We start from the raw sequence: 230,686 nt of genomic DNA on the forward strand, positions 1-230,686 counted from the left end.
GATCATGCTGTATAAGTTAAGAAATTGATGGGACTATAGTGCACACATAAAAGCTGTTCGTCGCATGAGACCGTTCCGGTTCCGGATCGTTCTTTAGATCGCTGTTGTCCCCGAATTTCTGTGAACACTCTATCAAGTGTTGAAATTCGGGGACAAAGGCGAGCGCTTCGCTTCTGCAGAAACGATTCCGGCCCCTCCACTACTTAAGCTGGAGAACATCACTTTTATACTGGTGCATAAACGTCCCATCAAAACATAACTCATACTTCTTTTTTAGTAGTGGGTATTACGCGTTATTTTGAGCCATTTTGCGTTGTTTTTCTGCACGCTCACGCTCGGATTTGTTCAAAAGCTTCTTACGAAGACGAATGGATTTCGGCGTGATTTCACAGTACTCATCATCGTTCAAATATTCAAGCGCTTGTTCCAATGAGAAGATAATCGGAGTTTTAATTTTAACCGTATCATCTTTACCAGAAGAACGAACGTTAGTCAGTTGTTTTTCTTTACAGATGTTAACAACGATATCATTGTCACGTGTATGCTCACCAACAATCATACCTTCGTAAATTTCTGTTCCTGGCTCAAGGAATAGTGTACCACGGTCCTCAACGCCGATCATTCCATAGAACGTAGATGTGCCCGTTTCTGTTGAGATCAGAACACCTTGGTGACGTCCACCAACTTGACCGGATACCACTGGAGCGTAGCTGTCAAACGCATGGTTCATTACGCCATAACCACGAGTCAATGTCAGGAAGTTGGTGCTGTATCCAATCAGACCACGTGCAGGAATCAGGAATTCCAGACGGACTTGACCAGTACCATTGTTGATCATGTTAACCATCTCTGCTTTGCGAGCGCCCAGGCTCTCCATTACAGAACCCATGCTTTCTTCAGGGATATCAATCAACAAGCGCTCAACTGGCTCCATTTTTTTACCATCAATTTCTTTGATAATAACTTCTGGTTTGGATACTTGAAGCTCATATCCTTCACGACGCATATTTTCAATCAGGATACCGAGGTGAAGCTCACCACGTCCGGAAACGATAAATGCATCCGGGCTCTCTGTTTCTTCAACACGAAGAGATACGTCAGTCTCCAATTCTTTCAACAAACGCTCGCGCAGTTTACGGGAAGTTACCCATTTACCTTCGCGGCCTGCGAATGGACTGTTGTTTACGAGGAATGTCATTTGCAGTGTTGGCTCGTCAATTTTCAGAACCGGCAAAGCTTCAGGTTTGTTCGGGTCAGCAATCGTTTCTCCGATGTTGATATCCTTAATACCCGCGATCGCAACGATGTCACCTGCGCCAGCTTCCTCTGTCTCCACACGTTTCAGACCTTGGAAACCAAACAGTTTCTCGATACGAGCTGTTTTGCTTTTGCCATCACGCATAATAACAGTAACGGATTGGCCTTGGCGGATCACACCACGGTTTACACGACCGATAGCGATACGTCCGAGGTATTCATTGTAGTCCATCAGCGTAACGAGGAATTGCAGTGGCTCTTCAACGTTCTCTGTTGGATGAGGGATATGACTTACGATGGTATCGTAGATCGCCATCATATTGTCATCTTGTTTGGCAGGATCGTCTTCCATGCTGGATGTTCCGTTCAATGCGGAAGCATATACAACAGGGAATTCGAGTTGTTGATCGTTGGCACCCAGTTCGATGAACAGGTCAAGTACTTCATCAATAACCTCAGCCGGACGAGCCGCTGGACGGTCAATTTTGTTTACAATTACGATTGGAGTCAGGTTGTGCTCCAGTGCTTTACGAAGTACGAACTTCGTTTGTGGCATACAGCCCTCGTAAGCATCAACAACGAGCAATACGCCGTCAACCATCTTCATAATACGTTCCACTTCACCACCGAAGTCGGCGTGTCCTGGTGTATCCACAATATTGATCAAGTAATCTTTATACGTTATAGCTGTGTTTTTAGCCAAAATCGTAATACCGCGTTCACGCTCCAAATCGTTGGAGTCCATTGCGCGCTCCTGTACAGTCTCGTGGTCACGGAATGTACCGGATTGCTGGAGCAACTTGTCGACGAGTGTCGTTTTCCCGTGGTCGACGTGGGCAATAATCGCAATATTGCGAATGTGTTCTCTTGAATGCATGGTTTGTATCCATATCCTTTCCAATTTCAATTCTTATCTACTAGGGCGTGTCTTGAAACTGACTGAAGTGCATCTTTTACCGCCTTTTCGCCCCCTGCTGCGTCAATTTCCCTTGACGTGCCCCGGCACGGCTGTGGTAAACTTCCTGGCTTGGAACGAAAATTCAGCAAAATCTGCTTTCTTCAGCGTTTTCAGACACGCCCTAAACTTCCCGCAAAATCGCAGGTTACTCACAAAATAAGCGTCGGTGATAACCCGACGCATGTCTATATCCCTTATATTATAGTTTATCATAGGTAAAAATCAAGATATTTCGCTCGAAACTCCATTGGTTAAGACCGGAGATGTTTACCAGCCCCTGCCTCGACCTATACTCCCTCGCCCGGCAAGCAACCAGACTCCACCCAAAATGAGCAGAACAGCGAGTACATAAATGATGCCTGTCTGTAGTAACGTAAACGCCAACAATACGATGGACACCGCCCCGATAATTAGGGCAGCAGGATAGACAAATTCGGGTCTTCGCCGCTCAACTGCACCATATCCAAGCAAACCGACAGCTATTCCAAGCAACAGGATTGGCCACAAATTTCTCATTAGCCCGGCTCCCCATATGTTCGTTATGCTGAACAGTACACCATACACCGTGAGAACTCCTGCAGGCATTAACGACCATGACGGCGTAATTCGGGCATAAAACAATGCATAAAGAGCAATACCTGGCAGTAATAGCAACAGAGGCCAGAAATTTCGACCAATAAAACCAAACACTCCTAATTTACCAAGCAAAATGACAAGACCAGCAACTACAATAAATAATCCGATTGCTCTTTCATTCTTCATTATAATCACCTCTTGTTTCATTAATTATGTAATTTCCTACTGTGCTGGCTCCCAGCACTTAACACATTTTTTTATTGCAAGGACAAGTTTAGACCCGATGTTTACAGTGTATATGATGTTTCCGCAAAAAACTATACTGATGTCGAAAATGAGTCGTCCTAACTCAAGTGAAAAGCCTCCAACCTTAATCTGTATTCCCCTTAGAGACACCATATATAATATCGGATAAACGTACGATACGAAGATTCTTTCCCTCCTTAATGCTTAATGCCTTATCCTTTACACCTTTACCGTTCAAATGCGAATAAACGCAGACTCTTCTTGGCGGAACGCCTCAGGCGTATTAAAAACAGAAAAGGTATCCCTTATGGGACACCTCTCAAACAAAAAGTTTATTTCAACTCATGTTGACATCTAAGCATTTCGGCGAACGAATCTATGTGCCCCTCCCGCCGCTATAACCAGACAAGCTAAAGCTGCTGGCAACATCGCATGAGCCTGTGTTGCCATTCCGCCCAGCCACTCCCCTAGCTTTGGGTCTCTCATCAACATTTCTCCTGCGGTAAACGCAAGTATTCCTGACCCCGCAAATACCAGAATCGGAAAGCGTTTGAGCAGTCCCACAATGATACCACTACCCCATACTACAATAGGAATACTAATAGCAATCCCGATAACAATTAGAGCCAGATCTCCATCCGCCAAAGCAGCTATCGCTAATACATTATCCAGACTCATCACAAAATCAGCAACTAATATTGTCTGAATCGCTTTCCATGTTGTAGATGCATTACGGATATGTACTTCATCATCGTTTTGAAGCAACAACTTCAGCGCAATCCAGAACAATAACAACCCGCCTGCCGCCTGAATAAAAGGAATCCCCAGCAGCAGTACAGCTGCGAAAGTAAGTACGCAACGTAGAAGTACTGCACCAAGTGCTCCCCACCATACTGCTTTTTTACGTTGAGCCGGAGGTAAATCTTTACTCGCCATTGCAATGACAACCGCGTTATCCCCACTCAATACCAGATTGATCATTAATATTTGTGTTAACAGCCATAGAGTATCCATCTCCTCATCCCCCCACTCTAACTTGTATGTGAAAGATGTACATGCTATTCTTAGAGTTTAAAGAATATATAAGGAGTGACATATCACATGGAGCTATTTAGTCCAACATTCTGGCTGTCCTTGTTGAATGTTGTCTTTATTGATCTGATCCTGGCTGGTGATAATGCCATCGTCATTGGTCTTGCAGCCAGAAATCTCCATCCTTCCGTGCAAAAAAAGGCGATTCTGTTCGGCTCAGGCGGCGCACTTCTCATTCGGATTGTAGCCACCGTCGTTGTATTATGGTTGCTCAAAGTGCCCTGGCTCCTACTCATTGGAGGCCTGCTCCTGGTCTGGATTGCCTATAAATTGCTGGCAGATCAGGGAGAGGAGCACAATGACATTCAAGCCGATACTTCCCTCTGGGCCGCTGTTCGAACAATCGTGATTGCGGATGCAGCCATGGGACTAGACAATGTGATTGCCGTAGCGGGGGCTGCACAACAACATCTGGTACTTGTTATCCTCGGATTGCTGATCAGTGTCCCGATTATCGTTTGGGGTAGTACCTTGTTCATCAAACTGATGAACCACTTTCCCTGGATTATCTATGTTGGCGCTATGGTACTAGGTTATACTGCTGCAAATATGATTACTGAAGAGAAACGGATTATGCCTTTTTTCACGGAGCATCCGGCAATACGCATCCTGTTCATCGTTGTAGTGATTGGAGGTGTTGTTTTTCTTGGTTACCGTAAACGAGCTACAAGTAATAAAGCCCAAGCTAAACAGCAACGTTCCTATTCATAAACGAGACAGGGAAATGGAAGAAATACAAGCAATACATTTACGAAATAACGTCTCATGCAAAGAACAGGACTAACCCCTTCTCAAATGGGTTAGTCCTGTTCTTTTTGTGTTCTATTTACATTTCATTTGTTATATCTACCTCTAATTTGGCTTGCCCACAAATACCCACCACATTTAAAACCAGTCATCCTTCATTTCACTGTTCTCCGGCTTCCCTGTCAATACTGAAGCTTCCCCGGCATACAAAGTTATCGTTTCTGTCTGTTCTACCGCTTGATCCAGCCATTCCGGCAGATGGCTCATCGTTGCTTCGATTTTGTCCACAATCCGCAGATTCGGATTGGTGGATGGTGATTTTGGAACAAACAAAGTACAGCAATCTTCATAAGGCAAAATCGAGATATCATACGTTCCAATCTGTTTGGAAAGTGAAATAATCTCCTGCTTGTCCATCATGACCAGCGGTCTCAGCAGAGGCAAATCTGTAGCGCGGCCGATGACATTCATGCTCGGAAGGGTTTGGCTTGCCACCTGACCCAGACTATCACCAGTAATGAGCGCCAGTGCACGTTCGCGTTCTGCCAGCTTGGTGGCAATTCGCAGCATGGAACGCCGCATTAAGGTAATAATCAGATTATCCTGACCCAACTGGGTGAATGCGGTCTGAATCTCTGTAAATGGAACCAGGTGTAATTTGATCGAACCCGCGTGATCTGCAAGCGCACGGGCAAGATCAATCACCTTTTCTTTGGCACGCTGACTGGTAAAAGGATAACTATAAAAATGCACACACTCGACTTCGAGTCCCCGGCGCATGGAAGACCACGCCGCTACAGGACTGTCTATCCCCCCGGATAAGAGAACCATCGCCTTGCCATTTGTTCCGAGCGGGAACCCGCCTGTGGCAGGAATGACTTCACTGAAAATATAAGTGCCTTGTTCGCGGATTTCTACACGTAGCTCGATATCAGGGTCACGAACATCGACCTTCAACTGTTGAAATTTGCGTAGAATCGGTGAACCGACGAAATGATTTGTTTCATGAGATGAATGCGGGAAAGCCTTCCACACTCGACGCGCGTTTACCTTGAAGGTCGTGACTTCACCGAATTCTTCAGCTCGTTCATCCATAAAAGCAACCGCAGTTTGAACAATTTCATCAATCTCGGAAGCCGTTACTTTCACAGGACTGATGGATGCTACACCAAATACACGTTTGAGCACGGGAATAAGCTGTGTGTGGGATTCACCGCCAAGATCCACGTAGACTCGGCCATATTCTTTACGCAAACTTGCACCCGGATAAGGCTTAAGCAACGCCTTGACTTGAGTGATGATCGTTTTCTCAAATCGCGCGCGATTTTTTCCTTTTAACATAAACTCTCCAAAACGGAGAAGCAGCATATCATAATTCAACATTTAATTTACATCCGCCTTTCGAGTGGCCGTAATTGTGCCACCATCTGATGCAGTGCCTTTTCCAGCATGGCTGCATCCTCTTCTGTATGTTCGTCACCGAAACTAATTCGCAATCCCCCGGCGGCACAGGCAACATCTCTTCCCATGGCAAGCAGCACCCGGCTTGGCTCAGCCGAACGCGAGGAGCATGCCGACTGGGTAGACACCGTACAGCCAAGTTGCTCTAGGGTATGCAATGCTACTTCTGCTTTCATAGCACGATAGGAAAAATGTACAATATGTGGCGCTCCGTCATGCGTACTGTTGAGCTCGAGCTCCGGGATAGCAGCAATCGTCTTCATCACCCGGTCTCGAAGTATGCGAATTCGACTCGAAAAATCAATCTGCCTTTCTGCTGCGATCCGCATCGCCTTGGCCATACCCACAATCAGAGCCGTATTCTCTGTGCCTGCCCTGAGCCCATGCTCCTGTGAGCCACCAGATAGCAGTGGTGTAAGCTCTACGCCACTTCTCACATAGAGGAGCCCTGCACCTTTCGGCCCACGGATTTTATGAGCGGACAAGCTGTACAAATCTGCTTTCCATTTGGCTGGTGCAACGTGCACTTTTCCAAAACCTTGTACGCCATCTACATGAAAAAGGACTCTTGGCGCGTTTTTTTTGAGCAGCGTACCAATCTCTTCTACCGGATGAATCGCACCCGTCTCATTGTTCACGTGCATCAGACTAACAAGCACAGTGTCTGAACGAACAGCTTTCAGTACCTGCTCAGCAGTAACGACACCTCTTGAATCTACAGGGATAAAGGTTACATCCCATCCCCATTGCTGTAACTGCAACACACTCTCATACACAGACGCGTGCTCCGTTGCTGTAGTTATAATATGTTTTCCCCGTGAACTATACCGAAGTGCAGCCCCCTTAATCGCGAGGTTATTACTCTCCGTTGCTCCGGATGTAAATACGATTTCATCTGCTTTTACACCGATTGTGGCTGCACAGCCTGTCCGCGCTCGGCGTAGTAATTGATCTGCACGTTCACCGTATCCATGAATCGACGACGCATTTCCGAACTGTGTTTCCATAATTTCCGCCATCGTGCGAACCACATCGGGATATGGAGGAGTCGTTGCAGCATAATCAAAATATTTCAAAACAAGGTGCACCTTCCTTATTCGTTCGTTCATTAACCTATAGTGAGCATTGTACCACGATCTCCGTATAACACAAAAAAAGACCAACTGAAAGCAGGCAATAAAGGCCTGCCTTTTAAGCTGGATCTCTTTGTTTCGGACATGCTCAGAAGATGTCCATTTTAGATCGAATATTTGGAACGAGCCCGTTCCACTTTCGTAATATAATTCTGCGTTTCCACAGGCAACAAATGGAGCATGCCCATCAGTTCATTATCATTGGTAACGCCCAGTCTGGACAACCGTCCTGGGCCCGCATTATAGGCAGCCAAAGCCATTTTCTCCTGTCCGCCAAAGCGCTGGAGCTGAAGGGATAAATATTTGGTGCCCGCATCAATATTTTGACCCGGGTCGAAGGAGTCACTCACACCAAGTCCAGCAGCGGTACCATCCATTAATTGCATCAGACCCTTCGCACCTGCCGAAGAGACAACATTCGGATTAAATCCTGATTCCGTATCGATGACCGCTTTGATTAAAGATTCAGGTACGCCGTACTTCGCACTGGCCTGTGAGATCAGTGATTCGAAATCGGTAGGCACGGATTTGCCGGAATCAGCTTGTCCTGCATTATTCGAAGCAAGTAACGACTCCAGACTGCCCGCTCGCGAAGAACTTACTGTATTCAAATCTGGACTGTAAGCACTGCCAAGCTGTAGCCACAACAAACCGTCGTTGGATCGCTTAGAGGTTAAAGCCTGATTTTCCGCGTCGCTTAGACTACGAGTATCCGCATTTAACAATCCATCCATCATATTGGAAAAGTCAGTCGTCGAACCAGTTGGCACAGCTGATCCGTTCGTTTGATTGTTGATATTAGACAATTGCAACTCCAATAATTGCCGCGAATTGCGTGGATCAATTTGCATGAGTTATATCCACTCCCGTTTCATTCAAGCTAGATGACTTTATTCTACATGGTTTTACAGACAGGTTCCATCATTTTCATAAAAAATAGCTGATTAGACGTTGAAAATATGCACAAATGTGAAAAAGCCTTCTGATTCACCATAAGGAAGTGAATGCAGAAGGCTTTATTATTGTCCTGAGATCTGAGGATAACTCTCTCATCCCATGGACAAATGTCCGCTTTTTATCGAGCAAAAGGAATCATAAAAAAGTAACTCAACGTTGCAACGATACCCAATCCGATCGACCAGGCTCCTGCTGTTTTACGGCCATTCACATAAGCGAAATAGCCGAGCACGGCCGCTGCCGGACCAAGTACAATCGACCACATGAACAATGATGCGATACCAAAGGCAAGACCCATATAACCTGCAACACGGCCTGAAGACTCCATTACACGGTCTGCCTCATGTTTCTGCGGTACTGCATCTGAATGCACGCGGTCGCTCTCCCTGGTTCTTACGGTTGCTCGCGGCGTAATCTCCGCACCGTATTCCTCACGATATGCTTTTCTTGGATAATCCACACGCTGGCGCTGCTGTTGACCCTGTGATTCTGTGTTGTAACGATCCAAATGTTCATCATTGAAATCATCATTCTTCACGTGAAAGCACCTCCGTTAAATGGATTGGATGACTGCTTACTTGGGTCTGAATGTGTGACAGCATGTTGCTGAAGAGGTACGCGCGTGATCATGATGATCGGAGTCAAAAGTCTCTCCGGCAAATTCCTCATGCAGACGACGGGTAGCGTGCTGGTCAATGTCAATCATGATGGCATCGGCCTGGCAAAAGTTGTTTTCTCCCCAGAAATGACAGTTGGAAACACTGCATTTGACAATTGGTTTGTCATGGCTCATTTTTTATCACCTCGACATCTAATGTTCCCACGCGCCAAATCCGATATTCTTCGCCAAAATGCCAGATGATAACATGTCAAAGGATATGTATTTAATCTAAAGACCTTCAGGTCGAAACAAACGTTCCATCTTTAAATCCCAACAAAAAAAACCGCCACAAGGGCGGTCTATGTGTTACGAATTATTAGGCGTGGTTACGTTGGCTTTGCATACGACGCTGGGTCAGATAATCACTCTCGTAATAGGCCAAGTCGTCACGCAGTTCTTCATAAGTCTTGGAAATTTCCAAAATGACGTCGCGTACAGCACGAATCGGCTTATCACGGAAACGGATGGCATCCTGACCTGTGTAAGCATATCTTCCGTCCTCAGAGTAGCACTCATTTTTCGGATAGAAAAAGCTGTTCACACTTTGGTGATACGTATTATAAAGAGCCTTTTCGGCAAATTCGACATCAAAGTTGGCACGACGCAGCACAACGCCAAGTTTTTCGTAAGAAACTTCAGAAAAAACGAGCAAATGACGGAGATCTGAAAGGAAACCTTTGTAGAAGGCGGTTGATTCCTCCGTCTGGTTCTGATCCAGTTCAGGCAAAGCATTTTCATTCAAAAACTTTTCGATCCGATCGATCGCCGGTTTTAACTTTTCTCTGGTTGACTCACATGTTTTTTGTACATTGGCTGCTGACATAAAGGTAGCTCCCCCTTAAATAAGTCCTTACATTTTTACATCCAGGTCGGCCAAATCTTGTTTGTTTCCTGACCTTTTGAATACTCAGATATAATCCTACCATAAAAAGTTGACGAGCGGTATCCCTTAATCGTGCTTTCCATTCCTGTCATGATACTTGCTACGGAGCAAGCAATAATTCGAAACTCTTTTGTATAAAAATATAGGCTTCTCCTAACGATAACTACATCCGTGACAACGACGATGCGTTCATGCACGCCGTATGGTCATTGTCCAAAATGAACGAGGAGGTTCTGTCTTATGTCCAGACCAAGGTGGATCAACTGGGCTCTCGCAGCAGGTGCCGGCGCCTTAGCGCTGACCTTACTGCTTCCAACATCCAACCGTACCGTACCCAAACCAAGCGCTATGCAGGAGAATCCTCAGAAGGAACATGCCAGCAAGCAACGTCTGAAAGTTCAGGATATCAAAGCCACCGATCTGCTGACCCGTGTAGATGCCAAACAGCACCTCGGGATCATACTGGATAAAACGAACACGATGACAGATGCACAGGTGACGCGTTACATGAAAGATCTTCAAGATTCACACGGGCACATGCGGTCTATTCAATTAATGAATATGGATGACTCATCGAGTAAACGATTTGATCGTGCGTTCAAAGAAGGAAGTAAACTGGAGCAACAAAAATTGTCTCATGCCATGAATTTAGCCAAAAAAGCGGTACACAAGCGTCACAGCTTCGAGTCCTCTTCGTTTCCACTTGGAAAAGAAAAATACTTTGTCATGGGACAACCCTCCAAGGATGGCAAACGAGCCATCATCGCTCTATTTAGTCAAAATGTATTAAATGCCGTGGAAGAGCATCAGCGCAAAAATTTGCGCATGATTCCTTATCCGCGTGAAGGGAAATTCAAAATCGAATCGGTTCATCCTGACACATTAAACGAAATCACGGTAAAAACCGGGCATGACAACGCCAATGCAAGCCATTTTTACGAAAATGAAATCGTCATTCGTTTCCGGCAAGATCCCGGTGAACGGGATCTGCGCATCATTCGTTCTGACTTGAAAACGCAGTCTGCTCGCAAGCTCGGTTACACATATGTTTTTCGGTCTGAAACGATGAATTATAAACAATTGCGGGATTATTTCGGAAGTAAATGGCATCCGCTATATATGGAACCCCACTATATGTACTTAACCAATGAAACGGCCGCTGAACAACCAGATGTACCTATCCCTAACGATGTATTGTTCTCGGATTATCAGTGGAATCTGCCTGCCATTGAGACAAATCGCGGGTGGAATATTACGAAGGGCAACAAAGATGTTATCGTAGCCGTGGTAGATACAGGCGTTGACGTGAACCACCCGGATCTCAAAGGAAAATTGCTCGAGGGATACAATGTCGTGAATCCGGGCAACAAACCGCTTGATGATGTCGGTCATGGCACCCATGTTGCCGGTATCATCGGGGCGATTGTCAACAATAACGAAGGTGTAGCCGGCATGAGCTGGTACAACAAGGTGCTTCCTGTCAAAGTACTGGACAACTCGGGATCAGGTACAACGTATGCCGTTGCCGAGGGCATCATTTGGGCAGCCGATCATGGCGCCAAAGTCATTAACATGAGTCTCGGTAACTACGCGGACGCTCAATTTCTCCATGATGCGATTAAATACGCTTTTGACCGGGATATTGTGCTTATCGCTGCAACCGGCAACGATAATACCGAGCGTCCAGGATACCCTGCTGCTTATCCGGAAGTTTTTGCTGTCTCTGCTACAGACCCGGATATGAATAAAGCCTCTTACTCCAACTATGGCGACTATGTGGATGTCATGGCTCCTGGATCAAGTATCGCCAGTACGTACCCGGACAATCAGTACGCCGCTCTGTCAGGCACATCCATGGCCAGTCCGCACGTTGCTGCACTTGCCGGATTAATTCGCTCGCTAAATCCGGATCTGACCAATACCGAAGTCATGGATTTGATGCGACAAAGTGTCATTGACCTGGGGGAACCCGGCCATGACAAGTACTACGGTTATGGGCAGATTGATGTATACAAAGCGTTGCAAGCCGCATCGGGAAGCAGTGCTCCGTTGCAGTTCTGGCCTCAGCATGTCAGACAGCAGATGGATAACACGATGAAAAAATATATCCAATAATAACTTATCGGATAATCCTAACTTTTGGAATAAGCGTTATCTCCAGGTTACCCGGACATCAGAGTGGACTGTGTACGTTCTTCTACTCAAATTATGATTATATCAAAAACAAAAGCAGCTGCGCCCCGGGGCGTATGCTGCTTTTTGGCTTGCTTCTTTTCCCCGGGGCGTTAACTGCGACTAGCGTTTGCGGGAAGTCGAGCGGGCTTTGCTTGATTTTTTCACGGATTTTTTCTTATGGCTCGATACATACATTGGACCTTCTTCTCTAATAACAACAGGGTACATATGATGAGGTATTGGAACACAGTGGTGTTGCTTCACAACTTCAATCGGGTGGATTACAGGCACGATCTGTGGAATGTAATAATCCTGAACAACCTGGATCGGGTCACATACAATCGGTGAAACCTCTGGACAACAATGGTTCATTTCAAACCAACTCCCTTTCAAGTGATACTATAACCTATTGCAGTGAACCCGATGTGGTATGGATGGATGTCCATATCCTTAAAAATTAAATGAGCGGCAGCCTGTCCGCCGTTGCCCCGGCATGCTGCGATGAGACCCTCTCGATGACAGCACACAGAATTTGAAGCCCTTGCTTCAGCGCTTCGCTACTCGTCACAGTGAAACATATCCGCAGACTCGTCGTGTCGCTTTCCGCAACATAACAGGCTGAACCAGGCAGAAAAGACACGCCAGCAGCGAGAGACTGCCGATGCAGTTCATGCATGTCCATATTCCCCTGTAATTCGAGCCATAAATTAAGCCCTCCCTCAGGAAGACGCCATTGCATCTCCTTCGTTGCATACTGCTCCAGCACCTCTGAGGCAGCACACAAGCGTGAGTACAGTTCTTCTCGGAGCTGATAAACATAAGAATCATACTGTTCCTTGATATAAGCCTGAAGTGCTTTCTGTGTTAATAAAGGACTTCCCAGATCAGCCGTAGATTTTGCGGCCACAAGCCGGGTTAGCACACTTCCATCGGCTATAGCACAAGCTACACGGCAACCGGGGGAGAGTACTTTGCTGAAGCTTTTAATGTAGACCACATGCCCTGCACTATCCATGGACTTGATCGAAGCCGGTGGCGGCTCACGAAAGTATAGATCTGCAAACGGATCATCTTCTAAAATAAGGCAGTGATAACTTTGTGCGATATTAAGCAATTGGGCCCGTCTCTGACTGCTCATCGTCACACCTGTCGGATTGTGATATGTAGGAATGGTATAGATTAACTTGGGCGGATATGTGTCACACAAGCGGGTAAGCAGATCGATACGCATTCCTTCGTTGTCCATAGGTACGGTAATGATTTTGGCTCCCCGACTCGTGAACACATCGATAGCTCCTGTGTACGTTGGTGCCTCCATATATACAACATCTCCAGGACCGATAAATGTACGAGCTACCAGATCAATTCCCTGCTGTGCTCCGCTTGTAATTAACATTCTTTCGGGCGTGACTTGCAGTCCGCGGGAAGCAAAATGTGCTGCAAAGGTCTGTCTAAGTTCCCAATCCCCCTGAAATGATCCATAAGCCGCCATGCGCTTTGCATGATCTGATGAAAGGTGGTAGGCGCTATCGATAATATCACGTGTAGGTAATAACTCAGGTTGAATCGCTGACATATGAAGTTCATAACGGACTTGGGGAGACGCGTCAAAATGTCTCCACAATTGTGCTCTGGGCAAATAATCAACCAATGTCATCTGCCAGTTCAACGAACCACCCGCATCGCTGATGCTCATCTGGTTGTGGGTAATTGCTTCCCTGGAGGTTTGACCGGAAGGCTCTATCCCCCTTACATAACAGCCCTTGCCCTGAGAGCAACGGACGAGTTGTATGGCCTCCAGTTCTGCATAAGCTTTCGTTACCGTTACCAAACTAACGCCTAAATCAGCGGTCATTTTACGAACAGATGGCAACCTCGTTCCCGGTTCAATCAAGCCTGAGCGAATACGATCTGCAATCGTCAGAGCAATCTGCATATATAATTTGGTACTGCTTCCCCGTTTAAGCTCGATATGCATATCTATTCATCACCTCTAACTGTTATGATCGTTGTTTTACTGTTATAGTCTGCTACGTCTAACATAGTTTATAATATCAGTATAACAGTGAATAACAGGAGATGAGAATAATATGAGTACACCTTGGTCTAAAATGGCACAAAATACCCCGTCCTCTGTCGTTCGCGACATGTTGCAGGCTGCTCAGGCACCTGGAATGATATCACTTGCTGGTGGATTGCCAGCACAGACTTCATTTCCACTGGAAGCTATACGCCTGGCGTATGAAAAAGTATTTATGAGCGGATCAGCCGCTCTTCAATATGCGGAAACGGAAGGTTACCGGCCTCTTCGTGTCAAAATCGCCGAGCGCCTGGAATCAAAAGGACTTCAAGCCTCACCTGATCATATGCTTTTGACTACTGGATCACAGCAATCTATTGACCTCATCTGCCGAATCCTTTTAGATCCCGGTGATCGCGTGCTGGTGGAATCACCCACTTATCTAGCTGCCTTGCAAGTCATTCAATCCTATCAAGGAGTCTCTCATGGAGTCGCTTGTGATGATCACGGCATGTTGCCTGAATCACTCGAGGAACAGCTTCAGTTGCATCGTCCTAAACTCGTCTACATTAACCCTACGTTCTCCAATCCGACCGGCAAAGTCTGGTCACGGGAAAGAAGACAACAAGCCGTAGATTTGTGCCGCAAATATGGTGTACTTATTCTGGAAGATGACCCTTACGGCGAAATCCGCTTTAACCCGGAACAGCTGGACGTACCCGCTCTCGCTGCACTCGATGCCGCTTCTTATGAAGGACCATCTAACGTGATTTACACCAGCACCTTTTCCAAAACAGTAGCCCCAGGTCTTCGTACAGGCTGGATTCTGGCTGCTCCCGACATTGTCAAGATCGCTGCCCGGGCCAAACAAGGCGCAGATTTGCATTCGAGTAGCATCGATCAGCGTGCACTCCATGCTTTGCTTGAGACCTTTGATTTGGATGGCCACATACGCCACATCTCTCAGGACTATGAAGAGCGCATGAAAAAGCTAACCACACTCATGGCTTCTAAATCTTGGGATGGCATTACATGGAATTCCCCACAAGGCGGAATGTTCCTATGGCTACAATTACCTGAAGGTATGCTCGCCAGCAATCTATTTACTTATGGCATTCAGGAAAAAGTGTGCATCGTGCCTGGAGATTCCTTCTATGCCGGCACGCCAGAGCTTAACCGGATGCGTATCAACTTTACTCATACTGACCCTGAGCTTCTTCCTGAGGCCGTGGATCGAATGGATCGCGCGATTCAGCGCTGGCATGCTTCCAATCAATCAGACCATGTCGTTACCATGTAACTGATCGGTAAAGCATGAAAACCTGTAATCATCTGTAATTGACCACCATAACAGTTGACCGCTTATTCCATATATGGGATAGGCGGTTTTTTCTAATAACAAAAAAATAAGGCGGCAAATTCGTTAAACCGAATCTGCTGCCTTATTTTATATAACCTGTCCCGTCGTGAACAGGAGCATTTCATTTCGAAAGTTGTTGTTGCAGTTAGGAAAGCTTACCGTAAGCCGGGTTCTGTGCTCTTCGTGGTTCAAACGGGAACTACCCTCCCACCAGAAGCGACAATCATCTATCTAGGCCATACATTGCTGCACAGCTCAAGCGACCAACCTAGACACACCTCGGGCTAAGGCTGTCTCCTCCAAAGAGGCGACCGTGTCCCATTAGGTCTTGCTCCAGATGGGGTTTACCAGGAACGAAGTCACCAGCGTTCCTCGGGGTCTCTTACACCTCGGTTCCATCCTTGCCTGTGCCGGGAAACCCGGCCATCGGCGGTCCATTTCTGTGGCACTATCCTTCAACTCGCGCTGACTGGACGTTATCCAGCATCCTGCCCTGTGGAGCCCGGACTTTCCTCTCGTGGCAACAAAGGCCACCAGCGATTGTCTGTCAAGCTTTCCGAACAACATTACATAGTATACAGGCATTTGCTGTCCCACACAAGCTAAATATTAATGGAAATCAGGCTAGATGCTCTCTTTTATACAAAGTGAAATACTTCGGTATCCACCTGGGATGCAGTAACCTGTGTCTCGTATCGCTGATCCGAAAGCCGGGTACGAAGCCAATCCGCTGTTTTAGGTTTCATGATTTTCTCCGTGTTATGACCCGGATCAATAATGCACATCCCTGCCATCAGCGCATCATGCGCTGTGTGGTAATCAATATCTCCGGTTACAATGACATCCGCACCCTTGAATCGCGCAGTAAGCACATAACGGCTGCCTGAGCCGCCTAGCACAGCCGCCTTTTTGATCTTTTTGTTCAGATCACCGACAACGCGCACATGAGGCACATTTAATTCGGCTTTCACGACCTCTACCAGTTCACCCAGAGTTTTAGACTCCCGAAGCGGACCAAGACGTCCCAGGCCAAGTGTGCGCCCTTTTAAATCCATTGCATATAGGTCATATGCCACTTCTTCATAGGGATGCGCTTTTAACATAGCTTGAATAACCTTGCTTCGCAAGCTTTGAGGTACAACGGTTTCAATCCGCATCTCTTCCACACGTTCCATCTGTCCCTGTGATCCGATAAAAGGCTGAGTTCCTTCACCGGGTACAAATGTGCCTGTTCCTTCGGTGCTAAAACTGCATTTATTATATTGACCGATGCTGCCTGCTCCAGCTTCCAAAATCGCCTGCAACACCTGCTCATGATGCGTCCTAGGCACGAATACCGCCAGCTTGTACAACTGATCTGTGTGCACATCCTCGAGCGATTCCTTGCTCTCAATGCCAAGCGCCTCGGCCATCCAGTCATTGATACCACCTTCAGTAACGTCGAGATTCGTGTGACTGATGTAAACCGCGATATCATGCTTGATCAGCTTTTCATACAATTTGCCCATAGGCGTATCGGTGCTGAGTGATTTTACGGGACGGAAAATAATCGCATGATGGGCAATAATCAGATTGGCTCCGATCCGGATCGCTTCATCCACAACCTCGTTTGTGACATCCAGCGCTACAAGCACATGGGTAATGTCCTTTTGCAGACTTCCCAGTTGCAAGCCAATACGGTCGTCGGGTACTGCCAGATGTTTAGGAGCAAGTTGCTCCATCCATTGAATTACGGTTTGACCTTTGGCAAACATGCCAATACCTCCTTCAAACTCGTGATAAGCTGTTCCACCTCTGCTGCTTTGTCCCTGGAAGAATCCTGATCGGACTTGGAGATGGACTGTACCACACTCTGTAATTTAAGTATCTCACTTTCCCATTTGGCAAAAAATACGTCTGTTGCACGGTCCACCAAGTAGGGCCCCATACGCAGTAGCAAATCTTCCGTCAACTCCACGTCACCCTGTAACGGGCGAGCACGATATACCTCTTCATTTGTGATTGGGCTGCTTGCTTGCGGCATTGCGGTAATAATTTCATAAATCTTGCCATCCTCTTCAAGAAGTTGCTCAGCCACGACAACCCAATGATGCTGGAGTAGCCAGCGTCGCAAAATATCTTCGCCTACATTGGGTTGCAGAATCAGAAGCTGTACACCTTCCAGTTTGGAGATTCCCCGGTCTAAAATGGAAGCGATCAGTGCGCCGCCCATGCCAGCAATGGTAATGACATCAACTTCTCCAGCAGTAATGACTTCGAGACCATCTCCACGACGTACCGTAATTTGTGATTGAAGTCCGGCATCATTGACCTGTTTAGAAGCCGCATCATAAGGCCCCGGATTAACTTCCCCAGCTACTGCACTCACCGCTTTTCCGCTACGGATTGCAGCGACGGGTAGTAAAGCATGGTCTGATCCAATATCCGCCAGCCGGCTTCCCTCGGGAATTTGGTCATGTATTTGTTGTAATCGATTCGAAAGTTTCATGGGACACCTACACCATTCATTTAATTTATTGATTTGCATTGCGTAAAGAAAAGCGATAAAATAAAATCCAATCAAACATTTCAAGGATGAATTTCCAAAAGAAAGAAATCTGACCGTTCAAATTAAAACGAAAGGAGACCCCGCCGCCGCCAAAGCGTCTCGCAGAAAGTCTCCTACAGTTTAATTATTCGAGGAAATCCTTAAGTCGTTTGCTTCGACTCGGGTGACGCAATTTACGAAGAGCTTTGGCTTCAATCTGACGAATACGCTCACGAGTAACACCAAACACTTTACCAACTTCTTCAAGCGTTCTCGTACGTCCATCATCCAGACCAAAACGCAGACGAAGAACATTTTCTTCACGCTCCGTCAACGTGTCCAGAACATCTTCAAGTTGCTCTTTCAAAAGCTCATAGGCAGCAGCATCTGCTGGAGCCAATGCTTCCTGGTCCTCGATGAAATCGCCCAGATGGGAATCGTCTTCTTCACCAATTGGTGTTTCCAAGGAAACCGGTTCTTGAGCAATTTTTGTAATCTCACGCACTTTTTCTACGCTTAGATCCATCTCCGCAGCGATTTCTTCCGGAGTCGGTTCGCGTCCAAGTTCCTGCAATAGTTGACGGGATACCCGAATCAGCTTATTAATGGTTTCTACCATGTGCACAGGGATACGGATCGTACGTGCTTGGTCAGCAATTGCACGTGTAATCGCCTGACGAATCCACCATGTCGCATACGTACTGAACTTGTAACCCTTTTTATGGTCAAACTTCTCTACGGCTTTAATCAGACCCATGTTACCTTCCTGAATCAGATCAAGGAACAGCATGCCGCGTCCTACATAACGTTTGGCAATACTTACAACGAGACGAAGGTTGGCTTCAGCCAGACGGCGCTTCGCTTCTTCATCCCCGTTTTCGATCCGTTTTGCGAGTTGCACCTCGTCATCTGCTGACAACAAAGGTACACGTCCGATCTCCTTCAGGTACATCCGTACAGGGTCATTAATTTTGATCCCAGGTGGCAAGCTCAGATCATCATCAAAGTGGAATTCATCGTCGCCATCTCTGCCGCCGTTTTCGGAATCCTCGCTAGGACGAAGGGTTACCTCTTCATCATTTTCGTTAACAACATCAATACCGAGGTCGCTGAGTTGTTCGTAAAACTCATCCATTTGCTCTGCATCCTGCTCAAACGGAGAAAGTTTCTCGATAATTTCCTTATAGTTGAGTGAAGCTCTTTTCTTACCTGATTCAATCAATTGATCTTTAACCTGATCCAGTGTCAATTCTGTTTCTAGTTCAGTATGCTGATCATTCGCCATAACTCGACTCCCTCCTCCCTAGAAACATCCAAGTCATCCAGACGTTCACTGTCTCTCTAGGGCAATCATCTCAAGTGCAATTTGTGCCGCGCGTACAGAATCACCTGCCCGCTCTGCAGCAATCATTTCTTCCTTTTTTAAATCGTACTGTTTTTTGCGCGGATACTTCAATACTTCCCTGATGCAATCATCGAGCACTTGGACGCTCCATTCACCTGGGCCATCCATCATCGAGATTGAGCTGACCGTCTTTTCCAGACGGTCATCATGCAACGAAGACATAAAACGGCTTGTATCCGGCGGTTTGCCCTGTGCATAATAGGCATATAGATAAGCAGCAATAGCTGCATGATCATCCAAGTTAAAAGCTTCGCCAAGATGTTCATTTACATACTGAGCCGCTTCATCATCCTGTAACATCCAGGCAATCAGTTTGCGCTCAGCAGCATGGTATGCCGGCAACAGATTGGGTGTAGGCACCTGCCTATTTTGTTGCCTACCATTATTCCACCTTTTCGGGTTATTATCCCCATAATCCTCGTTATTTTTCATCGCTTCCCGTTCCTCGTTACATTCTTGCTTCAATGTTTCAAAGGATACATCGACTTCAGCAGCAAGTTCACGAAGATACACTTCACGCTCTGTTGGTGAGGACAAGGGAGCAATTAATTTCACTGCTTCTTTGGAATAAGCGATTTGTCCGCCGCCTTCTAGCAGTATATGGTTTTTTTTGAGGTTTATAAGCTTAAATTTTGTAGTTGTTACGGCGCCATCAACAATCTGGTGACGGAATCGTTCACCGCCGTGCTTGCGAATAAAATCATCTGGATCAAGTCCCTCAGGAATGAGTGCCACCTTAACCTGCAATCCAGCCTCCTCCAAAATGGGGAAGTTTTTCATTGCGGCAGCCTGTCCGGCTCGGTCGCCGTCATAACAAAGGATAACCTCATCACACATGCCTTTGATCATCAAAGCCTGATTCTCCGTAAGCGCCGTTCCCATGGCTGCGACACCATTCTGAACGTCCTGATCCCACGCAGAGATTACATCACCGTAGCCTTCAAACAAAATGACCTGTCTCTGTTTCCGTATTGCATTTTTAGCTTGGTGCAGATTGTAGAGAACACGACCTTTGTTGAACAATCTGGTTTCTGGCGAGTTCAAATATTTCGGCTGTCCATCTCCCAAAATCCGCCCTGCAAATGCAATCGGCTTGCCACTTCTGCCATGGATCGGAAACATGATTCGATCTCTGAACTTGTCCACATATCCGTGACCTTCACTTCGCTCTGACAGAAGTCCGCCTCGTTCCATCTCTTCCAGCGGATAGTTGCGTTTTTCCAGAAATTGCACGAGCGTATCCCAGCGATTTGGTGCATAACCAATCTGGAACTGATCAATCAATTTGTCACCAATTCCGCGTGAGCGTAAATATTCCATAGCCACTTTGCCATGCTCTGTATTTTTCAACAAAAAATGATACAGCTTCGCGGTAAGCTCATAAGCTTCCAGAAGACGTGCCGTCTCCGGATTTACATGAGCAGATTCACGCCCCTGCCAGTCACCCATGGAGATATGACTTTCTTCTGCCATCGTTTTGACAGCCTCGGGAAAGGATAACCCTTCGATTTCCATCCTAAATTTGATGGCATTTCCGCCCGTGCCGCAACCGTAGCAATAGAAAATCTGTTTCTCAGGTGTAACGGTGAACGAAGGCGTCTTCTCGGAATGAAAAGGGCAGAGGCCTTTCATGTATTTCCCCTGCTTGGTCAGATGCACAAATCGGCTTACCGTATCGACGATATCATGTTGTTGCAATACCGATTCAATAATACTTTCGGGTATTCCGCCTTGTCCGGTACTCATCTCGGCCACCTTCATCTCTTCTAACACGTAAATATAATTCGATAAACTTACACATTCTCCTGCAAATCTTTCAAAAGTTTTGTCAGTTTATGTTGAAAAATTTCTCGATCCTGCTCCGTAAAGGGTTTTGGGCCTTTCCCATAATGCCCTCTGCGCCTGGCTTTGGCCGCAGTGTGGCGCGAATCGAGCATAAAATCAATATCTCGATCGTTAAATTCTCGGCCTCTAAAAGATAAAACATAACAACGTTTACCAAGAGCCAACGCCGCTAATCCATAATCCTGCGTAATAACCACATCATATGGCTTAATATGATTCGCAATGTACAGATCTGCGCTCTGATCACTGCGATCCACTTGCACGGTTCGTACTCCTTCTCCCCCCTGCAACAAATGATCAAAGGAAGAAACAAGCAATACAGGAACCTGAAAGAGACGTGCGGTATTGGCGATCTCCGTCTTGACCGGGCAAGCATCTCCATCAACAACGATGTGACGTATATTCAATTCACTCAAACCTATACCACCCGGTTTCATAAAATATCTGCATATTGTAATATACGACCTCAATCATTGAAAATCCTTCTGTGTCTTATGGAGAAAAAACAGAGGCTAAAAATACGGAGCGGTTGTCCAATCATTGAGCAACCCGTTCCGTATATTTATACCCTCATATTTCGTTCTTTAATACTGCATTTATGTTTTGCTGAATTGTACAAAGATAATCATTGAACTGCAGTACTTATCCAACCAGTTTGGAGAAATCAGCAAAGCCTTTCAAATCTTGATCTATGGCAGCAAGAAGGGCCAGTCGATTCGCACGCACCGCTTCATCTTCGGCCATGACCATAACAGAGTCAAAGAACACCGTGATGGCTTCCTTCCATGCTGAAGCGATAGCCAAAGCTTCTGAAGCGTTATGCTTGGACAATGCATCGCGATAGGTTTCGTTCGTTTGATTCCAGGCATCAAACAGCTGACGCTCTCCATCCTCTACAAACAGCTCAGGATGTACCGAAGCGTTTGACGCTTTACTAGCCAAGTTTCCTACACGGTTGAACGATTCCAGTGTTGTTTTGAATTCTTCCGCTGCCAGCACGGCTTTCATCAACGCTTCACCTTTAGGAACGATTGCACTGATATCATCGAATCCGGAAGCAATCACTGCATCAACAACGTCATAACGAACCGTTTCGGACAGCAATTTTTTCACACGCAATGCGAAGAAGTCCTGTAAATCTTTACGCACCTCTGCATCTGCACGTTTCAACAGATTCATCTGAGCGTGAACTTCAAGTGCCGCGCCGAAGACATCAGACAATGCCAGTGGAAGTTGATGATCCAGCAAAATTTGTACAATACCTGCTGCCTGGCGGCGAAGTGCGTACGGATCCTGAGAACCTGTAGGAATAATGTTAATAGAGAAACATCCTACAATTGTATCTATCTTATCTGCCGCACTAACAATCGCACCCACAAGAGATGCAGGAGATTGATCACCAGCGAAACGAGGTTGGTAATGCTCGAATACAGCCTTAGCAACTTCTTCTTTTTCCCCAGCTTTCCGAGCATAATCCTCACCCATCACACCTTGCAATTCAGGGAATTCACCAACCATCAGCGTAACCAGATCGAACTTGCAGATATCTGCGGACCGGCTAACCGATTCAGCCACATCACCAGATACTTGCAATTTCGTAGCCAGGCTGTCAGCAATTTTACGAATGCGGCGAACCTTATCTCCCACCGTTCCAAGTTCTTCTTGGAAGACGATGCTTTCAAGCTTAGACAATGCGTCCTTGATCTCCAGCTTCTGGTCTTCCTCGTAGAAGAATTTTGCATCTGACAGACGTGCACGCAGCACCTTCTCGTTACCTTTAGCGATAACATCAAGCGAATCACTGCCGCCATTGCGAACCGTAACAAAATACGGCAACAACTGACCTCCCTGGTCCAATACCGGGAAGTAACGTTGGTGCTCACGCATGGAGGTAATCAAAACTTCCTGCGGAATGTTCAAAAAGGAGGAATCAAATGTGCCAAACAATACGGTTGGCGTTTCGACAAGGAACAATACCTCTTCAAGCAAATCTTCTTTGATTGCAATATTCCAGTTTTTCTCGGCAGCAAGCGCCTCAATCTGGGATACAATCATCTGCTCACGTTCGGATATATCTGCAATGACATGCTGAGCACGAAGCACGTCCACGTAAGCCGAAGGCTCGGATACCACTGCTTCATTGCCCAGGAAACGATGCCCACGCGTTACGTTACCCGCTTTTACACCCGTTACTTCAAGATCAATCACTTCCGTGCCTAACAATGCAACAATCCATCGGATAGGACGAACAAATTTGAAATCATAGGACGCCCATCGCATAAATTTCGGGAAAGTCATGGCGTGTAATACGGATAACAAACCTTCGCCAATTACGGATGCTGTATCTACACCTTTGCTACTTTTCGTTGCATAAATGTATTCAACACCGTTCAGTTCTTTGAAAGTAAATTGATCAGGCTCAACACCTTGACTGCGTGCAAATCCGAGTGCTGCTTTGCTCCAGTTACCGCTGTCATCAAGCGCTATTTTGCGGGAAGGCCCTTTTACCTCTTCTTCCACATCTTCCTGTTTGTCAGCTACGTTCTGAATCAAAATAGCTAGACGGCGTGGTGTCGCGTAAGCTTGCACTTCACCATAGGCAATACGGGATGAATCAAGCCATTTCACAATGCGTTCCTGAAGTTGTGCGATAGCTGCGCGCATAAAACGAGCAGGCACTTCTTCCAGACCAATCTCAAACAACAGATCCTTAGACATTCTCGGCTCCCCCTTTCTTGATCAGCGGGAAGCCCAGCTTCTCGCGCTCTTCTACATATGTTGCTGCTACTTGACGAGCGAGGTTGCGGACACGGGTAATGTACCCTGTGCGTTCTGTAACACTGATCGCGCCTCGCGCATCCAGCAAGTTGAACGTATGGGAACACTTCAACACATAGTCATATGCCGGGAATACCAGGTGCTGTGCCATCGCTTTGTTCGCTTCTTCTTCATACATATTAAAAAGGGTAAATAGCATTTTTACGTCAGAGATTTCAAATGTATATTTGGAATGCTCATATTCAGGTTGACGGAATACGTCGCCATAGGCAATACCTTCAACCCACTCAAGGTCAAATACATTTTCTTTTTCCTGTATGTAAGAAGCAAGACGCTCCATACCATACGTGATTTCCACTGCTACTAGATTCGTTTCGATTCCGCCGACCTGCTGGAAATACGTAAATTGCGTGATCTCCATCCCATCCAGCCAAACTTCCCAGCCAAGACCTGCGCAGCCAAGCGAAGGGTTCTCCCAGTTGTCTTCAACAAACCGGATATCATGCTTGAGCGGATCAATCCCTAGACGATTCAAACTTTCCAGGTAGATTTCCTGGATATTATCCGGAGAAGGCTTGATAATGACCTGGAACTGGTGATGTTGATACAACCGGTTAGGGTTCTCGCCATAACGTCCATCGGATGGACGGCGGGAAGGCTCAACATAAGCCACTTTCCAAGGCTCTGGTCCAAGTGAACGCAAAAAGGTCATCGGGTTCATCGTGCCTGCCCCTTTTTCCGTGTCATATGGCTGAACGATAATACAGTTATGCTCGGCCCAGAATTGTTGCAGCGTCAAGATCATCTGCTGAAAATTCATAATCATGCTCCTTTTCGGGTAGTTTGTTAGCAAGCATAGGAGGTGTACAGGCAATAATAAATAGCCCTCGCCCCACTACGCCTGATGTACAGACGTAGGGACGAGAGCTATTCCCGCGGTTCCACCCTACTTGGCCTGAGTCAAACAAATCCTTGTCTAATCTCGGCCCACTTTTCCGTGTCCATTCATGCTCCCGAGCGCCTTGTTCAAAAACCGATTCAATCAGGCTCTCACCGTCCCTGACTCGCTTATCATTGATACACAAGCTAATTCACTCAGCTCATATGTGTATCAATCATATTTTAAATCGAGTTTCCTACTTTCTCGTTCAATGCATGTCTCCAAAAAGAGAATTTATATTTCATAATATATAAAATAAAGTATGAAGTCAACAACTATTTTCAGGCGTGATCACAGCTCAAATCCCGTACTTTTCCATTTGATCCAGGAAAGAACGGGATTTGAGATGAAGACCTAGCTGGTGATCCATGAAAGCCCGCATAACCTTTTTAATTTCATTACGCGTAGATTCACTTACCGATATATTTCCCAAGCGCTGCAGATCCAGCTGCACAAACAAGCGAAGCAACTTTAAAGCCTTTGGACTAACGGACATCGCTGGCGGGTCAAAATGTTTACATGCCCTGCACAAGACACCGCCAAGCCTTGGACTAATAAATAACTGCTCATCGGGACGCTCATGGTTGCACGAGATACACTCATCCAACTGCGGTCCGTAACCCGCTGCCTGTAATATTTTCATCTCATACAGACTTATAATGACTAACGGATCTTTATCTTCTTTCAAAGCCTGCAAACAAGCTTTTAATTGCTTGAACCAAAACGCCCCTGTCTCTTCATCCTGAAGCACTCGATCGAGCAGTTCACATGCATAGGAAGCATAAGCAGCCTTAACCAAATCTTCCCTGAGCTCATGATTGGATTCGATAATTTCTCCAGCATTCAGTGTACCGAGGCCGGTGTTGCGAAAATAAACATATTGACCATAAGTAAAGGGCTGCACCAGTGCAGCATGGCGACTCTTGGGCTTTTTGGCCCCCCGAACGAGTACACCTGCTTTTCCGCCACTTTCGGTGCAAAGCGTTACGATTTTATTCCCCTCACCGTAGTCCATGCTGCGGATGACAATGCCTTCCACCCTATATAACATGCCTCGTCACCTAACCATTCCTGAATCAGCCCTTTATTCTTTAGCTTCTTCATCTTCACTCACTTCCCTTGCAGTATCTGACTCCTGTCCTGACGAGTTACACGTCTCGGTATATAACAAATAGGATTCCACATCCCCTGTCATTGAAAATACCTTCCATGAAAAATCCCGCATCGGAAATTCATCCTCTCTTCGGAAATGACGTCTGGTTATACCCGATAGGATGGAGTCCTGCAAAGAAAACTATGTGTTGCAATTAATGGATAAATTTTTTGCCCTGATATCACATCTTGTTGTAACGACTACTCTCGTCCGAAGCCGAGGTCACGCAGCACGCGATCCTGATTTCTCCAGTCTTTTTTCACTTTAACCCAAAGATCCATAAAAATTTTGGAGCCAAGCAGATTTTGGATATCTTGACGAGCGCGCTTCCCTACTTCTTTGAGCAACGCCCCTTGCTTGCCGATAATGATACCCTTTTGTGAATCACGTTCTACAAAGATGACTGCGGATATATAAACGACACCATTATCCTGAACTTTCATGTCTTCAATCGTCACGGCTATTGAGTGGGGCACTTCTTCGCGTGTCATTTGCAAAATTTTCTCACGAATCAGCTCTGCGCAGACAAACTGCTCAGGGTGATCCGTCACTTGGTCTTCCGGGTAGTACTGAGGACCTTCCGGCAAATACTTACCGATTTGTTCCAGCAACGTGCTCACATTGCTACCAAGCATAGCAGACACAGGCACGATTTCCGCAAAATCATGCAGTTTGCGATATTCGTCAATCAATGGCAGCAACGCCTCCGGTGCAATTTTGTCAATTTTATTCATGACCAAAATGACAGGTGTGCGCACACTTTTCAATTGTTCGGCAATATATCGGTCTCCGCCGCCCATACCTTCAGATGCATCGATCAGGAACAAGGCAGCTTCAACCTCACCAAGTGTGTTCAAAGCTGTTTCATTCATGTAATCCCCAAGTTTGGATTGACGTTTGTGAATACCCGGTGTGTCCAGGAAAACAATTTGTTGTTCTTCGGATGTGTACACCCCGTGAATTTTGTTACGCGTCGTTTGCGGTTTGTCCGACATAATTGCAATTTTCTGACCAATCACCTGATTCATCAAAGTGGACTTACCAACGTTAGGACGTCCAATAATGGCAATGAATCCGGATTTAAATGCTTGTTTTTTCATATGTTCCTCCTCAGGCGCCTAGGCCTGGAATTTTATTTTTTGGCAGAGTTCAGGTCTGAGGGACCAAACGCCCATGGCAGCAATTCAGCAACTGTTGTTTCTAACAAGTCACCTTTTAAATTACCCAAAATGACTTTCATGTCTGGTTCACACAATTCATACATCACTTGACGGCATACACCACAAGGGGCAATCGGCCCTTCGGTATCTCCTACGATCGCCATTGCTTTGAAACTGCGCGGCTTATGTCCTCCGGCAATAGCACTGAACATCGCGGTACGCTCAGCACAATTCCCCGGTGTATATGCCGCATTTTCAATGTTGCATCCATGATGAACATGTCCTTCGCTATCCAGCAAAGCTGCGCCTACTCCAAAATGGGAATATGGCGTGTACGCCTTTGTGCGTGCCTTTATTGCTTCCTGCATTAACAAGCCATTATCCATTTATTTTTCTCTCCCTTAGGGTGTGTATAAAGGTGTGCTCTTTGAGTTAAGTTGCTTAAAACCATTTGATTACACTGGTCACTCCGATGACAGAACAACCTTCCGATCGCTGTTATCCTCGGATTTTTTCGATCACTTTTTCCAAAGTGAAAATCCGATGATAAAGGCGAACGCTTCGCTTCTTCATGTTATTTCTGTCCTCTCCGTTATTGTGTAATCTTTGGGGAAACAACTTAAAGGCAGAGGCACACTTTATTGGTGGTGTGCAATTAAAACATTTAAACCTTAAGATTACACTGGTCACTCCGATGACAGAACAACCTTCCAATCGCTGTTATCCTCGGATTTTTCGATCACTCTTTCCAAAGTGAAAATCCGATGATAAAGGCGAACGCTTCGCTTCTTCATGTTTTTTCTGTCCTCTCCGTTATTGTGTAATCTTTGGGGAAACAACTTAAAGACAGAGGCACACTTTATTGGTGGTGTGCAATTAAAACATTTAAACCTTAAGATTACACTGGTCACTCCGATGACAGAACAACCTTCCGATCGCTGTTATCCTCGGATTTTTTCGATCACTTTTTCCAAAGTGAAAATCCGATGATAAAGGCGAGCGCTTTGCTTCTTCAGGTTTTTTCTGTCCTTTCCGTTATTGTGTAATCTTGGGGAAACCACTTAAAGGCAGAGGCACACTTTATTGGTGGTGTGCAATTAAAACATTTAAACCTTAAGATTACACTGGTCACTCCGATGACAGAACAACCTGCCGATTACCGTTATCCAAACACCAGCTTTAACCAGGACAAAACTGGTTTGAGGAAAACAATACATCCTATGATGACAGCGAACACCGCAGCCAGTAAAACTGCCCCAGCCGCGGTGTCTTTTGCCGCTTTTGCGAGCGGATGAATATCAGGCTGGGCCAAGTCAACAGCGGCTTCTACGGCTGTGTTCATCAATTCAGTGACCAGCACCATAAATACAGCTGCCAACACAAACATCCAGTCCGTTCTGGAGATGTGGAAAAAAAATCCGGCTGCACACATCAAAATGGCTACCCCTGTGTGAACTCTAACATTCCGTTGCGTACGCAAGCCGTAAGCAATTCCTTCCAGAGCGTTGAGAAATACAAGACCCCAGGAGCGCCTCTTCATTATCGTGTCAACCCGGCTTGAGCAAGAACAGCTTCCTGTTTCCCCATCATCTCTGCCTCACTTTTTTCATCTTGATGGTCATAACCAAGCAGGTGCAAGAAGCCGTGAACAAACAGGAAACCAAGCTCACGCTCAAATGAGTGTCCATACTCTTCACTCTGCAATATCGTCCGTGGAACAGAAATAATGATGTCACCAAGAACATCCGGCATTTCTTCCATCTCCTCGTCCTCATCAAGCTCATAAATGATGTCTAGCTCTTCATCCACCGATTCATTCATTGCAAAAGACAATACGTCTGTAGGACGGTCTATGCCACGATAATCACGGTTCAGTTCGTGAATCTGCTCATCATCAACAAACGTGAGCGCGACTTCTCCTTCCGTTATGCCCTCAGCTTCACCTGCGAGAGTCAACAATTGCTCCAGCATCGCGATCATCGGTTCTGTAATTTCTTTATCCTGTTGTTCATTATTCCATGCGAGATTAAGACTCATTCTTTCATAACTCCTGTCTGCTCGTAATATTGATTAACCGGCTTCAGGTGCCGGGGGTTTAGGTTTCTTGATCTCTTCCGGATACTCGATTCTGGAGTGGAAAATGCCCATGACCGTTTCCTTTAACGTTTTGGCCACGATATCCAGCTCACGCATCGTAAGGTCACAATCGTTAAACTGATGATCATCTAGGCGACCTTTGATAATTTTTTCAATCATGGACTCTACCTGTTCCACCGTTGGCTTGCGTAACGAACGAACGGCCGCTTCAACACTGTCGGCAATCCCTACAATAGCAGACTCCTTCGATTGCGCCTTCGGTCCCGGATAACGAAAATCTTCTTCCGTGAAATCCGGTTCAATCCCTGCTTCTTCCGCCTGACGCAACGCCTTGTGGTAGAAGTAATGGAGGAATGTTGTACCATGATGTTGCTCGGCAATATCCCGTATCGGCTTCGGTAGCTTATAGTCCTTCTGCATCTCAACGCCATCCCGCGCATGCGCAACGATAATAGACTTACTTAGTTTGGGATCAATCGAATCATGCGGATTCTCCATGTTGTTTTGGTTCTCAATAAAATAGATCGGCCGCTTGGTCTTCCCGATATCATGATAATATGACCCTACTCGACAGAGCAATCCATTTGCACCAATAGCCTCAGCGGCCGCTTCGGATAGATTGCCAACCATAACGCTATGGTGATACGTGCCCGGTGTCTCTGTAAGCAACTTGCGAAGCAACGGATGATTTGGATTCGAAAGCTCAACCAGTTTAAGTGCCGATAGAATGCCAAACGACGTTTCAAAAAACGGCATCAGCCCGATAACCAGAATAGCTGTCAGTACCCCGCCTGCAAAGGCGTATCCAATGCCGTACAGTGTTGTTGTTCTGTTCCAGTCCCCTGTATCAATTAAAGCCAGTGTAAAGACAGCCAGAGACCCGAACAGACAGACCATGATAGCCCCTTTTAAGATCGTTGACCGCTGACTCGCTCGGTGCGTTGCAAAAATCGCCACAAACGAAACGACAACTGCAAAGAAGCCAAGTTCAAAGTCAAAAAGCTGACCCTGGTGTGTATTCAAAATAATGCTAGACAGTATACCGATAAGAATCGAGCATACAAATGCAAGTGATGTATCCAGTAATAGGGCAATCAGCATCGCTCCAACAGCCACCGGTGCTAGAAAACCGATAAATGGACGTTCATTGGTCTGAATCAAGGCTGTCACGTGCATTACAACAATTGAAATAATAAAGATGAGAACAAGCATAAGCAGCTGGGCATTATTATATTTGAAATGTGTTCCACTGCCTTGCTGAATAAACATCAAAATCGCTGCCGACAGCATACAGGAAAACAAAAGCAATCCCAGCTGCGGCCAGTAGTTGACCTCATTTTTCAGCAAATCATTCTCATTAAGCAGTGCATACATTTCCGGGGTAATCATCTCCCCTTTAGATACAAGCGTGTCCCCCTGCTTGATAAACACCGTCGGTGTATTTTCACGGGCTTGGACCTTTGCTTCCTTGGTTCCCTCTTCATCATAAAAACGGTTAGCCGTTACCACCAGACGCGTAAGTTCCTGTACCACTTCACGCTGCGTACGTTTGCTAAGCGAACTTGCACTAACCATCTCCGCCACTTTTGCCCGTGCAGTTGTAGCCTCGCTAACCTGGTCTGTCATCAATCTCGCGACAATGTCTCGTGCAACAGGTTTCATTTCCTGAATATCATCTGAAGTCAGACGTGAGATTTTGATATACGTTTCTTCAGGAATACGGTAACTTTGTTCCTGTACGACGTTTCGAATCTCTTCCAGTAAAGTGTCGGAGTATGTACCTGTTTTCCGATTGTTATTAATATAGTTAGACACAAAGTCTTTCTGACGTTGCGGGATCTCATCCCGATAGATATCAATCTTATCCTGACTTGAGATCTGGTCGTCCTGATTCAAACGGTCAATGCGATCCAGTAGCGTAGTCATCAGGTTTTCGTTACGCATCTGCACGATCTGATATATTGGCTGCACACGTTCGGCCGCTTCTTCCTGTGCCTTCAGTGTAGCCTTGTTATTCGGAATCTGCATTGGCGCAACAATGTCTACCTCACTGCGGGTACCTTCCTGAATATCGTAGCGCTCAGGTAACAGTTTAGAAGAAAGACTCACGTAAAAGAGGATCACTAAAAACAAAAAGAGAAGATAGCGCGCCCACACGCTATACTTCCATCCTGTCGCTCTATTTTGAAAAGATTTGCCTTTTGACATTTCTTTCGAGGTCACTTTAGACAATCCCTTTCTATGCTTGATTTTCTGCGGCGTGGTTGTAAGCCACAATGATTTTCTGGACGAGGGAGTGCCGCACGACATCCTGTTCGGCGAAATGTACAAATCCAATTTCCTGAACCTCACCCAGGATCGTACTCGCTTCCACAAGTCCTGATTTTTTGCCACGCGGTAAATCAATCTGTGTCACGTCTCCGGTGATGACCATCTTGGAACCAAACCCAAGACGGGTTAAAAACATTTTCATCTGTTCAGGCGTTGTGTTCTGTGCCTCATCCAGAATGATAAAGGAATCATCCAGCGTACGACCACGCATATAGGCCAAGGGAGCGATTTCAATTAATCCGCGTTCCAGAGCCTTAGCCGTCTGTTCTTGTCCCATAACGTCGTATAGAGCGTCATACAGCGGTCTCAGGTACGGATCTACTTTCTCCTGCAGATCACCTGGCAGAAAACCCAGGCTTTCGCCCGCTTCAACCGCAGGCCTTGTAAGCACGATACGTTTGACACTGCCCTCTTTAAGAGCGGCAACAGCCAGCACAACAGCCAGATACGTTTTACCGGTTCCGGCTGGACCAATCCCGAATACAATATCCCGTTTTTTAATCGTGGTTACATAATGTTTCTGTCCAATCGTTTTTACACGAATTGGTTTACCACGGTATGTCGTCGTAATTTCACCTTTAAACAGATCCAGTAGCTGATCCGCACGCAAATCTTTAGCAAGCTCTATCGCATATTGGACATCTCTTTCAGTCAACACATACCCATTGCGAATCAATTGCAGTAATACATCAAATAGTTGTTCAAGTGATTCCACCTGTTGCACAGTACCAAAGATATTAATCTCTGCTTCGCGCGAAGCGATCTGGGCTGGAATCTCGGATTCAATCAGTTTCAGAAAAATATCTTGGGGTCCAAACAGAGATTGCCCCTCTCCCGCACTTTGGAGCGAGATTTGTATACTGCGTGTTTGCTCTGACAAATATCCTCATTCTCCTTGACTATGGACTAACGGAAGTTCTTCCGCGATGCTTTCTTCCACTTCAAATAATACTTTCATATAAACTTTACCATTCTCTTTCTTCTCATGCAAAATTTTTTCACTTAAAATTTTTGTGCCTTTACCGTTTTTGGCTAAAATATCATTTCGCGCCCCTTCTAATCCTTTCGTTTTAGCCCAATCCACACCTTGCTCTTCCTGATGGAAATTCGTTTCCATATCCTTTTCCGTCATCCATCCCATCGGCAAGGTGAATGAACGCCAGGTCAGAGATTTGTGATACGTATCCGTGTCATATGAACTAAAAGGAGTTTTTCCGTACCCCCATAATTGAATCGCCCAATCTCCCAGCACCACGTAAAATCGCTCTTTACTTTCTCCGGTCATCGTCTGATGTTTCTGAATCAGCGGAACCTGTATATCATATTCCCGCCAGACCATGCCCCGGACCTCGCCTTTGGCAACAATCGTTTTTGTATTTTCCTCGTCACCCAGGATGCCCGAAATCAGCACTTGTCCTTTCTTGACACGTGTGTTCTTCTGTACTACGGGGCGTCCCTGTTCAGCATAGATCTGAGTGACCACCGCGTCGGATTTACTGATGAGATGCCTTGGATTCAGTAGAGGCTCTCGCTTAGGCTGTGCGGACTCAACGACCTGAATCGTAACCCTTGTCCCCTCTTTCGTTACGCCAATCCAGGTCACATCAGGCAGTGCCAGCGCCAGCTGTCTGGAGAGCTTGTCCTGACTTTTCATTCGGAACCCCCATTGAAAAGGGTAGATGCCTTCTTTTTTAGCCGCGGCCAGTACTTCGTCTGTCGGAATCGTTACATTCCCTTTCACTTCTACATTCCAGATCATAGACGATAGGGCAAATAGTGCCGCCACAAAGAACAGCATGCCCCCTACAAAAAACTTTCTGCGAAACAGACGAGCGAGGAAAAAAGGAAAACCGCTACGGTGCATAATTTTCACTCTGCAGCCTGTCCCCTTTACAACAGGACGCAGTCTGAAAAAATGCGGAAGCAAAATGCTCATCTCCGCCTGGCGTCCATCCTGTGCACGTAGATCCCATACACTCAGTCTCTGCTCTGTTATTGCATTAATTAATGTCTCGATATCTCCGCCTGTAACTTTGATCCGCACGGCTCCCCGCAATTTATACAGACTAGGCTGCTTCATCCGTTTCCCTCCACTCCATTCATATGAATATCCAGAATCGTACCTTCGATAGCTACTTCATCCGGCAAAATGTTACGTATGACCAAAGCACTGCCTTTGATCTCCAATTGACCTTGTGACAGAGCCAGTACGATGCGATCCGGCGTGAAATGGATAACGCCGCGATGATTCTCTATATACAGTTGCTTGCTGCCGATCAGGGTTAACCGTGGCATATCATAAAGCACATCCTGCGGCAAATCCAGCACCTCGCTGGTCCATCTGCGCAGCTTGCGGCTGATCCGGGTCATTCGAAGGTCTTCCCCCTTCCTCTACAGTTCAACTTATGCGCAAATTCAGGAAATTATGAAGAATTGGTGAGCGGTTACGTACATATTTTGCTGAAAATACAGGCATACGAAAAAAAGCCTTCTCCGGAGGCATTTTGCTCCCCAGAAAAGGCTTCGTTCTACTTTAAAACGGGCGAATCACTTATCCTCTATATTCTCACTTACTTTTACAACTTCCCTCTCGTTCCGAAAGGTTGCTTCGAACGAGGAGAACCCAGTACCTCCGCCCAAAGTACTCCCGTACGAATATCTTCTTGACGAAGGCGAGAGGGCACTGAATCCGTTGTATCTGCCTCTTCCATACTTGAATTCGATACAGATGGAGAAGTCGCTGAAGAAATACGATTCAGTCTGTCCTGTATCATACGTTGTTGCTCTTCCATCAATCTCATCTGCTCATCTACCGAACTCCGCATGCTATTCAGTGATTGGTCGTCTCTAAAATCATCCCCCGGACGAGAAGTCGCTGCCGGTTCAGTGTAAGGCTGGTCATAACGTTCGTCGTAACGCTCATCATCATATCGTCCATCGTCATAACGCTCATCATATTGCTCCTCATAACGGCGGTCATCGTGTCCGGCTGACTGCTGCTGCGAAGAGTCATTTCCTGAGCGTCGATTCGCATCTTCGCCACCGCCAAATGTCGGCATCCCGTTTCCGGGACGCTTCTGATTGGGGTTTGCTGACTTCCCCAGCTTTCCAAGAACTGAAAAGAGGGCAAAAGCAATAACCGCTACAACATAGAGGTTGTTAAATATCCATTCGAATAGGCTCATTTACATTCACCGCCTATCTTCCGTTTTTGGAATCACCCTGATCATTGGAATTCGAACCTTCAGCAGGTTTTCCCAAAGTGTTACGCATCTGAGTATCCGCTTCAATGTTTTTCAGGTTCATATAGTCCATTACGCCAATTTTGCCACTGCGAAGCGCTTCGGACATGGCAAGTGGTACTTGGGACTCGGACTCAACGACACGCGCTCTCATCTCAACAACGCGCGCTTTCATCTCTTGTTCTTGCGCTACGGCCATCGCACGGCGCTCTTCCGCTTTTGCTTGCGCAATACGTTTATCTGCTTCCGCCTGCTCGGTTTGCAAGAAGGCACCAATGTTTTTACCTACGTCTACGTCCGCGATATCAATAGACAGGATTTCGAACGCAGTACCTGCATCCAAACCTTTGGACAATACAGTACGAGAGATCAAATCCGGATTTTCCAAGACATCTTTGTGGGAGTTCGAAGAACCGTTCGTACTTACAATACCTTCGCCGACGCGGGCAATAATCGTTTCTTCACCAGCACCACCGACGAGGCGATCAATGTTGGCACGAACCGTAACTCGTGCTCTAACTTTAACTTCGATACCGTCTTTGGCAACGGCAGATACGATTGGTGTTTCGATAACACGTGGGTTTACACTCATTTGCACGGCTTGCAATACGTCACGACCTGCCAGGTCAATCGCAGCAGCACGTTCGAATTCGAGTGGAATGTTTGCACGTTGCGCAGCAATCAAAGCATTAACAACGCGGTCAACGTTACCACCAGCTAGGAAGTGACTCTCCAGCTGGTTAATGTTCAAGCCAAGTCCCGCTTTCGTTGCTTTGATCAACGGGTTAACGATTCGGCTTGGTGTTACACGTCTCAATCTCATCGCCACCAATGTAATAATACCAATTCTTACCCCTGACGCGATGGCCGAGATCCAGAGCATAACCGGGAAAAAGCTGAAAAATACGCTCAGTACGATAATAGCGAGTACCGCGATGAGCAAAATCGTGATCATTGGATCCATAGATTTAATTCCTCCGTTTGCAATATGTTTTTTGTAAAAAGAGCATCAGAACTGACGCTGATTAATCCGCTGCTGAAACATCACTCCACCACATTGCCCGCAGCTTGGCAACAGGTTATGTACTTCGCCGAAGCGGCACCATCACTTCGGCAAGCGCAGATTTACACCGGCAAAGCCTGTTGTACGACAATCCGGGAGCCTTCTGCTTTGATGACAATTACAGGTGTATCCACAGGAATGAATGCACCATCGGTGACCACATCGACTCGTTCACCATCGAACATCGCCGTTCCTGCTGGGCGAAGCGGTGTAAGACTGATGCCTTGCAAGCCGATCAGTTCTTTACGCTCTGACGCCGAGGAGTATCCACGATCTGCCGATAACTTATCGCTTAAGATGAATCGATTCCATATTCCTCGATCCTTGAAGACCACAGCGATAATCGCGATTACGACCAGTGCAGCCCCAAAAGCAATTCCCAGGGACACAAACGCATCACTTGTATCGTAAGCCGCCCTGACAACCCCGGCCACCAGCGCAATGGATCCCAAAATGCCCAGAATACCGAAGCTCGGAATAAACATCTCCAGAATCATCATGACAAGCCCGACCGTAAATAATACCCATGTCTCAGCCCCTGCAAACCCCGCAATGTAGTTTCCAGAGAAATAAAGCACAAAACATACAATTCCGACGATTCCCGGAACCCCAAACCCAGGCACAATCAGTTCAATAATGACACCGGCAATACCAATGAACAGCAGTACAGTCATCACAATCGGATTGGTTAAAAAGGTAGAAATATTCTCTGCAGCAGTGCGTTCTAGCTTGAACACATTTTCTTGATTGTAACCAAGCCATGCCGCTGCTTCCTCAGGTGTGTTGCTGATGTGGTCCGCATAACCCACTTTAAGCGCATCCTCCGCGGAAAGAGCAATAATTTCGCCTTTTTGTTTGGTTTTATTGATCTCAGGCATTTCTACCACTATATTGACGTCGGCCATACCTGCCGCAATATCACCATCCCGGCCGCTCTTTTGGGCTGCGCCCTCCATTTTACTCGTCCAGTATGCTACCAGCTTGGGATCGTCAACATGTTTGCCTGTGCTGTCCACCATAGCCGCAGCACCAATCATGCTGCCTGGTGACATTACGATCTTATCTGCATTCAGCGCAAGAAAACTTCCTGCGGATGCAGCATCACCACGGACAAAAGCCAACGTTTCGATAGGACTGTCTTTAATCATGGTGCCTAGCGCATCTGCAGTATCCACACGGCCTCCCGGCGTATTGATATCAAGAATGATCAAGCCAGCATTCATTTTCTCTGCTTCCTTGAATCCGCGCTCCATGAATTTGCCTAATCCCTGCTCGATTGGTTTATCCACCGGAATAATATATACGGCGCCGCTTTTCTCAGCTGCATGCGCTGACGGTATTCCAATCCAGACAGGAAGTAAAAGCGTCAGCAGCATCAAGAGCATTAGTGACCCCGTAAGCTTCTTCCGGCGCTTTCCCTTCACATTAGTCCCCCCTTTTCCAATAATGTTATACTGTCCAGCTTATGGTATTTATTACGTACAATGCAACATTACGTTTCAAAAACTTAAAATTATATTTGAATACTCCAGCAAATGCAAGAAATATATACCCAAAATCAAGTTTATAATCCAATATTTATAAATTGCAAGCATTTTCGATGAGCAGAAAGCAAGACATGCCATAATAAGTGCCGCTACTTCGATCTTATGTGAGCATTTATATGCCAGCATGTTGTGCTAAACATGCTCTCAAAAGAGGTATCTCGCAATTTCATATGGAGATGAATAGAGTATGAACAGGAGTAGAGTATCGAATAAATCATGAAAAAACACCCCCTGACAAGTCAGGAGGTGTTTATTGAATTTGCTTTATTGCAGAAATTGTTGAACTGCTTGATTAACCAGTTTGCCGTCCGCTTTGCCTTTGACTTTCGGCATAAGGGCCGCCATCACTTTCCCCATCTCGGCTTTCGAAGAAGCACCGGTTTCCTGGATGGTCTGCTGTACAATTACTTTAATTTCTTCTTCGGTAAGCTGTGCAGGAAGATACTGGATAAGTATTTCAATTTCCGCTTCGGCATTTGCCGCGAGTTCTTCGCGACCTGCTTTGCCAAATTCTTGGAGGGCATCTTTGCGCTGTTTGATTTCACGACTCAGGATATCAAGCACTTCGTTGTCATCCAAATCTCTTTTCAAATCTATTTCAAGATTCTTGATCGTCGAACGAATCAACCGAATGGTGGAGAGTCTGAACTTGTCCTTACTCTTCATCGCTTGCTTCATATCTTCGTTCAATCGTTCGCTAAGATTCATGTAGTTAAAATCCTCCTAAAACTTTCTCTTACGAGCAGCCTCGGACTTTTTCTTGCGCTTTACGCTTGGCTTCTCATAATGCTTACGTTTCTTCACCTCAGCCAATACGCCATCTTTAGCGATGGAACGTTTAAAGCGACGAAGTGCAGCATCAATAGTCTCGTTTTTGCGAACTTTAGTTTCAGACACCAGTTTTCCCTCCCTCCGACCAGACCGTCCAAGAGCAATAACACGGTTCATCATCTTTCATTATAGGCGAAAGGCAATAAAAGTGTCAACCTTAACGTGATCCCTTAATATTAGCTGAGCTACAGCATTTTTTCAAGTGCAAAAACAAATTTACAACTTGAGTAACGTCATACGACCTTTTTATTGGTGTGAATCAGACAAACTTGTAAGCGCACCAAGTCTGGTTCCGCCCAGCAAATGGTAGTGCAAATGGTGCACCGTCTGCTCGCCATCTTGGCCGCAATTGTTAATCAGGCGGTATCCCGATTGCTGCACACCGAGCCGATTGGCAGCCTCCTGTGCAGCCATATGAATTTCTCCGATCAAGGGCAGATCCTCTGCGGTTACATCATTCATGGAAGCGATATGTTTCTTCGGAACAATCAACACATGGGTCGGTGCCGCAGGATGAATATCGTGAAATACGACTACATGATCGTTTTCCAGTACTTTGTTGGAGGGAATGGTGCCCTCTACAATTTTGCAAAATAAGCAATCCATCGTACAATCCCTCCTTCCTTTGAGTTCGAATTATGTATACCCCTATATCATACTAAAAGTAAAATCGTACGTCCAATGCTTGGCAGATGACTCCTTTCCGCTCTCTGATCATCTGTAAAAGAAAAAGCCACACCTAGAGGCAGGGTGTCCCATTGCCGAGGTATGACCGTGATTGGATGATGATTTCTTTGATACGAATTAATAAGGATTTAAACCATTTTAATAGTACGGCAATAAGGTTAGTGCCGTCAGGGCAAACAAAGGCAGCACCAGCCTGTTAAAACGTCGACGGCCATATCCGTAATAAGGGTAAGGAGCGGGGTACCCGTATCCAGGATAAAACCCACGAGCTGGCGTCGCCGGATAATGAACCATAGGCATCATATTGGGCGCTGCATTTGCATGACTTCCCATGACTTCATTGCCAACCGGAACAGCCAAATAAATCATCTCATCATCCACATTCTCTACAATGCCATCATAGTATGAACCATCATTCATCTGGATACAGACATAACGATGAATGTGATCCTTACATAGTTTTTTAGCCGCTACTTTATCCATGCCTAATCGCCTCCCAATTCAGTTCTTCTTCACCCTTCATCGTATTCAACTCTGGGCGAATTGACACTGTGTTCAAGACGTTTTGAACAAGAATGCAAAAAAAGAAGCCCCTCGTGAGCGGCCTTCCGAAGAAGTCCGGCTACGCGGACATCTATACAGGAAGCTTCCTGAACAGATGTCCGACGGGGGGCTTAAAACAAGTTTGTCGGCTTAGCTGTAGTATAACAGCAGGTTGAACCTGTATCTGTGACGAAACTCACTTGTTATCGCGTGATATCAAAAAAAGAAATATTTTTACAAATAAATCATTTATACACATCCTGGACTCATAGACTTTCCATCACAACCCTGGAACCTGTACCCGCATCACCAGCCGGAATCACGACCAGTTTGCGTTGCAAACGCGCACGCAGTTCAGGAACGTGACTGATAATGCCCACAGCCAGTCGATCGTCATGCAATTTTTCCAGTGAAGTAATAACCGTATCCAGCAGTTCCGGGTCTAATGTGCCGAACCCTTCATCCAGGAAGAAAAATTGTAGCGGATATTGCCCGCGCAGCTGAATCTGGGCGGATAGTGCCAGCGCAAGCGACAACGAGGTCAGGAACGTTTCTCCACCAGACAAGGTTGATACCGGACGTTTCACACCACCGTTGGCATCGTCACAGATCACAAAGCCGCCGCCCGAATCCACTTCAAGGGAATACCTCTGCTTGGTAAGGAAGCGCAGACGCTGGGAAGCCGCATGACTTACCTGCATCAGTTGCTCTTCGGCAATGTACTCGACAAACGTATTCCCCCGGAACGCGGTCTGCAACTTGCTAAGCAACTCGCCCTGGTGACTGATCTCCAGCCGTTTCGTCTCCAGCTCCGTCCAGCGAACATGGCGTTGCTGCACATCCTCCAGATCCCGTTCGGCACGTGCTTTCACCTGCAGGGCAGTTTCATCCTCATATCTGGCCTGTTTCAAACGTTCTGTGCAAGCGATCCACTGTTCCTCAGTCACAACCGCACCATCCAGTTTTTGCTCCAATTCACGTAGCTGAGAAGCAAGTTCGCGCTCTCGCTCACGATGATGCTGTATTTCTTTCTGTAGCCGTTCTGCTTCCTCGGCAGCCAGCGCCGCCTGTGTGACAGCGATATCTGTCTCGAACGCGGATTGCTCCAAGAGTAGCCGCCAGCGCTCCTGTGCCAACTCCAGATGTTCTGCAGCTGATGCGGCGGCCTGCCCGGCCATTACGTCACGTTTCACCGATTCCTGCTTCTGTGCATCCGCTTGTTTAAATCGCTCTGCAGCTAGCTCGGCAGTCTTGCGCAGTCCATCGAGGCGATCCTGTGTCTCGCGGATCAGATCTTCTACCCTTTGCTCTCCTACCCACTGGCGCAAACGTTCTTCTTTCTCGGCCAGTTGTTTGCTGCCGCCTTGCCATTCGGTCTGCCACTGGATCAGTTGCTTGTCCAATTCCACCAGCTTCTGCTGCAATGACTGGACAAGCTGCTCTTTCTCCTCAAGGAACGTCACGCTCTTGGCCAGACGTTCCTTGATGTCTTCGGCGCGTGCATCGCGCTCCTGCATCGCTTGATAGAGGCCTGCGGCCTCCTCCTGGGCGATGTCAGGCATTTCCGCGGCCCAGCGGCTCTGCAACGCAGCCGTAGCGGCTTCGCTCTCGGCCAGCTTGCGCTCCGCCTGGGCGAGCCCGGCACGGCCGGCCTCTTGCGCAGCTGCCGCTTCCATGCGGCGCTGCTGCGCGCCAGAAGCCGCCTGCTGCAACGCGGCGGCTTCGCCCTGCAGCGGCGCTGCTGCGGCAGCCAGCGCCTGCGCGGCTTCGCGCAGCGCAGCGGCACGCGCCGCCCAGCCCGCCGGAGATCGCCCATCCTCGGGCGATCCGGCAGGCTCGGGCTCCGCTGCCGCAGGCGCGGCCTCGGCTGCGGCCGTGGCATCGCCGGCCGCGGCGCCAAGCTGCGTCAGCAGGCTGCGACGTTCGTGCAGCTGCTGGCGCAGCCCAAAGCGCAGCTCCTGCAGCTCCGCGTGCAGGCTGCGCAACAGTTCCAGGTCCGCATCGTCTGCGTGCGGACCTTCTCCCGGCGGCGCAGCCGGGAGCGGGTGGTGTGCGGAGCCGCACACCGGGCATGGCTCGCCGTCCCGCAATTCGGCGCGCAGGGCAGCGGAAAGCCGGTGCATCTCCTGCTCACGCATCGAACGGCGTAGCTGCTCCTCCGCACGGGCCAGCAAGCGCTGTTCACTGTTCATATCCTGCTCACAGGCAAGCAAGGCCTCAAGACCTGCTGACGCCTGTTCCACCAATTGCTCGCGCTGTTCGGTCAGGCGTCCCTCTTCCGCAGCTGCCGCTCCCAGCTTGGCAGCCCATTGTTCTGCAGACTGTTGATAGGTCTGCATGTCCGCTTTATGCTGTTTCACCTGCTCAAACGCTGTATCGATCCGATGTTTCAGCTCAAGCGCGGCTTGCAGTCGTCTGCGTTCTTCTGATTTCACTTCATTCGGTTTGAGACTTTCCTGCAATTCCTCACGCCGTTTGCGTCCACGCATTTGCAGTTCCTGCTCTTTATCCAGCTGTTGTCTAAAGTTTGCCTGTTCGGCCTGCCCTTTCTCCATCAACTGTGCTAGCCGTGAGCAATCCGCCTGCAGAACATCACGTTCGCGTTGCAGCTCTTTGGCCTGTTCCAATTGATCCAGACGCAGGAGCAATTTGGGCTCTTCGGCTCCAAGCTGCCCCCGAGCCTCTTCTGCCTTTTCGGCTTCCTGCAAAGCCACATGTTCATGCTCCGACGCCAGTTTCGTAGCAGTTTCTGCTTCCATTTGTCGCTGCTTGTGGGCTGCTGATGCGTCTTGAACCGACTGAAGCGCAGGTAGCATCTTCTCGGCTGCTCCCGACCGTTTCAAACGCTCCTCATCCGCTTCAATCTGTTCCGCCTTGGCGTGGAGTTGTTGCTGTTCTTGCAATCGCACTTGTTGTTCCTTATTCAGCTCACGAATCCGACCGAACTGTTCTGCTTCCTTCACCGCCGAATCCAGCTCTTTCCGTGAGGATTCTGCGTGCTGAACCGCTGCCTTAAGCAACTGCTTTGTTTCTTCAAGCATTTCTTTACTCGCATTGCCAAGTCCCTGCTGCTCCGCAGCAAGGGATTGATGAGCCATATCATTATCCTTGACCCGCCGACTTAATTTAATCGCGAGCTGATCTCCATACTTCTCCAGATGAAATAGCCGCTGCAGCATCTGCCTCCGCTCACTGCCTTTCAGGGAAAGAAATTCGGCAAATTTCCCTTGCGGTAATACTACCGCTCTCGTAAAATCATCCATTTTCAGACCAATGACATCTTCAACGCACCGATTAACTTCTGCCAGCTTGTCAGCTAACACTTGATCTTCTCCATCAATCGTTTCAATAAACTTGCTGACCGTATTACTGACGGACACTTCATTGTTACGCTTAAAGCGCCGCTCGACCCGAAATCTACGGGTTCCAGCCGCCGAAGCAAGCTCAAACGTAAAAGCAACCGATAACGAATCTTCAGCATGATTCATGATGCCCTGTGTACCATTGACTGCCCGCTCCACCTTGCCATACATGGCGAGGGTGATCGCATCAAGCAAGGAAGACTTGCCGCTGCCGGTAGGTCCGAAAATACCAAACAAACCTGTTTCGGTAAGTACCGTAAAATCAATCTCCTGCAACTCACGATAACTTTGCAGCCCGGCGACTTTCAATAAAATCGGTCTCATCGGCCTTCGACCTCCTCACGCACGCCTGGCTCATCTTCATCCACTAACTCCAGAAACAGTTGTACCAAGCTATCTTCTGGTAGCGCTCCACCGGTTTGGCGCTGATAAAACTTGCGAAAAAGCTCATGCACAGGCAGTTCTGAACGTTGTTCCGTGAACCCTGCGGCCTCCATCTCCGGATACACCGGGCGAATATGGATAATGCCCTCATGAGCTTTACGTAACTGCTGAATTTCTTTTAGAGACATTGCATCCTCCAGCCAGACTTCCATGTCGATGTATGCCTGTGAGTCACGCCCTTCGTCCAGCCAACGGTACACTTCCGCCAGACCGCCTCTCGCCTTCCAACGAACCAGTGGGTTGCCTGAGGTAAGCAACACTTCTTCTACTTGTGCAGCTCCACCTGGCGTAAGGTCCACCATCGTAACGGATTTGCTCTGCCCCGCTTCCGAGAAGCTGTACGCCAGGGGAGACCCACTATACCGAATCACACCGTCTCCTTTGACGGCTTGCGCACGATGGAGATGTCCCAGAGCCGTGTATTGAGCACCAGTGGTCAGGGAAGAAGGATCTACAGTGTACGCTCCCCCCACCTGAATAGGCCGTTCAGAATCGCTCTCTACTCCGCCCAATACATAGATATGACTCATAGCGAGATTGACTGTATCCGGACGAAAGGAAGACGCCAGACGTTGCATTAACATCCCTACTCTGCGGCTGTATGCTTGACGCAGTACATTCTCGTCACCATCTGTGGTTAACAGCTCATTTAATCTCGCTTCCGAGGGGTAGGGCAAAGCCGCAATATGCGCTGTCTCCCCGGTTCGACGGGTATGAATAGTAACAGCCTCTGACACAGGTGTACCTACTAATGTAATTCCCTGTCTGTTCACAAGGGGAGTTACCGAAGCTACACGTTCGGGTTGATCATGGTTACCTGCAATGACAACAAGTGGCCTGCCACTTTCAGTCAAACGTGCCGCCGCCTCATAAAACAGCTGTTCCGCCGACGCAGGCGGATTCACCGAATCATACACATCTCCAGCCATCAAAATGGCATCAGCCTGCTGATCGTCCGCTAGTTTGACGAGTTCATCGATGAAATCCTCCTGTTCGCGGAGCCGGCTTCGTCCCTCCAGCGTTTTCCCCAGATGCCAGTCTCCCGTATGCAAGATACGCATCGTCCGTTCCACCTCTCTCTACTACGTCTTCTATCATTTCATCCCTCATTCGTCACTCATTGAACAAAAGATATTCAACACTCAGAAACTCCAAGCCCCTTTATAACTTAACCGCATGACCGCCATCGAAAAAATAAAGCCATGTGTGGTCGACTTGGCGACCCAATATATCTTCAATTGCCCGTTCGTACAGCCGCAGCTGGAACCGGTAGTTTTCAACCAGAGGTTCCACTCCTCCGCGATGTTCAAGCACTCGATCCGTCTTGTAATCTAGCAGAACAAGTTCTCCATCAACCTCATAAAGACAGTCAATAATCCCCCTGACAAGCACCGTTTCATCCTGTAGCACAGCCTGTAATCTATCGTTTTCACTGTGTATCTCCTGCTCCTCGTTTGGCCGTAATCCACGAATCCATTCCGCAGGAGATTGATGTGCCGGGAGACCATATGTGAACGGGATTTCCCTTCGAATCCACGCCGCACGCAACATTTCCATTCCTGGTTGTGTATCAAAAAAGGTAATCAGTTCACTTCGTTCAATCGCCTCTGCTTGATAAGGAAGCAATATTTGAATCGCCAGCAGGCGCGAAATCGTCTCATCAACAACTGCTTCATCCACAACAGATCCGTCAACAGGGAGATGCTGCATCAGCGTATGGTACACCGTTCCCCGTTCTGTTCCTGTCAGCTGCCGCTCTCCCATGAATTTGGGACGTCGCAAATGTAGTTTGAACGAATATTGTGTCGCTGGGCTTGTCTTACTATCATCGCTTCCAGACCAATTGCTATTACTGCCTCCAGTCCAAGCTTGTTCCTGCAGTTCTTCCATGACGGGGTACGAGGCATCCTCCTGTGTCGATACCAGACTCTTGATTTCGGTCACCGAAGTGCTCGCCGCCACTTGTGTAGCTGATTCATATGGATACGTCCAGGAAAGCCGCTTATCGATCTCACGCACAAGCGCATTTTGAGCATCAACATCCAAAGCCTCTTCACTGTTTGCTTTTAGATCCACTAGTTCATCCGTCTTCTGATTTGCGGTAACCGAATCAATCTCTGAAAGTGGATTGGATTGTACGCCTTCGGGATGCCCGATCACTTCTACCGATGGGTTCATTCTGACGGGTCTCACGGCCTGCAAAGCAGCCAATCGTTCTCTCCGCAATTCAGTTAATTCATCCTCTTCACGCTCTACAAGGTCGGCGTGTTGCTGGAGAGATACCCGATCCGCAGCAACCACAGATATGCTCCAGCGAGATTCATCACTCGCAAGGCAAGCCGCATAAGAATCACGATCACCTGCAAGCTCACGCAACACCTCGGCGTCCCGGTGCCTGATCAAAGCGGGCCCGATCCAATCCAGATAATTTCGTCCCGCAGCAAGCAGATAATCGGGTAGCGCAAGCTCTGGACTGTCTTTAACCTGTGACCAGGTCTGTGCTTTTTTGGCAGCGTCCTTCACGGTGCCTACCAGCACCATTTTTTCTTTTGGCCGGGTTAAAGCCACATAAAGCACACGCATTTCTTCCGCAAGCAGTTCAAACTGAGCCCGGCGACGTATAGCCAGATTGGCTAATGTAGGATAGGCCACCCTGTTGTCACGGTCCACGAACCTTGGGCCAAAACCAAGTTCCTTGTGCATCAGAAACGGTGCATGCAGATCTTGCTGATTAAACATTTTGGAGATACCGCCAACAAACACAATCGGGAACTCCAACCCTTTGCTTCGATGGATTGTCATAATACGTACGGCATTATCCTGTTCCCCTGAACCACTGGCTACGGTGCCCAGGTCTCCGCCATTTTCCCGTAGTCTTGAGACATATGTCAGGAAGCGGAACAGCCCGCGGTTTGCAGTTGCTTCCTCATATTGACGCGCGCGATCATACAGAGCCTTCAGATTACTTTGACGCTGCTGACCGCCAGGAAGTCCGCCAACCCAATCCAAATATCCGGTCTCCCGGTAAATCCGCCAGATCAGCTCGCTTAAACTGCCTTGTCTTGCCTCAAGTCTCCACTGTTCCAGCTGACGCATGAAATGAATGAGTTTCTGTTGCAACTGCGAGTGCGCGAGTTCGTTTCCTTCTTTTCCGCCCATAAAGCCTGCATCTTGTTCAGCCGTTTCCGTTTGCAGATCAGCTCCCGAATCAACTTCCATCTCTGCGGTAACAGCTGATTGGCGCTGAGCCTGTTCGATTTCTGACCAGCCTTCTGGCCACTGCATCTGGATCAAATCGTCAACATACGAATCCCGTCCGGACTCAGAACGTTGACCAGTCCCATCGTGGGCATTTCTCCACTCTCCTGCGGCAGAAACAACCGCATCATAGAAGGACTGTCTTTTATCCCCCAGTCGAATCTGAGCAAGCCCTTCTTCATCTAGACCAACAATGGGAGAGCGAAGGACGGAGGCCAGAGGAATATCCTGTCTTGGATTGTCCACAAGCTGCAACAGAGATAACATCACTTCCACTTCCGTAGCTTGAAAATATCCCTTGCTCTGCTCTCCACCTGCAGGGATGCCCTGCTGTCTGAATTCCTCAATCATCAGCGGTGCCCACATTAGCGTGGAACGCAACAAAATAACAATGTCTCCATAACGTGCCGGACGCATCGTTTGCAAAGCCTTGTCATACACGCTCAATGCAGGCTTGTCTGTCTCTCCGACCATCTCTCGGATACGCGCTGCGATGGCTCGCGCTTCCAATTGAGCCGTTTCGAGTTCGGCATTCTCCAGTTCTGTAGCAGCGGCTGCATCCACACCGTCTTCCGCACCTTCGGGCACATCCGTGCCGCCGCCTTGGCGATCGATTAACATAAGCTCAGGTGTATAAGCTTCGCTTCCAAGTGTCTCTGACGGGAAGGAAGCGCCGTAAGCCAGCTGAGCCCGTTCATCATAAGCGATCTCGGCGACCCCTTCATTCATCAACTGTCTGAATATGACGTTGACGGAATGCACCACTTCGGCACGACTGCGGAAATTGCGGGCAAGGTCAATTCGTTTCCCCGTTCCCGTTGCTATACCCGTTCTTGTACCATTCTCTTCCTCATCACCTGTATCCACATGAACACTCGGGGTGTAGTTACGGTATTTGTTCATGAACAAGCCGGGTTCAGCCAAGCGGAAACGGTAAATGCTCTGTTTAACATCACCAACCATAAATCGGTTCCCTGGATTCTCTCTGGAGATCAACCTGACGATATCCTCCTGAACCGTGTTGGTATCCTGATATTCATCCAGCAGTACTTCATCAAAACGCGCACGATATTCCATCGCCGCATCCGAAGGCATGGAATGTTCAGGGGTCGAATCCTCATGGCGCAAAATGTGCAGACAATAGTGCTCCAGATCGTTAAAATCAACTTGTCCGCGTTCCTGCTTCGCCTGAAGATACCGTTCGCCAAAGGTGCTGACTAGGCGGGAAAGCTCCTGCATCAACGGTGCAGCCTGTTCCAGCTCCTGCCAAAAAGAGAATGCACTCCTGCCAAAAAGTGAACCTTTCAGATCGGCAACAGCCTTTTTAGCCGTTTCCCGCAACTCCTTCACCTGTTCCTGCAAACCAGGGTCGGTCTGATCTTTTTTACAAGGTTTCAATTTGCCAAATGCAGCTGGCTGGAATACCTCAGGCAACCTTTCCCAAGGCATGACTTCAACAGCGGATAAAAGCTCTTCAACCATCGCCAAATCCTCTTTGAGTGTCTCAGCATAAGGTGCAGGACCCTCTGGTTGCAACGAAATCTGAATTCCTTGCCGCAGCAAACCTGCCGCCCCGCCCAAAGCGAGAGCCGCATCCCGTAAAATGCTCTGCACCCATGCCGATTGCCCCAGTGCCTCTACGCTTTCCACCTGAAAAGCTTCAGCCATTTCCATCAACCAGTGATCTGGCCAGGAGTGGCTTCGCGAGAAATCATATAAACGCTGCACCAGCCGGTGCATCGCATCATCATTTCGCTCTCCGCTGAACCAGTCCACCAGTTCGCGGAACGTACTGCCCTCGTCTTCTTCGCCATACTTCTCCTCGAACAACTCCTCCAGCAATTCCTGACGGAGCATCTCAGCCTCATTTTCATTCAGAATACGAAAAGCCGGATTTAGCGGAATCTGCTGATAATACCTGCGAATGACTTCCATACAGAAGGAGTGCAGCGTTGTAATGGATGCCCGTCCGAGCAACGACAACTGCCTGCGCAAATGCTCCTCCTCCGGTTGCTCCTCAAGCGCACGTTCCAGCGCTTCCCGAATACGCTGTTTCATCTCGGCCGCAGCTGCCTTCGTAAACGTGGCTACCAGCAAGCGGTCCACGCTGAATCCTTGGGAAGGGTCTGCAATTTTTCGGATAATCCGCTCCACCAGAACAGCTGTTTTTCCTGATCCTGCAGCTGCGGCGACCAGAATATCTTCTCCACGCTCGGAAATGGCGCTCCATTGATCATCACTCCAGAAGCTGCCTTCCGGTTTAGGCATATGCATCATAACGATTCCCCTTCCTTGCTGTGAGACAACATATCCCAAACTTGCTGTTTGCCCGGTTTGGAAAGCAGTTTATAGTCGTTCCCCTCAATATTTTCATCAAACTGACAGAGTGATTTATATGAACAGAACGTACAGGCGATCTCCTGCTGTATCCGGTACGGTTCAATGGCTGTATCTCCATCTGTAATGCGGGTTCCAATCTCGCGAATATTACCACGAACAGCAGCAAGCAACGTATCCCATTGTTCTGGCGTCGCTACAGCAGCACTGCTGTAAAAACTGCCATCTGCTTTTAATGCCACTGGAATAATTGCGGAATGTCCTTTATCAAGGGTATTATCCATTTGAGCAACGGCATCACGGTCAGCGAGTAGCAGACCTTTCATTTTAAAGCGTTTCAGAAGTTCCTGTCCTGCCTGTTCCGATGTCATACCGTTTGCCGATTGCAGTAGTGGGTTATGCACATGGAAATAAAGGGTACCTCCTGGCATCGCCGTTTCCCCTAACCACTCCTCAGCAGCGCTAAGCAATACCTCCAGATAGGTGAGCATTTGCAACGATAGTCCGTAGTAAACTTCATGAAGCTTGAGATCGGTCTGACTGGATTTGTAGTCAATTACTCTTAACAACAGACCGTTCTCTCCTTCAGCGACATCCACTCGGTCGATCCGGCCGACAATCTCCAGTACACACCCATTCTCCAGTTCAAAACGTAGTGGCGGCAAAGGTTTCCCTGGACCAAAATCCAGCTCCAACCCGATTGGTTCAAAACTGCCGCGTCTGGACTGCTCACCCAAAATAACAGATGCCCGGCTGACGATATCTTTTAATTTGCGGAAAATATACCCATAACGCTTTGTGCTAAGCAAAATTTCCCCTTGGAGCTGCGGAGCGATCTGCTCCACCGTCTGCTCGGCTTCCTGGCGGCATTGATCCGGTGTCAGACTGCCCCAGCTACGATTTTCCTCACGCAGGCGCATCGCCAGTTGACTCAGTGCAGCATGGAACAACTGCCCGATATCCGGAGCCTGAAGGCGATATAATTGCCGCTCCTTCAGCTTCAGCCCATGTGATGCGAAATGAGAGAATGGACAGGCTACAAACCGTTCCATCCGTGAAACACTCGTTCTTACCTCCGTCCCGTACAACCTGCGGCTGGTTGCCGTTTCCAGTCTCCGCGCACGGTTACGATAAAAGACAGAACCCAGCAATCGCTCCAGCACAGGACGGCTCGCTTCCCGGTTTACATGCCAATTATAGACTGCCCACCATATTTCAGGAATGTCTTCTCCCCTACGCCATCTTCGCAATTGTCCAATCAGCATGGAAAGGCTTTGTTCCGGATGAATCGCGTAAGAGAGGTGCACGGATTCCAAATTCGAGACGGGCGGCTGGGCAAGCAAGGGTTGCTCCTGCAATCCAAACATTTTGCGTACATGGCGCACAATCTCGGAAGGGAGTAGTGATTTACCTTCATCATCTGCGACAGGAAAGCTCAGCCATAACTGCTTGCTGGCAGCGGTCAGAGCGGTATAGATGAGAAAACGTTCATCCAGCATGAGTCTCGTTGCACCAGGACCCAGCCCCATGCCTCTCTCTGTCAGCAACAATCTTTCCTGCTCCGTGAGTACTCCGTTGTCCTGAGGGATCGCTGGCAGTTCCCCATCAACCGCACCAAGAATAAATACATATTTCATGTCACGCAGACGTGTACGATCCATCGAACCAAACAACACCTGGTCAAGGGCCGGGGGAACAAGCCCCAGCTTGAGTTCCGTCAGTCCCGTCTCCATCATGCCCGCAAACAAAGTGATATCCAGACGTTCATTGCCCATCATATCAACCATCTGGTCAAGAAGATCCAATACGGCTCCCCACATTTGACGATGCTCTCTAGAACGTTCTGGGTCTCCCTGTGCCTTGGCTTCAGCAGACATCTGATCCAGCTTATGTGCAATGTCAGCATCCTCTAGCAGTCTAAATAATGCCTCGCACTGAGCAGTAGCCGTTTTTGCTTTTTTCATTCGTTTCTCAAACGGGCCGAGTGCTGACGTAATCAAGGTTCGGCAGCTTTCCATCAACGATAACACTGCGTCGCGTCCACGGCTACTTCCTTCCTGACCCTGATTCTCCAAAGACAGACTCGGTACATACTTCCACGGCTTACCATCGGTCCAGCGATATCCATGGATACCGCAAGCGAGCACATAGTTCTCCAGTTGATCCATATCCTCACGCGTGATTGAACCATCCAGCGGAAGCAACATATCCGTCTTGACACAGCGGAAAACATCCTCATAACGCCAGTTGCGGCGAACGATATCCAGTGCCGAACGGATAAATTCGGATAATGGATGGTGTAACTCACTTCGTCTTCTGTCCAGAAAGACCGGAACATCATAATCCTTGAATAACGGCTCTGCAATATCAGCATAGGTCTCCAATCCACGAACCAATACCGCCATATCCCGATATCTTGCCCCTTCTTCTTGCGTCAGGCGACGCATCTCGCGTAGCGCGCCCTCCAGCTCTGCCCGGCGATTCTCTGCAGCGATCAAACGTATACCCGAATCCTCGCCCTGACTTCTCCAGCGAACTCGCCGATCAAAACCGGACTCTAGATGGGCAAGTCCCGGCCGCTCCTTGAATCTCGGCAAGACTTCATCATGAAGGACGATTGTCCCGGCAGACACACCCAAATGTTCAGCCATTCCTTTGAGACGCGCGTAAGCACTTGCCGTTGGATAAAATAATTCCAGTTCTCCAGGCATCATCCCTTGTTCGTAAGCACGGTCAAGCGTCAGGGAAATCGTTACAGACGAAGCTTGTAACATGAGCTGTCCTATTACACTCATCTCCTGAGGAGTGAATCCATGGAATCCGTCAATCCACACCTCGGCCCCCTGCAACCATGTACTTTCTGGCAAACGACCTGTCAGTTCATTCAGTGTATCTTCATCATCTATATATAAATCAGCCAATTCCATCTCATAATCATGGTAGATTAGATTCAAATCGTGAAGCTTGTCTTCCAAGATAGGTGAAGCCGATGCGATGCTCCATGTTGCAAGCCCTTCTTCGAGTGCCGAAGCATGAACTTCATAACGTTTAAACTCACTATACAAATTAGTCAATTCCCCTATAAAGCCAAGCTGGCTTCCCGAAGCAGCAAACAGTCTCAGTTCTTCTTTTCTACGCTGAATGACTTTATATAAAAGCATCTTCTTGCCCTCGGCTCCGATCGGAACGCGAGCAGAACCGCCAGCTTCCTGCATGACGCGATAAGCCAGACGACGAAATCCAAGTACTTCGGCACGCATCGTACCTTTGATATCTCCCGAAGATACCAGTGCCTGCTCTGTCCGGAACGAGCTTTGTTCGGGAACAAGCAGAATTAGTGGTTTTCCTTGAGGCTCCTGCCTAAGCAGAGATGTGATTTCTCGGGTAATCAGTGTGCTTTTACCACTGCCTGCCCGGCCAATAACAAAGCGTACGGACATGTGTCATCCTCCAAACTGCACGTACAAGATTTTAATTTCCAGTATACCATACCTTCTCCGCTTCGGAACATACGTTTGCCATGATCCACCAAATAAGAACACAATATGGCTATAAAAAAAAAGCCACCGCCTGTTCGATACAGCCAGCAGCTTCTTGTGGATTGACGTTATCACCAAATTCTGTGACAGATACGCCTAGTAGTTGTTTTCAAGCTTACCATTTCGTTAAATGAATTCATGCTCTACAGCCTTCTGCAAGGCCTCGAAAAAATCCCGGTTTCTCTGGCTATATCCCGGCTTGTTCAAAATCTCGAATGTACGTTCGATCCCCTTTTGCACTAATGCCTGATCATTGGTTAGCAATCCGTAGCTTAAAATCGTTACGCAACAGTTAAAAAGATCACCCGTAGGCCAGTGGTGTGGTCGTTTGGTCAAATATTCATCAACAGCAAAACCTTGCTCTATGCGCGGCAACAAATACTTGCTTTCAGCTTCTTTGAATCTGTCTGCTGTTTGCCGAGCAGCTTCTTGTATATTTTCAGAGGAAACAAGAACAGAATGTTTTTGCTGTGTATACTTTTCAACACTATTGCCGAAGCCGACTGGAACATTGGAGATCAACCTTATTTGATGCTTTTCAAGAAATGTACGTAAACGTTCAGTGGCAGCTTCATAACGGCAGGCCATGATTGTAAACACAGCATATGGAGGTTTTGAATGAGTCAGATGACTATGTAAGCTCCAAACAATGCCCGGCTTGACATTTTTTCTGAAAGTATAGTCGGTGGGGCTGGAATCAGCCTCTCTATATTCCTCATACCCTTCTGCCGCAATGATTTGCCGCAATTCAGCATAAAATTGTTTTCGAACACCATCTTTTAAATTACGCATGTCAATGTACGCCTGCTACGTCTATAATTACGCGTTTCAAATAACCTACCCGTAACCATAGCGAGCAGACCTCCTCCTTTTTCGAAATTAAATCCTGCCGTTGCTAACCTAGTCTTTAATGAGTCAGGACAAGGACTGAACACTGTTCCTTTTCGGCCAATAAGATAAGCTGTTCGCCAAGATCGAGCTTTTCCTCATAAACAAAATACCCTATAAGATGGACTTTTTGAAGTGTCTATCTCATAGGGTAGATGTCATTCTAAAAACAGAGTATTCTTAATTTTTTTTGCTTCTCACTTCAAAAATAGCGAACTTCAGGTAATGCCCTTCATCTACGCCCAAAATTTGCGGGTGATCCTTACCGGCCGCTTTCCAGTCAATTAAACGCAGTACTTTACCTGCATCCTCAGCTGCATCCGCAATGGTTTCCAGGAAGAGGTCAGGACGCATGTGGTAGGAACAGCTTGCGGTTACCAAATATCCACCCTCGTTGACCAGTTTCATGCCCTGCAAGTTGATGTCCTTGTAGCCGCGGCATGCCCCTTTGACTGCTGATTTTGTTTTGGCGAAGGCAGGTGGATCAAGGATAACGACATCAAACGTTTTTCCAGCACTGGACAATGCTTTGGAGGTATCTACCTTTTGCTCCGCAGCTTTTGCTCGTGCATTGCGCTCATCAAGTCCTTTGACTTGCTCACGTAGATATTGAAAAGCATCTGCTACAACGAACTCAACCCGATCCGTGAAACCATTTAGCTCCACATTGGTTCGTGCACTCTCGATCGCATGCTCGGAAATATCGAGACAGGTTACTTTCTTCGCTCCGAATTTGCAAGCATTCAGGGTAAAGCTACCGGTATGAGAGAAACATTCCAGCACGGTGGCACCGTCCCAATAAGGGAAAGTAACCACTTTACCACCTTTGTTCACAGGCAACAGCTGTTCTGTTCCTTCATGCTCGACCTGTTGCACGGTGATGCCGCTTTTGTATCCCCAGCCTTTCATCAATGGTTCAATAGCAGCCCGGTTTTCACGCTGGTCGAAGAAATACCCTGTTTTCTGTCCTTCCACGATGTCCACCTTGATAAGTAGCCCATTCTCGGTCACAGTCACATGACGCGGGCATTCCCCGTAGAGCGGTCCTTTGATCTGCTCCAGACCTTCCAGTTCACGAATGGAGACATCACTGCGCTCATATATACCTTCCGGCTGCATCACTTCAATGAGAGCCTGCACGATGGCTTCACGGCAACGATCCATACCCAGTGTAAGGATCTGCACAACTAAAATGCTACCAAAACGATCAACGATCAATCCAGGCAGAAAATCGGCTTCGCCATAAACAAGACGGTAGGCTTCGCCATCCTGGATAAAGCGTTCCCGGTGACGCAGACAATCATGGAAACGAGCCGCAAAAAAGGCGGTATCCATCTGTTCAAACTCCAAAGGCTGGTATGAGACTACACGAACGGTAATCTGGGAAGCCGGATTATAATAACCTGTCGCCAAATAGCGACCTTGATGATTAAGTACATTGACGATATCGCCCGGTTCCGGGTTGCCGTCTACGGATGCAATTTCATTATTGAAAATCCAGGGATGTGCATGTTCCAACCGCTTTTTGCGGCTTCGTTCCAATATAACGGATGGCAAGATTGATCCACTTCTTTCGTAAGTTAGTTGAAAAGATAGGTTTGGGCGGCAACGAGACGCTCCAGGGACGAATCGATCCTATGATCGCTGTTGTCTCCAGATTTTTTGGATTCCCTTCTTCAAAGGGAAAATCCGGTGACAAAGGCGAACGCTTCGCTTCCTTGGATTCGATTTCGGCCCCTCTGTTGCGTTTGCCGAATCACCGTACCTTTTGCATGAGGGCTGATAGATTCAATTCCTCTTGTGCTTGTCATGCTTGTCTCTGCTTCCTCATAGGATAAGTGATAAGGAATGGGACGGGAGGAATGATTCGGAATGTTCAGAGAAGTAATTCTGCCTCTGTTGTACGGGCTGATTATCTTTTTTGGCGGTATGAAGCTGATGGAGACAGCGCTGCAACGCATGGCGGGGCCGATGCTGGCAGGCTGGTTAAACCGCGCCACTTCTGCCCCATGGAAGGGCATGGCATTCAGTGCAGGCGCAACCGCTCTGCTACAGAGCAGCACTGCCGTAACGGTACTCACCATAGGACTAGCTAACGCGCGTTTAATTACCTACGGACGCACACTCGGCATTATCTTGGGAACCAATATTGGAACTTGCTTAACGACAGAGCTTGTCGGTCTTCAGATCGGACGTGCCGCACTGCCTTTGTTGCTTATATCTCTAACAGGCTGGGCTGTTTTTGTTGTCCTTGGTGAACGCAACCAAAATGCCCACGAACGCATCCGACGTACTTTGGCCAATATCCAATTCAGTTTCCTTGCGGCAGCAGGATTTGCTCTTGTCATGACAGGTATACAAGTCATGCAGTCCATCGCCGTTCCACTTCGGAGCATGGGCGTGTTCCAATGGTTTCTGGAGCGGTCAGCGGGCAGCCACTGGTGGGGTTTTCTTGCCGGTGCATGCCTGACAGCGCTGATTCACAGCAGCGCCGCAGTTATCAGCATGGCGATTACGCTCGCAGCGACAGGCGTGCTACCTGTAGAGATCGGCATCGCCATTGTGATCGGGTCTAACGTAGGGACCTGCATCACCGCTGTTATTGCTGCCGCGGGGGGAGCTTCCGCAGGCAAATTCGTGGCAGCCTCCCATGTTGTACTCAACATAGCGGGAGCGCTACTGTTTATGCCGCTGATCGGCCAGCTGCATGCAGCGTCGGCCTGGTTGTCAGCGGATCACGGGGCACAGATTGCGCATGCCCAGACCCTTTTTAACATCATCAGTTCATTGCTGGCTTTACCGTTCTGTTACTTGCCCATCTGGCACAAAAAAACACCTGTGCTCGCCCCGTCAACAAAGAAACCTGTTGCTTAATAAAGTCATCACGATATCCGCTTTAGTGGCGAAAGAATGTCTAAGTAAGTAGACCATCATTCAAACGAGATGTCGTGCTGTTTTACACGTTAATGCCCAGTTTGTTCAAGCCAATGCGCAAAATGTCATCGTTGTTATCGTATCCACTCTGCTGCTGTTTGGACCATGCTTCTTCGGGAGAGTACCAATCCACGCCTTTAATCTCTTCGATCTGAGGCTGGAGGTCACCGCTCTGTGCTTCAACGAGATAATAGTGCACTTCTTTGTCCACTGGACCAAACTCGGCATGCTGGTACGTATAAGCAATGATATTAATAGGCTCCACAATACGGCCTACCATACCCGTTTCTTCCAAAATCTCACGAAGCGCCGTCTGTTCGATCGTTTCTCCAGCTTCCATTTTGCCCTTTGCAAGTGTCGTTTTACCATAACGGTCTACGATGAGCTGGATTTGAACCTGGCCATCCTCACCTGTTCTGTAGACAACGCCGCCTGCCGAAATTTCTTTTTTGTTCATGATGTTTTCCCCCATCTGACTTCAATTTCTTTTCTTGGCAAAGAAGGACCTCATCTCCCCGGGTATTTTCCCCAAGGAAATGAAATCCTTGTACATAGCGCCTGAATTACATCGCGGCGGGTTTCACATTTTCTTCCAGCACACGAACCAGCGTACCTTGGCTTTCATTCGCACCGGCTTCGGTCAACTTCACGCGGCACACCTTACCTACCATATCCGGCGTTCCATCGAACACCAGTTGAATGTAGTTGTCACTGTATCCGTGCAACTTGCCACTGCCTTCGCGGCCTTTTGCTTCACCTTCAGGAATAACCTCGAGCACTTGTCCAACGAATTTCTCAGCATACTCCAGTTGCATCTGCTCAGACAGCTCAATCAATTCATGCACCCGTGCATTTTTGATTTCCTCATCCACTTGATCCTCCATGCGTGCTGCCGGAGTCCCTGTACGTTTGGAATACGGGAATACGTGCATTTCCGAGAAACCGATTTTACGCATCAACTCGTAACCGTTACGATACATCTCATCTGTTTCGCCCGGGAAACCAACGATAACATCGGTCGTGATCGCAACATCCGGCATGGCCTCACGTATACGCAACATTTTGTTATAGAACTCTTCCGTTGTATACTTGCGGCGCATACGTTTCAGAACGGTGTCATCTCCTGCCTGCAACGGAATATGGAAATGACGAACCAGTTTATCCGAACGCTTGATCACATCCAGCATCCGGTCATCGATCTGACTTGCTTCAATCGAACTGATCCGGATACGTTCCAGACCTTCCACTTTGTCCAAATCCCACAGTAGGTCGGTCAGATCATAGTTTTCCATGTCATCTCCGTACCCGCCTGTATGAATACCTGTCAGGACAATCTCCTTGTAACCCGCTTGTACGAGCTGATGTGCCTGCTGAACAATGCTGTTTGCCTCACGGCTACGTGAAAGACCACGGGACCACGGAATGATGCAGAAGGTACAGAAGTTGTTGCAACCATCCTGAATTTTGAGGAACGCACGCGTACGGTCCGCGAAATCCGGTACATCCATTTCTTCAAAAACACGTGTTTTCATAATGTTACGCACCGCGTTAACCGGCTGACGGGATTCCTGAATTTCATTGACGTATGGCAAAATTTTATCCCGATCCTGGGTTCCGATGACCAGGTCCACACCAGGGATATCCAGTATCTCGGCAGGAGATGTCTGTGCATAACATCCGGTTACCGCTACTATCGCATCCGGATTGCGACGGATGGCACGGCGGATAATTTGACGACTCTTTTTATCACCCGTATTCGTTACGGTACACGTATTAATCAAATAGACATCGGCAGTCTGTTCGTCGAAGTCTACCTGTTCGTAGCCCTCGTTTTTGAACAATTGCCAGATCGCTTCTGTATCATAAAAGTTAACTTTGCAGCCCAAGGTGTAAAACGCCACGGATGGCATAATTACATTCCCCCCATTTCTCCAGATTCATATAAAACACAAGTTAGTGCAACCATACCAGCCGTCTCGGCTCGCAAAATGCGCTTGCCCAGTCCAACAGATATCGCACCTGCCTCATCGGCTTGAGCTGTTTCCTTCTCGGAAAATCCGCCCTCAGGTCCAACAACAATCAACACATTCGCCCCTGCATCAGGACCAAGCTGTTCCACAAACGGCTTCAGAACATCTCTAATCTGTTTGCCGTCTTCTTTTTCATAACAATAACATACCAGATCGTAGTCCCCAAAAGAAGATAACAGCCCTTTCCAGGAAAGCGGCTGCTCAACGGTTGGAATGCGATTACGATGGCTCTGTTCAGCAGCTTCCTTGGCGATTTTCCGCCAACGCTCCAGACGTTTGCCTTCCTTCTTGGCATCATATTGCACAATCGTACGTTCGGATAGAAAAGGCACAAAGGATACGGCGCCGATCTCCGTACATCTCTGAATGACCGTCTCCATCTTGTCCCCTTTGGGCAAGCTTTGTGCTACCGTTACATTCAACCTTGCTTCGCGATCCATAACCAGCGGTTCCAGAATAGTCGCTTTTACTTCCCCTGTTTCAATACTATCGATGGCGACCAATGCTTCTCTGGAGCTTCCGTCACTGACAATCAGCTTGTCACCGGGTTTGCCGCGCATGACTTTGCCGATATGACGGGCATCGTCGCCTGTTATCACCACTGCATGTTCACTGAACTGCTCTGCAGATACAAAATATCGCTGCATATGTTGTCCACCCATTCTTTCCTGTTATGACTGGAATTCTTCCTGCTGGAAGCAGGCAAGAATCCAATCGCCACAGATGATCATACAACTTTTATGTGCTTATGACCAGCATTACGGTTCGATTACTGACCATTTGTGAACTTATATTTAAAGATATAATTCAATAACGAGACCAACCAAATCCCGGTACATGTCGTTGGCAAACAGATATAGCGGTTGAATTGTGACTGCCTGTAATGGCGGAATAATTAAGATCAATAGGAAAACAATGATGGACCATTGTTCCACACCTTGCAGCTTGCGGCTGATTGAAGGCGGCAACACATCTTCAAGAATACGGTAACCGTCCAGCGGTGGTAGCGGGATGAGATTAAACATAAACAGGAAAAAGTTCGTGACACTGAACATCGGCAAAAATGTCATCACAGCCGTGACTACCCGCTCATTTTCAATGTTCCCCAGCACGCCTGATCCAAACAATATTCCATAGATCACTGCCCCGATAATAGCCAGCAGCAGATTGCTCAATGGGCCCACTACAGAAACAATCGTTCCCATGAGCCTCGGTTTGTCAAAGTTCGCACGGTTTACAGGTACGGGACGTGCCCATCCAAAACCTGCAATGACAAGCAAAAGCACCCCAAGCAGGTCAAAGTGCGCCACCGGATTCAAGGTGACCCTTCCAAGCAACTTGGCTGTTGGATCACCGAATTTGTTCGCAAAATACGCATGCGAAAATTCATGAACCGTAAATGAAATCAGAATGGTCACCAGGAAGAACGGCAATTGATCCAGCGGAAGACGGAAGATCCGATCCAAGAAATCCATAAACTACCTCTTTCTGGCTTCAAAGGCTAGCCAGTCCTCTTCACGCTCGATCGCACGAACTTCAAATCCCGATGCCACCAGTGCATCATGTACAACTTGCTCTTTGTTCTTCCATATACCCGAAACGATATAAATTCCGCCCGACTCCAGCGCGTTGTACACATCATCAACGAATAACAAAATAACTTCAGCCAAGATGTTAGCTACAATAATTTGGACTGGCAACTTGACACCCAGAGCAGGGTCCTGACTTCCAAGCACAGACAACAGGTCACTTTCTTTGACCGTAATCTGCTGCTGCATCTTGTTCAGCTCCACGTTTTCCATCGCACTTGTTACTGCAACCGGATCAAGATCAAGTGCGAGTACATGCTTTGCACCCAGATGTATCGCGCCGATAGACAGAATACCGGAACCCGTACCCACATCTATCACTTCCTCGCCACCCTGGATCACATTTTCCAGTGTACGCAAACAGAGTGTTGTCGTTGGATGCGTACCTGTACCAAAAGCCATTCCGGGGTCCAGCTCAATTATTTTCTCATCTGTGCTCTCCGGCGTATATTCCTCCCATGTTGGCTTGATCGTCAAACGATCGGATATGCGCACAGGTTTGAAGTATTGTTTCCAAGCCGTTGCCCAGTCATTTTCATCAACCGTACGTGTTTCGTAACGAATCTCCCCGGCATCAATACCAAACTCGGACAATTCTTCAATTCTCGGGTTTACTTCTGCCTGCAAGGCAACCATGTCTGTACCTTCGGAGAAATATCCTTTGATGACCGCAAAACCTTCGGGAATATCATTCAAAGGAACGTCATATAACTCGCCATACGTCGTATCCCGTTTTTTATTTAAAGTGCCGGACTCTTCAATTGACACCCCTCCGGCGCCCGCTTCATGCAAAAAATTCGAAATCATCTCCACAGCTTCTTCTGTGGTATGTATTGTTAGTTCATGCCATAACATACGTGGTTTTGCCTCCTCATTATTCAAACATCCCAACTATTGTACTACACATGCAAGCCGGAGCACAAAGCATACTCACAAAAGAAAACAAAACAGGATATCCGCGGTCAAATCGCTCGAATATCCTGTCCCATTTTTTGGTGCTTGTCGTTCCTTCTCATGAGCACAACTAATAAAAACGTCCACCGTTCTGTGTGATCATCTCTGCAGCTTGCGGTAAAGAATCGTGAGAAACGGATACCGTCAGCAAAATGCCCTGACTTATATTTCGCGCTACATCTTCTGGTTCTGGTGTATGGTCATGCACCTGTCCTCCCGATAACATCTCGGTCTCATCACTGATTAGAGCGAGTACATTCAGCTCGCCGCTGAAGCCGCCAACAACCGCTGTTGGTGAATGCTCTTCTCCCTTAATATGATTTGACTCAGCTTTCCCTGCATGCTCACGCAGACTCTCGATGCGTAGCTGGTTCGGATGTAACAACTCCAGAGCTCTGCGTGCAGATTCAGCTTCAGACCAACTCGTAAATACAGCCTCTAGTGTGACCGCCGAGCGATCTTCAGTCATGAATTTCTCTTCCCTGGCGACGATCCGCCGCCTCACCGCGGCGCAAAGCTTCGATATCCTCGTGATCGGCCGCTTCCGCGCTGAACTCCACATCCTCATTTTTCGCAGACTGCAGACGTTTCATCTTTTCCGTTTTTGTTAAAATTTCACCTGGTCGTTGTCGATTAGCCATGTTGTTCTTCCTCCCTTAGTATTTTTTCTGTCCTCTCCGTTGCTGTGTAAATGATCTTATTGCTCAAATCAGATCATTCCACCGGCTTGTTCAATAATCGACATCGCTCGGTGATGCACCTCTTCATCCACAACGACAGTTAATAGGATGTCCCTGCCTGTAGGGCCTCCTTGTCCGCCATCACTCATTCCGCTTGCAGCAGGGTCTGCCGCAGCCATAATGCCTGAGCTGGCACTCATTTGCATCGCATCAGGTATCCATGATGAGTAACTGCCGGAGATACCTGGTTTATAAGAGGCTCCGCTTGGTCCAACACCCGCATAACGGCTAAAACGATTAACAGACAAGTCTTCCACTCGCAGCGCCTCCAATTTTTTGACCGCTCCCTGTGCCTGCTCAGGGCTATGAAAATAGGCCAAAATATTTTTTTCCGTCATTCGCTTCACCTGCTTCCTGTAATTCTGTCAATCTGTATCTATTTCACAGATCGTTCCCGCCATGCTATCTTTCCGCAAGGAAGCCCAGAATATACCGAATTTCTAACATGTGGAGACACTTGGGAACACTGCGAAGCAAACTAATTCACAAAAAAAAGACACCATCGATCATCAAAGATCATCGATGGTGTTCTCATAACTACTTCATATATGAATCAGTCGCCGCGAAAGGCGCGTTTTACTCGATCAAAGAACGATTGCTCATGCTCATGGGTTTGTTCGCCATCCAGTGCAGCAATTTGACGAAGCAGATCTTTCTGTTCGTCATTCAGCTTACTTGGTGTAACCACGACAACCTTCACATGCTGATCCCCTTGTCCCATACCGCGCAGGCGTGGCACGCCTTTGCCTTTGAGACGGAAATACGTTCCGGTTTGTGTACCCGCCGGAATTTTCAGCTTCACTTTCTCGGTCAGTGTCGGGATTTCAATCTCGTCTCCGAGCGCGGCTTGAGCAAACGTCAACGGAATTTCACAGTAGATGTCATCGCCTTCGCGCTCGAAGAAGTCATGGGACTTCACACGAATAACAATGTACAGGTCACCTGCAGGACCACCGCGCAGACCGCCTTCACCCTCACCTGTCATACGCAACTGTGCACCGTCATCCACACCAGCTGGAATGCGAACATTGATTTTGCGCTGTTTGCGAACTTTACCGCTACCGCTACACGTTGTACATTTTTCTTTGATAATCTGTCCGGTACCGCTACAGTTCGAACAAGCGCGGCGATTTACCATACGACCAAATGGTGTATTCTGAACGACTTCCTGTTGTCCACTACCCTTGCAGACCGTACATGTTTCCGGCTTCGTTCCTGGTTTGGCACCTGAACCGTGACAAGTATCGCAGCCTTCCGTACGCGGAATCGTAATATCCGTTTCCTTGCCAAATACAGCTTCCTTGAACTCAATCGTCATGGTGTATTGCAAATCGTTCCCCCGCTGCGGAGCGTTCGGGTCACGGCGCCCGCCACCACCGCCAAAGAACATATCAAAGATGTCGCCGAAGCCGCCGCCACCAAAGTCTCCACCGCCAAATCCACCTTGATTCGGATCGATGTGACCATATTGGTCGTACTGAGCACGCTTCTGGCTGTCACTTACGACATCATAAGCTTCTTTTACTTCTTTAAACTTGGCCTCCGCATCTGCCGCCTTGTTCACGTCAGGGTGATACTGACGGGCCAGCTTACGGTAAGCTTTTTTGATTTCCTCGTCGCTTGCATTTTTGCTTACGCCGAGCACCTCATAGTAATCACGTTTTTCAGCCACTCTTCCACCCCCATAACATTCACCTTATCGCACATCGTGACAAAAGGAAAGTCAAAGCACGGGAGCCCCGGCTATGACTTTCCCTTTAATCCGAACGTCACCGATGTTTTAACTCGCAGACTATGGCGAATTAATTATTTTTTATCTTCGTCCACAACTTCGTAATCAGCGTCTACGACGTTGTCACGTTTAGCAGAACCTTGTTGCTCTTCGGCACCTTGAGTCGCTTGTGCATCAGCTTGAGCTTGCTCATACAATTTAACAGACAACTGTTGAACAATCTCGGTCAGTTCTTCTGTAGCGGCTTTGATGTCTTCCAGGTTGTCGGAAGCCAGTACGCCTTGCAATTTTTCTTTGGCAGCATTTGCTTTTTCTACTTCGCCTGCATCTGCTTTTTCACCAAGATCTTTAATTGTTTTGTCTACAGAGTAGATCAATTGGTCCGCACTATTTTTCGCTTCCACAAGCTCTTTACGTTTTCTATCTTCCTCGGCATGAAGTTCAGCATCTTTCATCATTTGCTCAACTTCCGCATCGCTCAGACCGCTGGAAGAAGTAATTGTAATTTTTTGCGTTTTGTTTGTACCTTTGTCTGTTGCAGACACGTTAACGATACCGTTGGCATCGATATCGAAGCTAACTTCGATTTGCGGCACACCGCGTGGTGCTGGCGGGATATCTCCCAGCATGAAGCGACCAAGCGTTTTGTTGCCAGCTGCCATCTCGCGCTCACCTTGCAGGACGTGAATCTCAACGCTAGGTTGATTATCTGCATAAGTGGAGAATACTTGAGATTTGCTTGTAGGGATCGTCGTGTTACGCTCGATCATTTTCGTAAATACGCCACCAGCAGTTTCGATACCCAGGGACAGCGGAGTTACGTCCAGCAATACGACGTCTTTCACGTCACCTGTCAGTACGCCCGCTTGTACAGCTGCACCCAAGGCAACAACTTCGTCCGGGTTAACGCCTTTGTGCGGCTCTTTACCTGTCAGTTTTTTGATCGCTTCCTGTACGGCAGGAATACGAGTGGAACCACCAACCAATACGATTTTGTCGATATCGTTAGGTGTCATGCCCGCATCGCTCAACGCACGGCGAGTTGGTTCAAGCGTACGCTCAACCAGACCAGCAGAAAGCTCTTCGAATTTCGCACGGCTCAGGTTTAATTCCAAGTGCTGAGGAACGCCGTCAGCAACCGTGATGAACGGCAGGGAAATCGTTGTAGTCAATACGCCGGAAAGCTCTTTTTTTGCTTTTTCCGCTGCATCTTTCAAACGTTGTACCGCTGCTTTATCTTTGCTCAGATCAATACCCTGATCTTTTTTGAATTCATTTACGAGATAGTCGATGATGACTTGGTCAAAGTCGTCACCGCCCAGTTGGTTGTCGCCACTAGTCGCTTTAACTTCGAAGAAACCATCGCCCAGTTCCAGGATGGATACGTCAAACGTACCGCCACCCAAGTCATACACGAGAATCGTTTGATCTTCGGACTTTTCCATACCGTAAGCCAAAGCTGCCGCTGTTGGCTCGTTGACGATACGAAGTACTTCCAGACCTGCGATTTTGCCTGCGTCTTTCGTCGCTTGACGTTGACTGTCATTGAAATAAGCTGGAACGGTGATAACCGCTTGAGTTACCGTTTGCCCCAGATATGCCTCTGCATCAGCTTTCAGTTTTTGCAGGATGATTGCAGAGATTTCTTGTGGGGAATAATCTTTGCTGTCGATCGTTTCTTTGTGGGATGTACCCATGTGACGCTTAATGGAAATGATCGTACGATCCGGGTTCGTGATCGCTTGACGTTTCGCTGTTTCACCAACGACACGCTCGCCATCTTTTTTGAAACCTACAACAGAAGGAGTAGTACGCGCACCCTCCGGGTTTGGAATAACTACAGCCTCGCCGCCTTCCATAACGGCTACGCATGAGTTGGTTGTTCCTAAGTCAATACCGATTACTTTGCTCATCCGAAAATTTCCTCCTCGACAATTTAAAATGAATAGGCACTTGCCAGCCTTATTGTGTTAGTCAGTGAACTGCTCTATGTGTATAAAACCTGTATATTAAACTTCGCCATTTAGTACACTTAGATTAAGAACTAACCTTAACCATAGCCGGACGAAGCACTTTATCTTTCAGCATGTAGCCTTTTTGAACCTCTTCCACAACGATGCCTTCTTCATGCTCATCGCTCTCCACTTGCATAATCGCTTGGTGGAATTCAGGATTAAACGGTTGTCCAACGGTTTCCATTGGAGTCAGTCCTTCATTTGTCAGCACGCCTTCCAATTGACGCAAGATCATTTGAAATCCTTTGGCAAAAGATTCAGTTTCCGTACCTTCCGGTACAGTAGCCATAGCGCGCTCGAAATTATCCATAACCGGAACCAGTTCGGTGATCAGCTTCATCGAAGCGTATTTGGCAAGCTCTTCTTTTTCCTTCTGCGTGCGACGACGGAAGTTATCAAAATCAGCTTGCGCACGTACAAAACGTTGCTGTGTTTCCTCAGCCTCTGCTTTCAAACGTGACAACTCATTTTGCTCCTGATCTGTTATCTCCTCAGCCTGTGCTTCTGCAGCTGCAGCCTCATTGACCGGTTCCTGCTCAGCGGCTGTTACTTCTTGTTCTTCTGTGAATGATTGCTCCTCTTTCAAGATGTTCACCTCCTTATAAGAATGAATCGTAATTCCCGTTCCCGTTGCTTATTTGAAGCGAGTCGTCAGCATCGTTGTAAGATCACGGGATAATGTATTTAGAATATGGATGACACGTGCATAATCCATGCGGGTTGGTCCCAGAATTCCAATGGAACCAAGTGCCTCGCCGTCCAACGAATACGACGCTGTAATCAAGCTACAGTTCGCAAAGGCCTCATGATCATTCTCTGTGCCTATTCGCACCTGAATTCCAGACCCGCCGGGCACTGGCATCATCAATTTCATTAATGTTGGTGTCTCATCTAACAAGTCTAGAATGTCCTTAACCTTTTCTACATCTCTGAACTCAGGTTGTGTCAACATATTAGTCGCACCGCTGAGGAATAGACGATTGTCATGCTCATTGTCAAACGCGCTATTAAGTACCTGCATAACTTCCTCATAACGCGTAATGTGACGCTCCATCTCTTGGCCCAGCTCGGTATAAAGACGTGACTTCAGCTTGTAGATCGGTACGCCTACCAATTTGGTGTTTAACAGACGAACCACATTCTCCATCTCAGCAACCGAAATCTCGGGCGGGATCTGAACTGTCTTGTTTTCCACCTGACCGGTGTTCGTCACAATAATAGCTACAGCTTCATTCTCATTCAGCGGAAGCAACTGGAAGTGACGCAGTGAGGTGTGGAAGACCTCAGGTCCAAGTAGAATCGAAGTATAATTGGTCATATGAGACAAAATGTTGGAGGCATGCTGAATAACCTGTTCCATAACATTAAGCTTCTCTGCAAAAAACGACTTTAAATCATCCAGTTCCTGCGGCTCCACCTGATTCCAGGGAACCAAATGGTCGACATAATATCGATAACCCTTATGAGAAGGAATGCGTCCAGCTGAAGTATGCGGCTGTTCGAGAAAACCCATCTCTTCGAGGTCGGCCATTTCATTACGAATCGTCGCCGGACTGTATCCAACATCTCCTCTTTTGGAAATGCTTCGGGACCCTACGGGCTCAGCTGAACGGATATAGTCATCCACTATAGCGTTCAGAATCATTCGTTGACGCTCTGTTAACATGGTGAGTATTCCCTCCTTCTGACTGTACTGCCCCATGTCGTTAGCACTCCAGTTAGATGAGTGCTAATCGGTAATACAAAAATACCAAACTGACATGATCATTGTCAAGTCAGTTTGCGGAATGGAACCATCTATTTATAGTATAGGCGAATAACCTTCACTTATAACGTATACTATGCACCTTAATGCTGGATTTCTCGATCCGAGGGATAATGTCTCAGACTGAATCGTGCCCCACCTAACGGTGAATCACTATACACCAAATCTGCATGGAGACGCGTTGCCAGTTGCTTGCTAATGGTTAACCCTAATCCTGTCACACCATTATTTCCTGTATAAAAACGACGGAAAATATGTTGCCCATCATGCTCATTCAAGCCTGGTCCATCATCATCGACATGAAAAATCCAGTCCGCGTGATCATCGGCAGAGAGTTCCAATGTTAATATCACTTGCGTTTCGGTATGGCGCACAGCATTTTGCAGCAAGTTTAGCAGAATCTGAAACAATTGCTCCCCTGCTGTTTCCACGATGAACGAATTTGCTTCCGCTGTCAAATGTATTCCTCGTTGAAGCGCAGTTGGCATGAGCAGATACACTGCTTCTTCGGCCATGTTTTTCAGATCAATGACTGTCACAGGCCATTCCTCATCCACCGTTTCCAGTCTGGAGAGCTGAATCAGCTTTCCAACCATATCAATGAGACGTTGCGACTGGGTAGCAATAATTTCAAGCCCCTGATCCGTGGATACGACCTGATCCTGAATGGCATACACGTAGCCCTGAATGGACATCAATGGTGTCTTAAGTTCATGTGATACATTTTGCAAGAACTCCAGCTGATGCCGATGATGGTCATCTATTCTGTTACTCATTAATTGAAAGGTCTGAATCAATTCGCCGATTTCTGTATGGTCAGCCTGTAGGAATTGCTCTTTGTCTGGCATGTTTGGTTCATATTTGTTAACAGCCTCTTTCAACCGATTGAGTGGCTGTACCGTTCGCCATATGGCGAATAATCCTATCAACAGAATGACAACAAAACTTGCGGCAATCGACAGAAGGGTAGTCCGAAACAGCGGAATGTACATCGCCCTGAGTGACGATAGCGGAGAATACAAGATCACTCGAAACTGTTTATGTGACAGCTCTGCCTCACTGTAGAGTACCTTTTTTCCATTTAAAATCATATAACCTTCGTGTGTACCCGGAAAACCCTCCAATTTCATCCCTACACGACCTGCGCTGCTCGACGCGACTATTTTATCATCTCCATCGATGACAAAATAGTCCGCATAAAAGAGAATATCTTTAATAAAAAAACGAAAACTGTCATTGTCCAGATCCTCCAGATCATCTACACGAATGATCTTAACAGCCTTCTTCGTTTGTCCATTTAATTGTTGCTTAACCTGATTGAGCAAAATATCATCAAAGAGGTGTATAAAAAACAGTACCGTAAACGCCACTGTAACCAGCATACTTGCAAACAAAGCGAGCAGCATTTTGCTGCGTATCGTCTTCATCGTGTATGTACAGCTGCTTTATAGCCGAACCCCCACACGGTATCAATGGTCAATGTAGCTTGAACCTGCGCAAGTTTTTTACGAATCCGTTTCACGAGATCATCCACTACACGCACTTCGCCGTAAAAATCATAATTCCAAACCTGCTGAATCAACTGTTCCCGGCTGAAGGGACGGTCCAGGTGTTGGGAAAGAAATAACAAAAGCTCATATTCCCTTCCGGTTAGACCCAATTCTTCTCCACTAACATTGACACGTCGGAATTCTTCTGAAATCTGCACGTTACCTATGCTAAAATACGACCCGTCCTTCGGCTGATGCCGCTCCGTTTCTTTTAGTTCAATCCCTTGTGATAAGCGACTGCTGTGTATCAAACGAAGCATGCCTTTCACTCTCGCAACCAGTTCACGAGGATTGAAAGGTTTGCTCAGAAAATCGTTACATCCCAGTTCCAGCCCATTTAAACGATCGATTTCCTCTCCTCGAGCCGAGACCATAATAATGGGAATTTCAGTGAAGGTTCTCAGTTCCGTTAAGAGTGTAAGCCCGTCAACCCCTGGCATCATAATGTCGAGAATCAAACAGTCTGGCTTTTTCAAGCGCACTTCCCCGACCAGCTCTCTGCCGTGCGCAAAAGAGGTCACTTCATATTGTTCCTTTTTCAAATAACCTGCAATGAGTTGCAGTATATACGGATCATCATCCACTACAAAAATATGCGGCATCGGCGTTCACCTCGGCATGAATATAACACTTCTGATATGTTTTTTATTGAATAGGTCACTACTAATGTAACAGAGTCTGTACCCGAATTTCAAAACTCTCGTGAACAGCTAAAGTATCGTTACAAACGTATCGTTAAAAACACCCGGCTTAACATGGAAAAGACGGAGTTCCCCATAAGAGAGCTCCGCCTGTATTGCGCCGTTTATCAAATGTCACTGATGCGTTAAATCATTGGACTGGATCTGATACAGTGAGGGCATCAGAGCACAATTTCTTATTTATGGGATGAGCTTGATTTTGCTGCTTCGTTTTTATTTGTAGCATTTGTTTTGGCTGGTGCTTTGGTTGCAGACGCTGTTGTTTTATGCGTTGTAGCCGTTGCTGTTTTGTGTGCTGTTGCCACTGGTGTTTTGTGCGTATTCACGGTCGCTGTTTTATGTGTTGCTGTTTTTGGAGTTGTAGCAGTTGTTTTTTTCACTCCAGTTTTTGGCGTAGTTGTTTTGTTTACAGTCGTTTTAGCTACTGGCGTTTTGGTTCCTGTTGCTTTTTTAACTGTTGCTTTGTGTGCTGCGATTTTGTGAGCAGCTTTTTTCGCTTTGTGTGCCGTTTGTTTTGCTTGATGTGCAGTAGCCTTTGCTGTTGCAGAAGCTTTATGTGAAGCCTGTTTAGCTTTATGAGCCGCAGCTTTGGCTTTATGTGTCGTTGCTTTTGCTTTATGTGTTACTGTTTTTGCTTTATGAGCAACCTTTCTGCCGTTGTGATGTATTGCGGCTGTTTTATGAGAAGCTCTTTTTGCTTTGTGAGTTACTTTTGATTTGTGCACAGCCTTTTTCGCTTTATGCTTCGCCACTTTTGCTTTATGAGTAGCCTTCTTGGCTTTATGTGTTACTGCGCTCGCTTTGTGAGTTGTTGTTTCCTTCTTGGTTGTAGATGTTGTTTTGGTAGGGGCCGTTTTAGCTCCTGTCGTTTTTGTCGGCGCAACAGTGGATTTGGCTGCTGGAGTGGTTGTTGATTTTGTTGTAGATTGGCTCGTTGAGTTAGCCGATGCTCCAGCTTTTTGTGTTTCAGACGGTTTTACGGAATTTACAACAGGCGTTGCGGCAAAAGCACTACCTGCTCCACCAATTACACTCATCGCTGTTACCAAAGCTGCTACATGTTTTGTCCATTTTTTCATGATCGGTCACCTCATTCTTAAGATTGAGCTATCTGCATACTCCCTGCTTCGTACGTTGAAAACCTTGTTTTTAGCCATGTTCTTCAACTGTTCCACTGTGAAGTTTTTTTGCAGATCGCTTATGTAAGTTCATCTTAACAAGAGGATGTGTGAGAATAATGGAATAAGTGTGTGAAAAGTATATGAAAAAACGAGCATAAAAAAAGACCACAAGCCCTTTGAAACCTTAGGTTTCTTGGGTTGTGATCTTTATCTTTATCTTTTTATCTTTTTATTCTTATAAGCGTATACTACGCTGACACATTCAGTTCTTTGAGAACCGCAATCTCGTCACAGCAATCCTGCTTGCTGCAATGAACGCAGTCCGTCCATACTTTCTCAGGGAAGATTTCTTTTTCCACAACAGCAAAGCCATTTTTCAGAAAAAAGGAAACTTCATACGTGAGTGCCATCACCTTTGGAATCTGTTGTCTCTCCGCCTCTTCTACAAGCCGGTCAAGTAGACGGGAACCGATGCCCAGCCCTTTATACCCTTCTGAAATGCCCAGCGATCTTACTTCCACCAGATCATTGCCCAGTCGACATAATGAGCCGCAGCCTACGACCACTCCATCCACCTCAGCCACAATAAAATGCTCCAGCTGCCGATGCAGTACTTCCCGTGAACGCGGAAGCATGATCCCACGCTCTGCATATCCCTTAATCATTTCAAACAGTGGTTCAACATCTTCCGGTACAGCTTTCCTGCATATAACCGACATCCAGCTCTCCTCCTATAACGACGCTTTCCGAGGAAAGCTAGCTTCGTAGTTGTGAAATTGACACGCCCTGTAAAACAATATGAATAAATATACAACAGAGCGTATAGAATTTCAAGCTACGAATTTAGCGATATCGAGCCGATAAACTCGGCAAAAACGTCATTGCCGAACAGAATGCCTTGTTCACTCAGTTTAAAGCCGTCTGCTGTCCGCTCAAGCAATCCTGCATGCAACATTTTGCCCAGCGGTTTTGCAAATACATCCTCCATGGATTCCCCAAACTGGTTGTGGAATCTCGAAGATGAAGCTCCCTCCAGCATACGGAGTCCTACCATTAGATAATCCTCCATCGCTTCCGCGCGGCCAATCTCGAAATGATCCAAACGTGGCAGTCCTGCACGCGAGGCTTCCACATAAGGATTAATCCCCTTTATGTTCATATGGCGTTCACGGCCTACGTACCCGTGTGCACCCGCACCAAGTCCGTAATAATCCTCATTACGCCAATAGGTGATATTATGACGGCTCTCGAAGCCTGGTTTGGCAAAGTTACTGATCTCATACTGTTCATAACCCGCTTCTTTCATGCGCTTCATTAATAGAAGATACATCTGCAACTCATCATCTTCATGCGGGAGAGGCAGTTGATTTTTTTGATACAGGGTATGGAAAAGTGTATTTTCTTCTACCTTCAGGCTATAGATCGAATAGTGTTTCAGATCCAGTTCCAGCGCTTTGTCGATACTTTCATTCAACATCTCCACCGTCTGGTTTGGCAATCCAAACATCAGGTCAATCGACAGGTTATCCAGTCCCGCCTTGCGTGCATTTTCCAGGCTCCGGTATACATCATCCGTATTATGAATCCGGCCAATGCCCGTCAGCAGATCATTCTGAAAAGCCTGTACGCCAAAGCTGACACGGTTCACACCGCCCTCTTTCATCGCGGCCAGCTTCTCGGCATCCGTCGTTCCCGGGTTGGCTTCCATCGAAAATTCAATATCGTCTGCCCAATTCGGAAAATAGGTTTTGACCGAACGCAGGAAATAAGCCATCTCGTCCGGTTTCAACGCGGTTGGCGTTCCGCCGCCGACAAAGATCGTTTTAATTTCCCCTGGCGGATTCGCCTTGACGGTATGCTCCATCTCCCGTTCCAGCGCCTCCAAGTATTGCATTACGGGCTGATCCTTCAGAACATAAGAATTAAAGTCACAGTAAAAACATTTATTTGTACAAAATGGAATGTGAAGGTACACCGCTTGGGGCGCACCTGTTTTCTGGTTGTGTGCTGCAAGCGTCACGGTAAGTCCCCCTTGATTTGAAAAAAGGAAAGCCAGTTGGCTTCCCTTTCAGCTAAAATGGTGATTTATTATAGTTTGAATACGAGTAATTCAATTTTGATACACACAGTCTGTGCTGTACCCAAAATTAAATTATTAATCATCAATTTTCAGTACCGCCATAAATGCCTCTTGTGGCACCTCTACGTTACCGACCTGCTTCATCCGCTTCTTACCTTCCTTCTGCTTCTCAAGCAGTTTCCGTTTCCGCGAGATGTCACCGCCGTAACACTTGGCAAGTACGTTTTTACGCATCGCTTTAACCGTTTCACGAGCAACAACCTTGGTTCCCACGGATGCTTGAATTGGTACTTCAAACATTTGCCGCGGAATCAGTTCGCGCAGTTTTTCACAGATGATACGGCCGCGATTGTATGCACGATCTCTGTGAACGATGAAGGACAAGGCATCGACTTGTTCGCCGTTAAGCAGGATGTCCATTTTCACCAGATTGGACTGGCGGTAACCGGACAGCTCATAGTCAAACGAAGCATAACCTTTGGTGCTTGATTTCAATTGGTCGAAGAAGTCATATACGATCTCGGACAACGGGATCTCATATGTAATCGTAACCCGTGTGGTGTCCATATATTCCATATTGATAAATTCGCCACGTTTATTTTGGCACAGCTCCATAATTGTTCCCACGTAATCATTCGGCACGATGATTGAAGCCTTAACATACGGCTCTTCAACGTAATCAATCCGGCCTACCTCTGGATAGTTGGATGGGTTATCAATTTGAATCTGCTCGCCGTTAGTTAGCGTTACGTGGTAAATTACGCTTGGAGCCGTTGTGATCAGCGGAATGTTAAACTCACGCTCAATCCGCTCCTGAATAACGTCCATATGCAACAGTCCCAGGAATCCGCAACGGAATCCAAAGCCTAGTGCGCTGGATGTCTCAGGCTCAAAGCTGAGCGATGCATCGTTCAGCTGCAGCTTTTCCAATGCTTCACGTAGGTCAACATAGTCCGATGTCTCAATCGGATACAGACCGCAGTATACCATTGGATTGATTTTACGGTAACCCGGAAGTGGTTCAGGTGTTGGATTTTTCGCATCAGTAACCGTATCCCCGACTTGTGTGTCGCCGACATGACGGATACCCGCAACGATGAAGCCTACATCCCCGACGTTCAGCTCGTCCACAATGGTCATGCGCGGCTTGAAGGCTCCCACTTCGATCACTTCAAACGATTTGTTTGTTGCCATCATTTTGATTTTGGAACCCGACTTGATTTTACCGTCAATAACACGCACATACACGATAACCCCTTTGTAAGGGTCATAGTGCGAGTCAAAAATCAGCGCTTTAAGCGGCTGATCCGGATCACCCACAGGTGCGGGCACACTCTGTACCACTTGCTCCAAAATTTCTTTGATCCCGATGCCAGCTTTGGCCGAAGCCAATACAGCGTTGCTGGTATCCAGTCCGATAACATCTTCAACTTCCTGCTTTACCCGTTCCGGGTCAGCACTTGGCAAGTCGATTTTGTTGATAACCGGCAAAATCTCCAGATTATTATCCAGCGCAAGATATACGTTAGCCAGTGTTTGCGCTTCGATCCCTTGAGCCGCGTCAACGACAAGAAGCGCCCCTTCACATGCAGCAAGACTACGTGAAACCTCATACGTAAAGTCTACGTGTCCCGGCGTATCAATGAGATTCAGTAGGTACTCTTCACCGTCGTCCGCTTTGTAATTCAGGGCAACTGCTTGCAGTTTAATGGTGATTCCGCGTTCGCGTTCCAGATCCATCTGATCCAGTACTTGTTCCTGCATTTCACGTGATGTCAGCGCACCTGTGTACTCCAAGATCCGGTCCGCAAGTGTTGATTTACCGTGATCTATATGTGCAATAATTGAAAAGTTACGAATTTTACGTTGTCTTTCCCGAATGTCAGTCATTCCTTACCCCCAGAAACAGCCTAGTGTCAATCACTTCATTATAACAGTTGCTTCAAGGTGCATCAATCCCATGATGATTTAACTTTTATAATAAAGTTACTTGAAGCTTGCTTCGAAGGGTTAGTTTACCTTTAATCCGTCTGCTTCTATTCATCTACTCCGCCAAAAAGAGAGACAACCCACTTGATGCCGCTGTTTGACAAGTTTTGTAGCAACCCTGCCGTTTTTTCCGCCAGCACATCTACAGAGGCCTTGTGCTGGTCCGCCCCAAGCACCTGGCTCGGGGTCTGGACAGGAACGAACGGCTTTTTAACCTCAGTCTGCACAGGCTCGGTGGATACCGTTTTATTTTCCTCAGGTGCGGTTTCTGTAGTCGCCACTACGGGGACACTTTCCTCAGGGTTGTTATTCTGAAAACCACTGCCTGCCAACTGCATACCCAGCAAGACACCAAGTAACATAAGCACACTGACAGACAGCATTTTTTTGCCAAATCTGGACATCTCGCAAATCTCCCTTCTTCTATAGATAGCTGATTTATCCGCCCTTGGATGCCGGTTTTGCACTTGCTTTATCTACGTTCTGTTCGTTCCAATATACTTCCGCGATCATATCCGCCAGAATTTTGGATGTTCGTTTCAGCTCGGCTGCCGTATTGTCAATTCCACCGATTTCGATGAGAATGCTGTTCGGGGAAAGCGTCTGATTGTATTCTCCATTGTTGCCTCCTCCGCCATTCTTCCCCCACACCCCACGGGATACCCCCGGGTACTTCGCTTCCAGCTTTTTGTGGATTTTTGCAGCAAAGGCTTCATTTTTACGCCAATTTGGATTTTCATGCCCGATAATGAAATATACCTTGGCGTAACTCTGATCACCGATGGTTGTTGTCGTTTTTTTATGTCGCTGGGAATCGCGGTGAATATCAATTAAATATGTCAGGTCGTCATTCTGAGCAAGCGCCGCTTTGACAGTCTGTCTGGAATATTTATAGGAAAAGTTCCAATTGTAATCTTTGATTTTCGTTTGGTAATCTTCCTTCGCATGCTCTACACCCACACCCAGCTTCTCCAAGCTATCCGATAGATAGGTTCCCACTTGAAAAACATTACCTGTCGGTTTACCGGAAGATGGATTATCGCTATCCGTGCCTAGCAGTGGATTATATCCTTCACGCGGATGCGAGTGATAGATCAGGACGGATTTTTTAGCAATAGCCGGATTTCCCTTGTCTTGCCCATTCCCTTTTGCTGGTGGATCTTCATCGACTGTACTCTTTCCCGGGTCATCTTCACCGGAAACGTCTGGATCATCCTGACCCGGAGGAACATGCAGTTCACTTCCTGGCTTACCTTCACCTGATGAAGCTGTTTCTGTCAGGCCTGGACCCGGCTGATAATCTTCAGGTGCTTCTGCCTTGGTATTGCCTGAGCCGGGCCGGAGCAGAACTGGCTGATTTGCGCCCATACCTGGCATTTCGCGTGCGATTAAACTTTTGGGATCTTGAGGATTCACATTGGTGAGCAATTGAAACACAAAAGAAGTCAGATTTTCACCGGAAATCGCAGTGTTCTGTTCCTTCTGCGTAAGATGAGGTACCTCCATACCCAACATGTCCACAAAAAAGCGACTTGAGACGGAACCTGCAAATCCTTTCATCGAAGAAACAGGGGAACTATTCAACCTTTTCTCCGCCATGCCTCCAAGCCCGAGTGCAACAAAAAAGAGGGCAGATATGATCATAAGCAGCAACAGTGTACGGCCCATGGCCAGCACGTGCAGACATCTTTTTTTCCACTTGCCAATGTTCCATGCCAATATCTTGTTCATTCTTATGTCTCCTTCCCTTGCAGAACAACTCTTATACTTCAACTCTATGAGAGTATTCAATTTGATAGAACAGGAAGTAGAAAGATGAAGACAACAAAAAAAGAAAGTCCGATAGATTCGGACCTTCTTCTCCGTTCCGTATTAGGGGTTACGCTCTAGTGTGTATAAGCCGCAACGTTATCAGGGTTTACTGCTTCGTGAAGAGCCGCATTAAGTCCGGTTGCAATGACATTGGCTATGCCTTCAATGAACTCATCAATTTCTTTCGGGGTGACGATCAGGTCATGTCCGAGCGGTTCAAGCACTTCTTTTACCAGACTCAAACGATCCTCTTCACCGATGTCATCGAGCATACCCATGATTTGTTTTGTCTGATCGGTTTCCTGACGAAAGTGAGAACGCATCATTTCGATGACGTTGTTCACGATGGTCGAAGCATAACATACCGTTGGCACACCGATGGCAATGCAGGGAACACCCAGAATTTCCTTCGTTAATCCACGACGTTTGTTACCAATACCAGATCCAGGATGAATCCCGATATCAGCCACCTGAATGGTTGTATTCACTCGTTCAAGAGAGCGGGAAGCGAGCGCATCAATGGCGATAATGGCATCAGGACGGGTACGCTCAACAATGCCCTGCACAATGTCACTTGACTCAATTCCTGTTGTACCAAGCACACCCGGAGCGATAGCACTGACCTCACGATATCCAGGCGCCACCTGATCCGGTACCAGTTCAAAATACTGCCGGGTAACCATCAAATTCTCTACAACCAACGGACCAAGAGAATCTGGAGTTACATTCAGGTTACCGAGACCTACGATCAGCACCTTGGAATCTTTGCCGATACCCGCCTTGGTCATAAACGCTTCCATTTCTCGTGTAAATTCAGCGGCTACCCGTTCCTGCAGTTCAGTATCTCCATTGCGAAGGGAAGGCACCTCAAGTGTGACATAATGGCCTTTTACACGCCCTATCGCTTTCGCTGCTTCATCATTCAACACATCAATCCGTGTAATCGTAATACCATCTTTTTTATCTACATCCTCACGTAATCCGGGAATCGTCTGTCTTTGGCTGCCTTGTGCCATTTCTTTGGAGTCGATAGCCAAATCGGTGCGTACGGTATAATTTTGCAAATCCAGTGTCATCTGTGTCCCTGCCTCCCTTATTGCATTTGAGCATATTGTGTGGGAAAAAGGCGGGCTTTATGCAACATACCAAACAACGATGCAAAATCTGTTGCAATTTACATGCTAGCGTGATAGAATATTTTAAGTTGTGAAACGTTTGTATTCATGCGAATGCCTTACAGGAGGTGAATGTAATGCCAAACATCAAATCCGCTGTTAAACGCGTAAAAACGAGCGACAAGCGCCGCGCACTCAACGCTTCTCAGAAGTCTGCACTCCGCACAGCTGTTAAAGCTGCTGATGCTGCTCTGGTAAGCAACGAAGTTGAAACTGCTAAAGCTGCGATTCAAGCTGCTTCCAAAAAGCTGGACAAGGCTGTAACTAAAGGTCTGGTTCACAAAAATGCAGCTGCACGCAAAAAGTCTCGCTTGGCGAAAAAACTGAACGCTCTTTCCGCACAAGCGTAAGAAGCGTTACTTATACGAACCAATGGAAAAATCCTGAACAGCATGGGCTTTCAGGATTTTTTAGCATCTGTTCCGCCAAGTAAAAGAACATACCATAAAAAAAACAACCTGAACAGCTCTGATCGTATGTTGAAATATCAACATATGGAGAACTCTCAGGTTGTTTTTTTGTTTTAGCTTAGTGCTATGCTCCGAGCCTTAACAAAAATAACTCCAAGCCAAGAACTTTATCCACAGCTCCTGTTTTCATCTGATAATCCAGCTCACTCAAGTGACTCAGAATCTTCCTCAACCGGTCAGCATCAAATTTCCGAGCCTGTTCCCCGGCAATTTTGATCGCGTACGGATGCAAGCCAAGTTGACTGGCGATCTGCTGCTGCGAGTAACTTTGTTGCCCGAGTTCCTTGACCTGAATCATAATACGGAACTGCCGCGCAATCAATGCTGCAATTTTGATCGGTTCTTCACGTTGCTTCAAAAGTTCATAAAAGAGTGCAAGTGCTTTTTCCAACCTCAGGTTAGCCAATTCCTCCACAAGTGCAAATACGTTCTGCTCCGTGCTGCGAGCCACCAGTGACTCAATATCTGCACGGCGAATCGTTCCTCCGTTTCCTGCAAACAAACAAAGCTTATCCACTTCGGCAGATAAACCTTGCAGTCCCGTTCCAGCATAACTGATTAGCGTATCTGCTGCCCCAGCTTCAAAGGTTACCTCTCTCTGTTTCGCGAGTTTAACAATCCATTGGATCAATTCTTCTCCACTTAGCGGTGCAAAGGAGAGAACAACCACCTGTTTCTTGGCTGCTTTTACCAGTTTTTTTCGCTCATCCAGCTTATCCCCTTGCGCCAAAAAAACGATCGTGCTGTAATCAGCGGGATTATCCATATATGTAATCAAGCGATCCACCTGATGCTCTATTTTGGATTCCTTTCCCGCGGTAAACAAACTTGCGTCCCTTACAATAATCAATTTGCGCGGAACGAGAAAGGGAACCGTCTCTGCTTCTTCCACAACAACCTCAATCGGTGTTTCGGAGAGATCATAGGGAATAACCGCAAAATCCTGATGCTCCTCTTCAATAACATGCGTTTTTAACATCTCTGTGAACTGCTGTATCTGGTACTTCTCCGTTCCATACAGCACATAGATTGGCGCAGTTTCTCCGCTGCGTATTGCCTTTGTTGCGCTTTTTACATCCATCCACCGTGCCTCCTTATCCCTTTTATCCTACCAGAAAATACACAAGACAACAAAGGGACCTTCATCCATGTATGGATAAAGGCCCACTGTTCTGCATCTATATAAACGCAGGCACAGCCATTCTAGAAATAGCGGGCGTGCGGTCATACGACGTCAGTTGTTGGATCAGAGATAGGACGTTCTTTAGTTATATCCACTATATGCTTGTTCATTGGAAAAGGTTCACTCTAATTGCCCTGCAGGAACCTTATACTCAGAACTATTTCGCAGATGATACATTAGATGATGTACCAACTTTGAAAGTATCCTTTGTTGTCGCTCCGTCTTTGTCTATTTCATAATTAAATTGCAGGCTGTCTTTGGACCAGCTTCCCGACTTTAACGTACCCTCTACATTTCGTTGCTCAATCAGATTCAGAGCATCCGGATCATTCGCAGATTTCGCATAAATACTTATCTGGTCGCCGAGCAGCATAACAATATAAGAACCGTCAGGTGATTTCCATTCTTTCGCTCCCGTCGGTGCAGCGGTTCCCTGTTCAGGAGCCATCAGTCCCTGCTGACTTCCTGTAGCACCCGAATCCGTTCCAGTTCCTGCATTGTCAGCTTCACTTCCCTGAGCTGGAGTATCCTGGTTCGGAATGATCGTTTGAGCGGAAAATGTCTCATCGAGCTGATCGTTTGAATCGGCCGCACTTCTTTCATCATTGTCATTAGGAGGGGAGGCGGCACCGTCTTCACTTGTGTCCGGCTTTTTCTGCTCCGTTCCTTGATTTGGCCCCATGCTCTTCTGATTATTACTAGTGTCAGAAGAAGGAGTTGACTTCATCTCTTGCTTGCCTTTGTCCTGAGAAGACGGCTCCTCTGTAGCAGGTTTGGCTGGCTCTTGATCACCTGAACCATCTGGAGTTTTCAACTCTGTTCCGTTGCTCTCTTCAGGTTGATCCGCATTCGGTTGCATAGAACCTTCCGTCACCGGATCATTTGACGAGTCAGGTGCAATCGTACTGCCTTCTGTTTGGTTCGTTGTATCTGCTTGATCGTTATTCACTTCCATGCTCCGTGCAGACTGCTGGGCACTGTTGCTATCTTGCGATGCGCCAGAGCTCATCAGCATCGAATCTGCATTCTCGATCTGTTCTGGCTGATAACCCCAGATGGCAAATCCCAATACAACAGCCGCGGCCGCAGCACCCACAGACATCCGTCCCACCATCGAATTAAACCATTTCGTTTTCGATTTCTGCTCACTTGAATTTGAGCGCTTTAGACTTTCAAATGCCGCAGGGACAGGACTCATTTCTTGCACGGCACTGCTTTGTTCTTTACGTGCTTCGTCAATCGCATCCAATTGAGGCATAATCGCATCAACCAGACTGAACTTCGGGCTTACTTGCGGCAAATCTTCCAGTTCCCTGGACAGAGCTCTGAGCATACTAAAATTTTCGGCGCACTCCGGACACTTGGCCACATGCTGTAGCATCTGCGTCGTTTCCGCCTCGCCCAGATCATGATCCAGATACCGGTGCATCCATTCCACCACCTCTTCGCATTTCATCCTGTCACACCACCTTTCTGATACTCCTGTAGTAGATTTTGTAACTGCTGTCTGGCTCTAAATAAGTAAGACTTTACCGTATTTAGCGGAAGATCGAGACAATCCGCAATTTCGTTATAGGATAAATCTTGCAAATATCTTAGAACAATGACGGTCCGATGATGTTCTGGCAGCTTGTTAATCGCATCTTGAATGTCCTTGGCTACATAAGTGGACATCACTTCAAATTCTACATCCTGCTTATCCTGAAAAACCATTTCATGCTCATCGATGGACACGGATGGCTTGGTTCTTCTGAACTTGTCAATGCAGATATTTGTTACGATACGTTGCACCCAGGTTTTGAACTGGGCTTTTTCTTCATAAGAATTAATCTTGGTGTAAATGCGGATCAACGCTTCCTGCGCAGCATCCAACGCGTCCTGTTCATTATTTAGAATGTAATATGCGGTCCGATAGACGTGCTGTTCAATCTCCCGCAATAGGGTAATTAGAGCGTCGCGATCGCCCGATTGAGCGGCTCTGATGAGTTCCGGCTCTACCACAAAGGATCCCCCTCTCCCTGCAACCTTACTGACGTAATCATCGATAAAATTGTTGCAAAGTTAAGTATATTTTAATTTTTCATCACAAAATAACGGCATATGTATAAGGGCCGCCGAATCTTATCTTAGAATAACAGAAAATGCAAACGTAGTCATCAAACGTCTCACATCACGGATTCCAGTACTTACACGACTCAAAACAAATGCAATGACATACATTATGGTTAAGTACTTTTATAGAACCAAAAAATAAAAAAAGTCGAAATTTGTCCAAAACTTAAGCTTTTTTTAATGCAATTTTCATGAAAATGGTGTATTGTAAATTTACATTCATAAGACGAGGTGATGAGCATGCCAGCTCTAGCGAAAATTCAACAATTAAAAGAACAAATGCCAAAGGAATATCAAAGTATTTCCCACTTTGTGGAGCACGCTTTGGAATCCATCGATACTCTGGTTGAGGAACATCGGAAATATGTAGCTGCACAGGCGTTGTACGGCGATAAAATCGTCGGATCGGAAGAACGCTTGTACAGGGAAACGGTATTGGATGTCAGAGCACAATTACTGGCGACACTCGAAAAAACCGTTGAAGACATTTTGCACAAAGGTGACAAACATTGGAATAAACATTTCAAGGACGGCGTAGAGTAATTCAATACTTTCATTTATATTCAGAAATCAGAACGGTTATGAAAAAGCCTTTTTCCCGTTATTCTCTTTTGAAGAGAGTTATGGAAAACAAGGCTTTTTCTTGTGTTTATAGTAATTAACAAAAGTTGAGCTGTGTGATGATTTGAAGATTAATAGACGTTCATCAGCTTTCCATTAAGGAAACCCAAAGCCCTGATCCCCGAGGTGCTTGAGTATACCCAAACCTCAATCTTCCCTTTTGAAATTGTATCATACGTAACATTGTTTGGAGCTCCCCATGCCAGACGTACTTGTGTGGTATTCATCCCTACCGCTACTTCACCCGCGATTATTTTCTTCCATGTAGCCGAAGACCAATTAAATTTCTTATAGGGATCGTAGGAGAAAAATTGATCGGAATTCGCTAACATCTCGGTTACCCTAGAAGGGGAAACGCCTGCATAAGCAATGACTGTTTTGCTCTTGGCATTACGGAAAACGATAGAGTAGCTTCGACTACCATAATTCCCTTTTTCAATTTGAATATCTGTGATAGTTACTTTACTAAAACGCTGTCCCAAATAGGTAGTATTGTTAATCCAATAAGACTTACCAATAAACCGACTCAGATTCCCAAGCTCTTGTTTCTTAATCAAAGCAAGTGTGTCTTTCGATTCTACTACAATAACAGAATTTCTAACGAACACTTTGGCCTGTTTCAACGTAGCATCCCAATTCACCTGTATACCTGCAACCTGTTTTAACAACTCCGCAGGAAATACAGTCTGCCCGTTGATTGTCTGTACCTTGCCTTTCATTGTAACTGCTTTGTCGTTGAACCCCGCTACGTTGCTTCCCTTTGTTAATGTGAAGAGACTGTTGCCCAGCTGAACCTTGAATTGATCGCCCTGAACATCGATTTTGGCCCCCATTGTTTTAAAGACAGATTGTACAGGCAAATAGACATCTCCGTTTAAAAGTTCAGCCCCTGTCAAACTCTGCTGGGTATTAACTGTAAGTTGAAGATTGGAAGACTTATCACCTATCTTTACTGTTATGTTCGTCGTTCCTATTCCCGTTGCTTTTAACTTACCCTCCTTTTGCAATTGTGCAATTTGTGGTTGGTCTATTGTAACTTCCTCGGGTAAAGGGGCACGTTTCGTTTTGAACCCGTTGTTATAATTCTCCTGAACAGTAAGTGTGACTGTATCCCCGATATTAGCTTCGTTCGTAGATGCTGTAAGTGTCACTTGACTTAGCTCTGGAGCCGATAATGACATCACTTTGCCATCTTTATATGAAACCCATGTTCCGTCCTTTAACTGTGCATATAATTCATCAAAATCAAAAGAATATACCATACGAGACACATTACTTAACCCCGATAATTGCTCTTCTTTATATTGGGCAGATCGCTTATAACTCCAAACTGTTCCATCCTTTTTCACTGTGAGTAGTTTGTGTGTTCCTCCCCACCAAATCATCGATTGTACATCGTTCGTAACGGTAACCTGCTTTTCCTTATACAACGTAGTCACGTCAACTACAGAACCATCATCTTTTAGCACCGCTGCATAAGAACTATTCATAGCAATCGCCTTACCGTTGGTTACATTGTCAACCTTCTGTGGTTTGTTGTAATTATCGTAGTATATATCTCCCGAGGAAGACAAGGCACCATAGGAAGTATATTTTCCAGAATAGTCCTGATAAAAACTCACATCAATAATCGATTCCAAAACTTTATTCTGCTCACGAAACGAATATAGGTCCCCATTCTCAAGAAGTACTAACCCATTTCCATATACCTTCTTAATTCCTTTAAATTGTTTCGTTACAGGTTTATCTGGATTATCCTTATCCCACCTAATAACCTGATCATCTGCAGTCCATCCATATATAGAATAACTATCTAATTTTGAAATGCCAATCAGATTACGATTTTGTGTCCATGCTCCGTTAATATTGTTTTTAGACCAGATTGTGCCGTCATCTAGCAAATAGTCATTCCGATCAAGAATTGAAGTAATGGTACGACCGGAATCAGACAAGGCGAATGAAGAGGGTAGTCCAGCCATAAGACTGAAAATCACCATTCCAATCCACAATGTTGCAATCTTTCTCTTCAATCCTTTTTTGTTTTTTTCAATCATATTATTACTACTACATTCTAACTTTTTTAATAGTTTCATTCCGTAGTTTCCCCTTCTCCTTATGTATCTCAAAACAATTCATCTTTATTTCCAGCCCCTCCTAAGCCAAGTCTAATACTATTCGGAAAAAATAACCAAATATCCTTCAAGGTATCCTTCAAGCTTTATGATTCCACTCTTATCTCGGAGCCAGCTTATGCCGCACACTTATCTCCCCATCTTTCACGCTCATCTGTACCTCACCCATCTGGTCCGTCCGATAAATCTGGGAACCTACTGCTTCCAAACGTTTCATTACGTCTGGGTTGGGATGACCATAAGTATTGTTTACACCAGCAGAGATCAGTGCAGCTTTGGCATTCCAGTACTGAAGCCATGCTTCTGAGGATGATGTTTTGCTACCGTGGTGGGCGACCTTGAGTACATCTATAGATCGATGTGATTGTAATCGCGGTACGCTAACCACCGTTGAAGAACTATGATCTCTGCCATTGTCCGCTAGACTCCCCATCCATTCAGGCACAACTATATTCGTCTCGCTGTCCGGAACAGTTCTCCCCGATTGTTGAACTCCCTGCTGAAAAGAGGTTGCCAGCGAACCATCCTGAATGTCATACAATACATTCTGTTCCGTTGCCGCCTCCATATCTCCGGTAAATAACATTGACGAGCCTGCCATCTCTAGCAAAAAAACAACCGACCCACCGTTCTGATTCTCAAGAACAGGCACTTCTCCTGTTGGATTAGGTCCACTCCGCTCTGGTGAGATAAAATATAAAGCCGTTTCTGAATCGGGCTTATAGGTCATGCCCTGATGAACAGCGAATAGCGGAATATGGCGTTGCACCGCTGTTTCCAGCAACTGATCAAATTTCTCCTTTCCACTCGTCGTTCCATTAAAGATGAAGCGTTTCACTGGAATTTGCTCCAGTACAGCCTGAAGGCCACCGGCATGATCCTGATCCGCATGAGTCACAATGACCGCATCAAGCTGGTGAATACCTCTCTTTTTCAATAAAGGAACAACAACTTTAGCTCCCACCTCATACGGGTCACGCCTCGTTTTCCAAGAGTGTTCGTTGCTACCAAAGTTAACCGTACCTCCGCCATCTACAAGGATATGTCTGCCTCCTGGTGTTGTAATCAATGTACTGTCGCCTTGACCAATGTCCAAAAATTGCACTACACCTGTTCCCGCTGGGCGCGGCGTCTGATATGCCCACCATAAACCTGCCGCAAAACTGACTGCAAGCACACCACATAACCATCGCTTTGTTCGGCTCATGCGTACTTCGCTATAGAAGGCCGCACCTCTGGATGTAAATGCGCTTGCATACTCAGGCCAGGCGATACTGGCGCCGAGAGTAGAGAGTGATCCTTGAGTTGAAGCTACTTTTTGAGCATGCCAGGCATGAGCGGCTGGAAGTTGCAAACGATCGTTCGCTTGCGCTGTGTTAAGTGATTGCGTGTCTACAGACCGTGAAGAATGGAAGCCCAGTGCCAGTGTAGCGCCTTTTTGTGCAGCACCTCTTGCTGATAGATCAAGCGGCGTTGTATCCTCTTCCGCAACATGAATATGTTTTGGCATGTCACCGCCGCTGCGCTGATGAAGCAAATATAGCAACACATACAGAATGACATAATAGGCTGCGATCCATAATAGAGATGGTGTTGGCCAGATCATTACAAAACCTGGCAAACTGTTCATCCATTCCACACTAAGAAAGGTGAGATTGTTCAGTTGAATCGCCATCCATGCCAGTAATTTCGCAAGCGGAAGCCACACGAATGATAAAATCATCGCAACCGTACCTAAGGGAAGCACTACAGCACTAATCAAAGACACCAGCAAAAAATTGGCTGCAAAAGAAAGCAACGAGAACTGATTGAAGTACAGAATCGTCACTGGAAAAGAAATCAGCTGCGCTGTCACCGTAACTGAAGCCGTGGCTGCCAAAGATTTGGGCCACTTGTCAAACAAGCTGTTGATAAGCGGCATGTAAATCATCAGTCCCGCCGTCACCAGAAATGAGAGTTGAAAGCTGACATTTAATAAAAAATAGGGATTCCACCAAAGCATCAGCAAAGCCGCTGTACTGATGATCTGAATTCCATCTCTGGCAAGTCCGCGCTTCGCCATATACAGACCAATCATAGACATCATACCTGCCCGAATGACCGATGGAGAACCGCCCGAGAGCAGTACATATGCTGGAACGAGAACCAACACAATCGTTAGAGCCGTCTCTCTTGTTAATCTCAGCCATGATAAAAGCATGAGCAATGAAGCCACATACACTGCAACATGTGTACCTGAGATGGCGAGGATATGGGTTAATCCGAGCTGTGAGAATTGACTGTACGTACCTGGATCAATATCCTTCGCCATTCCGATGATCAGACCTTTCATGTAACCGGCATGCGGCTCGGGAAATAACCGATTTACCGCCGAACCGAGCAGTAGTCTTGCCGAATCTGTCCACCGTAGGATGTTTATTTTCCCCAGCCCTTCAGGGGACGAAGCATGAACCGAACTGGCCCCCTTCACTTTGACCATCCAATGGATATACTGCGTCCTTAGATAGCTACGATAGTCAAATCCCCCAAAATTTCTGGCTTCACCAGGAAGAACTACCGAGCCTGACAGTTTCAGCTTATCTCCTTGCTTCCAAGATGCTGCTGTATGCTGTTCCTGCTCTTCCATTAATCGGACTTGTACAATGACTCGTTCATTGATTTTCCCTTGATTCCCGACTTCCTTATCTATCCCCTCGTACAGCCTAAGAGAAGAAATTTGCATCTCAAAACCTGCCCGATCCCCATCGACCTGCACATCCGATACAAGTTCCCCTTCAACCTGGACATCTAACCCATCAATGACGTCAGTAGATCGATGTAAGTATGCTGGCAATGTACTGTAATTACGAGAATCATTCCATTCCCATTGTATTAAACCACCAGCAAAAGCAATAACTAAAAGAAGAATCGACCAGCCGCGAATATTCATGAAACGAATTAAGAGCGGAAGAGATGCCATCGCACCGACTACTCCCCAAAATAAAGTCCATCCCGTCAATAAACATGCCATGCCACTACCGCACAACCAAAAGATTGTAAAGCGAAGCAATGGTCTGCCTTTCATTCCGTCCCTCTCCCCTCTGCTCATCTCCAAGGCAATAAATACACAAAAAAAACCCCCGAAGCCCATTCAGGCTTGCCGGAGGTTCTTCCCCATACGTATGAAACTAAATAATATTGAAAATGAAAGATATCCCAAGTGTACTATGTTCTGACCTGATCTGAATCATTTAACCTTTTCTATATAAGTTGAATTAAAGATTTCATACAGTCCACTGTAAATCAATAGTTCCATTTATATAGTTAATTGCTTACGGTCATCATCGTCTCCCGTGGAGGCTGGTAATTGTCCAGTTTGCGGAACGAAATGCCTTTCTGTTGCATCATATTTGTTACTTTACTCGTATCTTTGGGATATGAGCGATGAAATACAATCTCCGTAACGCCACTGTTCGCCAGCATGTTGGCACATGTCCAGCAAGGCTCATCGGTTACATATACAGAGGAACCTTCGCGGTCAATTCGATCTGTAAATAAAAGCAAATTCTGCTCCGCATGGATGGTACGAATACAGCGTTGCTTTTTAACCATTTCTTCCTGGCCGTCCGTGACTACCAGTTCGTATTCTTCCGATATCATGCAGCCTGCCTCGGAGCAATCCGCCACTCCCATCGGTGCCCCGTTATAGGCAGTACCCAGTAACTTTTTCCCTTGAACCAGCACAGCTCCTACATGCCGGCGCGGACAACGGGAACGTGTCGATACCATATAAGCAATGTCCATAAAATACGTATCCCAGTCCTTGCGAAGCTCTGTTGCACTCATGCCGTTTTCTCCTCTCGCCTTGAACCTATTACTATTATATATTATGCTGAACTTTTAACGAATCTGTACATAGGGAGCCATCTTCTCCAGCATCTTCATGCCTATGCCCTTCACCTTGGTAAGATCACTAACTTTGGCAAAAGGCCCATGCGCATTGCGATAATCCACAATGGCCTGAGCTTTCTTCTGTCCAATCCCCGGAAGCTCCGTGAGTTTGGTGACAGGTGCCGTATTCACATCGATCTTGCCGTGATCTGCTGTCTCAATGGTTGTTTCGTCAGCCGGTTTAGATGTTGCTTCAGCTTCAGGTACAGATGAACGGCTTTCATTCACTTGGGCCTGTGGTTGAGCCGGTAAATTACCTTGATTGCTTGACACAATAGGAGCAACACTAGGCTCCCGAACCTTCGACTCCTGTGCTGGAGCTACGTTGTCTGCTTGCCGCTCGCTCACATCAACTTTAGGCGCAACATTAGCTACATTCTCGGGAACCAAATCAGCCGACTGTATAGCAGAAGAATTCTGCTCACTTGTCGGCTGATTGGAGCCGAGCTGCATCGGTTCCCAGCCGCTAGGTGGCTGTTCACTTTTGCCCGACCATAATATCAGTATACATCCAACCACTGCCGCAGCAATGGACATTGCTTTGTTCCATCTCATCATCCGCACACTCCCTCATATTCAAAATAGAAATCATTTCGAACACGGGCGGTGCTTCCGAACCGTTTTATGCTTTCGCTTATTTAAGTTACCTATTTTCATGTCATATGGACCAGTGTCTCATGCATACAATAGAGGGAAGAAACTGCGCCATTACCGTAAAGCATGAAAGGAGGCCTGAACCAATGAAGGTTGGATTTATCGGAACCGGCAGCATGGGCAGTCTGTTGATCTATGCCCTGATCCAATCCGGTGCACTCGAACCCCGTCAGATTGCTGCAAGCAATCGAACTCCATCCAAAGTACGTCAGCTTTCCCTCCGTTACCCAGGGCTACATGAATCACAAAGTAATCGGGAAACAGTCATTCGCAGCAACATCATCTTCCTGTGCGTGAAACCGCTGGAATTCAGACATGTCATTGATGATATCCTGCCTGTTGTGAATTCCAATCACATAATTGTCTCGATCACCAGCCCCGTGCAGCTACGCCATCTGGAATCTTCACTTCCTTGCAAAGTCTCCAAGGTTATCCCCAGTGTTACACACCAGGTCGGCAGCGGAGCAAGCCTATTCATCCATGGTGAACGTATGACTGCCGAAGATCGCTCACTGCTCGAAGGCCTTATGAGTCATATCGGCAAACCTTATCAAGTGGATGAAGCCTGCACTCGAATCACATCTGACTTCTCCAGCTGCGGCCCTGCATTCATATCCTTCTTTTTGGAGCAATGGATTGAAAGTGCTGTTCGCTTGACAGGTATCAAACGCGCCGACGCCTGCGCCCTTGCCGGTGAGATGCTTCTAGGTACAGGCAAACTGCTCACCGAGGGAGGTTATACTCCACAAGAACTTCAGGCCCGTGTCGCTGTACCTGGCGGAATAACCGCTCAGGCGCTTGCACTGCTGAGAAACAACCTGGATGGTGTTTTTGATAGTCTGATCCATACGACACATGAAAAATACGATGAAGATTTAGTCAGACTGGATGAGGTATTTCGTGCCAGCGAGATTAACCGGCAACAATATTAACCAGTTTGCCTGGAACGGCAATGACTTTGCGAATAGTCTTGCCTTCCAGCGCCTGTTTCACAGGTGCAAGTTCCATTGTGTAGTCCTGCATTCCCTGTGCATCCAGATCCTTCGCGATGGTCGCACGAGTTACAATTTTACCGTTCACTTGAACTACGATTTCCACTTCTGCATCCACAGTCATGGACTCATCGTATTGAGGCCAAGCCACGTAAGAAATTCCACCCTCATGTCCAAGACGACTCCACAGTTCCTCTGCCATATGCGGTGCCAGAGGTGACAACAATTGAACAAAGTTCTCCATCGCTTCACGAGGCAGCGTCTCTGCTTTGTACGCATCGTTGATGAAGATCATCAATTGGCTGATCGCCGTGTTGAAGCGCAGATGCTCCAGGTCTTCAGTGACTTTTTTGATCGTTTTGTGTGCTGTCCGTTTGAACTCGTCGGTTCCGCCGTCAGCCTTAATTTTCTCATTGATCGCACCAGTATCTTCGTTAATGAACAGGCGCCATACGCGTGACAGGAAACGATACATTCCCTCTACCCCGTTTGCGTTCCAAGGTTTAGTCGCTTCCAGAGGGCCCATAAACATTTCATAGAGACGCAGTGTATCTGCACCGAATTCGTTCACAATTTCATCCGGATTGATGACGTTACCGCGAGATTTACTCATTTTTTCATTGTTAGTACCCAGGATCATACCTTGGTTAACCAGCTTATGGAACGGCTCTTTCGTGTGTACGACACCCAGATCATACAGCACTTTGTGCCAGAAACGAGCATACAACAAGTGCAGTACTGCATGTTCTGCTCCACCAATGTACAGGTCAACTGGCAACCATTGCTGTTGTTTCTCCTGTGAGATCAGTTCTTTGTCGTTGTGCGGATCGATAAACCGCAGGTAATACCAACAGCTTCCCGCCCATTGTGGCATCGTGTTGGTTTCGCGGCGAGCTTTCATGCCCGTTTCCGGATCAACCGTATTTACCCAATCCGTCACGTTTGCCAGTGGGGATTCCCCTGTACCTGAAGGTTTAATCTGGTCAATGTCAGGCAGCAACAGTGGCAATTGATCTTCTGGTACAGTCTTCATCGTCCCGTCTTCCAGATGCAGAATCGGAATCGGCTCTCCCCAATAACGTTGACGGCTGAACAGCCAGTCGCGCAGACGGTACGTTGTTTTTCCTTGTCCTTTGCCGTTCTCTTCGAGCCAAGCGATCATTTTCGCCGCAGCTTCTTCATTATTCAGTCCGTTCAGGAAATCGGAGTTCACATGCGCGCCGTCACCTGTATACGCCTCTTTTGTAACATCTCCGCCTTCGATAACTTCGATAATATTCAGATCAAACTGCTTCGCGAATTCCCAGTCACGTGCATCGTGTCCTGGAACAGCCATAACAGCTCCTGTACCATAGCCAGCAAGTACATAGTCAGCAATCCAGATCGGCAGATTCGCTCCGTTAACCGGATTGATCGCGTATGCACCTGTGAATACACCTGTTTTGTCTTTCGCCAAGTCCGTACGTTCCAGATCACTCTTACGCGCAGCCTGCTCCTGATAAGCTTTCACTGCCTCGCGCTGTTCTTCGGATGTAATTGCGTCAACCAATTCATGCTCTGGAGCCAGAACGGCAAAACTTGCACCGAACAATGTATCTGCACGGGTTGTGAATACTTTGATCACTTCTTCACGGCCTTCGATGGCAAAAACCACTTCAGCGCCGGTCGATTTGCCGATCCAGTTGCGTTGCATATCCTTGATGCTTTCCGACCAGTCCAGCTCTTCCAGATCTTCCAGCAAACGCTCCGCGTATTCCGTAATTTTCAGTACCCATTGACGCATCGGTTTACGTACAACCGGGTGTCCGCCACGTTCACTTTTACCGTCAATAACCTCTTCGTTCGCCAGAACCGTGCCCAATGCTTCACACCAGTTAACCGGCACTTCATCGACATAGGCCAGGCCTTTATTGTACAGCTGAATAAAGATCCACTGTGTCCATTTGTAATACTCAGGGTCTGTCGTGCTGATCTCACGATCCCAGTCATATGAGAATCCGAGAGATTTGATCTGACGACGGAAATTGTCAATGTTGCGGAAAGTGATATGACGCGGGTGTTCCCCCGTATCCAGTGCGTGCTGCTCTGCTGGCAGACCGAAAGCGTCCCAGCCCATTGGGTGCAGCACATTATATCCTCGCATCCGTTTGTAACGGGATACGATATCCGTAGCAGTATATCCTTCCGGGTGACCTACGTGCAGTCCTGAACCGGACGGATAAGGGAACATATCCAGTGCATAAAACTTCGGCTTGGACGGGTCCTCACCTGTTTTAAACGTTTTGTTGTCATCCCAATATTGTTGCCAGCTTTTCTCCATCACTTGCGGCTGATAGCCGTGCTTCGGCTGATGATTCTCACTCATCTATAATTCCTCCTCCAGGTTATACGCGCTTTATAACAACAAAAAAACCTCAGCATCCCGTAGCGTTTGCAGCGCTAGGGACGAGAGGTTGAATTCCCGTGGTACCACCCTAGTTAGCGGACGAACGTGCTTCGTCATCCACTCCCTTTAGACCTGTAACGGCGGTTAACCGATGCGGATTTCCAGTTATGCACACAAGGCATAGAACTTTGTAATCACCGCATTTCTCCAAGGCGAGTTCGCAAAATACTGTCAATCGGCTTGCACCAACCGCCGACTCTCTGTCATGTACAGCATCTACTACTGATCCTTATCATCGAAATATGTATACAATATAGGAAGCATTATATAAAAATGCAAGCCCAAAGTCAATATGACATGTCACATTCTCTTTCACACAAATCAGACTTTACTGTCTTTCATATGCCATGTCAGCTGGCCTTACTCACATTTTTTTAAACCGTTCAATGCCTTCCTGCAAATTAAGTATCGTAGATTCGATATGCTCCTTGTTATCATACTGACGGTAATCACATTCAATTCGGAGCGCAAGATCAAAATACAAATCGTATAAACTTCTGCGCTTCCGCTCATTCTCTGTCTCAACCTCACGTCCATATCCTTTGAGAAAACCCGGAGTATAGTTAAAATGACTGAAATAATGCTCCATGAGCGGATCGCCCCATAATGAGCGTTCAAAATCAATAATTGTCGTAATTTGTTCATCCTTTACCAGCACATTACCATCCCACAGATCCCAGCTGATCAGGGCAGGCTCTGTCACCTCATCCAGTGCATCTGATCTCTCATCAATCAAACGTCTCAGCTCATTGTAATCCATGCCGATATCAACTCCTGCCTCTTCACCATCTGCGAGCATATCATGCATGAGCATCAAGAAAGCTTCTCTCCACGTCGCACGTTGTCTGTCCTTTCCGGAAAAATAACCAAACCGCTCTCCCTTAATCTGGTTAATTCGCTGGTTGTACCAGCCTAACTGCCGTTCAACCGCTTCCTGAGTTTCGGCAGTGAACTGTGCTTTCACCTGGTTGTATGGAACCCCGGGCATAAATTCCATAATGAAATACTGCGCGGGAGCCATGAGTAGTGAAGCATCATATGCAAGTACCAAAGGCACAGGAACATCCTTTAATTCAGCAACAAGCTGGAGTGCTTCCACTTCAGCCGTCATTAGATCCTGTTCACAACGCATCAGATTGGTCGTAGCCGCAGGTGCGATTTTAAGGACAACTTTCCGTCCATCGTCAAGCAAAACTTTATAAGCATGGTTTGCCCAGCCATCAATCATTTCCTCGTAATCCTGAATCGTTACAGCCAGGTGATGCTTAATGATCTGATCCAGCTGTTCTTTGGACAATCTCGTTTTATATGTACTTTCCATCCCTACAAATCCCCCTGTGATTAGAATGTGGTTCGCCCGTTCGGAAAACGCTTTCCGTTTTTCATTCATTATGTCTCTCTTTGCTTCAAGCGGCAATACTTTTTATCATATCTGTCAAAAAAAACTGCCTCAAGCAACATACTTACACGTTGCACAAGGACAGTTTCATATCCATACTCATATAAATTAATTAAGCATCGCTCGTTATAATTCTCTCATTAAACATTCATTTTATAGCCACGTAGAACAAACGCTGTGCGTTATCTCCAGCTTCTTTCCACTCAAAGTCTGCATACACCTTCACATCCCGGAAGCCCGCTTTGCTTAATTCAAGCTTCATCCAGTCCGGATCATAAGCGCGTTGCGTATGAACTTCTTCGAATCGCTGATACGTATCCCTGTTGCCCTCATCCAATCTAGAAAAAATGCTCAGATGATGCTCGATCTCACACCGCTCCTGATCCAAATCACACGTCCAGATATAGGAGACCGAGCGTTCATCTAACACAAAAGGCTGTTCCTCATCATACCGAATCAATGTATTTGGATGGTGTACATCAAACAGAAATGTACCTCCGGGCTTCAGCATTTCATACGTCCGCTCGAAAGTTCGAATAACATCTTCTGATTCCAGCAAATAATTCACACAATCGCAGAACGAGATAACCGAGTCTACAGGCTCAGGCACTCTCCAATCCCGCATATCCTGCTGTACCCAGCGTACACTGCCTTCCCTGTACAGACGGTGTCCCTGAGGTGTCGCTTCCATTTTGCTACGCGCAACAGACAACATATCTGCAGAGAGATCAATACCCGTCACTTCAAAGCCAGAGTTCACCAGCGGGATCGTAATGGATCCCGTTCCACAGCCAAGCTCAGCCACACTTTTGGGCATGCCATGCTGTTCCCAGGCTGTTCTTGCAAACCTTATCCAGTCCGGATAAGGCATATCTTCCATTAATTCATCGTAAACGTAGGCAAATTTCCGGTAAGACATGTCGGCACCGCACTTTCAATTTCATTTTCCTCATCGGATTGAATTAAAACTCAAACAAAAAGCAGGGCTTCCGGTGTTTACCCAGTCTGGCCCTGCCTTACTTAAACCGCTACATAAAGCATCGGCTCAATGATACATGCAATATTTCATTCAAAATAAATGCTCTAGCTCAAACCATCCATGCTGTATTCGGCTCGCTACGCCTGTATTTTACTTCTCTTCCTGCTGAGGTTTTGGTGCAGATTCGGACAAGTACGTCCAGTTTTCCTTTTGTACCACCAAGCCGTCTTTCATCAGCTTACCGAGAGCACGTTTAAACGCGGATTTACTGATGCCAAAACGTTGCTTGATAATGTCCGGCGGTGTCGCATCCGAATAAGGCATGCCGCCCATAGGGCGCTCTTTCATAAAAGCAAGCAGCTTATCTGCGTCTTCGTTGCGACCAACTTCTTTCCGCTGCGTCATAGCGAGGTTTACACGGCCGTCTTCACGCACCAGCGTAACCCGGCACTTCACCTTTTCACCCAAACGCAGCATATGGCTGCGCTCCGAGGAATGGATCATGCCAATTGCTCCAAAGCCAAGCACACCGCCATCTACAAGGACAAACGTGCCCATTTGAAGCGGCTTGTACACCAAAGCTTCAACCCACTCGTTTACCCATGTTGTGGGAGCATGGAAGGCCAGCGGGGCAAGTTCACGTTCACCGGCCAATTTGGCACGCAGACGTCCTTGCTTGTCATGCTCCATGATTACGAATACTTCATCCCCAACTTGGGGACGCAGTTCTTCAAGTTCAGGCAACTCACGGATGGGAAGCAACAACTGGCGACCGAGACCCATTTCCAGGAAGCAGCCGAGGCGCGGATGCACATCAGCTACGACCAGTTTAGCCATTTCACCCAGCGTGAGGTAAGGCTTTTTCATCGTAACAGCAAGACGGTCTTCTGTATCAAAGAATACAAAAACCTCCAGCGTTTCACCAATCTTGATATCCCGAGTCAGCTCGGTGTAATGAAGTAATACATCTTCCGATCCTGTCGTCAAAAAATAGCCAAATGGAGACACTTCACGTGAAACCGGTAGCGAGACGACTGTTCCTGCAATCAAACTCATACTGTTTCCACCACTTTGGCATCAGACCAGAGACGCTCGATATTGTAATACTCACGCTCATCACGGTGGAATACGTGAACCACGACATCACCAAGATCCATCAGCACCCAGCGTGCAGAATCCATGCCTTCAATGCCTTTAATTGTCGCGCCAGCTGCGTGAGCCTGTTTACGAATCTCTGTAGCAATCGCCTGTACTTGTGTATCCGAGTTACCGTGGCAGATCACAAAATAATCGGCAACCAGTGAAATATTGTTCAGGTCAAGCGCTACAATGTTTGATGCCTTTTTATCGTCAGCGGCGGTAACCACTATGTTCATAAGTTCCTTCGATGATACTGTCATGAACCAACCTCCATAATCTATAATTGTGAAATCAAGTCATTACGTGAGAGCACCGTAAGCGGATAGATGACACGGCGCTGGGAGAGCAATAAGCTGATCGTCGAATCAAAACCGGCAATCAAACCTTCCTCCAGACTGCGCTGTGCCTGCTCACGAATGTAATCTACACCCGGGAAATCACGTCCCGGCTCAATATAATCGGCAAGGCATACCACTTTGTCCAGCAGGCTCATCCCTACCCTACCAGAAGTATGCCACCGAATGGCGTTAATAATCTCGGAATCGGACACACCATAATCCCGTTCAGCTACAAAGGCACCCACTTCCGAATGCCAAAGCTGCTTATCATGATGTAAAAGTTCTATATTTAGTCCGTTATCACGAATAACGGCTTCCATCTCGGCTACCGGCCAATATTTGGCTACGTCATGTAAAATCGCCGCTATATCCGCTTTTGCCGGATCAGCACCGTACTTTTCAGCCAAGACAACGGCTGATTCCATAACACCCTGCGTATGTTTCCAGCGTTTGGCCGGCATCTGTGCAGAGACAGCCTCGATTAACTCCTCACGGCTTAGTGCCATATAAACCGCTCCTTACAATGTATTGATGAACTGCATCCGGGATCATAAACCGCACCGAATGCCCCTTCGCCAGTCGTCTGCGTATCGCCGTAGATGAAATATCAACCAGTGGCATTTCAGCCAGCAGAACTCGTCCCTGCAATGCCTCTGGAAGATCATCCAGATGAAGTTGAAAACCTGGTCGTCCAACTCCGATAAAAGTCAATCTGGATGCCAGCTCTTCAATCTCTTCCCATTTGGGAAGATAGTTCACCATATCCGCCCCAATGATAAAATAAAACTCATGCTCAGGGAAACGGCGCCACAACTCACGCATGGTGTCAATTGTATAAGATACGCCGCCAAGCTCCATTTCGATACCCAGTACCTCATACTGCGGAGCTTGCTTCACAGCTGCCTCAGTCATTGCCAGGCGTTGTTGCCCCGTCGCACCTGCACTGGGTTTGTGAGGCGGGACATGGGACGGCATAAACCAGATTTCATCCAGTGCATGCGAATCCCTTGCCGCTTCCGCTGCCAGCAGATGCCCCATGTGGATCGGATCAAACGTACCGCCCATGATGCCGATCTTCACCCGCGCCACGCTCCTTATCTTGGAAGTTCGATTTGTTTATTGTCGCGTGATTCTTTGTAGAGAATAATTGTGCTACCAATCACTTGTACGAGTTCACTGCCTGTTTCACGAGCGACCTCTGCAGCGATTTCATTTTTATCATCGAGGTTATTGTTGAGCACTTGGACTTTCATCAGTTCGCGCTTTTCAATCGCCTCTTCGATGTGGCGGAACAAATGCTCATTCGTGCCCCCCTTGCCAATCTGAAACACAGGGGTCAGATGATGTGCTTGTGACCGCAAAAAGCGCTTTTGTTTACCAGTTAACATGAATACTTCATACTCCTTATGTTGAGCAGGCCCTGCATGTAGCGCGAGGCTGTTTTTCAGGGCCTGGCCGTTCAATTATTATTTTTCAAAACTATCCAGTACCGCACGTCTCATCGTGTCGACAGGAGCGGGGATGCCAAGCCAGTGTTCGAATGCGACGGCCCCTTGATAAACAAACATCCCTAGTCCGCCATGCACGGTGCATCCGCGCAAACGGGACTCACGGAGTAGACGGGTCTCGAGCGGGTTGTAAATCAGATCGCTGACAGCTGCCCCTTCGCGAATCCATGCAGGATCAACTGGAACATCATCCACATGTGGATGCATGCCCGCTGCTGTCGTATTAATAACGATATCTGCCGTTGCTAGTACCGCCTGAGCATCCTGCATCCCGTTGCCAGAGATGTCTCCCAGACCATGACTTCGCAGATCCGTAGCAAGAGTAAGTGCTCTGTCAGCCGTGCGGTTCAGGATGCTGATCTGTTCAGGCTTTTCCAGTGCAAGCGCATAGATAACACCTCTTGCCGCGCCGCCTGCGCCTAGAACAGCGATCCGTTTCCCTTCAAGCTGGGGAACAGCCTCTTCTTTCAACGAGCGCACATATCCAATTCCGTCAGTATTGTACCCTGTCAGCTTGCCATTGTCATTCACGATCGTATTTACCGCTCCAATCAAACGAGCACTGTCATCGATCACATCGAGGTATTGCATCACCTGCTCCTTATGCGGAATCGTGACATTAACACCGCGATAACCCAAGGCAACAATACCACGAATCGCAGCTTCGAGCTGATCAGGCTGCACATGGAGCGGCATGTACATTCCGTGCACACCTGCCGCTTGCAAAGCAGCATTATGCATGGCCGGAGATTTGGAATGAGCAATCGGGTCACCCATTACACCCAGCAGTACAGGAAGTGAAGAATTGAACTTATTTTCTGCTGACATCGATACGCCTCCGATCTGATCCGTTGTTCGAATTCGTTCTGGCATCCAAACTAGATCAGGGAAGGACGAATCTGCACCCGAATGCCTTTTGGAGCATGGACAGCCACTAAAGCACCGTTATCTCCGTTAACTTTGATCCAGCCCAGACCAGAGATGAATATATCTGACTGACTGCCACGTTTAATTCGGAATTCATGTCTCGTCCATTCCGGCATCTCAGCGGCGTTCTCCCGTGTTGGTGGAGCGAGCAATTCCCCTAAATGTTCACGGTATAGATCATCTGCCCGATCCAGCTTCGTCCGGTGGATGTTCATAGCAGTGCTGATAAAACAAGTGAACGATTGGCGATCCCCTTCAATAAAATCAAACCGGGCCATACCACCGAAGAATAGTGTCTGGCCGGAATTCAATTGATACACCGCAGGTTTAAGCGGTTTTTCTGGCATAATTGCAGCCAGATCCTTACGGGATACAATTTCACTGAAGCGCCAAGGATACACAATTCCCGGCGTATCAATAATATATTTTCCATCGTCTAGCGGAATGTTCACCATATCCAGTGTCGTTCCCGGATAACGCGAGGTTGTCAGTTCCTGTTCCAGATCGCTGTAGTCTCGGATCAGACGGTTGATCAGTGTCGATTTACCGACATTGGTTCCACCGACAACGTACACATCCCGATCTCCACGGTACGTGCCTACGAGCTCAAGCAGACGGTCAAAGCCTTGGTTTTGCTTCGCACTGCAGAGCACTACATCTACTGTCCGAAGGCCTTGTTCTTTGGCTTGCTTTTGCACCCAGTTCCGAACTTTGTTCCAGTTGGTGACTTTAGGAAGCAAGTCCGTTTTGTTCACGGCAAGCAGTACCGGATTGTTTCCGACAAAGCGTTGCAAGCCAGAGATAATACTGCCATCAAAATCAAACAAATCAACGATATGAATGACGAGCGCATCCTTATCCCCGATTTTGCTGAGCAGAGCCAGGAACTCGTCCTGATCCACCGTTACAGATGATGACTCATTATAATTTTTGATACGGAAACAGCGCTGGCAGATGACCGGTTCACGGTCAAGTGCTTTTTCTGGAAGATATCCGGGCAAATCCGGATTTTCCGTTTGCAAATTCACGCCGCATCCACTGCATCTTACGGCAATGTTGCCGTTATGCGGTTCTGTCATTTCTTTTTTTCCTCCTCAAGCCATAAGCCTTTCTTACGCAAATTCGACAGAGCAATCCGTTCTACTCTCCGGTTAAAGCGAGTCATGAAACCCTCATCCCCGATGGAAATGGGCAGTACCAGAACCGTATAGAGTCCAAGTCTGTTCCCACCATAAACATCGGTCAGCATCTGGTCCCCTACAACAATCGTTTTTTCGGGAGCAAGCTCCATCATCTTCATTGCTTTACGAAACGGTACATTCGATGGTTTGCGTGCACTATGCACAAACTGGATATCCAGCGGAGTGGCAAACAGGGACACCCGATTCAGATTGTTATTGGACACAATCATCAGCTTGAATCCCACCTCTTTTACACGCGCGAACCATTCGATCAATTCCGGTGTAGCATCAGGTGCTTTGGCTCCAACAAGCGTATTATCCAGGTCAGTTATGATTCCACGATACCCTTGAGCGTACAGTTCGTCCAAATCAATATCAAAAACTGTGTCTACACGCAGCTTGGGCATTAACATTTTAAACAAAGAAGTCACCTCAGTTTCATACGACACACTATATCACAAATCTGTCTTTCCTGAAAACGAAAACACCCTATATCACGTTAAAAAAAGGAAAAACGGGACGGGCATGATCTATGCCCGTTCCGCTTTCAGTTCCTTCCGCAGCTTCAAAGCTGCCTGATAGACAACCTTCCAATCATCGGCGGTTACGGTTGCCGGACTGTAGCGGGTCTGTTCAAACTTCATTAATAGCTCTTCAAAAGTCGTCTGGGCAGATGGTCTAAGCTGACTCCAGCGAGTTACAGACTCACGAAGCGTTTCGTCCCCACTGCGCGACAGACCTCGTCTTCTCGCATAACGAATCCAGCGTTCTGTCTCAGCCAGCACCTTCTGTTCAGGTGTCAGCGGTCTGCCGGTCCGCAGGCGAAGTAACAAGAATCGCAACGAAAGGCGGTTGCGCCAGAACATATAGGCTACCCACAGTGCGATAACAGCAACGGCAATCCAGATTACAAAGGTTGGAATCATATTTGTAGTCTGCTCAGGTGTTGGTGCTTGTTTTTCTTCTTGAATCGGTTCTTCCTCTGGTTGATCTTCCGGCTGATCAGCCGGCTGAACCTCAGGTGATTCGGTCAGTAGCGGCATATCAAACCCCGGGGTTGCTTCAACCGGAATCCATCCGTACTCACCAAAATACACTTCTGCCCACGAATGAGCGTCTGCATTCGTAACCGTGTAGGTCGTTTCAATGGGGGCGCCCGGCTGACGAGGAGCCTGCATGTCCGAGTTCAGCGACATCTGTCCGGGCGCATAACCTTTTACCCATCTGGCTGGAATACCTTCCGCCCTTGCCATCATCACAAGAGCGGTGGAAAAGTAATCACAATATCCTTCACGAATATCAAACAAGAAACCTTCAACAAAATCATTGCTCACTTTCCGGGATAGATCCGGATTGTTGGTGTAATTGAAGTTTTGTTGTAAATAGTCTTGCAGTAATGCTACTTTTTCATACGGTGTTTTTGCAGACGCTGTAACCTCGGCAGCGAGATCCTTTACCCTTTCGGGGAATCGGGAAGGTAGTTGTAAATACTTGTCCTCTGCCGGATTGCTTGTATACAGAGCATCTGCTGATTTAGTGCGTAACTCATCTTCCACGATAATCGGTACTTCGGATACAACCGTATAGTTTTTGGGATATTGCGGCTGCTGACGCGATGTAACCACGTGCAACTCCGCCCGCTCCGTATTCCAAAGCATACGACCCGCTCTTTCTTCGCCATTCACCGAGCTCACCTGTGATATGGAATATGCGCCAAACAAAATGGGATATACCGTGTCATTCAGCATCGTTACTTTCTGCGTGACTTTTTTCGTTTTTACTTTGCCAGCCTCTTCATTTTCCAGCGTTTGACTGGCTGACACATTCTCCATAGAAGCACGTCCAGGCTCATCCCAGCCCGTACCTGTATACTCAGAACGCGTTTCCCCTCGCCAGTAGCTTCGGTCACTGGTCGTAATGGACATGACGGGGGTGTAATCAAAGTTAAATCCTCCGCCAAGCTGACTGTCCTCGCGGCTGTATCCTGACTCCGTCGCTGTAGGAAGATCCAGTACTCCATTCCCGGTTTGGTTTGCGGATGTTCCCGTGTAATTCCTCCAAGCGGTGTACGGATCGGTCAAGGTTGGCGGAATTTCCGGCATGTTCACACTGGCAACAATAATTAATGAGAAAATGATAGCAATATTCGCCAGTATTTTATAAGGATACCGAATCATTCGTTTCCAGCCCTGCGGGTACTGTAACTGATAATTACGGAAATGCTGACATACGAGCCACCCCATACCTGCAAACATCACCCAAGCGATCTCAACCCAGAGCGGAATTTGAGTAAAAGAATCCAGGATGCCTAGAGATATGATATTCACTCCCAGAAACACAAGAATGCGGCGGGTTGAGTTTACAAGGCGAAGCGCAGCCTCCAACATCACCCACGCACACAAGGAAAACCAGACGTACGGAGGCATGTGCAAGATAAATTGCTCCACACGCTCTGTTAGCGTTCCGTAAGGGATGTAAACCATGTAATCAATCAACGTTTTATGCAAAATATATAAGAGAACAACGGCCTTGATTATCGTTCGATACAGCATTCTAAAGGGAACAATGACCTCCAAAATACTTACAGCCGCCAGAGTCCACAGCACCAGCGATGTTGTCTCGGTGTACCATGACTCCTGGGTGAACGATATCCATTGCAGCGCAATGAGAAATATCCAGAGCAAACTTGCCGCATGATACCAGGATCTTTTCAGTCCCAAACTTTCATTTCTTATGGCATTCATACCGAACCTCCCCCCATAACCGTCGGAAGCTCCTGCAGATGAGCAACGGTGAATGATCTCGTGCCCCTGCCACGCAGCATGGCATTCCATTCCTTACTTTGGCGGGATTCGTTGGAATCAATCAAAATGTGACATGGAGTCATGCCACGTGTATCTGCCCAACGAAGCAGCTCAATTATTTTTTCATCTTTTTGGGGAGAAATGACAACAAAATAAGCTCCCTGTGGGAACTGACGCGCTATTTTCTCAACTCCAGGCAACAAGGTAGCATCCTTTCCGTTATCCTGGATATCCACGAGATGATGCATCATCTTCTGCCGTTCAATCAGACTTTCACTTGGAGGCATGAAGGATGACTTATCAGCCAGGGTTAACAACCCCATCCCCATGCGTTCCCTACTGCCATAGTCTAGCAGAGAAGCTGTAGTAGAAACGGCCAGTTCGAATGCTTCACCGTGCGGATAGCTCCTGCCGAGCGCATCCAAAACCAGGATGGTTTTAGGCACAGACTCATGTTCAAATTCTTTAGACTTCCAGTTGCCTGTTTTGGCTGTGGCATTCCAGTGAATGCGAGAAAGTCGGTCCCCGTAAACGTAGTCACGCACACCGTTGATCTGGGTTGTTTCCCTGCGTGAACGTGTCAAGGCTGTTTGTGGTCCAGACAAGCGTGACTTGCGATCATAAAGCTGCCAATAAGGAATAAATACCGTACGAGGTAAAACACGAAATTCACCGCTGGCCTTGAATGTTCCACGATGTTCGATCAATCCAAAAATATCCTCGCTAGCACATTCCGTTTCCGAGAAAACATATTTCCCCCGCTCAAGCGGCGGAGTTTGAAAGGAAAGTTCACCCGTTCCCCTCATACTCGGGATCAGACTCTCCTTAAATGACCACGATTCCCCATTGTGTCGATGTAACATCTCACGCACAACCACATAAGGAAGCGGAAGAAATCCCGGAATGGTCAAGTTCAGCTTCACCCGCACCTGATCACCGGCATGAAGCAGTTCTTCATGATCCTGTCCCGAGGAGAGCCTCCGTACGCCCTGAGCCCGTTTCACACCGCTGAATCCAGCAATGGCAAGATACAGGCAAAGCAACGTTACCATGGACAGTAGCATAAGTGAGGTCTTTCCCCCTTGAAATAAAACGTACGCCAGACAGCACATCCACACCACGGCGATGCCCCATACGCGAGGGTGGCGTAAGCCTCGATTGACTGTAGTCAAAAGCGGTCTCATCAACTATTGCCCCATCGATACAGGCACACGAACCTGCTGTAATACAGCGTTCAGAACGGCCTCTGAGCTCATGCTGTCCAATCTGGATTCGGGACGAAGTACAATACGATGAGAGATGACATACGGAGCCATCGTTTTCACATCATCCGGTAGCACGTAGTCTCTTTCTTGTATGAAGGCAAAAGCTTTTACGGCCATCATGAAGGAAATCGCAGCCCTTGGGCTCGCTCCTAATAAAACAGACGGGTGCGTGCGCGTGTGGCGAACAACGTCCAACAGATAATCCATCACAGGATCTCCGATGAACACTTCTTTAATCTCTTGCTGGATAGCCGAGATCTGGTCCATGTGAGTCACGGATTCAAGCCGATCTACCGGTTGGCCCGACTGATGTTGCTTCAGCAACGTCTTTTCAATATCCTTGTCGGGATAACCGAGACTGATTTTTAACATAAAGCGGTCGAGTTGCGCTTCGGGTAACGTATAGGTCCCCTCAAAGTCAATCGGATTCTGCGTAGCACAGAGCATAAAAGGATGCGGGAGATCGTACGTGTCGCCGTCTACGGTTACACTGCGCTCCTCCATGACCTCCAGCAATGCAGATTGCGTTTTCGTCGTTGCACGGTTAATCTCGTCTGCGAGCAAAATATTGGTCATAACCGGACCCGGTCGGAAATAAAAACGCTCATCCTTCGGATGGAAAACAGAAACTCCCGTAATATCACTTGGCAGGATATCAGGATTACATTGAATACGCCGGTATTCCCCGCGCATGGATTTCGATAGTGCTTTGATCAGCTGTGTTTTGCCCGTTCCCGGTACGTCTTCAATCAGAACGTGTCCACCTGCTAGCAAAGCTGTGAGTAAAAGTTGAATTTCAAAGGACTTCCCCATAATGCAGGACTCCAGATTTGAACGAACTGCAGAGATGATTTGGATCGACTCTTTGCGCACAGGCATGTGGTCTAACCTCCTAAAAAAGCATACAGATTTCCTTTTATTGTACATGATCCAACGTCACGAGTACACTCGAAGGAACTCACAATTTGTTTCCAGTCGTCTGATTCACCGCAATTAACGCATGAATACGACAAAAAAAAGGCCGCGGATCACATCGATCCGAAGCCTCTGCTTATCACAGCATATATTTTAAAATTTAACCTTTTGGGCGAACAACCAGTGCCGCGAGAAAAGAAAAGATAATCGCCGACGATATCCCTGCCGCGGTGAGGTCAAAAATACCGGTGATCACGCCAATCCATCCCTCTTTTTCCAGTTCAGTTAAAGCTCCGTGCACCAAGGAATTCCCAAAGCTTGTAATAGGTACCGATGCTCCTGCGCCAGCGAATTTCACCAGAGGGTCGTACAAGCCAAAGGCATCTGCTACCGCACCGGCCACCACCAGCGTACTCATCGTATGCGCGGGTGTCAGCTTCACGCCATCCATCAACAGCTGTCCGATTACACAGATCAGACCACCTACGATAAAAGCCCATAGAAATTGCATATCTCTTAACCCTCCTGTTCAATGGCGACAGCATGTGCAATACAAGGAATGCTTTCACCCTGCTGATATGAGAGTGGAGACAGGAGCGCTCCTGTCGCAACCACAAGTACACGCTTCAGATCCCCTTTTTGCATCCGGTTCAGGATGTGACCGTAAGTAACGGTAGCAGAACATCCGCAGCCGCTCCCTCCGGCAACGACTTGAGGCTGATTCTCCCGATCATAGATCATGAGTCCGCAATCGTTAAACACGGTCTGCTCCATCGGAATCCCTTCTTTATGCAAAAGTTCCTTCGTTATAGGCAAACCGACCGAAGCCAGATCGCCTGTAACGATGAGATCATAATACCCCGGCTCCAGTCCGGTATCTCTGAAGTGAGAAATAATCGTATCTGCGGCTGCCGGTGCCATCGCTGCACCCATATTAAAAGGATCTTTGATGCCGAGATCCATAATGCGGCCAATCGTTGCTTTTGCTACATACGGGCCTTGTCCTGTACGGGAAACGACACCACAACCGGAACCCGTGACGGTGTATTGAGCATATGGCGGCTTCTGGGAACCGTATTCCGTTGGATATCGAAACTGCTTTTCCACCGTACAGTTGTGACTTACCGTTCCAGCGAGCACGTAATCGCCGGCACCGGAATCAACAATCATGGAAGCCAGGGCTAACGTTTCCATTGAGGTTGAGCAGGCTCCAAATACACCGAGATAGGGTGCACCCAGTTGCCTTGCCGAAAATGAACTGCTGATAATCTGGTTCATTAGATCCCCGCCGACAAAATAATGCAGTTCTTCCTTGGTAATATTAGCGTTCACCAATGCAAGCTGAGAGGCTTGTTCCAAAAGTTTACGCTCTGCTTTTTCCCACGTTTTCTCACCGATTTCAAGATTGTCGTAAATGTAATCAAAATCAGAAGATAACGGCCCTTTGCCTTCATCTGGGCCAACAACGGTAGCTCTGCCTATAATTCGCGGCTGATGATCATACTCCCAGGTCTGGCGGCCCAGCCTTTTCATAGATGTCCACCTCCGAAGCCCAAAAAGGCATATACGACCCCAATGATGAAAGCCGCAACGACCCCAAAAACAATGACGGAACCGGCAAGCTTGAACATATTCGCTCCAACACCGAGCACCAGCCCCTCTGCACGATGTTCCAAGGCAGCAGAACACATGGAATTCGCGAATCCCGTCACCGGTACAGCTGTGCCAGCGCCCGCCCACTGCGCGATTTTGTCGTATACACCAAGACAAGTCAGGATCACGGAGATCAGAATCATAACCGCGACAGTAGGACTTGAAGCCTCCTTGGATGTCATGTCCATCCCAGCCATGAACGCTTCCTGTATGGCTTGTCCAATCAAACAGACGGTTCCCCCCACAAAGAAAGCCTTGATGCAGTTTTTCAGAATCGGGCGTGACGGCTCATGTTTTTTGGCGACCTTTTTATATTCCTTTTCATCCATCGAGAGCGATGAGGTTTTCTTTTTTCCGGTTGCAGATTGTTCCGGCAAGCTCAGGACCTCCTTTATGTGAATGGTTTGCAGTTATAGCTGAATGGCGATTGTGGAGCACTTCTATACATTGTTTGTTATTATCGGGAAGGTTATGTATCCGGCGAGAAACAGCAGATGTTTCCAAAATGAAAGAGATGGGGAAGTTGTATAGTATCACGCCGCTTAATTGTAGTTCACAACCTGTTTAGTCTATAAATAAAGAAGAATGATGACGAGCAAAATAAAGAGTACAATGAACAGCACCTTCTCATTACCTTCTTCAGGAGGCTTCATCTTGTATCCCGGCTCCTTCCTACGCTTGAACGTCGTTTAACAGGACAGCCTGATTACAGAAGAATATGGCTCCCTTTTATAATCATATTCATGAAGGCGACTTCAAGATTGAGACAACAGCGGATAGAAAAACGGAAAATCCAGACTCACCACGCAAAATCATGCCTTAAAAACGTAACATAAACATGGACATTCACTTGTGCAAGGTTCATACTATAATGTGACCAGTGGTTAATAACGAGTCCTTTGTACGAAAAAAAGGACACCAGGCCAGCAACCGTTTTACTGTGACCTGACATACATATCAACAGAGGAGTTGTTAACACATGAATGAAAAAACGTTGGACATGTTTCGCACATTAACGGAGTTCCCTTCCGCCTCCGGCTTCGAACGTGAACTGCGCGGCTGGATGAAAGAGCAATTGTCCGCATATACCGATGAATTTGTACAAGATCGCCTGGGAAGTCTCTTTGGTGTTCTGCGCGGAGATGAAACTGGCCCTAAAGTCATGGTGGCCGGACATTTTGATGAAGTTGGCTTCATGACAACAGGCATAACGGAAACGGGGATGATCAAATTCCGTCCACTCGGTGGGTGGTGGAGTCAAGCTGTGCTTTCACAGCGTCTTCAGATTATTACTCCTGAACGCCGGATTACAGGCGTTGTCGGCTCCACGCCTACGCACTTGCTGGATGAATCCCAGCGCAGCAAACCGGTAGACCTGAATTCAATGTACCTGGATATTGGCGCAGATGACCGTGCGGAAGCTGAATCGTGGGGGATTCATCCGGGAATGCAGATCGTACCGATTTGTGAATTCACACCGATGGCCAACCCTAAGAAAATTATGGCCAAAGCCTGGGATAACCGTTACGGTGTCGGTCTGGCTCTTGAACTGGTGGAAGAATTGCATAAAGAGAAGCTACCAAATATCCTCTATTCCGGTGCAACGGTTCAGGAGGAATTGGGACTTCGCGGAGCACGTACAGCTGCCAACCTCATTCAGCCGGACATTTTCTTTGCTCTGGACTGTAGTGCGGCTAATGACATGACGGGTGATAAACAATCCTTTGGTCATATCGGTCAAGGCGCATTGCTTCGTATCTTTGACCCAGGCATGTTCACGCACCGTGGAATGGTGGAGTATGTTAAGGACACTGCTGCTTCCAATAAGATCAAGACGCAATACTTCATCTCGCCAGGCGGTACGGACGCAGGCCAGGTTCACTTGAGTGGTATTGGTGTACCTTCTACCGTAATTGGCATCTGCGGCCGATATATTCATACATCTTCTTCCATTATTCATACGGATGATTACGATGCGGCTAAAGAATTGATTGTGAAGCTCGTGAAAGGTCTCGATCGTTCAACGATGGAAACCATTATTAATAACGCCTGATTCAGGCATAAATCAACGGTTTGAAGCTCTAAAGCTTGCCATTTCAGAGATACCTTATCGAATATCCTTCGAAGAGGTATCTCTTTTTTTTCATGCTCTCATATGTAGTTTAATTGTTCGAACATGTGGAGTATCAACTACATAAGATATTAAACATATCAACCAGCGGGGGACTTTGTATGGCTATGGGCAGGAACGGAAAATCAAATAAAGGTTCCAAAAAAACAAATGCCGCAAACACCCTTCTGAATGGCAATTTAAAAGGAAGAAATCTTGAGCTCATTGTTGCAGCTCTTCTGGTTAGCGGAAAATTGAGAGTGGATGCGGTGACTTTATTTCGCGAGGCTACTCTTGTTGTGGAGCTTGTTGGACAATATAAAACTTTGCAAAAAGTTACACCGTCTAATCAAGACAAACTGGTGCAGTTTCTGGATGAGATTGGCGGCGATATGACACTGAATGACGTCATACGAGCTTTCCAGCAAAGAATAAATTCCTAACGCTAAAGAAATGAGGTTCAAGCGATGTCTGACTTTGACGGCAACGGTTTTGCTGAACTATTAATTGTAGTCATCTTGGTCGTTTTGTTTGTATTTGGTTCGTCTGATATTGACGCATTGACCGATGCACCTTCACAAGGTTGAGGCTTTGTCCTTAAATGATACAACCAGAAACATATCACAGTAATCAGATGATTATAAACGCCAGTTCCAATCACTTGGACTGGCGTCTATTTATAACCTTGAAAATTTACATATACTACAGAAATAAAGGCGAGAATGCAAACCATGCCAAAATCAATGTCAGGATTACGCAGACATTTTCTACAACTGCTCCATGTTTGGTTCCCGTACTCATCAGATTTGCCCGTATACGCAGTTTTAATGGCGGCAATGGACGAATCCCCCGATTCGTCAAGGAATCGGCAAGCAGATGAAGTGCATAAGCGGAACCCCCAGCGACCCAAATTTCCGGGCCTTGCTGCTGCGTTGTACTGTACAGTAACCCCGTCCAAACAGCTGTTCCGTACAAGGTATGCGTTAATCCCCTGTGTGTAAGTGTCGTGCACAACATAAGCAGGCTGCCTGCAATCAGATTCCATGGAGCAAAAGCATGACCATAAAAGACCAAGCCCAGTCCAATGGCAAACATCAGTACTTTACGCAGTGATCGCGAAGGCAGGAACGACACAAGCCCAATGAATACAGCAAGTAGCAGATTCCACGGTTTGGCCGGAACGTAAAAATACACAAACACAGCCGCAGGCAGAAGAATCGTCTGCAACAGTCGAATGAAACTGCTCGGTAGTGCTTTCGATACCAGCAATGAATTAGGTTCATCAATATCTGGCAACAACGAGCCTATTAGTGCAACGGTTACAGCCGGAGCAGTAACCTGCATCCCAAGGAGTTGCAACACTGAAAGTGAAACGCCTGTACCGATAATCAGGTGGGATCTTCCCATCATGATGCAAAAACGTCCTTTCGAGAAAATAGGGAACGTCACCGACCCCAATCTGATCATACCTCGAAAGAAAAACAAGAACAATAGTTCGTATTTCTTATTTCTGAAAAAAATTTTTTATTCGTGATGCTCATCACACTTAATTTACTATGAATGATCTATCGTAATTAGTGAAATAAATCACATTACGATTAAGTTAGTCGATGTATAATTCAAATATAAGCCATTAAAAATGTTGGTAAATGCACAGGTTTACCCAAGGAGGCACTCACATGAACGGAAATAAAGAAAAATTAGTTGTCATTGGTAATGGAATGGCCGGAATCAGCACGGTAGAGCAAATTCTAAAATTAACTTCGCGCTTTGATATTACGGTTTTTGGTACAGAACCTTATCCCAACTACAATCGTATTATGTTGTCCTATGTCCTGGAAGGCAGTAAAACGCTGGATGACATTGTCCTTAACGATCTTCACTGGTACAAGGACTATGGCATTACGCTTCACACAGGCACAACCGTTGCCCGCATTGATGCGAAGACTCGTGAAGTTGTAACAGAAGATGGGCACCGTACTCCGTACGACAAAGTTATTATCGCAACAGGTTCAAGTTCTTTTATCCTCCCTGTACCCGGACATGACAAGCAAGGTGTCGTTGGGTTCCGTGATATCGCCGATTGCAATATCATGCTGGAAGCAGCAAAAGCATACAAAAAAGCGGCTGTCATCGGTGGCGGACTGCTGGGTCTGGAGGCCGCTAAAGGACTTGTCCAACTCGGCATGGAAGTTACCGTTGTGCATTTGATGGATGATCTGATGGAGCGCCAACTCGATCCACAGGCTTCTGCCATGTTGAAAGCGGAACTGGAACGTCAGGGAATTAAATTCAAAATGGGAGCACAAACCTCCGAACTCCTTGGTGGAGACCGGGTTGAAGGCATTCGTTTTGCCGACGAATCTGTGTTGAATGTTGATTTTGTGGTCATGGCGGTTGGTATTAAACCGAATACAGCTGTAGCTCGCGAGAGCGGTATCGAAGTCAACCGAGGCATCGTCGTGGATGACTACATGCAGACTTCACTGAAAGACGTTTACTCTGTCGGAGAATGTAATGAACATCGCGGTGTATGTTACGGACTTGTGGCGCCACTGTTTGAACAAGGAATGATTCTTGCGAAACATATTTGCGGAGTCGAAACAGCTCCGTATGAAGGCTCGGTTGTATCCACCAAATTGAAAATTTCGGGTGTAGACGTCTTCTCTACTGGCGAATTCATTGACAGCCCTGAACATACGGTGATTTCACAGAAAGACGACTGGAAACGTACTTACAAAAAAATCCTGCTTCGTGACAACAAAATGGTAGGTGCCGTACTCTTTGGTGACATTACGGATTCCGCCGAACTGCAGAAACTGATCAGGAACCAGACTGAAATGACCGATGAATTGTATGGTTCACTTATGGGTACAGGCTGCGGTGGTCATAAAAAAACGACGTCTGTTGAAACGATGCCTGAAGATGAAATCGTTTGTGGATGTAACGGCGTAACCAAAGGTGCCATCGTGGATGTCATTACCAACCAGGGTCTAACTACAGTTGACGAGATTAAAGCCTGTACAGGTGCAACCCGCTCTTGCGGAGGATGTAAGCCGGTAGTCGAACAGATTCTGCAATATGTGCTAGGAGATAACTTCACTGCCGGAGCCAAACAGGGAATCTGCAGCTGCACCTCCCTCGGACGGGATGAGATTGTAGCTGAAATCCGGGAAAAAGGCTTGCAAACGAACAAGGAAGTCATGAATGTACTTGGCTGGAGCCAGCCCGAGGGTTGCTCGAAATGCCGTCCGGCCATCAACTACTATCTGGGTATGATCTATCCGGACACACACGAGGATGAAAAGGAATCCCGTTTTGTTAACGAACGTATGAACGCCAACATTCAAAAAGACGGAACATACACCGTTGTACCTCGGATGTACGGCGGGGTAACGACACCAGCCGATCTGAAAAAGATCGCCGACGTTTCGGTTAAATATGATATCAAAGCGGTTAAAGTGACGGGCGGTCAACGTCTGGATCTCATCGGTGTCAAAAAAGAAGATTTGACTAAAGTGTGGGCTGAACTGGATATGCCTTCGGGTTATGCCTATGCAAAATCGCTTCGTACTGTTAAAACGTGTGTCGGCTCCCAGTTCTGCCGCTTCGGTACACAAGATTCCATGGCCATGGGTGCACGAATCGAACGTAAATTTGAACGTCTTGATCTGCCAGCCAAATTCAAATATGCCGTGAACGGCTGTCCTCGGAACTGTGCAGAAGCATGCACGAAGGATATCGGGATCGTCGGGAATGACGGCGGCTGGGAAATCTTCATCGGTGGTAACGGCGGGATCAAAGCAAGACTTGCTGACTCGCTGTGCAAAGTGAAAACCGATGATGAACTGATTGAGCTGTGCGGAGCCATCATGCAGTATTACCGGGAGACAGGTAACTATCTGGAGCGTACTTCGGAATGGGTAGAACGCATGGGTCTGGAGCACATTCGCTCGGTTGTTGTGGATAATGTGGAGGAACGTAAAGCGTTGATGGAACGGATCGAGTTTGCCCTCGCACAGGTGGAAGAACCATGGAAAAAAGCGATTCGTGATGAAGAAGGCCAAAGTAAAATGTTCCATAGCATTGAAGTTACGGCACGTCCATAAACCAACTTAGATTATATGGGATTCAAGTAGAGAAACCAATGGATACAAAAGGAGTGGTTTACGATGACAACCAAACAAACAGGTACGTATTTCCCGGCTGGAGCTATAGATGAATTTCTGCCACGCATTGGCAGAGTTGTCGAGATCGAAGATCTTCAGCTTGCGGTATTCCGTGCTTCGGATGGCACCATCTTTGCTGCTGATAACCATAACCCCCACCCTAAGGGTGGACCGCTGGCGGAAGGCATAGTCTCAGGGCACTACCTCTATGATCCGCTGTACGACTGGAAAATTGATTTGACGACAGGTCAGGTGCAGGCACCAGACACCGGTCAAGTGCAGATGTATCCGGTCAAGGTCGAGAATGACCAGGTCTGGATTGCTGTATAACCTCTGCTCTGCTGTACAATGGAGATTGAGATTGATGTTGACTAATGGGGGAAACCGTGATGTATACACCAAGTGTTGAAGGAATTATTGAGGCTGCCGTCAAAAAGAGAGATCAGATGAATGCAAGTTTACCACGTTACATGGTCGCTGCCTTAATGGCAGGCGCCTATGTGGGGCTAGGCATTATCCTGATTTTTAGTATCGGGGCTCCGTTGCTTGCCGCACACTCACCACTGCAAACGATGCTGATGGGTATGTCCTTCGGACTCGCCCTGACGCTGGTAATCTTTGCCGGGTCAGAGCTGTTCACAGGGAACAACATGTTTTTTACGATGAGTACACTTGCCGGACGTACCACAGTGAATGATACGCTAAAAAACTGGGGACTTGTTTTTCTAGGCAACCTGATCGGCGCCGTCCTGCTTAGCCTGCTGATTGTAGGTAGCGGCCTGTTCAAAGCAGCCACCCCGGAGCATCTTCTGTTCGTCGTTTCTGCCAAAAAAATGAGTGCTCCAGTAACTGAACTTTTCTTCCGCGGCATTCTCTGTAACTGGCTCGTATGTCTGGCCATCTGGATGTCTGCTCGCTCCAAAGAAGATATCGCCAAACTGGTTCTCATCTGGTGGTGTCTGTATGCCTTTATCGCAAGCGGTTATGAGCACAGTGTAGCCAACATGACCCTCCTGTCCCTGGCATGGCTGTTGCCTAACCACCCGGATACGATCTCGCTGGCTGGCTGGTTCCACAATATGATTCCGGTCACACTTGGTAACATCATTGGTGGCGCCCTGTTTGTCGGTATGGCCTACTGGTACACTTCACCGGTACGCAAAAAAGCATAATAAAAGCCACAGGAAACTGAATCTGATTCAGCATTCCTGTGGCTTTTTGATTTTCCCTTTACAAATTTACATAGGATGTATAGATCGTTAATCTTCGGTTAACATAACCACAGTATAGTCGGTGTATCGACCACCAAAACTAGCAAAGGATGATCACATCTATGGGAATCCATACGTACTTCCGATCGCTGAACGATCTTGAACGTATCATTCGTACCCCTGGCAAATTCAAATTCGAAGAACATTGTGTATCCGCTCACTCCTGGAAAGTCGTGCAATACGCCAAAACACTCGCCGATATCGAAGAACAGCAAGGTGTAAGTATCGATTGGAAAAAGTTATACGAGATCACCAGTAGCCATGATTATGGCGAAATTTTTATTGGTGATATCAAAACACCGGTCAAACACTACTCGCTGGAGCTTCGTTCCATGTTGCAACAGGTGGAAGAAGGCATGGTATCCCATTTTATTAATGAAAATATCCCACCTGAGTTTCAAGACATTTTCCGCAGACAACTGCGTGAAGGTAAAGATAATTCCGTTGAAGGGCTTATCCTTGAAGTAGCTGATAAAATGGATCAAGTGTATGAAGCATTTGCGGAGTTGCAACGCGGCAATACGGAAAAAGAATTCATTGTCATGTACCGCTACGCATTGATTAAGATCAAAAATATCGACCTCCACTGTGTTCGTTATTTCCTGAACCACATCCTGCCCGATATTATCGAAGAAGGTAACCGCTCCCCGTTTGATATCCGCAAAATTACGGAAGAAGCACTGTCCCAATAATCGGCCCTGCCCACCGGATGAATCGGATCCATGGACAGAGCTTTTTTGTTGCTTCAAGATGCTGGCTCGTGTCACCCTCTACAGTCATGCCGCTTCTGATTTTCACGATTGCATCGTTTAGATAAAAAAGCCCTCATCTGAACTCATTGTATAACGTCTGATATATACAGATCGTTACACGAGATCGGATGAGGACTCTCTAGCCCTACTCTACTGTATCACTACTAACTGATGAATATTTAATCATGAGCAAGTCCGCCCACATCGGGAGGTGACGTAATATCACTGCTCTGCTCCAGTGACTTGATCATTTTCAATCGTGACGTGATAATCGCAATCAGAATAACGAACAGGCCCGCAATGATAAACAGCAACGCTATGCCTCTGCCCGGCCCGGTTCCAATGATCTGACCCACGGAGGATGCCAGCGCTCCGCCCTCCACCAGCAATGGGTTAAACACATGGTCCGCCAGAAATCCAGCCAAACTGTACGCGATAATGAAACCAAGCTGGGACAGTATACCGATAATCCCCCACACTCTGCCCTGCTTTTCATTGGCAATATTGTTCCTCACCAATACATCTGCGCTCATATTAACAAATGGCAGGGAGGACAGGAACAGAAAACCCGCAAAGATAATAAAGTAAATGTTCGTCGATACACCCAGTAAGGAGAACGCCAGACCACACATGACCAAACCTGCAACCAGCACACTCGCATATTTCTTCGTCATGGTGAAAATACCGATGCACAAGCTGCTGATCAGCATACCGATCGCACTAACGGACTGAAACGTTCCCAGTGTTTTGGCATCAGTAAACGAGAGTAGCATAGGGCCAATGAGTGTTTCCAGGAACCCGAGATAGAAGGTAACCAGGGAAATGATAATAACGAGTAGCAACACGCCTTTGTTGGTGACAACCTCTCTCCAGCCCTCCTGAATATCCGTCATCCAGTTGCGATCGTCCTTTTCCTCTCGCTCCACCTTCATGCTCTTGCGAATAACGAGTACGGCCAGAATGGCAATCAGGAATGTCGCAATGTTAATGATCATAATAACTTCAATCGTTGTCACGCTAAGCAGAATACCTGCGATAATCGGTGAAAATAAAAACTTGGAGGATTCCGCGAGCTGCACCAGGCCACTCCCTTTAGAGAACTGGTCCTTATCCAGCAAGTCGGTTGCTGACGCTTTATATGCCGGACTTTGCAGCGCCGAGAACACCGAGCTGAACGCCACACCCACATAGATATGCCATAACTGTATATCACCCGTGAGCATGATCGACAGAATAAAGACCAGTCCAGCCGCAGAGCCAAGGTCACCAATAATCATCATCGTACGACGGTCAAATCGGTCAGCCATCACCCCTCCAATCGGGCGAAGCAAGATGTTGGGCAAAAACGTAAATAGCGTAATCAGCGCAACGCTGGTTGCCGTATTTGTTTTTTCGAAGGCATATACCCCCAGAGAGAACGCGGTCAGTCCGATACCAATCATCGAGATCAGTTGACCAAACCAGACAATCAGAAATTTACCAAATGATTTGTGAGCAGTTTGTTCCATGGTTACAACTCCTTTACTTGTTAAGCTTGATGTGGGAAATATAGTTCCGTTACATAAGCAAAACTTCCATGTTCAGCACCCAGAACCCGTTCCATAATCTGACTGAATGCTCTAACCTTCTTCTGAAATTCTTCTTCCTGCCAATGAAAAATGCCCTGATCCAGCAAAAACTGCGAGGAAACGAGTAAAAACTCAATGCTTTCCTGAGGAGCAGGGGTATGAAATACCCCCTCCTGAATGCCCTGTTCCACGACTTCTGCCAGAATGGGGCTGAGACGAAGAACCGTTTCAACCAGACTTTTTTGATGCATTTCTACATTTTGCACGCTGTGCAATTGCTCGATCACGCCAAGCTTGCGATCATCAGGCTGATTCTGGGTCATAATGATGCGGAAAATTTTATCATGCGCGCTGAGCTCGGGATCTGCCACGACACGTCTTGCTGCAGCTTCGCCACTCATAATAAAACGCATAACGATGGCATGCATAACCTCCTCTTTGGACTGGAAGTAGTAATAGAATGTGCCTTTGGCAATATCACAAGCATGGAGGATATCCATAATCGTTGCTTTGGTGTACCCTTTGGTCACGAACAGAATTTCGGCCGCATCCAAAATTTCATTTCTGCGTTCCTCCGGATTTTTCATCAATCTCATATTCTGTCCTCCATTACCTCTAGACCGACTGTCGGTCTATTTTAGTCATGAAGCTCTAAGTTTAGAACCCCATTTCCGTCAACCATTGTGCTAACCGACTTTCCCTTGCCTTCAAATCCAGTTTGTCCCGGTCATACTTTCCGATGTTTTTGTCTGCTACCAGATTGCCGTCCATCATAAACAGCACTCGTTCCGAGCGGGCTGCAACTTTGACGTCATGTGTCACAAGCAAAATCGTCGTTCCTGTGGCATTAATATCGCCAAGAATGTCCATGATCTCATGTGTTGATTTTGAATTCAGCGCCCCGGTAGGTTCATCTCCGAACAAAATATCCGGATTGTTGATTAAAGCCCGGCATATCGCGATCCGTTGCAGTTGCCCCCCTGAGGCTTGGGTAATGTTATGCTCAGCCAGTTCATCGATTCCCATTTTTTTCATTAATGACATTGCACGGTTGTTAATCGTGTCCCGGTTGCTGTTTTTGGCCAGATAAGCAGAAAGGATGATGTTGTCGAGCAGGTTTAAATTTTTGAGCAGATGAATGTTCTGAAAAATAAAACCCATTTTGGTCAGGCGTAGACTCGCCAGATCTTTTTCAGGGAAAGCCGATATTTGTTTACCGTTAAAAAACACACTGCCCGTGCTAATCTGATCCATGCCGCTGATGTTATAGAGCAGGGTCGATTTACCCGAACCGGACGGGCCCATAATGGAGACAAACTCTCCTTTTTTGAGCTGCAGATTAATATCTTTCAGAATGCGATGTTCTTCATTCTCGCCAATCGCTACGGATTTATTCACGTCTCTAGCTTCTAGTATTGTTGTCATCTTCGTTATGCCTCCCTATTCAACTATCATTTTCGAAATGCTCGTTTCCCGAATCGACTGAATGCTGATCCAGGCTGTAATAATGATCGTTCCTGCCAGTAGCAATGGACAGAGTACATATGCCTGCACCGGATCAATCACAAATACAATCTTTGAAGCACCAAAGGAGGACATAATGCCACTTACCAGCATTGGACCCAGTGTATTGGATAAGATTGTGCCTGCGGCTACACCTACAATGAGGATGACCAATGACATCACGACATATTTCAACTTGATCTTGGATAACGCAAAGCCGATGCTTCGCAACACAGCAATATCGTTGTTATCTTTGGCAACCATCATCTGCAGGAACAGTGAGGTAATCAAAATAGAAATGAATATGCCAATGGCCAGTGCAAGTGTGGTCACCAGCTTTAATTGCTGAATCGTACCACCAAGCGTTTGATTCAAGTATCCTTGAAGATCCGTTACGCGCGCTGGCGAGAAGTCTTTCTCATATGTTGCAATTTTGGCAGCCATCACACCGCGGTCTTTCAGATCCAAACTGACTACATACCAGAGCACACTGTCTTTGTTGTAAGGCAAAAGCGCCTTTGCTGTTTTTCCGCCATTCGTCACATCCTGATAGATGCCGCTGACCGTCATCACTTGGTCTTGACCGCCCACTTGCAAGGTCAGCTGATCCCCCGTTTTGAGTTTGAGTTCACTGCTGTTGGCGTCAGAGAGAGCAATTTCCCGATCTGTTGCTGGTGCGTTCCCGCTAAGATAGGACAAAGGAAAGATGCTGAAATCTCCGCTCTCCACGCTGAGATTATCGTAACTGCCTTCCGCATTACGAATCTTGAACTGGCTCGTTACGAGAGGTGAATATTTCTTAACGTCTGCGTCATTTCCAATTTGATTCACTAGTTGAGCATAACGTTGCTCTACATCGTCGGTATGCCTAAGATCGATGCGAATATCACTTTGCCCTACACCCATATAAGATATGAAGCTTGGAGCCTGCAGTGTGTTCAAAAAGTTAAGCGGTACGATCATAATAAATGAACTGACGATGAATACGAATAATAACAAACGGAACATTTTGACACGTTGCATCACGTCTTTTAACCCAAGAAAAACAGGCACGGAAGACCAGCGATTACGTGAGAGGTTTAAACGGTTGCGAACGATCTGCGTATCCCCCAAACTTCCGGTGCGAAGGGCTTCCACAGCAGAGATCGAACGAAAACGACGAAGCACCGCGCGGCAGAACAGGACAACCATGGTGAAAATCAAACCTGCAGCGAGCAGAGGCACGGCGAAATGCAGTAATGTAGCCGGTGCTTTCCCCATATACAGCATAATATTAGATACAAAAAGCTGGTTCACTCCGAGGGAAGCGATGTAACCCAAAATGGAAGCCAAACCTGCCATAAACACATATTTGACCAAATAGAGCCGCTTGATATCTTTCTCTGCGATACCAATGGCTTTCATCACGCTGATCTCGCGGTAATCTTCCTCAATAGTCGCAAGCATGGTAAAACGAATACACAGCATCGCAATCAGAATCAGCACCAGGCTGACCAAAATAATAACAGCTGCGATAATTCCGTCTGTCATCCCGTTGAGGAGCTGGAACAAACCATAAGTCACCACCGGGCCAGCGTTAGGGAGCCCTGCATTTTGATAGGCTTGGGTGAACTCACTTGTCTTGGCAGGATCATGCAGTCGGAACTCAATGAGATATTCCATCTCTCCGACCCCTTGCTTCAATTGCCCCATATCATTCGGGCTTACGATAAAACGCTTCGAATGCACAACAGATGGATTCATCTGTGCATCACGCACAAAATCAACAATGGTGTATGAACGCTCAAAAGCCCCATTATTGATCCGAACCTGGTCACCGATATTTAATTTATTTTGCTGTAAATAATACACAGGTACAGCAATCTCGCCATCACGAACCTGGATAATCTCACTATTCAGATTCAGTAAATAGTCGAATTGCTGATTTTGTGTAACGAAGTCAATATCCATGACGGTATTTTTCTCGGACTCTGCACCAAGGTAAAGGTTAGCTCCATTGATGTTAACCATCTCAACTATCTGATGTTGCTCAACCATTGCATTTCCTTCAGCCCATGTGTTTACTTTGGTCTGATCCAGTTCTCCAGAGTGCATTTGCACAAAATGAGGTGTCTTCGATTCAGAGAACAGATACTGAATGGAACTTGTCAGTTCCATGATCATTCGAGAACCGGAAGATACCAGCAAAGCGGCGAGCAGGACAAAAATAAACAGTGCAGCCGTAATTCCTTTTTTCCTCATTAAGTCGTTTCTCAGCATTCTCAGCAGCATAAACTTACATGGCTCCTCTCATCTATCTACTATGTTCAGTCGTTCTACTTCTGGAGTCATAAAGCTTGTCAGATAATGCGCCACTGTTGAAGGGTGGTGCATGATAAACATATGCGTCCCCTCTCGAATGGTCTGAAGCTTCATCGGTACATCAAAATATCTTTCCCATTTGAGTGCTGACTGAAGGGGAACGGCATTGTCCCGTTCTCCCCACAGAAACAGCACTGGCAGTGAAAGAGGCTGACATTCAAGTGTCGCTGCGGATTCCAGCATTCGAAAATCTGCCCGAATTACAGGCATGAAATACTGCAAAAGTTCTTTTTCGTGGATGAGCTCTTTAGGTAGACCGTCATAAGAGAAAAGGTGATCTATGAGATGCTCATCAGACATCTGGTCATATCGCTTCAATCCACATTCAGCAGGCGTATTGCAGGCGGATAACACAAGACGCAACGTCTTGGCTACATCCGGAAGCTCCTGTTGTAACCGCTGAGCCACATAATAAGCTGTAATGCCGCCCAAGCTGTGCCCAAACAACATTGCACCAGGTTGAATTATAGGCAACAGTTCGTTCGTATAGAGCTCTACAAGCTGCTGCATATGTTCCAGAGGCTCTTCCGAATTCATCCCGTGACCGGGAGGTGTATATGCCCATATTTCCGTATCCGGAAGGTAAGATACTAAAGGATAAAAACTCCGAGAGTGTCCACCCAGATAAGGAAAACAGATCACCTGCCTGTTCTCCCTGCCCTTCTGCAGTCGTTCAAGATAAGTCTGTGCCATCACTCCATCACCACCATTAATTGCTTTATTTCGCGTCTAGAACATATGCAGGAAATGTCTGGAGCGTTGTGTCCACTTTTTTGCGCTTAAAGACGATATGAATGATAATTGCCGAAGTTACGAAGAAGAAAAATTGCATGATCTGCACTTGCGGATTGAAGTAATACAGATCGATCTGACTTCCTGTAGCGACAAGCCAAAAAGCCAGAAGGTAAAACAACAGCGTGCCTTTGGTAGCATTGAAGATGTAGCTCTGAAATACGATAAACGCCATAAGCTGCACCACGTAGTATATGTATGTGGTTGAGGTGCCAAAGGATGAAATCAGATAACCCGGAAGCACCCATAGTCCAAACAGGAATCCTGTAATCAGACCACTTGTTACATTGTTTTTCAACTTGCCTTGCAGGAAGGGAAGCAAGAATCCAATCCAGCCAAATAAACCGCCGATGAGCCCCGTCTCCTTGAACAAGTTCAAAATGCCGAGCCAGATCATTTCCGGTACACTATATGTCAGATCGGGAACCGGTATGCCGAATAGCAGGGAGCCAAAATGCATCGATGAAGCAAATACGATGGAAATACCGATAATCACAGGAATCCAGAACAGATCTTTTTTTCGCGGAACCAGCTTCAAGAACATGCCTTTCAGCGCGTCTTTGCCTCCCATTAAATAACATGTAATTAATCCGGCAATCGAAGGAGAGTACAGAGCAACGATAGCTAACGGATGCATCAGATGAAGTTCACCAGTGATGGGGACAATAAAATCAGGAAAGAACATGAACAAGCTGGCAATACCATAACAAGTACCGAAGGACATCGCCAGAAACAGATACATATACTTATTGGAAGGACTGGCTGCCGGGCTGGACACTGGACGAACAGATGACTGATTGGCTGTAATCATCGTGCCACCTCCTTGGCAGCAAGCTTTCTCTCAATGAGATCATGCAATCGGTTAATGGTACTGAAATTGGCCAAGTCCAAATCATCATTTCCGATCTCAATCTGGAATCTGCGCTCTACAAAATCCACTAAACGCATGGCAAAGAGTGAGTTGACAAATCTCATTTCAAAATAGTTGTCGTTGTCGCTGATTTGAGCGTCCTCATGTTCCATAGTAAGATTGTTTCCGATAAAATCTCGAATTTCCTGACGATAATCCACCGCTCTTCCCCCTTGTTATTGATGTTGTCTTTCAGGCACACAAACTTCAATATAGTCTGGAAACTCCACAACCTGCTTCAGATCATGCGAAAAGACGATCTTTCCGTCAGGATCTGCAGACAGCTGTGTAAAACCAGCAAAACGATAGCTGATATTCATCATCCGGTTTCTCCCGGTTTCTCTGAAATCAGCAAGCATCTGCTTACCCTGTTGCCTCGCTTCACGCATGATATAAGTGAGCAATACACTTCCTGCTCCCCTTGACATGACGCGGCACGACATCAGCAACATGTTCAGTCTCCATATATCCGGCTGCTTATGAATAAGCGCGAGCCCGATCTTTCCATATGTTCCGTACTTGTCTTCAAGTTCACACACCAATAGCAAGTAATCCTGTGAAGTCATCAACTGATGTAGTTCCTCATAACTGTAAGTGATCCCTGTAGCATTCAACTGATTGGTACGAACCGTGAGCTCTTCCGCTCGCTGAAGATCATCCTCTGTCGCTTCATAGATAGTAAACTTCATACCGAGTGAAGCCAGAAACTTCTCCGAAGGACCTTCATACTGTTCTTCCGCCTGCTTTCGAAGTGTATCTGCCTGATACATCTGTCTTCTGCGGGAAGAGTCTGCTGTAATAAAGCGAGGCATCAGTCTCGGATCATTCAGCATCGTCTCATAGTGATCTGCATGAAGAACCTGAACATCCGCATGTACACTTTTCACTTCCTCCAGTTCAAAAGGCTGGTCGTCCACAAACAAGATGGCATCCATTCCGATATTGATGTTCTGCTGAATACGCTGAATGGATATGGACTTCGCATCCCAATGAATCTCGGGGTATAAAAAATACTCGGCAATGCCCCATTCGGTAAGTTTGGCCCAAGCCAGCTCTGCGTCATTTTTACTGGCAATGGAGTGCAGTATTCCGCGGCGGTCTAATTGTTCAATCACCTCCTTTATGCGCGCTTTTAGTTTCACATCTCCGGATTCAAGTAAGACTCCATCCCAGATCGTGTGATCCAGATCCCATACGACACATTTGATATCCTTCAACCGCTCCATGGACATGCCTCCTTTTCGTTAATAGGCATAGAACCCTTGCCCCGTCTTGCGTCCCCAGTGTCCAGCATCCACCATTTTCTGCAATAGCGGACAACAGCGGAATTTGGGGTCCTGATAACTGTCGTACAGCACTTTAAGCGAATGAACGACGGTATCCAGACCGATCAGATCTGCTGTTTCCAGCGGGCCCATCTGATAACTAAAACCCTTTTTCATAATGGCATCGACCTGCTCAGCTGTAGCAATACCATCCTGCACAATAAAGGCTGCTTCATTCATTAACAAATGGGAGAGTCGGTTCGATACAAAACCCGGCAGATCCTCGATGACGACCGGACTTTTGCCGAGAGACTCCAGAAACGCTACCATCTCTTGCTCTGTCTCAGGTGTTGTATGATGCCCTTTGATCACCTCCACCATCGATTTAACCGGAACCGGATTCATCAAATGTACACCTATGGCGCGTCTTGGATCAGGTAAAAAGGAGGCCAGCTTGGTTACTGAAATACAGCTTGTGTTCAACGCGTAAAGAGCATCCGGACGGGCCTTTTGACTCAAACGCGCATAAACTTCCTTTTTGGACTCTATATTTTCGGTCACATTTTCAATAATGACGCCAGCCTCTTCCACACCTTCGTCCTGAATTTGGAACGAAATTCGATCCATAATGATATCGAGCGGAACCTCACCGTATCCTTGTTTCAAGAAACAGGCTGAACGGTATTCACGACGTATGACATCAGGGGCCTGAGCAATGGCGGACTCTGAATGATCCTGCAAAATGACCCGATACCCCGCTCTGGCAACATCCAATGCTGTAGCACATCCCATTACGCCTGCGCCAATAATTGCAATGAGCTGATTATGCATACCTAACCTCTCTTCCTGTTGATCTGGTCTTATACAAGTTCATCGTAGAGCTCTTTCATCTCCGCAATCGCCGCAGGCACACGCTCACTGAACCAGGCCACATCCTTCATGTCCAGCATAATGTTCGGATACATGCGAGAGAGTGTCGATACAAGAATGCCGTGTTCCGCGAGCTTGCCATTCAACAAAATATCAAAGGACATCAATTCGAACGTATAATCGGCCGTACTGCTAAGCTCTTCGGTGCAGCAATGATAGGAAGCGCAACCCGCCGGACCTTGAACAACAAGGGGTAGCCCTGCCTTCATTGCTTCCCTTGTGAGAATGTCATGAATCATCTCGGCGTGAAGATTCATACGATTCATGGCTTCTCCTCCGTTGCGGCCCAACATTTCGAGCGTTGCTTTCACCGCGGCTGTGCCTAACGGATAACCGTTAAACGTTCCCGCATGAATCACTTTTTTGTCTACCAGTAGCTTCATGATATCGGCTCGGCCAACTAGAGCAGACACGGGAACACCGCCGCCAGCAATCGCTTTGCCCAGCGTGGTCAGGTCAGGCGTAACACCAAACATCTGCTGAGCCCCGCCAAGTCCCATACGAAACCCTGTAATGATCTCATCAAAAATAAGCACAACCTGATGATGATCACACAGTTGTCTGACCTTCTGCAGATAACCTGGAGCCGGCATGACTCCGCCTCCGTTAACACATACCGGCTCCATGATTACAGCAGCAATGTCATCACCATGTTCAACAAACAATTCTTCCAAACGGGCAGCATCATTCCAAGGTAGCAGATAGGATTGGGACTCCATAACATCCCTTGCCCTTCCCTGCGTTCCCTTCATGTCGCCAGGGTAGTCCGAAGGTACGGGCAATCCTGTCCGGGGCGTTTTACCGCCCATAATGTTATCTGAATTGCCATGATAATGGCCTTCAAAACGAACAAAGCGATTTTTGCCTGTCCAGGCGCGGGCAAGACGCAGTGCATTTTGCACAATTTCTGTACCCGATAACCCAAACCGGATCATTTCAGCTGAAGGTACATATTGGTGGATTAATTCCAATGCCTCAGCGTCCAGATCACAATGGCTTACCGACAGAACACGATCAATCGTATCCTTCAGGCATTCGTTATATTCCTCGTTACCGTGCCCTACAATAAGTGCACCAAAGCGGGCATAGAGATCCAGATACTCACGGCCGTTCATATCGGTTACCCTGCTTCGGGAAGCATGGGCAAAGTGTAGCGGTGTCTCCTCCCAGGGAAGGTGGAAATTATAATGCACACCGCCAGGAAGGTGTTGTTTCACTCGCTGGTTATACGCCATCATATGTGTAGTAATCATCGCGCTTCGCCTCCCCGGTATGTTTGAATCCCTGCCGCATATATTGCCAGGAGCTTCGACTGATCCTGCGAATCATCCAGCGAATAGGCAGTAATTGAGGTGTCGTACTCGGCAATCATATTTCTTACACTCTGGCCTGGGCCGACATCCATCCAAATGCTCGCACCCAACCGCCCTATTTGCGCTAAAGCCTGAATCCAGTGAATCGGCTGCAACAGCTGAGCTGTCAGTAACCTTGGGATATCCTCTGCTGCTCGGATGAACTCTCCGTTCACTGTGGAACATATCGCAAATGCAGGTTCGGAAAAGGAAAGCTTAGATACCATCGCTTCCATCTCAGGCAGGATAAATTGCATCAGTTCACTATGATAGGGCGCATCTGCTTTCATAGGCATCATGCGGAAGGGAATAAATTCCCCTCCAGCTTGATCCACGAGATCATCCAGCAAACGCAAACCTCCCGCCTCACCTGCAACAACGAATTGGTTAGGTGAGTTATACCCTGAGATCGTCACGTAATGAACCTCTCGAATATTGGCAACGATGTTTTCGAGTTCCGCTTGGCCCATATCAACGACAATTCCCGCTCTGCCCTTCTGCTCCTGTATTGCACGATGCATCAATGCCCCCCGTGAAGCCGCGAAGCGGATTGCATCTGCAAACTTTAATGCACCAGCAGCCACCAAAGCAGTGATCTCTCCCAGGCTGTGACCAATCGCATAATCTGGATTCATTCCAGTCCGGCGAACGAAGGAATCAAACAACGCATAACTTGCTGTAAGTACAGCGGGCTGAGCATATTCGGACTGTGTCAGTTGCTCCAGGGAGCCGGCCAGAATCAAATCTCTGAGATCAAACCCAATAACCTCACTCGCTTCGGCAAAAATCAACCGGACTTCCGTTTCTCTCTCTAAGAGATCACTGCACATTCCGATATATTGGCTACCTTGCCCTGGAAATAATGCGCAGATCGTCATAGCCCACCGCCACGCTTGTAATAGGTTTTCAGCCCATAGTGTGAGATCATCTCCTGCTGCATCTGGGAGGAGCCTTCAATAATCTCCAGGATCTTAGCCTCCTTGTACAGTCTGGACACCGGATATTCACTGCTAATTCCATTGGCTCCGTGAACCTGGAGCGCATCATTTGCCACTTCTACTGCAATTTTGGATGTAAAATATTTAGCAATCGTTGTTTCCATGACAGCCTGCGGGTCCTTGGCTTCTCTAAGCTCGGCTGCCCGCAAACATAGTGCCCTTGCTGCATGGACTTTCGTTACTGCATCACCAATCATGCCGCGGATGAGCTGGAAATGACTGAGTTTCTGGTCAAATTGCTTTCGCTTGCGTGAATAGGTCACCATGGAGTCCAAAGCCTCCTGCGCTATAGCAAGTCCTGCCCAAGCGATGCTATATCTGCCCTGATCAAGCGCACTACTTACGATGTACTCAAAGCCTTCGTGCATTCGCCCAATCAGATGGCTTTTGGGCACACGAACTTCATCAAGATCAATTTCAGCAATTCCTGTTTCGCCGCCAACCATTACACCCTCGATGGCTTGCGTCTGAACACCGTCAAACTGGCGTTCAACCCAGAATGCTGTACTCCTCCCCTCTTGCGAGGCAACAATAATGAACACATCCGCTATGTCTCCAAAGGTAATCCACTTTTTCTTTCCATTAAGTACATAACAGTCCGCTTCTTCCCGCCAAGTTGTCTTTACGTTTTTGGCATCCGACCCAACCTCGGGCTCTGTCAGTCCAAATGCTCCGATCCATTCTCCACGGACCAACTTGGGTAGCCACGACGACTTTTGATCTGGCGATCCGAAACGCACCAAAGTTTCGCTCACCAGTGAAGTATGTACCGTCAATAAGCTTCGAACGGCCGGGAGTGCTTTACCAAACACTTCCGTTAACAGTCCGTATGCTTTAGGGCCAAGACCCATTCCTCCATACTCATGTGGAATCGATGCAGCTAAATACCCTCTTTCGGCCATAGCATGAATTAACGAACGGGGGATAGACTGTTGCTCCTGAATTTGCCGGGCATAAGGGCGAATCTCACGGGTAGCAAACAACTCGGCTTCATGGAGAATCTCTTGCTCCTGTTTCGAATCCAGTTCAATCATTCGACTGCCTCCCCTTGAAGAAGCGATTCATGAAGATACGAAGCGAATTCTGCAATCGTCTTGTATTCAAACAACGCTACAGGACTAATATCCACCTGCAGATGTTTACGTGTACGATTTATAATTTTGAGTGCCTGAACGGAAGAAACCCCTATTTTCAAGAAATTCGTTTCTTCATCAATCTCATCAGGTTCCTGTTTCAGTGCGGCAGCGATTTCGCCTTTAATAAACCCTTCAATCTCTTCTCTTGTCATATCAAGACCTCCGTTCCCTGATTCACCTCTACCCAATGTACATGCGGCTCGAATGGATGTGCTGGTAAATGCACGATCCGGCCCGTTCCGTCGGGATGCAACTGTTCCCAATCCAGTGAAGCACCACGCACGTAGAGCTGTCCCAGCAACAAGGCTAATTGTTTTTCCATAGTAAGCGTTGTCGCTGCAGACAAGTGGATATAACTCTCTTTGCCTGTAGCTCCTGCAGGTTCGACCCCATCCCAAGTAGCCAGCATCACAACAATATCTGCACTCGCCATCGGGCAGCTTGTATCCTGAATGCTTCCGGATGTTATTTTGATTGTCTGCTTATCTGGAGTCTGGGTGGAATCCGCCTTATCCTTCATCTGGAGCTGGGATACCATTTGTTCTCCACCGTCAATGCCACGAACCTCCTGGATGGAAGGTACGACACGCATGAGGGATTCGAGCAAGTTCACCCAATACTCCTGATCAGCCAGTTCCAACTTATTGCCTCCAACAACGATGTTGACACGGGCGGCCCGGCTTCTCTTTTTGAAGCCAAATTCCAAGCTTTCCTGACTCCACTTCCCAGTGCCGCTTACAGTTACAGCTGCACGGTAACGATAATGTTTTCGATACCTGTTCCGCGTGAAGCACAGATCTGTCAATTGCAGATCCTGATGTTCTTCAATATAGTGTTTGGTGTTATGAATCAGCTTCTGCAACGCCTGCTCTGACTTGGCAGAGAAGGTTAACAATTGATCCCGTTCCGAGTCCTGTCCCCAAACTGCTGGTGCGTTCCACTCCTCCAGCACAATATGGGCATTCGTGCCGCCAAGACCAAATGAACTGATACCCGCTTTACGTGTTTTCCCTTCGGGTACCGTCCAGTCTTTATGCTCATTAACAATATAAAAAGGAGACTGTTCCAGACGAAGAGCTGGATTAGGGCTATTCATATGCAGACTTGGGGCAAGCTCCTTGTGCTGCATACTAAGCAAAACTTTAGCCAGACTAGCTCCACTGGATGCTGCGAATAAATGTCCTATATTGGTTTTGACCGAGCCTAGACCGATAGAAGTGCCTTCACCGTATCCCTTCTCCTGAAACAAACGGAGTAACGCATTGACCTCAATCGGATCTCCAATTCTGGTTCCTGATCCATGCGCCTCGATATACGAGATTTCTTTTGGATTCAGATTGGCATCGTTATATGCAGCTCGTAGCACTTCATATTGCCCCTGAGGATTAGGTGCCATAATACCTAAAGAGTACCCATCGTTATTTACCGCTGTGCCACGGATCACGCCATAGATATGTTTATTCGCGCGAACTGCCTCTGTTAGCGGCTCCAGGTATACAACTACTGCACCCTCTCCAATAACCGAACCGTCCGCCTCCTGATCGAATACTTTGGTGTGTTGTGTAGATGAACAGATTCCTGCATTACGTGATAACTGATGCACATGAGGTGTTGCCAAAATGCTCGCTCCGCCTACAACTGCGCCAGAGATACGTTTGTCCTGAATCGCTGCCACTGCTTGCGTCAAGGCGACGAGAAAGGAAGAACAAGCAGTATCAATGGCCAGCGCCGGGCCGGTGAAATTGTACAGGTGTGAGATGGATGCCGCTGCAATATTGGACATATTGCCAACCATCGCATGGGAGTGCACCTCGAATCCCTTGCTACGATTCATGTAGTCCACAACGAGATCAAAGTAGGAGCTGGGATTAACTCCAACATACACACCAACATCTCGTTTATCCTCCTGATCCACGATCATGCCTGCATCCTCGAGCGCCTCATAGGCAACCTCCAGCAATTTTCGATGCTGCGGATCCATAAATGTAGCTTGTTCCGATGGAATCTCGAAAAATTCATGGTCAAAGGTATCCGGGTGCTTTAGTTCGCCAATCCAATCATCCCAGTCCGGCCGTTTGGAGCGTACAGCTCGTTCCGGACTCACCTGATCCACACTGTCCAATCCTTGGACGAGATTGCTCCAGAACTCCTCTTGTGTATCTGCATCAGGAAGACGAAGGGACAAACCTGTTATTGCAATCGCTCGGTGTACATTCAACTGATTATCCGGGCGTATTTCATTTTCGAGTGACCTGTTCTCTTCGGGAAGTTCCTGAAGATACTCGACCATTTCCTGTACCGTTCTGCCAAAGACGAGTACTTCCTGTCCCAGTTCACGTCCCATGTGTGCAGACAGCTTATCAAGTAATTGGTAGGCAAGAATGGAGTTCCCCCCTAGTGCCAGAAACGGAATATCCGTCGCTACTTTCCCCACAGGTAACTGTAGAACCTCAGCCCAAGCCCCACGCACAGTCCGCTCCAAAGTTAACGGATGAACGCTCTCCGCAATGGACTGTGACTGGTTTTGAAGAAGCATGGCTTCAATGGTTTCGATATCCTTGTTGAATGCACCGCTCTCATACTCGTTTCTCAGCATAAAACGTTGTACTTTGCCACTGGTCGTTTTCGGGATAACCTTAATCGGAAGAACATGAGTAATCTCAATTCCTAGACCAGCTCTCATCCGATCGATTAAGTCCTGCCTTATTTCCAGGAACAGCGGTGTACTCGATTTGAATTTCACAAATACAAGCAGCTCTTCTGTTTGGGACATGTTGTTGAAATGTCCCACGACCGTTAGATTGCCTCTTGGAATATTGCCATTTTGATATAAAATTTCTTCCAAATCATGTGCGTAATGATTTTGACCACGGATAAAGACGATATCCTTGATTCGTCCGCTTACAACCAGGGAACCTTCCGCCATAAAACCGAGATCCCCCGTCTTCAGCCATCCGTCCACGAATAGCTCCCGATTGACTTCTGGCAGATTGTAATATCCGGAGGTTACCGATTCCCCGCGAATCTGGATTTCACCCACCGTGCGCTCATCGACAACTTCGCCGTACTCATCGGCTATTCGAATCTGGATTCCCGTCATCGGATAACCTTCATGCACAAACTCAATCAGATCTGCCGGGTCATGAACAGCGGCATCCACCGGAATCGCTTTTCCTTGTTGCACAAGCGCTTTACGTGATATTTGTTCGATGCGCGGCTCCTCTTTCAACCTCCAGGTACACACACCCACAGTTGCCTCAGCCATGCCGTAAGCAGGAAACATCATATCCGTGCGGTAACCACAGGCACTGAATTTTTGAGCAAATCGTTCAATGACTTTGGTTGATATGGGCTCGGCACCGTTTAAGGCCATGCGTAGCGAAGACAAATCAAGCGAAGCCAGTTTGGAATCAGGGATCTTTTGAACCATCCATTCAAAGCCAAAGTTTGTGCAACAAAACCATTTTCCTTGATGTTCCGTAATTTTGCGCAGGAACAAGTAAGGTGATCGTACAAAGGTATACGGGGACATAACCATTAAATTAGCAGCGCTTAGTACAGTTGTTAGGTGTTGCCCGAACATTCCCATGTCATGCGTATGAGGTAGCCAGGTAAACACGTTATCTCCTTCTTCAGCACCTAGGAAGGTCTTGCATGCAATACTGTTCGCAATAATATTACGATTGGTTAACTGTACCCCCTTAGGGATACCCGTACTTCCTGACGAAAACTGTAGAAAAACGACCTCTTCAGGAGCAGTCAGACTTATTTCGGCAAGTGTATAACTTGTCTGAAGCTTGCTGACGCTAATGCAGTTCAATCCCTCAAAAATCGGACTCTCGGCAATCTGTTCGTATTTTGGCAAAAATGCTTCTTCTACGACTACCACAGGTTTCCCGAGGATTCCCCATATTTTCGTGAATTTCTCCAGACCAGCTGAACCCGGCTCCCATGAGGCAGGAGGACTGACCGGGGCGACAATAATGCCGCCCAGGATACAAGCCCAGAATGTACGATAAAACTGTTGTGAATGATCAATCTCCAATATAACGACTTGTCCCTTAGTTAACCCGCTCTCAAGCAGGCCTTGAAGATACAGACGTCCTTGCTTCAGCAGCTCAGGATACGATTCAAACTGTTCTTCGCCGGATGAACTGATATAAGTGATTCCCTTATCCGGATGTTTGTCAGCGATATACATAAGAAGTTCAGCAACTGTTGCATAATGCTCCGGCACAATCAACTCCGGCCCTCGTTGTATGGATTTACTGGACATGTTGCACCTCCGCTGCCTCATTATGAACTTTCACTTTTACATTCTCGTAACTGCCGAGTTGCTCCTCAATCTGCTGTTTTAAGCGCTCCGTATCCAGACCTGTATGACACCCCAGGTGCACGTACACAGAATTTTCATCGTATCGAATGACCCATTCCATGTATGCGAGGCTCGGATTAGAACCTGAGTCATCGATCTGTTCCAACTCTGGAATGGTCTCCTCGCTGGAGATAAAACCCTGGAAGTTGAACAAAATAAGTTTCCTTGGCTCCTGACCCGTCTGTCTGTAGGCTGTAGCCAATTGTTTTTGAATTTTTACATATGGGGATTTCATGACCGAGTCATCTGTCAGTGCCATAAAGTTAATGCTGTGTCGTTTTGTGAAATCCAGGTGTTGCATCAGATCTTCCTGAGCAAAATCGGCATGCACAAGAATCGGAATCAGGTCGAGGAATTCACCTACGTGATCATAATACGTTTCTTGTCCATACTCCCGGCCGTAATGCACAAGCGCAACAGGCACCTCTTTCGTATTCAGATAAGATGCGATAATGCCGGCAAAGGATTTGAAATAGCTCCACCAGGACTCATTAAGATCTTGGTCTGTAATATCCGTACGCGGTATTTCAACCGTCATCGCTGAAGGCGCTGACTCGCCTGCGGTGATTAACAGTTCTTTCATAACGCTACGGTTAGCATGATGCCAAGCCTGAATGGAATACCACTCCTCGAGTTCATGCTCAGTGATGTTAACAGGCCCCCGAGACAGCATGTTTACATAATCCTCATATTTGCGTATCTCCAATGGACCTTCTGTATCGATCATTCCATGTTGCTGATTACGGGCAATTGCCGACTCAAGTTGTTGCTTAATGATCTCGGCGCTCATGCCATCAAAGGCAAGGTGATCGAAACTCCAAATCAGTTTGTGCTTACTAGCTCCTGTTCGCAGAATACATAGACGCCATGGCAATCCATCGAGTGTATGCGGCTTGTGTAATAGCGACTGAATCAGTCGCTGCTCTATTTGTCGCCGCGTAGCAGGATCATAGTGACGCACATCGAGATACGGAATGAGTTGTTGTAACATATCTGCTGCCAAGGATAGATCACACTGATGCCACTGTAACGTGTCTTCCTCATATATAATGCTGTGTAGCAACTGATGACGGGCAATCACCCCGAGAATCAGTCTTTTCACAGTCAATTCATTTAAATTCCCCTCCAATATGGTTGTAAAACCGCTTGCTCGTGCAGTTGTAGAAGCATGTGCTCTTTGAATTGGAGATAGTGGGAAGCGACCGATAACAGGTGTTCCCGCCATGAAACTTGAAACCTGATTACAATTATTCAAGACATGTAATACCAGGCTGTCCAGTTGCTTCTCATGAAGTGATATGTCTTGGGGAACTGCGATAGGGGACTGAATTTGCAGGCTTTCTTCGAATAAAATGGATGGGGAATTCACTGCCTCCACCGAATTCGCTAACGCTCTAACTGTAGGATATTGGAATAATTCGCTCACACTGATGGCAATTCCTTCTTTTGACAAAATTTGCGTAAGTGCGATACCTTTAAGTGAATGTCCACCGTTTTGGAAGAAATGATCGGTTACGCCAAAACTAGGATTACTCAGTACCTTTCTCATTGCTACAAGGATTTTTCGCTCTATCTCCGTCAGAACAGAATCTGTCGCTGTAGGAACGGACTGTGCTTCTGCCAGATCGGCTAAAGCCTTCCGATCCACCTTGCCGTTAGCATTAATAGGCAGATGATCCATTCGCCAGATCTGTGCAGGTACCATATATTCCGGTAGTCGCTCGTGCAACTCCGTTCGGACATCATCAACCGTTCGTGCAGCGCTGGCTTCACATGTATAAAATGCAGTGACATATAAACTTCCAGAAGCATCTGTAGCTGTCATCACAAAAGCATCCCTGATTCCCGGAAGCTGCTCCAAACAATTGTGGATCTCCGATAACTCAATTCGGAAGCCCCTGATTTTCACTTGAAAATCAGATCTTTCAATAAAGATCAATCTGCCATCATGCAGACGCTTGACGATGTCGCCCGTCCGGTACATCCGTTCGCCTTTGCGGAAAGGATCAGCTATAAAATGTTTTGAGGTCAGCTCTTCCCGGTTCAAATATCCAATGCCTACCGCATCCCCGCTAATATATAATTCGCCTGGCACATTGGCAGGAACAGGATTCATATCCTCATCCAGAACATATAGAGCTGTATTGGACAACGGATAACCTATAGGAAGAGAGTCGGTATAAGGCTCTGTTTGCTCCAGTAAATAATAGGAGGCAAAGAAAGTCGCTTCCGTCGGCCCGTATCCATTTAACAGTACGCCTGGTCCGACACATGCCATTGCTTTATTTGCGTGGCTCACGGATGCCGCTTCGCCCCCAAACATCACTCTGCGAACATGCTTCAGGCATGCTGCATCCCAATCCACCAGCATATTAAACAACGAGGTTGTAATGAAAAATACAGATATTTGCTGCTGACGAATCACTGCCGCCAGACGTGCCATATCGAGAATGATCTCTTTTGGAATAAGTACCAGGGTAGCCCCATTAATTAAGGAAGCAAAAATATCAAAGATCGAACCGTCAAACGCATAATTGGAAACTTGTAGTACCCGGTCCTCAGGCACCACTGTTACGAAATTGCTTTTCTTCATCACTTTAATGACATTACGGTGACTCATTACCGTACCTTTTGGCGTTCCGGTCGAGCCTGACGTATAGATGATATATGCCGGATCGACTGCAACAGTCTTTATCTGCTGGACTATAGGCTCTACAGACTCTCCTGAAATAAACGAACCCAGTTCTACAGACGGAATCATGACACGCGGAACCACTGATTTCCATGCCGAGGCATACGATTCTTCGGTCAAGAGTATAGACGCATTGCAATCTTGTAGAATAAACTCAATGCGAGCTGGCGGTGATGCCGGATCAATTGGTACATATTGACAACCTGTTGTTAGTGTAGCAAGGATACTGATCATCTGGATCGGTCCGCGGTCCAGGATCAAAGCAATACTTGAGCCTGATGCCACGTCTTGTCCGAGTATGCGAGATGCAAGCTTCTGAACCTGTGCATACACATCAGCATAACTCCACTCCTCGTTCCCCCACACCAAGGCAGTCTTCTGTGGATGTAATTGAACCTGTTCCTCAAACAACTCGGGAATCGTTGCTTCCCGCGGATAGTCCATGTGATTGTCGTTGACACCGAACAACAGCCATTCATCCTCTTCAGGCACGGTAAGCTTGATCTGACGAACCTGCTCAACCTCCCCTGTGACCATCTGAGTTAAGATGTACCGGAACTTGTCCATCATCATTTCCATGGATCGCGCATGGAACAAATCAGAACGATATTCCAGTTCAAGCGTATACTGTTGGTGGTGTTCAACGACCGTCCAGGTCTGATCAAACTTGGCGTCCACCTTGCCATCCATCCAGGATTCAACTTGTAGTGCCCCTGCTTCAAGCTCATCCGTACCCATATTAATGTAATTAAGAACAATATCGAAAAGTGGATTACGGCTCCCATCACCCATCAGGCCAAGCTTTTCAACCAACGCTTCATATGGATATTGCTGATGTTCATAGCAGGATAACAGCTTGCCACGAACTTCGTTCAGGTAAAGCTCAACAGGCTGATCCTTGTCTAATATTGTACGAATGGCGAGCATGTTTACAAACATACCCATGACGTGATTCAGTTCTGGCTTCTCTCTTCCGGCTACAGCTGTACCCACGACCAGATCATGCTGTCCCGTATATTTCGAGATCAACACATTTAAAGCCGCCATGAACAACATGTAAGGAGTAAGCCCCTGTTTTGCACAAAAATCATTAATCTGTTCACTTAACTGTTCTCCAAGCTCACTGCTAATTCTGCCCCCTTGGTTAGAGAATTCTCCACGTCTCGGGTAATCTGTAAGCAATTCGACAGACGCAGGCACATCCTTGAATTCTTCAAGCCAAAAAGCCTCATCTTCGGCAACATGCCCGTTTGATGTAGATTGATCAAGCCATTCAGCATAGTCCTTGTACTGAATCGAGAATGGTTCTAAAGATTCTCCACTATATAACCGGGCAAACTCTTGCATAAGAATCGCGATGGAACTCTGATCAGAAATAATATGATGCATATCTATGAACAGAATATGTTCGTCATCGGACAGGCGGGCAAGTTTTACACGAACCAGTGGTGCTTGGGTCAGATCAAATGGTTGTGTCCATTGCATCAATTGCTGCTCCGGCTCTTCTTTTTCAAATTCCAGCAACTCCACCACACTTGGAACCTGATCCTCAATGACCTGATACAGTTCGCCTTCCAGCATTTCAAATCGCGTACGAAACGCCTCATGCCGCTGCACGAGAGCATCCATCACCGCTGCAAAATGTGCCGTATCCAGCTCTCCCCGCAACCGGTACGAACTTGCGAGATTGTATGCTGTGCTCTGGCCTTGCATCCATTCATGTACCACGAACATTCTTCGTTGCGCAGAAGTGGTCTTGTATCGGTCTTTGTATGCTGCTGGTAAAATGCTGTCTCCTGATCCCGAATGATCCAATCCTGTTTCTTGTTGCTGATCAATCCATGCAACCATACGGACAAGGACGGAATGGTCGAAGACATCCTCTAGTCCCATAGCAACTCCGAATGTTTCCTTGACCCGGGACGCCAGAGTGATAGCCTTTAGGGAATGTCCACCAAGCTGGAAGAAATCATCCTCGGAGTTCACTGATTCACAACCAAGCAACTCTTGCCAGAGCTGAGCAGTGGTGTCGTATATTTCATCCACACTCAAACGGACCCTACTCTTGCCTGTGTTCCCCTGTGCTGGTAATGAAGTCTGAGAAGCCGCAGTCTGAGGCACACCCGCAAGCAGGTATAGCGGGACATCATGCTTATGAACGATTGGATCGAACGAATAAGTCGGGAGAGATATCTTTTGCCCAGTGCTCTGTCCGTTAATATGTGCCCAATTCAGTTCAATACCTCTGCACCAGCAATATCCTAGTGATTTCATGAAATAGATATCGGCTTCAAGCGAGCTGGAACGGTCTCCCGTAAGAGAGATGACCTGCGCATCCTTCCATATATCGTTGTCTACAAGCTCTCCGTTCTGTAGCGGACAGGCTGTAACCCAAAGTATCTTTTCCGCAGATTGTACAAGATTCCTCGACGTGCCGATCGTACTCATTTCCTCAGACAAGGCACCTTCTTGGGTCTGCCAATCTTCACGGCTATATAACAGACGCACCGCATGAGCTAACTCAAGCGTATTGCTAATGACCTGTCTGACCAGTTCACCGACACCTTCTCCACACATTCCATCCGGTTTAACCCCTGACTCAACCAACGTTGCAAACAGAGCGTACTGCACCACAAAGCAATACATGAATTTCAGACGTGAATCCCGAATCGGCCTGCCTATACTTTGGCGAATTGCATACTGTTCCTTGGATTCAAAAACGTTCAGTACTTCTTCAAAGTGTTGCCTGAATCGTTCAGACACTAGACTGCGATACCTGGAAGCATAAAGTTCACGAATCACGTGTGGTTCCCATAAAACATCCCCGAGGATGTAGAACATTACTTTAGGCTTATTCCCCTGGTCCACACTCGCTTGTGCTTCATGTTCCTCCGCCTGATCTTGCGAAGGAACGTAGCCATCCACAACGACAAGAGCTTTACGATGGTTAAATCGGCTTCTTCCCTCTTGCAATGTCCAAGCAGCGCTCGGCACCTGTTCCGGCATTTTTTCGAGTGCTTGTAAAACTGAATGATACGTGCGATCCAGAGCGGATTCGCTCTTGGCTGAGAACGGGAGTAAGTGTACAGGCTGATACACACTTTGACTCTCTCGTACAGGCGGTTGCTCCAAAATAATGTGAGCATTCGTGCCGCCAATCCCGAAGGAACTTACCGCTGCGCGCAAAACCTGCTCCTGATCTTTGAAGTGTTGCGGCTCCTGATTAATGTAGAAAGGACTGCGTTCCAGTTCCAGCATGGGATTGCTTCTTTCCATATGAATCTGCGGCGGAACGGTTCGGTGATGCAACGTTAGAACGGTTTTGATAAATCCGGCAACGCCCGCTGCAGCGTCCAGATGACCGATGTTTGCTTTGACCGAACCGAGGGCGCAATAATTACGTTTATCCGTTCCCCATGACTGTCTAAGCGCTTCGATCTCGATGGGATCACCAAGCTTTGTGCCTGTCCCATGTGCCTCCACATAATTGATTTCCTGTGGAGACACCCCCGAGCGGTCAAGTGCGGTTTGAATGACCTTCACCTGTCCGGTAACACTTGGCGCAGTATATCCGATTTTATCCAATCCATCATTGTTAATCGCTGAGCCTTTGATCACGGCAAAGACCTGATCCCCATCGCGCAAAGCGTCACGAAGCGGCTTCAGCACAACCATGCCGCACCCGTTCCCCGAAACGGTACCTGAGGCCTGTTCGTCGAACGCCCTGCAATGCCCGTCCTTGGAATAGATCATGCCTTCATGCCAGTGATACCCTTCTTTGAGCGGATAAGAGATAGACACTCCCCCTGCGAGAGCCACGTCACATTCTCCCCGGATCAGTGATTCTGCTGCCTGATGAATCGCGACGAGCGAGGTCGAGCATGCCGTCTGCACAGCCATACTTGGCCCTCTTAGATTCAGCTTGTGAGATATACGTGTCGTAATATAATCCTTCTCATTCAGCGTCATCGCTTCAAAAGCTTGCAACAGATCACCTGAACGACCCAGGAATTGCACCATCCAAGGCAAACTCAATCCGCTTCCGGCAAATAAACCGATGGAGCCTGAGTACCGATATGGATCACAGCCTGCATGTTCAAGTGCCTCCCAGGAGCACTGATGAAGCAGCCGAATCTGCGGATCCATCATACTGGACTCCTGGTACGGGTATTCGAAAAATCCGGAATCAAAAAACTCGGTGTCTTGCAAAACGCCTTTGGCTCGCACATATTCAGGATGTTTGTACTCTTCCGGTCGCACTCCGGCTGCCGCTAATTCTTCTTCAGTCAGTCGGGTAATACCATCCTTGCCTGCCATCAGATTGTCCCAGAACTCCTCTATATTCTTCGATCCGGGAAAATGTCCGGCCATACCTATAACAGCGATATCCGATGGGGAAGTGCTTCTGTTTCTGCTGTTCACATCGGCATTTGTTTTGATGTTTATTGCCTGTTCTTGGCGACTACGCTGATCATTCACTAGTTCATGGACGGCTCTGTCCATAATCACTTTTTCTTGCGTTATGAAAGGATCAGGTTTGGCCGTGATGCTCGTGCTCGCGATAACTTCCTTGGATACATGTTCTTGCTCATGTTCGTTCTGAACAGGGACATCCACCGAAGTTAACATCTGTTCAGACATCAGATGATCAACCAGCGAAGTAATCGAAGAGTGTTCAAACAACTGCACAAGAGGGATATTTTTTCCCAGGTATGCGTTTAACCGGTTATTAATTAAGATCAGTCCTAGCGAGTTACCGCCAATATCAAAAAAGTGCTCTTGTACTCCGACATGCTCCCGGTTCAGCATCTCTTTCCATGTTTCAACCAGCATCTGTTCCAGCTCTTGGCGAGTCTGTTCTCTTCTCACTGGGGAAGAGGAACCCGCAATTAAAGACGGAGCTGGCTTCTCAATTATTTCAATCGCTTCACTTACGCCAGAGTCAGTCCATTGAAGGGCATTCCGATTCAGTTTGCCATTCGGCAGAACCGGTAACTTCTCAAGACGAATGATGCGTGAAGGCATCATATACTGTGGCAATCTCTGTTTGAGCCAAGACCTGAGCAACGTGTCCTGCTCTTCCATATTCGATACACTTACGTCAGGCTTCAAGCTGTAGTAGAGAACCAGTTGCAACTGCTCAGGCTGGTTTCCTTCGACCTTTACGACGGCTTCTCTTAAGCGTTCATAGTTCATAGCCATTTGCTCGATCTCGTTTAATTCGATCCGGTACCCTCTGATCTTCACTTGTTGATCCAAACGTCCTGCCAGTTCAACCTCCCCGTCCTGCAACACACGAGCCATGTCTCCTGTCCGGTACATCCGTCCACCCGAAACCTTCGCATTGTCAATGAACTTAGCGGTCGTTTCCATCATATTGTTCAGGTAACCTCGCGCCACCCCGCGGCCTGCAATGCAGAGTTCCCCATAATTTCCGGGAGGCAGGAATTCACCCTGTTCATCCACGATATAAAGCTCCGTATTAGCAATGGGTTTGCCAATCGTAATGAGTCCAGATTCCTGCAGCTCTTTGGTCGTTGACCAAATCGTCGTTTCGGTAGGACCATACATATTAAAGACACGGGCAGATGAATATTTTTTAATATCGGTCAGAAGTCCTGCCGGAACACTTTCTCCCCCAGTAAGGACACACCGAAGATGAGGAAGTACCTTGGCAAATTCCGAATTTTCAACAAACGCTTTGATCCGAGACACCGTACTGAGAATATGCGTTACGCCATGCTGCCTTATCCGGCGCGCGGCAAGAACGGGATCAAGCTGTTCCTGCTCGTCTGCCAAATATAGAGAATACCCTGTACATAATGGTGCCCACACTTCAAATCCAAAAATATCAAAAGACACCGTTGTTACACTAATCATTCGATCTGTATCATTTTCAAAAATGTTTCGGTGCCTGATGTCCTCCACAAAATTGACCATCGCTTCATGCGCAATCATCACCCCTTTAGGCCTTCCGGTGGAACCGGAGGTGAAGATGACACAAGACAAGTCAGCAGGCAGGACGTCCACGTTCGGATTAATGGCTGAACGTTCGTCAGCAAAATCAGGCTCATAAACGATGCGTTCCCCTTCAAAGGCCACGACATCGACCTCATTAGAAGTGCACAGTAGCAACTTCATCTTGCTATCTTGCATCATGTCCAGAATACGTTGCGGTGGGAATGCTGGATCTATAGGCAGGTAGGCTACACCCGCTTTAAGTACTGCGATCAACATAATAATGAGAGTTTCATTCCGGCCAGTTAATATGCCCACAGGTTCATCTCTGCGTACCCCTCGATCAATCAGCTTCCAAGCCAACGCATTCGCTCGCTCATTAAGCTCAAGGTAGGTCAGTTCCTTACCCGAAGAAACAATAAGTGCAATCTTGTCTGGTGTCCGCTCTGCCTGTAGTTCAAACAAACGATGCAAGCTCAGGGACTGATCATAATGTAAAATAGGCCCCGCTAACCGCTGAACCTCAGCTCCCGAAACATGCTGGATTCGTTCATACATTTTACCTAGAGGTGCACCCGGCTGTTGCACAACCTGCTCACATAGTTCAATGAAGTCCTGAATCAACCACTCAACTGTTTCTACCCGGAACAGGTCTAACGCATATTCAATGTATCCTTCGATGACTTGCTGTTCCCTGTTTTCCTGACATGTCAGCAACAGATCATAGGTTGAGACTCCGGTCTCCACCTGAATAGAACTGAATTGAAGTCCATGAAGTTCAAGATCATGCAGCTCCATGTTCTGATAATCAAAACACACATCAAAGATCGCATTACGGTTCAGTTCCCGCTTAAGTCCAAGCTGCGTTACAAGCTCATTGAATGGATACTCCTGATGCGCAAAAGCATCAAGTGTATGCTGTTTCAGCTCTTGTAAAAAGGCAGTGTACGCGCGATCTGATGCCGGATAATTCCGCATCGCAATCATATTGACAAACATTCCGACGGTTTCTTTCCATTCTTCCTGTAACCTACCGGCTACAGGAGTCCCGACTACGATATCCTGCTGACCTGTTCGACTCGCTAACAGAAGATTCCATACACTTAGCATCACCATATACATGGAAACTTCTGTGGATGAAGCCAGCTTGTGCAAGCGCTCCGTTAACGAGTGGCTCAACGTGAAGTGAACTCGTTCACCTTGCATCGACCGTTGCAATGGACGGTCATGATCAAGCGGAAGCTGCAGTTCAGGCAGTGTTGGACCCAAACGTTCCAGCCAGTATGTTTGATGCGGCTGATATTCTTGTGTGGCAAGACGCTGCTGTTGCCAGACAGCATAATCTTTGTAATGTAACCGTACAGTGCGTTCTTCCCCAAAATACAGTGCATTGAAGTCACGCGTAATCAGCTCAACCGAAGTACCGTCCGCAATAATATGATGGATATCAAAGAACAACAGATGCTTGCGCGCTCCTGTTCTAATCAGGTTCACCCGCATGAGCGGCGCCTGATGAAGCACAAAAGGACGAATCAGCGTCTGAATCAAAGCAGAAATCTCTTGTGTATCGGTTAAATACTGCTCGGTAAAGCTGAAATCCAAAGGAACGGATGGATGAACAATCTGCACCACTTGATCTCCGCGTATTTCAAACGTCGTTCGAAGTGCTTCATGACATTGCACCAGCTTTTCCAATGCAGCCTCTACTCTGGCATGATCCAGGTCTCCTTCGATCAGGGTAGCCGACGGCAAATTATACGCCGTGCTATTCGGATCCAGCATCGATTGAGTGAACATACGCATCTGCGCAGACGAGATCGGATAAGCATCCATCATCGGTGCAGCCTCAATCATGTTCTGCTTCTGTACTTGCGGCTCAACCATTGCAAAGAGATGTTCCGCCAATTGGGCTGGCGTAGCATGGTTAAACACATCCGCAACCTCTGCCTGAATCCCGATGGAAGAGCGGATCGATGCGGACAAACTGACTGCTTTGAGCGAGTCTCCACCAACGGCGAAGAAATTAACATGCTCTTCCAGGTCATTTATGCCAAAAATCGTCTCATACGCCTCCAGAACAACCCGTTTCATGGCTTCCAGACTACCTGCATAACCTCCCGCAATGGAAAGGATTGTGTTGTTATATCGTTCACTCGACTGAGGTGTATGTTGACTGCCGCTTTTTCCTTCCAACATTGAACCACCCATGAGCGACTGACCAATTGGATAATGCTGCTTATCAAAACGATAGGTTGGCAAGGAGCATTTGCGGCGCACGTTCTGTCCCTTGAATACCTTCCACTTCGGCTCAATGCCCTCGCACCATAACTCGGCGATTCTGCGGGTGGTATACAGCACGTCCGGTTCTGTTTCTCTAACGTGACGTAGCATATTCAATACAGTTTGTGTTTCCTTCGACCGAATATGCTGTCTCACAAACGAGCTTAATGTCCGTCCTGCCCCAACCTCTATGAATACAGCTTGTTCTTCTTTTAACATTTCAGCCAAGTTTGCTTCAAACAACACTGGCTCTAAAATATGCCTTGCCCAGTAGTTCGGACTTACGATCTCATCCGGCAATGCCCATGTTCCGCTTGTATTCGAAAGCAATGGAATCTGCGGGCTATGCAACGAATAACTCGACAGACTGTGTTCAAATTCCATCGCAGCATCCTTCATCATCGGTGTATGGAAGGCATGGGAAGTTTTCACACGAACGCATTTCCAGCCGAGTTTTCCTGCCTTTTCTTCCATTCGGTCAATCGCCTCTGCTGTCCCGCCAATGACACTGGAGCCTGTTGTGTTGACCAGAGCCAGCCACACATCTTCTTCCAATTGGGACTTCACCAGCTGTGATTCCTCCATGATGGCAAGCATGACACCTGGCGGTTGCTGCTGCATTAAACGTCCCCGTAGTCTTACGATCTGTACAGCATCTGCAAGATCAAATACACCTGCAACCACAGCTGCTGTCAGTTCTCCGATGCTATGTCCGATCATGCCGTCTGGCCGGATACCCATATCGATCAAGGACTGAGCCATAGCATAACTGGTCATAAATAGTGCAAATTGGCTGTACTCCGTCTGGTTAATTCGCTCTGGGTGCTGATCACCGTATACAACAGACAGAATTTCTCCCCGTTCTTGTTCAGGAAGCATATCCAGAATCTGCTGTACATGCTTCTTGAACAGCGGTGCAATGCCCGACTGTTCTGTCGATTTGTACAATGCCACACCCATGCCCTGATACTGACTGCCCTGCCCAGGGAACATAAAATAAACCGGGCGCCGACCTTGCGGCGAATGAACTGTTTTTGCCTTCTCCAGCTGACGCATGAATTGTTTGGGGTCATCTTTCCAGCTTTTATCCAGAACCAGTGCCTTACGATAAGCAAAACCTGTTCGACCAGTCTGCAATGTCCATGCTGCGTCCGAGATGGATAGCTCTGGATGCTGTGCGAGATGCTCCATAATTTGTTCAGCTGTGCGGCTCAGCGAGAACTCTGTTTTGGCTGAAAAAAGCAATACATTGACATCATCATCCGGACTGCACTTGTCCATCTTTGGAGCCTCCTCCAATACCATGTGAGCATTTGTGCCTCCCACACCAAATGAATTAATCCCTGCACGCAGAACACCAGCTTCACCTGGTTTCCAGTCCACCCCCTGCGAGTTGACCTTGAAGGGCGTGCTTGCAAAATCAATCTTCGGATTCGGCTGTTCATAATTGGCGGTACCCGGGATATATCCTTGATCAAGGCTAAGTGCAACCTTAATCAAACCAACGACGCCAGCCGCTGTATCCATATGTCCCACGTTGCCTTTTACTGAGCCAAGATAACAGAACTGCTTTTTCTCGGAGTCAAAAGCACGTGTCAACGATTCAACTTCAATCGGATCACCCAGAAGTGTGCCTGTGCCATGCGCCTCAATGTAACTAACCGTTTCAGGATCAACTCCGGCTGCCTGATACGCATCCTGAATGACCTCCGCCTGACCGCTTACACTTGGCGCAAGGAAGCTAAGCTTCTCCTGACCGTCATTATTAATGGCTGAACCTTTAATAACACCGTAAATATGATCTGTATCTCGCAATGCATCGCTTAACCGCTTCAACACCACAATTCCCATCCCATTCGAGAACACCGTGCCGCTTGCAGCTGCATCAAATGGACGGCAATGGCCATCCGAGGAGAACATCATGCCATCCTCGTACACATAACCGCCTTCGTTCGGCAGTTCAACCGTAATTCCACCAGCCACAGCCACATCACATTCTCCAACGATTAGAGATTGGCATGCCAAGTGCGGAGTGACCAAAGACGTTGAACATCCCGTAAGAGCTGTATAAGCAGGACCTCTAAGGTTCAACTTATAGGCCATGCGTGTAGCCAAAAAATGATTGGTGCTGAGTGTAAATGCTTCATATTTGCTACTGTATCCCGCATCCCCGAACAGCACTTGGCGGTACCACTCAAAGTCATCCGATCCACCGAGGAACACGCCGACTTTGCCTGCTTCATCGGGTCTGCACCCTGCATCCTCGAACGCTTCCCATATTCCCTGGTACATCAGTCTGAACTGAGGGGACATCATTTTAACTTCGCCAGGTGTATAGTCGAAAAAGCCCGCATCAAATTCCTCAATCCCGTTGACTCGCCCTTTGGCTTTGACATAACGAGGGGAACGTAGCAATGCCTCGTCCACACCGAGTGTCCTCAGTTCCTCATCACTGTAAAAATGAATGCTCTCCTCTTGTGCCATCAGATTACGCCAGAATGTATGAATGTCCTCTGCCCCTGGTACATTGACAGACATTCCTACAATGGCAATATCCTCACGCAGAATACCCGCTTTCCGCCCAAAACGTTCTTCTCGCAACATCGGTATCTGTGCAGCTTCCTGTTTCTGTCCCATTGCCGCGAACTGCCGCAGTGTAGGACACTCAAAAAAACGGGGCACTGGGAAGTCCACCTCAGTACGATGCTTTAATCGATTATGAGCCTGTATAACGGAAAACGAATTGCCACCTAGTTCGAAGAAATGATCATCTCTTCCGACCCTCTCCACACCGAGCACTTCTGCCCATACCGCTGCAATCTGCCGCTCTAATTCCGTGGCAGGTGCAACGTAAGCCGTACTTGAAGTGTGGATATGCGTGGTATCTGCAATTAGCGCATTGCGATCAATTTTCCCGCTACTATTGAGTGGGAACTCTGATTTATGTACAAAAACAGATGGAATCATATAGGCCGGCAGAGATTTGGACAAATGTTCTCTCAACTCAGCTACGGGCAATTCCTGTTCCGATAGATAGTAGGCATACAGTAAGCCGGACCCTGTCTCGGAGGATTTCATGACAACAACGGTTTGAATGACTCCCGGATAGGATGAAAGGGTATTTTCGATCTCACCTGTCTCTAACCGGGCACCCTGAATTTTGACTTGAAAATCAATGCGTCCCAGGTACTCAATCGTTCCGCTTGGCAGGGATCGAACCATGTCCCCCGTGCGATACATCATTCTGAAATGCTCAGGGTCCTTCTCTTCGTCAAAGAAAGGGTTAGGAACGAATTTCTCCCTTGTCATTTCCTCCAGGTTTAAATATCCTCTTGCAAGACCTACACCGCTTAGACATAGTTCCCCCGGAATACCCAAAGGCTGCAATTCATTCCGGCTTCCGACGACATACCATCTGGACTCGTTTAGCGGGGAACCAATAGGTATGTTTCCATGCCCCTCATAGATACTCAATGGATAATGAGAGACCCATATCGTACATTCCGTAGGACCATATACATTATCCAGGCTTGCCCGGATATTCAGTTTATTGAATTTTTTAATGATATCGGGTGTAACGGCTTCTCCGCCTACAAATACCCATCTCAGCGTGTCCAGTCCCGAGAGATCAGAGCGAAGTTCCATCGTTTCGAGAAAAAGACGGAATAGCGTCGGTACAAAGTTGATATGAGTTACCTGATGTTCAGCTACTGTAGTCAAGATCTGATCAGGGTTCTTTTCCTCGCCTGGCGGCAGAATACTCAACGCACCCTCGCCCATAAACCAACCAAACAATTCTGTACAGGATACATCAAAGGTATACGCTGTTTTTAACATATACACATCACTTGCTTGTACTGGAAAACGACGTTCCAGATCCAGCAGTGTATTCACAACGCTATGATTTTCAATCATGACCCCTTTGGGTTTGCCCGTTGAGCCTGACGTATACATAATGTAGGCGAGACTGTGAGGATCTAAAGACTCTTCGGGATTCGAACTGTCTCCAGTGTATACCGTCCCATCCTGAGTGTAGATATAGTGAGCCGGAAGAGAGTCATCCTCTGCTTCTGGCCGGATCGCGATGACTGTGGAAATATTCGCATCGGTTAAAATATAGGCTTTTCTGGATACCGGATAGGAGGGATCTAGCGGAACAAATGCACATCCAGCCTTCAGAACAGCCAGCAAGGCGATGACCAGATCGGAAGAACGTGGCATTTGTACGCCAACCGCCTCATTATCGGTCTTTTTCCGTGCGATGATCTGTTTTGCCAATTGATTGGCTTTTGCATTAACTTGTGCATAGGTTTGTTTTTCTTTACCTTCGAGTAGGGCAACTCGTTCTGGGTGCTTTGTTACTTTTGTATGGAAAACATCGATGATATGCTGCGGAGTGTAGGGAAAATAAGAAGTTTGGTTAAAATCCTGCAGCAATTGCTCCTGCTCATCCTGCATCAGCAGACTGTATTCACCTATGCTCTTCTCTGGCTCTGTTACCAGTTGTTGCATGAGATATACGAAACGCTGACCCATTCGTTCAATAGAGTCTGCACGAAACACAGTCGGTTTATATTGCAATTTCAGTTGCGTACCTTGAGGTGTGCTATTCAATACAACCATCAGATCGCCTGGAAAGGTGACCTTATCCTGTTCCACAAGCTGGCTCCCCGGTAGATCCTCCTCATATGAGTCGTACACAAAAGAGATATCAAATACCGAAGGTGAACCTGGTTGTACCTGTAACATGCTGTCTCTCACGATTAAGTTATTGGGATAGCCAATGTGCTTATACGTATCGATCCAGGCTGCAGTAACTTGCTCAAGCAGAGATCCAAACTTTGTTTCGAGGTCAATCTGGAACCGCATGGGCAACATATGTACAAAACAGCCTATCGTTTCTTCCAATTCGAAACCCGGACGATGGGAATACGGAGAAGCAAACGTGATATCCTCCTTGCCTGCATACTTATTCAGAAGGATACTGAATGCACCCATGAAAAACATAAATACAGTAACCTCATGGTCCTTTGACATCTGTGTAATGGCATCCATCAACGGTTTGGGAATATCAAAACGCAGCTCGTGCCCCACACCTGTCTGCGAACCGCCAGCAGGATAGTCATGCTGCAGTGCCAAGGGCTCCGCTCCGTTCATTTTGGATAACCAGAACTCACGCTCTCGGTTATATTTGTTCTCCTGTAACTTCAAGTTTTCTGCTTCAATATAAGAGATAAAACCTTGATCCTGTTTTACTTGCAAAGGTAGATCCTGCAGAATGCAGGTGTACGTATGAAGAAGCTTATTTTTTAAAAGTTCCAGTGACATACCGTCACAGATTAAATGGTGAATACATAAAGTAAGAACATGTCTGTTCTCGTCCATATGTACAAGCATGATTCGAAATAGAGGGCCCTGCTCCAATATGAAGGGAGCCTGAATACATTCTTCAATGTATTCCTCCAGTTGTTGTTCCCTGCCATCCTGATGTGCCTGACTCAGATCCCGCAAAACCAGTGAGTACTCCAGATCATCATGGATCGCCAGAACCGGTCTGTCCTGTTGTATCTCAATATGCGTGCGAAGCACGACTTGTTCATGCATAAGCAATTCAATGGAACGTCGAAAGGCTTCAAGTTGAAGCCTTTCTATTTGTATCGAAGCTGAGATGTTATAAGAAGATGGATCATTCACTTGGCAATCGAAATAGATTCCCTTTTGTGTTTCGGAGAGTTCCACGGTTTTACGTACCATCACGACCACACCTCATTCATTAATTGAGATTCAAGCTGTGTTGTCATAAATCCAGTCCCTGTCTAGCTCATTACCCAGATGCCACCAGCCCATATGGATAGAACGGTGATAAACGTTTGATAGACAACATCCATTATCAAATTGCCGATACTGTCTCCATCTGCCTTGCGATTCTTGATCATGACATAAGTATGTGACCACAGACCACTCAAACCATATATGTACATCGTAACCAATACACCAACCCAGAAGTTCCCTTGAAACCAGATCGCCATAATGCCCATAACGCCAAGTCCGACTTGCGAGAATCCATATTTGACCTGAAACGGCCCTCCTGGCCAACCTAGCATTTTGGCTGTCTGTTCTGCTCTAGCAATGTTAACCACGTAACCAATAACACCTACAAGTCCAAATGTAACCACAAACTGATGAAGCAATAACACTCTGCTAATCTCGCTCATTTCGCCAGGGAAACCAAGCATCCAAAGATGAATTGTTCCTGAAATAAGCCCAAATAACCATAGAACCAAAAACCACATCGCTGTTTCACTCCTGCCAATTTGTTATTTTGGAATCATTTGTAACTAAATGAATTAATTTGTAGATATCCACATTATATAATCGCTTTTACATTTGTCAATTCGTACATAATTTTCTATTTTGTCGAAGTTTTTACCATTTCCCTTCTCTTATACGCAATGATTCTATCGTGCTTAGTTCTATATAACTTGAAATTTTTAGGACTTATATACCATTTTTACATATATTCTACCAATATATGTTTCTTTTTTAACACTCCAAAAGAACCACCTCTCATTTATCCCATAGTTGAAATAATTTAATTACCACTGGTTGATTCCTTTTACCCATATATTCAGACTACTTTAGTCGTCTTTATAGATAATAAAATTTGACAACATTTTATTATGTAACTATTATAGTTACATAGATATACATTTTCGTTTCACACATCCACAGCTACTCCTTGGAAGTTGTATTACCCTAATACTCTATAGGTGGCTGTACATACACGATTGTTCAACAATGACTATGAAGCTGCTAATGATGCAAACTACATTTTAGGAGGAAACAAAATGAAATTGTTAGTTACAGGTGCTACAGGTAAACTTGGTTCACTGGTTGTGGAGGCGTTGTTGAAGACAACCGCTGCAACAGACTTGGCTGTTAGTGTTCGTTCACCAGAAAAAGCAGAAGTATTGCTCTCGCAGGGTGTAGACGTTCGTCAAGGGGATTTCGATCAACCGGAAACTTTGGAGAAAGCTTTTGACGGTGTAGACCGCCTGTTACTGATCTCCACAGACGGTGATAACGAGACACGTATCCGTCAGCATCAGACTGCTGTTCAAGCGGCCAAAAAAGCAGGTGTCGGTTATATCGCTTATACAAGTGTAGTCAACGCCGAGCATAACCCGCTCTCCCTTGCTGAGGTACACCGCAAGACAGAACAAGCAATTCGTGAGTCTGGCATCCCTTATACATTCCTGCGTAACAATTGGTACCTTGAAAATGAAGCTGGCAGTGTACAGGCGGTAACACATGGTGCTCCTTGGGTTCATGCTACGAATGACAGCCAGGTTGGCTGGGCAACTCGACGTGATTATGCTGAAGCAGCTGCTGCTGTACTTGCAGGCGAAGGACATGAGAACAAGGTCTATGAATTGTCTGGTAAACTGCGCACACAAGCTGAGCTTGCTGCCATTGCTGGTGAAGTGTTGGGGCAGGAGATTAACGTACAAAACGTCGACGATGCAGCTTATGCGGACATCATGAAAGGTGCAGGTTTGCCTGATTTTGTTGTATCCATGCTGGTTGAAATGCAAAGCGCGCTCCGCCAAGGTGCTCTAGCTGTAGAGAGTGATGCACTTGAAACATTGCTTGGACGTCCAGCTCAACCGTTAAGCGAAGGTTTTAAAGCTATTTTGGGTAAATAAATTCGTCATGTTGCCCTCACGGTAACATACAGGATATAGAAAAAGGGTTGTTCCATACGTCACATGATGACGGGGAACAACCCTTTTCGTATACATTATTATGGAGCTCTTCAAACAAAACTTACACATTCTTTAACCTAACGAATTGATTAACCTTGCTCAATATAATGCGCAGGAATCACATCAGCCAGCCAAATACTCTCGTTGCCATGGTAAAAAAGAATACCTTCACGTGCGGCCTGCCCAGCCTGAATGCGCAGGATAACAGGCTGATCATCTCGCCTTTGTCCAACTTGACGTGCCGTATCCATATCAGCCGATAGATGCACATACTGCCGTTGCCGTGGTTGCAAACCGTGCTCCATGATGGAGGACACAGCACGTACGGGTGTCCCGTGATACAACAATTCGGGAGGTTGTGTAGCTATTTTGGATATTTTTTGCGGCGTAGAATGACCATAAAGTGCACGAATTCGGCCGGTATTGATCTCGTGCCGCTTTTTATTGGAAACCGCAATCATATGTTGCAGATCATCTTCTGTTACATTACGCCACCCCGGGCTTTCGTGCAAAGCGACGAGCAGTTGTGAAATCTCTACCCATCCCTCTTCATCCAGCTCAAGCTCGTATTCCCATGGCACATGTCTCAATGCATAGGAAAGCTCTTTGCTTAATTTCATGTAGTCGATGTTTCTCACCTTCTCTCATCTATCCTTGTTGCTGAACTGCCCCCATAATCTCCTGAATGTTACGGGCAAGAGCTTCGTGATCCTCCTGCGTAAACTGGATATGTCCATTAATACCGCGATGAATAATCGTATTCATCACCGGATGAACCTCTTCATTGGATGCAACACGAATCAGATCGTCAGCAAAATCGACCGCCTGTTGTTCACTGTAATTAAACGGCTTGATCAACATCCGAATGCTCAGCGCATGAGCCTGGGGTTCGGCCAGACGATCACGATGAGTAATACTGTACACCGCACCAAAACCAAAAGCGGCAAGCAGTTGACGTTGCAGTTCTGTCGTTTCTGCGAGTGGTGTGCCAATCAGTTCGCAGACCTGTTCTACCATCTGCTCCAGTTCATGAGCTGCTGCGCCCAAAATAACATCATTCTGATCATCCTTGTTCATAAAATCATTCATATCCATATTCTCCGTTCTATCCTTTATTCCATATCGGGGACGGCAGATGTTTGAAAGCCTCTCGATGGATACCCGCACGATTCAGCGCTTTTCGCAAGCGAGTAGCAACTTCCGTAAAATAAATTTCAGGTACCCGCTCCCCTGCAAGCTGCTTCAATAGATAATCATTTTCCAGACCTTGATACAGTGGATGCAAATCTTCGACTAATATTTTCTTCATATCTTCACTCGTAATACTAGCCGTCATGCTACATTCATTGACGAGTGTCTGCAGCGAATCTTCTACAGCCTGCTCGTCATAGGACGGGTGAGATACGAGATACTGCAGATCATATAGATCCTTGAACCTCGGCCTCACGATCGTCTGATGCAACTTCCAAGCGACTTGAGCGGACAGCGGAACCGTGTAGGGAACTACAAAAGGCTCACCTCTTAACGGTTGGTAGTTGAACTCCACAGGCTCTGCATCCAGCTTCAGATTAAATGAGATATCAAGAAAAAGCTCATCTTCATACCGATTCCCTTCACTGGACTCACTCTGGATCGCATAGGCGATATCGGTATTCACCGTTGGAAAGTCATCATCCATTGCGTAATCAATTTCACGCCAGAATGCATTCTCCCGAAAGCTGCGAAAATGGACTCCATCATTCAGATCAAGTTCAGTCACCTGAATCATCCAATCCGTAAAAATCTGCTTGGCCTGATCCGCATGTTCAATCGTACCTTTATACAAAAAGTCGATATCCTCAGCATAGCGCAGACTTGGATTCTCCAAGTACTGTCTCGTTAACAGGCTACCTTTCAAAATAAAGGATGAATGGACTAGCGTAGCCCGTTTCAATAGCGCTTCCAAAACAATAAGTAATCTCTCGTCTTCATTGAAGCGATGTATGGGTATCTCATTCCCGTTTCTGGTCACAACTTTTCCTCCAATCTTATCTTAAACACATCAAGCCGGTTCAATCAGATCCAGCCCCGATCCAACTCTTCCCGACTATCATATATACACAGCTCATATTGTTGCTTGAGCAGTTCAATTTGATTGCTTTGCAAAATGTTATGAATTTCTTCAACGCTACGATAAAAATGATCTGCATGCTCATACTCACGCACAGTTACAAACCTTATACTGCCATTCTTATGGAGCGAATTACGGGAGATATGCCCCTCTGTCCCCGCACATATATGCTTCAGCCTATTCACATCTTCGACTTGAACCTTACCATGCCACTCAAAATAAGGTCTGGACTGAGGCACTATCGGTTGTTTGAAAAACCGTTCCTCCTTAGCCGGTATCTCTACTTTTGTACGTACCACAGTGAACCCGTTATTCCTAAATGTTATTGAAATCTCTTCAATGACACGCTGTACATCCTGAAAATCCTCGCTATGGACAATGCCCGTAATCATGGGTTGATGGATGTGCTCTCCCTGATCGAGCTCGATCAGGACCGGTTTCACGTTCTCTTCGTTACAGATACGGATAAAGGTTTGCTTTTCTTGCTGGCTCAGGTCACTTAGGGTAACATGAAATTCAAACTCCATTCGTTCACAGCCCTCTTTCTTCCAATGTGCTTATACTAAATTAACTCTACCTTTATTATAGTAAAACCCAAAATAGTAAAAAAACCAAATCTTCTCCGCAGATAGAGTCGATTTGGTTTCCTTCAAACACCACGGCAACACATGCCGCACTGCTTTGTTCCACTTTCCCAAAACTCACCACGGTCAGGCCGTCTCATGTTGCTTCTTCGGCTCTGGCTCATAGACCTGGGTGTGCTCATTTTCCTCATGCAGCCACTCCACCGTACCTGGTTTGCGAACCTTCCACACCAAGGCCTGAATGCGAAGCGATCTTCTCACCCAAAACAGAGAGGTACAACGCTTCTCCGAACGAACCATAAGCCCCCAATGAATAACCCGGGCTAGCCACGGATTGACATATTCATTGTGCTTGCGCACGGATGGCAATTCATCTTGGAACAAACGTTGCTTTACATCCATAGGCGGCTGACCACAAGTCCAGTAATGAAGCAAAGCGGACAAACTATAGATATCTGACATGGGTCCCTGAACTGCTTTCTCGGAATAAAATTCAAGCGGCGAATACCCTTTAGAGGTAAAAATCGCCTGTTTTGCTCCCGTCTGCATCGGCCAGCGCACAGCCGCACCAAAGTCCAGCAATTTGGGCGTACCATCCTCCATCACCATGACATTGGAAGGTTTGACATCCCGGTGGAGAATGCCTTGTTTATGAATGTAATCCAGCGTATCCACCAGCGGCAGTAGCGTATCGGTAATAAACTCGGGCTGTAATGCATGGTTACGCTCCCGTAAATAATCGGTCAAGATCATGCCGGTACAATATTCTGTGACCAGATATCCCGTATCATTGGCCTCAAAATGATCAACATATGTAATAATGTGAGGATGATTAAGAGATGACAACAGCTCACCCTCCTGAAGAAACGCAGATAACAGTTCATGGAATTGTCCGCCATATCCTCGGGATGCACAAAATACACTGCGCTTGTCCGTCTGACGTGCAGCAATCCGATGGGGGAAAAACTCCTTTATAGCCACTTTGGCACCTGTATGGCGATTCCGCCCAACATACACAATCGCTAATTCACTACTAGTCAATACCTGTCTTACCTGATATGTATCATTCAAAATGACATTGCGCTGCAAAGCCATATTCCAGTTATTTTTTCTCATCTCAAACCTCTTTTCAACCTTGTCGATCGGAAGACTTGCCGCATAACGACGAATTTGATCCTTGAACTCATCGGAAATAAATCCAACCAGACAGTCGAATCATTGCTAACCATCTTTATAAACCAAACGCCACCGTTTGAAACATTTTTTTTGCGGAAAGTGCATTTTCGTTCAAGCTTCCGTTTTCTATATAAGAGAAGTAATCACTCTTCTATACATAGTATCGACAAAAGGGGCAGTTTCGTTAATTTGTTCATAAAAAATGCGAACTGCCCCATGTTCCTATGCTAATCGCCTCTAATAGTGCTTATTTAAAAATTGCTGAATCTCCTCATTCATCTCTCTTAGTACATCCTGAGAAGGGAAGTGGCCTGTATCATATTTGATCGCCTGTACATTCGGAATAATTTTCTGAGCACGGTCAATACACTTATCTCCTGGGAAAAAGACATCCTTCTCACCCACCAGAAGTAATGTAGGCGAGGTATAATTTTCAAGTTCTTCTCGCTCTGCAAGTTTGGGCAAATCCTGCTCCAGGCTGACATATTTGAATATTTTGCCGATCAAGTTTTTATCTGCTTCCTTCATACAGTGGCATGACAGGTTATCCGTAATCTTTTGCAAAGAAGCTGGCGAAGAAGTCATACGATACTTGACGAGTGGAAGTGTAATATCATGAGCCGTTTTCATTCTGGAGTTGACCGCAAGACCCGCGGGAGCTACTAGCACCGAGCATGCAATACGCTCCGGAATATACGTAGCCAATCTCAGAATGATGCCGCCGCCAAATGAAGGACCGATGAACGCACTTTGTTCAATGTTGTAATGATCCAGCAGATCGGATACCCACATCGCCAAGCTGTCAAAACGAGCCGAAATGCTCGTCTCCTCGCTGTACCCGGGATGGCCAATCGTATCCGGCGCGATAATCCGATAGGATTGAAATAAGGAAGAGAACCAGGACAACGTCATCGGATTCACACAATTGCCACCTTGAAGAATAAATAACGGCTTGCCATCTTCCGGTCCAGTCAGCAACACATGTGTTTTCCCAAAACGTGTCTCCACATACTCTCTTGTAAATCCTTCACCCAGCTCACTCAAATAAATTTCGTATTCTTCCAGAATACTGCTCTTGCCTTCTTCACTTTTATAAATGGAACTCATGTCTGCCTCCTGCAATGTGTACTCATCTCACCTGTTCCAGTGATCAATTCCGGATATTCCCGGCCCAAAAAGATAAAGAGGGCCTGTTAAAATGACAGGCTCCTCCATATGTGCGACTTATCATATGCTGATGATTATAGAATGGAAATTGGAAATTGTAAATATCGTTTCTAATAGACATGCTTATCTTTTTTTAACTCGAGTAAAAGTATCACTTTCGGCCATAATCCGCCTTGATTTCGCCCCACTGCTTCGTCTGCCATTTGAGCACTTTATTCGTATACGTATTCGTGCGAAGCCACTGCTCTGCCCGGTCAATCATCAACCAGATTTCTTCCGTCGAGTTGTCACGCGGCAGTGTTGTCGCAACTTTTTTTTGTTTCAGCCATTTCATCGCATTGACCGAATCGGTGTAAACGGTTTTGTTACTACCTTCTTTTTTGAGATAAGCCAGAGCATGCACAATCGCCAGAAACTCTCCCAAATTGTTGGTGCCTTTCGAGATCGGGCCGACGGAAAAAAGCACCTCACCTGTGCGGGTATCCACACCTTTGTATTCAACCGGTCCTGGGTTGCCTCGTGTGCCTACATCAACAGAGATGCTATCATAGTCCACTTCCTCGGATGTCTCCATCCCGGCACTTCTACCGCTACTGCCTGACTTCGACTTGGACTTGGAAGCGCCACCTGCACTTGAACCCCAGTTCCCTTTCCAGCCAGCACGATACGCTGCTTCAGCGGCTTCCCTAGATTCATATGATTTATATTTGGCTCCGGCATATTGATCCGTCTGAGCCTTACATTCCGCCCAAGTGCTGTATACGCCCGGTTTCTTTCCTTCCCATACCACGTAATATTTCTGTTTCGCCATGCGTAACCGCTCCTTTGTTTACTGCGTCAATATCCTATTGTAAACGAAGAAGTAGTTAAAATGAAAGTTCATTATTGGCCTCAGCATTAGAACAGAGGAATAAACAGAACGGTTGAATTTGGTATATTCCCTCGCATCCCGGAACAGTCTAATAATCAGCGTTCAATTAGGAAAAGAAAGGATGTCTTGCATGGATTGGATCTGGAAATCCGTCTTGCTTGTTCTCGTTGGCATGATTCTGCTGCGCATCGCAGGGCGTAAATCCATCTCACAGATGAGTGTGGCAACAACCGTTATTATGATCTCGATCGGGACAACCATCGTACAGCCGATTGCCAATCATGAACTGGGCAAAGCGATTGGCTCCGCTGCCGTATTTATTGTAACTTTGCTCGTCGTGGAGCAATTACAGATGAAATCCAATCTGTTCGAACGTATGATGAGCGGCAGCTCCAGAGTAGTTGTTGAGAATGGGGAAATCATTATTCCGAACCTGAAACGAATGCGGTATACGATAGATCAGCTCGAGATGCATCTAAGACAGGCGGGTATCCGAAGTGTAAATGACCTGGAAACGGCCACCGTTGAACCGAATGGCCAGCTTGGCTATGTTCTGAAACCGGAAGCGCGCCCCGTCACTGTAAAAGATCTGGAGCAATTGTTGCAAAGCTATGGCTTGGCTCGATCCAGTGGCGGGATGTCCTTGTTTGAACAACGGCCCGAAGAGAAGCAGAGTAAGGGTTCGGCAAACCGTGGAAGTGAAGATGAAGATTCGGCTAATATTTTTGAAGAGGTCAGCAGCGGGAAGCATTCACATCGAGTAGACTCCAGGCTGGAATAGATGTAAAAAAAGAAAAAGCCGACGTCCTTCAGGACTACGGCGCGAATGAAAGAATTCTATAGTTACATCTCCGAATTCCGGATTATCGTGTGCTCAAATAGGCAATTCCCAAACCTCCGGTGACCGGATTCTGGTAAATCTCACATTCCACCTCAAATACCTCGCCAATGATCTCACGAGTCAAAATATCGGCAGGAGTGCCATGAACAACAACTTGCCCTTGCTTGACCACATAGAGATAATCACAGTAGGCTGCCGCAAGTTCAAGATCATGCAGCGCTGCCAAAATGCCGATGTCCAGTCCGCGAACTATATTCAATATTTGTAGCTGGTACTTGATATCCAGATGATTGGTCGGCTCGTCCAGAATCAGAAATTCCGGTTGCTGCGCAAGTACACGAGCCAGAATGACACGTTGCTTCTCCCCGCCGGACAGAGACGTATAATTGCGGCCTGCATGTCCGGTCAGCTGTACTTTTTCCAGTGCCATCTCCACAATCTGCTCGTCCTTTGCATTATCGGTCTCCAGTAGCTTTTTGTGCGGTGTACGCCCCATCATAACCATCTCACGAACGGTAAAATCAAAGCTTAACTCGTTAAACTGACCTACAACCCCCATCTGCCTGGCCGTGACTTTGGGACTTGATTTCAGAATATCGGTATCTCCCAGCATAACGCTGCCCTGCTTCGGTTTAATGACTTTATAAATGCTTTTGAGCAACGTCGATTTGCCGCAGCCGTTCGGTCCAATTATCCCGACGAATTGTTTCTCTCTCACCTGAAGGGAGATATCACGCACGATATCCGTATCCTGCACGGAAAAAAATATGTTATCGACCGTTAATTGCATGTTATTTTCCTCCAAAGCCATAGCCTTTTTTGACAAGCATGTACATAAACATCGGTGCACCAATCATCGCCGTAATAATGCCGATGGGCAGTTCAACACTGGAGATTAGCGATCTCGCAATGACGTCTGTCCAAATCAGGAATATCGCGCCGAACAATACCGAAACAGGCATCACTTTACGATGGTCCGAACCGACGATCCCTCTCACGATATGAGGAATGATTAATCCGACAAAACCGATCATGCCGCAGCTAGCAACCATCACACCCGTCACGAGTGCAGTTAATATCATATACAGTCTGCGATATACACTCAGGTTAATACCCAAAGTAACTGCAGCTTCATCCCCCAGTAACATCGTGTTTAACACACGGGACTGCAGCAGGAAAAACAATATGGCAGTAAGCACGACTATGCCTATTAGTGGTAGCTTGTTCCACCCGGAAGCGGCAAGACTGCCCATCGTCCAGAATGTGACTGTTTTGATGCCCTCTGCATTATTCGCAAAATAGATAACGAAGTTGGAAAACGCACTGCATAGTGCATTAATAACCATACCCGCAAGCACCAGCTTGACTGACGTCATTTTGCCCCGGATTCCGGCCAGTGTCAGAACAAGCAAAGATGCACCCATAGCTCCGGCAAACGCCCAAAAGGCAACGCCAGTCTGTCCTAGCCAGCTAATTGCACCAAAACCGATGAGAATCGCAAAGGTAGCCCCGAGCGAGGCTCCTGAGGAAATGCCAAGGATGTAAGGGTCCGCCAGTGGATTCTGCACAGCCGCCTGCATAACGGCACCACATAAGGCGAGCCCCGCACCGATAAACATTGCCATTAATACACGCGGGAAGCGAATCTGCCAGATAATATCCGTGAAGGAGCCTGCTGCAACCGGCTTTCCTCCCCACTCCATTCCCGTTATTTTGGCTAAAAGAATACGGTAGGACTCTCCGAGCGGAATACGAACTTGTCCAATAGAGACGGCAAACCCTGCTGAAATCAGTACCATCACGATTAATGCTGCAATAAGTAGGGTAAAACCTGTTTTACTGTGAATCAGGGATTCTTTTTTCCCCAAGTGCTGTGTGCCAGCCTGAATCGTCTGTGCCATTTCTTCCCCCATGAATTCTATTAAAATGGTGCGAAACTTAAATTAGCTATTTACAAAGTATTTTCCCGGATTATAATTGAGAATGATTATCTTTGTCAATTAATATACGAACAAAAAGGGGTTATTACCATGTTGAAACGCTCGTCCAGAACCACTTTATTCGCTACGCTAACTCTGTTATTACTGCTGCTGTCGGCATGTTCATCTAATACGTCCACACCATCCACAGCCGAAAATACGGCTTCCCAAACAGGGACAACCGAAGCTACCGCACCTGCGGGAACGGCTAATCAAACGACCTATCCGCTTACCGTCGAAAACTTCTCTATGTCTGGTGAAGGCGGAGAATGGAAACCCAAAGCACAGGTGTTTGATAAGGCACCCGAGCGTGTTGTTGCCAATACTCAATCCGCTGCCGAAATGCTGATCAAGCTGGGCCTGACGGATAAAATGGTTGGGGTTGCTGCACTTTATGGCGCGGTAACACCCGATGTAGCTGACGAATTCGCCAAAATTCCAGTGTTGTCCGAGAATTACGTGGGCAAGGAGCTTGTTGTTGGCGCCAGCCCTGATCTGGTCTTTGGACGAGGTGATCTGTTTGCAGACGCTGACTGGGGTGTGGGAAGCGTAGACGGACTGAATGAGATGAACATCCGTACCTTCATGCAAACGACCAATCACAAGGGAACGCTCGAAAACCTCTACAGCGATATTACGCAGCTTGGTCTTATCTTTGATGTACAGGAAAAAGCCACACAATTTATCGACAGCCTGAAAACACGGACAGAGGCGATCAAAGCCAGCGTCACTGATCAACCGGAGCACAGCTTTGCATATATCGTACCCGCTACAGAAGACAGCATTACCGTAAGCAGCATGCAGAACGATACGTATCAGCTTGATGCACTCAGCCTGTTGAAGCTGAACAATGTGTTTGATGGCATACAAGGCGACGTCAGCGTAGAACAGTTGATTACAGCGAATCCGGATTACCTGCTGCTCTCGGCTTACAGCGGATCACCCGATATCAACAAGCTGATTCAAAATCTATATGCCAACCCTGCGCTGCAAAGCATGAAGGCCATTCAGAACAAACAAATCTACGTGACCGATTTCAGCCAGTTCTGGGGATATGGATATCAAATTATAGACGGTGTTGAAAAAATGGGAAAAGAAATGAAGGCTAATCCGATCCAATAAATTTGGCATCTCTACTGCACAAGTCAATTACATCATGCATGGACGGACCCGGGAACAAGAGGAGAATTTTCCCACGTTCCCGGGTCTATGCTTGACATTAGTTTGATATCAAATTATATTACAAAGATGAAAACTAGAGATGCTATTTCACTTATATCCAAAATTAAAGAGAAAACCAGTCGATTTATTTTGACCGAAATGACCGAACAAGGCATCCACGATCTGGCTACATCCCATGGAGATATCATCTACGCCCTCTATAATCATCAGCATATGACCATGGCGGAGATTGCAAAGAACATTCGCAAAGATAAATCCACGGTAACCGCACTTGTGGACAAATTGGTACGAACCGGATACGTCGCCAAAGAGCGAGATGCAGCCGATTCACGCATCGTTCATGTCGCTTTGACTACCAAAGGCGAAGCATTACAACCTATCTTTGAGGATATCTCGCAGCGATTGCTGGACACCTTTTATGCAAATGTTACAGACGATGAGAAAAAAGAACTGCTTCGCATATTGATCAAAATTCACGATAACTTTTAATTTTTTTTGGATTGATAGTTTGATATCAAACTAATTATCAAGGAGGATTTTATATGACAGATTACACCCAATTTTTACCTGAACATGAAGTGCAGCACATTGGAAAATACGAGCTTTACGTTGAAGTTTATAAGGGAAATCAAGCATTAACCACAAAAACGATGGGCACATCTCCTCCGCTTTTATTTGTTCACGGAGCATACACAGGCAGCTGGATGTGGAGTAAGTACATCCCCCACTTTGTCGAGCTTGGATGGACTTGTTATGCAATGAATCTCAGAAGCCATTATAGAAGCCGGGTGATGGACATGACTCAAATAACGGTGGAGGATTATTTGGATGACATTCGTGAGGTGCTGTCCCTGCTTGGTGAACCTCCTATATTGGTGGGCTTCAGCATGGGCGGTATACTCAGTCAAAAGATTGCAGAGACCGCTGAGTTGGCAGGTCTGATTATCATCGACACCAGTATTAGCAAAGAAGTTCATGATGCCCTGCCTTACCCTGAAACGGATCGAATTCAACCAGGAATAATCATGCCAGCACCTTTACGTGAGGAGAACGAAACGATTGATGAAACCGTAGAGGATATCGACTTTCAACGGCACTATCTGCAAATGGAGTCGGCAAAAGCCTTTCGAACCTTTTCCGCTCTCTGCGGGGCAAAAGGAATATCTATTGACGGGAATCTGATTACTTGTCCCAGTCTGGTCATTAAAGCTGTGTTGTCAGAAGACGAGCATCAAAGAGGACAATTCACCGCGAAGCAGCTAGGAGCCAGTTATGCCGGGCTTTGGGATACAACACATACGGGTTTGCTTGTGGGTCAGCGATATAAGGAAGCCGTCAATTTAATACTCGAGTGGTTGAACAGGCATTACCAGTAAATTCTCTACTCCCTCAAGATTGAACTAAATCCGAATATGCGGGTCTATTTCGTCCTTATAAATCACATCTTTGAATAGTTAAGATTTATCTAATAATAACCTTAAATCTATTTGAAAATCCCCCTCAATACCTTTAGTAAGTTATGTAATACAACATTCATTATTTATATAATAAGCACAGTCACAATACTCAAATACTAAGGTAGAGGGAAGGAAAATAAAAATGGAAAAAATACACGCAACAAGATTTCAAACTTATGTGGATCAGGCCATTGACCGCGCTATCATCGAAAAAAGAATCGTAGGAACGGTTGTACAGGTTGCATTAGGAGGAGAAGTTATTTACAGCCGGGCGGCTGGTTATGCAGACAGGGAGCAAAAGCGTACCATGACGGAAAATGCCTTGTTTCGACTTGCTTCCGTAACTAAACCCATTGTGTCGACAGCGGCTCTGGCATTGGTATCCCAGGGAAAGCTGAATCTGCATGATCCGGTGATTCACTGGCTGCCTGCATTCCGGCCCAAGCTTCCTCATGGTCAGGAAGCTCAAATCACGATTCAGCAGTTGATGACACACACCGCAGGTTTGACCTATCGCTTCTTCCAGGAAGACCAAGGCACTTATGAACGTGCAGGGGTCTCGGATGGTATGGATTTATCTGAAATTAGTCTGGAGGAGAATCTGCAAAGGCTTGCTTCTGTTCCTCTTTTGTATGAGCCAGGAAACATGTGGAGATATTCCATCGCGACAGATGTACTCGGAGCCGTTATTGAAAAGGTAACCGGAATGTCATTAAGAGAAGCCGTTCAATTGTTGGTTACTCATCCTCTTCACATGACCGACACTGATTTTGTTGCCGTCGATTCGAATCGGTTGACCGCTGCATATGCTGATGGTTCTGATGAGCCTCGTCTTCTCCATAATGAGTTAGAGCAGGTTCCTTTTATTGAAGGTACTGCCGGTTTCCAGCTTGCCCCTAACCGTGCGAATAACACTTCTGTCTATGCATCAGGCGGAGCGGGTATGGTTGGGAGTACCGGAGATTTTCTTACTTTACTTGAGACATTGCGACAAGGAGGACAGCCTATTCTTACGGAAGCTGTTGCCACCAAGATGGCTGTGAATCAAATCGGTGAACTCGAGATGCCGTATTGGCCGGGAAGAGGGTTTGGGCTTGGGTTTACGATACTCAAAGACCCTGTTGCAGCTGGTACACCCGAATCCCCGGGGACGTGGCGGATGGGTGGAACCTACGGTCATTCCTGGTTTGTTGATCCCAAAGAAGAACTTAGTGTTGCAGCATTCACCAATACGGCACTTGAAGGAATGTCGGGCCAATTCACTACCGATATCTGTGATGCGATCTATGCAGGCATTCGGGAGAGCAAAAAGACTGCAAAAATATAAAGAGCATCAATATAAAGAGCGTAAATACCCGCCCAATCAGCATTGGACGGGTCTATTCATTAACGAAGCTAGGTTCTGCTAGTTGTTGCTACCCAAGCTTCTCTTCTTAAAAAGATAAATCCCGGCAACCAGGATAAACCAAACTGGCGTGACAAATAACGCCATCCGTGTATCCTCAGCCAGTGCCAATACCACCAGCACAAACGCGAGAAAAGCTAAAATCAAAACGTTTGAAAACGGATAAAGCGGCAGTTTGAAGCGGCTGCGAGTTGCCAGTTCGGGCTGCGTACGACGATATTTGAAATGACAGATCACCATGATTCCCCAGACAAATATAAAACATACCGTTGATACACTCGTAATCAGTGTGAATACCCCTTCCGGCATGATGTAGTTCAGCACAATCGCAATAAAGATGACAATCGTGGAGAACAATAGCGCATTGGCTGGAACCTTCCTTTTATTTACACGCGCAAACGAATCAGGGGCGTTCTGATCTTTCGCCATGGAGTAGATCATCCGGCTTGTACTGAAAATCGCACTGTTACATGCGGATGCCGCGGAGGTCAACACTACGAAATTCACCACACCAGCAGCCGCCGCAATCCCCACTGCGGCAAATACCTGCACAAACGGGCTTTCGGTTGGCAAAATCGCACTCCAAGGATAGATGCTCATAATAATGAACAAAGCACCCACGTAGAAAAGCAGTACCCGAATCGGAATCTGATTAATAGCTTTTGGAATGACCTTTTCGGGATTTTCCGTCTCTCCTGCGGTCAATCCGACGAGTTCCATCCCCACAAATGCAAACACGACCATCTGAAACGAGATAATGAAGCCATGCATTCCATTCGGAAACCAGCCCCCGTGACTCCACAGGTTAGTAAAGCTTGCTGAGCCCTGATTGGTTGTAAAACCTGTAAAGATCATATACAAACCAACTACAATAAGTGCCAAAATAGCGATAACTTTAATCAAGGCAAACCAAAACTCCATCTCCCCAAACAGCTTGACCGTAGCCAAATTCATCACCAGCAAGATGACCAAGGCAATTAGTCCCGGCATCCATTGAGGTACGTTCGGAAACCAGAACTGCGTGTATAAACCAACAGCCGTAATATCAGCCATCGCGATGGATATCCAGCAGAACCAATAGGTCCAGCCCGTAATAAACGCCGCCATATTTCCCAGGTAATCACGCACGAAATCCACAAAGGAATGATATTGCAAATTGCTCAGCAGCAGCTCTCCAAGTGCCCTCATGATCAGGAATAAGACAATGCCTGTAATGATGTACGCCAGCAGAATGGATGGACCGGTTAGCTGGATTGTTTTGCCCGCACCGAGAAACAACCCCGTTCCAATCGCCCCTCCAATTGCCATCAGCTGTACATGTCTGTTTTTCAGACCCCTTGTTAATGTTTCTTGCTGCATGGTACACCACCACTCTCTTTCTGTGCTTTCTCTCTCTCTCTGATGCAAAATAATATACCATCTAATATATAATAATCTTCCCTGAATACCTATCATTCTTTTTGATTATTTTTATTTTGATTATTTCTATAATGAATCAGATTTCGAAGCGTATAGGACTTCAATTTTTATCGAGGTCCATGAAATGCAAACAAGCTACCGCCTGTATGACACAGACAGTAGCTTGAAGTTTCCTTACCTTTTTCAGTTTCTTGGGGGAATTAATCCCCTCCCTCGTACCACAGCTCCAGCGGCAAACCAACCAGGGATTTGCCAATCCATTCTCTGGCAATGTTGTTGGAGGGACCCATGGCGATGCCTGCACGGGCATCACGGAAGAGGCGTTCAAACACGCCTTTTTTATAACCATAACCTCCGGTAACATCCAGCGCTGCTTTGGTCGCTTTGTTAGCTACTTCCGCAGCATGAATTTTGAACTCAACCAGCGGCAGGAACAGCTCGACTTGTGGTCTTCCCTGTGCCTGAAGTTCATCCAGCTGCTTCGCAAGAGATAACTGCCACGGCTTCAGGCTGGAGATCAGCACCTTCACTTCAGCCAACTGCTGGCGGATGATCTGGTAATCAGCCAAACGCTTGTTAAAGTCGCGATGAACCATGCCCTTCACATATTCGGACGCAGCCTCAAGTGCTGCCTCGGCAACTCCAAGCCAGGTGGAGCCCAGACCGATCAGATATACGGGGGATACACCACTTTCCAGAATTTCGCGTCCCTGTCCCTCCGTACCGAGCTTATCCTGGGCTGCAATCCGGACGCCTTCGTACGTGATCGGGCCACTATGGTTCCCCCGAACCCCGAGTGCATCCCATACCCCCGAAGTAATGCCTTCCAGTTTTCCATCGACAAGGAAAAAGCTCACATCTGTCGGCGTTTGTGCTCCTGGCGTGCGGGTCTGGGTTACATAAAAATCAGCTTGTCCCGAGCTTGTCGTGAACGACTTTTCCGCATTCAGAATGTAATCCTCTCCGTCCCGGGAAGCCTCGCTGAAATTAAACCACCAGTGACCTCCCGAAGCACGTTCGCTAGTAGAGTACGTACCAATCGCCCCATTGCGTACCGGCTTTAGCCAGCGCTCCTTCTGATCCTCATTTCCATAGAGAGCTATCGTCTGAACGGCTCCGACATGCATGACATACACCAGTGAAGTTGAAGGGCATCCCTTGGCAATTTCTTCTGCCGCAATCGCAAAGGCAACATGATCCAGTCCGCGTCCATCAAAGCGCTCGGGAATTAGCACGCCATTCCACCCGGTCTCGGCAAGCACGGCCAGATTCTCACGCGGGAACCGTCCCTCACGGTCAATCAGCTCTGCACGTGGTTTAATGGCTTCGTCGACAATGCCCCGAATTTCAGCTCTCAATTGCTCATAGTCAGGCAGGGTGTGAATCGTGTTTGATTGAATACTCATTGCGTCATCTCTCCTCTAATTAAAATAGAAATTCATCCCTCAATAACACGGACACAGATGTGCCAATTCAATTTACTTCATTGCATTATGTCTATCAAAAATCGATGGTCTGCTCATGTAGCCGTAACCCGGCTCAGCGCAGCCTCCTTCTCTTTAACCAGCGGCATGACCTTCTCACCGAAAGCCTGAATATCCTCATCGTAATGAAGAAAGCCGATCAGAACGAGGTCTACTCCAATCTTTTTCAACGCAATGATGCGGTCTGCCACCTGCTCCGGGGTACCAATCAAACCTGTTTTGAACCCGTCATTATATTGCACCAGATCGTCAAAATTGGAATTCGCCCACATTCCCTCCTGTTCAGGGGATGCTTTGCCTGCAAATTGGACCTGACTGCGGAAGCCCTCCACCGCCTCGGGGTCAGCATATCGAATAATCTGACGCAGTACTTCCACCGCTTCTTCTTCCGTATCCCGCACGATGGCAAATGCATTAACTCCGAATCGCAGCTTGCGGTTATAAGACGCAGCCCGCTCAGTCACATCTTCGATCTGGGTACGGAAACCATCGATGGTATTCCCGTTCATGAAATACCAATCCGAGACTCGTGCAGCCATGTCGCGTGCAGCCGCTGAATTTCCTCCCTGAAACACAGGGGGAATTACAGTCGGTTTGGGTTTGTGTGGCGCTTCATGAATACGGTAAAAGTCACCCTGGTGATTGGCATTGTCTTGCGTCCACAGCTCCTTCAGCACACGGATGAACTCTTCGGAGCGACGATAACGCTCGTTATGGTCCAGCCACGGTTCTCCGAATCCATGAAACTCTCCCTTGAACCAGCCGCTGACAATATTTACGGCAACCCGTCCCTGGCTGATATGATCGATCGTCGTGATCGCTTTGGCTACCGGACCGGGATGCCATAACCCTGGCAATATAGCTGCTATCAGCTTCAAACGATCTGTAACCACCGCGAGTGCAGAGGCCAGTGCAATGGCTTCCAGTTGATTTTCAGCCCCGTAGCTGGCCATAAATCTGGTTTGCAATAACGCATAATCAAAGCCTGCTTCTTCTGCGATTCTGGCATACCTTGCGTTATCCTCAAATGACCAGCCTGTTTTTTGCGGGATGCTGGAGATAACCAGACCGCCACTTACATTAGGAACCCAATACGCAAATTGCATAGACATGTTCAATCACCTCTTCAATGGAATGAATTATAGGTAAGGACCAAGGCCCTCTCTACCAGAGCGGAATACAACAAAAAAGACACCTTCAACCTATACATGTGAGGTGCCTTTAGTTCGTCTAATCGGCCAGAATATGATGTTTTCAATAGAGATATCGTAAAAAGCAGACAGCATCATTTGGGAGCCGCAGGCGCTTTTACCACATAATCAGGAAGGGTATTATTGGCAATCATCTCGCCAAAAGGACTGATAAATGACCGTTCGCCGTTGTTCCCGTATTGTGCGTAATTCAGCTTCGGAAACAACAGCTCGGCAGTACGGTAGGCTTCTTCCAGATGCGGGTACCCCGACATGATGAAGGTTTCAATGCCCAATGCCTCGTACTCCCTCATTCGCTCTGCAATCTGGTCAGGATCGCCTACAAGCGCTGTACCGGCACCGCCTCTGACTAGTCCAATGCCTGCCCACAGATTCGGGCTGATCTCCAGATTGGAACGATCCCCGTTATGCAGACTGGCCATGCGCTGTTGACCGACGGAATCCATACGAGCATAGATCTTCTGGGCGGAAGCAATGGTCTCTTCATCCAGATGAGCGATCAGATTATTCGCGGCCTGCCAGGCTTCTTCTGCGGTTGGACGAACAATGACATGAAGCCGGATGCCAAAGCGCAAACTTCTTCCCTTTCTGGCAGCAAGCTCTCGCATTCGGTTGATCTTGGCCTCTACCTGGTCAGGCGGCTCACCCCAAGTCAGGTATACATCCACGTGCTCGGCTGCCACCTCCATGGCAGCATCAGAGGAGCCACCGAAATAAAGCGGAGGATAAGGCTTCTGAATGGTCGGATACAGAACCGCTCCGCCGTGGACCTTTAAATATTTGCCGTCAAAATCGACTTCTTCGCCAGCCAGTTCCTTGCGCCATATGGTTAGAAATTCGTCTGTCAATGCGTAGCGCTCATCATGATCCAGGAATACCCCGTCTCCCTCAAGCTCGATCGGGTCACCTCCGGCTACGACATTGATCAGCAGTCTTCCTTTGGAAAAGCGATCCAATGTACTTGCCATTCGCGCCGCCGTGGTAGGCAGCATCAGCCCCGGACGCGCAGCGACCAAAAATTTCAGTTTGTCCGTTACCGATACCAGCGAGGACGCAACGATCCAGGCGTCTTCACATGATTTCCCTGTAGGCAGCAGCACTCCTGCAAACCCAAGCTCATCGGCGGCTTGTGCTACCTGCTTGCAATAGTGATACGTCACTGCCCTGGCGCCTTCTCGGGTGCCCAGAAATCTTCCGTCCCCATGTGTCGGGATAAACCAAAACAATTCCATTTTTTTCTCTCCTCCTGCTCATATGATGGCTACTCTGCTCTAGCTTTTCTCTTGAATCAGCTTCCAGACAGGAGCTGTTAACGACAATTTGTCATGTCGAACGTAATGGGATGCAAGCCCACGGATCGGATCACCTGCATAAAATTTTTCATACAACAGATGTCTTGCACCGAGCGGACTGCCGATGAGATCCCAGGCCAGCTTGAACAGCTCCACTTTTTTCTCGGCACTTACCGCAGCCCCTTCAAAATACAAATGCATAAGTTCGGAAATCGGACCGTAGAAGTCCTCAATTCCCGAAGGGGTCTGAACAAAGCCACCTGCACCAACTTGTTGAAGTATCTCGACAGCCCGTGGATAATATTTGGTTCCCAAATTCCGCGCCGTCTCCACATACGTTAGATCAGGAACGAGCACGCCTGACGCATCGGGCACGGCTTTGGCCTCCGCTGCAATAATCAGCGCCTTGATCACGTCAATCTGTGTCAGCAGTTCCCCCAGTTTCTCTTGAATATGCAGAAATCCGGTGACGCCAATCGACTCGGCTACTGCAAACGCCACCCCTGTCACAAATTCCAGCTTGGCTACAAAGCGCACAACATTTTGGTGAAAAGCCAGTCCATTGGCCGTGCGGTTCCCGCGAAGCTTCAGCACCTTGTCCGAATCTCCGTAGAGAAGCACCCTTTCCCACGGAATCAGGACATCATCGAAAAAAAGGACGGCATCCATCTCATCGTATCGTGCACTGAGTGGATGGTTACGTTCTCTGGCATCCGCAAACGATTCCCTGCACACAATATGTAGTCCTGGTGAATTCGCAGGTACGATTAAGACATGAGCATGTTTCTGATGCCGGGTCTGAAATTGCAGGAACGAAAAGATGAGAAAATCATGTGTATACGGAGCACCTGTCGCGATCATTTTGGCTCCCCTGACCACAATGCCTTCCGACGTTTCTTTCACCACATGGAGAAATCGCTCTGCGATTCGCTCATCATCCAGCCCGCTGGAACGATCAATCTGGGGATCAATGATGGCTGTCGTCAGAAAGAGGTCGCGGTCTCTGGCCTCGTGGTAATAGGTACTGATTTTGTCCACGAAGCGCGGGTCCAGCTGGGATAATTCATGCCGGGCCGCGTACCACCCGGTGACTAAGGAACGGGCGTAGTCGGATAACCGGCTCATCATGCCACTGGTACTGGAAGACCAGACTGCAAAGGACTGACTGCGCTTGTTCAGCTCGGCTGCTGAGTACGGAATGAGAAATGAGCTGTGTGCATACCGCTCCTGTCCATCCGGAGCAAAGCCTACTTGCTCCCGTTGAAGAGGATCATCCAGCATGTTAAACAGTTGCCTTATGGTAGACAATGTGCCTTTGAAAGCAGCATGCTCGGAAATATTCCTGACCTGTTGCCCTTCGAGCCATACACGCCGTCCATCCTCCAGACTGGATATGAAAGTGTCTCCCCTCAAAATGTCACCCCTTAATCAAATTTTATTTTTCCGATTGATTTGCTATGTTTTATTGTTTATCATAGCTAATATCCATTGGAGCGCAACAATCAATCATGCGAGTTTTGACGGTTACCGAACACAAATCCTGAATCTGTTGGGCAACGTCAAAATAAACTACAATTCGGCTTCATCTGGAGGTAGCTGAATGGTAAGCTCATTCCCATGGACGTATTAAATCCGGCTCTAGACGGTGTTGTTTAACCAACAATTCATCCCAATTTGTTGTATTCGAGGTGATATAAGGTGAATGAATCCCGAAGCATGGACCGAAGAATTCACAGAACTCGTGTCATGATCTCCGAAGCTTTTTTGACCATTATGGCCAAGCAAAATTACTCGGATATCAGTGTCGTAGACATTGCAGAACAAGCCAACATCAACCGCTCAACGTTCTATGCCCACTTTATAGACAAGGAGGATTTGCTCGATACCATCGTAAATGAGAAATTTCAGTTGCTGGACGATGTGCTCAAGGAACGTTGTGCTGCCATAGATGAGGTTCCCTCATTTGCCGAGCCTGACCCGATCTTTGCGGTCTTGTTTGAACACATCTTTGAGCATGATGAGTTCTACCGGGTCATGCTGCTGATCAATCCTGTTGGTAATTTCAGTACCAGGTTGAATGAGGTCATTAAAGCTCACTTTTTTCAACGAATAACCCGAATCGGGTTAAATCAAAAGGTACAGGTGCCATTGGACATTTTACTGGATCATCTCAGCTTCTCCACCAGCGGAATCATTCATAAATGGCTGGAAAACAACAAAGTTTACTCTCCGCATCATATGGCTCTGCAACTTACCCGTCTTGCCCGACTAGGCGTGTACACCGCGATGGGTGCGCATGCTTAAGAGATACGCACCCACGGAAGGAGCATATCAGAGATTCAGAGATTGCTCTGTTTGATCCTGTGTTACATCGCGTAAACGCACGTATGTATTTTCTGTTACATCTTCGTTCTTTTTTAAAGCAGATTAATGATCGATACATCCAATCCGCTTCATCTGATCCACCTGTGCATCAATCCGCTCCAGCTTCTCAGGGGCTTGAGCCCGGATATAGTATTCATGGGAAAAGCTCCAGACGCAGTGAGTCTGCTTCATTGCTTTCGTATACGAAAAAAGGACCGCCCTCCCTCATAATGAAAGGCCGCCCTTCTTATTTACTTTTGCACCACCGCAAGCCATATCTATTTCTGCTTATAGAACTCATGGTACAGCTTCATCAGCGCGCGTTTCTCGATCCGCGAAACATAACTGCGTGAAATGCCAAGTTCCTTGGCAATCTCGCGCTGGGTGCGCTCTTCTCCGCCAGCCTCCAGGCCAAAGCGGCCAATGACGACTTCTTTCTCCCGATCATCGAGTATGTCGAGATTACGATAAATTTTGCTTTTTTCAATTTTAAGCTGCACACGGTCTACCACATCATCGGCTTCGGTGCCGAGGATATCAATTAATGTAATTTCATTTCCCTCTTTATCCGTCCCAATGGGGTCATGCAGGGATACGTCTTTACGTGTTTTCTTCAGAGATCTTAAGTGCATTAAGATTTCGTTTTCAATACATCTGGCGGCAAAAGTCGCCAGCTTTGTGCCTTTGCCTTGCTGAAAGCTTTCGATGGCTTTGATCAATCCAATCGTTCCAATGGAAATCAGGTCCTCCTGATCTTCTCCGGTATTGTCAAACTTCTTGACGATATGCGCCACAAGACGCAGATTGTGTTCAATGAGCAGATTGCGCGAGTGGGCATTACCTTCAGCCATGAGGCGCAGGTGTTTGGCTTCGTCATCCTCAGCGAGCGGCTGGGGAAACGCATTGTTTTTGACATACGAAACGAGTAACGTTAATTCTTTGATGAACAGGGCTATTGCGGTAAACAATCCGGGCACAGATGACACCTCCTGCAGTTTTACAACGATCTGGCCTGAGCACATAAGGGAACAGGGTCGATCTATTGTATGTGGGCAGAGGCCTAGAAGTGCACGTACCATTAAATCTGCATCTAAATAAACACTTTACACACTCACCGTAACAATTGAACCCACTCTCTCCAGCAGCAAAAACTCTTTCTCTACACTTTCAATAAAATATTTCCTTTCACCAAACAAAATCACATCATGTTGTACCAGCCGAACTTCGCTTTTAAAATAGATCACGTTATCCGTTTCCCGAAATGCCCCTTTGTAATAAAACATCGTCATCAACTCCCTCACTTTCACGAAACCACCTATGTATGTCTCATCTTATACTATACTATTTACCCTTTCGATCTGAATCGGTTACACCCAAAAATACACAAAGCCTCAGGCACTATGAAATACAGGCCTGAGGCTGATGCTCATCCCATCGCTCCCCCTTAACGCTATACTCTTATTAAAGAATAGTGTGGATGGAACTTTGAGATGATTACTTTTGGATGGAAGCTGCTATACTATTTAAAAATGCGTTGCGCGAACTGATAGAGACCGCTGTTCCAAACCTTTGGCTCATGTCCGCCTACATCCTGATACCAAACGTGCGGAACGTTCATACTGCTGAGACCATTTTTAAAGTTCTGGCTCACCCACAGCAGACCGTCACTTCCTCCACAGGAAATCCAGAGCAATTTCAGTTTGCTGGCTGCCTGTCCAGGGTTTGTAATCAATTGGTTCACAGGCTTCGTATTCGGTGCTGCCGAGAAGGCGCCAACATAAGCGAACGTATCCAGATTCTTCAATCCGAAGTTGAGAGATTGTCCGCCCCCCATGGACAGACCAGCAAGTGCACGGCTGTTCTTGTCTTTATACACTGGATAGTTTGCCTCGATATGCGGAATGAGATCCTTCAGCAAATCTTGCTCGAATCGTTCAAACGCAGCAACCTTATCCGGTGCATAAATATCCCCCACCGGTCGGTCATCCTTCATCGCACGGCCATTCGGCATAACAACGATCATCTGGGACAGTTTTCCTTCCGAATACAGGTTGTCCAGAATATTCTTCGGTTTCATCGCGTTAACCCACTCGTACTCATCCCCGCCAATACCATGCAGGAGGTACAGCACGTTGTATTTCTTATTCGGTGAATATCCAGGCGGCGTGTATACCATCGCTTTCCGTGCATTGCCAACCGTCGTAGAATAATAGGTAATGAGGTTCGTATTCCCATGTGGAATGTTATTCCGATAGCCATCATACCCCGGTGGTGCCGGAACAACCGGCGTAGAGTTTAGGGTATTGTTCACCCCATTGTTGGAAGCATTGGTAGATTCATATGCAGTGTTCTGAGCAGAAAGTTCGCTAGATTCCGTGGCAGACGCCATCGTTGGAGCAAGCATAGCAACAACCATAGAAAGACTTAAAAGGATAGAAATACGTTTCTTCATTCACTTTTCTCCTCTCAATTGAGTTAATCATAGGCAATACCCCTGTCATGAAAGCCCTTACAAATAAATCCACCACCTCCCTTCCGTCACACGCACTGGGGATAGAATACGTTGAAATTTGTAAATTTAACTTGATTTCTCTCTTGCAAAATTACTTATATAGTATATTTAAACTTATTTATCCATTTTTTGCAACTATATTCGACACATTGTATCTACACATAATCTTTCTTTATATTAAGCAAAGAATCCACGCTTCTCTTTTCTAACAAAACCACACTATAAAAAAATGTAAATTACTGTTGTTAAATTGAATATTTTACCTTATTATAATCTCAAACAAGGAGGTGTCTATACCAAATTACAATATTTTCTCGTTTTCTCTTGTCTACAGGCATTTAGTTCACCAAGTCAGGCGGCATGATTGATTGTTCTGCAAACCAACTATTTCTTGGGAGGGAAATGATTGTGAACAAACTTCGCTCATCTATTCAAAAGACATGGGCCTCATTTTTGGTTTTCACGTTATTGCTGCCTTTACTTGTCGGTCTTTGGCCTACCAGTGCCTACTCTGCTTCTAACAACGAGGGAAAACTATACATAACGGCCGACAACGAATTCTCACTTTTTGTTAACGGTAAACAAGCAGGTAAAGGGGATGACTGGACCAAAGCCTATACATTCCCTGTTTCCATTCAACCTGGCACAAATGTTATTGCGGTTCAAGCCAAGGACTGGGGTTCGTATGCCGGACTGCTGGCAGATCTCAGTTATGAAGATGAAAATCTGGTTACTGACTTCAACTGGAAAGTATCTGAACGATACGTTGAGGGTTGGGAACAACCAAGATTCGATGATACATCCTGGGCGCGCGCTTCAGATTTTGGACGTTATGGCATTGATCCATGGCAACAAATCCAAGGCATGCCGGAAGAGACAAGTGCACGTTGGATCTGGGCAGGCAAAACAAATGTGGATGCCCCTGTTACGGAAGCTTATTTCCGCATCACGTTTACCATTTCGGAAGACGGCCTGGGGGTCAGTAGTCCGATTACATCCTCCGGCCAGTTTGAGCAGGTGGATTATCAATTAAAACCGACACAACCTATGCCATCTTCCATCGTGCAGAAACTACCCGTCGTTAATTCCGTCTTCGAAACAGTGGAAGATAAAGGTTCAATCGAACTGAATTCCCGAGAAGCCGCTTCGATTGGAAACCTGCTTTCTCCTGGCCAGATATTTCTGGATGAATCCTCCGCCAGGGCAATCAAAGTTGCGAGCACCAGCAAAAGTAAAGATGGATTAATGGTAGATTACACCACGCCTGGTGTAGATGAACTGTTTGATTACTATGATATTCCTGAGCAGGAAGTTTCTTTGGAAGAACGAAATATTGTCATGCCTGATCTGGATATGGTGCTGGAAAGCAATGAACGGCCTGACGCCTCCTCTCTATCAGATGAGCAGACAAACATGGATCAAGAGATCAAACATTTCAACATCGATAACACACTCCAGCAAGACGCTAATCTCTCGAATCCAGATGTTCAGACCAATGAAGCCCTTACAGCCGTTGATCCTACGGACCTGGTTGACCACACGTTAGATCAGAGCGTCGAAACTCCGATTCATGAAATTGACGAAACCTTGATCCATCAGGGTGAAGAAGCTCCAGTAGGTCTGGATCAAACCAATTCCGCAGACCTCACTGATGCAAACGCCATCGATATGAATGAGCTTATTCGCACCGCCGGGGCAGGGGATTTTGCAACTTGCAAAAAGTCAGGCAACGAGTTTGTCTGCGACTTCAAAAAAGTGCTTGTGAATCAACAGAATGCAAACGGTAACAAAGTTTACGTTGAAGCAGGCGGCAAACTTACATTGATCGCACCCAAGGTAACAGGAAAATATGGTTTCTGGGGAAAATACGATCTGAAATTTACAGCAGGCGAGAAAGCGAACGTCTACATTAAAGGCGATGCCAAATTCAAAAAAGAAGTTAAAGTGCCGATTATGGGCTTCAATATCGGCGCAGGCAGTCTGGGCTCCGTATCCGTTGGGGTATTCCTTGTCATCGGTATTGATGGCAATGTCACATTTGAATTCCAAGTGGATCAGGGGTATACCGTCACTCTAGGTGTAAAAGGTAAAACACGGGCCTATATTCCTGTACAAATCAAGCCTTACAGCAATGTGAGCCGTTATCTTACCGTCACACATAAAATTGAAGGACAAGTTACGGCTTGGGCAGGAGCCAAAGCCGAAGTAAGTTTGAAAATTGCAGGCAAGAAAATATTAGAGGTCAGTGTGTTCGCAGGCATTGAGGCCACAGGAAAATGGACAAGTAGCAACAGTGTGCCAAGCACCATGTCCCTTACCATTGATGCGCTCGTGAAGGGGGAAGGAGCTGTATTTAATAAATCCTTCAAACTCTTTGAACTACGCTGGAATCTGGTAAGACTGGTGAAAAACCCTACCAATCCGGGAACCGGGCAGAACCTCGCGAGAAATGCAACCATAACCGCATCCTCCACCTATCCGGGGTACTCAACAGCCCGAATCAATGACGGCGACCGTAACACGGCGCTTGGGGAAAGTTATAGCTGGGCAAACAATCGTAATTCATCATTACCGCAATATGTCGTTCTTGATCTGCCTGCATCCAGTTCCATTCAGCGGATCGATCTATATACAACCAAGGGTTATGTCCTTGCCAACTACGACCTGCAATACTGGAATGGTTCAAGCTGGGTAAACCTGGTTCAAATCACAGGCAACCAGGAGACGACACGATCACATACCTTTACAGCAGTTAACACCTCCAAGGTCCGTGTCGTCGCTAGCAGAGGACCTTCACATCAGCCAACCTATGTCCGAATTAACGAGCTTGAAATCTATTAAAATGCAGTAAAATGCAATAAACCTCAGCTTTCTTGTTTTCAACAAGAGGCTGAGGTTTATCTTTTGTTATTTCGTACACACAGTAATTTAAGGAACCGGCAGTCGGTTAGTGAGCATTAGCAGGATATATACCCTCTGCACCATCTGGTAAAGATTTCTTATCCTGCTTAAACAAGCTGAGTAACAATCCAAGCAAGCCAAGCGCTGCAATGACTGCAGCATAGATTGGCACTGATATCAGTCCCGTATGTGTAATGGCAAATCCGCCGATATAAGCTCCCGCTGCATTCCCCAGATTAAACGCAGAGTGACTGGATGTCGTCGCCAGCAGCGGAGCTTCACGCGTCATATTCATAATGCGAATCTGAAGTCCTGGCATAATGCCAAAGGCTGCGACACCCCAGAAGAAGATCGTGATTACCGCCAACACCGGATTGTGCAGTGTCAGCGTTAATGCAGCGAGTAGCGCAGCAAGAATACCGAAGTTCACAATCAGTGAAGGCATAAGCTTCCAGTCCGCCAGACGGCCACCAACCATATTCCCTAGTGTGACACCGAAGCCAAACAGCACCAGTATCCAGGTTACACTCTTCTCCGCAAAGCCGCTAATATCAACCAGCATCGGCGTAATGTAGGTGAAAACTGCAAACAAGCTTCCGCAACCCATTGCTCCGATAAGGAGCACAAGCAATACCTGTGGACGGATCAGATTGCGGAACTGTTGTCCCAGGTTAGCTGGTGTTCCTTGCGGAATAACCGGGATAAAACGAATAATACCAAGCAATGAAACAATGCCGAGAATGGTAATCGCGCCAAAAGAAGAACGCCAGCCAAGCTGTTGACCGATAAATGTCCCAAACGGAACACCGATAATATTAGCGATGGTCAGTCCCGCAAGCACTACCGATACCGCTCCTGCCCTCCGGTCTGGTGTTACAAGCTTGGTAGCCATGATTGAACCTACACCAAGGAACGTGCCGTGAGCAAATGCCGTCAGGATACGTGCCGAGATGAGTAGCCCATACGTAGGCGCTATGACAGACAAGGCGTTACCTACTATGAAAATGCACATCAGCAGCACCAATAGTTTTTTCTGCGGAATCTTGTGTGTGAACACGGTTAAAATAGGAGCGCCTACGGCTACGCCGAGTGCATATCCCGTAATTAATTGTCCCGCCTGTGGAATGCTTACGTTCAGATCCGTTGCCACATTAGGCAATAAACCCATAATGATGAATTCGGTCATGCCAATGGCGAATGCCCCAATCGTCAAGCACAACAGCGACAAAGGAAACGGTTTACGTTTGCCAGACTTTGAAGTCTGTGACTTACTCGTGGATGCTGCCGATTCACCCCGTTCATCTGTTGAATGGTCTAATGAATGTTCTGTCTTACTCATGATGTTTTCCCTTCTCCTGTCCCTCATATATCTATTGTTTTACGCCATGCTCTTTCTCTACATGTTCTATGATTTTCTCTGCGCGGTGTTGCCCAAAGCTTTTAACCATAATGTCTCATTTAATTGAGCAAATGTATCTCTCATTGCCAGCTTGTCCTGCCACTGGGATGGAATCCCACTTCGCCCGTAATACGCACCCGCAATCTGTCCATAGACAGCACCGGTTGTATCTGCATCATCTCCCAGATTAACGGCAAGCAACACGCCATCTGAAAAACCGGATGACTTGTTGAACGCCCACAGCGCGGCTTCCAGAGAACGAACCACATACCCGCTGCCTTGAATTTCGGGCGGTTCTTTACGCTCGTATGACCCCATAACCACTGCTTCGATGGCAGGTGAAAAAGAACTCCTTTTCTCCGTCCGCCAGCGCTTCATCGTCTCTGGAGATAACATTGTCGCCTTGTCTGCTCCATGGAATCCCGCCACAAGAATGGCTGCCAGCACTTCGCAAGCCTCTACACTTTCCGTCGCTGCATGTGTTGTTCGCGAACTCAGCCCTGCGTAACGAACCGCCTCCGACGGTTGAAGCGCATAAGCCATGGCAACTGGAGCAAGTCTCATGATGGAGCCATTGCCCGCAGTCATGGGGTCCGTTGATCCACTGTAGGCTTCACCGGTTCGAGCAAATCGTTCAAGCGCGCTTCGCGTAGCTCCACCAATATCAAAACAATCTCCGGTACTGCTCATATAACCGATCTTATACCAATTCGTATAGCGGCGCATTTGATCAGCGGGATCGAAATTGGGCTGACGCACAAGACTTTCCGCCAAACATAGAGCCATAGAGGTATCGTCCGTCCATTCTCCCGCTTTTAATCCAAACACTCCGCCGCCCACCATATCTGTAACAGGTTCGAAGGTTCCTGGACTGCTGAATTCAACGGTTGTTCCGAGGGCATCTCCCACTGCAAGCCCGATCAAACTACCCTCAAAACGATCTCTTTGCAGCATGTTCTCTTCCTCCTTCACATCACTTATCGCGTTACAAGCTCATTCTCTTATTTTCCCACATGCGCTGATCTGCCGTAAAGCAAATTAAACAAAACATGCCGATTCATTTCTTCTATTATAAACGTGTCGAAAGCTGTTGGATGGTCAAATACGATCCATTTTCAACAATTTTTTTTATTTTTTTCGTGCTGAAAAAACCGTTCATCCATTACACCGCTTACATGCAAAGGGCTTAACGATTTGCAAGGTTTTACATTTTCAGAAAACAAGTCACACATATGAAAATTTACAATGTAAACATTCATGACACACTTGACCCTCTTCTTCGTCCTGTGGTACGGTTTTATTAGATCTAACGCATATTTTTTCCCAGATTAATATTCATTTTCAGCTTTTCGCGTCAACTAATGTTCCGCAGGTTAATGAATATACGGGAATTGATTTGCAGAAAATTTACGAAACAAAATGTTTTATTTCCAATCCCAACACAAATTCTGAAAACAGGAGGAACAAATGTATGATTAAGGCACTGATTTTTGACTTCGACGGAACGATTATTGACACAGAGACAGCGTGGTATATTGCATTTCGGGATGCGTACAAAGAACACGGTGTTGATCTGACACTTGATATGTACTCCGGGTGCATTGGTACCAGTCTCAAAACCTTTAATCCGTACGAATACCTGATCACAGATTTGAACCTTCCGATTGATCGGGATGAGTTCAGGGAATCGGTTCAATTGCAACATGCTGCATTGATGAACAAAGAGAAGGTTCGCCCAGGTATACATGAATATTTGGAACAAGCAAGCAAAGCCGGCATAAAGCTCGCTGTAGCTTCCAGTTCCAAACGTGAATGGGTAGAGCAACACCTGGAGCAACTGAAATTAAAAGACTATTTCGAAGTGATCCGCACGGCAGATGATGTTGCCAACGTAAAGCCCGATCCGGAACTATACAATCAAGCACTGGAAGCCCTTGGAGTAACTGCAGACGAGGCCGTAGCCATTGAGGATTCACCTAACGGCGCGCGTGCAGCAGCTGCTGCTGGAATGCATTGCGTTGTCATATCGAATACCATCACTGGAACGTTGGCATTCGATATGCCTCACCAGCGGCTATCCTGCCTGACCGACCTGCCATTTAACGATTTGATCTCGAAGCCACTCGTCACCACCGCCTAAGGCTGAACGAATTTCGTCATCCAATCTTAAAGGGGGAGTTCACACATGAAAGCTGTACATTTTGGTGCGGGCAATATAGGCCGTGGGTTTATCGGTCATATGTTGTCCGCTTCCGACTATGAGGTCTGCTTTGTCGCACGTAACCCAAAGAAAATATCATTGCTTCAGAAGAGGCAGGAGTATCCGATCACTCTTGCCAATAAGGAACAAGACACAACCATTGTAAACAACGTAACCGCAATTAACGTAAACGAGCAACATCGTGTCGCTGAAGAGATCGCATCCGCTGATCTCATTACGACAGCAGTAGGTGTATCTGCCCTAGGGGATATCGCCGAGCCGATTGCAAAAGGCATCTATCTGCGAATGAAAGCCAATAATCACAATCCTCTGCACATTATCGCTTGTGAAAATGCGATCGGCGGGAGCACCCGGCTGAAAAAGCGTATCTATCCTTTTCTGGATGAGTCCACCCGGGCCAAAGCCGAACGTTATGTTTCCTTCCCCAATGCTGCTGTGGACCGGATTGTTCCGGCTCAGACCCACGAAGACCCGCTGCAGGTCACGGTTGAACCTTTTTATGAATGGGTCGTTCACCGCCCGGCACTGCTGGATGGTTTTAAAGAAATCGAAGGCGTTCACTATGTTGATTCACTGGAGCCTTATATCGAGCGCAAAATGTTTACGGTCAACACAGGTCATTGTGTCGCCGCATACTTCGGTTATCTCGCAGGCTTGAAGACTATTCGGCAGGTCATGAGCAACACGGATCTTCGCGCCAAGGTGCGTCATGTCATGGAAGAGACGGGAGCCATACTGATCCGTAAACACGGTTTCAACGCGGAAACGCACCAAAAATATATCGATACGATATTGGGACGGTTCGCCAACCCCAATCTCACCGACCAAGTAACCCGGGTTGCACGTTCTCCACTTCGCAAGCTTTCACCTCATGACCGGCTTGTTCGCCCAGCGATGCAGGCCAGTGAATTCGGAATGGCTATTCCTCACTTAACCTCTGCGATGGCGGCCGCAATGCTGTTTGATGACAAACGCGATGAGGAAGCCATGAAGATGCAACGTTTGATTCATGAAGACGGCCTCTCTCCTTTTATCCGCGAGCGCATGGGCATTCCCGAAGACCATGTCCTTCATCAGCAGATCATAACGAACTTCAAGGGCACAAAGTACCTACGGTACTTACCTGAACTTGAGTGCAGCCTGTAGATCGATCATGTCCGTTGACCAACAGCAACAACAATAACACGGCAAACAGCCGGGAGGAACGTGTGCTGATCCTGTTCTTTCCGGCTCTGCCAGTGTTTCTTTTTTCGAACACCACAAGCTGTAACATCTGCTCAACCTGCTCTCCATCAACAACAAAGCAGCGCATCCCCTTATATCAGGAGACACACTGCCCACAGCTAACACTTTATTCATTCATAATAGAATTCACCGATGCATACACCATAGGCAGGAAACCTTCGGAAGGTTCACCAACCGGCGCATCAATGCGGAAAATGAACCCATTGCCGTCCAGTTCCTTGACGATGAAATATTGCGTTTTTTTCCCATTCTGAGACATCATAAACAGTCTTGCATCTTTCATCGGCCCATTGCTGAGCTGTTCAGGGGTTAATTCTTTGACTTCCCCCACCTCAGACAACTCTTCCTTCGCGTCCATCTTCAAATAATCCAGATTAAAGTCCGAAGGCAACTTTTCGATCCCTACCTTATACCCCGGATCAATCTTCATTGTTAACTCATGGTCTTCTGCATCAAAAGCCATCGGCTCAAAGATATATAGTGAATATCCTTTAGCCTGCGCCAGAGTTACTGGCCGCTTCTCCGTAATTCCCTCCACCGTCACTTCCAGCTCTGACGTTTGTGGACGGTCTGATGTAACGATGTCCCCTGGCCCAGTACCCGTCTTACCGTCATCCGCAGATGCGATTTTAGTAACCTCGGTAAGTACCAGCTGTTTGGTGGATGCATCCACCGTTTTTTCTATATATTTGAAACGAACCGAATCCTCATCATCGATATCGTCCAGTAACTTTTGCATATCCTCGCTCACCTGAAAAGACATCGCTTTATCATTCACACGAATCTCAACCGTGTGCGGGTCAGCCCAGCCCGTCAGTATTCCCTCTGCTTCAATAACGTTACTTTCCTCCGGCTTTTGTTCCGGCGCTGGTGACGTTTCCTTTGTATTGTTCACAGATGGTTGAAGTGCAGGTGCACTGCTTCCACAAGCCACAAGCGAGAATCCCATAAGCAGAACCACTAATGTAGTGCTGACCTTTGCCCTATTCCTTTTTCGCATATGAACACCTCCGTTAGCTTAAACGCAATGCTGCTTGTCCATGTTGCTACATCCATGGAACCAACGATACTTCACACGATCACTCCGGGTAGCGGTGGAACCTTGCAATCGCTGTTTTGTGCAAAGACTGTTCGTTCTATTTATATAGCTTCGTATACTATTTACTTACACGGGAATCAGGCAACTCAATCACGCATAAACGGTATTCAAAGCCCAACTCTCCAGCCTAGCCCGCCTGATCAAGCTTGACCAATTGCTCATGCGCGGCGTTGAATGCTTGCGTCTGCAAGTTGAATTGTTTACGTACTTCCGCAAGCTTGGCGTATTCTTCATTACGTGTGCGGATGGCACGTTTAATTTTAACAAGATTCGGCTTAACACTTGCTCGCATAAGCCCATACAGTTGTTCTTCAGCATTCAAACTATGCTCATATGAAACTACAAATAGCTCATAGGTTTTGGCTCTGGCCTCATATTGATCCAGCACTTTATCTGCATGAGCAAGCGTCTCTTCCTTCTCAATGGTCAGCTCCTTCAGAGAACGGCGCAGTGCATCGATTTTCTCTCCTGTATCTTCCATAACTTTACTCGTCTGTTCAAGCAATGCTCGTCGTTCCCGAATGTCAGCCTCTGCTTGATCCAGCAGTGCTTCGATATTGCTGTTCTTTTTCTTCCCTTTGTTTAAAATAGTCTTGTATAATTCCATATCTTCTGCTTCATAACGTGTCAAAGCCTTCAGACTTTTGTCGATCTCCTGACCGCTCTCCACCAAACGATTCACCTGATTGGCCGCAGGCTCCTGCGGCTCTCCACACCCGCTGAGCAGAAGCATCAGCAATAAACTGCATACTGCAAGGGTCATTTTTTTGCTCGTGATTAACATGTGTTCTCCTTCTCTTGCCATCTATCGTTTACAGACGGGTATCTCCACTAAAATTGGCGACCCAGTGTGCGCTCGGATCATATACTTCGAATTCATAACCCCGTTCTTCCAGCAGCTTCATAATACGTGGCAGCGCCTGTACAGTCTGTTCCCGTTCGTGCATTAAAATAACTTCCTTATCCCTGTGCACACTGTTGCTCACTCGGGCTACGATTTTATCCGGCTGACCGGGAAGATTCCAGTCCAGGGAATCTGTGGTCCAGTCCCACATTTTGAAGCCTGCCGCAGCAATGTCCCCCCTGAATGCTTCGCCAATCTGCGGACTGCTTCCGTATGGAGCACGGATGAGATGCGGTGTGTATCCGATCAGTTTTTCGACCATTTTCTGTTCTTTTTTGAACTCGTTCACAAAGTTCGCCGAGCTTCCGCTCTTATACAGCTTATTGTAGTTATGTGTCATGCTGTGCAACCCAGGGTAACTACCTTCCTTCAGCAAACGTTTCACCGCATCCGGATGCTCATTCAACTGCCGACCAATCATGAAAAACGTTGCTTTCGCTTCATGTTGCTTTAAAATATCCAGCAATTGATCTGTATATTGACTTGGCCCATCGTCAAATGTTATGTACACCACTTTTCGAACCTGCCCCATAAATCGTGCCGGCTCCTCCTTCGCCTCCGGTGTGACCTGAATCATCCCCAGCTTGGCAGGTTGTTCAATGACAGCAATTGGCGGTGGTGCCATTACCGTTTTCATCCAATGAGTCATACCGATAAACACATATGTCAAGCCCGCAACAAACACAAGCAAGAGCATGATTGCCACGCTCAATCTGCCGTAGCGGATTTTCCTTCTTTTATGAGTTTGTTTTCGACTGACACTGCGAATCGCATTTCCATAGTCTCGCGTTGTTTCTTGTTGTACTCTCACGACCTAGCCACTTCCCAACTGTCTTTTTTTCCCGATGAATGGAATATTATATCGATTCACGTCTCTATATAGAAGATTAATAGAAAAACCGTGCCTGTGAATGACAGAATAGTTACAAGCTCGGTTACAATCTGCTTATCTCTTTTCCATGTTTCTCTAACCACGGATGTGCAACTGAATTTTATTCGTTGTTAAAAGTAAAACGTGTCTCATGGCCGAGATGCTGCTTCCAATTTTTTCAGCGTTCATACAACATTTATATATATCAAGATATCTGCTGAGTAGTGAACTATCTTTACTTGCTATTGATCTTCCCTGCACTGACCTTCTCCTGTATAATGAGGTGATTTAGGTTATCTATTTACAAGAAGGAGCTACACCTATGACAAGCATGAACCGTGCCGGCAGATCCATCTATTTGTTATTTGTTGTCGGCATTATTGCCATTTCTTTCTCTTCTATTTTTGTACGCTGGTCTGACGCAGATGTTGCGGTCATTGCCATGTATCGTCTGTTTTTAACCAATGTGCTCATGCTGCCCTTCGTTTGGCCGCACAGGCGTGAGATGCTTCGTCTGAATGTCCGGCAGTGGGTTTTGTTGCTTGCTTCCGGGGTGATGCTTGCATTGCACTTCCTGCTCTGGATGGGATCACTGCGATTGACCAGTGTCGCCAGCTCTACCGTCATCCTTGCTCTCGAGCCGATTCTGATTCTTGCTGGGTCGGTGTGGCTGTTCAAAGCCAAAATCAACCGCATGATGCTCATTGGCATGGGTATCGCGCTATTCGGGTCGATCATTATTGGTGCAGGAGATTTTCAGGTGGCGGGTACTGCTTTGCAGGGGGATATTCTATCGTTACTAGGCACAATGGCGGTAGCTGTGCATATGTTGCTGGGTCAATTTTTGCGAACAGGTCTCAGTGCATTCTCGTATAATTTCTGGGTGTTTCTCGTCGCTGCCTGTACCTTCGCGGTGTACAATCTGTTCATGGGGCATCCGTTCGGCGGTTACGCGGCTTCGGAGTGGGGAATCTTCCTGCTACTTGCCATCGTTCCTACCATCTTTGGACATTACCTCTTCAACTGGTTGTTGCAATATATGAACGCGACCACGGTATCTATGGGTGTGCTCGGAGAGCCTGTATTCTCATCCTTGCTGGCCTGGGTACTGCTGGGGGAAGCACTGAGTACACTTCAAATGTCGGCAGGTGTCGTGATCCTGTTCGGGGTGTGGATCTTCATTCGGTATGGCAAAACCAAACCCCAGCCCATTCCAACTGATGCGCCCATCGCCGCTCCTGCTCCTGTTGAACCGAAGACGGTGTAAAAAAACTCATTACATATGAAGGCGGTGTGTTGTTATGAAAAATATAGTATCCATGCGCTGGCTGCTCGCCAGAATGTACGAATCCGATGTTGCCATCGTAGATTGCCGTTTCCTGCTCGGTCAACCCGATGCCGGACGTGAAGCCTATGAAGCCGGACATATTCCGGGGGCTGTCTATCTTGATCTGGAAAAAGACCTTTCCGCTCCGGTCACCGAGCACGGCGGACGCCATCCGCTCCCTGATCCGGCTGCACTCGCAAGCCGCCTCGCTAAAGCAGGCATCGGCTCCAATAGTCGGATCATTGCCTATGATGACCAAGGCGGCATGAATGCATCACGTTTATGGTGGCTGCTTCGCTACTTGGGACATGAGCAAGTCTATGTTATGGACGAGGGCTTCTCCGCTTGGAAGAATGCCAAGTTCCCGGTGGCAACGGACGTGCCGGTACAGATTCCGTCTTCTTTTGACGTGAACCTGAAACCACAGATGCTGGCTAGTGTTGAGGATGCGCAGCACGCTTCGACAAGCGGCAGCGCCGTGCTCATCGACTCCCGTGATGCCCGCCGTTATGCGGGGCTGGAGGAACCGATCGATGCCAAGGCCGGACATATTCCGGGGGCCGTGAACTATTTTTGGAAAGATGTGCTTAATGCGGATGGTCGCTGGTCTGGTGTTGAAGCATTAGAGGAGCGGTTCGTGAAGCTGGGGAAAGAGGATGCGATTATCGTGTATTGTGGTTCCGGTGTCTCCGCCTGCCCGAACGTGATTGCGCTGGAAGAAGCGGGATATTTGAATGTGAAGCTGTATTCCGGGAGCTGGAGCGACTGGATCAGTTATGAGGGGAATCCGGTGGCGACGGGGGAAGAATAGTTCGGAGGACAAGTCTATCGCATCTCGAAGACAAATACACCGCCATGCAGGCTGATGCCTGAAGCGGTGTATTTTCAGTACCTGAATGTTTCCCAGGAAAAACGCGATGGACATCCTTCCACCACGATTGAATAATGAAATCGATTATTGCTTTTTACTTAACGATACGTTTGCTGTTAACGTCTTGTCGATCGTCGTCCAGTTTACATAAGCACCTAGTATTTCATTGATAACAGAAACCGGAACTACGGTTTCGCTATTTAAAAGCTTTGGCACTTTACTATTGAACACCAGTTTATCGTTAATTGAATACACATCTGAACCAATTTGAGCACTTATATTTTTCGTGCCTAATTTAATTTGCGTTGTACGCGACTTATTATCCCACACTATTGTACCGCCCAATAGCTCCGAAATCCTTCGAATCGGTACGTAAAACTCATCGTTATGAACAACCGGTTTGACTGTCGTCCCCCCTACATTCATTGCAACGTCAACATATTCAAGGAAATCAGTCTTTCGGATGAGTCCATGAACCCCTTTCGTTCGGTCTACGACCTGGGATACTTCATAATCCGTTGCCGCCGATAGGTATGCATAGGCTACACTTCTATCCATATCCAGCTTATCGGATAAAAATTGAATTGATTCGCGCACTGATTCTTTCATTGCTTCATCCAAATCAGGGTCCAGTCCAATCGGAATCCAATAATCCTCTGTTTCGGCAAAGGGTTGCGTGAACTCTCCACGATGCGGGATTGATGGATCACCTTTCTTTAACACCGTTAACCGAACTGTCCCTCTTAAGGATGCTTCCAATGCAGTTAACGCTACTTCTCCATCTCCTTGAGCAAAGTGTGGATCGCCAGTATAGAATAGCCCGCCTTTAACTTGGATCGGATAATAAATAGTTGCACCGACACCTAACTCATTAATATCCATATTCCCTCCTGTTTCAATAGGCGGGATCGAACTCACAACTTCGCTGGTATTTGGCGCAACCCCCATAACACCTAGAAACGGGTTAATCGGGAAACGTACATTCTTGCCGGTTTTTGTTGGTAATACACCATACCAATTGCCATTGATTTCTTCAATGGGCGTAAATATAGATACATTATGATATAATTCCGGTTTTGTTGCGCTAGCTCCCTCTTGTGGGCCTGTATTTTCTGGAAATTCGCCAGGAAGGGCGCCTTTACCATGACGATTAGAAATGACACCATAGGGAACTCGAGTTTGCAACGAAAGGACTTCTACTTTAAGAACATCTCCTGGCATTGCTCCCTCAACCGCCACTGGCCCAGTGATAATATGAGGTCCGTCTTTTACATAATCATGCTTAATTGGAGAAGCCGCAATTGCCTTAGCATCATCCAACACGCCATCGGGGGAAATACCATATTTGCCGAAGTACTCCACTGGATTTCTCCCTTGATCCTCGATCAGTCCCTCATGCGATATTGTATCAAATGTTACAGCACTTCCTGATGGTACAGTAAGAATCGGAGAGCTATCTCGATTAGGCAGTGATCCCCAGCGAACGTTCTCAATCGCAGACGTTACATAATAATCACCTTCTACCTTATCGATGGTTGTCGGCTGTAGGGGCATACTAAAGCCCACTGAAGGTAGAGCAAATGTAAACATACCTAAAATCCCTACTGAAATCCCAAGTTTCCTAATGATTCGGTTAATAAACATTACGCTCCCCCTCTATGATATGTAATATTTCCTAACACATATACAGGGTAACATATAAATATACTTACAACAATATATTCTTGTTAATAAATATAACGTATTAAAGCTATATTTTAAGATAAATCTTGTAAATCCCGATATAATGTCAATATATTTACCATAAACAATACATGTGAAGCTGAAATATGAATGAGCTCGAACGACTTTATCAGTTATGAAGGGAATCCGATGGCAACAGGGGAAGGGAGCTAACCGTTATCCAGAATCACGGAACGATTTGGATCGTTGAGCCTTGTAGGCTTGCTAAAAAATATATCGCTTTGGGTACCTCAATATTGCCTCAGATGTTGAGTAAGCATAGATGGAATGATCTAATCAATAAGCCTACTGCTCATTGCGTCAGCGACAATTGATGTTCCATAATCCGCTCTGTCATTTCCTCGGCTTGCAGCACCGCAGACAACGGGTCAGAGAGAATGTTGAACGAAGCAAACGTTTGGCCTGATCCATCCGAACGCGATGCAAATAATCCATCGGACTTGTTCCGGTAATCTGTCTGAAAATATGGCTATACTGCCTCATGCTAACACAAGCCATGGTTGCCAAATCTCTCACTTTCCAATTGCGCTGATAATTAGCCTCCATATGAGTAATCGTTTGGCGCACCGCCTCCTTGGTCGTTGCTGGCTGATTGGCACAAGCCTTGACTGCAAATTGATAGATCGCTTCCTGCAGCAAAATTTCGCGCTTGAAACGAGCTAGCCCGATATTCGTCGTTTTTAGCTCAGCCATCTGCTCAAGCAGTTCCATCAACTTCGCCACAGGCTGGACTGCGACCAGACGATTAGCGATCATAATCAATGGGTGCTCCGCCGTTTCTCCATCCCAATCTGCCTCAAATTCAAGTTTGTGTACATGCACGATTTGTCCAGAATGATGCGCCCACTCGATGAATGTTCCAGGGAGAACCATGATGCCGCTGCCTGGAACAATTGGAAGGTGTTGTCCGTCCACAACGGCAACACCTTCTCCCAAGACATTACGGTAGAATAACCGGATTCAAAACTTTTATAAAAGAAGCTTTTGCAATTAAATAACCTCTTAATACATACATCTGTGTGCTTATACCCACCATTGTGTATTTTGGTATTCCAACACTTCTACGAGTCACTCCAAATTTCCCCGTGTATATGGCAATACTATCTGTTCCAATTATGATTATTGGAGGAGGGTTAGAAGAATTAGGGTGGCGTTATATTCTACAATCACTACTTGAAAAGCAACTTGGATTTATTGGCGCAACCCTTGTTACCGCTCTCATTTTGTATGGCATCTCCCCCTATTTTTTATTAAGGGGACCAGCCAATATCATTGGAATTTCGAACTGTAATCAATAGTTTTTCAATCTCTTGGGTTATGGATGAAACAAAGAATGTATTATTCCCGTATTCTCTGAAACTACCATCAAATAACTTCAGTGTTAGGTAGGAGCTGACGGCTAATTATATTGATTCATGAGGAGGCAATTCAGGTAATATGAATGAGTTTTCGATGAGGTTTTTAATTTTTTTCTGCTGTTCTTCCAAAACTACTACCTCTTTTGAGAGTTGATTCAATAAAGAATAATGGTTATGGACTCCTAACATTATTAAATAAGAAGCAGCTTCAGATCGGCTATTTGAGTGCCCGCTTGTAATTAAAGCATCCATAATATTCATAACATCATCTGTAATGCGCACTGGAACTACTTTTTCTTTAGCTTCTTTATTTAGAACATTTTTTGGAGCTGATAAACGTTGGGCTGCCTCTTCAGTAAGTAATTTTTTTTGTATAAGATCCTCAAGAATGGCAGCACCCATTGGGACACCCATTTGCATTGCACGTTCAAGCTTTTCTTCCGTAGCTTGTTGAATATCCATTTTTCCACACTCCTTTTCATCGATATTATAGTATTAAACATCCACTAATTATTTTCAAAATATTTAAAAAATCTAACGGTTTCATTATAATCCTCTTTGTCGGAATAAATATTCAACATTTTCCCTAACTCAATTGCAAAATCTACATATCCGTTAGCTTTTGCAGTTATTATATTCCGACTAACTTTATATGTATCGACATGGTTTCTATGGTTGTCAGTATACTCCCTTCCTTCTAAAATCCCTGCTTGCTTAATAAGTTCCACTGCTGAACATATGGCACCAATATACTTTCCATTATTGTCTAACTTCTTGATAATTGATGTCAGCTGCTTATTCCCTTCGATTTCTCCAATATCTCCTCCTGGAATAATCAGTACTTCTACTTCATCCCAATCCACTTCTTTTATCTCTTTTTGGGGTTTAACTGCAAAACCTTCGTGAGAATTGACCATCTCGGAACTTAACCCCACAGTTATTATTTCTCCTTGAGTTTTCATTAAATAGGTTGCGAGCATGATTTCGAAGTTGACAAACCCATCATAAATTAAGACATGAGTATTAATATTTACACCTGCTTTCATGTATTTTGACAAATAGAAAAGAATGAAAGGAGCAATATTTCAAAAAACATTTCTAATATATAAATGAAAATGCGTTTGAGATGGCTTGTTCATTCTGTTTTAGAGTATACACAATAAGATATAATGGAAAATATGAAAAAATCATGTTTTAGAAGAGGTGAACAGCTATGCCGGACTCACATCATAGAATACGTTCCAATCTACAGTTTCCAAGTAGCATCTTTAATATCGACCACGAGGATGTTCCAGCACTTTTATCCGCCACAAACGTCCGAATCACTGATTGTGCAACATACTGCTGGGCCAACAGGTGAAAAAACTGCATTCGGAGACTAATACTTTTCAATATTCTACCAACAGCCTGAAGGCCACCAACACAGACATCGGGCTTTGAAGCCAGAGTGCAGTAAATAACAAGGATCATGGCTATACAATACCTGATCCACTATTTCAATTTATCCACCCATTCGCTATTCTCCCAGATGGCAGGATTATTAATCACCTGACTCTCCCCACGCATAATGGAATCGTAGCTATCCTTTCCAGATGTATACCAGTCTACAATAATTAACTTGCCTTTCAGATCTTGTACCAGGAATTCAGTAGACTCCGCATATTCACCCACATCCTTTATAATACGTGCATTCATTTTTAGATAGTAAACTTTTTGCTCTCCTTCAACCATGTCTACTTTTTCAGCATCCATCTTGACCTCTTTTACTTGATTATAGGTTAGGTTATTCTTCCGAAACAGATTATATTGTGATTTGATCTTCTTTTCCGTATAAAGTTTGAGGTTCGGGTTATCCATATATCTGCTACCGTCAAATTCCAGACCGTTCCATATAGCTTTGTAATATTCGGATAGAGCCTCTGCAGAGAGTTCATAAGCCTTCTCAGAATCCAAAGTAGATAAACTTAGATTGTTGATCGTGCCCCTCCCTGTCTGAGTAGCAGGACTTCCATGTTCCCCTTTGTTCATACTGCGATCAGACTGTTCACATGCACTGGTGAGCCACATCGTTATGAACAATAAAACAAGGTAAGTGTGCTTCATAATAGTCCTCCAAGGCTCAATTTTCAATCAATCAATATTTTATTAAAATTTTATATAATTAACATAATTATTTACATTTTTACCTTCGGAGGATATACTCTAATATGAATGAATATTTTAATCATTCCTATATTAGGAGGTATGTAAGATGAAGCGTTGGCTATCTTTATCTCTAAGTTTTTGTCTGGTTCTTCTGATGTCAGCTCCACTTGTGGAAGGTAAAACGAATCAAATTGGCTCTAGCGGACTGTATGAAGTAAGCACGGGGGTTGCCTTGTATGCAAATATTCAAGGAGTGAAAACATCACTTCCTACCGTTGTATTCATTAGCGGATATGGTGATGATTCTTCCATCTGGTCTGATCTTCAATCCGTAATATCCAAAAAGACCTTAACCCTATCTTATGATCGGGCTGGACTCGGCCTTAGTGACGATACTACCAAAGATAAAACAACAAAACAACAGGTGAAAGAGTTACATAAGCTGCTTCGAAAAGCTAATATTCCAGGTCCATATGTACTGGTAGGACACAGTATTGGCGGATTAAATGTTCGAGGATTTGCTGATCGTTATACCAATGAAGTTGCAGGAGCTGTGCTGATCGACGCTTCTCACGAAAAGCAAGAGGAAGCTGTTCTGGCAACCTTGCCGCCCGAATTTATTGAAATGTATCAATCACAGTTTACTGCGGAAGGGAATTATGCAGAAGTAACGAAGAGCTTTAAATATATCGAAAAACTGCGTTCGAAGGATGCTTTGAGAAACTTACCATTGACCGTAATCTCCGCAACAGAACACGGCATGGGTCCAGAAATGGAAATTAAATGGGCTGAAATGCAACAAGATTTAGCATCATTGTCTAATCTGGCTACTCATGTCACTGCACAAGGCTCCGGACACTATGTATATTTGGAACAACCTCTACTAGTTCAGCAAGAAATTATCTCTATACTAGAATAAAAGCATATATGTACTGGGCCACTATCGAAAAACCAATTTATCGTGAAAAGATAGCCGTTAAATTGATGTTTAATGATCTCATCTAAATGGTCCCTGTAGAAAATCATGAAGCTCGCGGTTAGCGGGCTTTTTGACGTTTCTGTAAAAAGTAAATAAATCAGCCCCTATCAGAAGTACCCGAGGAAGAATAGTATTTCGCTTGCACAACAGCACAAAGAAAACATTATATTGCTATCGGACCGTACTCCCAATTCGGCATTTCATAGTTACACACCACGATTGCCTCCTGTAGGACATATGTCTCTTTTTCTCCGAAAACGATTAAAAAAACTTTATAATCCACTGCAAATGATCGATATACATCAAATGAACATCCGCTTATCCCATGTTTTTAACCTGAAATCGGATCTCAGGCATGCGGCACGGGAGAACAGAATTATACATATAACAGGTTGTTAGGAAAAAGAGAAAGTTCTGTCTGATGAACAGACAAGAGCTAACAAAGGAGAAGAAGATATGAAGGGACGAACGAGTCACACACGAAACAAACGCAGTATCTGCGTGAACTTGCTGTTATCTATGCTATTGTTGATCAGCAGTGTTCCGCTATGGCCAAGCAAGGCAGCAAACGCTGCAGCAGAAGGGTCATATCTTTTATCACTGAATAGACCGGTGTATAGTTCCTCATCCCTTGGCGGAAATACAGCCGATCATGCGGTGGATGGCAACAAAAATACCCGATGGGAAAGTGTCTGGCAGCAAGACCCTCAGTGGATTTATGTTGACTTGGGTGCAGTTGCTTCCATCTCGGACATCTCGATTGAGTGGGAAAATGCTTATGCTTCCGCCTTCGACCTTGAGGTGTCCAATGATGAGGTGAACTGGACGCAAGTATACTCTACAACGAAGGGTCAAGGCGGTATGACGGAAGTTGAGGTTTCCGCCAATGCACGATATGTACGTTTGTTCAGTCATGAACGGGCGCAGCAAGCCTACGGTGTATCTCTGTACGCGTTCAATGTGTATGGAACGGGCGGAGCAAACCCACCTCCAAAACCGGTTGCTGCCAACCTTGCCCTTGGTAAATCGGTCATGGCGTCATCCGAAGAGATTGACGAACCTAGTCGATCTGCCGAAGACAAGGCCAAAATGGAAAAGCGCAATTACGAAGCGCGCAATGTGACGGACGGTGACCCAGGTACACGCTGGTCTTCCATATACAAGGATCAGGAATGGATTGTTGTGGACCTTGGCGAACGTCATGAAATCGGAGGAATTTCGCTGCAATGGGAAAATGCGTTTGGACGCGCATACGACATTCAGGTATCGAGCGATGCAGAGCACTGGACTACGTTGGTTCGGGAGTTACACAGTAACGGCGGACGAGATGACATTCCTGTATATGCGGAAGCCAGATATGTAAAGTTCGCAGGGCTTGGCCGAGGTACAACCAATGGCTATTCTCTCTATGCGTTTGATGTATATGAGTATATTCAAGGTGATGAAAAACCGGTCTACACCATTCCGGCTATTCCGGAGATGAGCTCAGTGCAGGTTGGGGCCGGAAGTTATGCCATTAACGATATCACCATGCTGCAACCGAAAAACCCGAAAAATCGCACAGCCGACATCACTGCCCCGATTCCATCTAATGACTGGTGGCAGTCAATTCTTGTTTCGGATTTAGGAGATGGAAACAGTCTGGTTACACTCCCGTTCAAAAATCGTTACACCAAGCAGGGACTTCATATTTTGAATCCTGGTGCAGGATACCTCTCTGCTGACGGCAATTCGATGGATACAGATGGTGAAGCAGACCTTATCCTGACAACAAGCAATATGAATCCGTCCAAGGTGAATACCAAGGTAGCCGGATACGGAGATTACTCCGCAAACATCATCATGAGTGACGACGACACGGCGAAGGTCAATACAACCTTTGTCAAAGGCTCCCCTTTCCTGTACAACACGTTCGAGAACCCGGACACGATCCTGCTCCGTTCACCGAATATCACACGTCTCTTTGATGATCAAAACCGTGAGATTGTGCTCAAGGACGGGGAATCATGGACTGGAGATCATATCGGTATAGAAGTCACCAATCAGGACAGGGCTCCTTCGCCCCAAACCTTTACAAGAAACTACGGCCTTTATGCACCAGAGGGTACCACACTTATAAAGCTTGGCAATACACTTAAGATCAAGCTGGGATCAAACGAAAATTATTTGTCGCTGGCTACCCTGCCGTCTGCATCAGAGTTAGCATACTATTACCGGCATGCCTATGCTTTTGTGACGGATACGAAGGTTGATTACAACTACAACGAGAGCACTTCCCAAGTTACAACGACCTTCAGCTCCGTTACACAAACAAAGCGTGCCAACTTTTCCACCAGTACATTAATGGCTTTGTTCCCGCACCAGTGGAAAATTGCCACAACTCCACTCACGGAGCTCACTTATCCTTCCATTCGCGGGATGATGAAAGTAAGCGAAGGCAACAGCTTTACGACACAGGATCGTTTTTATGGCATTATTCCTCAATTTGTGGAGCCGGATGATCCGACATACTCACGCGCGCAATTAATCAGCTATCTGGATCAGCTTGATGCAGATACGTCAGGCAATGTAATGAGCGAAGATCCCTACTGGCAGGGGAAAAAGCTTCATCCGCTTGCACTGGGTGTGCTCATTAGCGACCAGCTTGGAGATATCGAACGTCGGGACCACTACCTGTCCCTGTTAAGAAATATTTTGACAGACTGGTACACTTACTCACCGGATGAACGTCTGCACTCCTATTATTTTTATTACTCGGAGCAATGGGGAACGATCTTCCCTTATGGAAGCGGGTTCGGGGTCAACACCGGGCTAACGGATCATCATTTTACGTATGGCTACTACGTCTTCGCATCTGCGGTGCTGGCTATGTATGATCCAACATTCGTAGAGGATTATGGAGATATGGTTGAGCTGCTGATCCGGGATTACGCCAATCCTTCGCGCACAGACGATCAATTCCCATGGATGCGTAATTTTGATCCCTATTCAGGCCATTCCTGGGCGGGCGGTTATGCCGACAATCGCAGCGGAAACAATCAGGAAGCGGCAGGTGAAGCTCTGTTCAGCTGGGTCGGGCAATATATGTGGGGCGAAGTAACAGGGAATAAAGGCTATCGCGATACAGGCATCTGGGGTTTCGTCACCGAAGAAAAAGCGGCCGAGCAATATTGGTTCAACTACGATGGAGACAACTGGCTGGAAGAATACAAACACGCTACCGTAGGGCATGTATACGGCAGTGCTTACCTGTATGGCACGTACTTCTCCAACGACGCAGAGCATATTTACGGCATTCACTGGCTACCGCCAGCGGAGTGGATGACCTATTATGGACGTGATCCGAAGAATACTGCCGCACTATACAACGGTCTGATCAAGGATTTGGGTGGTCAGCAGGAGCGCACATGGCAGCACATCATCTGGCCTTTCCAATCCATCGGGGACCCGGAGGCTGCTCTTGCAAAGTGGAATACGAAAGACATGCAACAAAACGAGGTCTTTAACGCCTACTGGTTCATGCATAGTATGGCATCCACGGGAACACGTACAATGGATATTTGGGCTGATTCTCCGGCCGCAACGGTCTACGAAAAGGACGGCGTCTACACAGCGCAAATCTGGAATCCGTCCGATACCGCCAGAACGGTTCGATTTTATAATGCCAGCGGGGCTTTGGGTTCAGCTACCGTCTATGCTAAGGCTCAAGTAAAGGTCAATCCATTGGAGCATACGGTAGTCAAGCAGCCGGATGCTTCACAAGGCGTCACTTATCTGGATCGTAGCACATGGACGATTACCGCCTCCTCCAGTTCTGAAGCAGTGGAACACATGATTGACGGAGATTTGGCTACCCGCTGGTCATCTGGACAAACGCAACAGCCTGGAGACTGGCTCCATATTGATCTGGGCAGCGAGCAGATGATGGATACTCTCTTTATGAACTCCGGCAATAACTGGGGTGATTATGCCCACGGGTATGAAGTTTACGTTTCGAAAGACAATGAGAACTGGAGCAAGCCGATTGCACAGGGAACAGGAACATCGCCGAGCTTGTCCGTTGATTTGGGGATGCAGACTGTGCGTTATATCAAAATTGTTTTGACTGCTCCGGCAGACAGTTGGTGGTCCGTCTCGGAACTCAAGCTCGCCCGATTCGGGAAATTGCCCCAAACACCTGAGCATCCAAATCCGGCTCCAACCCCGTTGCCCGATCGGTCAACCTGGACCGTAACCGCTTCTTCCACACAAGGAACCGATGTCACAGCTTACATGCTGGATGGAAAACGAGACACATTATGGACGAACGGACGAAAGCAAACGGAGGGACAGTGGGTTACGATTGATCTTGGGCAAACGAGTGCTTTTGACGCGGTAGAGCTGGACCCGGGGAACGCGAAGGATGACTATCCGCGGCAATATCGCATTTTTGTTTCCGATGACGGGCAGAACTGGGGAACCTCTATTGCTGGAGGCGAAGGAACGTCAGGACGTCTTTCTATCTCCTTCCCTGAGCAACAGGCACGTTATGTGAAGATCATGCAGACGGGTGAATCCGACCAATGGTGGTCGATCTCTGAGTTGTTCGTTCAGCACTATGGAACAGGAAAGCAAAAACGTCTGATTCCAGATGGTTGGTCCGTCTTAGCATCTTCCGGTGATGAAGTTGCAATGGCGGTACTGGACGGCTCAGACCAAACGCGTTGGACTTCCGGTCAGACACAATCAGGCGGTGAGTGGCTTCAGCTGGATCTGGGCCATTCACAGATTGTGAACCGGATTGTATTGGATAGTGCTCACAGCAGTGACGATTATGCTCGTGGTTACGAAGTATACACCTCTCTGGATGGCACGGATTGGGGTAAAGCTGTGGTAGCGGGTGAAGGGAATAATGCCGTGCTCTCTATTGCTTTCGCTCCCCGTGAGGCTCGCTATATCAAAATAGTCCAGACCGGAACGGATTCCCACTGGTGGTCTATAGCTGAAATCACAGTTTACACCGCTGATCAGACGCCATGGACACCCGGAGAACAGGATCATTTGTTGCCTACTGAACTGGATCGGACGTCTTGGACAGTTACTGCTTCCACGTATGAAGACGTTGGCGCACTGCTGGATGATGATCTGAACTCACGCTGGACCTCTGCATCCGGACAACAAGCGGACCAGTGGATTCAGATCGATCTGGGAAGCATCCAGAATTTCAGCCGGTTAATTATGGACTCAGGTAGCAGCACCAATGACTATGCCCGCAATTTTACAATCGTCACTTCAACAAATGGCGAGCAATGGGATCCGGTTTCAGAAGCTGCGGGAACAGATCCTTTGATCTCCGTGATATTCGCGAACCAGAAGGCACGATATGTCAAAATTGCTTTGACTACGGACAATGCTGAGTGGTGGTGGTCTATTGCCGAATTAAGGCTGTACCACTGAACGCTTGACCAATAAAAAGTAATTTAGAGATATAAATTTCGTTCCATGTCACCACCTCTCTCCCATCATTTTGCGGGACAGAGGTGTTTTTTTGATATTAACCCGCTTCTAAATCTAGCAGAAGACTCCTTTCGTGAGTGTAAGCTCCCCCGTTCTTTTTAACAGGTGGAGAAAATATCCTGTTCAAATCATGCGTAACCGTTGAAAATAGTTTAGATACATTACAATAATTCCATCATGACGGGCTTTATAGTTTTAATTTAAGGAAGGGAGACTCTCTAAATTGGAAGCAAGCATAGATATACAAGAACAGCTGCTAGTCTGGAATTGGGCGACGCTAAACCTCATGGATGTGCGGTATATTACTATTGAAGCCGGTGATCGTGTTGCTCCTTATTTCTTTCCAGCAAGTGCCTTTCTGTATGTAACTCATGGCAGTGCAACTGTAACTTTAGACGGAACTGAGCATGTCTCAAAACCTTTTTATATATTACATGGAGGCAAAGGCGCACGTCTGGATATTATCCTCACAGAGGATACCTTTCATTATTATCTGATTCTTTATAAAGCTTTCTTGCCAAAATCTGCTGAAAGGCATGTCATCGGACAGATGGATCAACTGGTGCCATTCCGTCTTCAATATGGCTTTGTTCCTCTCCACCCCGCTATCCTTTACAAACTGGCCGAACAAATGCTTAGCGAATGGCATACTTCAAAGCGGTTAGAGCATCTACATGTCAAAGCGCTGTTTTATCAATTCGTCTACGATTTATTTAAACAAATGGATCAGCAGCAAGTTACAACAACATCACCCAACTTGACCTCTCAGCTCATACGTTACATTCAGGAATACTATGCTGAACCCTTGACCAGGGAAACACTCGCACAAACCTTTCACTATAGCGGGCCCTACCTTTCAAAATGCTTCAAGCGTGAAACTGGCACAAGTATTATTGACTATTTGATACGTGTTCGGATCATGAGAGCAGAAGAACTTCTGCTCAGAACAAACTTGTCTCTACACGAAATTGCGGCAACTGTCGGATATCCAGATGTATCCTACTTTATTCGAATGTTCAAAAAACAAACCGGTATCACGCCAAAACAATTTAAAAGCGAGAGATTTTCTCCAGCAAAAAACGCCAATCATCCTATCATAAAGCTTGGATCATCCATTGCTCCCCGTAAACTTCGTCGTTATATTGATAACAGTAATGATAATCATTATCAAAAAGACGAAAAAGGAGATTTACGGATGTATAAACGAAAATTACCCGTCGGCATTACTTTGCTGTTGTGCCTGACTCTTTTAGTTACCGCATGCGCCAAGCCAGCAAGCACAACTTCAACAAGTGGCAACACATCAAGTCCGGCGGTTGGCACAAATACGACATCTAGCACGGCAACAAGCAACAATTCGGAGTTAGTAACTTACACTGCAATTAACGGCGACGTGCAGATCCCCAAAAATCCTCAACGTGTAGTGATGGTGGCTGGGGCATTCACCGGGCACTTGTTAGCCCTTGGACTTAAACCCGTTGGAGCTGGGGACGAATCTTTCAACAGTTATACTGAAGGAAAGCTTGATGATGTCGTAAATATTGGAAATGACGTGCCTTACGAGAAAATAATGGAGCTGCAGCCGGATTTAATCGTGGTCTGGAATGATGCAGAAACGATAGAAAAACTGTCCAAAATTGCACCGACCGTTGCCGTGGAATATGGAGTCCCTTTTCGCAAGCAATTGATCGAATTTGGCAAAATGACGGGCAGAGAAGAACAGGCAAACGCGTGGATTGCAGACTGGGATACCAAAATTGCTAAATACAAACCGCTGGTGAGACAAGCTGTTGGTGATCGTTCTGTATCAATCTTTGATTCAGGAAGTGCCAAAGAGTTTTATGCCTATGGCAGCTTTGGCCGGGGTGGAGATATTATCTATGGAGAGTTTGATCTGAAAGCATCCCCTATAATACAAAAAGAGGCCATTGACAGTGGAAAAGGCTGGGCCAAGCTCTCTCTGGAATTGTTACCTCAATACGCAGGAGATTACATTTTTATTAGTGGCTGGACTGGTGAAGAAAATGTTGCTCCGATATTTGAAGGCAAGGTATGGGAGAACCTTCCTGCTGTCAAGAACAATCGTGTTTATCGTGAAAATAGCCGAGGCTTCGTATTCAGTGATCCCATTTCACTGGAAGCCCAGCTTCAATTTGTCGTAGACAGCTTAACAAATTCGAAGTGAAACCCAGGAAGCTCTATTGCCGATTTTAACCTTCTGATCGAATCATAAAATAATGGCTCAATTTTACGGACACATAAATAGGGACCTCAAGCCTTTTTAGCGAGAGATCCCTTTTTCTGCAATGAATTACTTTTTGATTTTACCATCATATCCAAGCTTATAAATCGTGCCTTTCTCAAAAGAAAGGAATGCAAGACCATCGCCTACTGTACCTATAAATCGATCATTTGCGTCTAAAGAACGCAGCTTGCTCTTCTTGCCTGTATAACGATTATAAAGATACAAGTCACTCTTATTATTGCCATTCTTGTCTACCGAAAAACTTCGATAATAAAACTTATTATTTATATATGCTATGGGATCAATTGATCCTTTTGTGGTAAATGTTTTCTTCCTATTTCCGTTTTTATCCGAAAAGACACCGATAGAACTAGAATTATAACGTCCGCCTATGTTCTCTGAAAAAAACAAAACATTTCCATAAAATTCAAATGGCCAAACAGCTTTTGAAGATAATGCCTTCATTCCTGCACCATCTAGACTCATACGATAAAACTTGTCATTTTCCATGTTTGCATAGTAGATGTAGCCGTTGTTTATTTTAAAATTATAGAAAGGAGATTTAGATAATATCGTTTGTTCGTTTGAGCCATCTGTTCTCATTGAGCCGAAAGACAACGCATCAGGTGTTTCCGCGGTCCTTTCATCTTTAACAAAATAAATCGTATTGCCCACTACAGTAAATCTACCGAAATTCCCCTCTATCTGAAACTCGCTTTGACAAAATAGATTCTGTTTTGCTTTTATTACCTGTGAATGTTGTAACATTGATGCCCATCAAATCTCCATCATCTTCATAACCATACCATACTAAAGATTTTCCCGAATCTTCAGCACTGTATGCAGGTACAACGCCAAACAACATAATCACACTTAATAACGCTATCAACCATTTTCTTCTCATGTTCTTCTCCCTAAAATATGTATTTTCCAACATGGGTTATTGTAAATGGAATTCAAAAATAGAACAATCATTTACTCTACATTTGGCATGCTCTTCGTTACAACCTAATCACAATCCCCACTTGTAAAGAACCTCTCGCCAACTTGGCAAGAGGTTCTGTTTTGTGTCCTGGAATCGAAAAGTTGTAAAAGATTTCATTAAGTGATGGTCAGGCCACCACTTGCATATCCCGCAATCGTTGAAGCCACATCAATTCCGGCGGTTACTGAAGCAGAGAAGACCATAAGCAGACGGTCACCGGCGGCTACCGGAATACTCAGACCTGAGGTCAATCCGCTGGCAATTGTGCCTAATGATAAAATGCCAGTCAGCGCTGGTGCCAAGGTTACAACTGCTCCTGGTACAGCAGTAAAGGTATTATTCGGTGTAGTGGAACGGAATAATTGTGCAGTGATCGTTACTGTAGATCCTACCAAACTAAGTGCAGCTGTCGTACTAAAATAAGCAGCCAATGAGGTAATTGTCCCCGCGCGGGATGCCGAGAACGCAAAGTTAAGCAACGTACCGGCAGCGCCTGTGAGATCAATGATTCCTCCATTAATCGTTACTCCTGATGCATTATTACCAAAACCAACCAAGCTGGAGGTATTTAAAAGTCCGCCGAGCACCGTAGTCAACGAAGCTGGTAACCCTGATGCATAAGGAATAATAGCACCAGAACCTGTTGCTCCGGTCGCACCCGTCACTCCTGCAAGACCTGTTGCTCCCGTTGCGCCTGTCACTCCGGCCAGACCTGTTGCTCCGGTCGCACCCGTTACTCCTGCCAGGCCTGTTGCTCCGGTCGCGCCTGTTACTCCTGCAAGACCTGTCGCTCCCGTTGCACCGGTCACTCCATCCAGACCTGTTGCTCCGGTCGCACCCGTCACTCCCGTCAGACCTGTTGCTCCGGTCGCGCCTGTCACACCAGCTAATCCTGTTGCTCCCGTTGCACCCGTTACTCCTGCCAGACCTGTTGCTCCCGTTGCACCAGTCTCTCCCGCCAGACCTGTTGCTCCGGTCGCACCTGTCACTCCGGCCAGACCTGTCGCTCCCGTTGCACCGGTTACTCCCGCCAGACCTGTTGCTCCAGTCGCACCTGTCACTCCTGCCAGACCTGTCGCTCCGGTCGCGCCCGTTACTCCTGCAAGGCCTGTTGCTCCGGTCGCGCCTGTTACTCCTGCAAGACCTGTCGCTCCCGTTGCACCGGTCACTCCATCCAGACCTGTTACTCCGGTCGTACCTGTTACTCCTGCAAGACCTGTTGCTCCGGTCGCACCGGTTACTCCTGCCAGACCTGTCGCTCCGGTCGCGCCCGTTACTCCTGCAAGGCCTGTTGCTCCGGTCGCCCCTGTCACACCAGCTAATCCTGTTGCTCCGGTCGCGCCTGTCACACCAGCTAATCCTGTTGCTCCCGTTGCACCCGTTACTCCTGCCAGACCTGTTGCTCCCGTTGCACCAGTCTCTCCCGCCAGACCTGTTGCTCCAGTCGCACCTGTCACTCCTGCCAGACCTGTTGCTCCCGTTGCACCCGTTACTCCTGCCAGACCTGTTGCTCCGGTCGCACCGGTTGCTCCCGCCAGGCCAGTAGCCCCAGTTGCACCTGTGACACCCGTTGCTCCGGTAACTCCACTTGCTGGACCTGTCGCTCCCGTAGCCCCGGTTGCACCTGTAGCGCCTGTGACTCCAGTGATACCGGGCACTTCTCCCAACAATTCAGAAGAAACCAAACGATGTGCTGTTACCAAAGCCCCCGTGCTACTCTTTCCCCATACGGAAACTTGGACAGGATCATTAACCGTCGCTGTTGTCGTAAATGTGAATTCAAAGGCATCCAGATTAGCAAAGTAGTTGTTCGTTATTACTTGATTTGGCGCGATGTCCAAAGATTCACTGACATACAAAACTCTTAATCCACTACTCATATAATACCCTTGTATTTGTACAGATGAGGATGTAACTTCACTGCGGTTATCAATTCTAACCGTTACGGATTGAGTGGGTCTAACACCACTAACAGCGTTATTTTCGATCGGCCCTGTCGATAAAAAGCTCATCGCTACATTCCCTTCTTTCCAAAAAAGTCTTGTTTTCTAGATGTTCTTCACTGTTTTTTCGTGTTCAACTACCCGGTGTGCATCCACCAATTGACCTGACGCCTGTTTGCCCCACACTGAAATTCCGACGTCTCCGACACTTGCATCACTTACTCCAAACACAAATTCAAAGGCATCCACATCTGCAAAATAATTTCGGGTCACTGCTTCATTAGGCGCAATACTGATCACTTCACTTACATACAGCGTTCTTGTTGTACTCAGGACATACCCCTGAACAGATACACTTACCGCATCCACAGTAGCCCGGCTCACCAATCGGATCGTTACCTGTTGTGTCGGTCTAACCCCGGAAACGGCATTATTTTCGATCGGTCCAGTTGATAATATAGCCATTTTCCCATCCCACCTTTTGTGAACCTCTTACTCTAGCTTTTCTTGACATCATGGATCACATATTAGTCATATTCATTCACTAGATCAGCGGTGTGGACCATAGACAGGGGACAGTTCACCATTATCAAGCCATAAGTACCATGAGCATCTATAATTTCATCCTATAAAGCTTGTAAATATGTATAATTCGGATGTATTTCAACGCAAAAATGACCGTTCCTCAAGAGGTGAAGAAGCTACGGCCACCATTGAATAGATCTTATCGGTGTCACTCTTACAATTGAATAAACCTTCCACCTAACTTTTTCTTACAAATTTTGATAGAAAATGATTGTATTGTGGCAAAATTGTGATATGATATCGTCAACTATAAAAAACATTTTAAAACAAAAATGAAAAATAATTACATAAAATAAGTCACAACTCTTCTTTCGGTCTTTTAAAACCATTCTATTGAAAGCGATTACATTGCACAACAGGACAAATTATATACTTTTTAACACACACAAGTTCGTACTCTCCCCTATTACCGGGTTACTGCTGTCAACTTGCTACAGTAGATAGCTATCCTCTGTACAAGTTGTATGGCTTAAGCCATAGATCACAATCATGAACGATACCATCGATCTCATCTTTGAAAGGAGGTGTGATAAAGAACATTAGCTCATCATTCTTCTTTATCTTCTCACTTTAGCTGTCTCATCCAAACAGCTCTGTTCAACCATGAGTGTTCCACACAATAACACAATTCCAACCTAAACTAATGGAGGCGAACGTATGATCATCCGTAAACCGCTAGCTCTGCTGATGTCACTTATTCTCGTTTTTTCCGTTCTACCCGCCGAATCCAGCCACGCAGCGAATAATGCCGTTGCCAAAACGCCTGTAAATGCCAATCCTCTTGTTGATCACAAGTTAGGAGCTGACCCTTACGTGCTCGTTCACAACAATCGGGTCTACGTATATATGACAGGAGATACCTTCCTCTACAACAACGACGGCTCCGTCCGCGAAAATAACTACGGCACCATCGGCAGAATCAGCGTGATCTCCTCGGCTGACATGGTGAACTGGACCGACCATGGCTACATTCCGGTAGCCGGTGCAAATAATGCCAACAATGGACAAGGCATTGCCAGATGGGCAAGCCAGTCCTGGGCGCCAGCGATGGCCAAGAAAACGATCGCAGGCAAAGATAAATTTTTCCTGTATTTCGCTAATTCAGGTGCAGGAATCGGTGTTCTGACTGCTGATTCTCCCATCGGCCCTTGGTCTGATCCACTCGGACGTGCGCTTGTCACACATGGAACGCCTGGCATGTCGGGCGTAACTTGGCTCTTTGACCCGGCTGTGCTTGTTGATGATGATGGCTCCGCTTATCTGTATGCAGGCGGCGGCATTCCGAACGAAAATAACGCAGCCTCCATTGCGAATCCAAAAACCGCGCGTGTCATCCGTCTCGGTGCCGATATGACCAGTGTAGTGGGTAGTGCCACAACGATTGATGCGCCTTATATGTTCGAAGATTCGGGTATTCATAAGTACAACGGCAAATATTACTATTCGTATTGCATCAACTTTGCCGGAAACCATCCGGCAGCCTACCCAAAAGGTGAAATCGGATATATGGTAAGTGACAGCCCGATGGGGCCTTTCACATACAAAGGACACTTCCTCAAAAATCCGGGTACCTTCTTCGGTGTAGGTGGCAACAACCACCATGCCGTGTTCCAGTTCAATAATCAGTGGTATGTAGCGTACCATGCACAGACGGTAAGCAAAGCCTTCCTCGGGGATGGCAAAGGATACCGTTCTACCCACATCAACAGACTGACGCATAACGCAGACGGATCGATTCAGGAAGTACAGGGTAACATGACCGGTGTTCCTCAGACAGCTAATCTTAATCCCTATAACAGAGTGGAAGCCGAGACGATTGCTTGGCAAGCTGGCATCAATACACAACCGACTCAAGCCAGCGGCGGACCGACAGCCAACCAAAATGTGACGAATATCAATAACGGGGACTGGGTTGCTGTAAGTAATGTAGATTTCGGTTCAACAGGGGCTTCGAAATTCAAGGCCAACGTGGCTTCTACCGGAAATGGTAACATCGAACTCCGCCTTGGCAGTCCGACAGGTACACTCATCGGCACACTTAACGTCACTTCAACGGGTGGCGTACAGAACTGGCGTGAGCTCGAAACCAATATCACCAATACAACAGGACGTCATCATCTGTATCTGGTGTTTACAGGCTCAGGTAACGGGAATCTGTTCAATCTGGATTACTGGCAGTTTACCTCCGGTTCTGGAGGTAACCCCAACCCGAATCCGAACCCGAATCCCAATCCAAACGTTACTCGAGTTGAAACAGAGAGCATGACCCTTGCCGGTCAATATGCCGGGCTGATCAGTTCTCCTTTTAACGGTGTAGCGCTCTATGCGAACAATGATTCTGCGTCTTACAATCAATATTTTGCCAACCCCACACATCAATTCTCTCTTCGCGGGGCTTCCAACAACAATAGCACAGCCCGTGTTGATCTCGTTATTGGCGGGGTAACCGCTGGTTCGTTCTTTTTTACCGGAACACAACCAACGGTTCAAACTTTGCCAAATATCACGCACGGCACAGGGAATCAGGAAATCAAACTGGTTGTGACAACGGATAATGGCACCTGGGATGCTTACATCGATTATCTTGAAATTTCGTAATCAATTCATCATTTTCTGTTGATTTTGACATTCCAGGAGGATTAGTTATGTGGAAAAAAATCGGGGTGCTCATGCTCATACTTCCTCTACTGTTAACATCACTGCCATTGACCCCGCAGTCTGCCTCTGCGGCAACGTTTAACAATCCGATCATTTATGCAGATGTGCCGGACAGCGATGTCATACGCGTGGGTAATACCTTTTATATGACCAGTACAACCATGCATATGAACCCAGGCGTTCCTGTTATGAAGTCAACGGATCTGGTCAACTGGAGCATTGTGAACTATGTATATGACACCCTTGGCAACGGTGATGCACAGAACCTGAATAACGGTCAGAACGAATACGGGCGCGGATCTTGGGCCAGCAGCCTTCGCTACAATAATGGCACCTATTACGTCGCATTCGGTTCGCTTTCCACAGGAAGGACTTACATCTATCAGACCAGCAACATCGAAACCGGATCATGGACGCCATACACGTTGAACAGTTATTACCATGACCCCTCCCTTCTCTTTGACGGGAATCGCACATTTCTTGTCCATGGCAGTGATAACATCAGCATCGTCGAGTTGACGGCGGATGCCAAGGCTGTGAAATCCGGCGGTCTGAATCAGGTATTAATTCCGAATGCTAGCAATATTGCCGGCTCAAACATGATTGTAAAAGCAGAAGGCGCACACATTCAAAAGATTAATGGCATGTATTACGTCTTCCTGATTGCCTGGCCTTCAGGTGATGGACGAATCCAGCTCGCCTATCGTGCGAACTCATTGACCGGGCCATATACCGGCAGAGTGGTACTCAGAGATTCAGGTATTGCGCAAGGAGGTATCGTGGATACCGCATCTGGTGCCTGGTATGGCTTCCTGTTTCGCGACCGAGGAGCCGTTGGACGCATTCCATATCTAGTACCGGTAACCTGGTCGGATAACTGGCCTGTATTCGGGGTGAATGGCAAAGTTCCATTGACGATGAACATGCCTGTGGAAGGACAGCCAGCCGCTAAAATCTTCGGTTCAGATGAGTTTAATGCGGCTTCCGGTACATCCACTCTCTCGAAGTTCTGGCAATGGAATCATAATCCCGACCCGTCAAAATGGTCCTTGAGCCAGCGTCCCGGCTTCATGCGGCTGACCACAGGCAAGCTTAGCAAAAATATATTGGAGGCTCGCAATACGCTGACACAACGAACGTTTGGGCCAAAAAGTACAGGCATTACCGCCCTGGAAACGGCAGGTATGAAGGATGGCGATTATGTCGGCCTAGCCGCTTTTCAGGCCCGATACGGCTTTGTGGGCGTCAAGATGACAGGCAATACCAAGTCAATTGTTATGGCAAACGCCAGTTCCGGCACGATGACTGAAGTGGCAAGTGTGCCCCTGAACCAGAACAAAATTTATTTGCGGGTCATCTGCGACTTCACCAATCAGACCGATAAAGCCTATTTCGCCTATAGTCTGAATGGAACGAACTGGACAACCATTGGCAATACGCTACAGATGTCCTATACGATGCCACATTTTATGGGTTATCGCTTTGCATTGTTTAACTACGCGACCAAATCTACCGGAGGTTACGCTGATTTTGACTTTTTCCGTGTAGAGTAAGCGTGATGAAAGTACTGTTGATCTTTAGGATCAGTGTTGCGACTTAAAGTACACTTGTAATAAAACTGTGGCCTGGAACTCCGCTATGTGCGGAACCAGGTCATTTTCATTGTTTTTATAAAAATATCTCACTTGACGCTTTAATATATTGAATATACGCTTCAGCACTTTGGTCAATCTCTTCATCACTTGCCTGAAATGAGGCACCAAAGACAGCATAATGCGGCAGTGCCGTAACGCCCACATGATTCATACTTGCCTTGAATGGTGCAGTCAGCTCTTCGACACTAAAACCTACCGGCTCTCCTTTTCCGTAATTATCCTGCTGATCCCCAATGGTTATTGCCAGTCCCATCCGCTTTCCATGCAATCGATTGCCCTTCGATCCATAAGCCCATCCATGCGTGAACACATCATCCAGCCATTTTTTGAGCAGCGGCGGGTAACTATACCAATAGAACGGAAATTGAAAAATAATGTGATCATGTGCCTCCAGTAGCTCCTGTTCGCGAGCAATGTCGATGTTCCAGTCAGGATAAGCTTCGTATAATTCGTGAATATTCACCTCATCTGCGTGCTGTTCCAGCTCCTTTTTCCAGCGGCGATTTACTCTTGAAGTTGTCATATTCGGATGTGCCAGAATAACCAGTGTTTTCATTGCAGGCCTTCCTCTCTCCAAAACAGGTTGATTTCTTTCCTTGATTACGGATCATTATCCGCCACGTCAGACCAAAAGAAAATACACACAATGAAGTAAGATACTTACCTCAAGGTGTGTATGGACTTCGGCTTTACAGTTATGAGAAAATAAATAGTTATCCCTGTGAACACGTAAATATAAAACGAGGTGATATGAATGAAAGAATATCGTTTGGGCATTGAAGCTACACTCGAAATCATTGGCGGCAAGTGGAAAGCCATTATCATCTGTTTATTAATGTCTGGTGTCAAAAGAACTGGAGAACTAGAGCGCAGCATGCCCGGCATTTCCCAAAAAGTACTGATTCAACAATTACGCGAATTGGAACGCGATGGTCTTGTCACAAGACAGGTTTATGAGCAAATGCCGCCCAAGGTCGAGTATCGGCTTACGGAATATGGTGTCACAGCGAATACGATTGTGGATGTGATGTGTACCTGGGGAAGAGATAATATTGCGCTCAGGCAGCAACACGGAGAAGACATTGTGTTGTTATCTGATGAACAAACCGAGCTCGAAGAATGAAGCATCTCTCATCGAACCTTCATCTTCCATATCCCACCTATATAGTAAAATAACATTATAATTATTAATTTTGATGCAGGTTGGATTAATCCTTTAATATAGCTCAATTGATATGACTTATCAACCGAAGTATTCAAGAAGATTGAGTTTATCCTATCTATATCATCAGGAGGTTTTTACGTATGAAAAACTATATTGTATTTGGTGCCAGTAAAGGATTGGGGGACGCATTTGTCCGCGGAGTGCCCCAGGCAGGAGATAAAGTATGGGTTGTATCCCGTAGCAAACCAGAAAGTCTGCAACTGGAGGACGGTGTACAGAGAGTATGGATTCAGGCCGATCTCTCGGAGCTTCAGGCTGCCAAACAGATTGCAGAGCAGCTTCGTAACGAAACATTGGATGTGCTTATTTATAACGTAGGTATTTGGGAAAAGGAAGGATTTGAGGAACACTACACCTTCGATCAGGATAAGCCTTCCGATATTCAAGAGCTGATCCATGTTAATATAACGTCCACCATTGTATGTATTCAAGCTCTACTACCTCAGCTTCGCAAGTCTGCCGCAGGCAAGATCATTCTCATCGGCTCCACAGCAGGTTTAAGCAATGCGGGCAGCACTCAGGTTTCTTTTGTTGCCTCCAAGTTTGCAATCCGTGGTATTACAGAAGCGCTTAGAGAACATACCCGGCAGGATCGCATAGCCGTTACTTGCATTAATCCGGGAGAGCTGGCAGCTGAAATTCCCTATGCAGAAGGAATCGAACGCGCACTATCCGAGTATGGCGGGACACGCATTCCGCTTCAAGACATGGTTTCGATTGTCCGGTGTATCGTCAGCCTGTCCAATGCTGCCTGTGTAAAAGAGATTAACGTACCTGCTCTTACCGATATGAACACGTAGTAAAAAAGGATAGATTTTATTTTATTGTATGAATTCGCGTTGCTTCACATTAAATATCGGGATAGATGCTCGATCGCCATCGATTGTACTCGTTGTTGCTCAGGTATATGTTCATAGATGATATGTGACTTCTCCTGCTGGATGAGCTGTTCCCGTATAGCTGCAATGCGACCTTTATTAAAGTCAATAAAGCGGAAATCCACCTGCCGAAGCTGCTCAAGATCTGCCATTCTAGCAAAAGACGTTGCTTTGATGGCTGTGTTAATCTCTTTCAACTCCAAGACTTCCAGTGCACGGGCTGTCCATAAGCACTCGATATCCTGAAGCGACTTCATGTAAACCAGTTCAATCTGTTTGAGCCGGGGCATCTGCGAGAAATCACAACATTGTTCCAGCTTCGGCAAGGATACATGCAAATACTCAAGTCCGTGCATCTGCTCCAGTCCCTGAATACTCATCAGCTTCCGCACCGAGCTAAGCTTAAGCATAGAAATGGTGGACTGTGCCAGTACCTCAAGCTCGCTCTTTAATTCACAATGATCAAGGGACAGATACTGCAGTTTCCGCAATTCTGTTAAAATCTCGAGACAGTCCACCGGACAGTTCAGGATGACGGTCTCCAGGCTTTGACATTTGCTTATCGGGGTCAGGCCTTTATATTTACCGTGCAGTTCAAGATACGTTAACTGTGGATAGTGCTCGATAAAACTCAGATCGATCGCTTTGGCGGGTGAATTAACTCTCAGAAATACCAATTGTTTCAACGCTCCGAGTATTGTCAGATCCTGCACCTGTGCACAGTCCAGCTGTAAGACGGACACATGTTTCAACTGCGCTAAACGCCCAAGGAAGTTTGATGGATATTTCGCTTTAATATCCGCATTTGATATGTGAAGAATCAGATCAGGCCTGGCTGCAAAAACGTTCATATCCAATTCAGTCAAATCCTCATACGTATCCACGCCAACACGAAAATGAACCGTCCCTCTGCGGCGCAAATGCTGCACGGCCTGGTTCATTTTTTCTTCATTCCAGGGCATTCCCTGTATCGAAGCATGCCAAAATCGAGTCATTACCCTTCCCCCTGTCCTGGTTCAGTCCTGTTCACATCATGCATTATCAATCCCGCTCATTTCATTATAAACAACCTTCCCTAAATGAACCACCATATGCGAACTAGCGTTTTCTTACCGCATTCTTAATTTTTTTTTAATTCGACAAAAATATACACAAATCTATATTATATGCCGACATATAACTCAGAAGTTTTGAACTTCGTATTAAGAATCTGGGGAGATGGAACATGTCAAACATTTTTAAAAAGTGGGGGAAAAAAGGGGCTCGTACATCCAGTATGGCGAACACACTGGCTCTTGTGCTACTCATCATCATTGTTGTCGTATTTGCTGTACTCGGAACATTCATGTTCACAAGTACACGAAACATTCTGGTTCAACAGCAGGAGTCCATGCTCCAGACCAAAACACAAGCGATTGTCAGTGAGTTCGATGCACTGTTTAAAGAAAAAGGCTCACTGGTCAAACAAATGTCCACTAACAAATTATTCAGGCAATACATAGAAACAACGAAGTCATCTTCAGAAGCAGCCACTTCTACTTATGCTGCTGAAACAAGAGATACACTTGCTAAAATTGTGGAAGCAGAACCTTCATTCGCTGATGCATGGATTGCGGGCATGGACGGAAAAGGCTTCTGGTTACAAAACGACGGTGTCGTTTCCGCACCGGATTTTGATATTCAGGCACGTCCTTACTACCAGCCAGTGAAAGATGCAGACGGACTTTACTATTCTGATCCGTACATTGATGTATCTGCAGGCAAAGTACTCATGGGTATTTTTTATCCAATCAAGGATGATAACAACAACATGATCGGTTTTGCTGCAGCGGATATTGCCTTTGAAGATATTCCGAGCATAATGGAGAGTTACTCTCTAGGCAGCACCGGGTATTCCATTTTGTTATCCAAGAGCGGTGAAATCCTGTACCATCCGGATAAGAACAAAGTGTTAAAGGAAAATATCAAGAACGCTACAGGTGATATGGGAGAAGTCGGCAAAAAAATGATTGCTGGTGAATCCGGTATTCAGCTGATGAACGACAATGGGGAACGTCGTTACATCGGATATGCTACAAGCAAGGATACAGGCTGGTCTGTAGGTCTCACCATTTCGGAGAAAGAAGTTTTATCAGAACTTAGGACATTCACATGGCTTACCCTTGGCGGGTTCACTGCAGCTGCAATTCTTCTGGTCATTATCAGTTATATTACTCTTCGTCGTCTATTGCGCACCATCCCGCAGCTGCTGAGTAAGATCAAACAGATTGAGCAAGGTGATTTAACCGTTGAACTGGATATCAGATCCAATAATGAGATTGGACAAATTGCGAATGGCCTGAATTCCATGGTGAAGAAGATTCAAGGCATGTTGCAAATTGTTGGCAATTCAGCTCAAGTGCTGAATCATTCATCCAATGACTTGCAATCGATATCCTCCAGAACCGCTGTAACCATGAACGATACGTCTACGGCGATCAATGAAATTGCGAATGCAACCAATTATCAATCGATTGAAACGGAGAACATTTTACGTAAAACAGGCTCATTATCAAGCCAAATTGATGAAATTGCCGCTGATGCACAAGCGATGGGGTCCATGGTGCAAACCTCTGTTGATCAAAGCAGTCAAGGACTTGCGGTTGTGGAGCAACTGTCCAAATGGTCAGCGGAGAACCACAGTTCCACTCAATCCATCTCCTCCATTATTCAGGAGATCGATCAGAGCCGGAATGAGATTTCCAGTTTTGTAGATACGGTAAAACAAATCGCATCTCAGACCAATCTGCTTGCGCTTAATGCTTCTATTGAAGCTGCACGCGCCGGGGAACATGGCCGAGGATTCGCTGTCGTCGCAGAAGAAGTTCGCAAGCTGGCAGAACAAACCGCTCTGGCTACAGAGGAGATTAACAAAAAAGTAAGTGTCATCGAAGAAAAAACATCCTTGTCTGTAGAACACACGATGCGAGGAATGAAAATTGCCGAAGAGAACACCAAATCTGTAGAAGACACGAAGCAGGTTTTCTACAACATCAACAAAGATTTGGAAGAACTGAAGTTGCGTATGGCACAGATCACGAACGGCACCTCTAGTGTGCATCAGCACAAAGATGAGATTTTCCAGGCGCTGGAGATTATCTCCTCCACTACGGAAGAGAACTCTGCCTCAACGGAAGAAGTCAGCGCAAGCACACAGGAGCAACTGGAAAGTATTCAACAAGTAGCCGATCTGTCCAATCAGTTGAATCAACTGTCTGCTAAACTGCAGGAAGAACTGAGTCATTTTAAAGTGCAATAAGCTGTACCACCCTCCTGCTCTTCTCTTTTGTACGCGATCCATTTATTATTAAATACATGCGTACGAAGAGCACTGGAGGATGATGGATTGATCATGAGATTTGCAAAACGAATGGATCACTTTAGTGAAGGCATCTTCACCAAATTGCTGGAAATTAAGCGCCGCCGGCTGGAGAACGGGCAACCCGTCATCGATCTTAGCGTCGGAACACCCAATATCCCGCCCGCTCCACACATCATGAAAGCACTCGGTGAAGCCGCCGCTGATCCGGCCAATTACATCTATGCTGTAAACGACCAGAAGGAACTGCTTCAGGCGGCAAGTGACTGGTACAGACGGCGATATCAAGTCGAGCTGAACCCGGCGACAGAAATCTGCTCGCTGCTCGGCTCGCAGGAAGGACTTGCACACATTTCCCTTTCTATTGTCGACGAAGGGGATCTTGTTCTGGTACCTGATCCCTGTTATCCGGTGTTTGCAGATGGCCCTCTTCTGGCCGGGGCTGAGCTATATTATATGCCGCAAAAAGAGGAACATCATTATGTTATTCAATTACAAGACATCCCTGAGGCCATAGCCGAACGGGCTAAGTTCATGCTTGTATCGTATCCGAACAATCCAACAACAGCGATGGCTCCCGACTCCTTTTATGAGGATTTGATCGCTTTTGCCAAAAAGTACGATATTATCGTATTGCATGATAACGCGTATAGCGAGCTTGTGTTTGACCAACAAACCTGCGGTAGTTTCCTGGCCTTTCCCGGTGCCATGGATGTAGGCATTGAATTTAACTCCCTATCCAAAACCTATGGACTAGCTGGAGCACGAATCGGTTTTTGTATGGGAAATTCGAAAGTTGTTTCCATGCTTAAAAAGCTGAAATCCAATATGGATTACGGCATGTTTATCCCGATTCAGAAGGCGGCAATAGCGGCCATTTCAGGTGACCAAAGTGATGTAGAGCGGGTAAGATCCATCTATGAAGAACGACGGGATATGCTGTGTGAAGGTTTTGCCAAGCTGGGATGGCCGATCAGCAAACCCGAAGCTACGATGTTCATTTGGACACGCATTCCCGCACATTACGATACGTCTGAGCAATTTGCTACTGATCTCGTCACACGGGCAGGTGTCATTGTTACACCAGGCAGCGCCTTTGGGCCTTCAGGCGAAGGATACGTCAGACTTGCTCTCGTTCAGGATATGGATCAACTGCAACAAGCCCTTCACTACGTAGAAGCGAGCGGTATGCTGATTCCTGACAAGTTAGGCAGATAGATTGTAGTTTTTAGGATGTAGTGTGACATGTGATACAGATTTGTTTTGAAACAAAAGTAAAAGCACCAAACCCTTCTGATTCGGGTTTGGTGCTTTTTTACTTCAACCTTCATTTTACTGCTTTGCGCCAGTTCGATCGGTACATCAGATACAGGAAGTATGGTGTACCGATAATCGCGATGAGAATGCCTGACGGTATTTCTGTTGGAGCCATCACGGTTCTGCCAATCGTATCTGCGAGCACCAGCATTACGGCTCCGGCTAGCGCGGACAGAAACATCGACTGTCTCAGTTTGTGCCCTGTCAGCAACCGAACCATATGTGGTGCAATCAGACCGATAAATCCAACCGTTCCAACACAAGCGACCGCTCCAGCCGCGAGCAGTACGCCCACAGTCATTGCCAATAAGCGAGTACGACGTACATTCACCCCAAGCCCGGAAGCGCTATTGTCGTCAAAGACAAGCAGTTCAAACTTGCGAGCAAGCCACCAGGCCACTGGTACCAAAATCAACAGGAATATAGCGATTACTTTGACCTGATCCCATGTACGGGCATACGTGCTGCCTGTCAGCCAGATATAACCGCTGCTGCCGTACACGGCACCGCGTACGATCAGAATCTGTATACCTGCGCCAGCAATGGCTGACATGGCAATCCCCAGCAATACAACGGCGGAAGGATTCAAGCCTTTTTTCCAAGAAAGAGAGAATACAACTGCAGCCGCAATGGCGGCACCTGCGATAGCGGCAACAGGCAACACATACATCGGCAGCCCGGGCCATAGAATGAACACCATCATGGCACCAAGCCCTGCGCCGGAAGATACACCTACAATCGATGCATCTGCCAGTGGATTACGAACGGCCATCTGGATCAGCACCCCGCTAATGGCGAGAGCCGCCCCTGCCCCTGCAGCCACCAAAGTACGCGGGATACGAAGCTGAACGATGCCAGAAAACACCCCATCTGACTCGAACAAACTCTTGAGCAGGTCAGCTAGTGGAATACGCATTCCACCGAACATCGTACTGAGCAACAGCAATAGAACCGTAATGGCAGAAAACAGAATTGCGATCGGCGTGAAGGCAAAACGTCGTACGCGCCCCCCCGTACTCATCGATGTCGTCATGCCAGCACCATTTCCTGCTTTCATTCGAGTCAGCACGAGCCAGATAAGCCATGGTGCACCAATAATCGCCATCACAGCACCGGTTGGCAATTCCATACTGGAGTTGTGTATCATTTTGGCAAGAACATCTGCACCTACCAGCAACGCTGCCCCCCAGATGAAAACACCCGGAATCAAAAGCCGATTGGAGCGAACACCACTCAGACGAACCAGATGTGGAGCAACCAGACCTACAAAACCGATAGGCCCGATTACACTGACGATCACGGCAGCCAGAATAACGGCAATGATCAGCCCGGCTGTTCGAGCAAGTCCAACTCTCTGACCCAAAGAAGAGGCTGTTGATTCATCCAGCTCCAACATATCCCACTGTTTGGACAGAACCAGAGCCAGAAGCGTTACGCCTGTGACCCAAGGCCAGACATAGTTCACACCTGTCCAGTCATTCTGGACAAGAGTCCCTGAACCCCAGAGAAATAAGCCTTGAGTTTCCATTGAGAAAAAAATATGCAAGGCACTTGTGAATGAACCTAGCACCATGGACACGATCATACCCGATAACGCTAGTCGTACCGGCGTTGACGTACGCCCACCGCCCATAAAATAAGCTGCGAACGCTGCAACCAATCCGCCCATAGCAGCGAAAAGAAACGGGGACTGGCTGAGTATAGATGGAAAAAGAATGGCACCAAGCACCACAACAAAATACGCTCCGGCATTAATCCCGAGTGTATCCGAAGCCGCAAGCGGGTTACGAGTGATCGTCTGTAACAACGCGCCGGCAACAGCCAGTGCACCCCCTGCCAGAATACCGATTACGGTGCGCGGCATCCGCAAATCCCATACCATGTTATGTTCGAGTGTTTCTTGTCTGTTTGTAAGCGCGCCCCAAACATCATGCAACGAAATGGCCGCTTCCCCATAACACAGACTTACAAAAAAAAGCACGATAAGGGCGGTTAGACCGCCCCCATAGATGCTTATCATACGCCAGCTCGTGGCTGGCTTCATTCCTTGTTGAGTCAGACTCATTTGGTAATCGCCTCAACCACGCCGTCTACCAACACCTTGGAGGAAATCGGGCCGCCAAATGTCCATGTCGTACTTCCCAATTGATAGATGCGCTTTTCCTTCACAAAGTTCAGACCTTTCCAAACGGAATTATCCTTCATCGCTGTGCCAAATACATCATCGTCTGGCTGTGTAATATAGATAAAATTGCTATCTTGCACGGTTGATAAGGATTCAATCCCAACTGTAGAGAAACCGTAGTTTTCAAGTTTGTCCGGCTGCCAGTCATTCACCATGCCAATTTTGTTCAACGTACCCACTACAACCGAGTTGTCACTGAACATACGCAGGGAAGCTGCATTTTGATACGTGAATGCCTGTGTTAGTGCAAAGTGGAAGTTTTCTTTTCCGGCAGCTGCCAGCTTTTCTTTCGCTTCCACATAATGCTGATCCAAGTTGCTGAGTACTTCTTTTGCTTTATCTTCTTTGCCCAAAGCGGTTGCAATCGTATTAAAAATGGTCGTCATCTTGTCATAGTTGTAACCATCACCGTTGTATGGATCAAACTCCAGTGTTGGAGCAATAGCCTTCAACTGCTCATATACGTTTGAATTGTTATCGGCATTAGCAATGATTAGATCCGGCTTCAGTGCTGCAATAGCCTCCATATTCGGCTCACTGCGTGTTCCGATATCCGTAACACTGTCATCCAGAGCAGCTTGATCGGTTACATAAACTTTATAATTGGCATTATCTGCGTTACCCACAGGTTGAACCCCTAAAGCAACAACATCCTCTGTATATGTCCATTCCAGTGTCACGACACGTTTAGCGGGCTTGTCCAATGTAAATTCCCCACGATTATCTTGGACAGTAACCGGTCCAGCAGCCTCTTCAGCAGGAGCACTGCCCAAATTAGTATTTTTACTTGGTTCTGTTGTCGTAGCATTTTTGCCGCATCCAACCAGCACTAAAACAAATGCCATCATGATGAATAGTCCATGTAACCCTTTTTTCATATCTCTAATCTCCTCTATGTTTGTATGTATTTATATGATAACAATTATCATTATCACCTATGAACTTCTTTTTTGTCAACGTCGTCTCATAATTTTCACATTCTTAATTACCAATAGAAAAAGGAAAGACATGCCCCTTGAGGCTGCCTTTCCTTGTCTTTATTGCATCTTTATATCATCAGTTTGTATGTTGATCTGCTTTTCTTAGCTTGATGCTTGTTCGGCTTGAACCTCAGCTTAGATTAACTGCATTGTCGTGATACAGGTCTGATCCGTTTTGTATGTAGATAATTGTGTTTCAGCCACCTTCCCGCCGTGAACAATACGGATTGAATACGTTCTGTCACGCGGTACCCACAAATCCATAAATCCATTGGCACCGGACTTCAACAGTTCATCTTTCATCAAGGTGTTGCCTTCGGAATCATGAATCGTCACACTGAATTGTTCATTCGCCATCTCTCCTCGGCAACCCGTTAAACTATGAATCTCACAGGGATGTGTCTGTTCTACATAAGGAGCAATGGAGAGAAAAAATTCGTCTTCCGGCAAATCGTAGGACGTTTCCTGGTTTCCCGCATCTGTCAAGGTTAACGTTGTCGCACTGATTGAAGCAGACTTCAGTGTTTCCCGGCCTGTACTGATCTCTTCAACCAGCTTTCGGATATCCGGTGCATCCGCTAGTTCGGTCTTCTTTTGGCCCGCCGTATTCGCGATCAAGTATGTTCCAAGTACGATTACAAGTGCCACACTAGCAATAATCCATAACGACTTTTTCATTTGGCAACTCCCTTCTTATTGTTTTAATTATATAAGAAAAGGAGGGATACCGGACGAATTCAATGGACCATTTCACCATATATTCACATTTTTGGTTCTTTGATTAAGTTCGAAAATTAGTTACTAACTATACAGCATTTAAACGAACAAGTGCTCATACTTTTTGATCTGTGATTTCAAAATCCCCATCTAACTTGCAAATATAACTTGAAACATAAAAAAAACTTGCCAGCCACACCAAGAACTTCTCGGGTGGCTGGCAAGGCTATTGACTTTCATCCAATGAATCTCACAATCTCTCCTATTCCTGACAGACACATACGCCTGTCTATCTGTTGGAAATAGCTTTGTTTTTCTCAAAGAACCGGGCATTGTGAGAAGACACACCCGCCATATCGGATGCTGCGGGTTCAAGATACAGCTTGGCACTGTTAACTGCAAGCACTGCATCGTTAAAGGCTCCTGCAATCAGTCGCACTTTGCTTCCGTAAGTGATAAAGTCACCGGCTCCAAACACACCTGGAATGCTGGTACGCATGCGCTGATCAACGGTCACTCCATAATCCTCCCGTTCCAGTCCCCACTGTACGAGATTACCGAAGTCACGATCGTAACCATGACTCACAATCACTTCATCTACATCAAGTTGCTTTATTTCCTTGGTTTCCATGTGTTCAAGTTCAACACGGTTTATCTGATCACCCTCACCATACAAATGAGAGATCCTGTAGGGCGTTAAGACCTGAGCATGAGCTTTCATCTGAGCGACTGGCGTTTCATGTGCGGCGAACTCATGTCGCCGATGTACCACTATGACTTCATTCGCAATTTTAGCTATTTCATTGGCCCAGTCAATGGCTGAATCGCCACCTCCCGAGATCAGAATCCGCTTACCCCTGAAACGGGAAAGATCTGTAACCGTGTAATGCAGATTGGTCAGTTCATAACGGTTGGCACCCTCAATGTCGAGCTTTTGGACCTGTGTCATTCCCCGACCTGCACATAAAAGGATGGTGCGTGTGTAATGCTGCTCTCCCGTCTTGCTTGTCAGCACGAATATCCCATCTTCACGCCGATGCATCTGATCAATCTGTTGGCCGAATACGATAGTAGGGTCGAATGTTCTCGCTTGTACCTCCAATGATTCAATCAGCTTCTCACAACGTACAGGCTCGATTCCCCCCACATCCCAGATCAACTTTTCCGGATATGTACGCATAAATCCGCCGAGTTCCTGTTTGGCTTCAATGATTTTAGTACGCATGGCTCTCATTCCGCTGTAGAATGCAGAGTACATTCCAGCAGGCCCACCGCCTACGATCGTAATATCATAAATGTCCTGTTGCTTCTCTGTATTCATCAAGGCACCAACTTTCCAACAACATAGTCCATTAATTTAACCGAACCGATCGGACCCACACCAGATACGAATTCACTTGTTTTCAGAGGGAAAACATGATCATTCTTCACAGCCTTCAGATTCGCCCACACCTGGCTTGCCTTCAGATCTTCCATGGATTTCTTCGTGTCATAACCTACGAGGGTTCTGTCTTCCAAGAAGATATAATCCGGATTCAACTCCGGCAAAAATTCCAGAGAGAACTGACTGAACCAATCGGTAGAATCTTTAATGGCCTCCGGACTGTTCAAACCGAGGGTTTCATAGAAAAAGACACTGCTGCTTCCCCCTTTGGGACCCATGAAACGGTAACGATTGTGCTCCACACGCAGGACTAATACTGTCTTGTCCCCCAGAGCAGCTACAATCTTATCTTTGGCCTGTGCAGCCTTCTGGTCAAATTCGGCCAGTACCTTAGCAGATTCCTCCGTTTTGTCGAAGATGGCCGCTAATTTCGGCATCGCCCGCTCCATTTCACTATTGGCATCCAGTGCCACAGTCGGAGCAATTTTAGATAATTCATCATATACGCCCTGTTCCATACCTTCGCCGGCTGTAAGAATCATATCCGGAGATAACGCAAGCAACTGCTCGTAATTATATTGATACTGTTCTACTTCGATCGTCTGAACACCGTGTTCTTTAAAATAGGCCGGTCGATATTCCGCTTCGACTTCGGGCGTATACAATACGATCTGTGGTGTAACTCCCATCTCAATTAAATACTCAGCATAGATGGAATCAAACACAACCAGATTTTGAGGATGGGTAGGGATGGTCACCTCTCCAAACTGATCCTTCACCACTTTGGTTCCACTGCTATTCGCTTCTACTTTTGTTGTACTTGTTGCTTCCTCACTCCGGGTTCCTGATATACCCGCTGTTGTCTCCTCTTCGGTTCCGCTGGAACATGCCGCCAGCAAAATGCAGATCACCACCAGCATGATACCGAACCCTCTGAAACGTCGTAACATGATATGCTTCGCCCCTTATATGTATTGATAATGATAATTATTATCAAATATTATCAAATAAGAAGTGTTTCATCCATAGCATATCGTGCATAACCCCATGGATTATTGTGCTCGCTCTGGAGCAGTTTCTGTCAGATGGCTGACGATCTGATTCTGAATCAGCTGCTGGCCGGCAATGCCATGACCGTCGATCCACAGATGGGTGTCTATGAACGTCACACGGTTATTTTTTACCGCCTTTAGTTGGCTCCATTGTGGACTCGCCAACAATTTTCTCATATTGTCGTCCCCGCTGAAATGCTGCATGATTCGTTTCTCCACAAACAGATAATCCGGATCGGCTTGTACCAGCAACTCAAGCGAGCAAGGATTGAACCAGGCTGTACCTTGTTCCAGTGCTTGTGGAAGTGCTAATCCAAGCTGACCATATAACAACTGTGATATCCCGTATGAATGCCCACCCAAGTAACGATAACCAAACGCTTCTACTCTTAGCAACATAACTGTCGAGGCGGATTGAACGATAGGTTGTAACTGTTGTTGTGTTTCGCTGATCTGTTGTTGCAGTTGCAACTGAAGTCCCTGAGCTTTCTTTTCCATATGCAACCAGACTGCCAATTGATCTAGCAAAGACTCTATGTTCTGATGAAGTCCTGTAATGAGCGGTGCAATCGTGCGCAGCTCTTTTTTAACCTTTTCCGTCATACTGTTGCCCACAATGATCTCCGGCTCGGCTTGTCGAACAAGTTCTAAGTCCACATCATATTGCGTAACCTCGAGCAGCCTCACCCCATATTCTATAAATTGCTCACGTTGATGTGGAGACAGCAGGATCGGAGTGACCATCACGGCATGAGGAATTACCCCCAGATGAATCATTATCTCTGCACAGATTGGAGAGAGCACTACGAATCTACGATGCTTCAAAGTTTGTCTATATTGTTTTGGTGATACCCCTGTCAGTTGTTTGAAGCGGCGGCTGAAATAATGAGCATCCTCAAACCCGGACTTTTTAGCAATATGTTGTGAAGTCGCTGAAGTTAATAACAGTTCTTCCTGAGCGCGATAGATGCGATAATGAGCCAGATAATCCAGCGGTGACTTGCCAAATTGTTCACTGAATTTGCGGGAATAGTGCCATGGAGTGATGCCGGCGATCTGTGCCAGCTGTCCGCGCGTAATCACCTGACCATAATGCTCTCTCATATAATCGATGGAACGGAGTATACCGTTTTCCGAATTGAGCTCGTTATCTCCCTTTTGCTGATATAGATTATTTAAAAGTTCATATAACAAATGCTGATTTCCAACCCGTTCACTCCGAATATCCGTGTTTTCTTCACTCAAGTGCTGAATAATACTGGCGAGGCTTCCTCCTGACAGCTGCATCTTCTGATAGGCTTCGCCTGACGGTACCTCCCAATCAAATTTCTCTACTTCCCGCCGATCATCAAATACAGCGTAGGTATCGAACTGAACATGCCAGCCTGCCAGATCCATATCGCCTCCGTCCATGACCTCCAACACAGATTTCTCTTCAATCGCAATTAATTCTCCGAAAGAGGCGTGAACCCTTTGACCATTTATATTCCATGTCGCTTTCCCATCTATAATAAATATCAAGCTGTGACTGGCAAAGTAGTGCCGCTCCCCGGTTGATATCCATGTATTGGTTAATGCCTTTGTTGATCTCCACTGAGCGATCCATTCCATGTTCTGAGGCATATCCTTATCCTTTCTACGTTCATACTCTTGAAAAAAAGCCCGCACACTTGCAAGCCCAGTCCTGACTCTACTTTTCTATTGGTCTAATTCGCCATACTCACAGCCACCATCATATCGATTTGAACTCATCCTACCTGAATAGCAGGCTCTGTGCAATGCTGTGTGGGAATTGGATTACAACGCGAAAAAAGCCGTGCAGGAAGCACGACTCTTTTATCCACTCTACTCATGTAGCTAAACTTACCTAAGACAACGCCAACATTGCATTCATATCTTCTTCTGCCGTCGTAATCAGTTTCAAGCCAAACAGATCCACAAGCACATTCAATACACCTTCCGAAATAAATTCAGGTGGTTTTGGTCCGATTCGGATATCCTGGATACCTAGGCTGAACAGGCCGAGCAGAATTGCTACCGCTTTTTGCTCAAACCATGACAGCACGATGCTTACAGGAAGCTCGTTCACCGTGCAGCCAAAAGCATCGGCCAAAGCCATTGCGATTTTCACGGTTGAACCGGAGTTGTTGCATTGACCCAAGTCGATATACCGCGGAATGCCCGTGTTTCCCACCGTACCGTAATCCACATCATTGAAACGGAACTTGCCGCAAGAGGTGGTGAGAATGACGGTATCATTCGGTAGCGACGTAGCGAGTTCACGGTAATAGTTACCGCCCTTACCCGGTGCGTCACAGCCTGCAATGACAAAGAAGCGACGGATATGTCCGTCTTTGACGGCCTGGATAATCTCTGGTGCAAGCCCAATCACGGTCTCATGGTGATAACCTGTCGTTAATACTTGCTCGGATTGGATGTTCGCCACTGGCAGTGACAACGCTCGCTCAATAAGAGGTGAGAAATTCTCGCCTTCAATTTTCGTTACTCCCTCAAGACCAGCGACTTCATAGGAGAAGAAACGATCTGCATAGGTGCCTTTGATCGGCATGACACAGTTCGTTGTGGCCAGAATGGCACCCGGGAATTCTTCAAACAGCCTACGCTGATCGTACCAGGCTTTACCGATATTCCCTTTAAGATGAGCATACTTCTTTAATGCCGGGTAACCATGCGCAGGTAGCATTTCGGAATGCGTGTAGATGTTGATGCCTTTGCCTTCTGTCTGACGCAGCAATTCTTCGAGGGCGTACAGATTGTGACCCGTCACGACGATACAATGACCTTCAATCTGGTTCTGACTCACCGTGATCGGCTGAGGAATACCGAATCGATCGGTATGCGCACGGTCCAATACATCCATGATTCGAATGGCGGCATTTCCGACTTTCATCGCCATCTCCAGATGTTCCTGCTGATTAAAGTTTGAGTTCGTAAGCGTCATATATAAAGCTTCGTGTGTGACCCGATCCACCTCAGGATCGGTATAACCAAGCTGCCGTGCGTGTGTAGCATAAGCCGCAATCCCTTTCAGGGCAAAGATCATCGTATCCTGCAAGCTGGCAATCGTTTCGTTTTTACCACATACCCCTATTACTTTACATCCACCACTCGGCGTCTGTTCACATTGATAACAAAACATATACATCTCCTCCAGACCAAATGAACTCTTCGTTACGAACTAGCCTAACAGAGCTGGAGGCACACAATTGTGATCTGACACACAGTTTTGTAAACCAATATCTATATTTTCCCTTTTAAAACTTATATCAGAATATCATCCAACCAATTACCAGTACCACGCATAAGTATCACTGGAATTATGAATAATGACATTGACAGCTAACGCTGTTCAAGCCTATCCTCCAACTACATATCCAATGTTGATAAAACAATATCAATAGGCGATTCTAGTTTTTGTCCGTTCGGGTAATACACATATAAATCACATGCCAAGGAGCTGGTCGATTGCAACATTACAGGCGCAGTGCAGAGGAAGTATTGCAGGAGGTACAAAGTTCCGAAAGAGGGCTTTCCACCTCCGAAGCAGCGAAGAGATTAGAATCCGCAGGATATAACGAGTTAAAAGGAAAAGACGCAACACCGACCTGGAAACTGTTTCTTGAAAATTTTAAAGATCCGATGGTCATCGTGCTTCTCATCGCAGCTGCTGTGCAGGTTGTGCTTGGACATCTGATCGAATCTCTAATTATTTTTCTCGTCATTCTGCTAAACGCTGTCATTAGTGTTGTGCAAACCAAGAAGGCAGAAAGTTCACTGGATGCCCTTCGGCAGATGTCTGCCCCTGAGGCCAAGGTTATTCGAGATGGTCAGAAGCAGACGCTTCCTGCGCGGGAGCTCGTACCTGGCGACATCGTATTGCTTGATGCCGGGGATTACGTGCCCGCAGACGGACGCATTCTGGAATCCGGCAGTCTCAAAATCAATGAAGGTATGTTAACTGGCGAATCCGAAGCTGCCGAAAAACATGCGGATGTGATATCAGAAGAGGCTGGAATTGGAGATCGGCGCAACATGGCGTTCAGTGGCTCCCTGGTTGTATACGGTCGTGGCACGATTGTCATTACAGGTACGGCACTGAAAACCGAAATCGGAAAAATCGCCGAGCTGATTGAAAATGCGGAAGCCAAGGAAACACCGCTACAGCGCAAGCTGGAATCGTTCAGCAAAAAGCTGGGCTTTTTCATCCTGGGCCTGTCGATTCTCATTTTTGCCATTGAGGCGGGACGGGTGTGGCTGACAGAAGGCACCGAGAATATCGGCCCGTCGCTTATCAATGCGTTGATGTTTGCTGTAGCCGTGGCAGTGGCCGCCATACCTGAAGCACTCTCCTCCATCGTCACCATCGTACTATCACTGGGTACCAGCAAGATGGCCAAGCAACATGCAATCATTCGCAGATTGCCCGCGGTGGAAGCGTTGGGATCGGCCAGCATTATTTGCACGGATAAAACCGGTACACTTACTCAAAATAAAATGACCGTTGTGGATTATTACATTCCTCATGGTACAAAAGACGAGTTTCCCGATGATCCTGCCGAATGGTCGGAAGAAGAACGTCGGTTGTTACATATTGCCGTACTCTGTAATGATTCGAACATCAATCAGGAGGGCAAGGAGCTTGGTGATCCCACCGAAGTTGCACTCATTGCGTTTAGCAACAGTGTGAACAAGGATTACAACGAAATCCGGGATCAGTTTCCACGGGAAGCCGAGCTTCCGTTTGACTCGGATCGCAAGCTGATGAGCACGGTGCATACCTTTGAGGGGCATACTGCTTTGTTGACCAAAGGCGGCCCGGATGTGTTGTTCAGTCGCTGCAGTCATGTATTTATCCACGGTGAGGCACAACCGCTGACCCCTGAGATTCGTGCTCAATTTGAAGAAAAAAATGAGGCATTCTCCAAACGCGCATTCCGGGTGCTAGCCTACGCATACAAACGTTTTGATGACAAAAAAGAGGTCACGCCTGAGGACGAATCCGATCTTACCTTAGTTGGTCTGACCGCGATGATTGATCCGCCGCGTGAAGCGGTATATGGCTCCATTGAAGAGTCGAAAAAAGCAGGCATTCGCACCATCATGATTACGGGTGACCACAAAACAACAGCTCAGGCCATCGGCATTGACATTGGGCTGGCAAACAAAGATGATCTTGCAATCACCGGTGCCGAGCTGGATAAGATGTCTGATGAAGAGCTGGATCGGCAGCTGGAGCATATCTCCGTTTATGCACGGGTGTCCCCAGAGAACAAAATTCGGATCGTGCGTGCATGGCAGCGTAAAGGCAAAATTGCAGCCATGACCGGAGATGGTGTCAACGACGCTCCTGCACTGAAACAAGCCGATATCGGCGTAGCCATGGGAAGTGGAACGGATGTCGCCAAAGATGCGGCGGCGATGATCCTGACTGACGATAATTTTGTATCCATTGTGAATGCGGTCAGCGTTGGACGGATGGTATTTGATAATATTAAAAAGGCTATCGCCTATCTGTTCGCCGGTAATCTCGGCGCCATTATCGCCATCCTCTTCGCACTGGTTGTCGGCTGGGTTAATCCATTCACAGCGCTACAACTGCTGTTTATCAACCTGGTCAACGACTCCTTGCCAGCTATTGCACTCGGCACGGAGAAAGCCGAACCGGATGTGATGCGGCGCAAGCCGCGTGACATTAACGAGGGTATTTTTGCAGGCGGAACGTTGCAGGCTGTCATTATCCGCGGGGTTCTCATTGGCGTCGCCGTTATCGTGTCACAGTATATCGGACTCGGTATCTCGGAAGAGATGAGTGTCGCGATGGCGTTTACTACACTGATCCTGGCGCGCAGTCTGCAAACCTTTGCGGCACGTTCCAACACCCAGACCATCTTCCAGGTCGGTTTCCTGACCAACAAGCTGGTGCTTGGTTCGATTGTGGTCTGTCTCTGCCTCTACGGTATTACGCTGATTCCGGGTGTTCGCGGCATCTTTGCCATTCCTGACACCTTCGGCTGGGATGAGCTCCTGATCGCAGGCGGGCTTGCGCTTGGCGCGGTGATCCTGATGGATGTCATCAAATGGATTCGCAATCGCGGCAAACAAACCGCGGCGACTTAGTTGATACACGATGTACCGATGTACATCGTTGTATGCTTTTATAGATTGGATAAACAAACAGCGCCCCTTTTGGAAGGGCGCCTGTTTGTTTATCCGGGTTATTTTTTCATACCATAGATAGATTGTTTGGTGCTTCTTGGGTCTTTCTTCTATTCCAGTACCTTCTACTACCCCTGCTTGATGCCAAAGGCAATCCATCGCCCGTCGATATCCTCGATTACAAATTCTTTGTTGTTATAATCAGAATGATGGAAGGAACGAACAATCGTTACACCCGCATCGATCAACTCTTGTTCAAGCTCTTCCTGCTGTTTCGTAATGAAATAGGCGTCGTATCCGTAGCCATACAGCTCTCGATTCGGGATTACCTTCTGTCCATTGCTTTGGGTTAAAATAATTTCGGTAGAATCACGGTACAGGCACACATGCGGCTCTGCGACGTCCAAGTATTCCACGACACGAAATTTTAATTTTTCTTCATAAAATGTAGCCGTTCTCCTCATATCAAGGGTTGGGAACACACTGTGGGACTCTAATAATGCTGGCTTCATAATAATCTAATCTCCTTCTTTATTCTAATCAATCTTAAGCCGCTTACGCCTGTTATGTAGTCGCTCGGAAAAAAAATATGACACTATTGCCATATTAACATTAGAGGAGTAAAATAGAATATTGTTTTGTCTCCATCATGTGTAATGCTAATACCAAAATCTATTCATATTATATGATAACTCTTTACAAGACAGGAATGGTTATGTGAAAGAAAAAATTGTAATGCCGCTCTGGACGTGCTGCCTCTTCATCGTAGTGATGAACACGACCATGTTTAATGTTTCGTTGCCTGTCATTATCCGTGATCTTCAGATCACTTCTGACCTGGGCTCCTGGGTTATCTCCAGTTATTCCATCGGATATGCCCTGTCTACCGTGATATATAGCCGCTTGTCCGACCGAATTCCGGTACGTAAGCTGGTCACGGTCGGGCTGTTAATTCTCGGTTGCTCGTCCGTGCTCGGTTTGTTCGCACACAACTTTGCCTTGCTGCTCACGACGCGAATTCTGCAATCCGCCGGGGCGGGGGTTATGGCTGGCCTCGGTTTAGTCATTGCGAGTCGTTATATTCCAGTGGAACGGCGCGGGGCTGCCCTGGCGCTCATCTCATCCGGCAGCGCGATGGCCTTTGGCCTTGGTCCGATTGTCGGCGGACTGATCAGCGAGTACATGGGCTGGAACGGTTTGTTTGCGATTACGGTGCTGGTGCTGCTTGCCCTGCCGGTGTTGCTCTATTTTTTACCGCGGGAGACCGTGAACAAAGAACAGCCATTTGACCTTACGGGTGCACTGCTCACCGTCATGAATGCAACCACCCTGCTCGTGGCCATTACACAGCGGTCATGGATCTGGCTGGTCGTTGGCGTAGCCTCTCTTGTTGCACATATTCTGTATATTCGCAGAGCAAGGTTACCTTTTGTAAACCCACAGGTGTTTCGAACGCCGGGTTTCACCCGACTCATAATCATTGGTTTCTGCATACTCGTGGTCAATCTCGGAAATCTGTTCCTGATGCCGTTAGTGCTTGCTGATCTGTATCATCGTTCTGCCCTTGCAATCGGCTTGCTGATCGCCCCAGGAGCAATCATCTCGGCATTTTGTACCCGTTATGTCGGTCGCTGGATCGACCGGTATGGCAATATGCGTTTTATGCTGATCGGGCAGTGTATGCTGGCGGCAGTTCTTGTGCTGTTTATGCTTGGACTTGACCAGTCTGCCCTAATCATCACAGGTGGTTATATCTTCTTCTCGCCGGCACTATCGGCCTCCATGGCCTCTCTGAACAACGAAGCCTCACGTGTACTGCCTAGAAACCAGATCGGTTCCGGCATGGGGTTGTTGCAGCTCATTCAATTCTTCGGTGGTTCGGTGTCTGTCGCCGTGTGCGGATTGCTTCTGCATGCCATACCGGGTGTAACGGTACAAGAAGCTTATCATGTCGTATATGGCTGCCTGCTGGTTGTATGTCTCATTTCGCTTGGATTGACACTATGGCACAGCAAAGCGGCTTCACTTGCAAAGCGCAATTTAACTTCTGTACCCTCCGGTCGCTAATGAAGCATGCATCTGTCGTTGGAATGTCCAGTGTAAAAGTCTTACGCTGAAGAACTTATATAGAGATAGAAAAAGGCCCGCACCTGTCTGCGAGCCTTTTTGCTGCTTTTACATATCTATTTTTATCGACTATCTTTAAAGGCTAACCTTATTCTTGCGCTTGCGGCGGCCGCACCTGAAGAAGCGATGCAAATGAACGAAAATTGGCAACAAGCGGCTTCACATTTTCCTCCATTAACTGCTGCGCCTCTTCCCTCGTCTCGGCCTCACTCTCCGCATCTTCACGCACCATCGCCAGTTCATGCTCCATCACCAGCACGGAGGGCACCTCTTCGTTCTCACGATAATCAAGCAAATAGTTATTACCGCTACTGACACTCCACGCAATCGGAATAATCCGTTGCGGATCAGGATTGACTTCATCCACCAACGCAACATTATTGGCGATAAACCGATCATCCAGTACATGAAAGCGAATCTCCCAATCTTCCGTCTCTGTTCCCTGTATCAGATCAAAGGAAGCAGCGCCGTGCAGCTGAATAAATTCCAGATACTCCTGCGGGAAAACAACACCATAATGAGACTGAATACGTGTCACACTTGCACGATCATTCTGATCATTCATCCCTATTCGCCCTCTCTAAGCTTGGTCCATTGCCAAGTCACTCCAGCTCAGCTTCAACTCACCTGCAGCAAGCACCGTTTATTTCGCTTCAAGTGCCGCTTTCCAAGCTTCAACGATATGAACTGGCGATTTACTGCTTTTCTTTCCGCTACCTTCCTTCGTCCACAGCGGGGGAAAATAAGCAAACACTTGGCCTTTGTCCAGTTGCGCCGTATCTTCCTGCCAGCCTTTCCAGCGAAACGTTTCGTAAAATAATTGCAAATCCCCCTCAGCCAGCCAAGTCATAAACTCGGAGTACGAGAGCTCCGTGTCTTCCCACTCCAAGGCATCCGGTGCAAAATAATAAATCTGTCCCGAGCCATCAAACTTCCCGGTATCCAGTGCAAAAAAGCCTCCAGCCACATCATAGGCCACGACCATCATGCCCGGCAATGCCTCTACAGCAGGTTCGTCACTCAAGCCATTCCAGCTGGCCAGACTGCCATATACACTCTCACCGCCTGCGCCCAG

At 46.8% G+C, this 230,686-nt stretch carries 184 protein-coding genes, 1 other RNA gene, 2 pseudogenes and 1 other annotated feature (1 of these 188 running past the window's edge); of the genes and pseudogenes, 37 read left to right on the forward strand and 150 right to left on the reverse strand.

Features of this window, described 5'->3' with window-relative positions:
• Positions 1-286: 286 nt before the first annotated feature.
• The 3 genes from typA to FS818_RS12470 all read right to left on the reverse strand — a co-directional run bounded on the left by typA (position 287) and on the right by FS818_RS12470 (position 4,051).
• Positions 287-2,134 carry a translational GTPase TypA gene (gene typA / locus FS818_RS12460; RefSeq protein ID WP_145332091.1) on the reverse strand — a complete coding sequence of 616 codons (1,848 nt, stop codon included), beginning with the start codon at positions 2,132-2,134 and terminating at the stop codon, positions 287-289.
• 348 nt (positions 2,135-2,482) lie between these two features.
• Positions 2,483-2,983, reverse strand: a complete 501-nt coding sequence (locus FS818_RS12465) for a hypothetical protein (RefSeq protein ID WP_145332878.1) — start codon at positions 2,981-2,983, stop codon at positions 2,483-2,485.
• Positions 2,984-3,391: 408 nt separating this feature from the next.
• Entirely contained in the window at positions 3,392-4,051 is a 660-nt protein-coding gene (locus tag FS818_RS12470; RefSeq protein WP_145332093.1) for a TerC family protein, read from the reverse strand.
• A gap of 87 nt (positions 4,052-4,138) precedes the next feature.
• Here FS818_RS12470 and FS818_RS12475 point away from each other — a divergent pair, with 87 nt between their 5' ends.
• Positions 4,139-4,840: a TerC family protein gene (locus FS818_RS12475; RefSeq protein WP_145332094.1), complete on the forward strand. Its 702-nt coding sequence runs from the start codon at positions 4,139-4,141 to the stop codon at positions 4,838-4,840.
• Positions 4,841-5,014: 174 nt separating this feature from the next.
• Here the strand turns inward: FS818_RS12475 and thiI are convergent, their stop codons facing one another.
• The 6 genes from thiI to FS818_RS12505 form a co-directional block, all read right to left on the reverse strand.
• A complete protein-coding gene (gene thiI / locus FS818_RS12480) occupies positions 5,015-6,256 on the reverse strand; it encodes a tRNA uracil 4-sulfurtransferase ThiI (protein ID WP_145332879.1) in 1,242 nt (413 codons plus the stop codon).
• Between the two features lie 8 nt (positions 6,257-6,264).
• Positions 6,265-7,413: a cysteine desulfurase family protein gene (locus FS818_RS12485; RefSeq protein ID WP_145332096.1), complete on the reverse strand. Its 1,149-nt coding sequence runs from the start codon at positions 7,411-7,413 to the stop codon at positions 6,265-6,267.
• A 161-nt stretch (positions 7,414-7,574) separates the two neighbouring features.
• A complete protein-coding gene (locus tag FS818_RS12490; protein WP_145332098.1) occupies positions 7,575-8,321 on the reverse strand; it encodes a lytic transglycosylase domain-containing protein in 747 nt (248 codons plus the stop codon).
• A 224-nt stretch (positions 8,322-8,545) separates the two neighbouring features.
• Positions 8,546-8,965: a hypothetical protein gene (locus FS818_RS12495; protein WP_397351741.1), complete on the reverse strand. Its 420-nt coding sequence runs from the start codon at positions 8,963-8,965 to the stop codon at positions 8,546-8,548.
• 36 nt (positions 8,966-9,001) lie between these two features.
• Positions 9,002-9,220, reverse strand: a complete 219-nt coding sequence (locus FS818_RS12500) for a DUF1540 domain-containing protein (RefSeq protein WP_090914705.1) — start codon at positions 9,218-9,220, stop codon at positions 9,002-9,004.
• A gap of 184 nt (positions 9,221-9,404) precedes the next feature.
• Complete coding sequence (locus FS818_RS12505; protein ID WP_090914707.1) at positions 9,405-9,911, reverse strand: YpuI family protein; 507 nt, start codon at positions 9,909-9,911, stop codon at positions 9,405-9,407.
• A 300-nt stretch (positions 9,912-10,211) separates the two neighbouring features.
• Between FS818_RS12505 and FS818_RS12510 the strand changes: the two genes are divergently transcribed.
• A complete protein-coding gene (locus tag FS818_RS12510; RefSeq protein ID WP_145332101.1) occupies positions 10,212-12,086 on the forward strand; it encodes a S8 family peptidase in 1,875 nt (624 codons plus the stop codon).
• Positions 12,087-12,266: 180 nt separating this feature from the next.
• On the opposite strand, the gene FS818_RS12515 is transcribed toward FS818_RS12510, so the two are convergent.
• The gene (locus FS818_RS12515) at positions 12,267-12,518 is read right to left on the reverse strand and encodes a hypothetical protein (protein WP_090915622.1); all 252 of its coding nucleotides are present in this window, start codon (positions 12,516-12,518) and stop codon (positions 12,267-12,269) included.
• An 85-nt stretch (positions 12,519-12,603) separates the two neighbouring features.
• A complete protein-coding gene (pdxR, locus tag FS818_RS12520; protein WP_145332103.1) occupies positions 12,604-14,124 on the reverse strand; it encodes a MocR-like pyridoxine biosynthesis transcription factor PdxR in 1,521 nt (506 codons plus the stop codon).
• Between the two features lie 112 nt (positions 14,125-14,236).
• Between pdxR and FS818_RS12525 the strand changes: the two genes are divergently transcribed.
• A complete protein-coding gene (locus tag FS818_RS12525) occupies positions 14,237-15,466 on the forward strand; it encodes an aminotransferase-like domain-containing protein (protein WP_145332105.1) in 1,230 nt (409 codons plus the stop codon).
• 206 nt (positions 15,467-15,672) lie between these two features.
• Here FS818_RS12525 and rnpB read toward each other — a convergent pair.
• The 31 genes from rnpB to FS818_RS12680 all read right to left on the reverse strand — a co-directional run bounded on the left by rnpB (position 15,673) and on the right by FS818_RS12680 (position 55,060).
• Positions 15,673-16,082, reverse strand: an RNA gene (rnpB, locus tag FS818_RS12530) — RNase P RNA component class A.
• Between the two features lie 82 nt (positions 16,083-16,164).
• A complete protein-coding gene (locus FS818_RS12535; RefSeq protein WP_145332107.1) occupies positions 16,165-17,280 on the reverse strand; it encodes a Nif3-like dinuclear metal center hexameric protein in 1,116 nt (371 codons plus the stop codon).
• Positions 17,256-18,014, reverse strand: coding sequence for a tRNA (adenine(22)-N(1))-methyltransferase (locus FS818_RS12540; protein WP_145332109.1), 759 nt, complete (start codon positions 18,012-18,014; stop codon positions 17,256-17,258). The genes FS818_RS12535 and FS818_RS12540 overlap by 25 nt, the downstream gene beginning before the upstream one ends.
• A gap of 184 nt (positions 18,015-18,198) precedes the next feature.
• On the reverse strand, positions 18,199-19,338 hold the full coding sequence (gene rpoD / locus FS818_RS12545) for an RNA polymerase sigma factor RpoD (protein WP_090914720.1): 1,140 nt from the start codon (positions 19,336-19,338) through the stop codon (positions 18,199-18,201).
• A 45-nt stretch (positions 19,339-19,383) separates the two neighbouring features.
• On the reverse strand, positions 19,384-21,204 hold the full coding sequence (dnaG, locus tag FS818_RS12550; protein ID WP_145332111.1) for a DNA primase: 1,821 nt from the start codon (positions 21,202-21,204) through the stop codon (positions 19,384-19,386).
• A gap of 47 nt (positions 21,205-21,251) precedes the next feature.
• Complete coding sequence (locus tag FS818_RS12555) at positions 21,252-21,719, reverse strand: YaiI/YqxD family protein (protein ID WP_373323246.1); 468 nt, start codon at positions 21,717-21,719, stop codon at positions 21,252-21,254.
• 226 nt (positions 21,720-21,945) lie between these two features.
• Positions 21,946-24,021: a glycine--tRNA ligase subunit beta gene (gene glyS, locus FS818_RS12560; protein WP_145332114.1), complete on the reverse strand. Its 2,076-nt coding sequence runs from the start codon at positions 24,019-24,021 to the stop codon at positions 21,946-21,948.
• Complete coding sequence (gene glyQ, locus FS818_RS12565; protein ID WP_145332116.1) at positions 24,014-24,901, reverse strand: glycine--tRNA ligase subunit alpha; 888 nt, start codon at positions 24,899-24,901, stop codon at positions 24,014-24,016. The genes glyS and glyQ overlap by 8 nt, the downstream gene beginning before the upstream one ends.
• A gap of 418 nt (positions 24,902-25,319) precedes the next feature.
• Positions 25,320-26,072 (reverse strand): DNA repair protein RecO, encoded by a 753-nt coding sequence (gene recO / locus FS818_RS12570; RefSeq protein WP_145332117.1) that lies wholly within the window; start codon positions 26,070-26,072, stop codon positions 25,320-25,322.
• Between the two features lie 33 nt (positions 26,073-26,105).
• Positions 26,106-26,246, reverse strand: coding sequence for a YqzL family protein (locus FS818_RS12575; RefSeq protein ID WP_090914728.1), 141 nt, complete (start codon positions 26,244-26,246; stop codon positions 26,106-26,108).
• A gap of 128 nt (positions 26,247-26,374) precedes the next feature.
• Positions 26,375-27,274, reverse strand: a complete 900-nt coding sequence (era, locus tag FS818_RS12580) for a GTPase Era (protein WP_145332119.1) — start codon at positions 27,272-27,274, stop codon at positions 26,375-26,377.
• A gap of 32 nt (positions 27,275-27,306) precedes the next feature.
• On the reverse strand, positions 27,307-27,720 hold the full coding sequence (locus FS818_RS12585; RefSeq protein WP_090914732.1) for a cytidine deaminase: 414 nt from the start codon (positions 27,718-27,720) through the stop codon (positions 27,307-27,309).
• A gap of 776 nt (positions 27,721-28,496) precedes the next feature.
• Positions 28,497-28,874 carry a diacylglycerol kinase family protein gene (locus FS818_RS12590; protein ID WP_145332122.1) on the reverse strand — a complete coding sequence of 126 codons (378 nt, stop codon included), beginning with the start codon at positions 28,872-28,874 and terminating at the stop codon, positions 28,497-28,499.
• Positions 28,874-29,371, reverse strand: a complete 498-nt coding sequence (gene ybeY, locus FS818_RS12595; RefSeq protein ID WP_145332124.1) for an rRNA maturation RNase YbeY — start codon at positions 29,369-29,371, stop codon at positions 28,874-28,876. The genes FS818_RS12590 and ybeY overlap by 1 nt, the downstream gene beginning before the upstream one ends.
• 33 nt (positions 29,372-29,404) lie before the next feature.
• Positions 29,405-31,654, reverse strand: coding sequence for an HD family phosphohydrolase (locus FS818_RS12600; RefSeq protein WP_145332126.1), 2,250 nt, complete (start codon positions 31,652-31,654; stop codon positions 29,405-29,407).
• 16 nt (positions 31,655-31,670) lie between these two features.
• Complete coding sequence (locus FS818_RS12605) at positions 31,671-32,642, reverse strand: PhoH family protein (RefSeq protein ID WP_145332128.1); 972 nt, start codon at positions 32,640-32,642, stop codon at positions 31,671-31,673.
• 6 nt (positions 32,643-32,648) lie between these two features.
• Positions 32,649-33,842, reverse strand: a complete 1,194-nt coding sequence (gene yqfD / locus FS818_RS12610; RefSeq protein ID WP_145332130.1) for a sporulation protein YqfD — start codon at positions 33,840-33,842, stop codon at positions 32,649-32,651.
• Complete coding sequence (yqfC, locus tag FS818_RS12615; RefSeq protein ID WP_123062571.1) at positions 33,839-34,132, reverse strand: sporulation protein YqfC; 294 nt, start codon at positions 34,130-34,132, stop codon at positions 33,839-33,841. The genes yqfD and yqfC overlap by 4 nt, the downstream gene beginning before the upstream one ends.
• A 206-nt stretch (positions 34,133-34,338) precedes the next feature.
• Positions 34,339-34,947, reverse strand: coding sequence for a hypothetical protein (locus FS818_RS12620; protein WP_145332132.1), 609 nt, complete (start codon positions 34,945-34,947; stop codon positions 34,339-34,341).
• Between the two features lie 13 nt (positions 34,948-34,960).
• Positions 34,961-35,968, reverse strand: a complete 1,008-nt coding sequence (gene floA, locus FS818_RS12625) for a flotillin-like protein FloA (RefSeq protein ID WP_090914749.1) — start codon at positions 35,966-35,968, stop codon at positions 34,961-34,963.
• A 161-nt stretch (positions 35,969-36,129) separates the two neighbouring features.
• Complete coding sequence (locus FS818_RS12630) at positions 36,130-37,452, reverse strand: NfeD family protein (RefSeq protein WP_145332881.1); 1,323 nt, start codon at positions 37,450-37,452, stop codon at positions 36,130-36,132.
• A 426-nt stretch (positions 37,453-37,878) separates the two neighbouring features.
• Positions 37,879-38,322: a GatB/YqeY domain-containing protein gene (locus tag FS818_RS12635; RefSeq protein ID WP_090914751.1), complete on the reverse strand. Its 444-nt coding sequence runs from the start codon at positions 38,320-38,322 to the stop codon at positions 37,879-37,881.
• A gap of 15 nt (positions 38,323-38,337) precedes the next feature.
• A complete protein-coding gene (gene rpsU / locus FS818_RS12640; RefSeq protein WP_005547957.1) occupies positions 38,338-38,511 on the reverse strand; it encodes a 30S ribosomal protein S21 in 174 nt (57 codons plus the stop codon).
• 180 nt (positions 38,512-38,691) lie between these two features.
• Positions 38,692-39,051, reverse strand: a complete 360-nt coding sequence (locus tag FS818_RS12645) for a histidine triad nucleotide-binding protein (RefSeq protein ID WP_145332134.1) — start codon at positions 39,049-39,051, stop codon at positions 38,692-38,694.
• A 219-nt stretch (positions 39,052-39,270) separates the two neighbouring features.
• On the reverse strand, positions 39,271-39,615 hold the full coding sequence (locus FS818_RS12650; RefSeq protein ID WP_145332136.1) for a hypothetical protein: 345 nt from the start codon (positions 39,613-39,615) through the stop codon (positions 39,271-39,273).
• A 326-nt stretch (positions 39,616-39,941) separates the two neighbouring features.
• The gene (locus tag FS818_RS12655) at positions 39,942-43,361 is read right to left on the reverse strand and encodes an SbcC/MukB-like Walker B domain-containing protein (protein ID WP_145332138.1); all 3,420 of its coding nucleotides are present in this window, start codon (positions 43,359-43,361) and stop codon (positions 39,942-39,944) included.
• Positions 43,358-44,542 carry an exonuclease SbcCD subunit D gene (locus FS818_RS12660; protein ID WP_145332141.1) on the reverse strand — a complete coding sequence of 395 codons (1,185 nt, stop codon included), beginning with the start codon at positions 44,540-44,542 and terminating at the stop codon, positions 43,358-43,360. Before FS818_RS12660 ends, FS818_RS12655 begins: the two co-directional genes overlap by 4 nt.
• Before the next feature lie 100 nt (positions 44,543-44,642).
• A complete protein-coding gene (addA, locus tag FS818_RS12665; protein WP_145332143.1) occupies positions 44,643-49,016 on the reverse strand; it encodes a helicase-exonuclease AddAB subunit AddA in 4,374 nt (1,457 codons plus the stop codon).
• A complete protein-coding gene (gene addB / locus FS818_RS12670) occupies positions 49,013-52,516 on the reverse strand; it encodes a helicase-exonuclease AddAB subunit AddB (RefSeq protein WP_145332145.1) in 3,504 nt (1,167 codons plus the stop codon). Before addB ends, addA begins: the two co-directional genes overlap by 4 nt.
• 225 nt (positions 52,517-52,741) lie before the next feature.
• The gene (locus FS818_RS12675) at positions 52,742-53,407 is read right to left on the reverse strand and encodes a hypothetical protein (protein ID WP_145332146.1); all 666 of its coding nucleotides are present in this window, start codon (positions 53,405-53,407) and stop codon (positions 52,742-52,744) included.
• A gap of 276 nt (positions 53,408-53,683) precedes the next feature.
• Positions 53,684-55,060, reverse strand: coding sequence for a class I SAM-dependent rRNA methyltransferase (locus tag FS818_RS12680; RefSeq protein WP_145332148.1), 1,377 nt, complete (start codon positions 55,058-55,060; stop codon positions 53,684-53,686).
• A gap of 315 nt (positions 55,061-55,375) precedes the next feature.
• Between FS818_RS12680 and FS818_RS12685 the strand changes: the two genes are divergently transcribed.
• Positions 55,376-56,377 carry a Na/Pi cotransporter family protein gene (locus tag FS818_RS12685; protein ID WP_145332150.1) on the forward strand — a complete coding sequence of 334 codons (1,002 nt, stop codon included), beginning with the start codon at positions 55,376-55,378 and terminating at the stop codon, positions 56,375-56,377.
• An 82-nt stretch (positions 56,378-56,459) separates the two neighbouring features.
• Here the strand turns inward: FS818_RS12685 and FS818_RS12690 are convergent, their stop codons facing one another.
• From FS818_RS12690 to gpr, 21 genes are all read right to left on the reverse strand, one after another.
• Positions 56,460-56,897, reverse strand: a complete 438-nt coding sequence (locus FS818_RS12690; protein WP_186331738.1) for an NUDIX hydrolase — start codon at positions 56,895-56,897, stop codon at positions 56,460-56,462.
• A gap of 103 nt (positions 56,898-57,000) precedes the next feature.
• Positions 57,001-58,347: a tRNA (N(6)-L-threonylcarbamoyladenosine(37)-C(2))-methylthiotransferase MtaB gene (gene mtaB / locus FS818_RS12695; RefSeq protein ID WP_123062584.1), complete on the reverse strand. Its 1,347-nt coding sequence runs from the start codon at positions 58,345-58,347 to the stop codon at positions 57,001-57,003.
• 2 nt (positions 58,348-58,349) lie between these two features.
• The gene (locus tag FS818_RS12700) at positions 58,350-59,114 is read right to left on the reverse strand and encodes an RsmE family RNA methyltransferase (RefSeq protein WP_145332152.1); all 765 of its coding nucleotides are present in this window, start codon (positions 59,112-59,114) and stop codon (positions 58,350-58,352) included.
• 147 nt (positions 59,115-59,261) lie between these two features.
• Positions 59,262-59,942 (reverse strand): site-2 protease family protein, encoded by a 681-nt coding sequence (locus FS818_RS12705; protein WP_145332153.1) that lies wholly within the window; start codon positions 59,940-59,942, stop codon positions 59,262-59,264.
• Between the two features lie 3 nt (positions 59,943-59,945).
• A complete protein-coding gene (prmA, locus tag FS818_RS12710; RefSeq protein WP_145332155.1) occupies positions 59,946-60,911 on the reverse strand; it encodes a 50S ribosomal protein L11 methyltransferase in 966 nt (321 codons plus the stop codon).
• A gap of 169 nt (positions 60,912-61,080) precedes the next feature.
• Positions 61,081-61,479 (reverse strand): hypothetical protein, encoded by a 399-nt coding sequence (locus FS818_RS12715; protein ID WP_145332157.1) that lies wholly within the window; start codon positions 61,477-61,479, stop codon positions 61,081-61,083.
• Positions 61,472-61,651: a YfhD family protein gene (locus FS818_RS12720; RefSeq protein WP_145332159.1), complete on the reverse strand. Its 180-nt coding sequence runs from the start codon at positions 61,649-61,651 to the stop codon at positions 61,472-61,474. The genes FS818_RS12715 and FS818_RS12720 overlap by 8 nt, the downstream gene beginning before the upstream one ends.
• Positions 61,652-61,719: 68 nt before the next feature.
• Positions 61,720-62,088 (reverse strand): hypothetical protein, encoded by a 369-nt coding sequence (locus FS818_RS12725; protein ID WP_145332161.1) that lies wholly within the window; start codon positions 62,086-62,088, stop codon positions 61,720-61,722.
• Between the two features lie 215 nt (positions 62,089-62,303).
• Positions 62,304-63,422: a molecular chaperone DnaJ gene (gene dnaJ / locus FS818_RS12730; RefSeq protein WP_123062590.1), complete on the reverse strand. Its 1,119-nt coding sequence runs from the start codon at positions 63,420-63,422 to the stop codon at positions 62,304-62,306.
• A gap of 134 nt (positions 63,423-63,556) precedes the next feature.
• Positions 63,557-65,395: a molecular chaperone DnaK gene (gene dnaK / locus FS818_RS12735; protein ID WP_090914791.1), complete on the reverse strand. Its 1,839-nt coding sequence runs from the start codon at positions 65,393-65,395 to the stop codon at positions 63,557-63,559.
• A gap of 124 nt (positions 65,396-65,519) precedes the next feature.
• Entirely contained in the window at positions 65,520-66,083 is a 564-nt protein-coding gene (gene grpE, locus FS818_RS12740) for a nucleotide exchange factor GrpE (RefSeq protein ID WP_145332163.1), read from the reverse strand.
• A 48-nt stretch (positions 66,084-66,131) separates the two neighbouring features.
• Positions 66,132-67,163, reverse strand: a complete 1,032-nt coding sequence (hrcA, locus tag FS818_RS12745; protein ID WP_145332165.1) for a heat-inducible transcriptional repressor HrcA — start codon at positions 67,161-67,163, stop codon at positions 66,132-66,134.
• A 182-nt stretch (positions 67,164-67,345) separates the two neighbouring features.
• On the reverse strand, positions 67,346-68,689 hold the full coding sequence (locus tag FS818_RS12750; RefSeq protein WP_145332167.1) for a sensor histidine kinase: 1,344 nt from the start codon (positions 68,687-68,689) through the stop codon (positions 67,346-67,348).
• Complete coding sequence (locus FS818_RS12755) at positions 68,686-69,414, reverse strand: response regulator transcription factor (protein WP_145332169.1); 729 nt, start codon at positions 69,412-69,414, stop codon at positions 68,686-68,688. Before FS818_RS12755 ends, FS818_RS12750 begins: the two co-directional genes overlap by 4 nt.
• 275 nt (positions 69,415-69,689) lie before the next feature.
• The gene (locus tag FS818_RS12760) at positions 69,690-70,592 is read right to left on the reverse strand and encodes a hypothetical protein (protein ID WP_145332171.1); all 903 of its coding nucleotides are present in this window, start codon (positions 70,590-70,592) and stop codon (positions 69,690-69,692) included.
• Between the two features lie 290 nt (positions 70,593-70,882).
• Positions 70,883-71,353, reverse strand: a complete 471-nt coding sequence (locus FS818_RS12765; protein WP_090914803.1) for an N-acetyltransferase — start codon at positions 71,351-71,353, stop codon at positions 70,883-70,885.
• Positions 71,354-71,469: 116 nt separating this feature from the next.
• On the reverse strand, positions 71,470-72,654 hold the full coding sequence (gene hemW, locus FS818_RS12770; RefSeq protein WP_145332173.1) for a radical SAM family heme chaperone HemW: 1,185 nt from the start codon (positions 72,652-72,654) through the stop codon (positions 71,470-71,472).
• 135 nt (positions 72,655-72,789) lie between these two features.
• Entirely contained in the window at positions 72,790-74,604 is a 1,815-nt protein-coding gene (lepA, locus tag FS818_RS12775) for a translation elongation factor 4 (RefSeq protein ID WP_145332175.1), read from the reverse strand.
• A 146-nt stretch (positions 74,605-74,750) separates the two neighbouring features.
• Entirely contained in the window at positions 74,751-75,107 is a 357-nt protein-coding gene (locus FS818_RS12780) for a DUF3679 domain-containing protein (RefSeq protein ID WP_145332177.1), read from the reverse strand.
• A gap of 34 nt (positions 75,108-75,141) precedes the next feature.
• Complete coding sequence (locus FS818_RS12785) at positions 75,142-76,434, reverse strand: stage II sporulation protein P (RefSeq protein ID WP_145332179.1); 1,293 nt, start codon at positions 76,432-76,434, stop codon at positions 75,142-75,144.
• 155 nt (positions 76,435-76,589) lie between these two features.
• Complete coding sequence (gene gpr, locus FS818_RS12790) at positions 76,590-77,591, reverse strand: GPR endopeptidase (protein WP_123062599.1); 1,002 nt, start codon at positions 77,589-77,591, stop codon at positions 76,590-76,592.
• Positions 77,592-77,767: 176 nt separating this feature from the next.
• On the opposite strand from gpr, the gene rpsT reads away from it, so the two are divergent.
• On the forward strand, positions 77,768-78,040 hold the full coding sequence (rpsT, locus tag FS818_RS12795) for a 30S ribosomal protein S20 (protein WP_090914815.1): 273 nt from the start codon (positions 77,768-77,770) through the stop codon (positions 78,038-78,040).
• 184 nt (positions 78,041-78,224) lie between these two features.
• On the opposite strand, the gene holA is transcribed toward rpsT, so the two are convergent.
• The 3 genes from holA to FS818_RS12810 form a co-directional block, all read right to left on the reverse strand.
• Complete coding sequence (gene holA / locus FS818_RS12800) at positions 78,225-79,241, reverse strand: DNA polymerase III subunit delta (protein WP_145332181.1); 1,017 nt, start codon at positions 79,239-79,241, stop codon at positions 78,225-78,227.
• Positions 79,242-79,500: 259 nt separating this feature from the next.
• The gene (locus FS818_RS12805) at positions 79,501-80,799 is read right to left on the reverse strand and encodes an anti-sigma factor (RefSeq protein WP_145332183.1); all 1,299 of its coding nucleotides are present in this window, start codon (positions 80,797-80,799) and stop codon (positions 79,501-79,503) included.
• Positions 80,796-81,344 (reverse strand): RNA polymerase sigma factor, encoded by a 549-nt coding sequence (locus tag FS818_RS12810; protein WP_090914823.1) that lies wholly within the window; start codon positions 81,342-81,344, stop codon positions 80,796-80,798. Before FS818_RS12810 ends, FS818_RS12805 begins: the two co-directional genes overlap by 4 nt.
• A gap of 351 nt (positions 81,345-81,695) precedes the next feature.
• Here FS818_RS12810 and FS818_RS12815 point away from each other — a divergent pair, with 351 nt between their 5' ends.
• Positions 81,696-81,998, forward strand: a complete 303-nt coding sequence (locus FS818_RS12815; protein ID WP_123062602.1) for a hypothetical protein — start codon at positions 81,696-81,698, stop codon at positions 81,996-81,998.
• Between the two features lie 149 nt (positions 81,999-82,147).
• Here FS818_RS12815 and FS818_RS12820 read toward each other — a convergent pair whose 3' ends face one another.
• From FS818_RS12820 to FS818_RS12835, 4 genes are all read right to left on the reverse strand, one after another.
• On the reverse strand, positions 82,148-84,169 hold the full coding sequence (locus FS818_RS12820; protein ID WP_145332185.1) for a stalk domain-containing protein: 2,022 nt from the start codon (positions 84,167-84,169) through the stop codon (positions 82,148-82,150).
• A 139-nt stretch (positions 84,170-84,308) separates the two neighbouring features.
• Positions 84,309-87,272 (reverse strand): ComEC/Rec2 family competence protein, encoded by a 2,964-nt coding sequence (locus FS818_RS12825; protein ID WP_186375470.1) that lies wholly within the window; start codon positions 87,270-87,272, stop codon positions 84,309-84,311.
• A 239-nt stretch (positions 87,273-87,511) separates the two neighbouring features.
• Entirely contained in the window at positions 87,512-88,033 is a 522-nt protein-coding gene (locus FS818_RS12830) for a deoxycytidylate deaminase (RefSeq protein WP_145332189.1), read from the reverse strand.
• 54 nt (positions 88,034-88,087) lie between these two features.
• Entirely contained in the window at positions 88,088-88,693 is a 606-nt protein-coding gene (locus tag FS818_RS12835; RefSeq protein WP_260984657.1) for a ComEA family DNA-binding protein, read from the reverse strand.
• Positions 88,694-88,878: 185 nt separating this feature from the next.
• Between FS818_RS12835 and comER the strand changes: the two genes are divergently transcribed.
• The gene (gene comER, locus FS818_RS12840) at positions 88,879-89,724 is read left to right on the forward strand and encodes a late competence protein ComER (protein ID WP_145332200.1); all 846 of its coding nucleotides are present in this window, start codon (positions 88,879-88,881) and stop codon (positions 89,722-89,724) included.
• On the opposite strand, the gene leuS is transcribed toward comER, so the two are convergent.
• The 17 genes from leuS to spoVAC form a co-directional block, all read right to left on the reverse strand.
• Positions 89,705-92,149 (reverse strand): leucine--tRNA ligase, encoded by a 2,445-nt coding sequence (gene leuS, locus FS818_RS12845; protein WP_145332213.1) that lies wholly within the window; start codon positions 92,147-92,149, stop codon positions 89,705-89,707. The two genes, comER and leuS, sit on opposite strands and share 20 nt — an antisense overlap.
• 73 nt (positions 92,150-92,222) lie before the next feature.
• Positions 92,223-92,475: a binding site (T-box leader), on the reverse strand.
• A gap of 119 nt (positions 92,476-92,594) precedes the next feature.
• The gene (locus FS818_RS12850) at positions 92,595-93,551 is read right to left on the reverse strand and encodes a phosphotransferase family protein (protein WP_186331727.1); all 957 of its coding nucleotides are present in this window, start codon (positions 93,549-93,551) and stop codon (positions 92,595-92,597) included.
• Positions 93,552-93,777: 226 nt separating this feature from the next.
• Positions 93,778-94,548 (reverse strand): class I SAM-dependent DNA methyltransferase, encoded by a 771-nt coding sequence (locus FS818_RS12855; RefSeq protein WP_145332217.1) that lies wholly within the window; start codon positions 94,546-94,548, stop codon positions 93,778-93,780.
• A gap of 210 nt (positions 94,549-94,758) precedes the next feature.
• Positions 94,759-95,664, reverse strand: a complete 906-nt coding sequence (locus tag FS818_RS12860) for a CvfB family protein (protein ID WP_145332219.1) — start codon at positions 95,662-95,664, stop codon at positions 94,759-94,761.
• Positions 95,661-96,008: a ribosome silencing factor gene (gene rsfS / locus FS818_RS12865; protein WP_145332221.1), complete on the reverse strand. Its 348-nt coding sequence runs from the start codon at positions 96,006-96,008 to the stop codon at positions 95,661-95,663. The genes FS818_RS12860 and rsfS overlap by 4 nt, the downstream gene beginning before the upstream one ends.
• Before the next feature lie 17 nt (positions 96,009-96,025).
• Positions 96,026-96,592: a bis(5'-nucleosyl)-tetraphosphatase (symmetrical) YqeK gene (gene yqeK, locus FS818_RS12870; protein WP_145332223.1), complete on the reverse strand. Its 567-nt coding sequence runs from the start codon at positions 96,590-96,592 to the stop codon at positions 96,026-96,028.
• Positions 96,576-97,166, reverse strand: a complete 591-nt coding sequence (locus FS818_RS12875) for a nicotinate-nucleotide adenylyltransferase (protein WP_145332225.1) — start codon at positions 97,164-97,166, stop codon at positions 96,576-96,578. Before FS818_RS12875 ends, yqeK begins: the two co-directional genes overlap by 17 nt.
• Positions 97,167-97,180: 14 nt before the next feature.
• On the reverse strand, positions 97,181-97,474 hold the full coding sequence (gene yhbY, locus FS818_RS12880; RefSeq protein ID WP_090914936.1) for a ribosome assembly RNA-binding protein YhbY: 294 nt from the start codon (positions 97,472-97,474) through the stop codon (positions 97,181-97,183).
• Between the two features lie 78 nt (positions 97,475-97,552).
• Positions 97,553-98,422 carry a shikimate dehydrogenase gene (gene aroE / locus FS818_RS12885; protein WP_145332883.1) on the reverse strand — a complete coding sequence of 290 codons (870 nt, stop codon included), beginning with the start codon at positions 98,420-98,422 and terminating at the stop codon, positions 97,553-97,555.
• A 50-nt stretch (positions 98,423-98,472) separates the two neighbouring features.
• The gene (gene yqeH / locus FS818_RS12890; protein WP_145332227.1) at positions 98,473-99,600 is read right to left on the reverse strand and encodes a ribosome biogenesis GTPase YqeH; all 1,128 of its coding nucleotides are present in this window, start codon (positions 99,598-99,600) and stop codon (positions 98,473-98,475) included.
• Positions 99,597-100,124, reverse strand: coding sequence for a YqeG family HAD IIIA-type phosphatase (locus FS818_RS12895; protein WP_090914942.1), 528 nt, complete (start codon positions 100,122-100,124; stop codon positions 99,597-99,599). Before FS818_RS12895 ends, yqeH begins: the two co-directional genes overlap by 4 nt.
• 108 nt (positions 100,125-100,232) lie before the next feature.
• Positions 100,233-102,446, reverse strand: a complete 2,214-nt coding sequence (locus tag FS818_RS12900; protein WP_145332229.1) for a DUF4129 domain-containing transglutaminase family protein — start codon at positions 102,444-102,446, stop codon at positions 100,233-100,235.
• Positions 102,443-103,678 (reverse strand): DUF58 domain-containing protein, encoded by a 1,236-nt coding sequence (locus tag FS818_RS12905; protein WP_397351742.1) that lies wholly within the window; start codon positions 103,676-103,678, stop codon positions 102,443-102,445. Before FS818_RS12905 ends, FS818_RS12900 begins: the two co-directional genes overlap by 4 nt.
• Positions 103,679-103,693: 15 nt before the next feature.
• A complete protein-coding gene (locus FS818_RS12910; protein WP_145332233.1) occupies positions 103,694-104,650 on the reverse strand; it encodes an AAA family ATPase in 957 nt (318 codons plus the stop codon).
• A gap of 196 nt (positions 104,651-104,846) precedes the next feature.
• A complete protein-coding gene (gene spoVAE, locus FS818_RS12915) occupies positions 104,847-105,197 on the reverse strand; it encodes a stage V sporulation protein AE (RefSeq protein ID WP_145332236.1) in 351 nt (116 codons plus the stop codon).
• Between the two features lie 5 nt (positions 105,198-105,202).
• The gene (gene spoVAD, locus FS818_RS12920; RefSeq protein WP_145332238.1) at positions 105,203-106,219 is read right to left on the reverse strand and encodes a stage V sporulation protein AD; all 1,017 of its coding nucleotides are present in this window, start codon (positions 106,217-106,219) and stop codon (positions 105,203-105,205) included.
• The gene (spoVAC, locus tag FS818_RS12925; protein ID WP_145332884.1) at positions 106,216-106,668 is read right to left on the reverse strand and encodes a stage V sporulation protein AC; all 453 of its coding nucleotides are present in this window, start codon (positions 106,666-106,668) and stop codon (positions 106,216-106,218) included. Before spoVAC ends, spoVAD begins: the two co-directional genes overlap by 4 nt.
• Before the next feature lie 650 nt (positions 106,669-107,318).
• Between spoVAC and FS818_RS12930 the strand changes: the two genes are divergently transcribed.
• Together FS818_RS12930 and FS818_RS12935 are read left to right on the forward strand one after the other, a co-directional pair.
• Complete coding sequence (locus FS818_RS12930; RefSeq protein WP_145332240.1) at positions 107,319-108,392, forward strand: M42 family metallopeptidase; 1,074 nt, start codon at positions 107,319-107,321, stop codon at positions 108,390-108,392.
• A gap of 113 nt (positions 108,393-108,505) precedes the next feature.
• The gene (locus FS818_RS12935) at positions 108,506-108,892 is read left to right on the forward strand and encodes a hypothetical protein (protein ID WP_260989838.1); all 387 of its coding nucleotides are present in this window, start codon (positions 108,506-108,508) and stop codon (positions 108,890-108,892) included.
• Between the two features lie 259 nt (positions 108,893-109,151).
• Here the strand turns inward: FS818_RS12935 and FS818_RS12940 are convergent, their stop codons facing one another.
• Positions 109,152-109,859, reverse strand: coding sequence for a metal-dependent hydrolase (locus FS818_RS12940; RefSeq protein ID WP_145332885.1), 708 nt, complete (start codon positions 109,857-109,859; stop codon positions 109,152-109,154).
• Positions 109,860-110,128: 269 nt separating this feature from the next.
• Here FS818_RS12940 and nirB point away from each other — a divergent pair, with 269 nt between their 5' ends.
• From nirB to FS818_RS12960, 4 genes are all read left to right on the forward strand, one after another.
• The gene (gene nirB / locus FS818_RS12945) at positions 110,129-112,558 is read left to right on the forward strand and encodes a nitrite reductase large subunit NirB (RefSeq protein WP_145332242.1); all 2,430 of its coding nucleotides are present in this window, start codon (positions 110,129-110,131) and stop codon (positions 112,556-112,558) included.
• A 63-nt stretch (positions 112,559-112,621) separates the two neighbouring features.
• The gene (gene nirD, locus FS818_RS12950; RefSeq protein WP_145332244.1) at positions 112,622-112,948 is read left to right on the forward strand and encodes a nitrite reductase small subunit NirD; all 327 of its coding nucleotides are present in this window, start codon (positions 112,622-112,624) and stop codon (positions 112,946-112,948) included.
• Positions 112,949-113,007: 59 nt separating this feature from the next.
• Positions 113,008-113,790 carry a formate/nitrite transporter family protein gene (locus FS818_RS12955; protein ID WP_145332246.1) on the forward strand — a complete coding sequence of 261 codons (783 nt, stop codon included), beginning with the start codon at positions 113,008-113,010 and terminating at the stop codon, positions 113,788-113,790.
• A 161-nt stretch (positions 113,791-113,951) separates the two neighbouring features.
• Positions 113,952-114,581, forward strand: a complete 630-nt coding sequence (locus FS818_RS12960) for a YfbR-like 5'-deoxynucleotidase (protein WP_090914967.1) — start codon at positions 113,952-113,954, stop codon at positions 114,579-114,581.
• A gap of 239 nt (positions 114,582-114,820) precedes the next feature.
• On the opposite strand, the gene FS818_RS12965 is transcribed toward FS818_RS12960, so the two are convergent.
• The 18 genes and pseudogenes from FS818_RS12965 to FS818_RS13040 all read right to left on the reverse strand — a co-directional run bounded on the left by FS818_RS12965 (position 114,821) and on the right by FS818_RS13040 (position 149,054).
• Positions 114,821-116,149 carry an MFS transporter gene (locus FS818_RS12965; protein WP_145332248.1) on the reverse strand — a complete coding sequence of 443 codons (1,329 nt, stop codon included), beginning with the start codon at positions 116,147-116,149 and terminating at the stop codon, positions 114,821-114,823.
• Positions 116,150-116,169: 20 nt separating this feature from the next.
• Complete coding sequence (locus FS818_RS12970) at positions 116,170-116,805, reverse strand: TetR/AcrR family transcriptional regulator (protein ID WP_145332250.1); 636 nt, start codon at positions 116,803-116,805, stop codon at positions 116,170-116,172.
• A gap of 61 nt (positions 116,806-116,866) precedes the next feature.
• The gene (locus tag FS818_RS12975; RefSeq protein ID WP_145332252.1) at positions 116,867-117,634 is read right to left on the reverse strand and encodes an ABC transporter ATP-binding protein; all 768 of its coding nucleotides are present in this window, start codon (positions 117,632-117,634) and stop codon (positions 116,867-116,869) included.
• Between the two features lie 15 nt (positions 117,635-117,649).
• The gene (locus FS818_RS12980; RefSeq protein ID WP_260989839.1) at positions 117,650-119,953 is read right to left on the reverse strand and encodes an ABC transporter permease; all 2,304 of its coding nucleotides are present in this window, start codon (positions 119,951-119,953) and stop codon (positions 117,650-117,652) included.
• A 48-nt stretch (positions 119,954-120,001) separates the two neighbouring features.
• Positions 120,002-120,766 carry a thioesterase II family protein gene (locus FS818_RS12985; RefSeq protein ID WP_145332257.1) on the reverse strand — a complete coding sequence of 255 codons (765 nt, stop codon included), beginning with the start codon at positions 120,764-120,766 and terminating at the stop codon, positions 120,002-120,004.
• A 25-nt stretch (positions 120,767-120,791) separates the two neighbouring features.
• Positions 120,792-121,676, reverse strand: coding sequence for a hypothetical protein (locus tag FS818_RS28785; RefSeq protein ID WP_186375471.1), 885 nt, complete (start codon positions 121,674-121,676; stop codon positions 120,792-120,794).
• A complete protein-coding gene (locus FS818_RS12995) occupies positions 121,673-121,936 on the reverse strand; it encodes an acyl carrier protein (protein WP_145332259.1) in 264 nt (87 codons plus the stop codon). The genes FS818_RS28785 and FS818_RS12995 overlap by 4 nt, the downstream gene beginning before the upstream one ends.
• A gap of 15 nt (positions 121,937-121,951) precedes the next feature.
• Entirely contained in the window at positions 121,952-123,001 is a 1,050-nt protein-coding gene (locus FS818_RS13000; protein ID WP_145332261.1) for an HAD-IIIC family phosphatase, read from the reverse strand.
• 18 nt (positions 123,002-123,019) lie between these two features.
• Positions 123,020-123,871, reverse strand: coding sequence for a 3-hydroxyacyl-CoA dehydrogenase family protein (locus tag FS818_RS13005; protein WP_145332263.1), 852 nt, complete (start codon positions 123,869-123,871; stop codon positions 123,020-123,022).
• Positions 123,872-123,900: 29 nt separating this feature from the next.
• On the reverse strand, positions 123,901-125,223 hold the full coding sequence (locus FS818_RS13010) for an aspartate aminotransferase family protein (protein ID WP_186331725.1): 1,323 nt from the start codon (positions 125,221-125,223) through the stop codon (positions 123,901-123,903).
• Positions 125,220-126,200 (reverse strand): ACP S-malonyltransferase, encoded by a 981-nt coding sequence (locus tag FS818_RS13015; protein WP_145332265.1) that lies wholly within the window; start codon positions 126,198-126,200, stop codon positions 125,220-125,222. Before FS818_RS13015 ends, FS818_RS13010 begins: the two co-directional genes overlap by 4 nt.
• Positions 126,197-127,354 (reverse strand): acyl-CoA dehydrogenase family protein, encoded by a 1,158-nt coding sequence (locus FS818_RS13020; protein ID WP_145332267.1) that lies wholly within the window; start codon positions 127,352-127,354, stop codon positions 126,197-126,199. Before FS818_RS13020 ends, FS818_RS13015 begins: the two co-directional genes overlap by 4 nt.
• Entirely contained in the window at positions 127,351-127,608 is a 258-nt protein-coding gene (locus tag FS818_RS13025) for an acyl carrier protein (protein ID WP_090914993.1), read from the reverse strand. The genes FS818_RS13020 and FS818_RS13025 overlap by 4 nt, the downstream gene beginning before the upstream one ends.
• On the reverse strand, positions 127,605-131,732 hold the full coding sequence (locus FS818_RS13030; RefSeq protein ID WP_186375472.1) for a beta-ketoacyl synthase N-terminal-like domain-containing protein: 4,128 nt from the start codon (positions 131,730-131,732) through the stop codon (positions 127,605-127,607). Before FS818_RS13030 ends, FS818_RS13025 begins: the two co-directional genes overlap by 4 nt.
• A complete protein-coding gene (locus FS818_RS13035; RefSeq protein WP_472924437.1) occupies positions 131,722-145,671 on the reverse strand; it encodes an amino acid adenylation domain-containing protein in 13,950 nt (4,649 codons plus the stop codon). Before FS818_RS13035 ends, FS818_RS13030 begins: the two co-directional genes overlap by 11 nt.
• Positions 145,672-145,683: 12 nt before the next feature.
• Positions 145,684-147,219, reverse strand: a pseudogene (locus FS818_RS29610) (non-ribosomal peptide synthetase); the annotation flags it as partial.
• A pseudogene (locus tag FS818_RS29615) lies at positions 147,205-148,515 on the reverse strand (condensation domain-containing protein); the annotation flags it as partial. The pseudogenes FS818_RS29615 and FS818_RS29610, both read right to left, overlap by 15 nt.
• A 62-nt stretch (positions 148,516-148,577) precedes the next feature.
• Positions 148,578-149,054, reverse strand: coding sequence for a DUF6790 family protein (locus tag FS818_RS13040; RefSeq protein ID WP_167375605.1), 477 nt, complete (start codon positions 149,052-149,054; stop codon positions 148,578-148,580).
• A 555-nt stretch (positions 149,055-149,609) separates the two neighbouring features.
• Between FS818_RS13040 and FS818_RS13045 the strand changes: the two genes are divergently transcribed.
• The gene (locus FS818_RS13045) at positions 149,610-150,467 is read left to right on the forward strand and encodes an SDR family oxidoreductase (protein WP_145332273.1); all 858 of its coding nucleotides are present in this window, start codon (positions 149,610-149,612) and stop codon (positions 150,465-150,467) included.
• 149 nt (positions 150,468-150,616) lie between these two features.
• Here FS818_RS13045 and FS818_RS13050 read toward each other — a convergent pair whose 3' ends face one another.
• The 7 genes from FS818_RS13050 to rnhA form a co-directional block, all read right to left on the reverse strand.
• Positions 150,617-151,156: an RNA 2'-phosphotransferase gene (locus FS818_RS13050; protein ID WP_145332887.1), complete on the reverse strand. Its 540-nt coding sequence runs from the start codon at positions 151,154-151,156 to the stop codon at positions 150,617-150,619.
• A gap of 19 nt (positions 151,157-151,175) precedes the next feature.
• The gene (gene imm48 / locus FS818_RS13055) at positions 151,176-151,616 is read right to left on the reverse strand and encodes an Imm48 family immunity protein (protein ID WP_145332275.1); all 441 of its coding nucleotides are present in this window, start codon (positions 151,614-151,616) and stop codon (positions 151,176-151,178) included.
• A 16-nt stretch (positions 151,617-151,632) separates the two neighbouring features.
• The gene (locus FS818_RS13060; protein WP_260989840.1) at positions 151,633-152,538 is read right to left on the reverse strand and encodes a nucleotidyl transferase AbiEii/AbiGii toxin family protein; all 906 of its coding nucleotides are present in this window, start codon (positions 152,536-152,538) and stop codon (positions 151,633-151,635) included.
• A 44-nt stretch (positions 152,539-152,582) separates the two neighbouring features.
• Positions 152,583-153,164, reverse strand: coding sequence for a hypothetical protein (locus FS818_RS13065; RefSeq protein WP_145332277.1), 582 nt, complete (start codon positions 153,162-153,164; stop codon positions 152,583-152,585).
• Between the two features lie 183 nt (positions 153,165-153,347).
• Complete coding sequence (locus tag FS818_RS13070; RefSeq protein ID WP_145332280.1) at positions 153,348-154,337, reverse strand: serine/threonine protein kinase; 990 nt, start codon at positions 154,335-154,337, stop codon at positions 153,348-153,350.
• Positions 154,338-154,634: 297 nt separating this feature from the next.
• The gene (locus FS818_RS13075; RefSeq protein ID WP_145332282.1) at positions 154,635-155,504 is read right to left on the reverse strand and encodes an alpha/beta fold hydrolase; all 870 of its coding nucleotides are present in this window, start codon (positions 155,502-155,504) and stop codon (positions 154,635-154,637) included.
• Positions 155,505-155,715: 211 nt separating this feature from the next.
• Positions 155,716-156,375: a ribonuclease H gene (gene rnhA, locus FS818_RS13080; RefSeq protein WP_145332284.1), complete on the reverse strand. Its 660-nt coding sequence runs from the start codon at positions 156,373-156,375 to the stop codon at positions 155,716-155,718.
• A 190-nt stretch (positions 156,376-156,565) separates the two neighbouring features.
• On the opposite strand from rnhA, the gene FS818_RS13085 reads away from it, so the two are divergent.
• A complete protein-coding gene (locus tag FS818_RS13085; protein WP_145332286.1) occupies positions 156,566-157,216 on the forward strand; it encodes a DUF421 domain-containing protein in 651 nt (216 codons plus the stop codon).
• An 82-nt stretch (positions 157,217-157,298) separates the two neighbouring features.
• Here the strand turns inward: FS818_RS13085 and FS818_RS13090 are convergent, their stop codons facing one another.
• Complete coding sequence (locus FS818_RS13090; RefSeq protein WP_145332288.1) at positions 157,299-158,066, reverse strand: ABC transporter ATP-binding protein; 768 nt, start codon at positions 158,064-158,066, stop codon at positions 157,299-157,301.
• A 1-nt stretch (position 158,067) separates the two neighbouring features.
• The gene (locus tag FS818_RS13095; protein WP_145332290.1) at positions 158,068-159,177 is read right to left on the reverse strand and encodes a FecCD family ABC transporter permease; all 1,110 of its coding nucleotides are present in this window, start codon (positions 159,175-159,177) and stop codon (positions 158,068-158,070) included.
• Between the two features lie 129 nt (positions 159,178-159,306).
• On the opposite strand from FS818_RS13095, the gene FS818_RS13100 reads away from it, so the two are divergent.
• The 4 genes from FS818_RS13100 (at position 159,307) to FS818_RS13115 (ending at position 163,221) form a co-directional block, all read left to right on the forward strand.
• The gene (locus FS818_RS13100) at positions 159,307-160,377 is read left to right on the forward strand and encodes an ABC transporter substrate-binding protein (RefSeq protein WP_260989841.1); all 1,071 of its coding nucleotides are present in this window, start codon (positions 159,307-159,309) and stop codon (positions 160,375-160,377) included.
• A gap of 126 nt (positions 160,378-160,503) precedes the next feature.
• Positions 160,504-160,926 carry a MarR family winged helix-turn-helix transcriptional regulator gene (locus FS818_RS13105; RefSeq protein WP_145332292.1) on the forward strand — a complete coding sequence of 141 codons (423 nt, stop codon included), beginning with the start codon at positions 160,504-160,506 and terminating at the stop codon, positions 160,924-160,926.
• A 53-nt stretch (positions 160,927-160,979) separates the two neighbouring features.
• Complete coding sequence (locus FS818_RS13110) at positions 160,980-161,813, forward strand: alpha/beta fold hydrolase (protein ID WP_145332294.1); 834 nt, start codon at positions 160,980-160,982, stop codon at positions 161,811-161,813.
• Positions 161,814-162,036: 223 nt separating this feature from the next.
• Entirely contained in the window at positions 162,037-163,221 is a 1,185-nt protein-coding gene (locus tag FS818_RS13115) for a serine hydrolase domain-containing protein (protein WP_145332296.1), read from the forward strand.
• 78 nt (positions 163,222-163,299) lie between these two features.
• Here the strand turns inward: FS818_RS13115 and FS818_RS13120 are convergent, their stop codons facing one another.
• From FS818_RS13120 to FS818_RS13140, 5 genes are all read right to left on the reverse strand, one after another.
• Positions 163,300-164,658 carry an amino acid permease gene (locus FS818_RS13120; RefSeq protein ID WP_145332298.1) on the reverse strand — a complete coding sequence of 453 codons (1,359 nt, stop codon included), beginning with the start codon at positions 164,656-164,658 and terminating at the stop codon, positions 163,300-163,302.
• Between the two features lie 260 nt (positions 164,659-164,918).
• Entirely contained in the window at positions 164,919-166,124 is a 1,206-nt protein-coding gene (locus FS818_RS13125) for an acyl-CoA dehydrogenase family protein (protein ID WP_145332300.1), read from the reverse strand.
• A 113-nt stretch (positions 166,125-166,237) separates the two neighbouring features.
• Positions 166,238-167,314, reverse strand: coding sequence for a dimethylsulfone monooxygenase SfnG (gene sfnG, locus FS818_RS13130; RefSeq protein WP_145332302.1), 1,077 nt, complete (start codon positions 167,312-167,314; stop codon positions 166,238-166,240).
• A gap of 173 nt (positions 167,315-167,487) precedes the next feature.
• On the reverse strand, positions 167,488-168,645 hold the full coding sequence (ssuD, locus tag FS818_RS13135) for an FMNH2-dependent alkanesulfonate monooxygenase (protein ID WP_145332303.1): 1,158 nt from the start codon (positions 168,643-168,645) through the stop codon (positions 167,488-167,490).
• A gap of 39 nt (positions 168,646-168,684) precedes the next feature.
• Positions 168,685-170,118 (reverse strand): 4-hydroxyphenylacetate 3-hydroxylase family protein, encoded by a 1,434-nt coding sequence (locus FS818_RS13140; protein WP_145332305.1) that lies wholly within the window; start codon positions 170,116-170,118, stop codon positions 168,685-168,687.
• 303 nt (positions 170,119-170,421) lie between these two features.
• On the opposite strand from FS818_RS13140, the gene FS818_RS13145 reads away from it, so the two are divergent.
• The gene (locus tag FS818_RS13145; RefSeq protein ID WP_260984651.1) at positions 170,422-171,009 is read left to right on the forward strand and encodes a TetR/AcrR family transcriptional regulator; all 588 of its coding nucleotides are present in this window, start codon (positions 170,422-170,424) and stop codon (positions 171,007-171,009) included.
• A 123-nt stretch (positions 171,010-171,132) separates the two neighbouring features.
• Here FS818_RS13145 and FS818_RS29285 read toward each other — a convergent pair whose 3' ends face one another.
• The 4 genes from FS818_RS29285 to FS818_RS13160 form a co-directional block, all read right to left on the reverse strand.
• The gene (locus FS818_RS29285) at positions 171,133-171,261 is read right to left on the reverse strand and encodes a hypothetical protein (protein WP_260984650.1); all 129 of its coding nucleotides are present in this window, start codon (positions 171,259-171,261) and stop codon (positions 171,133-171,135) included.
• An 86-nt stretch (positions 171,262-171,347) separates the two neighbouring features.
• Positions 171,348-172,046 carry an RNA polymerase sporulation sigma factor SigK gene (gene sigK, locus FS818_RS13150; protein ID WP_090915017.1) on the reverse strand — a complete coding sequence of 233 codons (699 nt, stop codon included), beginning with the start codon at positions 172,044-172,046 and terminating at the stop codon, positions 171,348-171,350.
• Between the two features lie 126 nt (positions 172,047-172,172).
• Entirely contained in the window at positions 172,173-172,352 is a 180-nt protein-coding gene (locus tag FS818_RS13155) for a hypothetical protein (protein WP_145332309.1), read from the reverse strand.
• 236 nt (positions 172,353-172,588) lie between these two features.
• Positions 172,589-173,521, reverse strand: coding sequence for an alpha/beta hydrolase (locus FS818_RS13160; RefSeq protein ID WP_145332311.1), 933 nt, complete (start codon positions 173,519-173,521; stop codon positions 172,589-172,591).
• A gap of 468 nt (positions 173,522-173,989) precedes the next feature.
• On the opposite strand from FS818_RS13160, the gene FS818_RS13165 reads away from it, so the two are divergent.
• Positions 173,990-176,422 (forward strand): galactose-binding domain-containing protein, encoded by a 2,433-nt coding sequence (locus FS818_RS13165; RefSeq protein ID WP_145332313.1) that lies wholly within the window; start codon positions 173,990-173,992, stop codon positions 176,420-176,422.
• A gap of 106 nt (positions 176,423-176,528) precedes the next feature.
• Here the strand turns inward: FS818_RS13165 and FS818_RS13170 are convergent, their stop codons facing one another.
• Together FS818_RS13170 and FS818_RS13175 are read right to left on the reverse strand one after the other, a co-directional pair.
• Positions 176,529-177,821: an MFS transporter gene (locus FS818_RS13170; protein WP_260984646.1), complete on the reverse strand. Its 1,293-nt coding sequence runs from the start codon at positions 177,819-177,821 to the stop codon at positions 176,529-176,531.
• 66 nt (positions 177,822-177,887) lie between these two features.
• Positions 177,888-178,835, reverse strand: a complete 948-nt coding sequence (locus tag FS818_RS13175) for an ADP-ribosylglycohydrolase family protein (protein WP_145332315.1) — start codon at positions 178,833-178,835, stop codon at positions 177,888-177,890.
• Positions 178,836-179,352: 517 nt separating this feature from the next.
• On the opposite strand from FS818_RS13175, the gene FS818_RS13180 reads away from it, so the two are divergent.
• Together FS818_RS13180 and FS818_RS13185 are read left to right on the forward strand one after the other, a co-directional pair.
• Positions 179,353-180,021 carry an HAD family hydrolase gene (locus FS818_RS13180; RefSeq protein ID WP_145332317.1) on the forward strand — a complete coding sequence of 223 codons (669 nt, stop codon included), beginning with the start codon at positions 179,353-179,355 and terminating at the stop codon, positions 180,019-180,021.
• A 45-nt stretch (positions 180,022-180,066) separates the two neighbouring features.
• Positions 180,067-181,248, forward strand: coding sequence for a mannitol-1-phosphate 5-dehydrogenase (locus FS818_RS13185; protein WP_145332318.1), 1,182 nt, complete (start codon positions 180,067-180,069; stop codon positions 181,246-181,248).
• Positions 181,249-181,453: 205 nt separating this feature from the next.
• Here FS818_RS13185 and FS818_RS13190 read toward each other — a convergent pair whose 3' ends face one another.
• The 3 genes from FS818_RS13190 to FS818_RS13200 all read right to left on the reverse strand — a co-directional run bounded on the left by FS818_RS13190 (position 181,454) and on the right by FS818_RS13200 (position 184,161).
• Complete coding sequence (locus FS818_RS13190) at positions 181,454-182,347, reverse strand: bromodomain-containing protein (protein ID WP_145332320.1); 894 nt, start codon at positions 182,345-182,347, stop codon at positions 181,454-181,456.
• A 226-nt stretch (positions 182,348-182,573) separates the two neighbouring features.
• Entirely contained in the window at positions 182,574-183,251 is a 678-nt protein-coding gene (locus FS818_RS13195) for a YkyA family protein (RefSeq protein ID WP_145332322.1), read from the reverse strand.
• Positions 183,252-183,258: 7 nt separating this feature from the next.
• On the reverse strand, positions 183,259-184,161 hold the full coding sequence (locus FS818_RS13200; protein WP_260989842.1) for a polysaccharide deacetylase family protein: 903 nt from the start codon (positions 184,159-184,161) through the stop codon (positions 183,259-183,261).
• A 382-nt stretch (positions 184,162-184,543) separates the two neighbouring features.
• On the opposite strand from FS818_RS13200, the gene FS818_RS13205 reads away from it, so the two are divergent.
• Together FS818_RS13205 and FS818_RS13210 are read left to right on the forward strand one after the other, a co-directional pair.
• A complete protein-coding gene (locus FS818_RS13205) occupies positions 184,544-185,488 on the forward strand; it encodes a DMT family transporter (protein WP_145332324.1) in 945 nt (314 codons plus the stop codon).
• A 34-nt stretch (positions 185,489-185,522) separates the two neighbouring features.
• On the forward strand, positions 185,523-186,359 hold the full coding sequence (locus tag FS818_RS13210; protein WP_145332326.1) for a sulfurtransferase: 837 nt from the start codon (positions 185,523-185,525) through the stop codon (positions 186,357-186,359).
• 144 nt (positions 186,360-186,503) lie between these two features.
• Here FS818_RS13210 and FS818_RS13215 read toward each other — a convergent pair whose 3' ends face one another.
• Together FS818_RS13215 and FS818_RS13220 are read right to left on the reverse strand one after the other, a co-directional pair.
• A complete protein-coding gene (locus FS818_RS13215) occupies positions 186,504-188,063 on the reverse strand; it encodes an acetamidase/formamidase family protein (protein WP_145332328.1) in 1,560 nt (519 codons plus the stop codon).
• 432 nt (positions 188,064-188,495) lie between these two features.
• Positions 188,496-189,077: an AraC family transcriptional regulator gene (locus FS818_RS13220; protein ID WP_145332331.1), complete on the reverse strand. Its 582-nt coding sequence runs from the start codon at positions 189,075-189,077 to the stop codon at positions 188,496-188,498.
• A 176-nt stretch (positions 189,078-189,253) separates the two neighbouring features.
• Here FS818_RS13220 and FS818_RS29570 point away from each other — a divergent pair, with 176 nt between their 5' ends.
• Positions 189,254-189,460 carry a CPBP family glutamic-type intramembrane protease gene (locus FS818_RS29570; RefSeq protein WP_145332333.1) on the forward strand — a complete coding sequence of 69 codons (207 nt, stop codon included), beginning with the start codon at positions 189,254-189,256 and terminating at the stop codon, positions 189,458-189,460.
• A 105-nt stretch (positions 189,461-189,565) separates the two neighbouring features.
• Here the strand turns inward: FS818_RS29570 and FS818_RS13230 are convergent, their stop codons facing one another.
• From FS818_RS13230 to FS818_RS13240, 3 genes are all read right to left on the reverse strand, one after another.
• On the reverse strand, positions 189,566-189,982 hold the full coding sequence (locus FS818_RS13230) for a hypothetical protein (protein WP_145332335.1): 417 nt from the start codon (positions 189,980-189,982) through the stop codon (positions 189,566-189,568).
• A 44-nt stretch (positions 189,983-190,026) separates the two neighbouring features.
• Positions 190,027-190,566 carry a DJ-1/PfpI family protein gene (locus FS818_RS13235; protein WP_260989843.1) on the reverse strand — a complete coding sequence of 180 codons (540 nt, stop codon included), beginning with the start codon at positions 190,564-190,566 and terminating at the stop codon, positions 190,027-190,029.
• Between the two features lie 445 nt (positions 190,567-191,011).
• Positions 191,012-191,623 carry a hypothetical protein gene (locus FS818_RS13240; RefSeq protein ID WP_145332337.1) on the reverse strand — a complete coding sequence of 204 codons (612 nt, stop codon included), beginning with the start codon at positions 191,621-191,623 and terminating at the stop codon, positions 191,012-191,014.
• Positions 191,624-191,771: 148 nt separating this feature from the next.
• On the opposite strand from FS818_RS13240, the gene FS818_RS13245 reads away from it, so the two are divergent.
• The 3 genes from FS818_RS13245 (at position 191,772) to FS818_RS13255 (ending at position 200,325) form a co-directional block, all read left to right on the forward strand.
• Positions 191,772-192,584, forward strand: coding sequence for an alpha/beta fold hydrolase (locus tag FS818_RS13245; RefSeq protein WP_145332339.1), 813 nt, complete (start codon positions 191,772-191,774; stop codon positions 192,582-192,584).
• A 516-nt stretch (positions 192,585-193,100) separates the two neighbouring features.
• Entirely contained in the window at positions 193,101-198,080 is a 4,980-nt protein-coding gene (locus FS818_RS13250; protein ID WP_145332341.1) for a discoidin domain-containing protein, read from the forward strand.
• Between the two features lie 283 nt (positions 198,081-198,363).
• Positions 198,364-200,325, forward strand: coding sequence for an AraC family transcriptional regulator (locus FS818_RS13255; RefSeq protein ID WP_145332343.1), 1,962 nt, complete (start codon positions 198,364-198,366; stop codon positions 200,323-200,325).
• 126 nt (positions 200,326-200,451) lie between these two features.
• Here FS818_RS13255 and FS818_RS13260 read toward each other — a convergent pair whose 3' ends face one another.
• The 4 genes from FS818_RS13260 to FS818_RS13270 all read right to left on the reverse strand — a co-directional run bounded on the left by FS818_RS13260 (position 200,452) and on the right by FS818_RS13270 (position 203,778).
• A complete protein-coding gene (locus FS818_RS13260) occupies positions 200,452-201,060 on the reverse strand; it encodes a DUF5050 domain-containing protein (RefSeq protein ID WP_186375474.1) in 609 nt (202 codons plus the stop codon).
• 10 nt (positions 201,061-201,070) lie between these two features.
• A complete protein-coding gene (locus FS818_RS28790; RefSeq protein ID WP_186375475.1) occupies positions 201,071-201,289 on the reverse strand; it encodes a hypothetical protein in 219 nt (72 codons plus the stop codon).
• A gap of 197 nt (positions 201,290-201,486) precedes the next feature.
• Complete coding sequence (locus tag FS818_RS13265; protein ID WP_145332347.1) at positions 201,487-203,382, reverse strand: exosporium glycoprotein BclB-related protein; 1,896 nt, start codon at positions 203,380-203,382, stop codon at positions 201,487-201,489.
• Positions 203,383-203,418: 36 nt separating this feature from the next.
• Positions 203,419-203,778 (reverse strand): hypothetical protein, encoded by a 360-nt coding sequence (locus FS818_RS13270; protein ID WP_145332349.1) that lies wholly within the window; start codon positions 203,776-203,778, stop codon positions 203,419-203,421.
• 777 nt (positions 203,779-204,555) lie between these two features.
• On the opposite strand from FS818_RS13270, the gene FS818_RS13275 reads away from it, so the two are divergent.
• The gene (locus FS818_RS13275) at positions 204,556-206,496 is read left to right on the forward strand and encodes a carbohydrate-binding protein (RefSeq protein WP_313960466.1); all 1,941 of its coding nucleotides are present in this window, start codon (positions 204,556-204,558) and stop codon (positions 206,494-206,496) included.
• A 47-nt stretch (positions 206,497-206,543) separates the two neighbouring features.
• Positions 206,544-208,109 carry a glycoside hydrolase family 43 protein gene (locus FS818_RS13280; protein WP_145332351.1) on the forward strand — a complete coding sequence of 522 codons (1,566 nt, stop codon included), beginning with the start codon at positions 206,544-206,546 and terminating at the stop codon, positions 208,107-208,109.
• A 115-nt stretch (positions 208,110-208,224) separates the two neighbouring features.
• On the opposite strand, the gene FS818_RS13285 is transcribed toward FS818_RS13280, so the two are convergent.
• Entirely contained in the window at positions 208,225-208,767 is a 543-nt protein-coding gene (locus FS818_RS13285; protein ID WP_145332353.1) for an NAD(P)H-dependent oxidoreductase, read from the reverse strand.
• A 198-nt stretch (positions 208,768-208,965) separates the two neighbouring features.
• Between FS818_RS13285 and FS818_RS13290 the strand changes: the two genes are divergently transcribed.
• Positions 208,966-209,334 (forward strand): winged helix-turn-helix transcriptional regulator, encoded by a 369-nt coding sequence (locus FS818_RS13290; RefSeq protein ID WP_145332356.1) that lies wholly within the window; start codon positions 208,966-208,968, stop codon positions 209,332-209,334.
• Between the two features lie 182 nt (positions 209,335-209,516).
• On the forward strand, positions 209,517-210,236 hold the full coding sequence (locus FS818_RS13295; RefSeq protein ID WP_145332358.1) for an SDR family oxidoreductase: 720 nt from the start codon (positions 209,517-209,519) through the stop codon (positions 210,234-210,236).
• 44 nt (positions 210,237-210,280) lie between these two features.
• Here FS818_RS13295 and FS818_RS13300 read toward each other — a convergent pair whose 3' ends face one another.
• On the reverse strand, positions 210,281-211,309 hold the full coding sequence (locus tag FS818_RS13300; RefSeq protein ID WP_145332360.1) for a leucine-rich repeat domain-containing protein: 1,029 nt from the start codon (positions 211,307-211,309) through the stop codon (positions 210,281-210,283).
• A 230-nt stretch (positions 211,310-211,539) separates the two neighbouring features.
• Here FS818_RS13300 and FS818_RS13305 point away from each other — a divergent pair, with 230 nt between their 5' ends.
• Together FS818_RS13305 and FS818_RS13310 are read left to right on the forward strand one after the other, a co-directional pair.
• A complete protein-coding gene (locus FS818_RS13305) occupies positions 211,540-213,612 on the forward strand; it encodes a methyl-accepting chemotaxis protein (protein ID WP_145332362.1) in 2,073 nt (690 codons plus the stop codon).
• Positions 213,613-213,705: 93 nt separating this feature from the next.
• Complete coding sequence (locus tag FS818_RS13310) at positions 213,706-214,890, forward strand: aminotransferase class I/II-fold pyridoxal phosphate-dependent enzyme (RefSeq protein ID WP_145332364.1); 1,185 nt, start codon at positions 213,706-213,708, stop codon at positions 214,888-214,890.
• A 109-nt stretch (positions 214,891-214,999) separates the two neighbouring features.
• Here FS818_RS13310 and FS818_RS13315 read toward each other — a convergent pair whose 3' ends face one another.
• The 7 genes from FS818_RS13315 to hcp form a co-directional block, all read right to left on the reverse strand.
• Positions 215,000-217,048, reverse strand: a complete 2,049-nt coding sequence (locus tag FS818_RS13315) for an iron ABC transporter permease (protein ID WP_397351769.1) — start codon at positions 217,046-217,048, stop codon at positions 215,000-215,002.
• A 2-nt stretch (positions 217,049-217,050) separates the two neighbouring features.
• The gene (locus tag FS818_RS13320; RefSeq protein WP_145332368.1) at positions 217,051-218,052 is read right to left on the reverse strand and encodes an ABC transporter substrate-binding protein; all 1,002 of its coding nucleotides are present in this window, start codon (positions 218,050-218,052) and stop codon (positions 217,051-217,053) included.
• 237 nt (positions 218,053-218,289) lie between these two features.
• Positions 218,290-218,832 (reverse strand): CueP family metal-binding protein, encoded by a 543-nt coding sequence (locus FS818_RS13325; protein ID WP_145332370.1) that lies wholly within the window; start codon positions 218,830-218,832, stop codon positions 218,290-218,292.
• Positions 218,833-219,160: 328 nt separating this feature from the next.
• Entirely contained in the window at positions 219,161-220,192 is a 1,032-nt protein-coding gene (locus FS818_RS13330; protein ID WP_145332372.1) for an NAD(P)/FAD-dependent oxidoreductase, read from the reverse strand.
• Positions 220,192-221,205, reverse strand: a complete 1,014-nt coding sequence (locus tag FS818_RS13335) for an ABC transporter substrate-binding protein (RefSeq protein ID WP_145332374.1) — start codon at positions 221,203-221,205, stop codon at positions 220,192-220,194. The genes FS818_RS13330 and FS818_RS13335 overlap by 1 nt, the downstream gene beginning before the upstream one ends.
• A 102-nt stretch (positions 221,206-221,307) precedes the next feature.
• On the reverse strand, positions 221,308-222,918 hold the full coding sequence (locus FS818_RS13340) for a helix-turn-helix domain-containing protein (RefSeq protein ID WP_260989844.1): 1,611 nt from the start codon (positions 222,916-222,918) through the stop codon (positions 221,308-221,310).
• A gap of 256 nt (positions 222,919-223,174) precedes the next feature.
• Positions 223,175-224,467 carry a hydroxylamine reductase gene (hcp, locus tag FS818_RS13345; RefSeq protein WP_145332378.1) on the reverse strand — a complete coding sequence of 431 codons (1,293 nt, stop codon included), beginning with the start codon at positions 224,465-224,467 and terminating at the stop codon, positions 223,175-223,177.
• Positions 224,468-224,793: 326 nt separating this feature from the next.
• On the opposite strand from hcp, the gene FS818_RS13350 reads away from it, so the two are divergent.
• Positions 224,794-227,445 carry a cation-translocating P-type ATPase gene (locus FS818_RS13350; protein ID WP_145332380.1) on the forward strand — a complete coding sequence of 884 codons (2,652 nt, stop codon included), beginning with the start codon at positions 224,794-224,796 and terminating at the stop codon, positions 227,443-227,445.
• 167 nt (positions 227,446-227,612) lie between these two features.
• Here the strand turns inward: FS818_RS13350 and FS818_RS13355 are convergent, their stop codons facing one another.
• A complete protein-coding gene (locus tag FS818_RS13355; protein WP_145332382.1) occupies positions 227,613-227,996 on the reverse strand; it encodes a VOC family protein in 384 nt (127 codons plus the stop codon).
• Between the two features lie 205 nt (positions 227,997-228,201).
• Between FS818_RS13355 and FS818_RS13360 the strand changes: the two genes are divergently transcribed.
• Positions 228,202-229,551 (forward strand): MFS transporter, encoded by a 1,350-nt coding sequence (locus FS818_RS13360; RefSeq protein ID WP_145332384.1) that lies wholly within the window; start codon positions 228,202-228,204, stop codon positions 229,549-229,551.
• 148 nt (positions 229,552-229,699) lie between these two features.
• On the opposite strand, the gene FS818_RS13365 is transcribed toward FS818_RS13360, so the two are convergent.
• Together FS818_RS13365 and FS818_RS13370 are read right to left on the reverse strand one after the other, a co-directional pair.
• Positions 229,700-230,176 (reverse strand): SMI1/KNR4 family protein, encoded by a 477-nt coding sequence (locus FS818_RS13365; RefSeq protein WP_145332386.1) that lies wholly within the window; start codon positions 230,174-230,176, stop codon positions 229,700-229,702.
• A 78-nt stretch (positions 230,177-230,254) separates the two neighbouring features.
• Positions 230,255-230,686, reverse strand: partial view of a DUF2625 family protein gene (locus FS818_RS13370; RefSeq protein ID WP_145332388.1) — the 3' portion only. The gene runs 225 nt beyond the window's last position; 432 of the gene's 657 nt are visible here — the last part of the coding sequence; its start codon lies beyond the right edge, outside the window — the gene reads right to left on this strand; its stop codon occupies positions 230,255-230,257.

The organism is Paenibacillus xylanexedens (genome assembly GCF_007680605.1).
In the GTDB taxonomy this organism is placed as follows: Bacteria; Bacillota; Bacilli; order Paenibacillales; family Paenibacillaceae; genus Paenibacillus; species Paenibacillus xylanexedens_B.

Coding starts and splice junctions, on each gene's coding strand:
- typA (WP_145332091.1), bottom strand. CDS start 2,134: ATGCATTCAAGAGAACACATTCGCAATATTGCGATTATTGCCCACGTC.
- FS818_RS12470 (WP_145332093.1), bottom strand. CDS start 4,051: ATGGATACTCTATGGCTGTTAACACAAATATTAATGATCAATCTGGTA.
- FS818_RS12475 (WP_145332094.1), top strand. CDS start 4,139: ATGGAGCTATTTAGTCCAACATTCTGGCTGTCCTTGTTGAATGTTGTC.
- FS818_RS12490 (WP_145332098.1), bottom strand. CDS start 8,321: ATGCAAATTGATCCACGCAATTCGCGGCAATTATTGGAGTTGCAATTG.
- FS818_RS12500 (WP_090914705.1), bottom strand. CDS start 9,220: ATGAGCCATGACAAACCAATTGTCAAATGCAGTGTTTCCAACTGTCAT.
- FS818_RS12505 (WP_090914707.1), bottom strand. CDS start 9,911: ATGTCAGCAGCCAATGTACAAAAAACATGTGAGTCAACCAGAGAAAAG.
- FS818_RS12510 (WP_145332101.1), top strand. CDS start 10,212: ATGTCCAGACCAAGGTGGATCAACTGGGCTCTCGCAGCAGGTGCCGGC.
- FS818_RS12515 (WP_090915622.1), bottom strand. CDS start 12,518: ATGAACCATTGTTGTCCAGAGGTTTCACCGATTGTATGTGACCCGATC.
- pdxR (WP_145332103.1), bottom strand. CDS start 14,124: ATGCATATCGAGCTTAAACGGGGAAGCAGTACCAAATTATATATGCAG.
- FS818_RS12525 (WP_145332105.1), top strand. CDS start 14,237: ATGAGTACACCTTGGTCTAAAATGGCACAAAATACCCCGTCCTCTGTC.
- FS818_RS12535 (WP_145332107.1), bottom strand. CDS start 17,280: ATGTTTGCCAAAGGTCAAACCGTAATTCAATGGATGGAGCAACTTGCT.
- FS818_RS12540 (WP_145332109.1), bottom strand. CDS start 18,014: ATGAAACTTTCGAATCGATTACAACAAATACATGACCAAATTCCCGAG.
- rpoD (WP_090914720.1), bottom strand. CDS start 19,338: ATGGCGAATGATCAGCATACTGAACTAGAAACAGAATTGACACTGGAT.
- dnaG (WP_145332111.1), bottom strand. CDS start 21,204: ATGAGTACCGGACAAGGCGGAATACCCGAAAGTATTATTGAATCGGTA.
- glyS (WP_145332114.1), bottom strand. CDS start 24,021: ATGTCTAAGGATCTGTTGTTTGAGATTGGTCTGGAAGAAGTGCCTGCT.
- glyQ (WP_145332116.1), bottom strand. CDS start 24,901: ATGAATTTTCAGCAGATGATCTTGACGCTGCAACAATTCTGGGCCGAG.
- recO (WP_145332117.1), bottom strand. CDS start 26,072: ATGTTATATAGGGTGGAAGGCATTGTCATCCGCAGCATGGACTACGGT.
- FS818_RS12575 (WP_090914728.1), bottom strand. CDS start 26,246: ATGCGGGATTTTTCATGGAAGGTATTTTCAATGACAGGGGATGTGGAA.
- era (WP_145332119.1), bottom strand. CDS start 27,274: ATGAAAAAACAAGCATTTAAATCCGGATTCATTGCCATTATTGGACGT.
- FS818_RS12585 (WP_090914732.1), bottom strand. CDS start 27,720: ATGGATAATGGCTTGTTAATGCAGGAAGCAATAAAGGCACGCACAAAG.
- FS818_RS12590 (WP_145332122.1), bottom strand. CDS start 28,874: ATGAAGAGGCGCTCCTGGGGTCTTGTATTTCTCAACGCTCTGGAAGGA.
- ybeY (WP_145332124.1), bottom strand. CDS start 29,371: ATGAGTCTTAATCTCGCATGGAATAATGAACAACAGGATAAAGAAATT.
- yqfD (WP_145332130.1), bottom strand. CDS start 33,842: ATGAAGCAGCCTAGTCTGTATAAATTGCGGGGAGCCGTGCGGATCAAA.
- yqfC (WP_123062571.1), bottom strand. CDS start 34,132: ATGACCCGGATCAGCCGCAAGCTGCGCAGATGGACCAGCGAGGTGCTG.
- FS818_RS12620 (WP_145332132.1), bottom strand. CDS start 34,947: ATGAGCCTATTCGAATGGATATTTAACAACCTCTATGTTGTAGCGGTT.
- floA (WP_090914749.1), bottom strand. CDS start 35,968: ATGGATCCAATGATCACGATTTTGCTCATCGCGGTACTCGCTATTATC.
- FS818_RS12630 (WP_145332881.1), bottom strand. CDS start 37,452: ATGCTCTTGATGCTGCTGACGCTTTTACTTCCTGTCTGGATTGGAATA.
- FS818_RS12635 (WP_090914751.1), bottom strand. CDS start 38,322: ATGAATCTTAGCGAACGATTGAACGAAGATATGAAGCAAGCGATGAAG.
- FS818_RS12645 (WP_145332134.1), bottom strand. CDS start 39,051: ATGGATTGCTTATTTTGCAAAATTGTAGAGGGCACCATTCCCTCCAAC.
- FS818_RS12650 (WP_145332136.1), bottom strand. CDS start 39,615: ATGGATAAAGTAGCGGCTAAAAAACTATGTAAGGATCACATTCATCGT.
- FS818_RS12655 (WP_145332138.1), bottom strand. CDS start 43,361: ATGAGACCGATTTTATTGAAAGTCGCCGGGCTGCAAAGTTATCGTGAG.
- FS818_RS12660 (WP_145332141.1), bottom strand. CDS start 44,542: ATGCGTATCTTGCATACGGGAGACTGGCATCTGGGGAAAACGCTGGAG.
- addA (WP_145332143.1), bottom strand. CDS start 49,016: ATGATGCATATGCCTAAACCGGAAGGCAGCTTCTGGAGTGATGATCAA.
- addB (WP_145332145.1), bottom strand. CDS start 52,516: ATGTCCGTACGCTTTGTTATTGGCCGGGCAGGCAGTGGTAAAAGCACA.
- FS818_RS12675 (WP_145332146.1), bottom strand. CDS start 53,407: ATGCGTAATTTAAAAGATGGTGTTCGAAAACAATTTTATGCTGAATTG.
- FS818_RS12685 (WP_145332150.1), top strand. CDS start 55,376: ATGTTCAGAGAAGTAATTCTGCCTCTGTTGTACGGGCTGATTATCTTT.
- mtaB (WP_123062584.1), bottom strand. CDS start 58,347: ATGCCATCCGTGGCGTTTTACACCTTGGGCTGCAAAGTTAACTTTTAT.
- FS818_RS12700 (WP_145332152.1), bottom strand. CDS start 59,114: ATGCAGCGATATTTTGTATCTGCAGAGCAGTTCAGTGAACATGCAGTG.
- FS818_RS12705 (WP_145332153.1), bottom strand. CDS start 59,942: ATGGATTTCTTGGATCGGATCTTCCGTCTTCCGCTGGATCAATTGCCG.
- prmA (WP_145332155.1), bottom strand. CDS start 60,911: ATGTTATGGCATGAACTAACAATACATACCACAGAAGAAGCTGTGGAG.
- FS818_RS12715 (WP_145332157.1), bottom strand. CDS start 61,479: ATGACTGAAGATCGCTCGGCGGTCACACTAGAGGCTGTATTTACGAGT.
- FS818_RS12720 (WP_145332159.1), bottom strand. CDS start 61,651: ATGGCTAATCGACAACGACCAGGTGAAATTTTAACAAAAACGGAAAAG.
- FS818_RS12725 (WP_145332161.1), bottom strand. CDS start 62,088: ATGACGGAAAAAAATATTTTGGCCTATTTTCATAGCCCTGAGCAGGCA.
- dnaK (WP_090914791.1), bottom strand. CDS start 65,395: ATGAGCAAAGTAATCGGTATTGACTTAGGAACAACCAACTCATGCGTA.
- hrcA (WP_145332165.1), bottom strand. CDS start 67,163: ATGTTAACAGAGCGTCAACGAATGATTCTGAACGCTATAGTGGATGAC.
- FS818_RS12750 (WP_145332167.1), bottom strand. CDS start 68,689: ATGAAGACGATACGCAGCAAAATGCTGCTCGCTTTGTTTGCAAGTATG.
- FS818_RS12755 (WP_145332169.1), bottom strand. CDS start 69,414: ATGCCGCATATTTTTGTAGTGGATGATGATCCGTATATACTGCAACTC.
- FS818_RS12760 (WP_145332171.1), bottom strand. CDS start 70,592: ATGAAAAAATGGACAAAACATGTAGCAGCTTTGGTAACAGCGATGAGT.
- FS818_RS12765 (WP_090914803.1), bottom strand. CDS start 71,353: ATGTCGGTTATATGCAGGAAAGCTGTACCGGAAGATGTTGAACCACTG.
- lepA (WP_145332175.1), bottom strand. CDS start 74,604: ATGACTGACATTCGGGAAAGACAACGTAAAATTCGTAACTTTTCAATT.
- FS818_RS12780 (WP_145332177.1), bottom strand. CDS start 75,107: ATGTCCAGATTTGGCAAAAAAATGCTGTCTGTCAGTGTGCTTATGTTA.
- FS818_RS12785 (WP_145332179.1), bottom strand. CDS start 76,434: ATGAACAAGATATTGGCATGGAACATTGGCAAGTGGAAAAAAAGATGT.
- gpr (WP_123062599.1), bottom strand. CDS start 77,591: ATGACACTGGATTTGCAAAATTATACCGTACGCACCGATTTGGCTATC.
- rpsT (WP_090914815.1), top strand. CDS start 77,768: ATGCCAAACATCAAATCCGCTGTTAAACGCGTAAAAACGAGCGACAAG.
- holA (WP_145332181.1), bottom strand. CDS start 79,241: ATGGATGTAAAAAGCGCAACAAAGGCAATACGCAGCGGAGAAACTGCG.
- FS818_RS12805 (WP_145332183.1), bottom strand. CDS start 80,799: ATGAAATGCGAAGAGGTGGTGGAATGGATGCACCGGTATCTGGATCAT.
- FS818_RS12815 (WP_123062602.1), top strand. CDS start 81,696: ATGCCAGCTCTAGCGAAAATTCAACAATTAAAAGAACAAATGCCAAAG.
- FS818_RS12820 (WP_145332185.1), bottom strand. CDS start 84,169: ATGAAACTATTAAAAAAGTTAGAATGTAGTAGTAATAATATGATTGAA.
- FS818_RS12825 (WP_186375470.1), bottom strand. CDS start 87,272: ATGAAAGGCAGACCATTGCTTCGCTTTACAATCTTTTGGTTGTGCGGT.
- FS818_RS12830 (WP_145332189.1), bottom strand. CDS start 88,033: ATGAGTGCAACAGAGCTTCGCAAGGACTGGGATACGTATTTTATGGAC.
- FS818_RS12835 (WP_260984657.1), bottom strand. CDS start 88,693: ATGAGATGGAACAAAGCAATGTCCATTGCTGCGGCAGTGGTTGGATGT.
- comER (WP_145332200.1), top strand. CDS start 88,879: ATGAAGGTTGGATTTATCGGAACCGGCAGCATGGGCAGTCTGTTGATC.
- leuS (WP_145332213.1), bottom strand. CDS start 92,149: ATGAGTGAGAATCATCAGCCGAAGCACGGCTATCAGCCGCAAGTGATG.
- FS818_RS12850 (WP_186331727.1), bottom strand. CDS start 93,551: ATGGAAAGTACATATAAAACGAGATTGTCCAAAGAACAGCTGGATCAG.
- FS818_RS12855 (WP_145332217.1), bottom strand. CDS start 94,548: ATGTCTTACCGGAAATTTGCCTACGTTTACGATGAATTAATGGAAGAT.
- FS818_RS12860 (WP_145332219.1), bottom strand. CDS start 95,664: ATGAGTTTGATTGCAGGAACAGTCGTCTCGCTACCGGTTTCACGTGAA.
- rsfS (WP_145332221.1), bottom strand. CDS start 96,008: ATGACAGTATCATCGAAGGAACTTATGAACATAGTGGTTACCGCCGCT.
- yqeK (WP_145332223.1), bottom strand. CDS start 96,592: ATGGCACTAAGCCGTGAGGAGTTAATCGAGGCTGTCTCTGCACAGATG.
- yhbY (WP_090914936.1), bottom strand. CDS start 97,474: ATGTTAACTGGTAAACAAAAGCGCTTTTTGCGGTCACAAGCACATCAT.
- aroE (WP_145332883.1), bottom strand. CDS start 98,422: ATGTCAGCAGAAAATAAGTTCAATTCTTCACTTCCTGTACTGCTGGGT.
- yqeH (WP_145332227.1), bottom strand. CDS start 99,600: ATGACAGAACCGCATAACGGCAACATTGCCGTAAGATGCAGTGGATGC.
- FS818_RS12900 (WP_145332229.1), bottom strand. CDS start 102,446: ATGAATGCCATAAGAAATGAAAGTTTGGGACTGAAAAGATCCTGGTAT.
- FS818_RS12910 (WP_145332233.1), bottom strand. CDS start 104,650: ATGCCTGTGCGCAAAGAGTCGATCCAAATCATCTCTGCAGTTCGTTCA.
- spoVAE (WP_145332236.1), bottom strand. CDS start 105,197: ATGCAATTTCTATGGGCTTTTATCGTAGGTGGTCTGATCTGTGTAATC.
- spoVAD (WP_145332238.1), bottom strand. CDS start 106,219: ATGAAAAGGCTGGGCCGCCAGACCTGGGAGTATGATCATCAGCCGCGA.
- spoVAC (WP_145332884.1), bottom strand. CDS start 106,668: ATGGATGAAAAGGAATATAAAAAGGTCGCCAAAAAACATGAGCCGTCA.
- FS818_RS12930 (WP_145332240.1), top strand. CDS start 107,319: ATGAATGAAAAAACGTTGGACATGTTTCGCACATTAACGGAGTTCCCT.
- FS818_RS12940 (WP_145332885.1), bottom strand. CDS start 109,859: ATGATGGGAAGATCCCACCTGATTATCGGTACAGGCGTTTCACTTTCA.
- nirB (WP_145332242.1), top strand. CDS start 110,129: ATGAACGGAAATAAAGAAAAATTAGTTGTCATTGGTAATGGAATGGCC.
- nirD (WP_145332244.1), top strand. CDS start 112,622: ATGACAACCAAACAAACAGGTACGTATTTCCCGGCTGGAGCTATAGAT.
- FS818_RS12955 (WP_145332246.1), top strand. CDS start 113,008: ATGTATACACCAAGTGTTGAAGGAATTATTGAGGCTGCCGTCAAAAAG.
- FS818_RS12960 (WP_090914967.1), top strand. CDS start 113,952: ATGGGAATCCATACGTACTTCCGATCGCTGAACGATCTTGAACGTATC.
- FS818_RS12965 (WP_145332248.1), bottom strand. CDS start 116,149: ATGGAACAAACTGCTCACAAATCATTTGGTAAATTTCTGATTGTCTGG.
- FS818_RS12970 (WP_145332250.1), bottom strand. CDS start 116,805: ATGAGATTGATGAAAAATCCGGAGGAACGCAGAAATGAAATTTTGGAT.
- FS818_RS12975 (WP_145332252.1), bottom strand. CDS start 117,634: ATGACAACAATACTAGAAGCTAGAGACGTGAATAAATCCGTAGCGATT.
- FS818_RS12980 (WP_260989839.1), bottom strand. CDS start 119,953: ATGAGGAAAAAAGGAATTACGGCTGCACTGTTTATTTTTGTCCTGCTC.
- FS818_RS12985 (WP_145332257.1), bottom strand. CDS start 120,766: ATGGCACAGACTTATCTTGAACGACTGCAGAAGGGCAGGGAGAACAGG.
- FS818_RS28785 (WP_186375471.1), bottom strand. CDS start 121,676: ATGATTACAGCCAATCAGTCATCTGTTCGTCCAGTGTCCAGCCCGGCA.
- FS818_RS13000 (WP_145332261.1), bottom strand. CDS start 123,001: ATGGAGCGGTTGAAGGATATCAAATGTGTCGTATGGGATCTGGATCAC.
- FS818_RS13005 (WP_145332263.1), bottom strand. CDS start 123,871: ATGCATAATCAGCTCATTGCAATTATTGGCGCAGGCGTAATGGGATGT.
- FS818_RS13010 (WP_186331725.1), bottom strand. CDS start 125,223: ATGATTACTACACATATGATGGCGTATAACCAGCGAGTGAAACAACAC.
- FS818_RS13015 (WP_145332265.1), bottom strand. CDS start 126,200: ATGACGATCTGCGCATTATTTCCAGGGCAAGGTAGCCAATATATCGGA.
- FS818_RS13020 (WP_145332267.1), bottom strand. CDS start 127,354: ATGATTGAACTGGATTCGAAACAGGAGCAAGAGATTCTCCATGAAGCC.
- FS818_RS13025 (WP_090914993.1), bottom strand. CDS start 127,608: ATGACAAGAGAAGAGATTGAAGGGTTTATTAAAGGCGAAATCGCTGCC.
- FS818_RS13030 (WP_186375472.1), bottom strand. CDS start 131,732: ATGTCCAGTAAATCCATACAACGAGGGCCGGAGTTGATTGTGCCGGAG.
- FS818_RS13040 (WP_167375605.1), bottom strand. CDS start 149,054: ATGTGGTTTTTGGTTCTATGGTTATTTGGGCTTATTTCAGGAACAATT.
- FS818_RS13045 (WP_145332273.1), top strand. CDS start 149,610: ATGAAATTGTTAGTTACAGGTGCTACAGGTAAACTTGGTTCACTGGTT.
- imm48 (WP_145332275.1), bottom strand. CDS start 151,616: ATGAATGATTTTATGAACAAGGATGATCAGAATGATGTTATTTTGGGC.
- FS818_RS13065 (WP_145332277.1), bottom strand. CDS start 153,164: ATGGAGTTTGAATTTCATGTTACCCTAAGTGACCTGAGCCAGCAAGAA.
- FS818_RS13070 (WP_145332280.1), bottom strand. CDS start 154,337: ATGAGAAAAAATAACTGGAATATGGCTTTGCAGCGCAATGTCATTTTG.
- FS818_RS13075 (WP_145332282.1), bottom strand. CDS start 155,504: ATGAGTTCCATTTATAAAAGTGAAGAAGGCAAGAGCAGTATTCTGGAA.
- rnhA (WP_145332284.1), bottom strand. CDS start 156,375: ATGGCGAAACAGAAATATTACGTGGTATGGGAAGGAAAGAAACCGGGC.
- FS818_RS13085 (WP_145332286.1), top strand. CDS start 156,566: ATGGATTGGATCTGGAAATCCGTCTTGCTTGTTCTCGTTGGCATGATT.
- FS818_RS13090 (WP_145332288.1), bottom strand. CDS start 158,066: ATGCAATTAACGGTCGATAACATATTTTTTTCCGTGCAGGATACGGAT.
- FS818_RS13095 (WP_145332290.1), bottom strand. CDS start 159,177: ATGGCACAGACGATTCAGGCTGGCACACAGCACTTGGGGAAAAAAGAA.
- FS818_RS13100 (WP_260989841.1), top strand. CDS start 159,307: ATGTTGAAACGCTCGTCCAGAACCACTTTATTCGCTACGCTAACTCTG.
- FS818_RS13105 (WP_145332292.1), top strand. CDS start 160,504: ATGAAAACTAGAGATGCTATTTCACTTATATCCAAAATTAAAGAGAAA.
- FS818_RS13110 (WP_145332294.1), top strand. CDS start 160,980: ATGACAGATTACACCCAATTTTTACCTGAACATGAAGTGCAGCACATT.
- FS818_RS13115 (WP_145332296.1), top strand. CDS start 162,037: ATGGAAAAAATACACGCAACAAGATTTCAAACTTATGTGGATCAGGCC.
- FS818_RS13120 (WP_145332298.1), bottom strand. CDS start 164,658: ATGCAGCAAGAAACATTAACAAGGGGTCTGAAAAACAGACATGTACAG.
- FS818_RS13125 (WP_145332300.1), bottom strand. CDS start 166,124: ATGAGTATTCAATCAAACACGATTCACACCCTGCCTGACTATGAGCAA.
- sfnG (WP_145332302.1), bottom strand. CDS start 167,314: ATGTCTATGCAATTTGCGTATTGGGTTCCTAATGTAAGTGGCGGTCTG.
- ssuD (WP_145332303.1), bottom strand. CDS start 168,645: ATGGAATTGTTTTGGTTTATCCCGACACATGGGGACGGAAGATTTCTG.
- FS818_RS13145 (WP_260984651.1), top strand. CDS start 170,422: ATGGACCGAAGAATTCACAGAACTCGTGTCATGATCTCCGAAGCTTTT.
- FS818_RS29285 (WP_260984650.1), bottom strand. CDS start 171,261: ATGAAGCAGACTCACTGCGTCTGGAGCTTTTCCCATGAATACTATATC.
- FS818_RS13155 (WP_145332309.1), bottom strand. CDS start 172,352: ATGTTTTATTACAAAGGGGCATTTCGGGAAACGGATAACGTGATCTAT.
- FS818_RS13160 (WP_145332311.1), bottom strand. CDS start 173,521: ATGAAGAAACGTATTTCTATCCTTTTAAGTCTTTCTATGGTTGTTGCT.
- FS818_RS13170 (WP_260984646.1), bottom strand. CDS start 177,821: ATGAGTAAGACAGAACATTCATTAGACCATTCAACAGATGAACGGGGT.
- FS818_RS13175 (WP_145332315.1), bottom strand. CDS start 178,835: ATGCTGCAAAGAGATCGTTTTGAGGGTAGTTTGATCGGGCTTGCAGTG.
- FS818_RS13180 (WP_145332317.1), top strand. CDS start 179,353: ATGATTAAGGCACTGATTTTTGACTTCGACGGAACGATTATTGACACA.
- FS818_RS13185 (WP_145332318.1), top strand. CDS start 180,067: ATGAAAGCTGTACATTTTGGTGCGGGCAATATAGGCCGTGGGTTTATC.
- FS818_RS13190 (WP_145332320.1), bottom strand. CDS start 182,347: ATGCGAAAAAGGAATAGGGCAAAGGTCAGCACTACATTAGTGGTTCTG.
- FS818_RS13195 (WP_145332322.1), bottom strand. CDS start 183,251: ATGGCAAGAGAAGGAGAACACATGTTAATCACGAGCAAAAAAATGACC.
- FS818_RS13205 (WP_145332324.1), top strand. CDS start 184,544: ATGACAAGCATGAACCGTGCCGGCAGATCCATCTATTTGTTATTTGTT.
- FS818_RS13210 (WP_145332326.1), top strand. CDS start 185,523: ATGAAAAATATAGTATCCATGCGCTGGCTGCTCGCCAGAATGTACGAA.
- FS818_RS13215 (WP_145332328.1), bottom strand. CDS start 188,063: ATGTTTATTAACCGAATCATTAGGAAACTTGGGATTTCAGTAGGGATT.
- FS818_RS29570 (WP_145332333.1), top strand. CDS start 189,254: ATGGCAATACTATCTGTTCCAATTATGATTATTGGAGGAGGGTTAGAA.
- FS818_RS13230 (WP_145332335.1), bottom strand. CDS start 189,982: ATGGATATTCAACAAGCTACGGAAGAAAAGCTTGAACGTGCAATGCAA.
- FS818_RS13235 (WP_260989843.1), bottom strand. CDS start 190,566: ATGAAAGCAGGTGTAAATATTAATACTCATGTCTTAATTTATGATGGG.
- FS818_RS13240 (WP_145332337.1), bottom strand. CDS start 191,623: ATGAAGCACACTTACCTTGTTTTATTGTTCATAACGATGTGGCTCACC.
- FS818_RS13245 (WP_145332339.1), top strand. CDS start 191,772: ATGAAGCGTTGGCTATCTTTATCTCTAAGTTTTTGTCTGGTTCTTCTG.
- FS818_RS13250 (WP_145332341.1), top strand. CDS start 193,101: ATGAAGGGACGAACGAGTCACACACGAAACAAACGCAGTATCTGCGTG.
- FS818_RS28790 (WP_186375475.1), bottom strand. CDS start 201,289: ATGAGAAGAAAATGGTTGATAGCGTTATTAAGTGTGATTATGTTGTTT.
- FS818_RS13265 (WP_145332347.1), bottom strand. CDS start 203,382: ATGAGCTTTTTATCGACAGGGCCGATCGAAAATAACGCTGTTAGTGGT.
- FS818_RS13270 (WP_145332349.1), bottom strand. CDS start 203,778: ATGGCTATATTATCAACTGGACCGATCGAAAATAATGCCGTTTCCGGG.
- FS818_RS13275 (WP_313960466.1), top strand. CDS start 204,556: ATGATCATCCGTAAACCGCTAGCTCTGCTGATGTCACTTATTCTCGTT.
- FS818_RS13280 (WP_145332351.1), top strand. CDS start 206,544: ATGTGGAAAAAAATCGGGGTGCTCATGCTCATACTTCCTCTACTGTTA.
- FS818_RS13285 (WP_145332353.1), bottom strand. CDS start 208,767: ATGAAAACACTGGTTATTCTGGCACATCCGAATATGACAACTTCAAGA.
- FS818_RS13290 (WP_145332356.1), top strand. CDS start 208,966: ATGAAAGAATATCGTTTGGGCATTGAAGCTACACTCGAAATCATTGGC.
- FS818_RS13295 (WP_145332358.1), top strand. CDS start 209,517: ATGAAAAACTATATTGTATTTGGTGCCAGTAAAGGATTGGGGGACGCA.
- FS818_RS13300 (WP_145332360.1), bottom strand. CDS start 211,309: ATGACTCGATTTTGGCATGCTTCGATACAGGGAATGCCCTGGAATGAA.
- FS818_RS13305 (WP_145332362.1), top strand. CDS start 211,540: ATGTCAAACATTTTTAAAAAGTGGGGGAAAAAAGGGGCTCGTACATCC.
- FS818_RS13310 (WP_145332364.1), top strand. CDS start 213,706: ATGAGATTTGCAAAACGAATGGATCACTTTAGTGAAGGCATCTTCACC.
- FS818_RS13320 (WP_145332368.1), bottom strand. CDS start 218,052: ATGAAAAAAGGGTTACATGGACTATTCATCATGATGGCATTTGTTTTA.
- FS818_RS13325 (WP_145332370.1), bottom strand. CDS start 218,832: ATGAAAAAGTCGTTATGGATTATTGCTAGTGTGGCACTTGTAATCGTA.
- FS818_RS13330 (WP_145332372.1), bottom strand. CDS start 220,192: ATGAATACAGAGAAGCAACAGGACATTTATGATATTACGATCGTAGGC.
- FS818_RS13335 (WP_145332374.1), bottom strand. CDS start 221,205: ATGTTACGACGTTTCAGAGGGTTCGGTATCATGCTGGTGGTGATCTGC.
- FS818_RS13340 (WP_260989844.1), bottom strand. CDS start 222,918: ATGGAATGGATCGCTCAGTGGAGATCAACAAAGGCATTAACCAATACA.
- hcp (WP_145332378.1), bottom strand. CDS start 224,467: ATGTTTTGTTATCAATGTGAACAGACGCCGAGTGGTGGATGTAAAGTA.
- FS818_RS13355 (WP_145332382.1), bottom strand. CDS start 227,996: ATGAAGCCAGCATTATTAGAGTCCCACAGTGTGTTCCCAACCCTTGAT.
- FS818_RS13365 (WP_145332386.1), bottom strand. CDS start 230,176: ATGAATGATCAGAATGATCGTGCAAGTGTGACACGTATTCAGTCTCAT.